Annotated in this window: 168 protein-coding genes and 3 riboswitches (1 of these 171 running past the window's edge); of the genes, 68 read left to right on the top strand and 100 right to left on the bottom strand. The window is 64.3% G+C overall.

Going from position 1 to position 175,467, the window contains the following annotated elements:
- Window positions 1-196, bottom strand: partial view of a response regulator transcription factor gene (locus U4Y90_RS07380; RefSeq protein ID WP_321793771.1) — the beginning only. The gene continues 536 nt to the left of window position 1, outside the view; only the first 196 of its 732 coding nucleotides appear in the window; it begins with the start codon at window positions 194-196; its stop codon lies beyond the left edge, outside the window.
- A gap of 182 nt (window positions 197-378) precedes the next feature.
- Between U4Y90_RS07380 and msrB the strand changes: the two genes are divergently transcribed.
- The 3 genes from msrB to msrA are packed head-to-tail and all read left to right on the top strand — an operon-like array spanning window position 379 to window position 3,483.
- Window positions 379-894 carry a peptide-methionine (R)-S-oxide reductase MsrB gene (msrB, locus tag U4Y90_RS07385; RefSeq protein WP_321793773.1) on the top strand — a complete coding sequence of 172 codons (516 nt, stop codon included), beginning with the start codon at window positions 379-381 and terminating at the stop codon, window positions 892-894.
- A gap of 40 nt (window positions 895-934) precedes the next feature.
- Window positions 935-2,746 carry a cytochrome c biogenesis protein DipZ gene (locus U4Y90_RS07390; protein WP_321793775.1) on the top strand — a complete coding sequence of 604 codons (1,812 nt, stop codon included), beginning with the start codon at window positions 935-937 and terminating at the stop codon, window positions 2,744-2,746.
- A 23-nt stretch (window positions 2,747-2,769) separates the two neighbouring features.
- Window positions 2,770-3,483 carry a peptide-methionine (S)-S-oxide reductase MsrA gene (gene msrA, locus U4Y90_RS07395; protein ID WP_321793777.1) on the top strand — a complete coding sequence of 238 codons (714 nt, stop codon included), beginning with the start codon at window positions 2,770-2,772 and terminating at the stop codon, window positions 3,481-3,483.
- Here msrA and U4Y90_RS07400 read toward each other — a convergent pair.
- Window positions 3,447-4,574 carry an aminotransferase class I/II-fold pyridoxal phosphate-dependent enzyme gene (locus U4Y90_RS07400; RefSeq protein WP_321793779.1) on the bottom strand — a complete coding sequence of 376 codons (1,128 nt, stop codon included), beginning with the start codon at window positions 4,572-4,574 and terminating at the stop codon, window positions 3,447-3,449. The genes msrA and U4Y90_RS07400 overlap by 37 nt on opposite strands.
- A gap of 94 nt (window positions 4,575-4,668) precedes the next feature.
- Between U4Y90_RS07400 and U4Y90_RS07405 the strand changes: the two genes are divergently transcribed.
- Window positions 4,669-5,562 carry a LysR family transcriptional regulator ArgP gene (locus U4Y90_RS07405; RefSeq protein WP_321793781.1) on the top strand — a complete coding sequence of 298 codons (894 nt, stop codon included), beginning with the start codon at window positions 4,669-4,671 and terminating at the stop codon, window positions 5,560-5,562.
- Window positions 5,563-5,565: 3 nt separating this feature from the next.
- On the opposite strand, the gene U4Y90_RS07410 is transcribed toward U4Y90_RS07405, so the two are convergent.
- The 3 genes from U4Y90_RS07410 to U4Y90_RS07420 all read right to left on the bottom strand — a co-directional run bounded on the left by U4Y90_RS07410 (window position 5,566) and on the right by U4Y90_RS07420 (window position 7,364).
- Entirely contained in the window at window positions 5,566-5,943 is a 378-nt protein-coding gene (locus U4Y90_RS07410) for a DUF427 domain-containing protein (RefSeq protein ID WP_321793783.1), read from the bottom strand.
- An 85-nt stretch (window positions 5,944-6,028) separates the two neighbouring features.
- On the bottom strand, window positions 6,029-6,361 hold the full coding sequence (locus U4Y90_RS07415) for a DUF4148 domain-containing protein (protein WP_321793785.1): 333 nt from the start codon (window positions 6,359-6,361) through the stop codon (window positions 6,029-6,031).
- 109 nt (window positions 6,362-6,470) lie between these two features.
- A complete protein-coding gene (locus tag U4Y90_RS07420; protein WP_321793787.1) occupies window positions 6,471-7,364 on the bottom strand; it encodes a ketopantoate reductase family protein in 894 nt (297 codons plus the stop codon).
- Between the two features lie 464 nt (window positions 7,365-7,828).
- On the opposite strand from U4Y90_RS07420, the gene U4Y90_RS07425 reads away from it, so the two are divergent.
- Entirely contained in the window at window positions 7,829-8,539 is a 711-nt protein-coding gene (locus U4Y90_RS07425) for a FadR/GntR family transcriptional regulator (RefSeq protein ID WP_321793789.1), read from the top strand.
- 213 nt (window positions 8,540-8,752) lie between these two features.
- On the top strand, window positions 8,753-9,226 hold the full coding sequence (locus tag U4Y90_RS07430) for a ferritin-like domain-containing protein (RefSeq protein ID WP_321793791.1): 474 nt from the start codon (window positions 8,753-8,755) through the stop codon (window positions 9,224-9,226).
- Window positions 9,227-9,294: 68 nt separating this feature from the next.
- Here the strand turns inward: U4Y90_RS07430 and U4Y90_RS07435 are convergent, their stop codons facing one another.
- Window positions 9,295-9,951, bottom strand: coding sequence for a peroxiredoxin (locus U4Y90_RS07435; protein ID WP_321793793.1), 657 nt, complete (start codon window positions 9,949-9,951; stop codon window positions 9,295-9,297).
- A 148-nt stretch (window positions 9,952-10,099) separates the two neighbouring features.
- On the opposite strand from U4Y90_RS07435, the gene U4Y90_RS07440 reads away from it, so the two are divergent.
- Window positions 10,100-10,225, top strand: coding sequence for a hypothetical protein (locus U4Y90_RS07440; protein WP_321793795.1), 126 nt, complete (start codon window positions 10,100-10,102; stop codon window positions 10,223-10,225).
- Window positions 10,226-10,297: 72 nt separating this feature from the next.
- A complete protein-coding gene (locus U4Y90_RS07445; RefSeq protein ID WP_321794073.1) occupies window positions 10,298-11,806 on the top strand; it encodes an amino acid permease in 1,509 nt (502 codons plus the stop codon).
- A 33-nt stretch (window positions 11,807-11,839) separates the two neighbouring features.
- Here the strand turns inward: U4Y90_RS07445 and U4Y90_RS07450 are convergent, their stop codons facing one another.
- The 9 genes from U4Y90_RS07450 to U4Y90_RS07490 form a co-directional block, all read right to left on the bottom strand.
- The gene (locus tag U4Y90_RS07450; RefSeq protein WP_321793797.1) at window positions 11,840-13,840 is read right to left on the bottom strand and encodes an acyl CoA:acetate/3-ketoacid CoA transferase; all 2,001 of its coding nucleotides are present in this window, start codon (window positions 13,838-13,840) and stop codon (window positions 11,840-11,842) included.
- Between the two features lie 96 nt (window positions 13,841-13,936).
- Window positions 13,937-15,862 carry a potassium transporter Kup gene (locus U4Y90_RS07455; protein WP_321793799.1) on the bottom strand — a complete coding sequence of 642 codons (1,926 nt, stop codon included), beginning with the start codon at window positions 15,860-15,862 and terminating at the stop codon, window positions 13,937-13,939.
- Between the two features lie 122 nt (window positions 15,863-15,984).
- Window positions 15,985-16,821, bottom strand: a complete 837-nt coding sequence (locus tag U4Y90_RS07460) for a shikimate dehydrogenase family protein (RefSeq protein ID WP_321793801.1) — start codon at window positions 16,819-16,821, stop codon at window positions 15,985-15,987.
- 82 nt (window positions 16,822-16,903) lie between these two features.
- Complete coding sequence (locus tag U4Y90_RS07465; protein ID WP_321793803.1) at window positions 16,904-17,638, bottom strand: ABC transporter ATP-binding protein; 735 nt, start codon at window positions 17,636-17,638, stop codon at window positions 16,904-16,906.
- Between the two features lie 892 nt (window positions 17,639-18,530).
- Window positions 18,531-20,474, bottom strand: coding sequence for a branched-chain amino acid ABC transporter ATP-binding protein/permease (locus U4Y90_RS07470; RefSeq protein ID WP_321793805.1), 1,944 nt, complete (start codon window positions 20,472-20,474; stop codon window positions 18,531-18,533).
- A 10-nt stretch (window positions 20,475-20,484) separates the two neighbouring features.
- The gene (locus tag U4Y90_RS07475; protein ID WP_321793806.1) at window positions 20,485-21,357 is read right to left on the bottom strand and encodes a branched-chain amino acid ABC transporter permease; all 873 of its coding nucleotides are present in this window, start codon (window positions 21,355-21,357) and stop codon (window positions 20,485-20,487) included.
- A gap of 835 nt (window positions 21,358-22,192) precedes the next feature.
- Complete coding sequence (locus tag U4Y90_RS07480) at window positions 22,193-23,404, bottom strand: ABC transporter substrate-binding protein (RefSeq protein WP_415749314.1); 1,212 nt, start codon at window positions 23,402-23,404, stop codon at window positions 22,193-22,195.
- Window positions 23,405-23,813: 409 nt separating this feature from the next.
- A complete protein-coding gene (locus tag U4Y90_RS07485) occupies window positions 23,814-24,554 on the bottom strand; it encodes an anti-sigma factor (RefSeq protein WP_321793809.1) in 741 nt (246 codons plus the stop codon).
- Complete coding sequence (locus U4Y90_RS07490) at window positions 24,544-25,215, bottom strand: RNA polymerase sigma factor (protein ID WP_321793811.1); 672 nt, start codon at window positions 25,213-25,215, stop codon at window positions 24,544-24,546. The genes U4Y90_RS07485 and U4Y90_RS07490 overlap by 11 nt, the downstream gene beginning before the upstream one ends.
- A 306-nt stretch (window positions 25,216-25,521) precedes the next feature.
- Here U4Y90_RS07490 and U4Y90_RS07495 point away from each other — a divergent pair, with 306 nt between their 5' ends.
- Both U4Y90_RS07495 and U4Y90_RS07500 read left to right on the top strand, forming a co-directional pair.
- The gene (locus U4Y90_RS07495; protein ID WP_321793813.1) at window positions 25,522-26,511 is read left to right on the top strand and encodes a metallophosphoesterase family protein; all 990 of its coding nucleotides are present in this window, start codon (window positions 25,522-25,524) and stop codon (window positions 26,509-26,511) included.
- Complete coding sequence (locus U4Y90_RS07500) at window positions 26,508-26,921, top strand: cupredoxin family copper-binding protein (RefSeq protein ID WP_321793815.1); 414 nt, start codon at window positions 26,508-26,510, stop codon at window positions 26,919-26,921. Before U4Y90_RS07495 ends, U4Y90_RS07500 begins: the two co-directional genes overlap by 4 nt.
- Window positions 26,922-26,954: 33 nt before the next feature.
- Here U4Y90_RS07500 and U4Y90_RS07505 read toward each other — a convergent pair whose 3' ends face one another.
- The 3 genes from U4Y90_RS07505 to U4Y90_RS07515 all read right to left on the bottom strand — a co-directional run bounded on the left by U4Y90_RS07505 (window position 26,955) and on the right by U4Y90_RS07515 (window position 29,029).
- On the bottom strand, window positions 26,955-28,049 hold the full coding sequence (locus tag U4Y90_RS07505) for a 4-hydroxyphenylpyruvate dioxygenase family protein (RefSeq protein WP_321793817.1): 1,095 nt from the start codon (window positions 28,047-28,049) through the stop codon (window positions 26,955-26,957).
- A 190-nt stretch (window positions 28,050-28,239) separates the two neighbouring features.
- On the bottom strand, window positions 28,240-28,488 hold the full coding sequence (locus U4Y90_RS07510; RefSeq protein WP_321793819.1) for a hypothetical protein: 249 nt from the start codon (window positions 28,486-28,488) through the stop codon (window positions 28,240-28,242).
- A gap of 37 nt (window positions 28,489-28,525) precedes the next feature.
- Window positions 28,526-29,029 carry a lecithin retinol acyltransferase family protein gene (locus tag U4Y90_RS07515; protein WP_321793821.1) on the bottom strand — a complete coding sequence of 168 codons (504 nt, stop codon included), beginning with the start codon at window positions 29,027-29,029 and terminating at the stop codon, window positions 28,526-28,528.
- A gap of 458 nt (window positions 29,030-29,487) precedes the next feature.
- Here U4Y90_RS07515 and U4Y90_RS07520 point away from each other — a divergent pair, with 458 nt between their 5' ends.
- Both U4Y90_RS07520 and U4Y90_RS07525 read left to right on the top strand, forming a co-directional pair.
- Window positions 29,488-29,826 (top strand): hypothetical protein, encoded by a 339-nt coding sequence (locus U4Y90_RS07520; protein ID WP_321793823.1) that lies wholly within the window; start codon window positions 29,488-29,490, stop codon window positions 29,824-29,826.
- Between the two features lie 105 nt (window positions 29,827-29,931).
- The gene (locus U4Y90_RS07525; RefSeq protein ID WP_321793825.1) at window positions 29,932-30,702 is read left to right on the top strand and encodes a PP2C family protein-serine/threonine phosphatase; all 771 of its coding nucleotides are present in this window, start codon (window positions 29,932-29,934) and stop codon (window positions 30,700-30,702) included.
- A gap of 97 nt (window positions 30,703-30,799) precedes the next feature.
- On the opposite strand, the gene U4Y90_RS07530 is transcribed toward U4Y90_RS07525, so the two are convergent.
- The 10 genes from U4Y90_RS07530 to U4Y90_RS07575 form a co-directional block, all read right to left on the bottom strand.
- Window positions 30,800-32,110 carry a sigma-54 dependent transcriptional regulator gene (locus U4Y90_RS07530; protein WP_321793827.1) on the bottom strand — a complete coding sequence of 437 codons (1,311 nt, stop codon included), beginning with the start codon at window positions 32,108-32,110 and terminating at the stop codon, window positions 30,800-30,802.
- On the bottom strand, window positions 32,107-35,166 hold the full coding sequence (locus U4Y90_RS07535) for a peptidase domain-containing ABC transporter (RefSeq protein WP_321793829.1): 3,060 nt from the start codon (window positions 35,164-35,166) through the stop codon (window positions 32,107-32,109). Before U4Y90_RS07535 ends, U4Y90_RS07530 begins: the two co-directional genes overlap by 4 nt.
- Before the next feature lie 22 nt (window positions 35,167-35,188).
- On the bottom strand, window positions 35,189-35,941 hold the full coding sequence (locus U4Y90_RS07540; RefSeq protein WP_321793831.1) for a peptidylprolyl isomerase: 753 nt from the start codon (window positions 35,939-35,941) through the stop codon (window positions 35,189-35,191).
- Window positions 35,942-36,013: 72 nt separating this feature from the next.
- Entirely contained in the window at window positions 36,014-37,387 is a 1,374-nt protein-coding gene (locus U4Y90_RS07545; protein ID WP_321793833.1) for an HlyD family efflux transporter periplasmic adaptor subunit, read from the bottom strand.
- Window positions 37,365-39,890: an FHA domain-containing protein gene (locus U4Y90_RS07550; RefSeq protein ID WP_321794074.1), complete on the bottom strand. Its 2,526-nt coding sequence runs from the start codon at window positions 39,888-39,890 to the stop codon at window positions 37,365-37,367. The genes U4Y90_RS07545 and U4Y90_RS07550 overlap by 23 nt, the downstream gene beginning before the upstream one ends.
- 251 nt (window positions 39,891-40,141) lie before the next feature.
- Window positions 40,142-41,590: an efflux transporter outer membrane subunit gene (locus U4Y90_RS07555; protein ID WP_321793835.1), complete on the bottom strand. Its 1,449-nt coding sequence runs from the start codon at window positions 41,588-41,590 to the stop codon at window positions 40,142-40,144.
- 312 nt (window positions 41,591-41,902) lie between these two features.
- On the bottom strand, window positions 41,903-42,202 hold the full coding sequence (locus U4Y90_RS07560; RefSeq protein ID WP_321793837.1) for a hypothetical protein: 300 nt from the start codon (window positions 42,200-42,202) through the stop codon (window positions 41,903-41,905).
- Window positions 42,203-42,295: 93 nt separating this feature from the next.
- Window positions 42,296-42,451, bottom strand: coding sequence for a hypothetical protein (locus U4Y90_RS07565; protein WP_321793839.1), 156 nt, complete (start codon window positions 42,449-42,451; stop codon window positions 42,296-42,298).
- Window positions 42,452-42,540: 89 nt separating this feature from the next.
- A complete protein-coding gene (locus tag U4Y90_RS07570; RefSeq protein WP_415749307.1) occupies window positions 42,541-42,999 on the bottom strand; it encodes a DUF4399 domain-containing protein in 459 nt (152 codons plus the stop codon).
- Between the two features lie 27 nt (window positions 43,000-43,026).
- Entirely contained in the window at window positions 43,027-43,464 is a 438-nt protein-coding gene (locus U4Y90_RS07575; RefSeq protein ID WP_321793841.1) for a DUF4399 domain-containing protein, read from the bottom strand.
- Between the two features lie 344 nt (window positions 43,465-43,808).
- On the opposite strand from U4Y90_RS07575, the gene U4Y90_RS07580 reads away from it, so the two are divergent.
- Window positions 43,809-45,764, top strand: a complete 1,956-nt coding sequence (locus U4Y90_RS07580; RefSeq protein ID WP_321793843.1) for an SUMF1/EgtB/PvdO family nonheme iron enzyme — start codon at window positions 43,809-43,811, stop codon at window positions 45,762-45,764.
- Between the two features lie 3 nt (window positions 45,765-45,767).
- On the opposite strand, the gene U4Y90_RS07585 is transcribed toward U4Y90_RS07580, so the two are convergent.
- Window positions 45,768-47,639 carry a DUF3857 and transglutaminase domain-containing protein gene (locus tag U4Y90_RS07585; protein ID WP_321793845.1) on the bottom strand — a complete coding sequence of 624 codons (1,872 nt, stop codon included), beginning with the start codon at window positions 47,637-47,639 and terminating at the stop codon, window positions 45,768-45,770.
- A 211-nt stretch (window positions 47,640-47,850) separates the two neighbouring features.
- Between U4Y90_RS07585 and U4Y90_RS07590 the strand changes: the two genes are divergently transcribed.
- The 8 genes from U4Y90_RS07590 to U4Y90_RS07625 all read left to right on the top strand — a co-directional run bounded on the left by U4Y90_RS07590 (window position 47,851) and on the right by U4Y90_RS07625 (window position 55,885).
- Window positions 47,851-49,005, top strand: coding sequence for an HPP family protein (locus U4Y90_RS07590; protein WP_321793847.1), 1,155 nt, complete (start codon window positions 47,851-47,853; stop codon window positions 49,003-49,005).
- Window positions 49,006-49,036: 31 nt separating this feature from the next.
- Window positions 49,037-49,447, top strand: a complete 411-nt coding sequence (locus U4Y90_RS07595) for a MarR family winged helix-turn-helix transcriptional regulator (protein WP_321793849.1) — start codon at window positions 49,037-49,039, stop codon at window positions 49,445-49,447.
- Window positions 49,448-49,467: 20 nt separating this feature from the next.
- Entirely contained in the window at window positions 49,468-51,246 is a 1,779-nt protein-coding gene (locus tag U4Y90_RS07600; protein ID WP_321793851.1) for a chloride channel protein, read from the top strand.
- A 1,344-nt stretch (window positions 51,247-52,590) separates the two neighbouring features.
- On the top strand, window positions 52,591-53,499 hold the full coding sequence (locus tag U4Y90_RS07605) for an aldo/keto reductase (protein WP_321793852.1): 909 nt from the start codon (window positions 52,591-52,593) through the stop codon (window positions 53,497-53,499).
- A gap of 12 nt (window positions 53,500-53,511) precedes the next feature.
- Complete coding sequence (locus U4Y90_RS07610; protein ID WP_321793854.1) at window positions 53,512-53,934, top strand: DUF1810 domain-containing protein; 423 nt, start codon at window positions 53,512-53,514, stop codon at window positions 53,932-53,934.
- Window positions 53,935-53,987: 53 nt separating this feature from the next.
- Window positions 53,988-54,203, top strand: coding sequence for a DUF2945 domain-containing protein (locus tag U4Y90_RS07615; RefSeq protein ID WP_321793856.1), 216 nt, complete (start codon window positions 53,988-53,990; stop codon window positions 54,201-54,203).
- A gap of 171 nt (window positions 54,204-54,374) precedes the next feature.
- Complete coding sequence (locus tag U4Y90_RS07620) at window positions 54,375-54,812, top strand: PRC-barrel domain-containing protein (RefSeq protein ID WP_321793858.1); 438 nt, start codon at window positions 54,375-54,377, stop codon at window positions 54,810-54,812.
- 80 nt (window positions 54,813-54,892) lie between these two features.
- Complete coding sequence (locus U4Y90_RS07625) at window positions 54,893-55,885, top strand: MDR family oxidoreductase (protein WP_321793860.1); 993 nt, start codon at window positions 54,893-54,895, stop codon at window positions 55,883-55,885.
- Window positions 55,886-55,892: 7 nt separating this feature from the next.
- On the opposite strand, the gene U4Y90_RS07630 is transcribed toward U4Y90_RS07625, so the two are convergent.
- Entirely contained in the window at window positions 55,893-57,575 is a 1,683-nt protein-coding gene (locus tag U4Y90_RS07630; protein WP_321793862.1) for a methyl-accepting chemotaxis protein, read from the bottom strand.
- Between the two features lie 260 nt (window positions 57,576-57,835).
- Between U4Y90_RS07630 and U4Y90_RS07635 the strand changes: the two genes are divergently transcribed.
- Window positions 57,836-59,092 (top strand): aminotransferase class V-fold PLP-dependent enzyme, encoded by a 1,257-nt coding sequence (locus U4Y90_RS07635; protein ID WP_321793864.1) that lies wholly within the window; start codon window positions 57,836-57,838, stop codon window positions 59,090-59,092.
- A 2-nt stretch (window positions 59,093-59,094) separates the two neighbouring features.
- Here the strand turns inward: U4Y90_RS07635 and U4Y90_RS07640 are convergent, their stop codons facing one another.
- Complete coding sequence (locus U4Y90_RS07640; protein ID WP_415749315.1) at window positions 59,095-59,973, bottom strand: NAD-dependent protein deacetylase; 879 nt, start codon at window positions 59,971-59,973, stop codon at window positions 59,095-59,097.
- Window positions 59,974-60,108: 135 nt separating this feature from the next.
- Between U4Y90_RS07640 and U4Y90_RS07645 the strand changes: the two genes are divergently transcribed.
- The gene (locus tag U4Y90_RS07645; protein WP_321793868.1) at window positions 60,109-61,119 is read left to right on the top strand and encodes a zinc-binding alcohol dehydrogenase family protein; all 1,011 of its coding nucleotides are present in this window, start codon (window positions 60,109-60,111) and stop codon (window positions 61,117-61,119) included.
- Window positions 61,120-61,135: 16 nt separating this feature from the next.
- Here the strand turns inward: U4Y90_RS07645 and U4Y90_RS07650 are convergent, their stop codons facing one another.
- From U4Y90_RS07650 to U4Y90_RS07660, 3 genes are all read right to left on the bottom strand, one after another.
- Entirely contained in the window at window positions 61,136-61,534 is a 399-nt protein-coding gene (locus U4Y90_RS07650; RefSeq protein WP_321793870.1) for a GFA family protein, read from the bottom strand.
- 22 nt (window positions 61,535-61,556) lie between these two features.
- Window positions 61,557-62,120 carry a hypothetical protein gene (locus U4Y90_RS07655; RefSeq protein ID WP_321793872.1) on the bottom strand — a complete coding sequence of 188 codons (564 nt, stop codon included), beginning with the start codon at window positions 62,118-62,120 and terminating at the stop codon, window positions 61,557-61,559.
- 204 nt (window positions 62,121-62,324) lie between these two features.
- A complete protein-coding gene (locus U4Y90_RS07660; RefSeq protein ID WP_321794076.1) occupies window positions 62,325-62,942 on the bottom strand; it encodes an OmpW/AlkL family protein in 618 nt (205 codons plus the stop codon).
- A gap of 249 nt (window positions 62,943-63,191) precedes the next feature.
- Here U4Y90_RS07660 and U4Y90_RS07665 point away from each other — a divergent pair, with 249 nt between their 5' ends.
- Window positions 63,192-63,485 (top strand): hypothetical protein, encoded by a 294-nt coding sequence (locus U4Y90_RS07665; RefSeq protein WP_321793874.1) that lies wholly within the window; start codon window positions 63,192-63,194, stop codon window positions 63,483-63,485.
- Window positions 63,486-63,506: 21 nt separating this feature from the next.
- On the opposite strand, the gene U4Y90_RS07670 is transcribed toward U4Y90_RS07665, so the two are convergent.
- Together U4Y90_RS07670 and U4Y90_RS07675 are read right to left on the bottom strand one after the other, a co-directional pair.
- Window positions 63,507-64,028: a hypothetical protein gene (locus U4Y90_RS07670; RefSeq protein ID WP_321793876.1), complete on the bottom strand. Its 522-nt coding sequence runs from the start codon at window positions 64,026-64,028 to the stop codon at window positions 63,507-63,509.
- Between the two features lie 115 nt (window positions 64,029-64,143).
- Window positions 64,144-65,112: a GlxA family transcriptional regulator gene (locus tag U4Y90_RS07675; protein ID WP_321793878.1), complete on the bottom strand. Its 969-nt coding sequence runs from the start codon at window positions 65,110-65,112 to the stop codon at window positions 64,144-64,146.
- Window positions 65,113-65,299: 187 nt separating this feature from the next.
- Between U4Y90_RS07675 and U4Y90_RS07680 the strand changes: the two genes are divergently transcribed.
- A complete protein-coding gene (locus U4Y90_RS07680; protein ID WP_321793880.1) occupies window positions 65,300-65,989 on the top strand; it encodes an HD domain-containing protein in 690 nt (229 codons plus the stop codon).
- Window position 65,990: 1 nt separating this feature from the next.
- On the opposite strand, the gene U4Y90_RS07685 is transcribed toward U4Y90_RS07680, so the two are convergent.
- The 9 genes from U4Y90_RS07685 to norR all read right to left on the bottom strand — a co-directional run bounded on the left by U4Y90_RS07685 (window position 65,991) and on the right by norR (window position 75,783).
- Complete coding sequence (locus U4Y90_RS07685; protein ID WP_321793882.1) at window positions 65,991-66,701, bottom strand: extensin family protein; 711 nt, start codon at window positions 66,699-66,701, stop codon at window positions 65,991-65,993.
- Window positions 66,698-67,753 (bottom strand): NAD(P)/FAD-dependent oxidoreductase, encoded by a 1,056-nt coding sequence (locus tag U4Y90_RS07690; RefSeq protein WP_321793884.1) that lies wholly within the window; start codon window positions 67,751-67,753, stop codon window positions 66,698-66,700. Before U4Y90_RS07690 ends, U4Y90_RS07685 begins: the two co-directional genes overlap by 4 nt.
- 855 nt (window positions 67,754-68,608) lie before the next feature.
- On the bottom strand, window positions 68,609-69,418 hold the full coding sequence (locus U4Y90_RS07695) for a c-type cytochrome (RefSeq protein WP_321793886.1): 810 nt from the start codon (window positions 69,416-69,418) through the stop codon (window positions 68,609-68,611).
- Window positions 69,415-71,040, bottom strand: a complete 1,626-nt coding sequence (locus U4Y90_RS07700; protein WP_321793888.1) for a b(o/a)3-type cytochrome-c oxidase subunit 1 — start codon at window positions 71,038-71,040, stop codon at window positions 69,415-69,417. Before U4Y90_RS07700 ends, U4Y90_RS07695 begins: the two co-directional genes overlap by 4 nt.
- A complete protein-coding gene (locus tag U4Y90_RS07705; protein ID WP_321793889.1) occupies window positions 71,030-71,596 on the bottom strand; it encodes a cupredoxin domain-containing protein in 567 nt (188 codons plus the stop codon). Before U4Y90_RS07705 ends, U4Y90_RS07700 begins: the two co-directional genes overlap by 11 nt.
- 27 nt (window positions 71,597-71,623) lie before the next feature.
- A complete protein-coding gene (locus U4Y90_RS07710) occupies window positions 71,624-71,794 on the bottom strand; it encodes a hypothetical protein (RefSeq protein WP_321793891.1) in 171 nt (56 codons plus the stop codon).
- Window positions 71,795-71,808: 14 nt separating this feature from the next.
- Window positions 71,809-73,026: a cytochrome c gene (locus U4Y90_RS07715; protein ID WP_321794077.1), complete on the bottom strand. Its 1,218-nt coding sequence runs from the start codon at window positions 73,024-73,026 to the stop codon at window positions 71,809-71,811.
- Between the two features lie 58 nt (window positions 73,027-73,084).
- Window positions 73,085-73,696, bottom strand: coding sequence for a c-type cytochrome (locus tag U4Y90_RS07720; protein WP_321794078.1), 612 nt, complete (start codon window positions 73,694-73,696; stop codon window positions 73,085-73,087).
- Between the two features lie 479 nt (window positions 73,697-74,175).
- The gene (gene norR / locus U4Y90_RS07725) at window positions 74,176-75,783 is read right to left on the bottom strand and encodes a nitric oxide reductase transcriptional regulator NorR (RefSeq protein ID WP_321793893.1); all 1,608 of its coding nucleotides are present in this window, start codon (window positions 75,781-75,783) and stop codon (window positions 74,176-74,178) included.
- Window positions 75,784-75,907: 124 nt separating this feature from the next.
- On the opposite strand from norR, the gene hmpA reads away from it, so the two are divergent.
- The 6 genes from hmpA to U4Y90_RS07755 all read left to right on the top strand — a co-directional run bounded on the left by hmpA (window position 75,908) and on the right by U4Y90_RS07755 (window position 79,955).
- Window positions 75,908-77,089 (top strand): NO-inducible flavohemoprotein, encoded by a 1,182-nt coding sequence (gene hmpA / locus U4Y90_RS07730; protein ID WP_321793895.1) that lies wholly within the window; start codon window positions 75,908-75,910, stop codon window positions 77,087-77,089.
- Between the two features lie 215 nt (window positions 77,090-77,304).
- A complete protein-coding gene (locus U4Y90_RS07735) occupies window positions 77,305-77,742 on the top strand; it encodes a carboxymuconolactone decarboxylase family protein (protein WP_321793897.1) in 438 nt (145 codons plus the stop codon).
- A gap of 10 nt (window positions 77,743-77,752) precedes the next feature.
- A complete protein-coding gene (locus U4Y90_RS07740; RefSeq protein WP_321793899.1) occupies window positions 77,753-78,163 on the top strand; it encodes a cupin domain-containing protein in 411 nt (136 codons plus the stop codon).
- A gap of 7 nt (window positions 78,164-78,170) precedes the next feature.
- Complete coding sequence (locus U4Y90_RS07745; RefSeq protein ID WP_321793901.1) at window positions 78,171-79,400, top strand: NnrS family protein; 1,230 nt, start codon at window positions 78,171-78,173, stop codon at window positions 79,398-79,400.
- 78 nt (window positions 79,401-79,478) lie between these two features.
- Window positions 79,479-79,622, top strand: a complete 144-nt coding sequence (locus U4Y90_RS07750; protein ID WP_321793903.1) for a hypothetical protein — start codon at window positions 79,479-79,481, stop codon at window positions 79,620-79,622.
- Window positions 79,623-79,778: 156 nt separating this feature from the next.
- The gene (locus U4Y90_RS07755) at window positions 79,779-79,955 is read left to right on the top strand and encodes a hypothetical protein (RefSeq protein WP_321793905.1); all 177 of its coding nucleotides are present in this window, start codon (window positions 79,779-79,781) and stop codon (window positions 79,953-79,955) included.
- Between the two features lie 216 nt (window positions 79,956-80,171).
- Here the strand turns inward: U4Y90_RS07755 and oxlT are convergent, their stop codons facing one another.
- The 7 genes from oxlT to U4Y90_RS07790 form a co-directional block, all read right to left on the bottom strand.
- Window positions 80,172-81,485 carry an oxalate/formate MFS antiporter gene (oxlT, locus tag U4Y90_RS07760; protein WP_415749308.1) on the bottom strand — a complete coding sequence of 438 codons (1,314 nt, stop codon included), beginning with the start codon at window positions 81,483-81,485 and terminating at the stop codon, window positions 80,172-80,174.
- Between the two features lie 347 nt (window positions 81,486-81,832).
- Entirely contained in the window at window positions 81,833-83,239 is a 1,407-nt protein-coding gene (locus U4Y90_RS07765) for an OprD family outer membrane porin (RefSeq protein ID WP_321793907.1), read from the bottom strand.
- A 227-nt stretch (window positions 83,240-83,466) separates the two neighbouring features.
- Window positions 83,467-84,450 carry a murein tripeptide/oligopeptide ABC transporter ATP binding protein OppF gene (gene oppF, locus U4Y90_RS07770; protein WP_321793909.1) on the bottom strand — a complete coding sequence of 328 codons (984 nt, stop codon included), beginning with the start codon at window positions 84,448-84,450 and terminating at the stop codon, window positions 83,467-83,469.
- Window positions 84,443-85,441, bottom strand: coding sequence for an oligopeptide/dipeptide ABC transporter ATP-binding protein (locus tag U4Y90_RS07775; protein ID WP_321793911.1), 999 nt, complete (start codon window positions 85,439-85,441; stop codon window positions 84,443-84,445). The genes oppF and U4Y90_RS07775 overlap by 8 nt, the downstream gene beginning before the upstream one ends.
- Window positions 85,442-85,444: 3 nt before the next feature.
- Window positions 85,445-86,335 (bottom strand): ABC transporter permease subunit, encoded by an 891-nt coding sequence (locus U4Y90_RS07780; protein WP_415749309.1) that lies wholly within the window; start codon window positions 86,333-86,335, stop codon window positions 85,445-85,447.
- 11 nt (window positions 86,336-86,346) lie between these two features.
- On the bottom strand, window positions 86,347-87,267 hold the full coding sequence (gene oppB / locus U4Y90_RS07785; protein WP_321793913.1) for an oligopeptide ABC transporter permease OppB: 921 nt from the start codon (window positions 87,265-87,267) through the stop codon (window positions 86,347-86,349).
- A 40-nt stretch (window positions 87,268-87,307) separates the two neighbouring features.
- Window positions 87,308-88,945 carry a peptide ABC transporter substrate-binding protein gene (locus tag U4Y90_RS07790; RefSeq protein WP_321793915.1) on the bottom strand — a complete coding sequence of 546 codons (1,638 nt, stop codon included), beginning with the start codon at window positions 88,943-88,945 and terminating at the stop codon, window positions 87,308-87,310.
- 437 nt (window positions 88,946-89,382) lie between these two features.
- Between U4Y90_RS07790 and U4Y90_RS07795 the strand changes: the two genes are divergently transcribed.
- From U4Y90_RS07795 to U4Y90_RS07810, 4 genes are all read left to right on the top strand, one after another.
- Window positions 89,383-90,288, top strand: a complete 906-nt coding sequence (locus U4Y90_RS07795) for a LysR substrate-binding domain-containing protein (RefSeq protein WP_321793917.1) — start codon at window positions 89,383-89,385, stop codon at window positions 90,286-90,288.
- A gap of 134 nt (window positions 90,289-90,422) precedes the next feature.
- Window positions 90,423-91,184 carry a glucose 1-dehydrogenase gene (locus tag U4Y90_RS07800; protein ID WP_321793919.1) on the top strand — a complete coding sequence of 254 codons (762 nt, stop codon included), beginning with the start codon at window positions 90,423-90,425 and terminating at the stop codon, window positions 91,182-91,184.
- A gap of 92 nt (window positions 91,185-91,276) precedes the next feature.
- Entirely contained in the window at window positions 91,277-92,986 is a 1,710-nt protein-coding gene (gene ggt, locus U4Y90_RS07805; protein WP_415749316.1) for a gamma-glutamyltransferase, read from the top strand.
- 335 nt (window positions 92,987-93,321) lie between these two features.
- Window positions 93,322-94,728: an NCS2 family permease gene (locus tag U4Y90_RS07810; protein ID WP_321793923.1), complete on the top strand. Its 1,407-nt coding sequence runs from the start codon at window positions 93,322-93,324 to the stop codon at window positions 94,726-94,728.
- 17 nt (window positions 94,729-94,745) lie between these two features.
- Here U4Y90_RS07810 and U4Y90_RS07815 read toward each other — a convergent pair whose 3' ends face one another.
- The 9 genes from U4Y90_RS07815 to U4Y90_RS07855 form a co-directional block, all read right to left on the bottom strand.
- Window positions 94,746-94,976, bottom strand: a complete 231-nt coding sequence (locus U4Y90_RS07815; RefSeq protein ID WP_321793925.1) for a hypothetical protein — start codon at window positions 94,974-94,976, stop codon at window positions 94,746-94,748.
- A 206-nt stretch (window positions 94,977-95,182) separates the two neighbouring features.
- Window positions 95,183-96,310, bottom strand: a complete 1,128-nt coding sequence (locus U4Y90_RS07820) for an acyltransferase (protein WP_321793926.1) — start codon at window positions 96,308-96,310, stop codon at window positions 95,183-95,185.
- 159 nt (window positions 96,311-96,469) lie between these two features.
- Window positions 96,470-96,907, bottom strand: a complete 438-nt coding sequence (locus tag U4Y90_RS07825) for an SRPBCC family protein (RefSeq protein WP_321793928.1) — start codon at window positions 96,905-96,907, stop codon at window positions 96,470-96,472.
- Complete coding sequence (locus tag U4Y90_RS07830; protein ID WP_321793930.1) at window positions 96,900-97,223, bottom strand: metalloregulator ArsR/SmtB family transcription factor; 324 nt, start codon at window positions 97,221-97,223, stop codon at window positions 96,900-96,902. Before U4Y90_RS07830 ends, U4Y90_RS07825 begins: the two co-directional genes overlap by 8 nt.
- Before the next feature lie 143 nt (window positions 97,224-97,366).
- Window positions 97,367-97,516 carry a hypothetical protein gene (locus U4Y90_RS07835; protein ID WP_321793932.1) on the bottom strand — a complete coding sequence of 50 codons (150 nt, stop codon included), beginning with the start codon at window positions 97,514-97,516 and terminating at the stop codon, window positions 97,367-97,369.
- Between the two features lie 109 nt (window positions 97,517-97,625).
- The gene (locus U4Y90_RS07840; protein ID WP_321793934.1) at window positions 97,626-98,093 is read right to left on the bottom strand and encodes an RbsD/FucU family protein; all 468 of its coding nucleotides are present in this window, start codon (window positions 98,091-98,093) and stop codon (window positions 97,626-97,628) included.
- Between the two features lie 58 nt (window positions 98,094-98,151).
- Window positions 98,152-99,276 carry a succinylglutamate desuccinylase/aspartoacylase family protein gene (locus U4Y90_RS07845; protein ID WP_321793936.1) on the bottom strand — a complete coding sequence of 375 codons (1,125 nt, stop codon included), beginning with the start codon at window positions 99,274-99,276 and terminating at the stop codon, window positions 98,152-98,154.
- A gap of 81 nt (window positions 99,277-99,357) precedes the next feature.
- Window positions 99,358-100,146 (bottom strand): ABC transporter substrate-binding protein, encoded by a 789-nt coding sequence (locus U4Y90_RS07850; RefSeq protein ID WP_321793938.1) that lies wholly within the window; start codon window positions 100,144-100,146, stop codon window positions 99,358-99,360.
- A 103-nt stretch (window positions 100,147-100,249) separates the two neighbouring features.
- On the bottom strand, window positions 100,250-101,344 hold the full coding sequence (locus U4Y90_RS07855; protein ID WP_321793940.1) for an ionic transporter y4hA: 1,095 nt from the start codon (window positions 101,342-101,344) through the stop codon (window positions 100,250-100,252).
- A 264-nt stretch (window positions 101,345-101,608) separates the two neighbouring features.
- On the opposite strand from U4Y90_RS07855, the gene U4Y90_RS07860 reads away from it, so the two are divergent.
- Entirely contained in the window at window positions 101,609-102,583 is a 975-nt protein-coding gene (locus tag U4Y90_RS07860; RefSeq protein WP_321793942.1) for a sensor domain-containing diguanylate cyclase, read from the top strand.
- 6 nt (window positions 102,584-102,589) lie between these two features.
- On the opposite strand, the gene U4Y90_RS07865 is transcribed toward U4Y90_RS07860, so the two are convergent.
- The 3 genes from U4Y90_RS07865 to U4Y90_RS07875 are packed head-to-tail and all read right to left on the bottom strand — an operon-like array spanning window position 102,590 to window position 105,527.
- On the bottom strand, window positions 102,590-103,909 hold the full coding sequence (locus tag U4Y90_RS07865; protein WP_321793944.1) for an MFS transporter: 1,320 nt from the start codon (window positions 103,907-103,909) through the stop codon (window positions 102,590-102,592).
- A 32-nt stretch (window positions 103,910-103,941) separates the two neighbouring features.
- On the bottom strand, window positions 103,942-104,685 hold the full coding sequence (locus U4Y90_RS07870) for an SDR family NAD(P)-dependent oxidoreductase (RefSeq protein WP_321793946.1): 744 nt from the start codon (window positions 104,683-104,685) through the stop codon (window positions 103,942-103,944).
- Window positions 104,682-105,527 (bottom strand): fumarylacetoacetate hydrolase family protein, encoded by an 846-nt coding sequence (locus U4Y90_RS07875; RefSeq protein WP_321793948.1) that lies wholly within the window; start codon window positions 105,525-105,527, stop codon window positions 104,682-104,684. The genes U4Y90_RS07870 and U4Y90_RS07875 overlap by 4 nt, the downstream gene beginning before the upstream one ends.
- Before the next feature lie 133 nt (window positions 105,528-105,660).
- Between U4Y90_RS07875 and U4Y90_RS07880 the strand changes: the two genes are divergently transcribed.
- The gene (locus tag U4Y90_RS07880; RefSeq protein ID WP_321793950.1) at window positions 105,661-106,599 is read left to right on the top strand and encodes a LysR family transcriptional regulator; all 939 of its coding nucleotides are present in this window, start codon (window positions 105,661-105,663) and stop codon (window positions 106,597-106,599) included.
- A gap of 38 nt (window positions 106,600-106,637) precedes the next feature.
- On the opposite strand, the gene U4Y90_RS07885 is transcribed toward U4Y90_RS07880, so the two are convergent.
- Window positions 106,638-107,069: an OsmC family protein gene (locus U4Y90_RS07885; RefSeq protein ID WP_061168392.1), complete on the bottom strand. Its 432-nt coding sequence runs from the start codon at window positions 107,067-107,069 to the stop codon at window positions 106,638-106,640.
- A gap of 188 nt (window positions 107,070-107,257) precedes the next feature.
- On the opposite strand from U4Y90_RS07885, the gene U4Y90_RS07890 reads away from it, so the two are divergent.
- Both U4Y90_RS07890 and U4Y90_RS07895 read left to right on the top strand, forming a co-directional pair.
- Window positions 107,258-108,598 carry an FAD-binding oxidoreductase gene (locus tag U4Y90_RS07890; RefSeq protein ID WP_321793953.1) on the top strand — a complete coding sequence of 447 codons (1,341 nt, stop codon included), beginning with the start codon at window positions 107,258-107,260 and terminating at the stop codon, window positions 108,596-108,598.
- A gap of 127 nt (window positions 108,599-108,725) precedes the next feature.
- The gene (locus tag U4Y90_RS07895) at window positions 108,726-109,379 is read left to right on the top strand and encodes a DsbA family oxidoreductase (protein WP_321793955.1); all 654 of its coding nucleotides are present in this window, start codon (window positions 108,726-108,728) and stop codon (window positions 109,377-109,379) included.
- Between the two features lie 44 nt (window positions 109,380-109,423).
- Here U4Y90_RS07895 and U4Y90_RS07900 read toward each other — a convergent pair whose 3' ends face one another.
- From U4Y90_RS07900 to U4Y90_RS07910, 3 genes are all read right to left on the bottom strand, one after another.
- The gene (locus U4Y90_RS07900; RefSeq protein ID WP_321793957.1) at window positions 109,424-110,323 is read right to left on the bottom strand and encodes a flagellar brake protein; all 900 of its coding nucleotides are present in this window, start codon (window positions 110,321-110,323) and stop codon (window positions 109,424-109,426) included.
- Window positions 110,324-110,502: 179 nt separating this feature from the next.
- Window positions 110,503-111,516, bottom strand: a complete 1,014-nt coding sequence (waaC, locus tag U4Y90_RS07905; RefSeq protein ID WP_321793959.1) for a lipopolysaccharide heptosyltransferase I — start codon at window positions 111,514-111,516, stop codon at window positions 110,503-110,505.
- Between the two features lie 180 nt (window positions 111,517-111,696).
- Window positions 111,697-112,569 carry a neutral zinc metallopeptidase gene (locus U4Y90_RS07910; RefSeq protein WP_321793961.1) on the bottom strand — a complete coding sequence of 291 codons (873 nt, stop codon included), beginning with the start codon at window positions 112,567-112,569 and terminating at the stop codon, window positions 111,697-111,699.
- 392 nt (window positions 112,570-112,961) lie between these two features.
- On the opposite strand from U4Y90_RS07910, the gene U4Y90_RS07915 reads away from it, so the two are divergent.
- Genes U4Y90_RS07915 through U4Y90_RS07925 form a run of 3 tightly spaced genes read left to right on the top strand, consistent with a single transcriptional unit; the run spans window position 112,962 to window position 115,480 of the window.
- The gene (locus tag U4Y90_RS07915; RefSeq protein ID WP_321793963.1) at window positions 112,962-114,359 is read left to right on the top strand and encodes a cytochrome ubiquinol oxidase subunit I; all 1,398 of its coding nucleotides are present in this window, start codon (window positions 112,962-112,964) and stop codon (window positions 114,357-114,359) included.
- Window positions 114,360-114,363: 4 nt separating this feature from the next.
- Window positions 114,364-115,365: a cytochrome d ubiquinol oxidase subunit II gene (gene cydB / locus U4Y90_RS07920; protein ID WP_321793965.1), complete on the top strand. Its 1,002-nt coding sequence runs from the start codon at window positions 114,364-114,366 to the stop codon at window positions 115,363-115,365.
- Entirely contained in the window at window positions 115,343-115,480 is a 138-nt protein-coding gene (locus U4Y90_RS07925; protein ID WP_321793967.1) for a hypothetical protein, read from the top strand. Before cydB ends, U4Y90_RS07925 begins: the two co-directional genes overlap by 23 nt.
- Window positions 115,481-115,495: 15 nt before the next feature.
- Here U4Y90_RS07925 and U4Y90_RS07930 read toward each other — a convergent pair whose 3' ends face one another.
- Entirely contained in the window at window positions 115,496-116,545 is a 1,050-nt protein-coding gene (locus U4Y90_RS07930) for a permease (RefSeq protein WP_321793969.1), read from the bottom strand.
- A 28-nt stretch (window positions 116,546-116,573) separates the two neighbouring features.
- Window positions 116,574-117,638 carry a tRNA 2-selenouridine(34) synthase MnmH gene (gene mnmH / locus U4Y90_RS07935; RefSeq protein ID WP_321793971.1) on the bottom strand — a complete coding sequence of 355 codons (1,065 nt, stop codon included), beginning with the start codon at window positions 117,636-117,638 and terminating at the stop codon, window positions 116,574-116,576.
- 145 nt (window positions 117,639-117,783) lie between these two features.
- Between mnmH and U4Y90_RS07940 the strand changes: the two genes are divergently transcribed.
- Both U4Y90_RS07940 and eutC read left to right on the top strand, forming a co-directional pair.
- Window positions 117,784-119,160, top strand: coding sequence for an ethanolamine ammonia-lyase subunit EutB (locus tag U4Y90_RS07940; RefSeq protein ID WP_321793973.1), 1,377 nt, complete (start codon window positions 117,784-117,786; stop codon window positions 119,158-119,160).
- Window positions 119,157-119,921 carry an ethanolamine ammonia-lyase subunit EutC gene (eutC, locus tag U4Y90_RS07945; protein ID WP_321793975.1) on the top strand — a complete coding sequence of 255 codons (765 nt, stop codon included), beginning with the start codon at window positions 119,157-119,159 and terminating at the stop codon, window positions 119,919-119,921. The genes U4Y90_RS07940 and eutC overlap by 4 nt, the downstream gene beginning before the upstream one ends.
- Here eutC and U4Y90_RS07950 read toward each other — a convergent pair.
- The 3 genes from U4Y90_RS07950 to U4Y90_RS07960 all read right to left on the bottom strand — a co-directional run bounded on the left by U4Y90_RS07950 (window position 119,918) and on the right by U4Y90_RS07960 (window position 123,400).
- On the bottom strand, window positions 119,918-121,786 hold the full coding sequence (locus U4Y90_RS07950) for a sigma-54-dependent Fis family transcriptional regulator (RefSeq protein WP_321793977.1): 1,869 nt from the start codon (window positions 121,784-121,786) through the stop codon (window positions 119,918-119,920). The two genes, eutC and U4Y90_RS07950, sit on opposite strands and share 4 nt — an antisense overlap.
- A gap of 117 nt (window positions 121,787-121,903) precedes the next feature.
- Window positions 121,904-122,077, bottom strand: a complete 174-nt coding sequence (locus tag U4Y90_RS07955; protein WP_075644512.1) for a DUF1328 domain-containing protein — start codon at window positions 122,075-122,077, stop codon at window positions 121,904-121,906.
- A gap of 162 nt (window positions 122,078-122,239) precedes the next feature.
- Window positions 122,240-123,400 (bottom strand): OpgC domain-containing protein, encoded by a 1,161-nt coding sequence (locus U4Y90_RS07960; RefSeq protein ID WP_321793980.1) that lies wholly within the window; start codon window positions 123,398-123,400, stop codon window positions 122,240-122,242.
- A gap of 282 nt (window positions 123,401-123,682) precedes the next feature.
- Here U4Y90_RS07960 and U4Y90_RS07965 point away from each other — a divergent pair, with 282 nt between their 5' ends.
- Window positions 123,683-124,423, top strand: a complete 741-nt coding sequence (locus U4Y90_RS07965) for a TerC family protein (RefSeq protein ID WP_321793982.1) — start codon at window positions 123,683-123,685, stop codon at window positions 124,421-124,423.
- A 95-nt stretch (window positions 124,424-124,518) separates the two neighbouring features.
- On the opposite strand, the gene U4Y90_RS07970 is transcribed toward U4Y90_RS07965, so the two are convergent.
- Genes U4Y90_RS07970 through cbiE form a run of 5 tightly spaced genes read right to left on the bottom strand, consistent with a single transcriptional unit; the run spans window position 124,519 to window position 128,720 of the window.
- Entirely contained in the window at window positions 124,519-124,923 is a 405-nt protein-coding gene (locus U4Y90_RS07970) for a DUF4186 domain-containing protein (RefSeq protein ID WP_321793984.1), read from the bottom strand.
- A gap of 7 nt (window positions 124,924-124,930) precedes the next feature.
- Entirely contained in the window at window positions 124,931-125,656 is a 726-nt protein-coding gene (gene cobM / locus U4Y90_RS07975; protein ID WP_321793986.1) for a precorrin-4 C(11)-methyltransferase, read from the bottom strand.
- Window positions 125,653-126,399, bottom strand: a complete 747-nt coding sequence (locus U4Y90_RS07980; protein ID WP_321793987.1) for a cobalt-precorrin-6A reductase — start codon at window positions 126,397-126,399, stop codon at window positions 125,653-125,655. Before U4Y90_RS07980 ends, cobM begins: the two co-directional genes overlap by 4 nt.
- Window positions 126,396-127,502 (bottom strand): cobalt-precorrin-5B (C(1))-methyltransferase, encoded by a 1,107-nt coding sequence (locus tag U4Y90_RS07985; RefSeq protein ID WP_321793989.1) that lies wholly within the window; start codon window positions 127,500-127,502, stop codon window positions 126,396-126,398. The genes U4Y90_RS07980 and U4Y90_RS07985 overlap by 4 nt, the downstream gene beginning before the upstream one ends.
- 6 nt (window positions 127,503-127,508) lie before the next feature.
- Window positions 127,509-128,720: a precorrin-6y C5,15-methyltransferase (decarboxylating) subunit CbiE gene (cbiE, locus tag U4Y90_RS07990; RefSeq protein ID WP_321793991.1), complete on the bottom strand. Its 1,212-nt coding sequence runs from the start codon at window positions 128,718-128,720 to the stop codon at window positions 127,509-127,511.
- A 76-nt stretch (window positions 128,721-128,796) separates the two neighbouring features.
- Window positions 128,797-128,986, top strand: a riboswitch (cobalamin riboswitch).
- A 36-nt stretch (window positions 128,987-129,022) separates the two neighbouring features.
- Between cbiE and cobG the strand changes: the two genes are divergently transcribed.
- From cobG to cobJ, 4 genes are read left to right on the top strand one after another with little or no spacing between them, the layout of a single operon-like run.
- Entirely contained in the window at window positions 129,023-130,327 is a 1,305-nt protein-coding gene (gene cobG, locus U4Y90_RS07995; RefSeq protein WP_321793992.1) for a precorrin-3B synthase, read from the top strand.
- The gene (locus U4Y90_RS08000) at window positions 130,314-130,946 is read left to right on the top strand and encodes a precorrin-8X methylmutase (RefSeq protein WP_321793994.1); all 633 of its coding nucleotides are present in this window, start codon (window positions 130,314-130,316) and stop codon (window positions 130,944-130,946) included. The genes cobG and U4Y90_RS08000 overlap by 14 nt, the downstream gene beginning before the upstream one ends.
- Window positions 130,943-131,671, top strand: a complete 729-nt coding sequence (locus U4Y90_RS08005; protein WP_321793996.1) for a precorrin-2 C(20)-methyltransferase — start codon at window positions 130,943-130,945, stop codon at window positions 131,669-131,671. The genes U4Y90_RS08000 and U4Y90_RS08005 overlap by 4 nt, the downstream gene beginning before the upstream one ends.
- Complete coding sequence (cobJ, locus tag U4Y90_RS08010; RefSeq protein ID WP_321793998.1) at window positions 131,659-133,311, top strand: precorrin-3B C(17)-methyltransferase; 1,653 nt, start codon at window positions 131,659-131,661, stop codon at window positions 133,309-133,311. Before U4Y90_RS08005 ends, cobJ begins: the two co-directional genes overlap by 13 nt.
- Here cobJ and U4Y90_RS08015 read toward each other — a convergent pair.
- The 4 genes from U4Y90_RS08015 to cobW form a co-directional block, all read right to left on the bottom strand.
- Window positions 133,287-133,856, bottom strand: coding sequence for a vWA domain-containing protein (locus U4Y90_RS08015; RefSeq protein WP_321794081.1), 570 nt, complete (start codon window positions 133,854-133,856; stop codon window positions 133,287-133,289). The two genes, cobJ and U4Y90_RS08015, sit on opposite strands and share 25 nt — an antisense overlap.
- A gap of 119 nt (window positions 133,857-133,975) precedes the next feature.
- Window positions 133,976-134,983, bottom strand: coding sequence for an ATP-binding protein (locus U4Y90_RS08020; protein WP_321794000.1), 1,008 nt, complete (start codon window positions 134,981-134,983; stop codon window positions 133,976-133,978).
- A complete protein-coding gene (gene cobN, locus U4Y90_RS08025) occupies window positions 134,980-138,756 on the bottom strand; it encodes a cobaltochelatase subunit CobN (RefSeq protein ID WP_321794002.1) in 3,777 nt (1,258 codons plus the stop codon). Before cobN ends, U4Y90_RS08020 begins: the two co-directional genes overlap by 4 nt.
- A gap of 5 nt (window positions 138,757-138,761) precedes the next feature.
- Complete coding sequence (cobW, locus tag U4Y90_RS08030) at window positions 138,762-139,847, bottom strand: cobalamin biosynthesis protein CobW (protein WP_321794004.1); 1,086 nt, start codon at window positions 139,845-139,847, stop codon at window positions 138,762-138,764.
- A 121-nt stretch (window positions 139,848-139,968) separates the two neighbouring features.
- Window positions 139,969-140,226: riboswitch (cobalamin riboswitch) on the bottom strand.
- Window positions 140,227-140,328: 102 nt separating this feature from the next.
- Here cobW and U4Y90_RS08035 point away from each other — a divergent pair.
- The 4 genes from U4Y90_RS08035 (at window position 140,329) to U4Y90_RS08050 (ending at window position 143,183) form a co-directional block, all read left to right on the top strand.
- Complete coding sequence (locus tag U4Y90_RS08035; protein ID WP_321794006.1) at window positions 140,329-140,754, top strand: cobalamin biosynthesis protein; 426 nt, start codon at window positions 140,329-140,331, stop codon at window positions 140,752-140,754.
- A 280-nt stretch (window positions 140,755-141,034) separates the two neighbouring features.
- Window positions 141,035-141,637 carry a cob(I)yrinic acid a,c-diamide adenosyltransferase gene (cobO, locus tag U4Y90_RS08040; protein ID WP_321794008.1) on the top strand — a complete coding sequence of 201 codons (603 nt, stop codon included), beginning with the start codon at window positions 141,035-141,037 and terminating at the stop codon, window positions 141,635-141,637.
- Window positions 141,638-141,642: 5 nt separating this feature from the next.
- Window positions 141,643-142,941 carry a cobyrinate a,c-diamide synthase gene (locus U4Y90_RS08045; RefSeq protein WP_321794009.1) on the top strand — a complete coding sequence of 433 codons (1,299 nt, stop codon included), beginning with the start codon at window positions 141,643-141,645 and terminating at the stop codon, window positions 142,939-142,941.
- Window positions 142,938-143,183 carry a DUF1289 domain-containing protein gene (locus tag U4Y90_RS08050; RefSeq protein WP_321794011.1) on the top strand — a complete coding sequence of 82 codons (246 nt, stop codon included), beginning with the start codon at window positions 142,938-142,940 and terminating at the stop codon, window positions 143,181-143,183. Before U4Y90_RS08045 ends, U4Y90_RS08050 begins: the two co-directional genes overlap by 4 nt.
- 36 nt (window positions 143,184-143,219) lie before the next feature.
- Here U4Y90_RS08050 and U4Y90_RS08055 read toward each other — a convergent pair whose 3' ends face one another.
- Together U4Y90_RS08055 and U4Y90_RS08060 are read right to left on the bottom strand one after the other, a co-directional pair.
- Window positions 143,220-144,002: a CbtA family protein gene (locus tag U4Y90_RS08055; RefSeq protein WP_321794013.1), complete on the bottom strand. Its 783-nt coding sequence runs from the start codon at window positions 144,000-144,002 to the stop codon at window positions 143,220-143,222.
- 9 nt (window positions 144,003-144,011) lie between these two features.
- A complete protein-coding gene (locus U4Y90_RS08060; RefSeq protein ID WP_321794015.1) occupies window positions 144,012-144,245 on the bottom strand; it encodes a CbtB domain-containing protein in 234 nt (77 codons plus the stop codon).
- A gap of 31 nt (window positions 144,246-144,276) precedes the next feature.
- Window positions 144,277-144,427, bottom strand: a riboswitch (cobalamin riboswitch).
- A 22-nt stretch (window positions 144,428-144,449) separates the two neighbouring features.
- On the opposite strand from U4Y90_RS08060, the gene U4Y90_RS08065 reads away from it, so the two are divergent.
- The 3 genes from U4Y90_RS08065 to U4Y90_RS08075 all read left to right on the top strand — a co-directional run bounded on the left by U4Y90_RS08065 (window position 144,450) and on the right by U4Y90_RS08075 (window position 145,828).
- On the top strand, window positions 144,450-145,016 hold the full coding sequence (locus U4Y90_RS08065) for a histidine phosphatase family protein (protein ID WP_321794016.1): 567 nt from the start codon (window positions 144,450-144,452) through the stop codon (window positions 145,014-145,016).
- A gap of 81 nt (window positions 145,017-145,097) precedes the next feature.
- Window positions 145,098-145,469 carry a DUF1428 domain-containing protein gene (locus U4Y90_RS08070; RefSeq protein ID WP_321794018.1) on the top strand — a complete coding sequence of 124 codons (372 nt, stop codon included), beginning with the start codon at window positions 145,098-145,100 and terminating at the stop codon, window positions 145,467-145,469.
- A 44-nt stretch (window positions 145,470-145,513) separates the two neighbouring features.
- Complete coding sequence (locus U4Y90_RS08075; RefSeq protein WP_008353090.1) at window positions 145,514-145,828, top strand: antibiotic biosynthesis monooxygenase family protein; 315 nt, start codon at window positions 145,514-145,516, stop codon at window positions 145,826-145,828.
- A gap of 108 nt (window positions 145,829-145,936) precedes the next feature.
- Here the strand turns inward: U4Y90_RS08075 and U4Y90_RS08080 are convergent, their stop codons facing one another.
- The gene (locus U4Y90_RS08080) at window positions 145,937-146,260 is read right to left on the bottom strand and encodes a hypothetical protein (protein WP_321794024.1); all 324 of its coding nucleotides are present in this window, start codon (window positions 146,258-146,260) and stop codon (window positions 145,937-145,939) included.
- Window positions 146,261-146,387: 127 nt separating this feature from the next.
- Window positions 146,388-147,329: a bifunctional Delta(1)-pyrroline-2-carboxylate/Delta(1)-piperideine-2-carboxylate reductase gene (gene lhpI, locus U4Y90_RS08085; RefSeq protein WP_321794026.1), complete on the bottom strand. Its 942-nt coding sequence runs from the start codon at window positions 147,327-147,329 to the stop codon at window positions 146,388-146,390.
- Window positions 147,330-147,571: 242 nt separating this feature from the next.
- On the opposite strand from lhpI, the gene ppk2 reads away from it, so the two are divergent.
- On the top strand, window positions 147,572-148,468 hold the full coding sequence (gene ppk2, locus U4Y90_RS08090; protein WP_321794028.1) for a polyphosphate kinase 2: 897 nt from the start codon (window positions 147,572-147,574) through the stop codon (window positions 148,466-148,468).
- A gap of 28 nt (window positions 148,469-148,496) precedes the next feature.
- Here the strand turns inward: ppk2 and U4Y90_RS08095 are convergent, their stop codons facing one another.
- From U4Y90_RS08095 to U4Y90_RS08115, 5 genes are all read right to left on the bottom strand, one after another.
- The gene (locus tag U4Y90_RS08095; protein ID WP_321794030.1) at window positions 148,497-148,877 is read right to left on the bottom strand and encodes a hypothetical protein; all 381 of its coding nucleotides are present in this window, start codon (window positions 148,875-148,877) and stop codon (window positions 148,497-148,499) included.
- A gap of 1 nt (window position 148,878) precedes the next feature.
- The gene (locus U4Y90_RS08100; protein ID WP_321794032.1) at window positions 148,879-150,378 is read right to left on the bottom strand and encodes an efflux transporter outer membrane subunit; all 1,500 of its coding nucleotides are present in this window, start codon (window positions 150,376-150,378) and stop codon (window positions 148,879-148,881) included.
- A 5-nt stretch (window positions 150,379-150,383) separates the two neighbouring features.
- Window positions 150,384-153,584: an efflux RND transporter permease subunit gene (locus U4Y90_RS08105; protein ID WP_321794034.1), complete on the bottom strand. Its 3,201-nt coding sequence runs from the start codon at window positions 153,582-153,584 to the stop codon at window positions 150,384-150,386.
- A gap of 31 nt (window positions 153,585-153,615) precedes the next feature.
- The gene (locus U4Y90_RS08110) at window positions 153,616-154,812 is read right to left on the bottom strand and encodes an efflux RND transporter periplasmic adaptor subunit (protein WP_321794036.1); all 1,197 of its coding nucleotides are present in this window, start codon (window positions 154,810-154,812) and stop codon (window positions 153,616-153,618) included.
- Between the two features lie 92 nt (window positions 154,813-154,904).
- Window positions 154,905-155,723 carry an alpha/beta hydrolase gene (locus U4Y90_RS08115; protein ID WP_321794038.1) on the bottom strand — a complete coding sequence of 273 codons (819 nt, stop codon included), beginning with the start codon at window positions 155,721-155,723 and terminating at the stop codon, window positions 154,905-154,907.
- Window positions 155,724-155,941: 218 nt separating this feature from the next.
- Here U4Y90_RS08115 and U4Y90_RS08120 point away from each other — a divergent pair, with 218 nt between their 5' ends.
- From U4Y90_RS08120 to U4Y90_RS08135, 4 genes are all read left to right on the top strand, one after another.
- Window positions 155,942-156,952 carry a LysR family transcriptional regulator gene (locus tag U4Y90_RS08120; RefSeq protein ID WP_415749310.1) on the top strand — a complete coding sequence of 337 codons (1,011 nt, stop codon included), beginning with the start codon at window positions 155,942-155,944 and terminating at the stop codon, window positions 156,950-156,952.
- A 38-nt stretch (window positions 156,953-156,990) separates the two neighbouring features.
- Complete coding sequence (locus U4Y90_RS08125) at window positions 156,991-157,521, top strand: GNAT family N-acetyltransferase (protein WP_321794040.1); 531 nt, start codon at window positions 156,991-156,993, stop codon at window positions 157,519-157,521.
- A gap of 189 nt (window positions 157,522-157,710) precedes the next feature.
- The gene (locus tag U4Y90_RS08130; RefSeq protein ID WP_321794042.1) at window positions 157,711-158,073 is read left to right on the top strand and encodes a DUF4148 domain-containing protein; all 363 of its coding nucleotides are present in this window, start codon (window positions 157,711-157,713) and stop codon (window positions 158,071-158,073) included.
- A 33-nt stretch (window positions 158,074-158,106) separates the two neighbouring features.
- A complete protein-coding gene (locus tag U4Y90_RS08135; RefSeq protein ID WP_321794044.1) occupies window positions 158,107-158,253 on the top strand; it encodes a hypothetical protein in 147 nt (48 codons plus the stop codon).
- Window positions 158,254-158,301: 48 nt separating this feature from the next.
- Here the strand turns inward: U4Y90_RS08135 and U4Y90_RS08140 are convergent, their stop codons facing one another.
- Window positions 158,302-160,824, bottom strand: a complete 2,523-nt coding sequence (locus tag U4Y90_RS08140) for an adenosylcobalamin-dependent ribonucleoside-diphosphate reductase (protein ID WP_321794046.1) — start codon at window positions 160,822-160,824, stop codon at window positions 158,302-158,304.
- A gap of 183 nt (window positions 160,825-161,007) precedes the next feature.
- On the opposite strand from U4Y90_RS08140, the gene mobB reads away from it, so the two are divergent.
- Window positions 161,008-161,550: a molybdopterin-guanine dinucleotide biosynthesis protein B gene (mobB, locus tag U4Y90_RS08145; RefSeq protein ID WP_321794048.1), complete on the top strand. Its 543-nt coding sequence runs from the start codon at window positions 161,008-161,010 to the stop codon at window positions 161,548-161,550.
- Here the strand turns inward: mobB and U4Y90_RS08150 are convergent.
- The gene (locus tag U4Y90_RS08150; protein ID WP_321794082.1) at window positions 161,529-161,738 is read right to left on the bottom strand and encodes a DUF2783 domain-containing protein; all 210 of its coding nucleotides are present in this window, start codon (window positions 161,736-161,738) and stop codon (window positions 161,529-161,531) included. The two genes, mobB and U4Y90_RS08150, sit on opposite strands and share 22 nt — an antisense overlap.
- Window positions 161,738-163,417, bottom strand: coding sequence for an FAD-dependent oxidoreductase (locus tag U4Y90_RS08155; RefSeq protein WP_321794050.1), 1,680 nt, complete (start codon window positions 163,415-163,417; stop codon window positions 161,738-161,740). Before U4Y90_RS08155 ends, U4Y90_RS08150 begins: the two co-directional genes overlap by 1 nt.
- Before the next feature lie 273 nt (window positions 163,418-163,690).
- Here U4Y90_RS08155 and U4Y90_RS08160 point away from each other — a divergent pair, with 273 nt between their 5' ends.
- The gene (locus U4Y90_RS08160) at window positions 163,691-163,906 is read left to right on the top strand and encodes a hypothetical protein (protein WP_321794051.1); all 216 of its coding nucleotides are present in this window, start codon (window positions 163,691-163,693) and stop codon (window positions 163,904-163,906) included.
- A gap of 14 nt (window positions 163,907-163,920) precedes the next feature.
- Here the strand turns inward: U4Y90_RS08160 and U4Y90_RS08165 are convergent, their stop codons facing one another.
- Complete coding sequence (locus U4Y90_RS08165; protein ID WP_321794053.1) at window positions 163,921-164,703, bottom strand: IclR family transcriptional regulator; 783 nt, start codon at window positions 164,701-164,703, stop codon at window positions 163,921-163,923.
- A gap of 61 nt (window positions 164,704-164,764) precedes the next feature.
- Window positions 164,765-165,280 carry a cupin domain-containing protein gene (locus tag U4Y90_RS08170; RefSeq protein ID WP_321794055.1) on the bottom strand — a complete coding sequence of 172 codons (516 nt, stop codon included), beginning with the start codon at window positions 165,278-165,280 and terminating at the stop codon, window positions 164,765-164,767.
- An 89-nt stretch (window positions 165,281-165,369) separates the two neighbouring features.
- On the opposite strand from U4Y90_RS08170, the gene U4Y90_RS08175 reads away from it, so the two are divergent.
- Together U4Y90_RS08175 and U4Y90_RS08180 are read left to right on the top strand one after the other, a co-directional pair.
- Entirely contained in the window at window positions 165,370-166,107 is a 738-nt protein-coding gene (locus U4Y90_RS08175; protein WP_321794057.1) for an ABC transporter substrate-binding protein, read from the top strand.
- A gap of 11 nt (window positions 166,108-166,118) precedes the next feature.
- A complete protein-coding gene (locus U4Y90_RS08180; RefSeq protein ID WP_321794059.1) occupies window positions 166,119-166,541 on the top strand; it encodes a GNAT family N-acetyltransferase in 423 nt (140 codons plus the stop codon).
- A 57-nt stretch (window positions 166,542-166,598) separates the two neighbouring features.
- Here the strand turns inward: U4Y90_RS08180 and U4Y90_RS08185 are convergent, their stop codons facing one another.
- Window positions 166,599-167,288 carry a DJ-1/PfpI family protein gene (locus tag U4Y90_RS08185; RefSeq protein WP_321794061.1) on the bottom strand — a complete coding sequence of 230 codons (690 nt, stop codon included), beginning with the start codon at window positions 167,286-167,288 and terminating at the stop codon, window positions 166,599-166,601.
- A gap of 118 nt (window positions 167,289-167,406) precedes the next feature.
- Between U4Y90_RS08185 and U4Y90_RS08190 the strand changes: the two genes are divergently transcribed.
- The 3 genes from U4Y90_RS08190 to pqqA all read left to right on the top strand — a co-directional run bounded on the left by U4Y90_RS08190 (window position 167,407) and on the right by pqqA (window position 171,864).
- The gene (locus tag U4Y90_RS08190) at window positions 167,407-168,408 is read left to right on the top strand and encodes a GlxA family transcriptional regulator (RefSeq protein ID WP_415749311.1); all 1,002 of its coding nucleotides are present in this window, start codon (window positions 167,407-167,409) and stop codon (window positions 168,406-168,408) included.
- A 176-nt stretch (window positions 168,409-168,584) separates the two neighbouring features.
- Window positions 168,585-171,506: an EAL domain-containing protein gene (locus U4Y90_RS08195; protein WP_321794063.1), complete on the top strand. Its 2,922-nt coding sequence runs from the start codon at window positions 168,585-168,587 to the stop codon at window positions 171,504-171,506.
- 283 nt (window positions 171,507-171,789) lie between these two features.
- The gene (gene pqqA / locus U4Y90_RS08200; protein WP_008353049.1) at window positions 171,790-171,864 is read left to right on the top strand and encodes a pyrroloquinoline quinone precursor peptide PqqA; all 75 of its coding nucleotides are present in this window, start codon (window positions 171,790-171,792) and stop codon (window positions 171,862-171,864) included.
- A gap of 63 nt (window positions 171,865-171,927) precedes the next feature.
- Here the strand turns inward: pqqA and U4Y90_RS08205 are convergent, their stop codons facing one another.
- The 3 genes from U4Y90_RS08205 to U4Y90_RS08215 form a co-directional block, all read right to left on the bottom strand.
- A complete protein-coding gene (locus U4Y90_RS08205; RefSeq protein ID WP_321794065.1) occupies window positions 171,928-172,161 on the bottom strand; it encodes a hypothetical protein in 234 nt (77 codons plus the stop codon).
- Window positions 172,162-172,266: 105 nt separating this feature from the next.
- On the bottom strand, window positions 172,267-173,685 hold the full coding sequence (locus tag U4Y90_RS08210) for an aspartate aminotransferase family protein (RefSeq protein ID WP_321794067.1): 1,419 nt from the start codon (window positions 173,683-173,685) through the stop codon (window positions 172,267-172,269).
- Window positions 173,686-173,731: 46 nt separating this feature from the next.
- Entirely contained in the window at window positions 173,732-175,210 is a 1,479-nt protein-coding gene (locus U4Y90_RS08215) for an NAD-dependent succinate-semialdehyde dehydrogenase (RefSeq protein WP_321794068.1), read from the bottom strand.
- Between the last annotated feature and the right edge of the window lie 257 nt (window positions 175,211-175,467).

The raw sequence follows: 175,467 nt of genomic DNA on the forward strand, positions 1-175,467 counted from the left end.
TTTCGAGGCCGTCGACGCCGGGCAGCATCAGATCGAGAATCAGCGCATCCCAGCCGCCCTGTTCGAGCAGGCGCAACCCTTCGGCGCCGTCGGCGCTGTGCACGACCTCGTAGCGCTCGTCGCGCAGGTTGAGACTCAGCACATCGGCGATATGCATGTCGTCTTCGACGATCAGAATGCGTTTCGGTTGATCCATGAGCAAATGCCAGGCACAGGGGTAATACATGCGCGCCCGATCCGCAGAAAAAAGACGAGCGTCCTGCCATTGTGCAGAAAAGCGCGCGGCCAAGTATCACATTTAATTTAACTTTCGGTGAGGACTCTGCGATGCGCGCGCGACTACGATGCGGCTCATCCACTCGAAACCGAGGATGCATCATGCAGACACGCCGCCGCTTTCTCCTGACGGGCACCGCGGCCGCCGCCGCCGCATTCGCCATAGGCGGACGCTGGCGCGCGCTCGCGGCGGGTACGGAGCCGCAAGCGCCATCGCAGGAACGCTTCGAAATCGTTCATACCGAAGACGAATGGCGCCGCCTGCTGACGCCGGTGCAATTCGACGTGCTGCGGCGCGAAGGCACCGAGCGCCCCTTTACGAGCCCGCTGAACGACGAGCATCGCGCGGGCACCTTCGGTTGCGCGGGCTGCAAGCTGGCGCTGTTCTCGTCGCGCACCAAGTTCGACAGTCATACAGGCTGGCCGAGTTTCTGGGCGCCGCTCGATCATGCGGTCGCGACGCGCGTCGACGGCTCGTTCGGCATCGTGCGCACCGAAGTACATTGCCGGCGCTGCGGCGGTCATCTGGGCCACGTCTTCGACGACGGACCGAAGCCCACGGGCCTGCGCTACTGCATGAACGGCGTCGCGATGAATTTCACGCCCGGCGCCGCCTGACGCGCGTTCACATTTCGATCAACCTCGACCCGACATCATCATGTTGCTCATCGTTCTTGCCTATCTCGGCGGCGCGCTGACGATTCTCAGTCCGTGCATCCTGCCGGTGCTTCCCTTCGTGTTCTCGCGCGCGGATCAGCCCTTCGTGAAAAGCGGCCTGCCGCTTCTGGCGGGCATGGGCCTGACGTTCGCCATGGTCGCGACGCTCGCGGCCGTCGGCGGCGGCTGGGTCACGCAGGCCAATCAGTACGGCCGCTGGGCGGCCATCGCGCTGCTCGCGGCGTTCGGCCTCACGCTGCTTTTGCCCGGGCTCGCCGAGCGTGTGATGCAGCCGTTCGTGAACGCGGGCAATCGTCTCACGGCATTCGCGCAACGCGGCGACGGCAAGCCGGGATTCGGCGGATCGTTCGTGCTGGGCATCGCAACGGGCCTGCTATGGGCGCCGTGCGCGGGCCCGATCCTCGGCCTCGTATTGACAGGCGCGGCGCTCAACGGCGCGAGCGTCGGCACCACGCTGCTGCTGCTCGCCTATGCGGCGGGCGCGGCGACTTCGCTCGCCGTCGCGCTGCTGATCGGCGGACGCGTATTCGCCGCGATGAAGCGTTCGCTCGGCGCGGGTGAATGGGTGCGACGCGGCATCGGCGCGGCGATGCTGCTCGGCGTCGTCGCGATCGGATTCGGGCTCGACACCGGCGTGCTCGCCCGAGTGTCGACCGTCGCGACGTCGGGCATCGAGCAGCGACTCGTCGACAAGCTCCGGGACAAGCACGACGGCGCGATGATGATGTCCGCGAACGCCGGCAACAATGGGTCCGCGATGATGCGCGCGAGCACCGAGCCGCCGGCCGCGTCGAACCCCGAGCCGTTGCCCGTGGAAGGCACGCTGCCGCCGCTCGACGGCGCGGTGCAATGGATCAACTCGCCGCCCCTCACGAAGGAAGCCTTGCGCGGCAAGGTCGTGCTCGTCGACGTATGGACGTACTCCTGCATCAACTGCCTGCGCACGCTGCCGTATCTGAAGACGTGGGCGCAGAAGTATCGCGATCAGGGGCTCGTCGTGATCGGCGTGCACGCGCCGGAGTTCGCCTTCGAGCGCAACGTCGACAACGTGAAGAAGGCCATCCACGATCTCGGCATCGACTATCCCGTCGCGATCGACAACGACTATGCGATCTGGCGCGCCCTGAACAATCAGTACTGGCCGGCGCATTATTTCGTCGACGCGAAGGGCGACATCCGCTATCACCACTTCGGCGAAGGCGACTACGCGCACTCTGAGCACGTGATCCAGCAACTACTCGCCGAAGCGGGTCACGGCGCGGCGCCTGCCATGGCGATGACCGCGAAGCGCAGCGACGACGCCATCGGTCAGGGCGCGATGATGCAGGCCGACAACGCGGACATGCGCTCGCCGGAAACGTATATCGGCTATGAACGCGCGGAACAGTTCATGTCGCCGGGCGGCGAAACGCGCGACCGGATTCGCGACTATGCCGCGCCCCACGCGCTCGACGTCAACGATTGGGGACTCGCGGGCGCGTGGAAGGTCGGCGCGGAGCACGCGACGCTCGAAGGCGCGTCGGGCCGCATCGTGTATCGCTTTCATGCGCGCGATCTGCATCTCGTGCTCGGGCCGTCGAAGGACGGCAAGCCGGTGCGCTTTCGGGTGAGCATCGACGGCGCGGTGCCGGGCGCATCGCACGGCAGCGACATTCAGGGCGACGGAAGTGGTACCGTGACCGAACAGCGCCTCTATCAACTCGTGCGGCAAACGGGCCCCGTCGCCGATCGCACGTTCACGATCGAATTTCTCGACCCGGGCGTCGAAGCCTACGCCTTCACGTTCGGTTGAACGCGACTTCTTGAGGAGCAGAGATGTTCAAGACCACCAGCAAGACCTTCAAGGCCGCGAGCGTGGCCATGCTGTTCGCGGGCGCGTTCGCACTGCAGCGCATCGCGCACTCGAGCGAGGCCGCCGTGAAGATCCCGCCGCCCGCGCATGACGAAACCGCGGGCGCCACGCACACCGAAACGGCTGTATTCGCGGGCGGCTGCTTCTGGGGCGTGCAAGGCGTGTTTCAGCATGTGCGCGGCGTGAAGGAAGTGATGTCGGGCTATGCGGGCGGCGCGGCCAACACCGCGCAATACGAGCGCGTGAGCGAAGGCGACACCGGCCACGCGGAATCGGTGCGCATCACCTACGACCCGGCGCAGGTCTCGTACGGCAAGCTTCTGCAGATCTTCTTCTCGGTCGCGCATAACCCGACCCAGTTGAACTATCAAGGCCCCGACCACGGCACGCAATACCGCTCGGCTGTATTTCCGACGAACGCGGCGCAGCGCGATATCGTCGATGCGTATATCGCGCAGCTCGACAAGGCGCACGTGTACGGCGGCAAGATCGTCACGAAGGTCGAGGACTACAAGGGCTTCTATCCGGCCGAGGGCTATCACCAGAACTATCTGACGGAGCATCCGGAAAGCCCCTACATTGCGATCAACGACCTGCCGAAGGTAGCGAACCTGAAGCAGATGTATCCGGGGATGTATCGTCAGGACGCGGTGCTCGTGACGGTCGCATCCAAATAAGCTTCGAGGATCGCGAGCACATCGGGCATGTTGCGCCTGCCGAAGCCGAGGCGAACGTGCGCATCGCCGTGATCGACGAGGGTCGATGGCAGGAGCAGCACGCCCGTGCGTTCGAGCAGTTCCGCGCAGAACTGCTCGGCGCTCGCGTGCTTCAGGCGCACGAAGCCGATCGTGCCCGCGCGCGGCCGATGCCATTCGAAGCGCGCCGCATGACGCGCGAAGAATCCGTCCAGTAACCGCAGATTGCGGCGCACGATCGATACGTTGCGTTCGATCAGCGCATCGGTATGGCGCACCGCGATCGTCGACAGATACTCGCTCGGCGCGCTGTTGCTGATGGTCAGATAGTCCTTGAACGTGCTCATGCGTTCCAGCACCTGGGCGCTCTTCGTCGCGATCCAGCCGAGGCGCAGACCTGCGAGACCGTGCGTCTTCGAGAGCGCGCCGAGTGAAATCGCGCGTTCGTACACGTCGCACGCGGCGGGCAGACGATCGGCGCGGTCGTGCTCCAGGCCGCGATACACTTCGTCGCAGAAGAGCCATAGTCCGTGCTCGCGCGCGAACGCAACGATCGCATCGAACACGTCGCGCGACGGCAGATAACCGGTCGGATTATGCGGCGCGCAGATGACGAGCGCGCGTGTCGCCGGCGTGAGCAGCGTGGCGAGCTCGTCGGGATCGGGCGCCCAGCCCGCTTCCTCGCGCGCTTTCCACGGCGACACCTTCACGCCTCGCGCCTCGGCCACCGAATAGTGCGACTGATAGCCGGGCATATGCACGATCATGTGATCGCCCGGCGCGAGCATCGTGCTCATGAACGAATAGATCGCCTCTTGCGCGCCCGTGTGCACGATGATTTCATCGGCATCGATGTTCTGATACAGCGTAGCGAGTTCGCGTCGCAGCGCCGGCGCGCCGGGATATTCGGTGTAACCGAGCCAGGTCTCGCGCAATCCGTCGATCGCATCCGGCTCGTATGCGAGCAACTCGCCGATCGACATCGACTCGGGATCCGAACTGCACAACAAATGGCGCGCGGTGAATTCGTGCCGCGCGAAATAGCGTTCGAGCTTGAAAGGATTCGGTTGCATGGCGTCGCTTGATCGGAATCGAAGAAAGCCCCAGTCTGCGCTCGCGAGCTGCATTCAAACAGCTAAACTTTCTAATTTCGATTAAGGAACGCTAATGCTCGACTACGCTCTGCTCGATGCGCTGCTCGCAGTCGTGCGCACCGGTTCCTTCGAGCGTGCCGCGCGCGATCTGAACGTCACGCCTTCGGCCGTCTCGCAGCGCGTGAAGCTGCTGGAAGAACGCGTGGGCGGTCTGCTCGTCAGGCGCGGCCAGCCCTGCGAAGCGACGGCTTCCGGTGCGCTGCTGTGCCGCCATACCGAACGCGTCCAGTTGCTCGAAGCGGAACTCGGCGGCCGCATGCCGACCCTGCCGGGCACGCCGGGCGAGCGCCGCGCGAAACTGCGCATCGCGGTGAACGACGACAGCATGAGCACCTGGTTCATCGACGCCGCGGCGGACTTTTGCATCGAACGCGAACTGCTGCTCGATATCGTCGTGGACGATCAGGATCACACTGCGCAACGCATTCGCGAAGGCGATGTGCAAGGTGCGATCACCACGCAGGCCGAGCCCGTTCCCGGCTGGCGCTCGATGAAGCTCGGACGCATGCGTTATCGCGCGGTATGCTCGCCCGCGTACTTTGCGCGTCATTTTGCCGACGGCCTCACACGCGACGCGCTGCGTCACGCGCCTTGCGTGAATTTCAACGAGAAGGATGAATTGCAGAAGCGCTTCATCAAGCGCGTGACGCGCGCCGAGATCGTACCGCCGGCGCATGTCGTGCCGCATGGCGAGGGTTTCGTGCGCGCGTGCACATCGGGACTGGCGTGGGGCATGTGCCCGCAACGCCTGGTCACGCGACAACTCGAAAGCGGCGAACTGGTGGAGGTGTTGCCGGGCTCGCGCGTCGACGTCGATCTCCACTGGCAGAGCTGGCGTCTCTCGCTCGGCTGGCTCGACGATTTCAGCGCGATGCTGAAGCACCGCGCCAGAGCGCTTCTGGATTGAAGATCATGCGTCGCGCGTTTCGAACGAATCGACTCGATCGCGATAGAAAGCGAGGTGATCCTTTATCGACGCGACAGCTTCGTAAGGCGCCTCATAGGACCACACGGCGTTGGCCGCCTTTTGTCCACCCGAGGGGATGCTGTAATAGATGCAGTCACCCTTGTAAGGGCAATAAGTCGTGTGTGAGGTGCGTTCGAGTTGCGACATGTCGACGTCTTCGCGCGGCATGTAAAGCACCTCGGGATACGATGCCTCACGCAACGAAAGCGCCGCGGTCGTGTCGGCGATCACGCGCCCGCCTGCTTTTACGATCACGCGCGACGGACTGCGCTCGATGGTGATCGGATGATCGGGGCCGGGAATCTTGACGGCTTTATCCATGAGTCTCTTCCTGAGAACGTGCGGAAGAAGCGATGGTAACGCCGCTGCGCTCAATGCGCTCGATACACCCCGGCCCCGTTGAGCATCAACGGCCGAAATAAACCGGCTTCGTGCCGTCGTCGTCCATGCGCGGCATCCTGCGCATGCCGGACGCCGACCCGCCGTTGCTCGCGCCACCGAACGAATTCATATCGGCGTTATGGGGATTGTCCTGGCGCGATACCTTGCGTTCAGCGGCCTGGATATCCGACGGATACGAAGTCTGATCCGAGCGCGACGGATCATAGCCCGCTGCTTCGACCTGCCGCAGATCCTGCTTCACCTGGCCACGCGTGAGCGATGAATCGGCTTGCGCGAAAGAAAGCGCCGGCGCCACCACTACGGCGGCAACGGCCACGGCTTTGACGAACGATTTCATGGCAAACCCTCCGGTATGTTGGGCTACGCACGGTGTTTTCTGTGCGTGCTCCAAGAAATCAGCATCGCCCGTGCCCGCCCTCGCGCCTCGTTCGCCTTCGAATCGCGCCCTATGACGCCTTGCTTTCGATCGCCTTGACGAGCGCGTGGAGCAGGCGGTTCGCGGGCGTCGGCACGCCGAGCGCCTCGCCGCGCCGCACGATCAGCCCGTTCAGGTGGTCGATCTCGCTCCGCTTGCCGCGCGCGAGATCCTGCGCCGTGGACGAGTACTGATTCTGCATCGTCTCCGCGATGCGGCGCACGGCGGCATCGACATCGCCGGGAATCGTGACCTGGTCCGCTTTCGCGACCGCGAGGCATTCGTCGACGACATCGCGCATCGACCGTGCGATGCCCTCGCCCTGCACGAGCTTTCCATAGGGCAGTTGCGTGATCGCGGACAACGCGTTGTAAGCGCAATTCAGCACGAGCTTCGCCCATAGCGCGCCGCGCACGTTGTCGGAAATCTCGGTAGGAACGCCCGCCGCCACGAGCGCGCGCGCGACCTCCTCGCTCTTGGTCGACGGCTCGATCACGAGTTCGCCCCGTCCGTTGTGCTTCACGTGTCCGGGCCCGGCCATTTCGGCCGCGACGTACACGACCGCGGCCGCCGCTTCCTGCGGCAACAGCTCGCGCAGGCGCTCGGCATTCTCCACGCCGTTTTGCAGCGAGAGCAGGAGCGCATCGGGTTCGAGACAGGGCGCGAGCGCCTTCGCCGCACTGTCGGTGTCGGTCGACTTCACGCAGAAGAGCACGAGTTGCGCGCCCTTCGCCGCGCTCGCGTAGGTGCTCGCGGCCACGCGCACGCGCTCGTCGAAATGCTGCGTATCGAGCCGCAAGCCTTCGCGTTCGATCGCCTCGACGTGCTGCGGCCGCGCGATCAGCACGACCTCATGACCCGCGCGCGCAAGCATGCCGCCGTAGTAACAACCGACGGCGCCCGCGCCCATGACGGCGACTTTCATGTTTCGCTTCTCCTCGTTGCGATGTTGGGTTTCATGGCTCGCAACGGTAACACATGCATGTCGACGATCCTTCGCATAACGGATGTTGCGCAAACGCTTGCGCTCTTCGCACGGATTCAAGCGTTGCTCCGGGCCCGCGAGATTTTGTGGGCGGACGCACGATAGTCAGTCGAATTAGCGATGCACCATATTGTTAAAACAGGCCACGCAGAGATACGCTTTGTTCAGCGGATCGACGATGCAGTCCAAACAATGCCGACCGCTGCGGGGTGTGCGGCCAGGGCCGCATCGGGTAGCTGAATCCGGGGACCAGAATACACGGCGTGCCGGGGGGATGCGCTGCGCGCGGACATGGCGACGCGCGGTGCACCGAGGCGCCGTGAACTTAGACAAGCGCTGGCTGTGCCGCTCGGCGACGAGTAGCAAGAGGCTACAGGCGTGGGCGTTATCACGAGAACAAAAACATGAATCATGGATATGAAGCATCGCTCGTCAAGCGCGTGGTGAATCAACTCGTCGCGGGCATCGTGAGCGGCGAATACCAGGACAACGTGCTTCCGCCACAAGTCATTCTTTCGAAGCAGCACGGTGTGAGCAGGACCATCATGCGCGAGGCGCTGAGCATTCTCATCTCGCGCCGAATGCTCGACGTCCGACCCAAGACAGGCACGCGCATCAAGCCCGCGCGCGAATGGCTCATCATGGACCCGGAAGTCGCCGAATGGCGCATGCGCGCGTTGCACGATCCCGACTGCATCCGCCGGCTGATCGAGTTCCGCTCGCTCGTCGATCCGCCCGCCGCCGCGCTCGCCGCGACGCGCGCGAACCGGCATCAGCGCATCGCCATCAACGCGGCTTATCAGCGGCTTGTGCATGCGAGCCCTTCCGAGCCCTTGCAGTCCGCCGCCGAAGAGGCGCTGCAGGCCGCTATCGTCGATGGCAGCGGCGACGAAGTATTGCGTCAGATGGGCAGCGTCGTGCGCGTCGGCATCCGTACCCTGAAGACCGCGCTACGCGCGCAGCCGCATCCGCTGCCGCGCGTTCCCGATTCGCAGCTCGGCGACTACGGCAGGCTCGTGCGCGCGATCGAAACCGGCGACGGCGACGGTGCGCGCACGGCCATGTCGCAAGTCCTCGCGCGCACGGCGTCGCTCTGGATCGAAGAAATCGCCTGAACGCAAAATCTCCGCCATTCCTCTGCCGCGGCCGCGAGGCCGCCCGCATCGGCTCCGCCGCGCATCCGGGCGCGTATCTTGCGCGCCCGGATGCCGCAGTTTCACCTCGCATGCGCCGCTCGCGTGACTACAATGAGTGATGCCCGTGCATGCGTGGAGTCATGGCCTCTTTCGTCTCACGGAGCGCCTGGCGTTGGAAAAACGGAGGCAAGAATGGCAGAGCTCGAAAAGGAAAAGGTCGTCGGCGTCCTGAACAAGATTCTCGAATCCGAACTGGCGGGCGTGGTCCGATACACGCATTATTCGTTTCTCGTGTTCGGCTTCGGACGCATTCCGATCGTGTCATGGCTGCGCGCACAGGCCGATGAATCGCTCGTGCACGCGCATCAGGCCGGCGAATGGATCACGACGCTCGGCGCGTATCCGTCGCTCGAAATCGGCCCGCTGCTCGACAATCACACGTTCGATATCGCGTCGATCCTGCGCGAGTCGCTGCAAGCGGAAAACGTCGCGCTCGGTCTGTATCGCGACTTGCTGCAGCTCGTGGAAGACCGCTCGGTTGCGCTTGAGGAATACGCGCGGCAGATGATCGAGGTCGAGGAGATGCACGCCGGCGAAGTGGACAAGATGCTGCGCCGGCCGGGCGAAGTAGAAACATCGCCCGAGCGCCGCACCGGCCATAACTGATTTGCAACAAAAAAACGCCGGCCCGCATTGCGCAGGCCGGCGCTTCATTGCCTGCTCGCGCGCGTGCGTTACTTCGGCTGCGCCACCGTGCGCAGATAGGGCTTCAGCGTCTTGAAGCCGTCCGGATACTTCTTCTTCGCGTCCTCGTCCGACACCGACGTCGGGATGATCACGTCATCGCCCGGCCTCCAGTTCACCGGCGTTGCAACCGTGTGCTTCGCGTTCAGTTGCAGCGCGTCGAGCAGGCGCAGCACTTCGTCGAAGTTGCGGCCCGCGCTCATCGGATACGTGAACGTAGCCTTCACCTTCTTGTCCGGACCGACGATGAACACCGCGCGGATCGTCGCGTTGTCGTTCGCCGTGCGCGGGTTCGCGCCGCTCGCGTTCGGGTGGATCATGTCGTAGAGCTTCGCAACGTTCAGGTCCGCGTCGCCGATCATCGGATAGTTGACCGCCGTGCCCTGCGTCTCCTCGATATCCTTCGCCCACTGCGAGTGATTCGTCACCGGGTCGATCGAGAGGCCGATCACCTTCGTATTGCGCTTGTCGAACTCGGGTTTGAGCCTGGCCATGTAGCCGAGCTCGGTCGTGCAGACCGGCGTGAAGTCCTTCGGATGCGAGAAGAGGATCGCCCATTTGTCGCCGATCCACTCGTGAAAGCGAATCGTGCCTTCGGTCGTCTCTGCCGTGAAATCGGGGGCTTCATCACCAATGCGTATAGCCATATCAAATCTCCACGTTAGGAAAGTCCGGCGAGCGTCCCGCGTGCGAAGGGAACGGATTCCGGGTTGAAAATCGCAACTGTGCACCTGATTATAGTGCGCCCGCGCGTCGCTCGCGGCACGTTTCCTGCTGCCGACCCACGAGCCGTGAATGAGCATCCGTTCCGCACGCACCACGCTCGAATTCCTCGGCAAAATCTGCTATCACGAAACGACAATCCGTCAGAACGAACGTGCAGGTGTGAAGCGGCAGGCGTGTGGATCATCCCGCACTTGAACGGGCGACAGACTTCGCCGGGCCATGGGGCGCGGCTACGCTGCCGCCGCACAGGAGGCGATCGTGGCCGTCATGCAAAGAAAGTCCGTCGCTGCGCTGCAAAGCGAAGCGGAAGAAACCGAGGAAGTGCTTCAGGAACACGGCGGCCATTCGCTGAAACGTTCGCTCACCGCGCTCGATGTCGTGATGCTCGGCATTGGCTGCATCATCGGCGCGGGCATCTTCGTGCTGACGGGCCACGCGGCCGCGGCCAACGCCGGCCCCGCGATCATCATTTCCTTCGTGCTGGGCGCAATCGTATGCGCGCTCGCCGGCCTTTGCTATGCGGAGATGGCTTCCACCGTGCCGGTCTCGGGCAGCGCGTACACCTACGCCTACGCGACGATGGGCGAATTGATCGCGTGGCTCATCGGCTGGGATCTGATCCTCGAGTACGCCGTCGGCGCGACGACGGTCGCGATCGGCTGGTCGGGTTATGTCGTGAGCTTCCTGCATTCGCTCGGCATCGACATTCCCGAGCAGCTTTCGAAAGCGCCATTCGCCTACGATCCGGGTCATGGCTGGAGCCACGTCGGCGCGATTCTCAACGTGCCCGCGATGGTGATCGTCGGGCTCATCACGATGCTGCTGGTCATCGGCATACGCGAGTCGGCGCGCGTGAACAGCTTCATCGTCATCATCAAGGTGCTGATCGTGCTCGCGTTCATCGGCGCGGGCATCGCGTTCGTGGACAAGGCCCATTGGGTCACCGCGCAGAACCCCACGGGCGCGTTCATTCCACCGAATACCGGCGAATCGGGCGTGTTCGGCATGAGCGGCGTGCTGCGCGGCGCGGCGGTCGTGTTCTTTGCCTATATCGGCTTCGATTCGGTTTCCTGCGTCGCGCAAGAGACGCGCAATCCGAGACGCGACATGCCGATCGGCCTTCTGGGCTCGCTCACGATCTGCACGATTCTCTATGTGCTCGTCTCGTACGTGCTGACAGGGATCGTGTCCTACGACAAGCTCAACGTGTCGGACCCGATCGCGGTCGGCGTCGATGCGATCGGCATGCGCTGGCTCTCGCCCATCGTGAAACTGGGCGCGATATTCGGCCTTACATCGGTGATACTCGTGTTGTTGTTGTCGCAGCCGCGCATCTTCTATTCGATGGCGAAGGACGGTCTGCTGCCGCCGTTCGCATCGAAGATTCATCCACGCTTTCACACGCCCTACATCACGACGATCATCACCGGCCTCATCGTGATGGTTCTCGCCGGGCTCTTGCCGATCGGGCTCGTCGGCGAGCTCGTGAGCATCGGCACACTGTTCGCGTTCATGGTGGTGTGCATCGGCGTGCTCGTGCTGCGCATCACGCAGCCGGAGCTCGAGCGCGCATTCAAGACGCCCGCGGTGTATGTCGTCGCGCCGCTCGGGGCGCTGTCGTCGCTCTTCCTGATGTCGGGGTTGCCCGCCGATACGTGGATACGGCTCATCGTGTGGATGGCGATCGGCGTCGTCATCTACTTCGGCTACGGCATACGCCATAGCCGGCTGCGAAATCAGCGCGAGACCGCGCCGGGCCGAACCGCGCGCGGATGACCTGCCAGGGGCCGCCTGGCGTGCGGCCCCGCTTCATTCCGCCGCGCGTTTCGATTCGTGTTCGCGCGCTTCCTCGGGGCTTTCGTAGATATACGGCGCGACGCCGCGGCGTTTCAACGCATCGCCGAGTTTCAGGCGCAGGAAACTGCTCGTCGTATAGCGCGTCACCCGGTCGTAATGGCCGTCGACCAGCTTCGTGACCATTTCCGAATAAGCGTCGAGCATGTCGGGGTGAATCGAAAAGTTATCGTAGTTCACGATCGCATGCGGCTTCGTGCTCACGCCCGCCAGTTGCTTTTCGACTTCGCGACGGATCGCTTCGACATCGCTCAGGCTCTTCACTTCGTGCCCTTCGAAGTTGATGAAGAAGAGATTCTTCTCCGGGTCGTAACTGAAGCGTTCGGAGAGATCGAGCCGCAGCAGGATATCGCGCAGGCCCATCGGCGCATCGCGGAAAATGCGTTCGTCCATGAGACGCGGCGGCGTGTCCATGAGCGGCGCGAAACCCATTTGCGCGATGACGTCCCGCTCGATATCGATGCCCGGCGCCACTTCCGTCAGCGCGAGCCCCTTGTCCGTGAGCTCGAAGACGCAGCGCTCGGTGACATAGACCACGGTCTGTCCGCGCTCGGCCGCATAGCGTCCGCTGAACGTGCGATGCTCGACCGCATCGACGAACTTGCGGCAATCGCCTTCCCGGCGAATCCGCAGCTTGCCTTCTTCGATCGCGACATCGAGCTTGCCCGCGTTGAAAGTGCCGACGAATACGACTTTCTTCGCCGCCTGGCTGATGTTGATGAAGCCGCCCGCGCCTGCGAGCTTCGGCCCGAACTTGCTCACGTTCAGATTGCCTTCGCCGTCGGCCTGGGCGAGGCCGAGGAACGCGATATCGAGGCCTCCGCCGTCGTAGAAATCGAACTGATACGGCTGGTCGATGATCGCCTGCGTGTTGGTCGCCGCGCCGAAGTTGAGGCCGCCCGCCGGAATGCCGCCGATCACGCCGGGCTCGGTCGTCATCGTGAAGAGGTCGATCACCTGCTCCTCGTTCGCGACGCTCGCGATGCCCTCCGGCATGCCGATGCCGAGATTCACGACGCTGTTGGCCATCAGTTCGAAGGCCGCGCGCCGGGCGATGATCTTGCGCTCGGTGAGCGACATCGGCGGCACCGAGCTCGCGGCCACGCGCAGCTCGCTCGAAAACGCCGCGCTGTAGGGCTCGCCGAAGGTCTGCCAGTGATTGTCGGGCTTCGCGAGCACGACGCAATCGACCATCACGCCGGGAATCTTCACCTGGCGCGAGTTGAGCGTGTTCGATTCCGCGAGCCGCTCGACTTGCGCGATCACGATGCCGCCCGAATTGCGCGCGGCCATCGCGATGGACAAGGCTTCGAGCGTCAGCGCTTCCTTTTCCATCGTGACGTTGCCGTTCAGATCGGCCGTGGTGCCGCGCACGATCGCGACATCGATCGGGAAGGTCTTGTAGTAAAGATAGTCCGTGCCGTCGATGGGCATGAGCCGCACGACGTCTTCCGTCGTGCGTGCGTTGAGCTTGCCGCCGCCGTTACGCGGATCGACGAAGGTGCCGAGCCCGACCGTCGAGAGCTGCCCGGGCCGATGCGCGGCGATATCGCGAAAGAGTTGCGAGATCACGCCTTGCGGCAGGTTGTATGCCTCGATGCGGTTCTCGATCGCCATCTTCTGCAGGCCCGGGACGAGTCCCCAGTGCCCGCCGATCACGCGCTTGACGAGGCCTTCGTGCGCCAGATGATTGAGGCCCTTGCCGCGGCCGTCGCCCTGACCCGCCGCATAGACCAGCGTGAGATCCCCGATCGGATCGCTGCCCTCGACGAAACGTTCTTCGAGCGCGATCGCCACTTCCTCCGCGAAGCCGATGCCGACGAAACCGCTCGTCGCGATCGTATCGCCCGAGCGGATCAGGCGCACGGCCTCACGCGCGGATACGATCTTGCCGCGCTCGACGAGGCGCGCGGTCGACGGGAACGGATGGCGGGTCGGCGTGCTGCTGGCGGTCATGACGTCTCCTGTGTGCCGCGTTTGTTATCGTGAGTCTCGCGCGAATATTTTCCGCCCGCTTGCGTCCAACGCACGCAGTTCAGCCGATTTGCGCCGTCATATCTCGACCCGCGCACCGAGCTCGATCACGCGATCGGCCGGTAATCGCAGGTAGGCCGCGACGTTGCCCACATTGTGCAGCATGATCGCGAAGAGCCGTTCGCGCCATAACGCCATGCCGGTGCCGGGCGTCGGCACGACGGTCGCGCGCGACATGAAATACGAAATCGTCGCGCGATCGAACTTGAGTCCCGAGCCGCGGCATTTCTCCAGCGCGGCGGGGAGATCGACTTCGTCCTTGAAGCCGTAGCTCACCGTCACCTGAAAGCAGCCATTGCCGAGCGTCTCCAGCGACACGCGGCGCACCTCGTCCACCCACGGCACCGGCTCGGTCGCGACGGTCAGAAATACCGTGTGTTCGTGCAGCACGCGGTTGTGCATGAGGTTGTTCAGCAGCGAATGCGGCACGCCGCTGGGATCGTTGGACATGAAGATCGCCGTGCCCTCCACGCGCGCCGGCGAGCGCGCGAGCAGATTGGCGAGGAACGGTTTCAGGGGCATCGTGCCGGCACGCGCGCGCGCTTCCTGGATCATCATCTGCGCGCCCCGTCCCCATGTCGCCATGATCGTGAACATCACGAGGCCGATGGCGACCGGAAACCAGCCGCCGTCGGCAATTTTCAGGCAGTTCGCGGAGAAGAACATCGCGTCGATCACGAAGAAGAACGCAGTCGAAAAAATGCACAGCGCCCAGTTGTAATGCCACGCGTAGCGGATCACGAAGAAGGTCAGCATCGTCGTGATGAGCATGGTCCCGGTGACCGCGATGCCGTACGCGGAGCCGAGCGCGGTCGACGAGCCGAAGCCGAGCACGGCGGCGACCACGGCGAGCAGAAGCGTCCAGTTGATGCCAGGCACATAGATCTGCCCTATCTCCTTCGCCGACGTGTACACGACGCTCATGCGCGGCAGGAAGCCGAGTTGCATCGCCTGCTTGGTCATCGAATACGTGCCGGAGATCACGGCCTGCGACGCGATGACCGTCGCGATGGTGGAAAGCACGACCATCGGATAGAGCATCCACGAGGGAAAGAGCCGGTAGAACGGATTTTGCAGCGCGGAAGGATCGGCGATCAGGAGCGCGCCCTGGCCGAGATAGTTCAGTGCGAGCGACGGAAAGACGATCGCGAACCACGTGAGGCGGATCGGCCGCGAGCCGAAGTGGCCCATGTCGGCATAAAGCGCTTCGGCGCCCGTCAACGAAAGCACCACCGCACCCAGCGCGACGAATGCGAGCCAGCGATGATGCAGGCAGAACTCGAGCCCCGCGAACGGATTGAGCGCCGCGAGAATATGCGGCGAATCCTTGATGTTCATGAGGCCCGACACGGCCAGCACGATGAACCACAGCACCATCACCGGCCCGAACACCGCGCCGATGCCCGATGTGCCGTGCTTCTGCATCACGAAGAGTGCGATCAGCGCGACGAGCGTCACGGGCACGACATACGGCTGAAGACCGGGCGCGGCCACTTCGAGCCCTTCCACCGCGCTCAGCACGGAAATGGCGGGCGTGATGACGCCGTCGCCGTAAAAGAGCGCCGCACCCATCACGCCGACGAGCAGAAGCACGTGCTTCAGCCGCTTCTTCGATTCGACCGAGGACGCCGCGAGCGCGAGCAGCGCCATGATGCCGCCTTCGCCGTGATTGTTGGCGCGCAGGATCAGCGTCACGTACTTGAGCGAGACGATGATCGTGAGCGACCAGAAGATCAGCGACACGATGCCGATCACGTTCGCGCTCTGCAAAGGCAGGCCGCTCGCCGGATCGAACACGGTTTTGAGTGTATAGAGCGGACTCGTGCCGATATCGCCGTAGACGACGCCGAGCGCCGCGAGCGAGAGCCCCAGCAAGGCCGGATGCCCGTGCGGCTCCGGTGCGTGCTTGTCGTCGGCCGGAACGCCGGGTGCAGTCGATCCCATGATTCCTCCCTGCGTTTTGCGGGCCGCGCATGGGGCGGCCCATTTGTCAGAGGAAGAGCATCTGCGTTGCTGTGTCGATAAAAGTATAGAAACGAAGCGCGGTTATGTCCGCGCAAGCGTGCTTACGCGTACTTGATCTGCGCGACCGCGCGCAATTCGTCGGCCGTGGCGGTGCCGTAGCCGAAGAACTCGAGATACGCCGGAATCATTTCGAAAAGCATGTCCGTGCCGACCTGCACGGCGCAGCCCTTGTCTTTCGCCGCACGCAACAGCGGCGTGTACTCCGACTTCATCACCACTTCGCCGACGAACGTGCCGGGCGCGATGCGGTCGATATCGAATGGCAACGGGTCGGTGTCTTTCATGCCGAGGGGCGTCGCGTTCACGATCACGTCGAAGCCATCGGGATCTTTCGTGTCGGTTCTTACTAGAAGCTTGGGGTAGTGCTCGCGCAAACGCGAGGCGAGTCCCTCGACCGAGGCCGTATTCGTATCGAAGACCGCGAGTTCGGCGACCCCCGCGGCGGCGAGCGATGCCGCGATCGGCGAGCCGACGCCGCCGCTGCCGAGCACGAGCACGCGCGCGCCCGCTAGCTTGCGGCCTTTGCGCTCGACGCCGCGCACGAAGCCCGCGCCGTCGAACTGATCGCCGACGAGCGTGCCGTCGTCGCGCTTAAGTATTGCATTGCAGGCGCCGGCGATGCGCGCGGTCGGGCTCACTTCGTCCATCAGACCGACGGTCGTGATCTTGTGCGGCATCGTGACGAGCGCGCCTCGGATGTTCGTGAGCTTGAACAGGTGCGGCAGGAACGCGGCGTAGTCCTCGGGTTTGACGCCCATCGGCACGACGACGGTGTCGATGCCCTGTTTGTCGAACCACGGGTTATAGATCATCGGCGCCTTGAACGCTTCGGTCGGGTAGCCGAGGTGAGCAATCAGAGTGGTCTTGCCGCTGATCATGGCAGCTCCTTTCAGGATGTCGGACGCGCGCGGTTGCGCCCTGATCATGATAGAGCGGATTGCTTCTGCCGCAGTGCGGCAATCAATGACTCGCGCCGAGATAAGCTGCCTTCACCGACGGATCGTCGCGCAATTGCGCGGCCGGGCCGTGTGTCGCGACGCGGCCGTTTTCCAGCACATAGCCGTAATCCGCGACATTGAGCGCGGCGGCCGCGAATTGCTCGACGAGCAGCATCGTGACGCCATCGGCCTTCAGGCGCTCGATGATGCGGAACACTTCGTCGACGAGAATGGGCGCGAGGCCCATCGATGGTTCGTCGAGAAGGACGAGATCCGGGTTCAGCATGATGGCGCGCGCCATCGCGAGCATTTGCTGTTCGCCGCCCGACAGCGTGCCGGCGAGCTGATTGCGGCGTTCCTTCAGACGTGGGAACAACTCGATCGCGCGTTCGAGATCGGCGCTGACGTCGCCTTTCGGGCGCGACCATGTCAGGCGTGGAAATGCGCCGAGCAGCAGGTTATCGGTGACGGACATCGTCGCGAATACGCGGCGGCCTTCGGGTGAATGCGCGAGGCCGAGGCGCGCGATCTTGTGCGAATCCAGTGAGTCGATGCGCCTGGTGTTGCTGCCGACGCCCATCGTGATTTCGCCTTCTGTCGGCTTGATCATGCCGGAGATCGCGCGCATGGTCGTGGTCTTGCCGGCGCCGTTCGAGCCGATCAAGGTTACGACTTTCGCCTTCGGCACGGTTAGCGAGATGCCGTGGAGGACTTTGACTTTGCCGTAGCCGGCGTGGAGGTTATTGATCGTCAGCATGGGTTGGTTTTCTTGCGGCTGGGCTTTTGTCGGTCTATTGGTGTTGCCCCTTTTGCGGGGCGGCAGTCACTTTCTTTGCTTACTTTGCCTTACTTTGCTGCTGTGCTCACCAGGGGTTTCGTGGAATCCTGATCTCGCGTCGGTCTATTAGCGTTGCCCCTTTTGCGGGGCGGCAGTCACTTTCTTTGCTTACTTTGCCTTACTTTGCTGCTGTGCTCATCAGGGGTTTCGTGGAATCCTGATCTCGCGTCGGTCTATTAGCGTTGCCCCTATGCGGGGCGGCAGTCACTTTCTTTGCTGCTGCAAAGAAAGTAACCAAAGAAAGCAGCTATCCCCATCCAAAGTACTTCACACCGGCCCCGGCACAGGCGATTGGCTGAATGGTCCGCCAGTAGCGAGTGCCCCCACAAGCAGAACACAGCTTGGATCGCGCACGATCCGCCCCATCGCACCACACAACCAACTGGTACAGCACAAGACCGCTCCGGCCCGCTTCGCGGCCGATGGGTTCATCGGGTGTGCGCGTGCTTCTTTGCTGATATCTCCATCTCACCGCAATTGCAAACCGATGGTTTCCCTTGTAGACCCGGCGGCAGCGCGTAGCGCTGTGCCGAAGCTATTTCGTGCTGAACCAGTGACCTCAAAGTACTGGTTCGTCAGATCGTGCGCGGTCCAAGCTCTGTTCTACTTGCGGGGGCACTCGCTATTACCGTTCCATTCAGCCAATCGCCTGTGCCGCGGCCGGTGTGAAGTACTTTGGATGGGAGAAGCTGCTTTCTTTGGTTACTTTCTTTGCAGCAGCAAAGAAAGTGACTGCCGCCCCGCACAGGGGCAGTGCTAATAGACCACCGCGAAATCAGGATTCCACGAGGGCTCCACGAAAAAGCAAACCTCAAGCAACCTGCACCGCCTGCCCCCCCAAATAAGCCTCGATAACCTTCTGATTGGCCTGAATCTCCGAAGGCCTCCCCTCCGCGATTTTCTGCCCGAAATCCAGCACCGAAACGGTATCGCAAACACTCATCACCACATCCATATGATGCTCGATCAACACAAGCGTGATGCCATGATTGCGCACCTTGCGAATGATCGCGACGAGCTCGCGAATATCCGGCGCGGTCAACCCCGCCGCCGGTTCGTCGAGCAGAAGCAATTGCGGATCGAGCGCCAGAGCGCGCGCGATTTCGAGCAAACGCTGCTTTCCGTAAGGCAGATTGCGCGCTTCCTCTCCCGCGACACTCTCCAGCCCAACAAAGCGCAGCATGTTGAACGCCCGCTCGCGCGCCGCGCGCTCTTCCCGCCGATATCGCGGGCTCATCGCGCCGACATCCGCCAGATTCGACCGGAACGTGTGATGCAAGCCCACGAGCACGTTCTCCAGCGCCGTCATCTCGCCGAAGAGCTGCACGTTCTGAAACGTCCGCGCGATGCCCGACAGCGCGATCTTCGACGACGTGCGCCCCGCGAGCGATTGCCCCTCGTATTCGATCGCGCCCGCCGTCGGCACGTAGATGCCCGTCAGCACGTTCATCATCGTGCTCTTGCCCGAACCGTTCGGGCCGATCAGGCCGTGAATCGTGCCGCGTTTCACCGTCAGGTTCACATCGTTCAATGCCTTCAGGCCGCTGAACTGCATCAGCACGCCGCGCACCTCGAGGATCGCATCCGCGCCTTCGGTCGCAACCGCGGCAACCGCGTCGTCCTGGCGCGCATGGCTCGCGAGCTCATCGGTATCGACCTTCGTCACGCGCACGCGGCCCAGGTTCAGCGTCTTGCGCACGAAGCCGACGATTCCGTCCTGCAGGTAATACACGACGAGCAGAATCATCAAGCCGAAGATGGTCAGACGCCAGTCGGTCAGCGCTTCGATCCAGAACGAAAACGCGGCGAGACCCGCCGTGCCGATGATCGGCACCGCGACACGTTGCGGCGTCGTGGTCTTCTTCGCGAGCGCCAGCGCGGCACCCGCGACGACGATCACCGCGAGCGCGGTCGCCACGACGCGGAAGTTGGAGATATCGTCGAGCAGCTTGGGCAACATCACGATGACCGTCGAGCCGATGATCGCGCCCGTGCGCGTCTTGCGCCCGCCCATGATGATCGCGAGCAGGAACAGGATCGTCAGCTCGAAGTTATACGTGTTCGGCGAGATGTACTGCTCGGAGTACGAGTAAAGGCAGCCCGCGAGACCGGCGAATCCCGCGCTGATCACGAACGCGACCACCTTGTAGCGATACACCGACACCCCCATGCAGTCCGATGCGATCGGGCTGTCGCGCAACGCCTCGAATGCGCGCCCGAGATGCGACTTCAACACGCGATGAACGACGATCAGCGACACCACCAGCAGCGCCGCGACGAGCCAGTAATACTGCACCTCGTCGAGCCTGTGCCCCGCGAACATCGGCTTCGGAATCTTGAGGCCCATCGGTCCGTTCGTCAGGAAATCCATCTCGTTGATGAGGATCTGGATGATCGTGCCGAACGCGAGCGTCACCATCGCCAGATAAGGGCCCGACACGCGCAGCGCGGGCAACGCGAGAATCGCGCCGAAACCGGCCGTCACCAGAATCGAAAGCGGCGCGGTCACATAGAACGGCATGCCGAGCTTCATGAACAGCACGCCCGCCGTGTACGCGCCCACGCCGAACAAGCCCGCATGACCGAGCGATACCTGCCCCGTATAACCCACGACGATATCGAGCCCGAAGAGCAGGATCGCGTAGATCATGATGGTTTCGACGAGGTGGATGTAGTACGGATTGCCCGACACCACCGGAAAAATCGCGAGTGCGGCGAGTCCGGCGAGTGCCGCGATCCAGTTCTTTGCTTTCATCGTCGCCGCCTCAGACTTTCTTGATCGCCGTCTTGCCGAAGAGACCCGCGGGCTTGACCGCGAGCACGATCAAGAGCAGCACGAGCCCCGGCACGTCTTTGTAGCCGGTGGAAATATAGAAGCCGGTCGTCGTCTCCGCGATGCCGAGAATCATGCCGCCGACGATGATGCCCATGCCGCTCGACAAGCCCCCGATGATCGCCACGGCGAATGCCTTGAGGCCGAGCACCGCGCCCATCGTCGCGCCGGTCAATGTCAGCGGCGCGATCAAAACCCCTGCAAATGCAGCGGTCAACGACGAAAGCGCATACGAGAACGTGATGACGAGCCCGGTGTTGATGCCCATCAGCGACGCCGCGTCGCGATCGTTCGCCGTCGCCACCACGGCCTTGCCGAAGATCGTCTTGCGATTGAAGAACTCGACCGCGAGCATCATCACGAGCGCGCCGCCGACGACGAGCAGTTCCATCGGCAAGACGTTCGCGCCGAATACCTTGAGCGGCGCTTCGGGCAGGGGCGAAGGAAAGCGCAGATCATCGCGGCCCCATACGTTTTCCGCGACGTTCTTGAAGATGATGCCGAGCGCGATCGTCGACATGATCCAGCCGAACTCCGACTTGATCTTGATCGCGGGCCGCACGCCGATGCGCTCGACGAACGCGCCCTGCATCAGGCCGAAGAGACATACGAGCGGAATCATCAGCCAGTAGTTGACGCCCGCCGATACGAGCGTGAGGCCGACGAGCGCGCCGAGCATCAATGCATCGCCCTGGCCGAAGTTCAGCGTGCCGGATGTGGCGAACGTGAGTTGATAGCCGAACGCGATCACGGCGTAGATCATGCCGAGGGCGATACCGCTATAGACGAGTTGCAGGAGGATCATAGGAGGCTTGCGTTGGGGTTTTGTGCGGTCTGCGCTTTTGTGGAATCCTGATTTCGCATCGGTCTGGGGTGTTGCCCCTGTGCGGGGCGGCAGTCACTTTCTTTGCTTACTTCGCTGCTGTCTTCACCAAGGCTTTCGTGGAATCCCGTTTTCTTAGTGGTCTATTAGCGCTGCCCCTGTGCGGGGCGGCAGTCACTTTCTTTGCTGCTGCAAAGAAAGTAACCAAAGAAAGCAGCTATCCCCATCCAAAGTACTTCACACCGGCCCCGGCACAGGCGATTGGCTGAATGGTCCGCCAATAGCGAGCGCCCTCACAAGCAGAACACAGCTTGGATCGCGCACGGTCCGTCTCATCGCACCGCAATCCTTGCTGGCTCAGCACGAAATAGGTCCGGCCCGCTTCGCGGCCGACCGGTCAATCAGGTTCGCGCGTGCTTCTTTGCTAACGCTTCCATCTCACTGCATGCGCAGCCCGCTGGTTTCCCTTGTGGACCCGGCGGCAGCGCGTAGCGCTGTGCCGAAGCTGTTTCGTGCTGAACCAGTGCCCTCAAAGTACTGGTTCGTCAGATCGTGCGCGGTCCAAGCTCTGTTCTGCTTGCGGGGGCACTCGCTATTGCCGTTCCATTCAGCCAATCGCCTGTGCCGCGGCCGGTGTGAAGTACTTTGGATGGGAGAAGCTGCTTTCTTTGGTTACTTTCTTTGCAGCAGCAAAGAAAGTGACTGCCGCCCCGCACAGGGGCAACGCCAATAGACCGACGCGAATACGGGATCCGGCAACAGCCGAAGCAACAAGCAACACGAAGAAAGAGCCCGATCAAAGACCGGGCCCCCGATATCAGTTCGAAGCCGTCGTCGCCTGCTTGGTCCGCAACGTCCCGCCCCCCTTCTTGTCCGCGTCATACGCAAAAATCACCCGCCCGCCCTTCACCTCCCCGATCACCGGCACGTTCGGCGTAATCGCTTCGTGATCGGCCTTCGTGAAAGGCTTGTCATAGACCATCACGACGCCTTCCACTTTCGTGTTCAGGCTCTCAAGCGCTTCCTTGACCTTCGGCCCGTCCGTCGTGCCGGCTTGCTTGATCGCAGCCGCGAGCAGATACACCGAGTCATAACCCTGCGCCGCCGAAACCGGCGAATCGATGCGCTCGTTCTTCGGCTTGAACTCCTTCAGATACGCATCGATGAAAGCCTTGCGCTTCGGCGTGTTCGCTTCCTGAATGAAAGTCTGCGGCATGCGCGCGCCTTCGCCGTTCGCGCCGGCATTGTCGATGTAGTTCGCCATCGAAAGCGTCCAGCTTCCGATCAACGGCACCTTCCAGCCAAGCTTGGCCATGCCGTTCGCGATCTGCGCGAGTTCAGGCCCGATGCCGTAGGTCAGCACGGCCTGCGCGCCCGCTTCCTTCGCCTTCAGCAACTGGGCCGTCATGTCGACGTCCTTGATATTGAACTTTTCGACGGCGACCGGTTTCACGCCTTTCGCAGCCAGCGCCTTTTCCAGATCCTCGCGGCCGAGCTGGCCATAGTTGGTCGAATCGGCGAGGATCGCGACCTTCGTGAAGCCGCGCTTCGTCACCGCTTCCTCGACGATCATCGGCGCCTGGATGCGGTCGGCGGCGGCGTTGCGGAAGACGTAGTTATCGGGTTGATCGTCGAACTGCTTCGTGACCACGCTGCCGGTCGCGACATTGTTGAACACGGGAATCTTCGCTTCCTGGAAGAAGCGCTGCGACGCGAGAGCGACACCCGTATTGATGTAGCCGACGACCGCGACGACCTTCTCCTTGTTGATCAGCTCCTGCGCGATCTGCACGCCGCGCTCGTTCTTCGCTTCGTCATCGCGCTCGACCAGCACGAGCTGTCGGCCCAGCACGCCGCCCGACTTGTTGATCTCCGCCGTCGCTAGACGCACGCCATCGCGCATGCTGACACCCATGGAAGACGAACCGCCCGTGAACGGACCATCGACGCCGATCTTGATCGGGTCGGCCGCGTGCGCCAACGAGAAAACGCCGAACGCGAGCGTGCTCGCGATGAGCTTCATCTTCATACCCATGTGTGTCTCCGTCGCCTGATTCGTTATTTGAAAGTCCCATGCAACGCGGGAAATGCCAGCGAATTTCTTTAAGTGCACGCCGCGTTATCGATTACATAGGCTGTGAGCGAGTTTAGAAAAATGTAAGGATATGACCATATTCGGACATACCCGAAGAGCACGAGCGTTAGCGCACGCCCGATGCATCGCAAGTGTGCAAGCGATGAAAACCCCGTGAAAACAAGCCGCGTCAGGCAGCATCCCCAATGCATGTGCATAGCTTCTGGAAAGCAGGCGATAGCGGGTATACGCGTAACGTCGAAACAAAAAAAACGCGCGGCGTCCCCGGAGGACCACCGCGCGCAACCTTGCGCACCCTTCGAATTTTTTTGAATGGCGGATAACTTTTGCGCCGTTCCCTTTCTTAGCGCGGCGCGCCGGTTTCGATCGCCTGCACGAACTGGCGCAGCACCGCACCCGATGCATCGGTGACGGCCCAGAACGTCATGCCATCGTGATTCCAGCGCGCGAGCGCGTACCCATCGTCGGACTGCGTCACGACCGGAGAGAACGACTTGCCGCTCGTATCGGCTTTTACTTCGCCCTTGCGTTCGGGAAACACGTACACGTCGATCGGATGCTTCAGATAGCGATAGACGACGACCGCCACCGGCCGATGATCGATGTAGTCCAGCCGTCCGCCGACGAGCGCGAAGCCCGGCCCCGCCGGATCGATCACCGGCGGCGCATAGTCGATGCGGCCGTTGAACCACGGCTTCACGGTGTGCTTGTCGCTGGACAGCACGTCGATCGGACGGTCCGACATCAGCGCGCGCACATGGCTCGATACGATCTCCTGCGCGATGGGCGAGCCCGTCGAGACGGACGAGACGAGCGGCACCGCCTGGAACCACAGCATCGTGCCGAGCACGAGCGCGGAAAGCGTCGCGCCCGCGAACGCGCCGCCGAAGAACGGCCACGGCGCCGCGAACAGACTGCGCGAGCCGCGCCTCGCGGGCCGGGCGGGCTCGCGCCTGCGCGCGTCTTCCTCGGCTTGAGCCCGCACGCGCGCCAGCACCTGTGCGCGCAGATGAACCGGCGCGCGCTGATACAGCGAACCATCGGTGAGCCTCGAATCGAGCGAGGCGGTGTCGTTATTTTCCATTGCCCGACTCCTCAGAATGACCCGGTCCCGCGCGGCGCACGAGACGCACGCTCGGCTTGTCCTGCCCGCCCTGGGCCGCGCGCACCGCCCCCGCCAGCATCTTGCGGCCGCGCGCGAGCCGCGACATCACCGTGCCGATCGGCACGCCGGTCACGGATGCGACTTCCTTGTAACTCATGTCTTCCAGCTCTCGTAACACCAGCACCTCGCGAAAGGCGATCGGCAACGCCTCCAGCGCGCGATGCACCAGATGCACTTCGTCGCGGCGCACGGCCAGCGTCTCCGGATCGGCCGCGCCTTCCTCCGACCAGCCCGGCAACGCTTCGTCGCCGCCCAGTTCCTCGTCGTAGGGCGTCGCGTCCGCGAGCTGCACGCGCCTGCGCCATTCCGTGAACCACGTATTGCGCACGATCGCGAGCAACCACGCCCGCGCATTCGCTTCCTCGCCGCCCTCGAATCCGCCGAAGAAACGGAACGCGCGCAGATAGGCTTCCTGCACGACATCATCGGCATCGTTCGCGCTGCCCGACAGCCAGCGCGCGAGGTTGTACGCGGCGTCCAGGTGCGGCATCACGGTCGCCTCGAAACGCGCGTGCACCGCCTCGGCGTCCGCCTGGCCGCGGCGCCCGGACTTGTCTTCTTTCGACCTGCCTGGCCACATCGCGCGGGTCTCCTTTCGACAACCACATTCGGAAAACTTCGCTCGGGCGCGGCGGCATCTCATCTTCCGCGCCTTCCCCTCCGATACTCCGCGCGCGGGGGGTTTATTCCCGATCGCAGCAGCGCCTCGAAAAAATATAGCGGGAATATCCCGCCCGGTTCGCCGGTTCGATGAACGGATGCCGCAACGCCTGCGCTCGACCGAGCCGACGCTGCCGGCCTCGCGCCCATGCATCGAGCCGCCGTGGACGCGACTTCACCGATTCGAACGACAAGAACGGCGGCCGCCATCATCAAAGGAACCATCATGAAACCCGATCCGACCGCACTGCCGCCCGCGCAGGAACGCGACGAACTCGACGAGCACGGCAAGCGCCGCCGCACCGCACTTTCGTGCATGGCGTGGGCCGGCGCCGGCGTCATCTGGACGGTGAGCGGCGGCGTGCCCGTGTCGCGCCTGATTTCGTCGGCGGAAGCGGCCGAGAAGACCAGCTCGTTCAGCTTCGTGCAGATCAGCGACAGCCACATCGGCTTCAACAAGGACCCGAACACCGAGCCGACGAGCACGCTCGAAGAAGCCATCAACCGCGTGGGCGCGATGAACAAGCGCCCCGCGTTCATGATCCACACGGGCGACATCACGCATATGTCGAAGCCCGCCCAGTTCGACACGGCCGTGCAGATCATCGACAAAGCGGGCATGGACGTGCATTACGTGCCGGGCGAACACGACGTGCTGGTCGAGGACGGCAATCCGTTCTTCGACCGTTTCTCCGGGCAATACGGCAAGGGCAGCAACCGCCACTGGTACAGCTTCGATCAGGGCGGCGTGCATTTCATCGGTTTGACCAACGTGATCGATCTGAAGGGCGGCGGCCTCGGCTTTCTCGGCGATGCCCAGCTCGCGTGGCTCAAGGCCGACCTGCAGGGCCAGTCGAGCAGCACGCCGATCGTCGTGTTCGCGCACATTCCGCTGTGGGCGCTGTATCCGCAATGGGGCTGGGGCACCGACGACAGCGCGCAGGCGCTCGCGCTCCTGAAGCGCTTCGGCTCGGTGACGGTGTTGAACGGCCACGTGCATCAGGTGGCGCAGAAAGTGGAGGGAGAGATGCGTTTCTATTCGGCGATGTCGACTGCGTTTCCGCAACCCGCGCCGGGCGCGCCGTCCGGTCCCGGCCCGATGAAAGTGCCCGCGGATCAACTGCGCTCGATGCTCGGCCTGCGCGAAGTCACGCATATCGCGGGACGCGGGCAGCTTGCGGTAACCGACACGTCGCTCGCCGGGGTGCAGTCATGATTGCATCGACGATCGCGAACTACGTTTCGCCCGCCAATCTCCGCCCGCTCGCCGGCAAGTTTCTGCGCAAGGCCGCATTTGCGCTCGTCGTGAAGGGGGTGATCAGCGCCGCGATTCCGACGGCCTGCGCGCAGCAGCCCGCGCAGCAGATCGCGGCGATGAGCGCGCCGACCGTCTCCATCGACAACTTCGCCTTCAATCAGGCGACGATCACCGTGCCGGCCGGCACGAAGGTGACCTGGGTGAACCACGACGACATGCTGCACACCGTCACCGATGAAGGAAAGAGCTTCAAGTCCGATCCGCTCGACAGCGGCGACAGCTTCTCGCATGTGTTCGACAAGCCGGGCACGTACAAGTACTTCTGCTCGCTGCATCCGCACATGACGGGGACGGTCGTCGTGCAATGAGCGCCGTCCGGCGCGGCGCGCGCGCCTGTTCGGTCAGCCGCGGGCCTTCGCGATCGCCGCGAGATTGCCTTCGCCGAAGCCGTGATGCCCGCGCCGTTCGACGATTTCGAAGAACATGTCGCCCGGCTTGCGCTCGACGAAAGTCTGCAGGAAAAGCTGCGGCGTGCCGTCGGGCAGAATCTCGCCGTCGACGAGAATGCCGCGCGCGCGCAGCGCGGCCGTGTCGAGACCGTGGCCGGGCAAACGCTCGTCGATCTCGTCGTAATAGCGCGGCGGCGGCTGCAGGAAACGCACGCCGCGCGCCATCAATGCATCGACGGAGGCGAAGATGTCCGCCGATGCCAGCGCGATATGCTGCACGCCCTCGCCTTCGTGATCGGGCAGATACTGCTGCATCAGGTCCGTGCGGTACGTGCCTTCCTCGTACACCGGAATGCGGATCGAGCCGCACGGCGAGAGCGTGACGGCCGAATCCTGCGACACGTGCCAGTCCGGATGCACCTGATGAATCTCCGAGAAGTGCAGCACTTCGCTGTAGAAATCGAGCCATTCCTGAATGCGGCCCGGGCCGACCGTCTGCGTGAAGTGGTCCACTTCGAGCAGACCCGTGCCGGTGGCGTCCGTGCTTGCTCCGGGAATCGGGCGGAAATCGATGTCGTAGATCGACGTCTCGCCGCAGTTCTTGCCCGGCCAGTGATCGACGAAATACATATGCGAATCGCCGATGCCCTGGATCGCCGGAATCGCGAGCTCGTTCGGGCCTATCTTCTCGCCCTCGAAATCCCATGCGCCGTATTCGAGCGCGCGCTCGTGGGCGACCTGCGCATCGAGCACGCGAATGCCGATCGCAGCGATGCCGACGCCGTGCGACTCCGCAAAACGCGACGCGAACGAATCCGGCTCCGCGTTCAGCAGGAAATTCATGCTGCCCTGGCGAAAGAGCGTCACCGCCTTGCTGATGTGCTGCGCCACGGGCACGAAGCCGAGCGTCTCGAATAGCCTGGCCAGGCCCTCCGGATCCGGGCTGGAAAACTCGACGAACTCCAGCCCCGCAATGCCGAGCGGATTGTCGCCGAGGTTCGGATCGGGCATCGCGCGGGCGGAGGAAGAGGAGTCGGGCTGGGTCATCGGCAATACCTCGAAAATGTACGATCTGGTTCACGGACGCAAAACTACCACGACCTGCACCCTCCGTGCGACCCGGCGAATACATCGAATGGCCGCGAACGGTGCACCTAGAGTAGCGGCAGCGGGATTGCCGTGTCAAAGCCGGGGCAGCCCGACGCGCCCCGGCTCTTCATCCATTTTCGGCGCGCGCTCAGGCGGCGAGGCGCTGCGCGCTCATCGACGGGCGCTTCGCTTGCGGCGGAAACACGTTCCAGGAACCGTCGTCATGGCGGAAGAAGATGATCGCGAGCGGGCCGCCCGGATGCTGCGCTTCGATGCAAACATAGCGCGCGCCGGTGACATGCGAGCGGCACAGGCGCACGACGCGTGCCGGATGCGCGGGAGTCGGGGCAAGCCACTTGTCGACGGCCCAGTGCAGCGAGTTTTCGGTGGTTTGCATGATGGTCTCCTCGGAATCGGTCGGCAGGACGTGAGGTTCAGGCTGCGAGCGCCGCGTTCATGCGGCGGCGGCGCTCGGCGGCGACATAGGCGCGGAAAAGTCCCGCCACGGCTCTGACGGCCGCACGCGGATGCACGAAGCAGGCTTGCACCTGACGGCTGCGGGCGCGGCCGTCGAGGCACCACGTGACGAAGTGCTCGCAGTTGTTGGTCAGCAGGTGATACTGGTCTTCGCCGAGGCGGCTGCGCGCGCGGCGCACCGCTTCCATGCCGACGAACTTCGCGGCCGGGTTCTGGCGGATCGTGACTTCATGGCCGGCGGCGAACTGTTCGACGGAGACTTCCTCGACCGGGCCGCGATGCAGCGACTTCGCGAAGCCGGCATAGTGGATGACCATGCCGTTGCCCGCATAGATGCCGTGGTGTTCGTAGCCCGAGCGGCGCGTGACGAGTTCGGTGCCGAGCGCCGGTTCGTCGTCGAGCGAGAAGCCGCTCGCGGCGGCTTGCTGGTCGATCAGTCCGGATTGTTGGTTGGTTGACATGGCTGGCTCCGATTCTTCTCTGCTTGGCGCCAGGTGTTTGTTTGGCGCCGGGTTGCCTAGCCTTTTGCATCTTCCTTGCCAGCCTCCGTAACCAATTGATTTTTATAAATAAGTCACAATTTGAGAGCGATTCTCGACGGCGTTGTGTTTTTTGCACGCCAACAGTTTTCGGGCGTGTTTGTTGGGTTGATTGCGCCAGACTTCGAGTCGTCCGCCTCGATAAACACACCCACGGGAAGCGGCGGTCGTGTGTTGGTTCTGCGCCGTGACACCGACAGCGCGTGTTGGTCGCGATCCAACGGATGCGATGCCGGACGCTTGTCAACGCGCATCCGGCGAAACAGCGAGAGCGCCGCCCCTTCGCCCGCAGCGCGAAACATGCCGGCAGCGCGCATGCGTCGGCACGGGCCTTGCATAAGATCGTGCGTCCTGCTCACAGGCCATCACGGAGAACCGACATGTGCGTCCTCACCGTCAACGATCTTGCATACGACCGGGAGCTGGATCATGCGGCGATGTCAGCCATCGGCGGCGGAGGCGGCGCGCCATGGGTGTTCGGCTGGATCACGCCGTTCGTGGACCGCCCTTCGGGCGGCGCCGGCGGAGCCTCTGCGGTAAACCTCATCGATGTCACCAACAACATCTACGAGGTCACCAACAACGTGACGAACAACGTCACGAACATCACGGTCGGCCAGATGATCAATCAGTTTCAGAACGTCGCCGTCAGCAATACCGGCAACGGCGCGACGCTCACCGTCAATCCGAACTCCGTGGCGGGGAATCGCGCGGGTTGAGCGGTGCACATCAAGATTCGCTTCGGGCGCGCGTTGGTACACAATGAGCGGGATCGTCCGCAAGGGCCGTCCGATGCCGCGTCACCCAGGACTCCGGAGGTTGCCATGACCTTCAGCACCGAGTTTCGATGGACTTCCGCCGCCCGCACCGACACCGGCTGCGTGCGCCAGATCAATGAAGACGCGCTCCTCGATGCGCCCGAGCGCGGCCTGTGGGCCGTCGCGGACGGCATGGGCGGGCACGCGGTCGGCGATCTGGCGAGCCAGATGGTGATCGAGAGCCTCGCGAAGGTGTCGGCGGCGACCGATCTCGCGGGCGTCATCGCCGACGTGCGCACGCGTCTTCTCGACGTAAACGACAAACTGCGCGCGGAAGCGGCGCGGCGGCAGGTATCGCGCATCGGCAGCACCGTGGTCGTGCTCGCGGCGCGCGATGGCGCGTGCGGCTACGTATGGGCGGGCGACAGCCGCATTTATCTGTTGCGTCAGGGACGGCTCATGCAGCTCACGCGCGATCACAGCCATGTCGAGGAACTGAAGGCGCGCGGGCAACTGACGGCCGAGGAAGCGCTGCATCATCCGGCGCAGCATCTGATCACGCGTGCGGTCGGCGCGCTCGATGTGCTCGAACTCGACGAAAACACACTCGCCCTGAACGACGGCGATACGTTCCTGCTTTGCAGCGACGGCTTGTCGAATGAGGTCAGCGACGCGGAGATCGTGAACGAACTCGCGCCGGGAAATTGCGATGCGGCAGCGCAACGGCTGCTGGAAATCGCGCTGGCGCGGGGCGGGCGCGACAATATCTCCGTGGTCGTCGCGCATGCGGTCGATCTGATGGCGTCAGACAAGACGCAGGTGAACCCCGGGGTTTGAGCGCGCTTCTGCGCGTGCACGCGCCGGCGTCCATTCGTATGCTTATTTCGCTCAGGCGCTTGTAGAACTCAAGTCCCTGCCGGCTGGCCTCGCCTCGTCATCCGGCCTCCTTGTTCTTCTGCGCCGCCGCCCGAAACTCCTTCGAATGCAGCCCGTGCTTTTTCAAGAGCATCTGCAAATGCGAGCGGTTCATCTCATACCGTCTCGCAAGCTCTGCGACGGTGCCGCCGGTTTCCTGCAAGCCTCGTTCGAGAAAGGCGCGCTCGGCTTCGTCGCTCGCGACGCGCTTTGCTTCCGCGAGCGAACTCGCGGTGGCGATGCCGCTTCCGCTCGCAGCCGGTCCGCCCATTGCCAGGGAAAGCGACGACTTCGGCCGGATATCGACCGGCAGATGATCGATGTCGGCCATATCGCCGGCAAGACAGGCGAGCCGATACACCACGTTGCGCAACTCGCGGATATTCCCCGGATAGTCATAGTTGCGCAGAAAGTCGCGCAGTCTCGGCGATAGCTTCACCGGCCGGCGCTTCAACGTCGCCGCGGCCTCGTCGCCGAAATAGGCGAGCAGCAGCGCAATTTCATCGCGCCGTTCGCGCAATGCGGGCAGTGTCAGATGAATCACGCTCAATCGATAAAACAGGTCTTCGCGAAAGCGCCCTTCATCGCAGAACTTGCGCAAGTTGCGATTCGTCGCCGCGACGATGCGCGTATCCACCGCGATCGGCTCGTCCGAGCCCACGCGCTGAATCTCGTGCGCTTCGAGCACGCGCAACAGTTTCACTTGCCCCGACAACGGCAATTCGCCGATCTCGTCGAGAAAGATCGTTCCGGTATGCGCGCTTTCGAACTTTCCCTTGCGATCGTTGGTCGCGCCCGTGAACGCACCCTTGCGATGCCCGAATAATTCGGACTCCAGCAGATTATCGGGAATCGCACCGCAGTTCACGGAGATATACGGCTTGTCCGCGCGCGATCCGTTCGCGTGAATGACCTTCGCCATCAGTTCCTTGCCGGTTCCGCTTTCGCCGTCGATCAACACGGGCAAGTCAGTCGGCGCGGCCTTTTCCGCGATTTCCAGCGCTTCGAGCAGCTTCGGGTTATCGCCGAACGTGCCTTCGAACACGAAGCTGCGTTCGATCAGCGCCTGCCGCCGCGCGCCCGGCGGCAGATCCCGCTTCGGCTCCGCGGCGGCTGCCTGCACGAAGCGCTCCTTGTGCGAGAGTTGCATGACTTCATCGCGCAAGGTGCTCGCCTGCCTCAACAGCTTTTCGATTTCGGGCCGTTCGAGGCGCGAGGTCCATCGCAGCGTCGAGCGCAGGATCTCGATCTTCTCGATGAGGCCCGCATAGGAAATCGCCGATGACGCTGGCGTGCTGCTGTCGCTTTCCGGTTGGTCGAGTATCTTCATGCTGCGCTCAGTTGCTTTTGCACGAGTTGGTAATACATGCCCTTTCTCGCGACGAGTTCGTCGTGCTTGCCCTGCTCGACGATACCGCCTTCGTACAGCACGAGAATCTTGTCGGCGCGCATGATCGTCGAAAGCCGGTGCGCGATGATGACCGCCGTGCGTCCTTTCAATATCTCCTGCATGTTGCCGAGAATATTGCTTTCCGATTGCGTATCGAGCGCGGAGGTGGCTTCATCGAACACGAGCAGACGCGGATCGTGATACAGCGCCCGCGCGATGCACAGCCGCTGGATCTGCCCGCCCGAAAGCCCCACGCCCCGCTCGCCCACCACTTGCTCATAGCCGAGCGGCATCTTCGCGATGAACGCATGCGCGTCGGCCATCTTCGCCACTTCCTCGATGCGCCTTCTGTCGGGCGCTTCGTCGCCGCTCGCGATGTTCTCCGCGATCGTCCCCGAGAACAGCAGGTTGCTCTGCATCACATAGCCGATCTGCGCGCGGAAGAAGCCCTTGTCGACAACGTTGATATCGTAGCCATCGACGGTCATCTTGCCTTCGCTCGGCGCATAGAAACCGACGAGCAGTTTCGCGAGCGTCGTCTTGCCCGAGCCGCTGCGTCCGACGATCGCGATCAGTTCGCCGGGCTTGATATCGAAGCTGATGTTCTCCAGCACGTAAGGCGCGTCGCCTTCGCCGTAGCGGAAATACACGCCGTTGAAGCTGATGTCGCCCTGCAGGTCGGGCAGCATCACGCGTTGCTGCATGTCTTCGGGCTTCTGCTCGGGCTCGATATCGAGCACGTCGCCCAGTCGCTCCATCGCGACGCCCGCGTCGTTCAGGAGACTCCACAAGTTGATGAGCCCCATCAACGGCGCGAGCACGCTGCCCATGTAGGCATTGAACGCGATCAACTGGCCGATGGTCAGTTCGCGCGCGAGCACGAGATTCGCGCCCACCCACAGCACGCCGATGGTCGTCGCTGCATTCAGCAACTGGCTGCACAGGCCTACCGCGATATTGAAGCGCTGCGACTTGTATTGCACTTCCAGCGATTTCGCGTACTTCTTCTCCCACTTCAGGCGCACCGGGCGCTCGATGCCCATGCCCTTCACCGTCTCGACGCCGCCGAGCGCCTCCATCAGATACGAACGCGCATCCGTTCCCGCGGAAAAGGTCTCGCGCGCATTCTGCTTGATGCGCGGCGTCGCGACGACCGTGAGCACCATCATCGGAATCACGAATGCAATGAGCAACAACGTGAGCTTCACGTTGTAGAGGAACATGATCGTGAAGTAGATGAAGATCATCAGCAGGTTCAGCACGGTCGACACCGTCGATTCCGTGAGGAACGCGCGGATCGTGTGATTCTCCTGAAAGCGCGCGAACACATCGCCGGTCTTGCGCTTCGCGAAGAAGCCGAACGGCAGCGAGAACGTGTGCCTGAAAAACTGCGACATCATCGCGAAGTCCATGTTGCGGACCATGAAGTTCGCGAGGTACGCCCGTATCGTCGTCATGAGCTGCGTGAACAGGCTCGCGATGATGAGCCCCGCGATCAGCACGTGCAGCAGGCTCACGTTCTGATGCACGATCACGCCATCGAGAATGTTCTGGATGATGAGCGGCGGTATCACGCCCAGCACCTGAATGACGAACGTCGCGAGAAAGAGATGCAGCAGGATCTTCTTGTACGGCTTCAGATAGCCGACGAAGCGCAGCCACGGCGAGCGCGACACGGCCTTCTGCGTCAGATCCTGCCCTGGCGCGAAGAGCAGGCACGTGCCGCTCCAGCCGCGCTCGAACTCGCCGACGGTCATCTTCCGAAAGCCGATGGCCGGGTCCGCCACCCACACGTTCTCGCTCGATACACCATAGATGATGATGTAGTGATAACCCTCCCAATGCGCGATGAACGGCATCTCGAAGCCGCGCAGCGATTCGAACGTGCACTGCACGCCGCGCGTCGTGAAGCCGAGCGACTCGCCCGCGCGCGCGAGCGAATCGAGCGTCGCGCCCGAGGTCGTCACGTTGGCGAGCTCCCGCAGCTTGCCGAGCGTCATGTTGATGCCGTAGTGGCGACAGATCATCGCGAGACAGGCCGCGCCGCAATCCATCTCCTCCGCCTGCTCGACCCACGCGAAACGCTTGATTACGCGTTCGCCCAGTTCGGGCCTCGTGTGCAGATCGAGCATCGCGGGCAGCTTGCGGCGCTCGGTGAGCTTTTTCTGCCGCTGCAATTCACGCTCGGTGAAGCGGATGCGCTCTTCGAGCACTTCGCGCAGCTTCACGTTGCGCTCGATGATGAAATGCACGGTCTTCTCGGGGATCACGAGCAGGCGCGTATCGGTGCTCGCGATGGCCGAAGCCATCTGCTCCTGACGCATCACGCAGGCCTTCTCGCCGAAGATCTCGCCGGGACCGAGGGTCGCGAGCACATGCCGCTCGCCGCCCTCCTCGCGCACGATACGCACTTCGCCCTGCCGCACGACATAAAGCCGACGGTCGTCGCGCGACTCCTGCTTGAGAATCTCCTTGCCCTCGCCGACGCGCTTCACGCCGACGCTGCGCACGCATTCCTCGAGTTCCGCCTTGTCCAGCTTGCCGCGCAGATCGAACAGCTTCGCGACGAAGCCGCCCGCCGAGTTGATCGCGACATAGCTCGTCACGAATGCGAGCGCAGCCGGATTTCTTGCGATGACGGGCTCGATCGCCGTGCGCGGGATATACAGCAACTCGGTCTTGCCGGAGGAGCGCACCGACGACTCATGGCGGTAGTCGCGCAGCATCGCGATATCCGCGAAGGTCTCGCGCTCCTTCTTCACCCCCATGCTGATTTCCTTGCCGTGCTCCTCGGTGAAGATCCGCACGGAGCCCGCTTTCACGACATAGAGCCCGTCGGCCGCATCGCCCGCATTGCACACGGTCTCGCCGAAGCCGAAGCGCCGCGACTCCGTTTGCGCCGCCAGTTGCTCGATGTCCTCGCGCGTGAACGGCGAAAGGATCTCGACCGACGAGAGAAAGTCGGCGGGCGAATCAAGGCTCGATGGAGCGTCCATGTTCTCTTGCATTCCCCGTCAGTCAGCGTGCTTCTATGACATGCTCCTGCGCGCGCGCCATCATCCAGTCCTCGCGCAGCAGGCGGCGGATTTCCGCCGACACGTCTTCATCGAGCTTCGCGGGATACTTCGCCGTCACCGCGAAGATTTCATACGATGCGCCATCCGCCGATACGAACGGCCCGAGCAGATCGCCGACTTCCGCGTTGAACACCTTCGCCTCGACGTCGGGCTTCATCTGTCCGCGCATCACGCGGCCGATCACGCCGCCCGCGTCGCGCGTGTCGGCGATCGAGTGCTCGCGCGCCATGTCGGCGAAGCTGTCGGGATCGTCGTTGAGATACGAGATCATTTCCTTGGCGCTGCCTTCGGTGTCGAGCAGGATATGGCTCACTTCGATGCTGTCGAACTTCGGCGAATTGAGCTGGAAATATTCTTCGACCTCGCGCCCGGTGCCCACCTTGTCGAGCATCTTTTCCTGATAGAGCGTGTCGGTGATGAAGACCTCGAACTCGTCGAGACTCACGTGCAGCGCATCGAGATAGTTGTTCATGTCGGCCGCGCGATGCAGCCCGCGAATGCGGCGAAACTGATCGGCCCGGTTCTGAATTTCTTCGTCGCTCACGGCAACGCCCGATTTCTTCGCCGCGCGCACGGTCAGCTTGTCGCGCACGAGCTGCTCGATGAGACTGTCGAACTGACCATTCAGCTTCAATAACCTGATGAATTCGCCGACGTCGACCACTTCGTCGTCGATACGCACAATCGCCGTCATATCGTTCTCCGTTGGTTCCATGTTGAATTGCGCATCATGTTCGCGTTTCGGCGCTTCGATAACCCCCCATCTTTATCCCGCTACATTGCGGAACGGATCCAGCCCGAGATCGATCAGGCGCCGCTCGCGCACCACGATTTCAGCGGTCGCCGTCATGCCGTAACGCAGCGGATACTTCGTGTCCGCGATCTGATAGAAATCGCGATCCAACGTCACGCGTCCTTCATAGACGGGTTGCTTGCTCGTCGGGCTCGGCTTGGTCGCGGGCGATATGAAGGCGAGCGTGCCCTCGATCACGCCATAGCGCTGATAGGGAAACGCATTGAACTTGAGCTTCACGCGCTGCCCTTCGCGCAGAAACGCGCGGTCATGCTCGGCGATCTCGATCTTCAGCACCGGCTTCGCATTAGCCGGCGCGATGCCGCCGAGCGGCGTGTTCGCCTGAATCTTGTCGCCGGGCTGCGTCGATGTCACGTCGGTGACCACGCCGGACACGGGCGCGAGTATCAGCAGAAAATTGTCCTTGTCGATGTTCTCGAACTTGATGCGCGCGGCCGCATCGGCGACGAGGCGCGCCGTCTGCAGTTGCAGACGCAGCTTGTCTTCGGTGCTCGCGACTTCGCGCATCGCGGCTTCGTATTGCAGCCGCAGACTCGTCGCTTCCTGGCCGCTCGTTTCCAGTTGACGCTTCGCCTGCGTGAAATCGTGGCTCAGCCGGAAGTCGAGTTCCGCGAGCCGCGACTGCTCGACGCGATACGCGCCGTCCGCTTCCAGATACGCATTGCGCTTCGCATCGACCTGCGCCTCCGCGACGCCGCCGCCGCCCGGCAACGCGAGCAGACGCTGAAAGCGGTCGAGTTCGACCTTCGCGGCATCGCGGGCGCGGCGCGCGTTCTCCAGCGTGCTGCGCGCTTCCTGCAACTGCGCCTTCTGGCCTTCCGCGAGCTTGCTCGTGCCTTCGGACACGCGCTGCTGATGCTGATGCTCCTCCACATCCATCTGATCCTTGAGCGCGGCGATCTTGCGCTCCATCAGCAGCTTTTTCTCGGGAAACTGCTTCCATTCGCGCTCGGCGTCGTCGAGCTTCAGTTGCGCTTCGAGCGCATTGGTGGCGGCCTCGATCGCGCCGCGCGCATTCAGGCGCGCGACCACGTCGTCCTTGCGCACGGGCTGTCCTTCCGCGATATAGAGGTCGGCCAGCTCGCCGTCGATCGGCGCATAGAAGCGCCGCACTTCCGATTCCGGCGCGAGCGTGCCTTGCGCGGTCACCATCACGTCCGCGTGGCCGACGAACGACCACACGAGCGCCGACGCGACGAGCGCCACCATCGCGAGGACGAGCCCCTGGGTGATCCTCGCCGGTTCCGCCGTGAGAATCGCGATGCCCTCGGCGCCGTGTTCGCCGAGCGCCTCCGACAGCGGCTTAAGGTGTGCGTCTCTCTTCACTGCTCGTGCCTCCGCCGATCAGACTCAGCTTCGTGTTGAGAAGCCCGGGTTCGAGCACCATGCGCAGATCCTGCAACGAACGCCGTTGCAGATCCGCCTCGGTGTCGATCTCACTGGCGAGCGCGGTCCACTTCGCCGTCGCGCTGTCCGCCTTCACCTGCCTGAAGATGCGCATGCCGCGCGTGGCAGCGTCCTGCGCGTCGGACAGGAGCCGCGCCTGCGTCCGGAACACATCCGATACGCCCGATTCGAGCCGCTGCGATCCGCCGATGCCGCCGTTCGTCCGATACTGCTGCCAGGACGTTTGCGCCTGCGCCATCAAGGTCTGCGCGCGGGCCGTCGCCTTGTCCTTCAGCGCCGCGACGTCGGGCGCGACCGCCTTCGCATAGAACGTGTCGCCGTCGAGATCGAGCGTTTCGTAGAACGACAGCAGCGCGTCTTCATAACCTTTCGAGCCGCGCGCCTTCTGCAGATCGGCGAATTGCGCGGCCACGGCCTTCTTGTGCGCGAGCTCCTTTTGCACGGTCGGCGACCACGCGCCTTGCGTCAGCTTTTGCAGCGCATCGATGGCCTGAGCGCTCTGGCCGTGGTTCCAGGCATCGGCGACCGTCGCGTATTGCGCAAGCACGTCGGGCGGCGGCAACTGGCTCGCGCGCATCTGCCTGAATTTTTCCTGGAACGGCGGCGTCGAGAAGTTCGCCTTGCTCACCGAGACCGCGAGCGGCGCGAGGCTCGGCCCGTTGAGGCTGCGGCGCAGGGCCGCGTAGGCATCGAGATCCGCGCGCACGCGATCGAGGCCCGCGAGGCGCGGATACTTGTCGGCGTATTCCTTCAGCGTCGCGTTGATCGCATCGGGATCGTCCTGACCGAGGCTCTTGACGATGCTCGCATCGAGCCTGTCGATGGCCGCGAGATACACGGAGTCGTCGCTTTGCAGCTTGCGCAGATGACTCAGCGCGAGCGCATACGGATCGCGGAACTCGGGCACATAGCCAGCGATACGGTCCAGATCGCGCTGATGCCCCGCCGCGTCCGCTTCCCAGTGCTTCAGGATCGCGCTGATGCGCGGCTCGTCGCCGTACATGCGGATCGGCGCATCGGCGCCGCCGCGGCTCATCGCGAAGCCTTCCAGCTTGCCGATCCATTCGAGTTCGTCGACGAGCGAATGCACGTCGGCGTTGTGCTCGCCGAGCGCCCTCATCTGCGCGATGATCGCGTCCGCGCTCGCGAAATCGCCCTTCTTCAACGCGACGAGCCAGCGCGGCACGTTCGACTTGAGCACGGCTTCCGTATTCATCGCCGCGAACTGCGCGTCTTTCGGATGCGTCGTCAGATAATCGTTCGTGACGGTCGCTGCCTCGCCGAACTCGCCGCTCGCCATCAGCGATTTCGCGTGACGCTCGGGCGAGCCGATGTAAAAGAGCGCGGCGCCGCCCGCAACGAGCACGGCCAGCGCGCACGCGGCAATGATGCGTGTGCGCCGCCCGGCACGTGGATCGTCGTTCGCGAGCACGCGACGCAGCTCGGACACGAAGAGCGCGAACTTGCTGCGCTTCGCGGCGCGCGCATCCTGGCGCTTTTCTTCGGCGGGCAGCGGCTGTGCTTCCTCATTGACTTCGTCCTCGCGCGCGGCGGCCTGATCGACGCAGAAGATGTCGAGAAACGAATGCGCCGAGCCGACGAAGGTGGTTTTGTCGCTGTCGAACTCGTCGTCGTGCGACGGCTTGGCCACCTGCGCGACCATTTCCGTGAGCGTCGACTCGCTTTCGTCGCCGTGCAGATGCACCTTGTACACGAAGTGCGTGCCGCCGAATGCGATCGTATCGCCGTTCTTCAACTCGACCGCCGACGCGCCGAGCCGCTCGCCGTTCACGAAGGTGCCGTTGGTGCTGCCGAGGTCTTCGACGAACGGCGCGCCGCCCTTGATGAATACGTGAGCGTGCCGCCGCGATACGTAATTGACCTGATGCGGAAAATGCTCGCGATAGCGCGAGAACGTATCGTCCGTCTTGCTGACGAGAAACGGAAACTGCGCGAGCTCGATCGGATGAAGGCCGAGGTCGTCGCGCTGCGGCGTGAGCGTGACGCCGATCGGCTTCGGCGCGGACAGGCGCTGCGTACGCGGCGCGAACTGCACGCGATAAGAAAGCTTGCTGCCGAACGAGATCACGTCGCCGCTTCGGATGCGTGCGGGCGTTTCGCGCACGGGCGTGCCATTCACCGCCGTGCCGTTCTTGCTCGCGAGATCGGCGATATAGACGAAGCCGTGCTCGATGAAGATGCGGGCATGACGGCGCGAGAGCTGCGCGACGGCTTCGGGCGGACTCGTGTCGAACGGCGCTTCGGCGCGGCCGATCGCGAAGAGGTTTTCGTCGATGCGGATTTCCGTGAGCCGGTCCGCCAGATCGCGGCCGAGCTCGGCATGCGGCGCGGGCTTCAGGATGACGTCGAACGCCTCGCCCACGCTCTGCGGTTGTTCCGCGACGGAAAAGCCTTGAGCCATGTCCATGTCACGAGGTACGTCCAGCCGCTGCCGCCGACGCGCCAGAGGAATGCCCGGCAACGTCGGGCACATGGACAGGTTGGACCGCGCCGTAATCGAAGTCATTCACACCCGGCGGCTGTTGAGAGTTTAAGTCACGCATCGTCGTAGTCAATCGTGCGGCACTGGCGCATCACGCCATAGATCAGCGATTTGGAACGATCGTTAGTAATTCATATTATTAATTTGCACGCCATAATTCATGGAACGCTTCACTTCAAGCCATCCTTGCTCGCGCTCTGCACGTCGACTGTCGGCCAGCCGCCGCCGAGCGCCTTGTAGAGCGTCACGGTGTCCGAGAGAATCTGCTGATGGTTCGCGAGCAGCGCGAGTTGCGCCGCGAGCAGCGTGCGCTCGGTCTCGAACACTTCGAGTTGCGAGATCACACCTTCTTTCAGTTGCGCGTCGATCTGCGCCGCGACCACCGTCAACTGATCGACTTCCTGCTGCAACTCGACGCGCTGCTTCGTGTGCGAATCGAGATTGACGAGCGCGTTTTCCACTTCCTCGAACGCGTTCATCACCGTGCTGCGATATTGCTGTTCGGCGACCGCCGTCTGCGCTTCGGTCGTTTTCACATGCGCGCGCACGGCCGGATCGAGGATCGGGATGTTGATGCTCGGCACGAAGCTCAGCGTGAACATCTTCAGCAGATCGGTGAGTTGAAAGCTCGCCGAGCCGGCGCGCCCGGTCAGGTTGATGGTGGGCAGTTGCGCGAGCTTCGCCTGGCCGACGAGGTCATAGGCTTCGAGCACGCGATACTCGGCCGCGATCAGATCGGGGCGGCGTGCGAGCAACTGCGACGGCAGCCCTTCCGGCACCGGCGGAACCTGCACGCGCTTTTGCAGCTTGCCGTCGGGCATCCGGAATTCGCCCGCGGGCACGCCGATCGCCGTCGAGAGCGCGTTGTTCGCGAGATCGCGCGAACGGCGCAGCTCCAGCAGCTCGCGCGTCAGGCGATTGAGCTCCGCGCGCTGCGTGAGCACCTGCGTCTTGGGCACGAGGCCGTTCTTCTGCATGCCCTCGAAGATCGTCAGGATCTGCTGATTCGTCGCGATGGTCTGCTTCTGCTGCGCGATCTGATCGTCGAACTGAAGAATCTGGAAGTACGTCGTCGAGACGATCGCGACGAGTTCGAGATAGCCCGCGCGCCAGTCGGCTTCGGTCGCGCGGAATTCGGCTTTCTGCGCCTGCACGCCCTTTTCGACCGAACCCCAGATATCGATGTCCCAGCTGACCTGCGTCGCCAGGTTGTACTGCTTCGTGAATTGCTGGCCGGTCGTCTTCTCGAAGCTCGCGCCCGCGCCGAGATCCATCGACGGCAGCGCGCCCGCGCGCGCCTCGCCGATCTGCGCGCCCGCGACCTGGATGCGCGCGGCGAGCACCTTGATGTCGAAGTTGCCGCTGATGGCCTTCTCGACCAGCGAATCGAGATACGGGTCGTGGAACTGCTTCCACCAGTCGGGCTGGATCGTGTCGGACGCGGCGACCTTCGCTGCGTCGATCTTCGTGAAAGCGGTCTTTCCGGGCGTGTCGGGGCGCTGATACGTCGGCGGTGTGACGTCGATGCAACCCGACAGCAAAGCAGCGGCGATCAGCCCTGGCACGACGGCCCACTCGCGCCCGATGGTCAAGCGCAACGATGGCAACAAGGCTCGCACGATCTCGCTCCCGGTGAACGCGCACCGACGGTCAGTTTCTAGGGTGAGAAGCGCGGCGCCGGCCGTTCGGTTCATCAAGTAAATCACACGGCGCGCCGCGACTCCATACGGGTTAAGTCACATGGCGCGCGCGTGCTCTTTGGCACGTCGCGCGTTTCGTGACGCGGCCGGCGGCGGATGCGACCCGCACCTGACCACGACGCCCGATGCTGAGGGCGGTGTTACGGCGAAGCTCCCCGTGCCCCGCCTTTGCTGCTGACTGCTTGGATGCTTACCGCATCGACATGCGGTTCATTCCCCGCGACGCGCGCTTCAGGCGAGATCGCCCGCGATGCCGAAGTTGACGTTGGCGATGTTCTTCGCGTTCTGCGTCGGCGAAACCGTGGATTGCGACTTCAGCGCTTCGGCGAACGCGATGTTGCTGCCGTTCTGGTTGAACGTCGTCTGCGTCTGATTGATGATCTGCTGCGGATTGAACGGCATGGAGAGCGTGGTCCCGTTCGTCGAGATGAATCCGGGGAACAGGACCGCATTGCCGCCGCGCACCGCGGACATCGCACGGGCGTCGAGGTCTTCGGTGACGGGAAGGTCCTTGATGGTCAGCGTCTTCATTTCCGCTCTCCTTGGGTGCGCATCGCGCAATCGGTGGTGGTTCCAACAACTTGTCTGCTCGCGACCATTCATGCATGGGGTGTGCCAGGCGTGTCACGGGTCGGGCGAATTGCGCTGTATCCGTTGCTGCGTCAGGCTCGCGCCGATCTGCACGACATGCTTGCTTCGTTCTTCGTGATGCTGCCCGCCCGACACTTCCCGTTGCCGCTGTCGGTCCCGGAACGACACTGCGGCGGATCGCGCGGACATACGTTTCCCTCCGCGAAACGCGCGCGGAATCGAACTCGATAAAAGCAATCGGGAAAGGCGCTGCTCAGAGCGTCATGCAGCGCCCGGGCTCACTTGACGTAAATCGTGATCTTCCTGGAATAAACGGGCGGGTTATGCGGTATGTGCTTGTCATCGCCCATCAGAAGCTGAAGCGTGTGCTTGCCCGGCGGCAGCTCGATCATCGCTTCGGTTTCGCCGGCGCCGTAGTGCAGATGATTGCGATCCGATGGAATCTCCTGATCCATCGGCGGCAAATCGACGTCGATCAGCAAATGATGATGCCCCGTGTTCGGAAACTTCACGCCGCGCGGCGCGACGCCCATGAAGCGCAGCCCGAACCAGACCTTGAACGGCTTGCCTGCGGGCACGGTCTGGCCGTCGTTCGGATAGCCGATGTACGCATAGGCGTTGGCGGGCGCGGGCGTCGTCCCGGCGAGTGCGAGAGGCGCGGCGAACGCCGTCGCCAGCGTGGCGGCGACGAGGAGCGAACGCGGCAGCGCGAGCGCATCAGCGGATCGTTTTTTCATGTCATGTGCCCTCGGCAAGTGCACAGCTCATTTCACCGTGATCGTGATCTTCTTCGAATACACCGGCGGATCGTGCGGAATGTGGTTGTAGTCGCCCATCAGCAACTGCAAGGTGTGCTTGCCCGGCGGCAGTTCGAGACGCGCATCGGTTTCGCCGGCGCCGTAGTGCAGGTGATTGCGGTCGGACGGTATCTCCTGGTCGAGCGGCGGCAGGTCCGTATCCACCAGCAGATGGTGATGCCCCACGTTCGGCAGATCGACGCCTTTCGGACAGACGCCCATGTTGCGCAAGCCCATGCGCACCCAGAGCTTGCCGCCGGAGATCACGGCGCCGTCCGGCGGCCAGATGATGTACGCCTCGGCGTTCGCCGGCGCGGGCGTGCGGGCACGCGCGGCGGAGAACGACGAATCGGCGGCCAGTGCGGCCAGGGAAGCCAGCGCGCCAAGCACGGTTCTTCTCAGCATGTTATGCACGCCTCTCTCGTTGAAAGGCCTCGCGGATGGGCCAGGGAAAACGATCCTCGCACGCGCGAACGCTCGTGCTCGGAGCGTGATGCAGGTTGCGTGATGCACCGTCGTTGGTTTTTAGATTAGGACGTTACGTTTAAAAAAGATACGTACACACGACGGTCCTTCGCCCCTCATGACGGATACCTCCTTTCAGAGGATTAAGCGGCGCGTTGAGCGCGTGCTATCGTTGTTGGTGCTGGACAGACATCAGGGGCGCGGACCTCGCCCCGAAGCCCCGGCATCCACCGCGAATGCAACGCGATGCCCTCCACTCAAAGCCGAACGGACAGGGTGTGAATATGTGGCGAACTCTTCTTATCGCGGGCGTATTGCTGACGATCGGCCTGGCGAGCGCGCGCGCAAGCGCGGCGCCGGTCGCATCGCCGCCTGGCTCTTCCGTCGCGACCACCGCGCACGCCCCCCGGCATCTCGCGCTCGTGATCGGCAATGCAGACTATGTCGATCATCCGCTCGCGAGCGCATCGCGCGATGCCGACGACATGAGCCGCGCGCTCGGCGCGCTCGGTTTCGATGTCACGCGCCGCACCGATCTCGATGAAGCAGCGATGCGCCAGGCGCTCGATGCCTTCGCCGCGCGCCTGGGCCCCGCCGACACCGCGCTCGTCTATTTCGCCGGCCACGGATTGCAGGTGGGCGGCGATGCGCTGCTCGTGCCGCTCGATGCGCGCGAGCGCCGGCCCGCGACGCTCGTGCGCGATACGGTCTCCGCCAAGGACATCGTCGAGCGCATGACGCGCGCACGCCCGGACGCGACAAACATCGTCGTGCTCGATATGTGCCTGACCGAACCCTTCGCGAAAACGAACGCGCGGACGTGGACGCTGCCTCCGCGCACGCTCGTCGCGTATGCGGCCGCGCCGGGCGATGCCGCCGCCGAGGGCGAGCGCAACGGACGCTATACCGCCGCGTTGCTGGGTGCGCTGAGTGCGCGCGCGTCGGTGACGGAATCGACGTTCGCCGCCGCCGCATCCGATGTCGCGCGTGCTTCGCGCGGCGCGCAGCGGCCCTGGATCGCATCGACGCTCGATGCGCGCGCTCCGATCGCCGATGCGCCCGCGCATGTCCGCATCGCGGATGCCGACGCGAACGCCATCGATCCTGCCGATTCCGCCAATGCCGTCCGCACGCGCGGCATTCTCCCGAAAGACAGTAACGAGCAGTACGAACTGACCTTCTGGGAATCGATCAAGGACAGCACTTATCCGAGCGACTACGAGGCGTATCTGAAGGCTTATCCGAACGGCCGTTTCGCCGCGCTCGCGAAGGCGCGCATCGAACGTCTGCGCGCGGCCGGCAATGCGAAACCGGCGGCATCGGCGCCGCCCGCGGCGACAGCCACGCCCGCCGCGCCCGCGCCGAAGCCGCCGCCGTCCGCGCCGGCTACCGCGGCGGCCCCGGAAAAACCGCGTCCGGCCGCACCGCCCCCGCCCGCGCCCGTGGCTGCAGCGCCCGCGGCGGCGCCCGCCGCCGCCATCACGACCAAGCCCGCGGCCAAGGCGGCGAGCGGCGGCGAGATCAAGGATTGCCCGGCCTGCCCGCTGCTGATTCCGCTCGCGGCCGGCAGCTTCACGATGGGCAGCAGCAACGACGATCCGGCCGAGAAGCCGCCGCATCGCGTATCGGTGGGGCGCGCGTTCGCCATCGGCAAATACGAAGTCACCGTCGAGCAATGGAACGCCTGCGCCGATGCGGGCGCGTGCACGCGCATCGCGCCGGAAGGCGACTCGGGGACGCCCGCGCCCGGCAACGCGCCGATGCGCAACGTGAGCTGGGACGACGCACAGGTCTACGTCAAATGGCTGAGCAAGGTGGGCGGCAAGCCGTATCGCCTGCCGACCGAAGCGGAATGGGAATACGCCGCGCGCGGCGGCACGCAGTCGACCTACTGGTGGGGCGATCAGATGAAGAAAGGCACCGCCGACTGCAAGGACTGCGGCGATCCGTTCAAGCCCGAAGCCCCGACGCCCGTCGGCTCGTTCGCGGCGAATCCCTACGGTCTCTACGACATGAACGGCAGCGTCTGGGAATGGGTCGCCGACTGCTGGCACAGTTCGTACAAGAACGCGCCCGTCGATGGCCGCGCGTGGGACGAACCTTCGTGCAGCGTGCGCGTGATTCGCGGCGGCTCGTGGCGCGAAGGCGCGGCCTACATGCAGTCGGCGACGCGCTTCAAGTACAGCTCCAGCGTGCGCCAGTCGCAGAACGGCTTTCGGGTCGCGCGCGACCTGGAGTGAGGTTCATCGGCCCGCGGCCCTCACGATGATCTGCGCCTGCGTATCCCGCTCGATTTTCTTCAGCGCGGGGAGCGCCGCCCGAAAGTCGTCGGGCGTGCAGACCTGCTTGCCGAAGCGCGCGTCCAGCGTGCGCGAAATCTGCATCACGTTGGTCGACGGATCGAAGAGATAGCGCGAGCGGTAGCGGAAAAAGCCGCTCGTCAGGTCGAGATCGCCGGGCACTTCGGCGACGTGCATCGTCTTCGGCAGCATGATCTGCGAGACTTCGTCGAACGTGCCGCCGATGCACAGATACGGCTGCGTGCGCGTGCGCTCGGCGAGCCAGTTGCGCGTCGTCGTCGCGATGCCGCCCGACAGGCTCGAAAGCGCGGGCAGCGCCGTCGTGCCGGTCGGCCAGACGACGTCGTCGAGCGTGCCGCGCAGCGTCGTCGCGAACGGGCCGCCGGTTGCATCGACATCGCTCGTCGTCAGTGCGCCCGCGCCGCGCAGGTTCGTGACACGCAGCCGTTCCGCCGCGATCTGATCGCGCCGCTGCGCATTCGCGAGGCGCAGATTCATCCGCTCGATCTCCGCGCTCCATCCCGCGTCCTCGACCCAGTAGGCGAAGCTCGCCTCGCCCTGGTCCGCGACCTCGATCTGCAAACGCGCCGTGCGCGCGAGCGGTTGCGTCGCGGGCGTGCGGGCGAGCGCGCCGGTATTCACGAGCAGCGTGGGCCGGTCCATGTCGGCGAGCGGCAGAAAGCCGAACTCGACGCTCGACGCCGTGCTGTCCGCGTACAGGTTCAGATCCGGCAGCCACGTGACGATGTGATTGATCGCGCCCGATCCGTAGCCCGGCACCGAAGGCAGCGTATAGACCGAGCCGAGACCGATCAGCGCGGGTTCGCTGCGGATGCCTACGGCATCGAGCAGCGCGCCGTAGAGCGCGACGTGGTCCTTGCAGTCGCCGTAGCGGTTCACGAGCACATCCGTTACGCGATGCGGCACGGCGGGGCTCTGGCCGATGAACATCGCGACATAGCGGATGTTGCGCCGCACCCAGTCGTAGAGCGTTTTCGCCTTCGCGCGATCGTCGGCGTCGTTTTGCGTGAGCGATCGCGCGAGCGCGATAACGGCGGGATCGGTCGCGCCCGGATCGGCGGCCGCGTCGCGATAACGCTTCGCGAAGCTCGCGTAATCGGGAAAGGTCGTGACGAGCAGGCGTTCGCCGTATTGCGCGTAGCCTACCGAACCGCTTTCGATGCGCGCGAACCGATCGTGCCGGAAGCTGAACACGTAGCGCGTGCGCCCGTTTTCCGTGACGGGCGGTTCGGCCACATAGCCGCGCGCGTCGGCATGGAGCGGCTTGTCGGCGGGCAGATCGAAAACGAGTGTCTGCTGCAGCACGGGCCGCTGCCCCGGATCGACGTAGTAGTTGAACTCCCCCGGGATCACGGCCGCCGCCTGGCTCTTGCGAAAGCGCAGATGCACCGTCGAGCCGATGCCCACCGCCGGAAAGATCACCGCGCGCAGTTTCGCGTCCTGAAACATGGGTGCGCCCGCCGAGCGCGGCTCCTGAATGTCGCGGATCTGATCGGGCGAGACGTCGTGGCGCGCGCCGTTCGCATCGACGGAATAGGCCTCGGCGATTTCCACCTTCGACACGCTCTTGTCGTACCACACGTAGCGCTGCGCGATCTCGTCGACGCCCGCCGACGTATTCGCGCGCAGCACGGTGATGTCGTCTTCGGTCAGCGAGCCATCGGCGGCGACGACGAATTCGTGGACGTCGCTGACGATGATCGACGGGTCGTCGTCCATTGCGGCGGCGACGCACGACCACGCGCACGCGCCGGCGAAGACGCACGCCATCCGGGGAATGAAGCGACGAGTCATGTCGAGGTGTCCGCGCCGCGAGCAGGAAAAGTCATCGTACAGGACGTCGACGCCGCCGCACACGCACGCTCAGCCGCGACAAATCGAAACACGCGACAATTTGTATCACATTGCGATATAATTTTGCGACTGTCGCACGCTCACACGCTTGCGCGCCATCGATCCGGCCAGCCAGTGTGACCTTCCTGACCTTTCCCGGACCGCTGAAAACGTGTCGCGTATCGCATTGCTTCGCTGGCTGCATGACTTTCTACCCGCTCCCGTGGCCCTGCGCTGGACCGAACGTCTGCGCGCCGGTCTCGGTGCGTTGATCGGCATCGCGCTGACGGGCGGCCTCGCGCATCTGCTGATCGGCGATGCATCCGCGATTCCCTATCTCATCGCGCCGATGGGCGCATCCGCCGTGCTGCTCTTCGCCGTTCCCGCGAGCCCGCTGGCGCAGCCGTGGTCGATCATCGGCGGCAATCTCGTGTCGGCGACGGTCGGCGTCACCTGCGCGATGCTCGTGCACGATCCCGTCGATGCCGCCGCCCTCGCCGTCAGTCTCGCCATCTGCGCGATGTTCGCGCTGCGCTGCGTGCATCCGCCGTCGGGCGCGGTGGCGCTGACCGCCGTGCTCGGCGGACCGTCGATTCACGCGCTCGGCTACGGCTTCGTGTTCGCGCCGGTGGCGATCCAGTCGGCGGCGCTGCTCGCGTCGGCGATCGCGTTTCATGCGCTGACCGGGCACCGTTATCCGCATGGCCACGCCGCGCCGAAGCCCGCGACGGCGCCGCCCGACGCCGCCTCGTTCACCCGCGCCGATCTCGAAGCCGTGCTGTCGCGCCGCAGCGAAATGCTCGACGTCGATCCGGACGATCTCGAAGCGCTCCTGCGCGAGACGCAGTTGCAGGCCTACGCGCGCCGTTTCACGGAGTTCACGTGCGCGGACATCATGTCGCGCGCCGTCGTCACGGTGACGCCCGATACGAGCGCGCAGACGGCGCTCGCGCTCATCGACAGACATCATGTGAAAGCGCTGCCGGTGATCGACGCGACGCGCCGCGTGTGCGGCATCGTCACACGCGTGGACCTGGCGCCGGTGCGCCGTGGCGGCATCGCCGAACGCGTGACGCACGCGATCGAGCGGCTGATGCGCGGCCCATCGGCGACGCCGCCGCTCGTCGCCTCGCTGATGACGACCGACGTCTGCACCGTGAAGACGAATACCGCCATCGTCGAGCTGGTGCCGATGTTCGCGCACTTCGGCCATCACCACATTCCGGTGGTCGGCGCGCACGATCAGCTTGCGGGCATGATCACCGAGGCCGATCTGATCTCGGGCCTCTATCGACAGTCGTTCGCGGACAAGCGCAAGACCGCCTGATCCGTCCGACCGTCGCGCCGACTGAAATCCGATGAACAACCCGCGCAAACTCGACAAGCCGGACTTCGAGCAGTTGTCCGAATTCCGCTATCAGATGCGGCGTTTCGAGCGCTTCTCCGAGCGCGCCGCACAAAGCGAAGGCATCACGCCGCTGCAGTATCTGCTGCTGCTGCACATCAAAGGCTATCCGGGCCGCGAATGGGCCACGGTCGGCGAGCTCGCCGAGCGGCTGCAATCGCATCATCACGGCGTCGTGGCGCTGGTCACGCGTTGCGAGGCGGCCGGACTCGTGCGCCGCGCGCCGAGCGACGAGGATCGCCGTCAGGTGCGCGTGCTGCTGGAAGCGCGCGGAGAAGAAGTGCTCGCGCGCCTCGCCGCGCTGCATCGCGCCGAAATCAAGTCGCTGGAGGGCGCGTTCCGCGTGCCGCAAATCGATCTTTGAATCAGCTGGAGCCTCGTTTCATGGACCAACACAAACGCGACTTTTCGGTCAACGACCGGTTGCTGAAGATATGCGGGCTCGCCGCCGTCATCGGCGCTATCGCCACGCTCGCGGCCGTCGTGCTCCTCGGCCTCATCCATCTGTTCACGAACCTGTTTTTCTTCGGCACGTTCTCCATCGAGGACCGCTCGCCCGCGCTCAACACGCTCGGCCCATGGGTCATCGTGATCCCGGTGATCGGCGGATTGATCGTCGGGATGATGGCGCGCTTCGGCTCGGAGAAGATCCGCGGCCACGGCATTCCCGAAGCGATCGAGGCGATCCTCTTCGGCAAGAGCCGCATGTCGCCCAAGGTCGCGATTTTGAAGCCGCTGTCGTCGGGCATCGTGATCGGCAGCGGCGGGCCGTTCGGCGCGGAAGGCCCGATCATCATGACGGGCGGCGCGCTCGGCTCGCTGATCGCGCAATGCATCGACGTGACGGCGGCCGAGCGCAAGACGCTGCTCGTCGCGGGCGCGGCGGCGGGCATGACGGCCGTGTTCGGCACGCCGGTCGCGGCGGTGCTGCTCGCGGTCGAGTTGCTGCTGTTCGAGTGGCGGCCGCGCAGCTTTCTGCCGGTCGCGCTCGCCTGCGCGGTCGCCGGCTTCGCGCGCGCGGCGGTGTTCGGCACCGGCGCGCTCTTTCCGCTCGAAACGCAGCCGCCGCAGATGGTATCCCTGCTGTCGTGCCTCGTGGCCGGGCTGTTGTCGGGCGCGCTGGCGTCGGGGCTTTCGGCGGCGCTCTACAAACTCGAAGACCTGTTTCACAAGCTGCCGGTCCACTGGATGTGGTGGCCCGCGATCGGCGCGGTGTTCGTCGGTGTCGGCGGGTATGTCGAGCCGCGCGCGCTCGGCGTCGGCTACGACGTGATCGGCGATCTGCTGCATCAGCACATCGCGATTCAGGCGGCGCTCGCGATCCTCGCCGTGAAGGCGATCATCTGGGTCGTCGCGCTCGCGTCGGGCACCTCGGGCGGCGTGCTCGCGCCGCTCCTGATGCTCGGCGCGGGTCTCGGCAGCGCGCTCGGCGCGATCCTGCCGGGCCACGACGCCGCGCTCTGGCCGCTCGTGTGCATGGCCGCGACGCTCGGCGCGACGCTGGGCGCGCCGCTCACGGCGATCGTCTTCGCGTTCGGCCTCACGCACGATGCGAACGCGCTGCTGCCGCTGCTCGCCGCGACGCTAGTCGCGCACGGCTTCGCGACCGTCGTGATGAAGCGCTCGATCATGACCGAGAAGATCGCGCGGCGCGGCTATCACATCTATCGCGAATACGGGGTGGACCCACTCGAACGTCACCACGTCGAAGAAGTGATGACGCGCGAGGTCTCGACCATCGACGCCGCCATGCCCCTGAGCGATGTGCTCGCGCGGAACTTCGGGCCGCAGCAGGCTCATCGCGCTTATCCGGTGGTGCGCGAAGGCGTGCTTGTCGGCATGCTGGACCGGGCGTCGCTCGGAACGCTGATCGAGGCGTCGTCAATGGATGCGGGCGTGAGCATCGGCGATGCATTGCAGGCTTCGCGGCACGGCGCGCCGGCGTTCGCGCTGCCGGGCGAACCGTGCCGGCTCGCCGCGACGCGTCTCGCCGTGCATGAACTGGAGCGGCTGCCGGTGGTGGCGGACAAGCAGTCGCTGCGGCTCGTCGGCATCGTGTCGCGCAGCGATCTCGTTAAGCCCGCCCGCGCGCACTTCGACGAAGAGCATCGGCGCGAGCGCTTCAGGGGGGGTCAACGCGCCCCTGCGTTGAGGAAGCATTGAGCGCCGCGAGGGGCCGACCTGAAGCGAGTAGAACTGGCAAGCCTGATTGCTCAGCAAGGATTCGAGCCGCGCGAGCGATATGGATCGATACGGCTCGTGCCGCGCGCTGCTCGCGCTGGCCCAGATCAGGCCGACGCGCGGGCGCTTCGTGCCGGCGGTCAGCAACGTGCTCGCGTTTCGTTCGTGTGCCTCGTGGAACTTTCGAGGGGCGGTACGTGGCGAAGGTCGGTCGGTGGGGTCATGGCCGAATGGGAACTGGCGAGGCGGGTATGCTAGTGCCTCGAAGAATCGAAGGCGCAAAAAAACGTAATTTCAGGGTAGGCGCGCCGGGTTGAAGGCGAAAGTTTCTCTGCGTCATCGTGTGTTCCGGGTGGAGAAAGAATCCAGAGCTGCGCTGATCTTTCAAACTGGGACGTTTAGTGTTAACGTTGCGGACCACACACTGCTGCTGGTTTAGTGCTCACCAGCAGTGAAATACTCCGATATTCGGAGATAGACCGGCAAGACATTCGATATAGTCGTCTGCGGCTTAGGATCCTCCGTTTTCTCGGAGACTTCAGGGAGTTTCGGCAATGCTGAAACTCCCTTTTCAGATTCCCAGCTTTCACGTCGCTTTCCGACAATTCCCACTTATTCTCGGCTTATGACTATCGAACGATCTATATTAATGACAAGTACCAATTAATTCCGTTAATTCATAGCCATTTGTCTCTAAACTAGTAAGCCTCGAATGGGTTATCCATGTTCAGACTGCGACTATTCATCGAGCAAGTCTAACGAATTCCGTGGGATCGATGTCCACAATATAGGGAGTCAGAGTGAATGGTATTGGTCATTACAACGCAAGACATTAAATTTAATTGTCCTACATAACGCAAGTCATTAAATATAAATATTTCTATTTTCGCTTGATCGTTCAGATTCGATTGGGTACAGTCGCTGCGCCAACACTACGCGAGGCGGACGAAAGAAGTGAAAAAGCATCAAGAAACACCCGACTCAATGAGGGCCGAGAAAATCACTGCCGTAGTCCAATTAATATCTAAGGCACGTCAATCTTCTCCACACCCACACGTACCGCGAACATTTGTTCGAACAAATCCTTCGCAGATTCGACTTGTCTTTAAAGTATTAATCTTCCTGCTGCTCCTGATTAGCTGCCTTTACTCAATTTCGGCATTCTGATTCGTCGCCCCATAAGCTCCGGCACAAGAAAGCGACCGATCGATCGAGCAATCGCCCCAGTCACCATGTCGCAAGAACATCGCCGATAACGACATACCCAGGAACGAATCCGCGATGTTTCCTATCATGCAGAATCCCGCGTCTAGCGTCTTTCCGCTCATGACCACCCGCCGCCACTTCCTGCGTCTGTCAGCCGCCGCCGCGCTCGCCACTCGAACCGCCCACGCCGCCGAGCCGTCAACGCCCGCCATGCAAAAACGCGCCATCCCCTCGACCGGCGAACGACTGCCCGTCGTCGGCTGCGGCACCTGGCGCACCTTCGACGCCGGCGACGATCCCGCCCGTCGCCGCGAGCTTGCCGAAGTCCTGCGCGTGCTCTTCGCGGCCGGCGGCTCGGTGATCGATTCATCCCCGATGTACGGCTCGTCGGAAGCGGTCGCGGGCGCGCTGCTCGCACAATCGCACACGCGCGACAAGGCCTTCATCGCCACGAAAATTTGGACCGCCGGACGCGAGGCCGGTATCGCGCAGATGGAGCAGTCGATGCGCCTGTGGCAGACCGATCGCATCGACCTGATGCAGATTCACAACCTGCTCGACTGGCGCACGCATCTCGCCACGCTGCGCGACTGGAAGGCCGCCGGAAAGGTGCGCTACATCGGCGTCACGCATTACACCGCGAGCGCGTTTCCCCAGGTCGAAGCGGTACTGCGCGCCGAGCGCATCGACTTCGTGCAGATCAACTACGCAGCCAACGACCGCGATGCCGAAGCGCGCCTCCTGCCGCTCGCCGCCGAGCGTGGCGTCGCGGTCATCGTGAATCAGCCGTTCGGCGGCGGCTCGCTGCTCGCGAGCCTGCGCAATCGGCCGTTGCCGGCTTTCGCGCAGGACATCGGCTGCACGTCGTGGGCACAGCTTCTGCTGAAATTCGTGCTGGGCAACCCGGCCGTGACCTGCGTGATTCCCGGCACGGGACGGCGCGAATACATGATCGACAACGCGCACGCGGGCATCGGCGAATATCCCGACGCGGCCATGAGCAAGCGCATCGCCGACGCGGTCGCGTGAGGAGGAGCAAAGATGAGCGATCCATTCGACCTGCAACGTTTCGTCGATGCACAGGTAAGCGTCATCGACGACGTGCGCGCCGAGCTCTCGGCCGGCCGCAAGCGCACGCACTGGATGTGGTTCATCTTTCCGCAGATCGCCGGTCTCGGCCACAGCGCGATGGCGCAGCACTATGCGATCTCTTCGCGCGACGAGGCCCGCGCCTATCTCGCGCATCCCGTGCTGGGTGCGCGGCTCGTCGAACTGACGCGCATTGTCAACGGCGTGCAGGGACGTGGCATCGATCAGATCTTCGGCTATCCCGACGACATGAAATTTCATTCGTCGATGACGCTTTTCGCGCACACCGCCGACGATCCGGCGATCTTCCGCGAAGCGTTGCAGCGTTACTTCGGGGGCCGGTCCGACGACGCGACGCTCGCCCGCCTGCAATGACGGGCATGACCGTTGCGCTTCGGGAAACGCCCACGTTTTCCCGGAGCCACGCCATGAGCACATCCTTCAAGCTGCACGATCATGTCCGCTGGAACACGCCGCAAGGCGAAACAACGGGACGCATCGTGCGCATCGTCACCGAACGCGTGACGCTCGACGGTCACACGGTCAACGCATCGCGCGACGATCCGCATTTCGAAGTCGAAAGCGACAAGAGCGGCAAGCGCGCCGTGCATAAAGCCGACGCGCTGACGCGGCTGCCGCACTGACTGTCGTCCCGGTGACGACAACGCACGTTCGCACTATTGCAGTGCGCTCGGCGCAACCCGACACCGTTCCTGCAGAAACCACGATTAACGTTCAAACTTCTACCGCGCCGGAAGCTTGAATCGCGCATTTCCATTGAACCGGTTGTCCCCATCCTTTGAGGAATCGAACCAATGAAATCGAAACTCGTGGCACTGCTCGTTGCATCGTCGGCACTTGGCCTGACTTCCACGGCATCGTTCGCCCAGGTCGCGGGCGCGCAACCGCTCGGTGTAACGGTCGAAGTGTCGACCGCCATCATCGACGGCTGGAGCGTCAAGAAATCCATCCTCAACAAACCCGTCGTGAACGATCAGGGAGAGCGCGTCGGCGTGATCAACGACATCATCGTCGCGCCCGACAAATCCGTTTCGTTCGCGATCATCGCGGCGAACAAGTTTCTGGGCGTCGCGCGTCACGATGTCGCGATTCCGGTCGATCAACTCGACGTGAAGGACGGCAAGTTCGTGCTCGCGGGCGCGACCAAGGACGCGATCAAGGCGTTGCCCGAATTCCAGTACAACAAGGTGAAGGCGACGCCGATCCCGCGCTCGCAATTCGAGCATCATTGATTCGTCGAGGTAGATGCGAGGCGGCCACGCGCCGCCTCGCTCTTGTCGACGCGACACTCACCCTCGACCGGACTCCGCCGATGTTCAAAGCCCTCATGCTCGACCAGCAGGACGACCGCACGGTCGCGTCCGTTCAATCGATCGACGATGCCCGCCTTGCTTCGTCCGGCGACGGCGACGTGCTCGTGCGCGTCGACTTCTCCACGCTCAACTACAAGGACGGACTCGCGATCACCGGAAAAATCCCGGTCGTGCGCACATGGCCGATGGTGCCCGGCATCGACTTCGCGGGTGTCGTCGAAACGAGTTCGCATCCGGATTTCAAACCCGGCGACGCGGTCGTGCTCAACGGCTGGGGCGCCGGCGAAACGCATTGGGGCGGGCTCGCGCAGCGGGCGCGCGTGCCGGGCGATCATCTGATCGCATTGCCCGCCGGCATCACGACGCGTCAGGCGATGGCGGTCGGCACCGCGGGCTACACCGCGATGCTGTGCGTGCAGGCGCTGGAAAAATACGGCATCGCCGCGAACGACGGCGACGTGCTCGTGACGGGCGCGAACGGCGGCGTCGGCAGCTTTGCGGTCGCGATTCTCGCGAAGCGCGGCTATCGCGTGATCGCGTCGACCGGCCGTCCCGAGGAAGCCGCGCGTTTGCGCGAGCTGGGCGCGGCGGACATCGTCGAGCGCGCGACATTGTCGGGGCCGGGCAAGCCGCTGCAGAAAGAGCGTTGGGCGGCGGCCGTCGATTGCGTCGGCAGCCATACGCTCGCGAACGTCTGCGCGAGCATTCGCTACGGCGGCGCCGTTGCCGCCTGCGGCCTTGCGCAAGGCATGGATTTTCCGGCGACGGTCGCGCCGTTCATCCTGCGCGGCGTCGCGCTGCTGGGCGTGGACAGCGTCTACGTGCCGCGCGCGCGGCGCATCGCGGCGTGGCAGGCGATCGCCGAGGAAGTGCCGGTCGCGACCATCGAAAGCGTCGCGACGACCATCCCGCTCGCCGATGCGCCCGAAGTCGCCGCGCGTTTGCTGCGCGGCGAAGTGAAGGGCCGCGTGATCGTCGACGTGAACGCCTGAGCCGCCGTCAGAAGGTGCTCCAGCCGTCGCCAGCGGGCTCCGCTGCGGCGACATGAGCGACACGAGGCGCAGGCTTCGCCACCGGGGCGCGCGTCACGCGCGGCGCGGACGGCACGAACGCAGTCCCCGCGCCTTCCACCGTGAAGAACGCCACGGCTTCGTTGAGCCTGCGTCCCTGCTCTTCGAGCGAGGTCGCCGCCGCCGCTGCTTCCTCGACGAGCGCCGCGTTCTGCTGCGTGACTTCGTCCATCTGCGTGATCGCGAGGTTCACCTGCTCGATCCCGCGTCCCTGCTCCACCGACGCCGCCGCGATCTCCTGCATGATGTCCGTCACGCGCGCGACGGCCTGCGTCACTTCCGCCATCGTGGCGCCCGCCTCGCCCGCGAGCATCGAGCCGTCGCGCACCTTGCCCACCGAATCCGCGATCAGTTCCTTGATCTCCTTCGCCGCCGTCGACGAACGCTGCGCGAGGCTGCGCACTTCGCTCGCGACGACCGCGAAGCCACGGCCCTGCTCGCCCGCGCGCGCCGCTTCCACGGCCGCGTTGAGCGCGAGAATGTTGGTCTGGAACGCGATGCCCTCGATGATGCCGGTGATCTCCGCGATCTGGTCCGAGCTGTCGCTGATGCCGTTCATCGTCGCCACCACACGGCCGACGACATCGCTGCCCTTTTTCGCGATATCCGACGCATTCGACGCGAGCGAACTCGCCTGCTGCGCGTTCTCGGCGTTCTGACGCACGGTCGAGGTGAGTTCTTCCATGCTCGCCGCCGTTTCCTGCAGGGACGCGGCCTGCTCCTCAGTGCGCTGGCTCAGGTCGGTGTTGCCGGTCGCGAGCTCCTTCGCCGCGCCGCCGACCGCACCGCTGCTTTCGCGTACGCGGCTCACGATATCGGTGAGGCGCGTGTTCATCGTCGAGAGCGCGCGCAACAGGTCGCCGGTTTCGTCCTTCGACTCGGCGACGATGCGGCTCGTCAGATCGCCGCGCGCCACTGTCTGCGCGATGCCGACCGCCTCGCCGATCGGCAGCGTGATCGAGCGCGTGAGCAGCGCGCCCGCGATCACGGCGAAGAGCGCTGCCGCCGCGCACAGCGCGAGCAGCACGTTGCGCTGCATCTCGTAGCTCGCCTGATCGGCGCGCACGATGTCTTCGCGCCGCGCGGCAGTGTAGGTCGCGTAATCGTCCGTGGCCTTCACCAGTTGCGCGAGTAGCGGGCGGCATTCGTCGTCCATCTTCTGGATCGCCTCGTCGCGCTTGCCTGCGAGCGCAAGCCCGACGATGTTCGTCGCGACCGGCCCGTACAAGGCTTCCACGCGCGCCATCTCACCCGCGAGGTTTTTCGCCTTTTCGCTCGTGTCGGTCGCGGAGGCGAGCATGTCGCCGAGTTGCCTGAGACGCGCCTGCACGTCCTCGTGCGCGCGCATGACTTCGGCTTTTTCGAGTTCGAGGTCGGCCGGCTTCGTGACGAGCACGAGATTGCGCGCAGCGATCGCGCGCCGGTCGACGGCCGTGCGGATCTGGCTGGCCACGTCGGCGCGGGCGTTGATGCCGTTCACGTAGTGCGCGAAGCCATCCGTCGCGGCGGACAAAGCGCGCAAGGACATGCCCGCCACCAGCACGACCAGCACCGCCAGAATGCCGAAGCCAGCGATCAGCTTGCTCTTGATCGTGATGTTCTTGAGATTCATTTTTGTGGGTTCTCTCAGAGTCCGTTGTAGGGACATACGGCGCCATCAGGTCGCTTCGCGCGGCATACTGCAGTGCACGAGCGAACGTTTGACGCACTTAGTGCGCGACGCTCTTCTGATGATTACGGCCCCGCAGCTTTCCGTCTGAAGGGGAAAGATGCAAATAGTCTGCATTTTGTCTAGCCGCGCCGGTCATCTCGTTACTTTCGAAAACCGCGATCTCCAGTAATAGTTTCCTTTTCCAACTCACTGCCTATCCGATGCCCGATCTCCTCGACCACCGCACACCCGAATTCAAAAGCGCGCTCGCCGCGCTGCCCCACACGCCATCGACGATGCTCGCGACGGACGAAAACTACTGGAACGCGGTGCGCGATCTGTGGCGGCACTCGGACGAGTTGATCAATCTGGAGAACGGCTTCTGGGGGGCGATGCCCGAGCCCGTGAAGGCGATGTTCCAGTACTGGACCGAGCGCGTGAACCGCGAGACGACGCTCCTGATCCGCCCGCATCTGATGGCGCTGTACCAGAGCTTGCGCGAGCGCGTCGCGCGGGAGATGGGTTGCACGGTCGAGGAAATCGAGCTGACGCGCAATGCGACCGAGGCATTGCTCGCGCTCATCAGCGGCTACAACCGTCTCGCGCCGGGCGACACGGTGCTCTATAGCGATCTCGACTACCCGTGCGGGAAGGACGCGATGGAATGGCTGCGCGAGCGGCGCGGCGTGACGCCGGTGCGCATCACGATGCCCGAGCCGGCGACGCGCGAAGCGGTTCTGGAAACCTATGCGAAGGCATTGCGCGCGCATCCGCGCACGCGGCTCGTGCTGCTGTCGCACGTGTGCTTCGCGACGGGCCTCGTGCTGCCGGTCGCGGAAATATCGGCGATGGCGAAGGAGACAGGCGCGGACGTGGTCGTCGATGCCGCGCATTCGTGGGGCCAGCTCGATTTCGACGTGCCCGACCTGGACGCGCCGTTCGCCGCGCTGAATCTCCACAAGTGGATCGGCGCGCCGCTCGGCTGCGGCGCGATCTATATCCGCCGCGGGCACGTCCCGTCGATCGATCCGTATCTCGGCGACCGCACCTGGCCCGCCGACGATATCCGCGCGCGCGTGCATACCGGCTCGCCGAATTTCGCTGCGTGGTTCACGCTGCCATCGGCGCTCGACGTCCATCGGCGCATCGGCGCGAAGGCGAAGGAAGCGCGCTTGCGGGCGTTGCGCGATGCATGGGCGGAACCCGCGCGCGAGCTGCGCGGCGTGCAGATCATGACGCCGGATGATCCGGCGATGACCGCCGGCATCACCGCCTTCCGGCTCGAAGGACGCGCGACGAAAGAAGGCTGCGATGCGATCGTCGCCGCGCTGCGCGAGCGCTTCGGCGTGTTCACGGTGACGCGGCCCGGTCCCGATGCGGGCGAAGTCGTGCGCGTGACGCCCGCGCTCTTCTCGCGCATGTCCGATGCAGCGCGCCTGCTCGAAGGCATCGCGGCGCTGTCGCGCGAAGCAAGGTAGCGCTAGCCCGCCGCCGGCCGTGCATCGAGACGCTCGATCAATCGTTCGAGCGCGTCCGAGCACGGCGCTTCGACTTTCAGCGCGAGGAGCGCATCGGCGCGCGTCTTGCCAATGTTGATCGCCGCGATCGGCTTGCCGCTCTTCGCCGCCCACTCGCAGAAGCGATAGCCCGAATACACCATCAGCGACGATCCGACGACGAGCATCGCGTCGGCGGCTTCCAGCGAGCGCGCCGCGTCATCGACGAGCACGCGCGGCACGCTCTCGCCGAAGAACACCACGTCCGGTTTGAGCACGCCGCCGCAACGCGTGCAGCCGGGCACATCGAATGAGGCGAAATCGATATCCTCGACCTGCGCGTCGCCGTCCGGCACCGCGGCCGCCGTATAACCGAGGAACGCCGGATTCGCCGCTTCCAGCATGCGCTGTACCGCCTCGCGCGTATGGCGCTCGCCGCATTCGATGCAGCGCACCCGCCCGATATTGCCGTGCAGTTCGATCACATCGGGATTGCCGGCGCGCGTGTGCAAGCCATCGACATTCTGCGTGACGAGCCGATGCACCCGCGAGCGCGCGGCCAGCGCCCGCAATGCGTGATGCGCGGCGTTCGGCCGCGCGTTCTGCACGACCGGCCAGCCGATCAGGCTGCGCGCCCAATAGCACCGCCGCGCGTAGTCCGAGCCGAGAAAATCCTTCAGCAGAATCGGCGCGCGGCCCGTGCGCTGGCCTTCGCGGTCGCGATAACAGGGAATGCCCGATTCCGTGCTGATGCCCGCGCCCGACAGCACGAAGAGCCGCGGATGCCGTTCGACGAATTCATGAAGCTGCTGCACTTGCCGTCCTTTTGCGCGTATCCGCGCGGTTCGCTCTGGTGGGAATATAAGCCGAAACCGCACGCGCCGCCGGCTGCTCTCTGGCCTTACCACTTTTACGATATTTAAATTGGCTTGACCAAATAGGCGTGTATCGTTAGATTGTCGAACGCCCCATTCCAACGACACATCGAGACATCCAGCATGCTGACCGTCATTTGCGAAACGCCCGGAACCCTGAAAGCCGAACAGCGCGAGAAGCCGCGGCGTGGCGACAACGAAGTGCTGCTGCGCGTGAAGCGCGTCGGCGTGTGCGGCACCGACCTGCACATCTTCACCGGCAATCAGCCGTATCTGTCGTATCCGCGCGTGATGGGTCACGAACTGTCCGGCGTCATCGAGGAAGCGGACGCGGCGAGCGGCCTGAAAGCGGGCGACACTGTTTATGTCATGCCCTATCTGTCGTGCGGCCAGTGCATCGCGTGCCGTCAGGGCAAGACCAACTGCTGCGTGAACATTCAGGTGCTCGGCGTGCATCGCGACGGCGCGTTCACCGAATATCTGAATCTGCCCGCGCAGTTCGTCCACAAGGCCGACGGCGTCACGCTCGATCAGGCCGCGATGATCGAATTTCTCGCGATCGGCGCGCATGCGGTGCGTCGCGCGGACGTGAAGCCGGGACAGCGCGTGCTGGTCGTCGGCACGGGTCCGATCGGCATGGCGGCCATCACGTTTTCGCGGCTGCGCGGCGCGAACGTCACCGCGCTCGATACGCGCGAAGACCGCCTCGCGTTCTGCAAGCGCGAACTGAAAGTCGATGCCACCGTGCAGATCGGCGAGCACGACAAAGAGGAACTGTCGAAGCTCACGAACGGCGAGTTCTTCGATGTGGTGTTCGACGCAACCGGCAATTCACGCGCGATGGAACGCGGTTTCGAGTTCATCGCGCATGGCGGTAAGTACGTGCTGGTGTCGATCGTGCCGGACCGCATCTCGTTCGCCGATCCCGAGTTCCACAAACGCGAAGCGACGCTGCTCGCGAGCCGCAATGCGACGCCCGAGGACTTCGAGACCGTGCTTGCGGCCATGCGCAAAGGCGAAGTGCCGACGGACGCGCTCAATACGCATCGACTGACGTTGAGCGATGTGCCCGAGCAATTCTCGTCGCTGCTCGATCCGAAGGCGGGCGTCGTGAAAGCGATCGTCGAGTGCTGATGTGCTGATGGTCTGATCAGGGCGCGCCGCGTGCATGGCGCGGCCGCCCTTGCGCGTCGTGCCACGGCTCCGCGCTCTTGCACCAGATTTCGTACTGCGGCGCATACAGCCCGGTTTCATCGAAGATGCCGGTCGGCACTTCGATCTCGTCGACGCCATCGAACGCCAGATAGACCGGCGAGCCGCACACCGGGCAATGATGCCGCTTGCCCGTCGCCGAACTCTTCCACGCGACCGTGTCGCCCGACGCCTGAAACGCGTCGCGCGCAAAGATCGCGTACACGCCGAACGGCGCGCCGTGAATGCGGCGGCACGTCATGCAGTGGCACAGATTCACTTCCTTCGGCTCGCCCGCGACACGCACGCGCACCGCGCCGCATGCGCATCCGCCTTCGTGTATCGGCTGAGGATTCATGCCGCCGGGCGCTCGTCGGGGTTTATCGCGTGAAGTAGCCGCGGTTCTGCATGCATTCGCTGTAGGCGCGCCAGTAACGCGTCATCGGCGGTTCGGGCGGCGGCAGTGGCGGCATCTTCATGTCGCCGCCGTAGATCGCGTCGGATGCGCCCGATGCGCCCGCCGCCATCGATGCGGGCACCGCCGGAATCCCGGGCATCGCGCCGGATGCGGGATGCGGCAGCGCGCCCGTGGCCAGCGCCCCCGATGCGCCCGATGCGGCAATCGCCGCCGATGCGCCCGATGCCGGCGCTGCAGCGGAAGCCGCGAGCGCGCCGGATGCACCCGCCGGCAGCGGCGGCTCGACCGGACGCGGCGGCGTGAGCACGCGCGTGTCGCGCTGCGCCTGAGCGTCGCGCGGCTGCGTCTGCGGCTCGCGCGCGATGTTCACTTTGGTCGTCTGATTGGCGTAGCTGTAGCAGGCGGCGTTATCGATCGATTGCTGCCACGTGCTCTGGCTGCGTCCGGGCACGGTGAGCGGCTGTTGCGCGAAGGCGGCGCCACACGCCGCGAGCAAGGCGATTCCCGCGTAAGTGGAAGGTCTCATTGGCTTGCAGTTCCCCGATGCGGTTTTATTAGTCGTTGCAGGTCTTGCGCCGCCCGCACATGCTTCGAGCGGCGCGAGTCTGCGCCGGGCCTGCTGTCAAGGATACCGCGACGGACGAACCGTCCACGCCAGAAGCACTGGCATCTTCCGCCAATTTTCAGACGAAGCGCGCCGCGCCGCACACACGCCGCGCGGAGCCGCGCATCAGAACTTCATGCCGACGCCGAGGCCGATGACCCACGGATCGATCTTGAGCGAGCCGAGATTGGCACCGTCCGCCGACGCGCTCGTGCGCATCCAGATCTTTTTCACGTCCGCGTTGACGAAGAGGTTCTTCGCCACCTGAACGTCCACACCCGCCTGCAGCGCCGGGCCGAAGCTGCTGTGCTTGATCGACACCGGCGTGTCGCCCGCCTTCAGCTTGTCGTTGTAGAAGTACGTGTAGTTCAGGCCCGCGCCGACATACGGACGCACGCGGCCCGCGTGATTGAAGTGGTATTGCAGGAGCACCGTCGGCGGCAGCACGCCCACGCCGCCCAGTCCACCGATGCTCGATGTCAGTTGATGTCGCGAGGTCGCGAGAATCAGCTCCACGCCGATCTGATCGCGGATCATGTAGGTGAAGTCGAGCTCCGGCACGATCGCGTTGTTCACGTTGACGTTGAGCGTGTTGAGTGCGCCGCCCGCCGTCACGTCGGGCTGGATGCTGATCGCGCGCAGGCGAACCAGGATATCGCCGGCGTGAATGCCGCCCATCGAATCGTTCGACGATGCATCGCCTGCCGCGTGCGCCGCGCCCGTCAACAGCGCCGCGCATGCCATCACAACTGCCCCGAGACCTTTTTTCATTTCTGGTTTTCCCACGTTAAAAGCAGGAATTGTCCCCGTCGGGGTTCCGCCACGCCCTTGACGACAGTCAACGCGCGCCGGACGTACACGGCCTATCGGGGTGGTCCTTGCGCATCGACAAGCCCCAGCAGCGGCTCGCCAGACATGCGGCCGAGCGTCGCTTGCGGGCGGGTCCATGCGTTGCTATTCAGGGGAAAAGCGCAGAACAAAGGGAGGCGGCAGATGAGACCCACACTCAGCACACTCGGGCGCATGACGGGGGTTCTGCTCGGCGGCACGCTGGCCGTCGTCGCGAGCGCGCAGCAGGCGCCGCAAAAGCCGAACAAGCTCGAATACGACAGCACGCCCGCGTATCAGGAGAAAAACGTCACCCCGCCCGCGACCGCCGCCACGAATGCGAGCGATGCGCTCAAGACACGTCCGGGCAAGACATCGTCCGGAAAAGGGGCCGCGCCCGAGCGGCCGAACGGACTCGGCTTCGACGCGGGCGCGAGCGGCATGAGCAAGAAGCAGTAGCGTCGGCGCGTACCGCGTGGATCAGGCGTCGGTAGCCTTGTCGGGCCACGGCCACGTCGAATAGCGGGACGACTTCTCGGATGTCGCCTTGCTCTTCTTCTGCGGCGCCGGAGCGGGCTTCGCATCGTGCGCCGGCGCGGCGCTCTTCGCGGCATCCGGCAGGTCCTCGCCGAACCACGGCACTTCCTTGCGCCGCTCTTCGACGTAGGCATCCCAGCCCTTCGCGTTATCCGCGAAGAGATCGTGCCTGACCGTGTTGGCGAGCATCGGTCGATTCAATGCTTCGTCGAGAAGCGCTTTCGGCCATACGAAAAACGCGCCCGACGCCCGGCGGATGAAATCCCTCGGCTTCATGCTCGCGTCGATGAAGCCGAGCAGCGTGAAGCCCGTGAGCGCATCGTTGCCCTTCACCGCTTCACCGATGCTCGCGTATTCGTCGGCGCATTGGCTCAGGCAAAACACCGACTCCAGCACATCGCCGAGATGCAGCAGCAGCGCGCGTCGTTCGTAGGGATCTTGCATGGCGGTCTGTTGTTTCGTCATTCGCTGTTCCGATATGTCGAGGGTGGATTCTGCGGCGCGCGCAATGCAGCACGTGCCGCGTTCATCTCGAATTTTAGCGAACCCGGCGTGACACGTTGGCGCGCGAGCGCTCCGGTCACTTCGCAAAGCGCGTGCGAAAGCTCAGCCGATAGTCGTTCGGCGACACGCCGAGCCGCCGCGTAAACACGAGCCGCATGCGATCCGCCGTGCCGAAGCCGCAATCGTACGCGACGGTTTTGAGCGGCGTGTCGCTGCTCTCCAGCATATTGCGGGCCGCGTCGACGCGTGCGCGTTCGACGAACTCATGCGGCGTCATGTGCGCGAGCTGCACGAACGCGCGCGCGAAGCTGCGCTCGCTCATGCCCGCGACGCTCGCCAGTTGCGCGACCGACAGCCGCTCGCCGATGTGCTCCATCACATGCGCCTGCACTTTCGCGACGGGCGACGTGTCATCGGCTGGTGCGCTCAGATATGGGCTGAACTGCGACTGGCCGCCGCGCCGCTGCGCGAATACGACGAGCCGCTTCGCGACCGCGAGCGCGACCCGCGCGCCGTGATCCTCGGCGACGAGCGCGAGCGCGACATCGATGCCCGCCGTCACACCCGCCGACGTGACGAGACTGCCGTCGCGCACGTAGATGCGATCCAGCTCGACGCGGGCGCGCGGAAAGCGCGCCGCGAGTCGCGGCGCATTCTGCCAGTGCGTGGTCACATCGCGGCCGTCGAGCAGCCCCGCGTGACCGAGCGCGAACGCGCCGGTGCAGATCGAGCCGTAGCGCTCGCAGCGTAATGCCGCATCGGCGAGCCAGGCGGTCAGCCGAGGATCGGGCGCATCGAAAGGGAGAGCCGGGCCGCCGGCGACGAGCGCGGTGCCGTAGCGCCGGTCCGCTTCGTCGAACGACAGATCCGCGACGAGCCGCGTGCCGTTCGATGCGCGCACGATGCGCTCTTCGGGACCGACGAGCGCGATCTCATACGCGCTCGCTGCGGGAATGAAGGCGTTTGCCTCCGCGAAGACATCGACGGGACCGGCTACATCGAGCGCCTGCACGCCCTGGAAGATCGCGATCGCAACTGTATGCATCGGGAAGAAGGTCCGTGATCGGCGCGCATGGCAGAAGACGGCGTGCGCCTGGCAGAGTTCGACGCGTCGTTCCGGTTGAGGCACGAAGGCGTTTTGCCGAGACTGAAAGGCACCCGACGCGCTGCGCGATTTTAGCAACGCGCAGTGATTCGCGTCTTCGATCAACTCACGTCACGGAGCCGTAACCATGAGCGAAATCATTGCAGGCATCAGGATCCCCGAAAGCCAGATGGCGCGCGAAGCCACGCAACTCGTACGCGACACCGAGCCCGACCTGCTCTACAACCATTCGCGCCGCGTGTTCCTGTTCGGCGCGCTCGCGGGCGAACGCAAGCAACTGAAGTACGATCCCGAACTGCTCTATATCGGCGCGATGTTCCACGACATGGGCCTCACCGACGCGTACAGCAGTGCGCATGACCGATTCGAAGTCGATGGCGCGAACGCGGCGCGCGACTTTCTGCGCCAGCATCGCATCGGCGAAAACGAGATCGAGCAAGTGTGGGATGCGATCGCGCTTCACACGACGCCGGGCATTCCGCAGTACAAGAAACCAGTGGTCGCGCTGGTCACGGCGGGCGTCGAGATGGACGTGCTCGGTCTTGCCTACGACGAGTTCAGCGCGGATCAACGGCGGCTCGTGGTCGCGGCGCATCCGCGCGAAACGAACTTCAAGGAAGGCATCATCGATGCGTTCGCGCAAGGCACGATCAGGAAGCCCGAATCGACCTTCGGCAACGTCAAGGCCGATGTCCTCGCGCTCAAGGACCCAACCTACCGGCGCGTGAACTTTTGCAGCATCATCCTCGGATCGGCGTGGAACGATCAGCCTCACGATCCGGCGACGTGCCGCCATCCGGCGCATCGGCACGTCTGATTCAGCGGCACACGCGGTATGGACCCATGTCGACGTGAAAGTGCGTCTTGTGCAACGCGTTGTAATCGGGACCGAGGGTGGTATCGAAGGCATGGCACGCGCCTTCGTGAACGCGGCGAAGGAACTGGCCATCGGGCGATGCCGCGTCGTCCCAGCGCGCGAGCGTGATGCGGCGTCCGTCGTCGAGCACGAAGCCGGTCAGATCGATGGCGTTGGCGCTCGCGTGCTGGCTCAGTCCGGTGTCTTGCCGATGATTCACGTTGCGGCATGCATAACTGCCGACATGCTCGATGCGCGTGACGCGTTCGCCATATGTATCGAGCGCCGCTTGCTGAAGATATTGATGCTCGAAATACGCGATGCCGAGCGCGAGCGGACATGTCGCGAGAAACGGCGAACTGAAGCGCAGACTTTGCGCCTGCGTGACGCGAACGACATCCTCGAGCGGGCAACCGCCCGGCCCCGCCGCATTAGCCATCTCGCGATAGACGAGCCCGGAGCGTGCGAGCGCGGCGTCGCAGAGCCGCGCGTCGCGCATCGTGCGCCATAGCTTGAAGTGCGTGAGCGGGTCTCGATCCGCGAGCACATCGAGCGGCGCGAAGGGATCGTAACGCTCGGGCAACACGATGCGCTTCGAATACACGGCATAGCCGAACATCGTCGCGCCGGCGATCAAGACAACGAAGAGCCAGCCGACGATGCGTGAAATCACGCGCTGTCGGCCGTGTGCGCGGCGTTCACGCGCTCGGCGAGTTTGGCGTCGTAGCTCGAATGCACGTGCACGCGTTTCTTCTCGGGATAGGCATACGAATAAGCTTTGCGCAGCGCGAGCGATGCTTCATGAAAGCCCGACAGGATCAGCTTCTGCTTGTTCGGATAGTTGGCGATATCGCCGACCGCGAAAATGCCCGGCCGCGACGACTCATAGTTCGACGTATCGACTTCGATGCGTCCGCCGCGCACATCGAGATTCCATGTTGCGATCGGGCCGAGTTCGGAGACGAGACCATAGAGCGCGACGATCTTGTCGACGGCGATATCGGCCGAGCCTTCCACTTGCTTGATGCGCACGCCGCGCAGTGCGCCATCGGGCGCATCGAGCGATTCGATCATGCCGACGACGAACGTCATCTCGCCTGCTTCGACTGCGCGCTTCATCGCTGCAACGGAGTTCGCCGCGGCGGAAAAGCCGCTGCGCCGATGCACGAGCGTGAGCTTCTTCGCGATGTCTTTCAACGCCAGCGCCCAGTCGAGCGCCGAATCGCCGCCGCCCGCGACGATGATCGCCTTGTCCGCGAAATCGGCCGCGCGCGAGACGCTGTAATGCACATCCGTGCCTTCGAGCGCGGCCGCTTCGGGCAATTGCAGACGCTGCGGGACGAAGGCGCCGTTGCCGGCGGCGATCAGGATCGCGGCGCAATCGAAGGTCATGCCGCGTTCGGTCGTCACCGTCCAGCGATGATCGTCGTCGCGTTGCGTGACGGACTGCACGCGCTGGTCGAGGTGAATCGGCACATCGAAGGGACGAATCTGCTCCAGCAGGCGATCGACGAGCTCGCGTGCGGTGCATGAGGGAATCGCGGGGATGTCGTAGATCGGCTTGTCGGGATATAGCTCGATGCACTGGCCGCCGATGCGGCCGAGGGTGTCGACGATCTGGCATGTGAGGCCGATCACGCCCGCCTCGAAGGCGGCGAATAGCCCTACCGGGCCCGCGCCTATGATCAATACGTCGGTTCTTATCGCTTCGCTTTGCGGTTCCATTTCGGTTTGCTTTCCTTGGCTTGCTGATTTTTTTTCAGCATTCTTTGGGTCACGATACAGAAAGCGTTCTGACGGAGCAATTAAGCCCCTTTTTGTTTGGCGGGCATTGGGGGTGGGGGTGGGTTCGCTTCGTTGTTTTGCGTCTGCGTCGGATCCCGTTATCACGTGTTTTGCGCCTGCGTCGGATCCCGTTATCACGTCGGTCTATTAGCTCTGCCCCTGTGCGGGGCGGCAGTCACTTTCTTTGCTGCTGCAAAGAAAGTAACCAAAGAAAGCAGCTCTCCCCATCCAAAGTACTTCACACCGGCCGCGGCACAGGCGATTGGCCTAATGGTCCGCCAGTAGCGAGTACCCCCGCAAGCAGAACACAGCGTGGACCGCGCACGATCTGACGAACCAGTACTTTAAGAGCGCTGGTGCAGCACGAAATAGCTTCGGCACAGCGCTACGCGCTGCCGCCGGGTCCACAAGGGAAACCATCGGTTTGCAATCGCAGTGAGATGGAAGCGTTAGTAAAGAAGCACGCGCATCCCCAATTAACCGGTCGGCCGCGTAGCGGGCCGGACCTATTTCGTGCTGAGCCAGCAAGGATTGCGGTGCGAGGAGACAGACCGTGCGCGATCCAAGCTGTGATCTGCTTGTGAGGGCACTCGCTACGGGCGGGCCATTAGGCCAATCGCCTGTGCCGCGGCCGGTGTGAAGTACTTTGGATGGGGATAGCTGCTTTCTTTGGTTACTTTCTTTGCAGCAGCAAAGAAAGTGACTGCCGCCCCGCACAGGGGCAGTGCTAATAGACCGACACGAATACGGGATCCGGCGAAAGCGAAAGCCAAAACCAAAACCAAAATCCCCCTTTCACTTCCCCATCTCATTCAACTCCCGCGCGTAATACATCGCAGCAGCATCGATCTCCTCCGGCGTCATGTTGCGCGCAACATTGCGCATGACCCCATCGATATCATTCGTGCGCGTGCCATTAGCAAACGCGATCAACTGCGATTTGGTATAAGCCGCCGGCAAGCCATCGAGCCACGGACTCCCCGCCTTGCTGTCGATGCCGCCGTGACACACCGCGCAGGGCACGACATTGCGCATCGGCGCACCATGCGCGACGATCGGCGGCGCAAGCCCGGAACTCACCTTGCGCTGCGCAGGCGGTCGCGGCAGGTTCGAATAGTACGCCGCGAGATCGCGCATATCCTGATCGCTCAGATTCATCGCCATCGGCGACATGACCGCGTTGGTCCGCGCACCCTTCTGAAAATCGATCAACTGCTTGTAAATCACCGACGCATACTGCCCCGCGAGATTCGGCGAATTCGCCTCGCTCATGCCGCGCTCGCCATGGCACATCGTGCAGCGCAAGGCCAGCGTCGCGCCGCGCCCGATCGAATTCGCGCTCACCCTGTCGAGCAGCTGAGGCGTCATCTCCACACTCGTCAGCTTCTCCTTCGGCTCGACAGTCGTACCGCCCGCATACCAGTCGCGCGGCACGCCCGCCGCGCTACAGATCGCGTTCCAGATGCCGGTGAACGGCGCATCGCGCTGCACCGAAGGCAGCCACACGAAACCGATCAGCGCCGATACCACCGCGATCGCGATCGTCCCCAATACGCTGACGGTGAACCAGCGGTTGCGGAATGTGAAGAGGCGTTCGTCGCTCATCGCTGCGCTCCGATCGGCACCGCGGGCACCGCCGTGTCCGGGCGCGCAAGCAGTTGCGCGATCGGATAGCCGTAGTTGACGAGCGTGAGCCCGATCATCAGCACGATCCACAGCGCGAAGCTGTTCAACGCCACCGGAATGGTGCGCGGCTCGTGCACCGCGCGGCTGAAGCGGAACTCTTCCGGCTGCACCTGCGGCGCGCGATGCGCCTTGATCAGCACGATGAAGAACAACACCGCCGACACGACGAGAATCAATCCACCCAAGACCGAGATCACCACGGAGAACGCTTGCGCGGCGATCGCCGGATCCTTGTAGTCATAGAACGCCATGCGCCGCGGCATCCCCAGAATGCCGACGAAATGCCACGGGAACGTCAGCACGATCATGCCGATGAACCACAGCCACAACTGCCAGCGCATCAGCTTCACGCTCTGCAGCGCGCGCCCGGTAAGATGCGGCCAGAGATCGTAGGCGATCACGAAATACATGATGACGATAGCGCCGCCGAAAATCAGATGAAAATGCCCCGTCACCCATTGCGTGTTGTGCACAGTCGAGTCGAGCTGATAGCTCATGTTGATAAGCCCGCCCGCGCCGCCGAAGCCGAGCATCACGAACGAAAACGCAACGGCGAGCATCATCGGGTTATCCCACGGCAACGCCTTGATCCAGCCGAACGGACCGCGTCCGCCGCGCAGCCGCGCCGCGATCTCCACCGACGCGCAGATCGTGAACACCGTGAGCAGCGTCGGCACCGCGACGAGCGCGGTGAACACCGAGTGCATGAACTTGAAGCCGGAACCCACTTGCGGGTCGGCGAACAAGTGGTGAATCCCGATGGGCATCGACACGACGAGAAACAGGATGAACGAAATGCGCGCCATCGCATCGCTGTAGAGCCGGCCGCCGATCGCGCGCGGAATGATCGTGTAGTACGCGATATACGCGGGCATCAGCCAGAAGTAGACGATCGCGTGCAGCGTCCAGGAGAAGAACACGCGCGCGAGGCCCGCGTCGATGGTCGTCTTCCAGCCGATCGCGACAGGCAGGATCATGAACAGCACTTCGATCGCCGCGCCCACCGCTGTCCAGCCCCACAGATACGCGCCAGCGACGGTCGCGAACATCGCGAGCGGTACGGGTTTGCCGCGGTTCTCGCGCCGCCATGACGCCAGATTCACCGACATCAGCGCGACCCACACCCACGAGCCGACCACCACGAACACGACGCCGACGTAGTAAAACACGTTGCCGATCATCGGCGGGTAGAAAGTGTAGAGCACGGATGCGAGGCCCATCGCGACCGGCACCGTCGCCGTGACCGAGCCGACGGCGACGAGCCAGAAGCCGAGCCACGCGAAGCGCACGCCGACGAGCGGACGCTTCAGCGCGAGCTCGCTGACCGCGTAGCCGAAGCCCATCGCGATGAGCGTCGGGAACGCATAGCCCATCACCGTGCCGTGCTCCGTCACCGAGCGATAGTAAAGCTCCGGATTCTGCAGCCAGGGATGCAGCGGGCTGCGCACGAACATCTGCCATGCGCCGAGCAAAAGCGCGACGCCGAACGCGATGAAAGCCAGCCAGAAGTGCGCGAGTACGAGGCGCTTGCTATTGAACACAGGACACTCTCCGCGAATTGGCCGGCAGCTTGTCGGCCATCTGCATGAATTCGGCGCGATCCACCACCTTCACGTGCGCCCACATGTTCTGATGCCCGGTGCCGCAATACTCGTGGCAAGGCATCAGATGCTCGCCGGGTTTGTCGAAGGTCGTCTTGAAGGTCGAGACATAGCCCGGCTCCAGCATCGAATTGATATTGGTGTCGGTGATCAGAAAGCCGTGCACGACATCCGAGCTCGTCGCGCGGAACGTGACCGGCACGCCCGCCGGCACGACGAGGCACTGCGGCGTGAACGAGTACTGCTGCGCCACGATGCGCACCGTCACCGAGCCGTCCGTCTCGGGCGCGCTGCCGAGATTGCTTTCGATGAATTCGCCCGACACATGCAGCGTTTCGGGGCGCACCGTCTCGACGCGCGAAGGCGGCATCATCGCCCAGTGCACGCCGGTATAGACGACCATGCCGACCAGCACGACGACGATTGCGAGAACGAGGATCGCCCAGCGCCGTTCGACCCGTTCGGCGACGTCGTGCGAGCTTGGATTGATGGCCATATGCGATGCCTTAATGAACCGTGTGAATCACTGGATCACGCCGCGCGGCAGGAACACGGCGAAGTAGAAGACGAACCAGATGCCGATCACGATCGCCGTCGAGATGCTCGCGAGCGCGATCGCTCCCGACGGGCCGCGCTTGACGATCTCGTCGAGCTTCGCGTCTTCCTTCGCGATGTCATTCGGGTCTTCGTTCATGGTGTGGCCGATGCTCAATAAAGTGGCGCCGATCGCAACTCGTTCACTTCCTTCACGGTGACCGGCGTGCCGCGGTTGCCCCACGCGGTGCGGATATACGTGACCACCGCCGCGACCTCGACATCCGACAGCGACTGCGCGAACGGCGGCATGCCGTAAGGCTTCGGATTCTTGAACGTGCCGGGCGGATAGCCGCCGTTCAGCACCATCCGGATCGGATTCACCGCCGAGTTCATCACGATCGACTGGTTGTTCGCGAGCGGCGGGAATTCGGGCGGCTTGCCCTGACCCTGCGCCGCATGGCATTCGGCGCAGTGCGCGTCGTAGATCTTCTTGCCGAGCGGCGAAAGGCTCGTCTTCTGCTCGACCACCGCCTGGCTCGGCGGCTCGGACTTGTCGCCGGAGCGCGCGGGCAGCGCCTTCAGATAGACGGCCATCGCGCGCACGTCGTCCTCGGTCAGATATTGCAGGCTGTCGTAGACGACTTCGGCCATCGGTCCATAAACCGCGCCGCGATTCGACACGCCCGCATGCAGCAGGCCGACGATGTCTTCCATGCTCCAGTCGCCGAGCCCCGCTTCCTTGTTCGACGTGAGCGACGGCGCGTACCAGTTCTGAATCGGGATCAGGCCGCCTTCGAATGCCTTCGACTTCACGTTGCCGCCGAGCGCATTGATGGCCGTATGGCACATCGAGCAATGCCCGAGACCCTCGACCAGATAGGCGCCGCGATTCCATTCGGCCGATTGCGTCGCATCGGGTTCGTAGACGCCTTCGCGGAAAAAGAGCGAGCGCCATCCGAGCAGCAGTTCGCGATGATTGAACGGGAACCGCAGCTCGTGCGGCCGGTTCGGCTGATGCACGGCCGGCGTCGACATCAGGAATGCATAGATGGCGTCGGAGTCGGCGCGCGTGACTTTTGTGTAGGACGTATAGGGCATCGCCGGATAGAGCAGCGAGCCATCGCGCGACTTGCCCGTGTGCATCATCGTGAAGAACTCGTCGGCGGTCCATTTGCCGATGCCCGTGTCCTTGTCCGACGAGATGTTGGGCGTGAAGAGCGTGCCGAAGGGCGTGTCCATCGGACGGCCCCCGCCGAAGGTCTTGCCCGCGGGCAGCGTGTGACAGGCGATGCAGTCGCCCGCGCGCGCGAGATATTCGCCGCGCTTGACGGTGGCGGCGTCGGCGCTCTGCGCCACCGCATGTTCGATCGGCACGGCAGAGGCCGCCATGAAGACCGCGACGGTCAGCGCTCGGAAATGTCGAAAACGGAGCACGTCGGGTCCTCGGTTAGTTGTGGACGCTGCCGCAGGCGAGCGGCATCCTGAGCGAGCCGGCGGCGACCGGCACCGGATCCGCCGGCGCGGGCAGCGACGCGAGGTAGGCCGCGATCGCGGTGATGTCGCGGTCGGAGAGCAGCTTCGCGACCTGCGCCATGCAATCGGGCGGCACGGTCGAGCGCGTGCCGTAGCGCCACGCGCCGAGTTGCGCGCTGAGATAGTCGGCATGCAGGCCGACGAGACCGGGGATCGCCGGCTCCATGCCGGTCATCGCCGCGCCGTGGCAGCTCACGCAGGCAGGCACCTTGCGCGACGTATCGCCCTTCGTCACGAGCGCCTTGCCGAGATCGAGCGTCTTCGCATCGACGGTCACGGGCGCCGCTGGCGGGAACGGCGGATGTTCACTCGCGAAGTACTCGGCGATCTCCTTAAGATACGCGTCGGGGAGATACGCGAGCAGGTAATTCATCGGCGGATACTTGCGCCGGCCATCGCGGAATGCGAGCAGCTGGTTGTAGAGATAACCGGCGGGCTTGCCGGACAGGCGCGGGAAGTAGTCGTTGTCGGTGCCCTCGCCGCGCGCGCCGTGACAGGCCGCACAGCCCATCACGCGGGCCTGCATCGTATCCGGGGCGCGCTCGAGCGGCGCGCCGCCCGAGGCTTGCTTCGGGGCGCTGTCCGCGGCGAGCGCTCCGATGCTGAAAAACGCGAAGAGCGCGGACAGAATGAAAGCGCCGAGCTTTGCCACGTTTTGCACGTAACCCCCGTTGTCGATTTGCCGTGTTCGATTTGCCGGGCGCGTGAGGCGTCGTCCGACGCGGTTCTTCAAGGCACTGCGATGTTCTTGATGCCGACGGGTTCGCTTGGTTTTACTGATCTTAGAAGAGAACGCCGGTTTTTCCCAACTCGGAGATTGTCTCAATACATGACATCGATGCGTGTGACACATCCGATCGTTTTTTGCGCCTGAACAACGAATCGCATTTTTTTGAGATACGCAACGGCGATATCCCGATCGGCTTTTTAATGTAGATAAACGCTTTGTGCGGCTGTGTCCATCATTTCGAGATATCGATGCAGGAGCGGCGCAGCGCCGTCCGCTTATTTGAGACCGAGCCGTCTCGCGAGGCGATTGAGATTCGCGCGATCCAGGCCGAGTTCGCGCGCGGCCGACGCCCAGTTCTGGTTGTGGCGCTTCAGCGCGTCGACGATGAGCGTGCGCTCGTAAGCCGTCACTGCGTCGCGAAACTCCTTGCCCGGTGCGGGCAGCGGCGAGGACGCGACGGGCGGCGCGCCGTCCGTGGCACTGGCGCTGGCGCTGTCGCCGGTGAGCGCGAGATCGGCCGCGTTGAGCGTGAGAATGCGCGGACGTTCCCGATGCGCCGCGAGCGCCTTCAACGCGCTGCGTCCGATCAGATGCTCCAGTTCGCGCACGTTGCCGGGCCAGCGATACGCGAGCAGCGCGGCTTGCGCATCGGCGGAAAGGCGCAGGCTCAGCAGGCCGAGACGCGAGCGGTTCTCTTCGAGAAAGTAGCCTGCGAGCAACAGCACGTCGCGCCCGCGCTCGCGCAGCGGAGGCACGACGAGCGGATACACCGACAGCCGATGATAAAAGTCCGCGCGAAAGCGCCCTTCGCGCACTTCCTCGGCCAGATCGCGGTTGGTCGCGGCGATGAGCCGCACGTCGACCTTGTGCTCGCTGTCGGAGCCGATACGCTGCAACTGACCGTTCTGCAGCACGCGCAGAAGTTTCGCCTGCACCGGCAGCGGCAGCTCGCCGACTTCGTCGAGAAAGAGCGTGCCGCCGTCGGCGAGTTCGAACTTGCCGCGCCGGTCCGACGACGCGCCCGAGAACGCGCCGCGCACGTGCCCGAAGAGCTCGCTTTCGACGAGCGTATCGGGCAGCGCCGCGCAATTCAGGCTGACGAGCGGCTTGTCGGCGCGCGGCGACAGCGCATGGATCTCGCTCGCGACGAGTTCCTTGCCGACGCCCGTCTCGCCGGTGACGAGCACGGTCAGATCGCTCGATGCGACGATCCCAATATCCTGTAGCAAGCGATTGTGCGGCCCGCTGCTGCCGATCATCTCGCGCCTGCGCGGCCCGCTCGCCTGCCGGTAAACCTCGGCGCGCTGACGTTCGGCCTCGCTCGTTCGCGCGAGCTTGTCGATGCGCTCGGCCACGCTCACGGTCGCCGCCGCGAGACTGAGGAATGCCTGCAGCGAAGCCATGTCGATGCCGTCGAAACGCGCGAGATCGAGCGCGTCGAGGGTCAGCAAGCCCCACGCATGTCCGTTGATCACGAGCGGGCAACCGAGACAATCGTGCACCTCCAGATGGCCGTTCACGCCCTTGACGAGTCCGTCGTAGGGATCGGGCAAATCGGAGCCGGCGGCGAAACGCGTGGGCGCCTCCCGCGCCAGAATGCGCGCGAACCGCGGATGCTCGCTCACGCGAAAGCGCCGCCCGAGTGTATCGCCCGACAGGCCGTCGATGGCGAGCGGCACCAGCGTATCGCCGTCGAGGCGCAACAGCGCGGTGGCGTCGCTCGGAAAAAGCGCGCGCGACGTGTGCAGCAAGCGGCGATAGCGTTCGGTGTCGGGCATCTCGCTCGACAGGTCCTCGATCAGCGGAACGAGCGCGTCGAGCAGCACACGCGAAGTCATTGCGACTACATCAGCAGTCTTTTTGACTAGAGTCGAATCGACCATGATTTACGATAAATAACTGATTTAGCGACGATTCTACTCTGGCACAGTTCGTGTATGACTATTGTCGAAGATTTTCGATGCGAGAGCGCCCCGCTTTCGCCGTCATCACACGAGGAAACGAAGAATGCTGTCAGCAGAACACCGTGCCATCGTCAAGGCAACCGTCCCCCTTCTCGAAAGCGGCGGCGAGGCGCTCACCCGGCACTTCTACAACAAGATGCTCACCGAGTACCCCGAAGTGCGCCCGATGTTCAACCAGGCGCACCAGGCCAGCGGCGCGCAACAGCGTGCGCTCGCCAACGGCGTGCTGATGTACGCGCGGCATATCGACGAACTGGAAAAGCTCGGCGGCCTCGTCGGGCAGATCATCAACAAGCACGTCGCCCTGAACATTCAGCCCGAGCATTATCCGATCGTCGGAAGCTGCCTGCTCGCGTCGATCCGTGAAGTGCTCGGCGAGGACATCGCCACCGACGCCGTCATCGAGGCATGGGCCGCCGCCTACGGGCAGCTCGCCGATCTTCTGATCGGACTGGAGGAAGGCATCTACAGCGACCGCGAAAAGGCGCCGGGCGGCTGGCGTGGCACGCGACGTTTCATCGTCGCGCGCAAGGAACAGGAAAGCGACGAGATCACTTCGTTCTATCTCGTGCCGGAAGACGGCGGCGCGCTGCTCGACTTTCATCCGGGTCAGTACATCGGCCTGCGCGTGTTCGTCGACGGCGAGGAACTGCGCCGCAATTACTCGCTCTCGGCCGCGCCGAACGGCCGCGAATATCGCATCAGCGTGAAGCGCGAGGCGAATGGCAAGGTATCGAATTTCCTGCACGAAAACATCCATGCACACGACGTGCTCGATCTCTATCCGCCCGCAGGCGATTTCAAGCTCGAGGCGAGCGACAAGCCGCTCGTGCTGATCAGCGGCGGTGTCGGCATCACGCCGACGCTCGCGATGCTGCAGGCCGCGCTCGAAACGAAGCGCCCGGTGCACTTCATCCACTCGGCGCGCCATGGTGGCGTGCATGCGTTCCGTGCGGCGATCGACGAACTGGCGGCGCGTCATCCGCAACTGAAGCGCTTCTACTGCTACGAGAAGCAGCGCGACGGCGATCATGAAGCGCACGGCATCGGCTTCGTCGACGAAAAGCTGCTCGACACATGGCTGCCGAAAAACCGCGATGTCGACGCTTACTTCCTCGGACCGAAGGCGTTCATGAAGGCGGTGAAGAAGCATCTGAAGACGCTCGGCGTGCCCGAAACGCAAAGCCGCTACGAGTTCTTCGGACCGGCTGCGGCGCTCGACTGATTTCGCGCGTGATCTGGCGCCTCTCGACCCGCGGCGCGTTTGCCCGCGGGTTTTTTTTGCGCGTCTTTTCAGACGGAAAGCGATTCGAAGCCGGCGTGAGTGGTCACCTTAATTTCCAGAAAAGCGGTCATTTGAAAAAGCCACCCGGACGCCTACTCTTCTTCTGTCGCGCCAATCCGGCGCACCTTTCGAACCCACGCAAAGAGGATACTTCCATGCAACCCCGTCTCGACTTCTACAAGGCCAGTCCCGCAGCAATCAAGGCGCTCGTCGGCGTCGAAGAGCGTATCGCCAAATCCGCGCTCGAAAAGTCGCTGACCGAACTGGTGCGCCTGCGCGCGTCGCAGATCAACGGCTGTGCGTTCTGCGTCGACATGCACACGACCGATGCGCGCAAGGGCGGCGAAACGGACCGGCGTCTCGCGACGGTGGTCGTGTGGCGCGAGACGCCGTTCTTCACCGATCGCGAACGCGCCGCGCTCGAATGGACCGAGGCGTTGACGCTGGTCTCGCAAAACCATGTGCCCGATGCCGTGTGGGAAGCCGTGAAGCCGCATTTCAGCGACGAGGAAATCGTGGACCTGACGCTGCTCATTTCCGCGATCAATAGCTGGAACCGCTTCGCGATCGCGTTTCGCAAGCTGCCGGCGTGAGGACATCGACATGAGCAAGCGCAAGATGTTCGTGCTGGCCGCCGCGCTGATGATCGGTGCGGCGAACGCCGGTGCGCATGACACGCAGGGCGCGGAAGTGGTCACGCCGGTGATGAAGCAGGCCGTGCCCGAGGCGGCCGGCAAGAACGTGCTGATGGCGACGGTCTCGTACAAGCCGGGACAGGCATCGGAAGCGCACATGCATCCGGGGTCGATCTTCGCTTACGTGCTCGAGGGCCACGTGACATCGCAACTCGAAGGCGCGAGCGCGAAGACGTATGGCCCCGGCGAATCGTGGTATGAGCCGCCGGGCGCGCATCACGTCGTGTCGAGGAATGCGAGCGCGACGCAACCAGCGAAGCTGCTCGTGTTCGCGATCGTCGGCGAAAACGATCCGGTCAAGCAGCCCATTCCGCATTGAGGACACCATGAAGATCGCAGAGCCCGACACCGTATTCATCGCGACGCCGCAGCGCCGTTCACCGAAGCAGCAGCAGCGTTTTGCGCTGTTCAATCTCGGCTTCCGGCCGTTTTATCTCTGCGGCGCGGCCTTCGGCGCGCTCGCGCTGACGGTGTGGCTGCTCGTGCTGTCGGGCGTGCCGGTCTCGGGCGGGTATCTGCTGCGAGCGGATCCGATCGGCTGGCACGCGCACGAGATGGTGTTCGGCTTCGCGGCGGCGATCGTCGTGGGCTTTCTGCTGACCGCGGTGCGCGCGTGGACCGGGCGCGACACGGCAAAGGGCGCGACGCTCGCGTCGCTCGCGCTCCTGTGGCTCGCGGGTCGCGTGCTCGTGTGGAGCGGTCCCGCGCTGCCGGCCGCGATCGTCGACAGCGCGTTCCTGCCCGTCGCGGCGCTCCTGTTGTTGCGCGTGCTCGTCGCGGCAGGCAACCGGCGCAACTACTTCGTCGGGGTCGTGCTGCTCGCGTTCGGCGCGCTGAACGTCGCGTTTCACGGCTTTACGATCGACGCGCGTCCCGATTTTTCGATGCGCGCCGTCTACGCGTCGGCGGGCATCGTCGTGTTGCTCGTCAGCGTGATCGGCGGGCGCGTGATTCCCATGTTCACCGCCAACGCAATCCCCGGCTTCGTCGCGCGGCGCTGGCGCTTTGTCGAACTGACCATCGCGCCGCTCACGCTCGCGGCGTTCTGCGCGGACGCCTTCGCGCTCGATCGCGCCATCGTCGCGCCGCTCGCCTTGCTGGCCTGCGGCGTGCACCTCGCGCGGATGGTCGGCTGGCGTTCCCACGCGGTGCGCGGACAGCCGATTCTCGCGATCCTGCATCTCGCCTATGCATGGCTGCCGCTCGGCTTCGCGCTGCTCGCGCTTTCGGCGATCGGCTGGACGCGCGTGCCGCACAGCCTCGCGATCCATGCGTTCGCGGTTGGTGCGATCGGCGGCGCGATCATCGCAATGATCACGCGCACGGCGCGCGGGCACACGGGCCGGCCGCTCATCGCGGACAAGCGCGATGTGGCGTGCTACGCGCTCGTGATGGCCGCGGGCGCGCTGCGCGTGCTCGGACCGCTCGTCGCGCCTTCATGGCATTCGACGTGGATCTTCGCCGCGGGCGCATGCTGGGTGCTTGCGTTCGCGCTGTATGTAGTGGCTTATGCCGCGCCGCTCTTCAGGCCGCGCGAGGACGGCAAGCCGGGCTGAGACTGCCACGATTTTTGACATCGGGATGCGCGGGTTCCGCGAAAATCGCGTCTGGATTTTTCCGTTTCCGATGTCACCATGAAGCACCTTCGTTTTCTTTGCGCCGCGGCGGCACTCGTCGTCGCTTCCCTTGCGCTCGGCGGCTGCGGCCTCTTCGGCTGCGGCGGCTTTGCCACCAACGGCGGCGGTTTCGGCGGCTGCAGCGTCGGCACGCGCTTCTGATTGGCCGCCCCTCCCGACGGGGGGCTCGCTTTGTCTATCTCCTGAATAATCGCGCGTTCCCCGCGCGAGCCGGGTTTGCCCGCGCGCCATGAATGACGACACTACGTTCATTGGGCAACCATCGGCATCGCAAGCCGACATCGACCGGAGGCAGGCATGAACGCTCACATCAGTCTGGTGCTGTTCGCTCTCGTTTCGCCGGCATGCGCGCTGGCATTCCAGGCGTGGGTCGCCAGCATCGACGCGCGTGCGCCGCGCCTCGCGTATTGCGCCGCACGCCGATGCGCGGCCAATCCGCGACGTCATCTGCTTTCGTTCCGCGCGTCGCCGTAGCCCGCTGGCGCCGCGGCAGGATCGCTCGAATCACGAGAATGAATCACGGGATAAGAGAGCGAGGAGACCACCTGCCGGCGGCAAGACCAGACGCGCATCCGCAACAGCGGCCGTAGCACTGAAACATCAGTCGCACGTGGCGGAAAACGCGAGCTCGATAACTAGAAACGGGCGACACGCCGGGTCGCCCGCCCTGCCCGCATCACGTCCCCGACGTCAGTCCTTCACGGGCGAGTACGACATGTCCAGCGATGACGTGCGCGCGTGCTTCTGCGAATGCGCATTGCGCATCGGCTTCAGCACGAACAGCGCGAGCAGCGCTGAAACCGCCGCCATCCCCGCCGCGAGCATGAACACCGCGTGCCAGCTTCCGGTCATCGTCGTGATGACGCTCGAGAACGGCACGAGCAACGCAGCCGTGCCCTTCGCCGTGTAGAGCAGACCCGCGTTGGTCGCCGCGAACTTCGGACCGAAGGTATCGCCGCACGTCGCCGGGAAGAGGCTGTAGATCTCGCCCCACGCGAAGAACACGATGCCGGTCAGCACGACGAAGGCCACCGGGCTATGTCCGTACTTCGACAGCAAGACGATGCCCACCGCTTCGATGGCGAACGCGACGAACATCGTGTTCTCCCGCCCGATGCGATCCGATACCCAGCCGAAGAACGGCCGCGTCAGGCCGTTGAGCACGCGGTCGATCGTGAGCGCGAAGGTCAGCGCGGGCAAGGTCAGGCCGAGTATCGACACGGGCGAATCGTGCAGGCCGAAGTCCTTCGCGATCGGCCCGAGTTGCGCGGTCGCCATCAGGCCGCCGGCGGCCATCATCACGAACATCAGATACATGACCCAGAAGATCGGCGACTGCAGCACCTGCTTCGGACTCGCGTTGTAGACCGCAGCCTTGACCGTGCTCTTCACCGATGCGAGCAGTTGCGCGGGCGGCGCGTAGAGCGCCATGCCGAGCAGGAACACGATGAGGCCCTGACCGAGACCGAACCACAGGAACGTCGCTTCATAGCCGCTCGACTTGATCATGTGCGCGATCGGCACGACGGTCGCGGCGGAGCCCATGCCGAAGCCCGCCGCCGTGATGCCCGCCGCGAGCCCGCGCCGCGCCGGAAACCACTTGAGCGCATTGCCGACGCAGGTGCCGTACACCGCGCCCGCGCCCACGCCGCCAACCGCAGCAGCGAAATACAGCAGCGGCAGCGACGACGCCACCGAGTTGATCGCCCACGCGATCGCGCATAGCAGACCGCCCCCGACCACGACCGGACGCGGCCCGTACTTGTCGACGAGATAGCCTTCGATGGGCACGAGCCATGTTTCGGTCACGACGAAGATCGTGAACGCCACCTGAATCGCCGCGCGCCCCCAGTGATATTTCTCGTCGATCGGGTTGACGAAGAGCGTCCAGCCATACTGCATGTTGGCGATCATCGCCATGCAAATCACGCCGAAAACCAACTGCATCCACGGCGACGCCAAGCGCGACGCCGTGTCTTCGCGCTCCATCCGGTTCATTCCCATACCTGTCTCCTTGGCAGATTTGCCTTGTCTATTCGGGCGCCGAACGGCACCTCCCGCGACGCGCGCTCATGTCACGCCGCATATACACAGTATGTGATATATCAAGTAAGTCAAGCGAAAGAAATGACGGGGTTTTCACTTAGGAAAACCCGTAGCGTAAGCGCATGAAAGCTGCCGGCCGAAGGTTTTGAACAGACAAAAAAAAGCCCGGCAGGGACGGGCCTGCCGGGCGATGAGCGTGGGCGAGACATGGCAATCCGCAGCACGCACTCTCTTTATAAATGAAAGTTAAACGTAATGTAAATGGGTATTTTTGTAGGGTTTACGCTGCGGCACCTTGGGCAATTTTAGAAGACGTTCACAGGGACATTGACCATCAGGCGGTACACGTTGCTCGTGCCGTCCGGATAGTAGGCGCTGTTGCTGTGATGATGCATGTAGTAGAACTTGACCGACGTGTTCTTGAACTTGCCGTCCGGAACCGTGTAGCTCGGAATCACGCCGAATTCGTAGTGCGTACCGCCGATCGGCTGGCCGTTCACCACGTAGGCGGCCGCCTGTGCGCTTCCGCCGTTCGCCATTGCGCTGCCATCGGCGCCCCAGCCGTAAGCAGTCCACATCGTGAACTTCGCCCCGGGCACGCCATAGTCCTTCAGGTTGAGCGAATACGACAAGCTCACCGATTTTTCGTGCGGCTGGTTGTAGTCCACGTCGAGCGAGTTCGAGAGATAGTCGCCAGCCGACTGACCCATGTAGTCGAACGTCTGGTCGCTCACGATCTGCTGGAACGCGAACTGCACCGTATGCGCGCCGTGCGTGCCGGCGAGCGCCAGCGAATACGCGTTGTTGTTGATCGAGCCTTGCAGCTTGTCGCCGATCGCGCCGGTGTAGTAGTAGTTCAACGAGCCCGTCCAGCGGATGCTCTTCGGATCGCCGATGCTCTGCGTCGCCGTCAGGTAGTACTGCTGCCACACGTTGTTCGCGACGCTGCCGTAGAGCGACACAGTGGTATCGTCGCCGTGTGTCCAGTCGCCGCCGAAGTACGTGAAGCGCGAGACGTGCGTGCCGCCGTATTCGGTCGTGAGGCCGGTGACGGTCGTCATGCCGCGCGCGATCACGCCATCCACAGTGCCCGCTTTCAGCGTCAGATTCTTGATCTCGTCGCTGGCGAGCGAGAAGCCGCGATAGGTCGGCGGCAGAGCGCGGTTATCGTGCGGCACGAGGAACGGGTTGTCGAAGAGCTGCTGACCGTACTTGAGCACCGTGTTCGACACGCGCGCCTTGACGTCCCACACACCCGGATACGCCCACGCGAGCTGATTCGCACCGCTCGGATCGCCGCTCGACGAGACGTGCACGCGATTGCCCGCGCCCTGCCCGCCATTCAGCTTGAACGCGCCGAACAACGACACATCGCCGCCCAGTCCGATCAACCCCTTCGTATAGCCCGATTCGAACACGGCCTGCGCGCCGAGCACCCATGCGTCCTTTTTGCCCGCGCCCTTGAATTCGTCATGCTCGGTGAAGGAACGCATCAGCAGGTTCAGATGCGAGTCTTCGATAAAGCCCTTCGATTTCGCCTGGCTGCTCACGGGCGCATCCGCCTCGGTATTGGGCGGCGAATCCGGCGGCGTTTCGGTGTGACGCGAAGGCGGTTGAGTGTCGGTGTCATCGGCATGAGCCGCAACCGCGGCGGCCATGAAGCCGCTGAACAACAAAATCGATAGCGCGAGTGAACGTTTTTGTTTTTTCACGAAAAAAAATCTCCACTTATATTGATTCAACTTCTGACGGCTTGATCGAAAATCAGGATTGCGAATGGCCCCGCCCCGGCGACGCGAAAGAGCGTCGAGGCGTACAGGCGGTTTGGCAACAGGGGAAGAACGGGCGGCATGCGGCCGCCTCGAGTTATCGGGCTGTATTGGTGGCGGGGGCGTCTTCCTCGAATGTCATTGGTTTTCTAATCAGCGTGAATGGTCATTCACGCAAACAGGCACGCGACCGACGAACCGGACCCGAGCGTGCGCAACGAGGGCACTTCGCGCGAGCAGCGCGCTTGCGCCATCGGGCAACGCGTATGGAAAACGCAGCCCGAAGGCGGATCGATCGGGCTCGGAATGTCGCCCGACAGAATCTGCACGGTCTTGACGCGCTCGACAGCGGGATCGGGCACCGGCACCGCCGACAGCAGCGCGCGCGTGTACGGATGGCGCGGCGTGTCGTAGAGCGCGTGCTTCTCCGCGAGCTCCATCACGCGGCCGAGGTACATCACCATCACGCGATCGGAGATGTGTCGCACGACGGCCAGATCATGCGCGATGAAGATGAGCGCGAGCTTCATCTCCTTCTGGAGCGATTTCAGCAGATTGACGATCTGCGCCTGGATCGACACATCGAGCGCCGACACGGGCTCGTCGCAGATGACGAGCTTCGGCTCGACGATCAGCGCCCGCGCGATGCCGACACGCTGGCATTGCCCGCCCGAAAACTCGTGCGGATAGCGATTGATCATCTGCTCGCGCAGGCCGACCTTGGCCATCATCGCGCGCACGCGTTCGTCGATTTCGCGTTTGCCCATGCCGGGCCGATGCTCGACGAGCGGCTCCGCGATGATCTGCCCGATCGTCATGCGCGGATCGAGCGATGCAAGCGGGTCCTGAAAGATCATCTGTACGTCGCCGCGCACGCGATGCCATGCGCGCGTCGATGCGCCCGACAACGGCGATCCCATCCACACGATATCGCCGCTTGTCGCGGGAATGAGGTTCAGGATCGCGCGCGACAAGGTGGACTTGCCGCACCCCGATTCGCCGACGACACCGAGCGTCTCGCCCGCCTTCAAATCGAAGCTCACGCCATCGACCGCCTTCAGCGTGCGGCGCGCCGCCCACGGCAGACGGTTCTTCGATTTCACCTGGAAATGCACGCGCATGTCGCGCACGGAAAGAATCGTCGCGTCAGACATGGCTTGCTTCCTGATAGCGGGTTTTCAGCGCCTCGACGGGGCGATGGCATGCGCGCAGCCAGTGCGTGCCATCGACGGATTGCAGCGCGGGTGCGGTGCGCGCGCAGTCGTCGCCGGCATCGGCGCAACGCTCGTGGAACGGACAGCCCGTTGGCGGATGCGCCATGTTCGGCGGATTGCCGGGAATGCCGGTCAGCTCGCCGCCGTCGTGATCGAGACGCGGCAATGCGCGCAACAGACCGATGGTGTAAGGATGCGAAGGCTTTGCGAACAGCGTGTCGGCGTCGCACTGCTCCATCACGCGGCCGCCGTACATTACCATCACTTTTTCGCACAGGCCGGCGACGACGCCGAGATCGTGCGTGATCAAGACGATCGACGTGCCGAAGTCGTGCTGAAGATTGCGCAGCAGTTGCAGGATCTGCGCCTGCACGGTGACGTCGAGCGCGGTGGTCGGCTCGTCGGCGAAGAGCACTTCGGGCTCGCAGAGCAAGGCCATCGCGATCATCACGCGCTGACGCATGCCGCCCGACAGTTCGTGCGGATACTGCCCGATGCGGTGCGCCGCCTCCGGAATGCGCACGGCTTCGAGCATCGAGATCGCGCGCTTCTTCGCCTCGCGGCGCGTGACGTTCTTGTGCAGTTCCAGCACTTCGGTCATTTGCCGCTCGATCGTGAGATACGGATTGAGCGAGCTCATCGGGTCCTGAAAGATCATCGACAGACGATTGCCGCGAATGCGGTTCATCGCGCGGTTCGGCATGCCGATGAGATTCTCTCCGCGATACAGCGCGCGCCCGCTCGCGCGCCCGTTCGATGCGAGCAGGCCGAGCATCGCGAGCACGCTCTGGCTCTTGCCCGAGCCGGATTCGCCGACGATGCCGAGCGTCTCGCCTTCTTCCAGCGTGAAGTTCACGCCGTTGACGGCGCGCACGCTGGCATCGTGCGTCCTGAATTCGACTTGCAGGTCATTGACTTCGAGTAGCGGCATGGCTCACCTGTCCTTCGGATCGAGCGCGTCGCGCAGCCCGTCGCCGACAAAGTTGATGCAATAGAGCGTGATCGACAACAACGCCGCCGGGAACAGCAGAATCCAGGGCGACGATTCCATCACGCCGACGCCGTCCTGAATCAGCACGCCCCAGCTCGTCATCGGTTCCTGCACGCCGAGCCCGAGAAACGACAGCACCGATTCCGTGAGGATCACGGCGGGCACGGTGACGGTCGTGTAGATCGCCACGATGCCCAGCAGATTCGGCACCACGTGCCGCGCGATGATGCGCAGCGTCGGCACGCCGATCGCGCGCGCGGCCTCGACATATTCCTTCGAGCGGATCGAGAGCGTCTGGCCGCGCACGACGCGCGCCATGTCCATCCACGAAAAAATCGTGATGGTGACGACGACGAGATAGAACTCGCGGCCGAGAAGCGTCACCATCAGAATCGCGATGAGCAGATACGGAATCGCGTACATCATGTCGACGATGCGCATCATCGCGTTATCGACACGCCCGCCGACGAAGCCCGCGATTGCGCCCCACAGGATGCCGAGCGTGACGGACGTCAAGGTGGCGAGCGCGCCGATCATCAGCGACACGCGGCCGCCGATCAGGCAGCGCACCAGCAGATCGCGGCCGGTGTCGTCCGTGCCGAAGAGATGCCAGTTCGCGAGCGTGGGCGCCACGCTCGTCGCGTTCCAGTCGGTCGAATCGAACGCGTTCGGCAGGAGCCACGGCCCGACGATGCACGCGAGCGTGATCAGCGCGAGCAGCGCGAGACTCACGACCGCCGCCTTGTTGCGCAGGAAACGCGCGCGCGCGTCCTGCCACGGGCTGCGGCCCGCGACCGCCCTTTCGAGCATGGGTGCAAGAGAAGCAGATTTCATTGCGCGCCCTCTCAGTAGCGGATCTTCGGATCGAGCCACGCATACGCGAGATCGACCAGCAGGTTGAGCAGCACGGCCACGACCGTGACGAGCACGACGAGTCCGAGCACGAGTGTGTAATCGCGATTGGCCGCGCCGTTCACGATCAGCTTGCCGATGCCCGGCAGCGAGAACACCGATTCCGTCACGACCGCCGCAGTGATCGACGAGATCGCGAGCGGACCGATCACCGACACGACCGGAATCAGCGTCGGCTTCAGCGCGTGGCGCAGCACGATGGTGCGCATCGGCAAGCCTTTCGCGCGGGCGGTGCGGATGTAGTTCGTGTTCAGCACTTCGATCAGGCTCGCGCGCGTCACGCGGCCGACCGTCGCGACGTTGATCATCACGAGCAGCGCGACGGGCAGCGCCATGTAGCGCAACTGGAAGTCGTTCCAGCCGCCCGCGGGCAGCCACTTGAGCAGGATCGCGAAGACGAGGATCAGCACCGGCCCGAGCACGAACGACGGAAACGCATTGCCCGCGTTGCTGGCGAGCATCAGCACATAGTCCGCCATGCTGTTACGGCGCAGCGCCGCCGCGATGCCGAGCCCGACGCCGATCACGATGGCGAGCAGCATCGACACGCCGCCGATCGTGAGCGACACCGGCAGCGCGCGCAGCACGAGATCGTTCACGCTCCAGTCGGCATAGCGGAACGACGCGCCGAGATCGCCGTGCAGAAGGCCGTCCAGATACAGCAGATACTGCTTCCACAGCGGCTCGCCGAGGTGATACTTCGCCTGCAGGTTCGCAAGCACTTCCGCCGGTATCTTGCGCTCGCCGTCGAACGGACCGCCCGGTGTCGCGTGCAACAGCAGATAGCAGACCGTCACGACGATCAGGAGCGTCGGCAGCGTGAGCAACACGCGCCGCAACGTATAAGACCACATGAGCGTTCCCCTTCGCTTATGTCAGTGAGGGCAAGCGATGTCAGTGCTTGACGATGTAGAGATCCTTGCTGCCGTAGTGATCCATCGGATTCTTCAGCGAGTATCCGCCGACATAGCTCTTCACGAGGCGCGGCAGGCCGTATTGCAGCAGCGGCAGCATCGGATAGTCGTCCATCACGATTTTCGCGGCCTGCGTCTGCAACTGCGCGCGCTTCGCCAGATCGGTGGTTTCGCCGGCTTCCTTGACGAGCGCGTCGGCCTTCGGATTGCAGCTGAAATTGTCGTTCTGCTCCGAGTTGCATTGCACCAGGGTCAGGAAGGTCGTCGCGTCGTTGTAGTCCGCGACCCAGCCGTTGCGCGCGATCTGATAGTCGCCGCCGTGCCGCTTTTTCAGCAGCACCTTGAACTCCATCGACTCGATGTCCATCGTAAGGCCGAGTTTCGATTTCCACTCCGATGCGACGAAGATCGCCATCTTCTTGTTGTAGTCGCTCGTGTTCATCGCGAATCGCAGCTTCGTGCCGGGCTTCACGCCCGCCTGATCGAGCAGCTTCTTCGCTTCTTCGACGCGCTTGGCCATCGGCCACGTCGCCCATTCGTAGTTGGACACGTCCGCGCCGCCCACGCCCTTCGGCAGCAGGCCGTAGAGCGGCGTCTGACCATCGGCGGTCACGCGCTGCGCCAGCAGATCGCGGTCGATCACCATCGACAGCGCCTTGCGCACGCGCACGTCTTTCAGCAGCGGATCGCGATTGTTGAAGCTGTAGTAGCGCGTGCCGAGAATCAGCGAGTTGCGGATATCCTTGGGGAACTGCTGGCTGTATTTCGCATAGGTGCCCGTCGGCAGCTGATACGTCATGTCGTTCTCACCGGACTGGAACAGCTTGACGTCGGTGTTCTCATCCTCGACCGGCAGATAGGTGACCTGCGTCAGTTGAACGTGGGACTTGTCCCAATAGTTCGCATTCTTCGTCAGCACGAGCTTGCTGTTGACCTGCCAGTCCTTCAACTGGAACGCGCCGTTGCTGACGATGTTGCCCGGCTTCGTCCAGTCCTTGCCGTACTTCTCGATCGTCGCGCGATGCACCGGCCCGAGATTCGAATTCGACATCAGTTCCGGCAGGAACGGCACGGGTCCGTCGGTCTTCACTTCGATGGTGCTCGCATCGATCGCGCGCACGCCGAGCGCGCTCGCCGGCTTCTTGCCCGCGATGACGTCCGCGCCGTTCAGCAGGAACGGGCCGAACACGCTCGCATACGACGACGCGGTCTTCGGATCGACGAAGCGTTGGCAGCCATAGACGAAATCGTTTGCGGTGACGGGATCGCCGTTGGACCAACGGGCGTTCTTGCGCAGATGAAAGATCCAGGTCGTCGAATCTTTCTGCTCCCACTTTTCCGCGACGCCCGGCACGACCTTTCCTTCCGAGTCCGTCGCGGTCAGGCCCTCGAACAGATCGCGCGAGATGTTGGCTGCCACCACGGATTCGACCAGCGCCGGATCGAGCGTCTCGACCTCGGAGCCGTTGTTGCGCACGAGTTCCTGCTTCGCGGCCAGCGTGACGCCGGGCGGCACGATGGCAGCCGACGCGTTCAGTGCGGAAAACGCGAGCAGCGCCGCCGCGGCGGCGAGCTTCGTGCGTCGGATCGATACTTGGGGAACGGCAAGAAACGTCATGGGGAAATCCTCTTTCTCTGTCTCGGTTATCGGTTATTGCTTTCGTCGGCCTTGCAAACCTTCGTAGTCCTTCGCGGCTCGACGTGTTTATCGCAATCGGGATAAACACGCGGGCACTGAACTTAGCAAATCTAACGAAAAGCTTTCTGTTCGCTGTCGATGCGCTGCGCCGTGCGTACGCTGGCAGTTCGCGCCCGACGCGCGTTGCTTACGCGGACGCTTTCATCCGCGCTTCAGGCTGGCGGCGAGTATTTCGCATCAATAAGACGGATGCCACTCACATGTGCTTATAGACACTAAATTTTTCGAATAGTCGTTCGGTTCGTTGGATACGCGCACTCGCGCGCAAGGGGAGACGAACGGGATCAAGGCATCAAGTGCTTGTTTCCTATAAGATTGCGTCGCCGTATAACTGCCGCTTCAGAGCCGTCCGAAAGATGATCCGTTTTCGCCAGATCGAGGCTTTCCGTAGCCTCATCATGACCGGCACCAGTGTCGGCGCAGCAAAAAAGCTCCATGTGACGCAACCCGCGATCAGCCGTCTGATCGCCGATCTCGAAGCCGACCTCGGCTTCAGCCTGTTCTCCCGCATCGGCGGACGCCTCAATCCGACCACGGCCGGCTTGCGCTTCTACAAGTCCGTCGAGGAGAACTTCCTCGGGCTGGAGCGTCTGAAGCAGGTCGCCGAGATGATTCGCGAAGAGGCCTCCGATGGCCTCACGGTCGCGTGCATGCCCGTGCTCGCGACGACGCTTCTGCCGCCCGTGCTCGCCGATTTCACCGAGCGTCATCCCGGCGTGCCGATCAAGGTCGATTCCGTGAAGGTGCCGGAAGTGCTGGTGAACCTGCAGAATCACAAGGCCGATGTCGCGTTGAGCCTCGCGTTCCCGGCGGTCGCGGGCATCGAGGTGGAAACACTGCTCAAGGCTCGCGCGTCCTGCGCGATGCCGGCCACGCACAAGCTCGCGAAAAAGAAGATCGTGCGCCCGTCCGACTTGCGCGGCGAAAAGCTGATCGGCTGGCTGCCGAACTCGCGGCAGCCTTACGAGGCGGAGCAATCGCTCATTTCATCGACCGAGGATCGCCCGCGCTACACCGTCTTCACCGACACGGCGCACACGCGTTACGCGATGGTCGCGGGCGGGCTCGGCATCTCGATCGTCGAGCCGTTCGCGGCGAAAGTCTGGCGCGCTCATGGCGTGGTCGTGCGGCCGTTCGAGACCGATATCGAATACGAATACGTGCTGTCGTATCCGAGCAGCGGGATCCGCTCGGATCTCGTCGCATCGTTCCGGAATTCGGTGAAGCGCGTCGTCGAGCACTATTCTTTCGACGCCCCTTAGGAAGTCCCAGAAGAAGTCCCGCCCCGCGCGGGTCGCCCGACCCGCAGGTCTCCGCCGCCGAACGCGCATTCGCGCTTCGCTTCATACTCTCGTTTGTGGCAATCGCTTCAAACCCCCATCCACATGGAGCACTCATGCACGATCTGAAAGGTAAATCGATCCTCATCACCGGCGCGAGCACCGGCATCGGTGCGGCGGCGGCGCGAGCGTTCGCGCAATACGGCGCGAACGTCGCGGTGCATTACAACAGCTCGAAGGACAAGGCCGAGGAAGTCGCGAAAGACGTCCGCGCGCTCGGCGTCACGGCGATCACCGTCGGCGCGGACGTGCGCGACTCGAAGGCCATCGACGCCGCCGTCGCGCAGGTCGTCGATACCTTCGGCAAGATCGACGTGCTCATCAACAACGCGGGCAGCCTCGTGAAGCGCGAGCCGATCGCGTCCGCGAGCGACGAGCTCTTCGACGAGATCATGCACATCAACGCGCGCTCGGTGGTCGCGTTCACGCGCGCGGCGCTGCCATCGCTGCGCTCGGGCGGCGGCGGCTCGATCATCAACGTGACATCGGTCGCGGCGCGCAACGGCGGCGGCCCCGGCGCGCTGCTCTACGCCGCTTCGAAGGGCTTCGTCAGCACGATCACCAAAGGCATGGCGAAGGAACTGATGCCGGATCGCATCCGCGTGAATGCGGTCGCGCCCGGCGTGATCCAGACGCCGTTCCAGGAGCGCTTCACGACGGCCGAGCAGCTCGAATCTTTCCGCAAGGCGATTCCGATGGGCTTCATCGGCGAACCCGACGACTGCAGCGGCGCATTCCTCTATCTCGCGTCGGAGGCGATGTCGCGCTATGTGACCGGGCAGATCATCGACGTGAACGGCGGCCAGTTGATGCCCTGATCGCGTCGCCGCTCGTGGTATATAAGCGTCTGGTCTTTCGTCGCACGTAACAAAGGAGGAAGCAGGAGATGCTTTTGAAAAAAGAACTACGCATGCGATCCGCCGCGCTCGGCGCCATCGTCGCATCGGCGCTCATGACGGCGGGATTCGTCGAGACGGCGCCGGCCTACGCGAAAACCGCCGACACGCAGCCCGCGGTGCTGACCGCGTCGGCCGTCGCCGTCGCCGACAAGTACGCCGCCGACACGGCAGAACAGATCTTCAAGCAGGGCGGCAATGCGGTCGATGCGGCCGTCGCGATCGCCTTCACGCTTGCGGTCACGTATCCGGAAGCGGGCAATATCGGCGGCGGCGGCTTCATGACGCTCTACGTCGATCATCGTCCGTACTTCCTCGACTACCGCGAGCGCGCGCCGCTGTCCGCCACGCGCAACATGTATCTCGACGACAAGGGCGAGGTCATCAAGGGCATGAGCCTTTACGGGCATCGCGCGGTGGGCGTGCCGGGCACCGTCGAGGGCATGTGGGAAGCACAGAAGCGCTTCGGCAAGCTGAAGTGGAAGCAGGTGCTCGCGCCGGCCATCAAGTACGCGCAGGATGGCTTCGAGGTCGACGATCAACTCGTCAAACGGCGCGATGACGCCGCGAAGGAATTCGCCGGCAAGACCAACTTCGATCTGTACTTCGGCGGCATGAAGGCGGGCGAGGTATTCAAGCAGCCCGATCTCGCGAAGACGCTGCAGCGCATCTCGGACAAGGGCGCGAAAGGCTTCTACGAAGGCGAAACGGCCGACCTGATCGCGAAGTCGATGGAAGGCCACGGCCTCATCACCACGCGCGACCTGAAGGACTACAAGGCGGTGTGGCGTCAGCCGGTCACCGCGAGCTGGAACGGCTATCGCGTGATCACCGCGCCGCCGCCGAGCTCGGGCGGCGTCGGCCTCGTGCAGTTGCTGAAGATGAAGGCCGATCTCAAGGACAAGTTCCAGGACGTGCCGCTCGACTCCGCGCAGTACATCCATCTCGTGTCCGAGATCGAGAAGCGCGTGTTCGCGGATCGCGCGCAGTATCTCGGCGACCCGGACTTCTACAAGGTGCCGGTCGCGCAGCTCATCAACGACGACTACCTTCTGAAGCGTGCGCAGGAAGTCAATCCCGACACGCCTTCGGACACGAAGAGCGTGCAGCCGGGACTCGGCACGTCGATGCCCGAGAAGGCCGAGACGACGCATTTCTCGGTCGTCGACAAATGGGGCAACGCCGTGTCGAACACGTACACGATCAACGGCTATTTCGGCTCGGGCGTGATCGCGGAAGGCACGGGCGTCGTGCTTAACGACGAGATGGACGACTTCGCGTCGAAGCCGGGCGTGCCGAACATGTTCGGCGTCGTCGGCAGCGATGCGAACTCCATCGCGCCGAAAAAGCGCCCGCTCTCGTCGATGACGCCGACCATCCTCACGAAGGACGACAAGGTCGCGATGGTCATCGGCACGCCGGGCGGCTCGCGCATCTTCACGTCGATCTTCCAGGTCATCACCAACGTGTACGACTTCAAGATGCCGCTGGCCGAAGCTGTCGGCGCGACACGCTTCCATCATCAGTTGCTGCCGCCTAACACGATCTATCAGGAGCCGTTCCATCAGCTCGACGCCGAGGTCGTGAAGCAACTCGAAGACAAGGGTTACAAGTTCACGATGCAGAACTTCAACGGCGACATTCAGGCGATCCGCATCGACGGCGACAAGCCCGAACCGATGTCCGACCCGCGCGGACGCGGCGTGTCGCGCGTCATCCAGTAATGCGCCGCACAACGGCGAGCCAGTAAAATAGCGGCCCGAACCGGACTAGGCGTTTCCCCTAGTCCGGCCTTTTTCCGCCCATGCGAAAGCCCCGCCCCGCGCGGGATTCACGGCATATAAGCCTCCCGGCATGAGCGGCATGTTTTTCATGGGATTGGACCCAACGCTCCGTTCCCCTAGTCTCTGTCCTGACCGAGTGCAGCCATGAGAGCCCGTCACTCGGCATCATCCAGAACTAGATACGAGACGACCCTGACGATGGACCCGCAGTGGCCGACGTGCAGAAAGCGCGGCGCACGGTGTTCCGTTTCAGCGCGCTGATAAAGGAGCAGCTCATGTTGGAATCCTCCGCCCAGCAGCTTGGCGACATCGACATCACCCCCACAGAACGAGAGGAAAGCGTTCCGTCCGGCAAAGGCGGATTTCTCGATAGCTACTTCGGCATTTCCAAAACCGGCAGCACGGAAAAGCGCGAGATCGTCGCGGGCATCACGACGTTCCTCGCGATGGTCTATTCGGTGTTCGTCGTGCCGGGCATGCTCGGTAAAGCAGGCTTCGACACGAGCGCGGTGTTCGTCGCCGTGTGTCTCACCACCGCGTTCGGCTCGCTCCTGATGGGCGTGTGGGCGCGCCTGCCGATCGCGATCGGCTGCGCGATCTCGCTGACCGCGTTCACGGCCTTCGGTCTCGTGCTGGGCAAAGGCCTCACGCCGAACATCGCGCTCGGCGCCGTGTTCCTGATGGGTCTCGTGTTCACCGCGATCTCCGTCACCGGCGTGCGCTCGTGGATCCTGCGCAATCTTCCGACGGGCGTCGCACACGGCACGGGCATCGGCATCGGCTTGTTCCTGCTGCTGATCGCATCGAACGATGTCGGCCTGATCATCAAGAATCCCGCACCCGGCATGCCGGTGTCGCTCGGACATATCACGGCGTTCCCGGTGCTGATGTCAGTGCTCGGTCTCGCGGCGATCTTCGGTCTGGAGCGCCGGCGCGTGCCCGGCGGCATCCTGCTCGTCGTGGTCGGTCTCTCGGCGATCGGCCTGATCTTCGATCCGTCCGTGCGCTTTCATGGCGTGTTCGCGCTGCCTTCGCTGTCGGCTCCGGGCCATGCTTCGCTGATCGGCGCGATGGACATCAAGGGCGCGCTGTCGATGGCCGTGCTGCCGAGCGTGCTCGCCCTCGTGATGACCGCGGTGTTCGACGCGACCGGCACGATCCGCGCCGTCGCCGGACAGGCAGGCCAGATCGACAAGAACGGGCGGATCGTCAACGGCGGCCGCGCGCTGACCGCCGATTCGCTCAGCTCGATCTTTTCGGCCTGCTTCGGCGGCGCGCCGGCCGCGGCGTATATCGAATCGTCGGTGGGCGTGGCGGCGGGTGCGAAGACCGGCCTGGCTGCATCGGTCGTCGGCGTCCTGTTCCTCGTCGTGATGTTCCTCTCGCCGCTCGCCGCGCTCGTGCCTTCCTACGCGACGGCGCCCGCGCTGATGTATGTCGGCCTGCTGATGCTCGGCAATGTCAGCAAGCTGCATTTCGAGGATACCGTCGACACGATGTCCGGCCTCGTCTGCGCGGTGTATATCGTGTTGTCGGCGAACATCGTGACGGGCATCATGCTCGGATTCTGCACGCTCGTGATCGGCCGCATCGTCGCGGGTGAATGGCGCAAGCTGAATGTCGGCACGGTGGCGATCGCAGTCGTGCTCGCCGTGTTCTATCTCGGCGGCTGGGCGATCTGATCATCGGCTGCATTGCGTCAAACAAAACGGCGCGCTGCCCGAAAGGACAGCGCGCCGTTTCTCATGCTCGCGCTACTTCGTCGCCAAGGCGACGGCGCCCGTCTCCAGCCGCCCGACACAGCCTCGATGAACGGTTTGCTTTCGCTCACATCCGTGACGGTGAGCTTGATCGCATCGATGTCGCAAGTGCAGCGCGACCAGCCCGCGTCCTTCAGATCCTCGCGGAATTCATTGCGCGATTTCAGCACGAGGCGCTTTCCCGGCTCGGACTCGAGCACTTCCCCCGCGTCCGCGACGCGGTCATCGGATCCCGCCTTCCAGCCGGATTCCTGGTGCATCCGAACCAATAGACAAATGAATCGGCTCCAAGCCCTATGAACAAAGGCTGCTAGCCGTTTCACGCACGTCGAAAACCCCACCAGAAGCCACTTCGCACCATCGAAGAATCAATGAGCTACAGCGCCGTTCTTGATGGTCTCGCGTCCGATCGACCATGCGACAGACGCGGCCATTTGAGGCACATCGTCGGCTTCTCGATCAGGAACCACGACAGCAGCGTGAGCGCAAGCGACACCGCGAAGGTCGCGCCGATCATGGCGAGCTTCGGGAATGCGAGGCTGCCGAAGAACGCGAGAATTGGGTCGTGCCCGCCGAAGAGCATCACGTGAATAACCGGGTAGTGCCACAGATAAAAGCCGTACGAGACGCGGCCCAGCTTGGCGAGCGGCCACACGTTGAGAACGCGCACCAAAAGAGACGTCTGCGCGGTGAAGACGCGGGCGATCACAACAGCCGCCGCGAGCGACGTAGGCATATATCCGAGCGGTTTTGCAGCGAAGTGCGCCATCTTCGGATCAACCAGCGTCACGCCGAGATAGGCTGCGCCGAGCGGCCACAAATAGCCGATGCGGCGGATGTGCTCACGATTCAGCGAGGCGAGGATCGCACCGTAAATCAGCCCGTCAGTGTGCGTGTCGAATCCGCAGTAGATCCGCGCGAGTCGGACATGATGCAGTGAGAGCCATTCGCGCCAGGCGAAGATGAGCACCGCGAGCATGATCATGCCGACGAGCGATCGGCGATATCCGAGGCGCAGAAAGACGAGCAGCAGGCACGGCCAGAGCAGATAGAACTGCTCCTCGATGGCGAGCGACCACGTGTGCCCGGTGAGCGCGGCGTCGTAACCGCCGAACGCCCTCACCCAATTCGTCACGTAGAAGAGCGCGGGGAAAACTTCGAGCGAGCCGCGCAGAGCCGGCTCGTAGAAGGATGTGTAGATGGCGACAGCGGCAAGCACGCCGAAGAGCGCCGGATACAGACGCCGAGCGCGTCGCCAGTAGAAGTTGCGAAAGCTGATCTGTCCGTCGCGCGCATGCTCCGCGCTGAGCAGGCGGGTGATGAGAAACCCGCTCAGCACAAAGAACAAGTCAACGCCAATGAAGCCGCCTTCGATGCCGGCAAGGCCGGTGTGCGTGAAAAATACCGCCAAAACAGACAGTGCTCGCAGGCCGTCGAGACCGTCGATCCACCCTTTATTCGCTTCTTTCATCGCCTCGGACGCCGGGTCGACGCCGGTTGTCATTTATCCTGCGCGATTGTAACATTTTGAAAGAAATGGGAATAAGCGTCGCATCAATACGACGAGCACGGATGACGCTGGGCGATCTGATCATCGGCTGCATTGCGTCAAACAAAACGGCGCGCTGCCCGAAAGGACAGCGCGCCGTTTCTCATGCTCGCGCTACTTCGTCGCCAAGGCGACGGCGCCCGTCTCCAGCAGCGATTTGAGATTCGACAGAATCTTCGGCCAGCCGCCCGACACGGCCTCGATGAAAGGTTTGCTTTCGCTCACATGCGTGACGGTGAGCTTGACCGCCTCGCCGAGCGCTTCGATGTCGTAAGTGCAGCGCGACCAGCCTGCGTCCTTCAGATCCTCGCGGAATTCGTTGCGCCATTTCAGCACGAGGCGCTTTCCCGGCTCGGACTCGAGCACTTCCCCCGCGTCCGCGACGCGGCCATCGGAAAACAGCATCTTCCACGCGGATCCCGCCTTCCAGTCGGATTCCTGGTGCATCCCGAACCAATACTGCCTCACGAATTCCGGCGTCGTCAGCGCTTCCCACAGCTTCTCGGGCGTCGTGCGGATGTACGTGACATAGACAAACGTGTCGCTACTCATGATCGTCTCCTTCAAGCGTGCGTTTCAGGTCGGACAAAGCGTCCAGCCGCGGACGCTCGAACTTGCTGATCCAGCGTTGCGCGATCTCGTGGATCGGCACCGGATTGAGGAAATGACGCTTCTCGCGGCCATGACGCTGCGTCGATACCAGGTTCGCGTCTTCGAGTATCCCGAGATGCTTCGACACGGCCTGGCGCGTCATGCTCAGGCCGTCGCACAGCTCGCCGAGCGTCTGGCCGTTTGCTTCGTGCAGCCGGTCGAGCAGTTGCCTGCGGCTCGCGTCCGCGAGCGCGCGAAAAACCGAATCGTCATCCATGGACGCATTATGCAACCATTTGGTTGCATGTCAAGCGGCGCGCTGCAGCGTTCGGCGCGCAAAGCGACGACGCCCCCGGAAGCGTTTCGCTTCCGGGGGCGTCGTGATTGATGCTCTAGACCGGGATTGCCGTCGTGCGCTGCTTACTTGCGGCGATACGATTCGACGAGGATCTCGCAGTTTTGCAGATGCAGTTGCAGCGCACGATCCCACTCGCGGCGCAACGCAGCCTTCGAAGCGCGCAGCCAGGAACCGAACGAAACGAGCAGGGATTGTTGAGCGGTGGTTTTCATGTGCATCTCTCAGGGTAAGTAGCTAGGGAATAACCCTAACTATACGCCTTTCTCGCTGCACCGCAACACGTTTTCAAAAAAGCAACAGGGTATTCCCGTAGATCGCCGGTCAATTTTGCATCGGTGCATCGGGCGCCAACTGCACGCCCTTTTTGAAGATGAAACACCCGTAGCCGCGCGTTTCCCCCGTCGCGATCACGCAATAGGCGCTTTTTGCGCGTTCATAGAACGCGAAACGCTCGATCGACCCAAACGGCACGGCGCGCCCCTCGGCGGCATCGATTTCGCGCTGGGCTTCGCGCTGCACGGCGGGCAGAGCCGCGGCATCGCCGACGACTTCCATCCGCTCGGCAGGATGATCGACGAACGTATCGAGCGGCATCACGGACAGCACCGCTTGCACCGCGCGCGGCGCGCCGACGCCATCGAGTCGGAGCACGCGACCGAGCACGGTCCGGCGCGCGATGGAATCGGCGGGAAAGTTGGCGTCGCAGATGACGACTTCGTCGCCGTGGCCCATCGCGCAGAGGGCGTGCAGGATGTCGGCGTTGAGCAGCGAATCGATGTTCTTCAGCATGTCTTCTTGTTCTCCATGACGTAGGCCAGCCGAATCTATGGTACCCGCCGCCGCGCTTCTAGGGCACGAGCAACTCGCCCTGCCGCGCCGCGTCCTTGCCCGCGATGCGCGCGACCAGCATTCCCGCCGTCGCGAAGCGCGTCCAGTGCCGCGCGTACAACAGGCCTTCGGTCTGTGCGACGAGCGGGACGAGCCGGTCGTCGAGCGGATCGAGCACGTCGGCGATGATGTCTCCCGGGCACACGCGCTCGCCGATTTCCCGCCGATGCAGAATCACGCCCGATAGCGGCGCATGCACGTACTCGCATCCGGCGAGCGGCGTCGCGGGATGGCGCAACGGCGGCAATTCCGCCGCGTCGCCCGCGATCATGCCCGCGTGCGTCAGGTAGTCGACGATGGCCTGTGCATCGCGCGCCGCCATGTCGTGCGACACGTCGCGCACGCCGCGCAGCTCCAGCGTGACCGAACGCGCGCCCATCGGAATCGGAAAACGATCCGCGAGCGCGCCGCGCAGATAGCGCCACGCCGCCGTGCACGCTTCGTCGAACGGCTCGCCTCCCGATACATCGGCGAGCAGTTGCGCCTCGCTGCCGAGATAGCGTGCGAGCGGCTCGATCGCGGGCCACGCTTCGGGCGTCGTGTAGAGATGCGCGACGGCCTCCCAGTCGCAATGCAGGTCCATGACGAGATCGGCGTCGCACGCGAGCGTCATCAGTTCGATGCGTTGCGATTCGAGCTCGGTCGCCGCTTCGAGCGCTTCCAGATGTTCGCGCAGCGCCGCGCGAACGAGCCGCGCGTTCTGCGTGGCGTCGCCCGTCAGGCGGCCCTTGAGCGCGAGTGCGAGCTTGGGCCCGAACGCGGGAAAGCGCCGGTTGAAGTCTTGGCCCGAACGCATCTCGAAGCGGCCCATCTGCGTGCCGAACCAGTGCTGATTCAGGCCGGCCGGATTCGCAACCGGCACGAGCACGATGCGCGCGTTCAGCTTCCCCGCCGCTTCCAGTTCGGCGAAGCGCCGCTTCAGGTACCACGCGACGACCATGCCCGGCAGTTCGTCGGCGTGCAGCGACGCCTGAATGTAGACCTTGGGCGATGTCTCGCCGTCTTGCGGCCCGAAACGATAGCTCGTGATCGCGCGCCCGGTGCCGAGCGACGCGCCGACGAGCGGATGATGATGAACCTGCATCTTCGATGTGTCTCTCGTCGAAAGCGAAAAGAAAAGGCACCGCGAGCGATGCCTTTTTCGGTCGAATGCGTCGAACGGCGATTACTGGATCGAGATATCGGTCTCGAAGTACTTCGCCATGATGCGCTTGAACGTGCCGTTCTTCTTGATTTCGACGAACGCGTTGTTCAGGCCGTTCTTCAGATCGGCGTCGCCCTTGCGCAGACCGATCGCCGTGCCCGGACCGATGATCGCGCGGTCTTCGACAATCGGCCCGACCAGCGCGAACGGCTTGCCCTGCGGCTTCTTCAGAAAGCCGATGGCGGCTTGCGCGGCGTCGGTGAAGATCGCGTCGATGCGGCCCGCGACGAGATCCGCCTCGACCTGCTCCTGATCGCCATAAGCCACGACCGTCACGCCCTGCGGCTCCCACTTCACCTTCGCGTAACGCTCCTGCACCGTGCCCTGCTCCACGCCGACGCGCTTGCCTTTCAACGCCTGCGGCGTCGGCAAAATGCCCGAGCCCGCGCGCGCGACGAGTTGCGCGTGTGTGTCGTAGAGCGGATCGGTGAAATCGATCTGCTTCAGGCGCTCCTCGGTGATGCCCATGTCGGACAGCACGGCGTCGAATTTGCGGGCCTTCAGGCCGGGAATCATGCCGTCGAAATTGTTTTCGACCCACACGCACTTGACTTTCATCTGCGCGCACAGCGCATTGCCGAGATCGATGTCGAAGCCGGCGAGCGTGCCGTCGGCCTGCTTCGATTCGAACGGCGGATAGGACGGATCGACGGCGAAACGGACTTGCGTGATTTCCTTGGCTTGCGCCGAGAACGAAACGGCGGCGAGTGCGGCAAGCATCGCGAACGATGCGGACTTCTTGAATGACATGCTGTTCCTTCGGGGCTTTCGATGAGACGGCGACACATCGCGCGCGGACGCGCGAAAAACCGTGAATGGTAACAAAACCATCCGATTCGCCGTGCGACGCACGTCAAGGGACGACCGAAAGAAACAGGAAAGCCGCGAAGATCACGAGCAGCACGACGCCCTGCAGCACGGTCGAGCGGCCCGTGCCGAGCGTGATGACGGACACGAGCAGCGTGAGCGCCAGCATCACGATTTCCTTGGGCGCGAGCCCGAGCGCGATCGGCTGGCCGATGACGATCGACACGACCGCGACCGTCGGAATCGTCAGGCCGATGCTCGCGAGCGCGGAGCCGAGCGCGAGATTCAGGCTCGTCTGCAGGCGGTTCAGGCGCGCCGCGCGCAAGGCGGCCAGCCCTTCCGGGAGCAGCACGAGCGCCGCGATCACGACGCCGACCACGGCCTCGGGCGCGCCCGCTGCCGCGACGCCCGCCTCCACCGCCGGCGACAGCAGCTTCGCGAGCCCGACCACAGACACCAGCGAGAGCATCAGGAACAGCAGCGCGACCCACGCTTCGCGGGTGCTCGGCGGCGGCGCGTGCGGTGCTTCGTCTTCGCCCTGCGTGTTCGCGGCGGCCGGCGGCGTGAACGGCAGGAAGTAATCGCGATGGCGGATCGTCTGCACGAACACGAAGGTCACGTACAGCACGAGCGAGATCACGCCGACGAAAATGAGCTGCGACGTCGAAAGCGCCGGACCGACGACCGTGCTCGTGAAATTCGGCAAGACGAGCGTGAGCACGGAAAGCGCGCAGAGAATCGCGAGCGCGGCGCTCGCGCCTTGCAGCTGGAAGTCCTGCACGTGATGCCGCAAGCCGCCGACCAGCAGACACAAGCCGACGATGCCGCAACTGCAGATCATGATCGCGGCGAACACGGTGTCGCGCGGCAGTCCGGCTTTCTCGGGGCCGCCGGACAGCATCACCGACACGATCAGCGCGACCTCGATCACCGTGACCGCGATCGCCAAGACCAGCGTGCCGAACGGCTCGCCCACGCGATGCGCGACCACTTCCGCGTGATGCACGGCCGCGAACACCGCGAATGCGAGCGCGATGGCTGCGAGCACGATCAGCACGCCGCTCTGGATCAGCGCGGTCGCGGCCAGCACGACGAGCGCGAGTATCGGGGTAATGAGAGTCCAGTCCAGCTTGAATTTCATCGGCGCTCCGGGCGGATCGGGTGAATGGGATCGTCGGCTCTTGCGATGTGGCCACCGGGTCTGCAAATCGCGCCGAATGCGTCGGACCCGCTCGCACGCCGTGCGTGCGAGGAATTTGCCGTGACAAAGGGCCGCAGACCATCGGCATGATAGCGAAAACGCGGTGCCGCGCGTTCGCCCGCGTGCCGGACTCGAGCGGATGAATTAATTGCGTAATTGTCGGAAAATAGCGCTTCAGTGCCCACGCCCTGGAACCGGAGACACATGCTCGCCGCACCGATACCCGAGAACGAAACCGCCCGCCTCGCGACCCTGCGCGCGCTCAGGATCCTCGACACGCCCGCCGAGGACCGCTTCGACCGTCTCACGCGCCTCGCGCGCCGCCTGTTCGACGTGCCGATGGCGCTCGTCTCCCTCATCGACGAAAACCGGCAGTGGTTCAAGTCGTGCGCGGGACTCGACGCGCAGGAAACCTCGCGCGACATTTCCTTTTGCGGACATGCGATCCTGCACGACGACGTCTTCATGATCCCCGACGCCCGCGCCGATGCACGCTTTCACGACAATCCGCTCGTCACGGGCGATCCGGGCATCCGCTTTTACGCGGGCCAGCCGCTTACCGTGCCCAACGGCTCGAAGCTCGGCACGCTGTGCCTGATCGACACGCGCCCGCGCGAACTCGACACCGAGCAGCGCGGGCTGTTGCGCGATCTCGCGCATATCGCGGAGCAGGAGATTGCGGCGATCGAACTGGCGACCGTCGACGAACTGACGCTGATCGCGAACCGGCGCGGCTTCGAGGCACTCGCGCAGCACGCGCTGAACGTCTGCAAGCGCATGGGCCGCGACGCGTCGCTCCTGTTCTTCGACCTCGACGATTTCAAGCGCATCAACGACACCTTCGGTCACGCCGAGGGCGATCGCGCGCTCGTGACCTTCGCCACCGCGTTGCGCGAGTCGTTGCGCGAAAGCGATGTGATCGGCCGTCTGGGCGGCGACGAATTTGTCGCGCTGCTGACCGATGCCGGCGACGGCGAAACGCGCCACGCGCTCGAACGCTTGCGCGATGCGCTGGCGGCGAGCAACGCGGCGGCGGCGCGTGGCTATCAGATTCGCTTCAGCGTCGGGCAGACGCAGTTCGACGCGCAGCGGCACGCATCGGTGATCGACCTGCTCGTGGCAAGCGACAGCAAGATGTACGCGCACAAGGCCGCTCAAAAGAACGGCCCGGGGCGCTAGAACGCGTCACTCGCTGCCGCTTTCCCGGAAGTACAGGCGACGCGGCAGCCCCCACACGATCAGCATCGCGCCGAGCAGGCACGCGAACGCGATCGCATAGAGGCCGGGCGTTGCGCTGCCGGTCATCGTCTTGACCTTGCCGACCATGTACGGGCTGATGATGCCGCCGAACTGCCCGACCGAGTTGATGAGCGCGATGCCGCTCGCCGCCGCGATGCCGGTGAGAAAGCGCGTCGGCAAGATCCAGAACAGCCCGAGCGACGTGATGATGCCGGTCGCGGCGATCGTGAGACCGATCACGAGCATCACCGTATTGCCCGGGAAAAAGCCGCACAGCACATAACCGATCGTGCCCGCGAGCGCGCACGCGCCGAGGTGCCAGCGCCGTTCGCCGGTGCGGTCCGAGTGCCGGCCGATCAGGATCATGCCGATGCCCGCGACCGCGTAAGGCAGCATCGAAATCAGGCCGATCATGAAGGGATCGCTCGTGCCCGCGGTCTTCACGAGCTGCGGCATCCAGAAGACGAGGCCGTAGATGCCCATTGCGAGGAACAGATAGATGAGCGCCATCACGAGCGTGACGGGCTCGCTGAACGCGGCCTTCAGCGAATGCACTTCGCCGACCTTCGGATCGCGCGCGAGTTGCGCCTTCAGCGCGCGTTTTTCATCGGCGTCGAGCCATTTCGCGTGATCGACGTCGTCGTCGACGAACGCGAGCACGACGAAGCCGAGCAGCACCGACGGAATGCCTTCGAGCAGAAAGAGCCATTGCCAGCCGGGCATGCCGTTCAGGCCGTTGCAGAACTTCATGATCGCGCCCGACAGCGGACTGCCGATAATGCCGCACAGCGCGATCGACGCCATGAAGAACGCGTTGATGCGTCCGCGCCGCGACGACGGAAACCACTTCGTGAAGAAGTACAGCGCGCCCGGCACGAAGCCCGCCTCGAGCGCGCCGATCAGAAAGCGCAGCACGTAGAACCATGTCTCGGTGCGCACGAACATCATGCACGCCGACGCGATGCCCCACGTGATCATGATGCGCGCGATCCAGCGCTTCGCGCCGACGCGATGCAGCACGATATTGCTCGGCACTTCGAACAGAAAATAGCCGACGAAGAACACGCTCGCGCCGAAGCCGTACATCGCATCGGAGAAACCGAGCTCGCTTTGCATCTGCAGCTTCGCGAAGCTGATGTTGATGCGGTCGAGATACGAAAACACGAAACACGCGACGAACAGCGGCACGAAGCGCCAGAACACCTTGCGGTAGATCCGGACGTCGTCGTGCGCTTCGGTGCCTGGGGCGGCGGCGATGGAATCCACGTTGTCTCCTTTGTTATGGGTCTGCTGCGGTTTCAGTACGTCGCGCGTCCTCCGGAAAGATCGAACACCGCGCCCGTCGTGAACGAGTTCTCCGACGACACGAGGAACGCGACCATCGCCGCGATCTCCTTCACTTCGACAAAGCGCCCGCGCGGAATCTTCGACAGCATGTAGTCGATGTGCTCCTGCTTCATCTGATCGAAGATCTTCGTGCGCGCGGCGGCCGGCGTCACGGCGTTCACCGCGATATCGAGGCCCGCCGTTTCCTTGCCGAGGCTTTTGGTCAGCGCGATCACGCCCGCCTTTGCCGCGCTGTACGCCGATGCGTTCGGATTGCCTTCCTTGCCCGCGATCGACGCGATATTGACGATGCGTCCGTAGCCGCGCGCGATCATCGTCCGGACGACCGCCTGGTTGACGTGGAACGCGGCGTTCAGATCGACATCGATCACGCGCGACCATTCTTCCGGCGCGTAGTCGGCGACCGTCGCGTTCGCGCCCGCGATGCCCGCGCTGTGCACGAGCACGTCGATGTGCCCGAAGCGTTCCAGCGTGCGCGAGGTCGCTTTGGCGACGGCATCGCGATCGGTCAGATCGACGAGCACGGTTTGCACGTCGCCGAGCCCGACGCGCGCTTCGGCCAACGCACCTTCGTCGCGATCCCACAGTGCGACGCGCGCACCGCCTTCGACGAGCCGCTCCGCCACCGCGTAACCGATGCCCTGCGCGCCGCCGGTCACGACCGCCGCGCGATTCGTGAAGTCGTATCGGTTCATGCGTCCACCGTCCGCTGCCGTTGTTCGCCGAGGCCTTCGATGCCGAGACGCATCGTCTGGCCCGCGCGCAGATAGACGGCTTCGGGCTTCTGCCCCATGCCGACGCCCGGCGGCGTGCCCGTCGAAATGACATCGCCCGGCTGCAGACTCATGAAGCGCGAGAGATACGAGACGATTTCGCCGACCTTGAAGATCATCGTGCTGGTGTTGCCGTTCTGATAGCGCTTGCCGTCCACTTCGAGCCAGAGCGGCAGCTTGTGCGGATCGGGCACTTCGTCGGCGGTGACGAGCCACGGGCCGATCGGGCCGAAGGTATCGCAGCCCTTGCCCTTGTCCCACGTGCCGCCTCGCTCGATCTGATATTCGCGCTCGGACACGTCGTTGATCACGCAGTATCCGGCGACGTGGCTCATCGCGTCGGCTGCGTCGATATACGCGCCGCCCTTGCCGATCACGACGCCCAGTTCGACTTCCCAATCGGTCTTCTTCGAGCCGCGCGGGATGCGCACGTCGTCGTTCGGACCGACCACCGCCGAGAGCCACTTGTTGAACACGACCGGCTCCGACGGCACGGGCAGATTCGATTCCGCCGCGTGATCGGCATAGTTCAGCCCGATGCAGATGAATTTGCCGATGCGCCCGACACACGGTCCGATGCGCTCGCCCGAAGGCACGATCGGCAGCGTCGACGGATCGAGCTTCGCGAGTTGCGCGAGCGATTCGGGCAGCAGCGCATCGCCCGCGATATCGCCGATGACGCCGGACAAGTCGCGGATCGCGCCGCTGGCATCGAGAAAACCGGGTTTTTCCTGGCCGGGCGCGCCGTATCGAAGCAGCTTCATGAGTCGGTGGTTCCTTGAACGTAATGAGCGGAACCCACAATGTAGAGAACGCTGCACAGCTTGAATAATGAAAGCTGCTGCCGGGGCGATAACTTTCCGTTATCTTCTCGTAGTCCCGTAGCCGCTTGCCTCCATGCTGCCCAATGCCGATTCGATCGCCGCGCGACTGCGGCTCAAGCAACTGCGTCTTCTGATCGCGCTCGACGATCACGGCTCGCTTCATCGCGCCGCCGATGAAATGGCGCTCACGCAGCCCGGCGCGACGAAGGCGCTGCGCGAGATCGAAGCGACGCTCGGCGCGACGCTTTTCACGCGCTCGGCGCAAGGCATCGAGCCGAATGAACTGGGGCGCTGCGTGATCCGCTATGCAAGGCTGATCCACATGGACGTCGCGCATTTGTGCGAGGAAATGGCGGGCATTCTGCAAGGCACGGGTGGACGGCTCGCGATCGGCGCGATCACCGGCGCGGTCTCCGGCGTGCTCGTCGATGCCCTCGCGCGCTTGCGCGAGCGGCAGCCGGCGTTGACCGTCGAAGTGGTCGAAGACACGAGCGCGCGGTTGCTCGCGCTGCTCGATCAGGGCCGGCTCGATGTCGCGATCTGCCGGGCGAGTGTCGCGCGCCACCCCGATCACTACCACTACGTCGAGCTGCGCGACGAGCCGCTCGCGATCGTCGCGGGCGTCGCGCATGCGCTCGTCGATGCGCCGCGCGTCGAATTGAGCGAGCTGGCTTCGAGCCGATGGATCGTCTATCCGGCGATCATGCCGATCCGCAGCCTCTACGAGCGCGAATTCAAGGAAGCCGGCCTGCCGCTGCCCTCGCATCCGATCGAGACGGCATCGACCATCACGACCGTGCTGCTGCTGCAACACGATCCGACACTCGTCGCGATGATGCCGCTCGACATGGCGACGTTTCTATCGGCACACGGGCTCGCGAAACGGCTCGCCATCGCGGTGCGCTCGCGCACGGAACCGTACGGCGTCGTGACGCGAAGAGGCGCGGCGCTGCCTGCGCCCGCGCGGCTCATCATCGAGGAACTCACGCGCGACAAAAAAGCGGACGGGTAAAGCGCCCGTCCGCTTCGTTCGATCGACTGACGCGCCGGTTACGACACGAGCTCGGCGTTCAACGTGATTTTCGTGTTGCCCGCGAAGAGCTTCGACACCGGACAGCCTTCTTTCGCGGCCTGAGCGGCCTTGTCGAAGGCGGCTTTGTCGGCGCCGGGAATCTTCGCTTTCAGATCGAGCTGGCAGGCGGTGATCGTGAAGCCATCGCCGTCCTTGTCGAGCGTGACCGTCGATTTCGTTTCGAGGCTCTCGGCCTTCATGCCGGCCATTTCGAGCTGCAGCGAGAGCGCCATCGTGAAACAGCCCGCGTGCGCCGCGCCGATCAACTCTTCCGGATTCGTGCCCGGACCTTCCTCGAAGCGCGACTTGAAGCCATAGGGCGCCTCGTTGAGCACACCGGTTTGCGTCGAGATGAAACCCTTGCCGTCCTTGATGCCGCCGCTCCATTTTGCCGATGCTGTCTTTTGCACGAGAGTTCTCCAGAGATGAAGTGGAACTGACGAATTCGCACGCGCCGTGCCCGGTCCGGCGCACTTCGATAGCCTGAGCGGTTGCATCGTAGCCGATCGCACGACTGGGTGCAGCGGGCCCGTGCATTGGACTATCATCGCCCACTCGCGTTTTGCGGACGACAACCTTCTGAAGAGCACCACACAACATGGGCCCACCCACCGAACGCATCACCGAAGACCGCACGCTCCCCGATTTCGCCGACGTCGTCATCGTGGGCGGCGGGGTGATCGGCATCAGCACGGCGCGAGCGCTCGTCGACAAAGGCCTGTCGGTGGCGGTCTGCGAAAAGGGCTATATCGCCGGCGAGCAGTCGAGCCGCAACTGGGGCTGGTGCCGCGCGACGCATCGCGACTTGCGCGAGCTCGAACTGAGTCTCGAAAGCCTCGCGCTCTGGCGACACATCGATGCGGACCTCGGCATCGACACGGGCTTTCGCGAGTGCGGCATCCTCTACGCCGCCGACGATGCCAAAGCCCTCGCCGATCACGAAGCATGGCTTGCGCGCGCGGTCGCGCTCGTCGGCCGCGACGCGCTCGACTCCCGCATCGTCTCGCCGGACGAAACCGGCGCGTTGATGTCGTGCACCACGCGGCGTTTCGCGGGCGGCATCTACACACCGGGCGACGGCCGCGCCGAGCCGCAACGCGCGGTGCCCGCGATGGCCGCCGCGCTGCGCGAACGCGGCGTGAAAGTGCTGACGCCCTGCGCGGTGCGCGGCGTCGAAACGAGCGGCGGCGCGATCCGCGGCGTGGTCACCGAATACGGGCGCATCCGTTGTTCGAGCGTGGTCGTGGCGGGCGGCGCGTGGACGCGCCATTTCGCGGGCAGCCTCGGCGTCGACGTGCCGCAACTCATGGTGCGTTCGTCGGTCTTGCGCACAGCCCCGCTGGAACAGGGACCGGACGTGAGCGCGTGCAATCGGGAAATGGGCTATCGCAAACGTCTCGACGGCGGCTACACCATTGCCAACGCGTTTCACAGCTTCCACGACATCACCCCCGACAGCCTTCGCCTGTTCGGCAAATTTCTGCCTGCGCTGAAAAGTCAGATCGGCTCGATCAAGCTGGGACTGAATCGGCGCTTCTTCGAGGAACTGCGCCGGCCGCGCACCTGGCCGCTCGATCAGCCGACCCTCTTCGAAGTCGACCGCACGCTCGATCCCGCCCCCGTGGAGGCCTTCAACGAAGCGGCGGTCACAGAATTCCGCAAGCTCTTCCCGGCGCTGGCCGGCCTGCGCGTCGAACAGGCGTGGGCCGGCTATATCGACGTGACGCCCGATGCCGTGCCGGTCATCTCCAGCGTCGACGGGAAACCGGGGCTTTTCATCGCCACGGGCTTTTCGGGTCACGGGTTCGGCATCGGTCCGGCTGCGGGCAAGCTGATGGCGGACCTTGTCGCGAACGACGCACCGCTCGTCGATCCGCGCGCGTTTCGCCTGTCGCGCTTCTTCGACGGCAGCAAGATCGAGATCGACGGCGGCTTCTGATGCATCGCGCGTGCGCGCGGCGACGGCCGGCACGCGCTAACATACCGGTTTTGCGAACATCGCCCGCTCGCGATGTTTGCCGGTTCAGTCAAACGGCGCACTCGCGCCGTTCGCTTTTGAGGCCCCCATGGCATCCACGTCCGTTCTTTATATCGACGTCTGGTCGGACTTCGTGTGTCCGTTCTGCTATCTCGAGACGCCCGTGCTCGACCAGTTCCGCAATGCCTACGGCGATGCGGTCGAGATTCGCTGGCACGCGTTCGAATTGCGCCCTGAGCCGACGCCGCTCGTCGATCCGAACAGTGAGAAGATCGTCGAATCCTGGGAAAACTCGGTCCGCCCGCTCGCGCAGGAGCGCGGCGTGACGATGCGCATGCCGCCGGTCACGCCGCGCAGCCGCAAGGCCTTCGAGACCGCCATGTTCGCGCGCGAATCGGGCCGTTTCGATCTCGTGCATCGCGCGATCTTCAAGGCGTATTTCGAAGAAGGCATCGATATCGGCGACACCGACGCGCTGCTCGACATCGCGGCCACCTGCGGCGTCGATCCGGAATTGCTCGAAGAGGCGCTCGACGACGGCACCTACACCGATCTCGTGATCGAAGATGAAGAGTTCGCGAAGAAGCTGGGCGTGAGCGGCGTGCCGTTCGCGGTGCTGTCGCGCGAGCCCGCGCCCGGCCAGGAACCGCCGCCGCCGATCGCGCTACGTGGCGCCGCGCCGATCCAGCATTTCGAGGCGGCCGTCGAGCGGCTCTTTCCCGACGGCTTTCCGGGCGTCTGAACGGCCCCGCGCGGCCGGCCGGCGAGGTCGGCCGCAGCGCGATCCTAGCTGTGCTCGGCCATGAACGATTTCAGCGCGATGCGCTGCGACGGCTCGAGCGATTCGAACTCGAGCCCGTAGGCCGCGCTGCCGTCGGACGGATCGAGCGAGCCGACATGGCGCACGATCGCGATGGTCTCGATGCTCACGTCGACGCCATCGGTCTTGAACTGAAACGACAGTTGCAGACGGTCGCCCACATGCGCGGACGGGTTCGCGACGGTCAGCGACATGCCGTACGGACTGATATCGCTCACGCGGCCCAGTTGCCGCGCGCCTTGTGCGCCATCGGCGGCGAAATGCGCCGCGAGGCGAGTCGGCATCCGCGCGAACTTGCGCGTGCGCAGCCTGCGGATCGCGCCCGGCGCCGACAGCACCGCGTAGTTGAAAGGCTCGCGGCAAGTCGCATCGACGGTGCAGGCGAAGCGGAACACGCCCCGCCCGGTGAGCGCCACGAGATCGACTTGCTCGCCGAGCGTCAGATCGAGCGGATCGAAACCCGCCATCAACGGTTGCGTCACGAACAGCGAGCGCTCGCCTTTGCGGCGCGGCGTCGAAAATCCGATCACGCGGCTCGCGTACATCGCCGAACCCGTGCCGCCGGTGCCGCGCAAGCCGACCCGCGCACCGATGGTGAGACCGATGTCCTCGATCGTCAGCGGGCCGTCCTTGACCGCGTCGTCTTCCGGCACGCTCGGCGCGAGCTCGCGGATCGCCCGGTGAGGTTCGAAATGCCGGAACATGAATTCGAGCGCCGGCGCATCGGGCACGATGGCGCCCGCATCGAAAAGCAGCGCCCCGTCAGCGGCGACGATCGGCCATTCGAGCGATGTGCCCAGTGGAATCTCGGAAGGTGAGAGGCGAGCCAGCGACGGGCGCGCGTCTTCGACGGTTTGGTCGGTCATCTTATCGGACGATTCTTAAGTGTTTTCCGCAATCGTCATGCTTGCCGAGTTTGCCGTCAAGTCTTGTGTGGCAACTTTTACGTCAGTGTGCTTTTATTTTTATCGCAAAATGGAGTTCCTACCGTCTGTCGCGACGGTAGAAGTTTTATGCGCATAAAAGTTTTATCGAAATAACGCGTTCAGCGGATCGTCGCGCCGGATTCGACGGGACGGGAAGGCGTCTGCGACGGCGAGACCGTCACGCTTTCGATGCCGGCCAGCACTTGCGCCACATCGGGCGGCGCGCCCTCTTCGCCGACGGAGACCGAGCGCCCCGGATCGTTCACGCCGAAATGCTCGCGCGAAGTCGCGGCGAACAACATGACCGTGCGGCGCTGGAGCGCGTGAGCGAGATGCACGAGCCCGGTGTCCGTGCCGACGACGAGTTCCGACGCCTGAATCCAGTGCGCGCATTCCACGACGGACAGTTTCGGCAACACGATCGCGCCCGGCACGAGCGCCGCGATAGCTTGCGCTTCGCCTTGCTCGCGCTCGGTGCCCCACGGCAGCGCGATCGTATATCCGCGTGCCGCGAGCCAGCGGCCGACTTCGCCCCAATGCTCCTTCGGCCATTTCTTTACGTCCGCCGACGTCGCATGGAACAGCATCGCGATGCGCGCGTCGCCCGGAATATTCAGATCGCGCGTGAGGGCCGGGAGCCGGATGTTGTAGTCGGGCGTGTCTTCGAGTTGATAACCGAGCGCATCGGCGACGCTTACGCGCATGCCGCGCCACGCATCGGTCAGCGGACGAGGACCGAAGCGCGCGTTGTACGCGAAGGCCGCGCCGCGCTCGCCGAGATCCTGGTTCAGATAGCCGTAGCGCCGCCGGCCCCGCGCGATGAACGCGATGATCGCGCTCTTGTAGACGCCGTGAATATCGACGATCACATCGTATTTTTCGGCTCGAAGCTCGCCGATCGACGCGCCGATCTCCTTCAGATCGTTCCAGTTGCGCGCCTTCTTGAATTTGCGCAACGGCGCGCTCAGCACACGGTCGACGCCGGGGTTCCAGCGGATGATATCGGCGAAGGCGGCGTCCGCGGCCCAGTCGATTTTGGCGGAGGGAAACGCGCGCCGCAGATCGGAAACGACCGGTAGCGTCTCGACGATATCGCCGAGCGACGTGACTTTGACGATCAGAATTCGCTTCATGAAGAGTACGGGAATGATCCGGCCGATCTGTCGGCCCAGCGGCGCGCTGGACCTGGCCCGGAAACGCGCAATTCTAATGAATTTGAGACAAACGCATTGTCAGTGTTTGTAAGCGCGCTCCGGAAACGGCCGCGGCGACGACTTCAGAATAGTCCAATTCGAAACGGCCGTTTGCCGCTGTCACAGCGAGCGCGTGGAAAATGTGTCGCACTGGGCGACGTCGCCCGACGACATGCCGCGCCGCAGCCAGCGCTGACGTTGCTCGCTCGTGCCGTGTGTGAACGCTTCGGGCACGATGCGCCCTTGCGATTGCTGCTGCAGACGATCATCGCCGATCGCGGCGGCCGCGTTCAATCCCTGCTCGAAATCACCGGGCTCGATCAGCTTCGCGTTGTCGCGTTGCGCGACGGCGGCCCAGACGCCCGCGAAGCAGTCCGCCTGCAACTCGACGCGTACCGACAGCGCATTCGCCTGCTCGCGCGTCATGCGCGAACGCGCCTGATCCACCTTGTTCATGATGCCGAGCACGTTCTGCACGTGATGCCCGACTTCATGCGCGATGACATACGCCTGCGCGAAATCGCCGCCCGCGCCGAAGCGGTCGCGCAGTTCGCGATAGAACGAAAGATCGATATACACCTTGCGGTCGTTGGGGCAATAAAACGGCCCCATCGCCGACTGCCCCGTTCCGCACGCGGTTTGCGTCGCGCCCGAGAACATCACGAGGCGCGGCGCCGGATAGTCCTGGTTGAACTGGGCGCGGAAGATGTGCTGCCACGTCTGTTCGGTGTTGCCGAGCACGCGGCGCACGAACACGGCCCCGGGATCGTTCGCCGGTTGCGTATTGGCGGGCGCGGCTTGTTGCTGCGGCGCGTTTCCGTGCAACACCTGCGCACCGTTGATGATGGTCATCGGATTGATGCCGAAGAAATACGACGCCGCGAGCGCCACGATGATCGTACCGATGCCGATCGACCCGCCGCCGACCCGAAAACCGCCCCCGCCGCGCCGGTCTTCGACGTTCTGACTTTCTGGCTGGTCATCGAGGCGCATGATGCTTTCTCCTTCCTGCTCGCGCGACGCGCGTGTTCAAAAGCCATTATGGTACCTGTCCCCATCGCACGTCTCGTGCCGGTGCATCGTAAAAGTTCTTTTCGGACTGACTATTCATCTACCGCAGCACAGTGCGGTCGATTGTCGCGAAACCGCGTGCGCGCACTTGCCGCACCGCACTAAACCGACCTCTCAAAATCACCGACGAATCAATCCGCTAGCGTGCCTAAACCCTTGAAACTGCGGCATTTGCGCGCAATGCAAGTTCACTGACGCAGCGCAACACTTTCTCGAAATAGCGCTAAGCTCCGGCCCGTCACACGTCTGGTTCAGTCAAGGACATGGCCGCTCCCGAATGCCGGGCGCGCGTGAATTTCAAGGCACAAGTCATCATGCATTCGACTCCCGAAGCACTCGATCTGGCGCGGATCCAGTTCGCGTTCACCGTCTCGTTCCATATCATTTTTCCTGCGCTCTCCATCGGGCTCGCGAGTTTCATCGCGGTGCTCGAGGGCGCCTGGCTCAAAACCGGCAAGCCGGTCTACAAGGAGCTGTGCCTCTTCTGGTCGAAAGTCTTCGCCGTCGCGTTCGGCATGGGCGTCGTGTCGGGCGTCGTGATGGCGTACGAATTCGGCACCAACTGGGGCGGCTTCTCGAGTTTCGCCGGCCCCATCACCGGGCCGCTGCTCACCTATGAAGTCATGACCGCGTTCTTTCTGGAGGCGGGTTTCCTCGGCATCATGCTGTTCGGCTGGAACAAGGTCGGTCCGAAGGCGCACTTCGGCGCGACGCTGATGGTGGCCATCGGCACGCTCATCTCCACCTTCTGGATCCTCGCCTCGAATAGCTGGATGCAGACGCCGCAGGGCTTTCGCATCGAAGGCGATCACGTCGTGCCGGTTGACTGGTGGGCGATCATCTTCAATCCGTCGTTCCCGTACCGGCTCGCGCATATGGCGATTGCGGCGTTCATCGTCGCGGCGCTCGTCGTGGCCGCGACCGGCGCATGGCATCTGCTGAAAGGCCGGCGCGATCCCGCCATCAGGAAGATGTTCTCGATGTCGCTCTGGCTGCTGCTCGCCCTGACACCGCTTCAGGCGCTGGTCGGCGACGCGCACGGCCTGAACACGCGAGAACATCAGCCGGCCAAGATCGCGGCCATCGAAGGCATCTGGGACACCGAGAAAGGCGGCACCGCGCTCAATCTTTTCGGCATTCCGGACATGGAAGCCGAAACGACGAAATACGCCGTGCAGATTCCGCATCTCGGCAGCCTGATCCTCACCCATAGCTGGGACGGCGAGATTCGCGGCCTGAAGGAATTTCCCAAGGAAGATCGCCCGAACTCGACGCTCGTGTTCTGGAGCTTTCGCGTGATGGCGGGACTCGGCGTGCTGATGATCGTGATGTCGTTCGCGGCGTGGTGGCTGCATCGCAAGCGCAAATTGTTCGATGCGCGCTGGTTCCACCGCTTCGCCCTGGCGATGGGCCCGACCGGATTCATCACGCTGCTCGCGGGCTGGGTCACGACCGAAGCCGGGCGTCAGCCGTGGGTCGTGTACGGCGTGATGCGCACCGCCGATGCCGTGTCGCCCGTGACGGCGCAGCAGGTCGGCGTGTCGCTGCTCGCGTTCGTGATCGTCTACACGATCGTGTTCGGCACCGGCATCTACTACCTGCTGAAACTGCTGCGTCATGGCCCCGCGTTGCCGGGCTCGCCCACCCACCTTTCCGACGGCAGCGCGCGGCGTCCGCTGAGCCTTCCGAATCAGTCCATCGAAGGAGCATGAGAACATGGACCTCACACTCGCCTGGGCCGCGATCATCGCGTTCGGCTTGTTCCTCTACGTGGTGCTCGATGGCTTCGACCTCGGCATCGGCATTCTCTTTCCGTTCTTCCCGGACCAGCACGACCGCGACGTGATGATGAACACCGTCGCGCCCGTCTGGGACGGCAACGAGACATGGCTCGTGCTGGGCGGCGCCGGACTCTTCGCCGCATTCCCGATGGTCTACTCGACCGTCTTGTCCGCGCTCTATCTGCCGCTCGTGCTGATGCTCGTGTGCCTGATCTTTCGCGGCGTGTCGTTCGAGATCCGCGCGAAGGCACAGCGCACGAAACATATGTGGGACCTCGCGTTCATCGGCGGATCGGCGGGCGCGACGTTCTTTCAGGGCGTGGCGCTCGGCGCGTTCCTCGGCGGCATTCCCGTCGCCGATGGCCGCTTCGCCGGCGATGCCTTCGGCTGGTTCTCGCCCTTCTCGATCTTCACGGGCGGCGCACTCGTCGTCACATACGCGCTGCTCGGCGCGTGCTGGCTGATCGCCAAGACCGAAGGCGATCTGCAGCGGCGGATGTATCGCGTCGTGTGGCCGCTGACCGTGCTGCAACTCGCGACGATCGCGGTGGTCAGCGTCTGGACGCCGTTGCAGGACGCGAGCATCGCGTCGCGCTGGTTCGATTCGCCGCTGTTCTATCGGCTGCTGCCGGTTCCGGTGCTGGTCGCGGCTTGCGCATGGGCGATGCGTCACTCGATCCGGTCGCGTCACGAGAAGCGGCCGTTCGCGGTGGCGCTCGGTTTCGTGCTGCTCGGCTATGCGGGACTCGTCGCGAGTATCTCGCCGCACGAGATTTTCCCGGGCGTATCGATCTGGGATGCGGCCGCGCCCCGTTCGAGCCAGCTCTTCACGATCGTCGGCGCGGCGGTCATTCTGCCGGTGATCGTCGCTTATACGACGCTAGGCTATTGGGTCTTCAGAGGAAAGGTGCGTCATGGCGAACATCACTACCATTGAGCGCGCGCGGAAGGCGTTCTGGTTCGTCGCGTTGTGGATGGCGGGCGTCGGCGGCGCGATGCTGCTCGCGCTGCCGTTCAAGCTGCTGATCAAGGCGGGAGCGGCGGTTCATTGACGCCGCCCCGCGCCGTCAGAACAGAGCCGCCGCGATCAGCCCGCTCGCGATCCCGAACGCCACGACGGAAAGCCCCACGAACGCCAGCACGCGCGGCGGAAACGACCGCGCGAGCATCGCGAGGGACGGCACGCTGACGGGCGGCAGCGTCATCAGCAGCGCGCCCGCCGGCCCCGCCGCCATGCCGAGCGACAGCATCGCCTGAATGATGGGCACCTCGCCCGCGGTCGGAATCACGAAGAGCGTGCCCGCGACGGCGAATGCGGCAATCCACAACATGCCGTTGCCGATATCCGGGCCGATGTGCGGAAAGAGCCACGCGCGCGCCGCGCCGAGCAGCAGCACGAGCACGATGTACTCCGGCACGAGCCGCAGCGTCATGCGGCCGAGGATCTTGATCCAGCGCAGGAATGCGGTGCCGGGAACATCCTCGTCGATCAGCTTCGCGAGCGCCTCGCGCGACTTCGCCGCCTGCGCCGGCGTCACCATGCGGTTGACCGCATAGCCAAGGCCGAACACCATCAGCACGCCGAGCACGAGCCGCAAGCCGGTCCACTGCCAGCCGAGCACGAAGCCCATGAAAACCAGCGCCGCCGGGTTGAGCACCGTATTGCCGAGCCAGAACGCGACGGCCGCGCCCGGCGCCGCCTCACGCGCGCGCAGGCCCGCGACGACCGGCGCGGCGCAACACGTGCACATCATGCCGGGCAAGGACATGAGTCCGCCGTTCACGACGCTGCCGAAGTTGTGCTCGCCCAGCGCCCGCGCGACCCAGCGCGGCGGAATCAACGCCTGCACCGCCGAGCCGAGCAACAGGCCGAGCACCATCGCCTGCCAGATCGCACGGCCGTAGGCCATCGCGTAATCGAGCGCGGCTTGCCACGACGGCGCGGGCGCGCTCGCCGATGTGCCCATCAGAATGGACTTGCCGATCGAATGCTGGCTCGCCGCGACGAACGCGCGGTTGTAGTACGGAAACCATTTCACGTAGAACAGGCCTACGACGGCGATCAGCAGAAACACCATCCAGCCGAGCGCGACGCGAGGTTGTCGAAGGGCGGTCATATTTTTTCTTTCGAGTGATGAGATTGGGTCAGAGCGCGGGCGTCGTCTCGGCGAGCCGGGCGAGCAACGCTCTCGCCTGTTCGACGCTATCGGCGTCGTTCGGACGGAACAGCACGTGCGCCGCGCGCGGCAACTGGGTATAGAGCGCCTGACTGCTGCGACCGTACGCGGGATCGTAGTGACGGTCGATGAGTTCGGCGAAGAGCTCGGCGCGCGCGTTGTCATCGATCAGTCGATGCCAGCGCGCGACGCGCTCGCGGCTGTGCAGCGCGACGAGCTTCGACAGTTGCGCCTTGAAGAACGCGGGATCGTCGAAGAGATGCGCGTAGTCCTGCAGCAAGAACGCGATGCGGTCCTCGCGCCGCGCTTCGACTTGCACGCACGAGGCCGCGTGCAGATTGTCGAGCACGGCATCGGGAATCGTGATCGCGCCGATGCGCCGCCCTTCCGCTTCGACGAAAACCGGCTTCGCCGGATCGAAGGCCGACAGCGCCTGGAGCAGCGCCGAATCGAACGCCTTTTGCGTCGGCTGCGCGCGTCCCGGCAGCGCACCGAGCAGCGATCCGCGATGCGCGGCGAGCCCTTCCAGATCGAGCGTCTGCGCGCCGGCCGCATCGAGCGCCTTCAGGAGCCGCGTCTTGCCGCTGCCCGTATGGCCGATCAGCGCGACATAGCGAAACCGCCCGGGCAAAGTGCCGAGCCGCTCGATCACGTCGCGCCGGTAGCTCTTGTAGCCGCCGTCGAGTTGCCGCGCCTGCCAGCCGATCATGTTGAGCCATGTCGTCATCGAGCCGGAGCGTTTGCCGCCGCGCCAGCAATAGACGAGCGGACGCCAGTTGCGCGGCTTGTCGGCGAAGATCGTGTCGAGATGCAGTGCGATGTTGCGCGCGACCATCGCCGCGCCGACGCGCGTCGCCTCGAACGGCGAGACCTGCTTGTACATCGTCCCGACGATCACGCGCTCCTCGTTGCTGAGCACGGGCGCGTTGATCGCGCCGGGAATATGATCCTCGGCGAATTCGAGCGGTGTGCGGACGTCGACGATTTCATCGAAATCGCTCAGACGATCGATGGGAACGAGCAGGTTCTTCACGGGCTTGCGGGCAGGTTTCGGCTGAATCAGGCGAAAAATTATCGCATGCGGGCCGATTTCGCCCCGAAAGCGCGTTTTTTTTAGCGACGCGCGTCGCGCGCGAAGCGGCTAAAGTGCTTGCATCGATTCATCCATGAGGGCTGCGATGAGTTATCACGAGACGATCGGCGTGCGCCGCTACCGCTTCGACGATCTGAAGACGCTGCTCGCGCGCGCCAGCCCGCGCCGCTCCGGCGACGAGCTCGCGGGCATCGCGGCCGCGACGGAAGAAGAGCGCATTGCCGCGAAACTCGCGCTCGCGCAGGTGCCGCTCGCCGCGTTTCTCGACGAGCCGCTCATTCCCTACGAGGAAGACGAAGTCACGCGTCTCATCGTCGATACGCATTCGCGCGCGGCCTTCGCGCCGATCGCGCATCTGACGGTCGGCGAATTCCGCGAGTGGCTGCTCGCCGACAGCACCGACACCGCCGCACTCGAGCGCATCACGATGGGCGTCACGCCGGAGATGGCCGCCGCGGTTTCGAAGCTGATGCGCAATCAGGATCTGATCCTTGCGGCGAGGAAGCGTCCGGTCGTCACGCGCTTTCGCACGACGATCGGCATGCCCGGGCATCTCTCGGTGCGCCTGCAGCCCAATCATCCGACCGACGATCCGAAGGGCATCGCCGCATCGATGCTCGACGGCCTGCTTTACGGCTGCGGCGATGCCGTCATCGGCGTGAATCCGGCATCCGATTCGCCCGCCGCCATCGGCAAGCTGCTCGCGATGATGGACGACTTCCGCCAGCGCTACGACGTGCCGATGCAGTCGTGCGTCCTCACCCACGTCACCAACACGCTCGCGGCGATCGGCCAGGGCGAACCCGTCGATCTCGTGTTTCAGTCGGTCGCGGGCACGGAGCGCGCGAACGCGAGCTTCGGCGTGTCGCTGACACTGCTCGAGGAAGCGCGCGAGGCGGCGCTGTCGCTCAAACGCGGCACCGTCGGCGATAACGTGATGTACTTCGAGACGGGGCAAGGCAGCGCGCTGTCGGCGAACGCGCATCATGGCGTCGATCAGCAGACGTGCGAAACGCGGGCGTACGCGGTCGCGCGCCGCTTCGAACCGCTTCTGACGAATACGGTGGTCGGCTTCATCGGCCCGGAGTATCTCTACGACGGGCGGCAGATCATCCGCGCCGGGCTCGAAGATCACTTCTGCGGCAAGCTGCTCGGCGTGCCGATGGGTTGCGACATCTGCTACACGAATCACGCCGAAGCCGATCAGGACGACATGGACACGCTGCTCACCCTGCTCGGCGTGGCAAACGTCAATTTCATCATGGGCGTACCCGGCGCGGACGACGTGATGCTCAACTATCAGAGCACCTCGTTCCATGACGCGCTCTATATCCGGCGCGCGCTGAACCTGAAGCGCGCGCCGGAATTCGAAGCGTGGCTCGCGAAGATGCGCGTCACCGACGGACATGGCAGCCTGCTCGCCGCGCCCACCGGAGCCTTGCTCGAATGGATCGACTCATGACGAACACCGACGCCTGGGACGCGCTGCGGCGCTTCACCAATGCCCGCATCGCCCTCGGACGCGCGGGCAGCAGCCTGCCGACCGCGCCCTTGCTCGCGTTCGAGCTCGCGCACGCGCAGGCGCGCGACGCGGTGCATCAACCGCTCGATACCGTCGCGCTCGCCGAGGCGTTGCGCGCCGCCGGCTTCGAGACGCTCGACGCACGCAGCGCCGCGCCCGACCGCGATCACTATCTGCGCCGTCCGGATCTCGGCCGCCAGCTCGACGATGAAAGCGCACAGCGGCTCGCGGCGCATGGGGCCGAAAGCGCAAGCGACCTCGCCTTCGTCGCCGCCGATGGCTTGTCGGCTTTCGCCGCGCAACGTCACGTCGTGCCGCTGCTCGTGCGTCTGCGCCCGAGACTCGGAGGCTCGACGATCGCGCCCGTCGTGATCGCGACGCAAGCGCGCGTCGCGCTCGGCGATCGTATCGGTGAGCTTTTACGGGCGAAGATCGTCGTCATGATGATCGGCGAGCGGCCGGGGCTCAGTTCGCCCGACAGCCTCGGCCTGTACGTGACCTACGCGCCGCGCGCGGGACGCCACGACGCCGAGCGCAACTGCATCTCGAACGTGCGGCCGGAAGGACTCGACTACGAAACCGCCGCGTTCAAGCTGACGTGGCTGATCGACGAAGCGCGCCGGCTGAAGCTCACCGGCGTCGGCCTGAAGGATCTCAGCGGCGCATTGCCCGCGCCGGACGCAGGAACGCTCGAAGCCTAGACGCGCAGCTTGCGGTACAAGGTCGTGCGCGATATGCCGAGCGCGCGCGCCGTCGCCGAGACATTGCCGCCGTGCGCCTTGAGCGCCGCCGCCACCGCGCTCGCTTCGATATCCACGAGCCGCGCGCCGCCCGTGAGCGGCGCGGCCGGCGCATCGTCGGTCTGCACATGTTCGCCGAGCTCATCGAGAAAATCATGCGGCAGATGTTCGACGCCGATATGCGTATCGTGATCGTCGAGCATCGCGGACGCCGTGCGCAGGACGTTGCTCAACTGACGGAAATTGCCCGGCCACGGATGACGCGCGAAGAGCGCGAGCACGTCGTCGCCGATTCCGACGACGCGGCCCGCGAAGCGTTCGTGGCGCAGCATTCTGTCGACGACCGCGCGCAGGTCCGTGCGCCTCGCGAGCGGCGGCAGCGTCACCGAGAGACCGTTGATGCGGTAGTACAGATCCTCGCGGAATTCGCCTTGCGCGACGCATTCGCGCAGCTTGCGGTTGCTCGCGCAGACGAGCGCGAAATCGACCGGCACCGCGCGCGCCGCGCCGAGCGGCTCGACGACGCGTTCCTGCAGCACGCGCAGCAGGCGGCTTTGCATCGCCAGCGGCATGTCGCCGATCTCGTCGAGAAAGAGCGTGCCGCCATTGGCCTGGACGATCTTGCCGATCGCGCCGCGCTTCGCCGCGCCCGTGAACGCGCCCTGCGCATAGCCGAAGAGTTCCGATTCGATCAACGTCTCCGGCAGCGACGCGCAATTCACCGCGACGAACGGCCCGGCGCGGCGCGGCGAATCGCTGTGAATCGCGCGCGCGAGCATTTCCTTGCCCGCGCCCGTTTCGCCGCCGATCAGAATCGCGATGTTCTTGCCGACGACCTTGCGCACGCGCGCGACGATGTCGTTCATCTGCGCGTCGCCGGTGCAGAGATCGGCGAGGCTCGAACCGGCCGGCTCGCGCGCGGCAATCGGGGGCGTCGTGACGACGACGTTCGATGCCGGGCGCGCATGAAAATCGACACTCGCGAACACCGCGACGCCGCTATGCAGTTCGAGGCGGCAAGGCGTTTCGCCCGCGCACGCGATGAGCGCATCGACGCGTTTGCCGAACAACGCGTCGAGCGTCTGTGACCGCAGACGCCCGAGTTCGAGGCCGAGCTGGAACTGCGCGCTACGGTTCGCGCACAGCAGACGCCCGTCGAGATCGAATACGGCGATGCCTTCCATCAGCGTGCCGATGAATTCGGGCCGGCTGTGGAAGCGGATACGCAGGCCGTCGCCGAACGCGCTCGCGATCAGGCGATTCTCGATCATCTGACCGGACATTTTCACGAGCGCCATCGTGTGCTGGTGATAGCCGCGGCGATCGCCGGTGACATCGAGCACGCCGGAGAGATTGCCGTGCGGATCGAGAATCGGCACGCTCGAGCAGGTCAGAAAGTGATTGGCCCGCAAATAATGCTGATCGCCGTTCACGGTGACGGCGGTGCGCTCGGCGATCGTCGTGCCGATCGCGTTGGTGCCCTGATGGTCCTCGCTCCAGACGGCGCCCGCCCGCAGCGCGACTTTTTCGGCACGGGCGAGAAAATCGTCGTCGCCGAGAGAATGCAGGATCAGGCCGCTCGCGTCGGTGAGCGCGATCATGCTATGCGTGTTCGCGATCTGCGCATACAGCGTTTCCATCACCGGAAGCGCGTGCGCGAACAGCGCACGGCTTTCATCGAGCTTCACGGCGAGTTCCACGCCCGACAGCACGGCGTAATCCGGGCGCATCGTCTCGAACAGGCCGAATGTGGCCGAGCGCTCGTGCGAATGACGGATGACGTCGCGTTGCGCAGGCTGCAAGGCCGCGCCGATGGCATGCTGCATCGCCTTCTCCTTATCGATTCACGGTCGCGTGAATGTCTCCTCGGGCAATGTAACACCGTCGCGGCACGCGGGTCGATTCGAGGAAGCGCGCGGATCGGGCGCTCGACGCTTCCCGCGCTACAGCACGAGCGAACCTGCCGTGATCGCGATGACCAGGAAAACGACGAACAGGATCAGGAAGATGAAGAAGCAGATCTTGGCGATGCCCGCCGCGCCGGATGACACGCGCGTAAAGCCGAAAAAGCCGGCGACGACGGAGATGATCGCGAAAAGGATGGCGAGCTTGAGCATGGCAGGTCCGGGTTCTATCGTGACCCTGTTTGCTTGCAAGACGCGTGCCTCGACGATCGCAACGGTGGTTTGGATCGCCGGCAGGTGTAGAAACAGACCGTTAGTTGCATCGAAAGCGCTAAATAAAAGCGGGCAGCGAATCCACTGCCCGCTTCGGAGACTTCAACGCATCCCGCGCGCCCGATTGTCGGTTGCCGCAACAGTCGCGGGCGCGGGCGCGACGGCCGTCGCCGTCGCTGGCTGACGCGCGCCGAGCCAGCTTGCGACGCGCTGATGCACATGAGGCACCGCGAGCAACGCGCCGATCGCGATCGCATCGGCGGCGAGCCCCGCCGGCACGTTGATGAGGCCGTCGGTGAGCGTGAAAAGGACCGAATCGACGACGAGCGAAATCACCGTGCCCGCGACGAAGGACACCATGCCGTCGCGCCCCAGCGCGCCGACCCACGGCAAGCGCTGCGCGACCGCCTTCACGACGCCGTAGCGCGCGAGATTCGCCGCGATCCACGCGATAGCCAGGAAATTCACGACGCGCGGGCCCGCCAGATCGCGCTTGAACGCGCTGTCCAGCACGGGCGGCAGCACGAGCAGTTTGTAGTACGCCATGCCGGCGATCAGCGCGGCCGCACCCGCGCTCACGATCCACCCGAACCGGTTCGCGCTCACGCGCTGGTAGATCGGCTGGCAACGCGCGAGCACGCCGAGCACGAACATCAACTGCCACGCGGCGGGATTGAAGTCCCAGAGATTGTCGTCGACGGACGGCATGTATTCGCCGATCTGCGCGGCGCACGCCCACAGCGCGAGGCTCAGACCGAGCAACACCCAGGGCTTGCTGCGCGCGAGCGGCAGCATGAGCGGCACGGCGAGCGCGAAGAGGGCGTACATCGGCAGGACGGCGGCAAGATACGGCTGACGTTCGAACGTGAGAATCTCGGCGACCGACGAAACCGGCTGCGACACCAGGCTGTCGAGGTCATGCAGCGGCAGATTCGGCGCATGGCCGAAAAAGGGCCGCAGCAGGAAGGACGCGACGAGCATCAGCGCCGCGGTGACGAGAAACGCGCGATAGAGCTCGAACGCGCGTTTCAGGAAGCGCACGCGCGCCGCGCTTTCCGAACGGCGCTCGGCGAGCGACACATACGCCGTCGCCGTGGCGAAGCCGCCGAGGAACACGAACACTTCGGCGGCGTCGTTCAGTGCGAACGAATGGAGCGTGAAGCGCGACAGCATGCTGCCGCCGATATGATCGACGACGATGATGAGCAGGACCAGTCCCCGGAAGAAATCCAGCTCGACGAGACGTTGTGATTTTCGCTGCATGCGGCTTGGCTCGATGTCCTGCGGCGACAGGAAGTTGGACGGCGGCCGCGAACGTGCGGCTCGAAAGCATAGGAGTTTACCCGTAAATGCGGCGGCGCATCATCAGAACAGGCGTAAATACCCGTTTCTAATCCGGCATTTATTACCGTACGTTAAATTTCGTCATCGGCCGAACCGCTAATGCACGGAGCGTTTCGAGTGCGATGAAGTTTTCAAGTTCCTTTCATTTTTCACGGCGATCACGCTAATATCTCGCCCTCACCTGCCGAACGATCCTGAACCATGGACTATCTCGTTGCCCTTCTCGCCGATCCCGCCGCCTGGGCCGCACTCGCGACGCTCGTCGTCATGGAAGTCGTGCTCGGCATCGACAATCTGATCTTCATTTCGATCCTGACCAACAAGCTGCCCGTGGCGCACCGGGAGCGCACGCAGCGCATCGGCATCGCGCTCGCGCTCGTGATGCGGCTCGGCCTGCTCGGCACAGTCGCGCTGATCGTGCGCCTCACGACGCCGATCTTCGAAGCGTTCGGCCACGGCTTTTCCTGGCGCGACCTGATTCTCATCGCGGGCGGCGTGTTTCTCGTCTGGAAGGCGACGACGGAAATCCACCATCACGTCGCGCACGACACCGAGGCCCATGCCGATCCGAAGGCGAGCAAAGGCCTGACGCCGCTTTCGGCGATCGGCCAGATCCTGCTGCTCGATCTCGTGTTTTCGATCGACAGCATCGTGACGGCGGTCGGCATGACCGAGCACATTCCGATCATGTTCGTCGCGGTGATCGCCGCCGTGACCGTGATGCTGTTCGCCGCGGGGCCGCTGTCGCGTTTCATCGAGCGCAATCCGACGATCGTCATGCTCGCGCTCGGCTTCCTGCTGGTAATAGGGATGACGCTGATCGCCGAAGGATTCGGCACGCATGTGCCCAAAGGCTACATCTATGCGGCGATGGCGTTCTCTGCGCTGGTCGAAGCCTTGAACATGCTGGCGCGGCGGGCGAAGGAGCGCGTGCGCGAGTAGCGCGCCCGGCCGACGCCGGCTCGACCGCCGGCGCCGGTGTCATCGCAGCCGATCCGGCGATCGAAGGCGATCGATCAGGCGCGCCGAAGCAGACGTCAAAACGGCAGTTCGCGCTGCGGATTGTCCGGCGCGTCCGGATTCGGCGCCGGCAGCGGTTGCGCCCGCAGCCAGCGCTCGATCGCATCGACGACATGTTGCCGCTCGGCGTCGTCGAGCGCCTTTCCTGCCGCGATGCCGTGCCATTTGGCGAGGCACGAGCGGCAGCACGTCGCGGTTGCGTGCTGCGCGATGAACACCGGATGCCCGCGAAACGGCGTCTGCCTGCCGTCGTTCAACGGCGCTTGCGGCGCGAGCCGCTTGCCGATCAGCGCATGCGCCTGCGCGACCACCGTGCCGACGCCCTTTTCCCGCAGATATTTCCCTTCACGCACGCCGAGCGCGAAACGTCGCCGGAAGGCCGATTTCGCGAGCGCGTCGAACACGGCGTCGAGGTCGCGCATCGCGTGATCAGTCCTTCGCGTAGAGCGTCGAATCCGCGAAATCCGCGGCGGCCAGCACGCGCCCGACGATGATCATCGCCGTGCGCTCGATGCCCGCCGCGCGCGCTTTCGGCGCGATGTCCGCGAGCGTGCCTTCGACGCGGGTCTCGTCCGGCCAGCTCGCGCGAAACACGATCGCCACGGGGCAATCGGCGCCGTAATGCGGCACGAGCTCGGCGACGATGCGCTCGATATGCCGCACGCCCAGATGAATCGCGAGCGTCGCGCGATGACGTGCGAGATCCGCGAGGCGTTCACCTTCCGGCATCGACGTTTTCGTCGCGTAGCGCGTGAGGATCACCGTCTGCGAGATGCCGGGAAGCGTCAACTCGCGCTTCAGCGCCGCCGCCGATGCCGCCGCCGCCGTCACGCCCGGCACGACTTCGTAGGGAATCGCGAGCGCGTCGAGCCGGCGGATCTGCTCGCCGATCGCGCCATAGAGCGACGGATCGCCCGAATGCACGCGCGCCACGTCGTGCCCGTTCGCGTGCGCGTCCCGCAAGAGCGCGACGATCGTATCCAGATCGAGCTCGGCCGTGTCGATGCACTGCGTCGCGCGATGCCCGTCGAGCACTTCCTTCGGCACGAGCGAGCCGGCGTAGAGAATCACGGGACACGCGCGGATCAGCCGCTGGCCCTTGACTGTGATGAGTTCGGGATCGCCGGGTCCGGCGCCGATGAAATAGACGGTCATGTTCGCGATGGGTGGGTTCGGTCGAGCCAATGCAAGAGCGCATCTCGCGCGCTCGCGGCATCGTCGAAAGTGCGGTCTGCGCCGGGCAGCGCGGGACGCGCGAGCATCACGACGGCCAAGCCGCGTTCACGCGCGACGGCGAGCTTCGCTTCGGTCGCGCCCCCGCCGCTGTTCTTGCTGACGATCACATCGATACGCGCGGCATCGAACAGCGCGCGTTCGCCGGCGAGATCGAACGGCCCGCGCGCATCGACGATGCTCGCGCGCTCGTTGCCCGGATGCGCGTCGAGACAGCGGATCGTCCAGTGCTGCGACGCGGGGATTTCATGCAGATGGACGAGCGCCTCGCGCCCGAGCGTGAAAAGCGGCCGATGAAACGGCGCGATTCGTTCGACAATTCCGCGCCAGTCCGCCGCTTCGCGCCAGTCGTCGCCCGATTGCGGCCGCCACGCCGGACGACGCACCGCCCAGAGCGGCACGCCCGCGCGCGTGCACGCGTCGCGCGCGTGACGGCTCATTTGCGCGGCATACGGATGCGTGGCATCGACGACGAGCGCGATGTGCGCCTCGCGCAGATAACGCCCGAGCCCGTCGATGCCGCCGAAACCGCCGACGCGCACCGCGCACGCCAGATCGCCCGGCACACGCCCGAGGCCCGCGAGACTGTAGACATGCGCGGCGGGCAGCGCGCGCGCGATCGCGAGCGCGTCGCCGGTGCCGCCGAGCAGAAGCACGCGCGTCATGCCGCGCTCCCGACGATCGTGCCCTGCCGGTCGATCGCGAACGTCTCCACTTCGATGCCTGGCGGCAACACGTCGAGCGCGACATCGCGCGCGCGGCGGCACACGATATCGCCGAGCGCGACCCCTTCGGCGCGGGCGAGCTTGAGCGCTTCCTGGCTCGTGTTCGCCGCGCGGATCGACGCCAGCAGCGCCTCGCTCGCGCCCGCATCGGCGGCCCAGACGGCGAGCATCGGCAAGTCGATGCTCGAGCTTCGGCTATGCAGATCCATGTGCCCCGCGGCCAGCTTGGAGAGCTTGCCGAAGCCGCCGCACAGGCTCAGCTTGTCGACGCTCGCGCGGCGCAAGTGCTTGAGCACGGCGCCCACGAAATCGCCCATTTCGATCAGCGCGATGTCGGGCAGGCCGTAGCGCGCGCGCATCGCGTCCTCGCTCTGATTGCCGGTGCACGCGGCGATATGCCGGTATCCGTTCGCCCGCGCGACATCGATGCCCTGATGAATCGACGCGATGTACGCCGAGCACGAAAACGGTCTGACGATGCCCGTCGTGCCGAGTATCGACAAACCGCCGACGATCCCCAGGCGCGGATTCATCGTCTTTTGCGCGAGCGCTTCGCCGTTCTCCACGCCGATGCTCACGTCGAAGCCGCCGCGATAGCCGACGGTCGCGGCGAGCGCGTCGAGATGTTCGGTCATCATGCGGCGCGGCACCGGATTGATCGCCGGTTCGCCGACCGCGAGCGCGAGGCCCGCGCGGGTCACCGTCCCGACGCCCGGCCCCGCGTGAAAACGCACGCCGGGTTCGTCCGACAAACGCACGCGCGCGAACACGAGCGCGCCGTGCGTAACGTCGGGATCGTCGCCCGCATCCTTGATCACGCCGGCTTCGGCCGCGGCGCTTGCGTCGCTTTCCTCGAATATGCGGCGGCAGAAAGAAAGCGTCATCGTCACGTTTCGGCCCTTCGGCAATGCGATCTCCGCGCGCTCGTCCGTCTCGCCGAGCAGCAACAGGCGCGCGGCCGCGAGACTCGTCGCGGTCGCGCAGCTTCCGGTCGTGTAGCCGCTTCTGAGCGGCGCGGCCTGTTCCGGCGTTTCTTCACGCATGGCGCGTCACGGTTTGCTCGCGTGCAGGAGCGTGATCGGCAGCGCCGGGCGCCAGGTATCGAAGCTGCCGAGCGGCTCCGCCTGCGCGACGCCGATGCGCGTCAGCTCGCCGCCGTGCCGCGCGCGCCATTCGACGAGCGCCGCTTCGCTTTGCAGCGTCACCGCATTGGCGACGAGCCGTCCGCCCTGACGCAGGCGTCCCCAGCACGCATCGAGCACGCCGGGCGCGGTCAATCCCCCGCCGATGAACACGGCGTCGGGCGCGGGCAGCCCGTCGAGCGCGGCCGGCGCCTCGCCCCTGACGAGCTGCAATGCGGGCACGCCGAGCGCATCGCGGTTGTATTCGATGAGACGCTGACGGCTTTCGTTCGCTTCGATCGCGATCGCGCGACACGCGCCGTGCGCGCGCATCCATTCGATGCCGATCGAGCCGCAGCCCGCGCCGACGTCCCACAGCAACTCGCCCGGCTGCGGCGCGAGACGCGCGAGCGTCACGGCGCGCACGTCGCGCTTCGTGAGCTGGCCGTCGTGACGATAGGCGTCGTCGGCGAGACCGGGCGTGAGCGGCGGCCCGGCGTGGCCGGCGTGCGTCCGGCATTCGATCGCGACGAGATTGAGCGCGGCGACGACGGGCTCGCGCCAGTCGTCGGCCCGCTCGTCGATGCGGCGCTCGTTGCTTCCGCCGAGGTGCTCGAAGACGGTCATGCGGCTCGCACCGAAGCCATGCGCGGTCAGGAGCGTGGCGACGGCGGCGGGCGACGCGCCATCGGCGCTCAGCACCAGCAGGCGCACGCCACGATGCAGGCTCGCGAGCAACGACGCGGCCGGCCGTCCGACGAGCGACACGCACACCGCGTCCTGCAGCGCCCAGCGCAAGCGCGCCGCCGCGAGCGACAGCGAAGACGGCGCGGGAATGACGCGCATTTCGCCTTGGGCGACTTCGCCCGCGAGGGTCGCGCCGACGCCGAAGCACATCGGATCGCCGCTCGCGAGCACGCAAATGCGGGTCTTGCCGTCGCCGCGCTCGGCGAGCACGGCATCGATAGAAAAGGGCTTCGGCCACGCGACGCGGCGCGCGGCGATGCGCGCCGGCAGCAGCGCGAGATGACGTTCGCCGCCGTGAATCGACTGGGCCTCGAGCAGCGCGCGGCGCGCGACGCGGGAAAGGCCATGCCAGCCGTCTTCGCCGATTCCCACCACGGTCAGCCAGTTCGACATGCGCGGCCTCCTTGTTGCGATTCCGATCGCATGCCCGGATGCTCGCCGGAAGCGCTCGGAGGGTCGATAAAAGCGGGCATAATACAGGTCCGTCGGCGCCCGGGGTTGCGACACCCAGGGCTTAAAAGGGAACACAGCGAAACTGTGGCTGCCCCCGCAATTGTACGCAGCGAGTCCGCGCTCCACTGCCACTGGTTTTTACCGGGAAGGCCGGCGCGAATGTCGACCTGCCAGCCAAGAGACCTGCCGACTCACCGCATTCGCGCGACGCCGACCGGGCGGGGTGTACCGGTTCGCTCATCATGCGCGAAGCCCAACGGGTCACGCTTTTGAATTCTTTCGACCGCTCAACGCTCACCGCCGCGCCGCGCGCCTGCGCATGTCCGGGCCTGATGCGCATCGTGCCCGCGCGCGACGGCGGGCTCGCGCGCCTGCGGCTCGCGGGCGGCGTGCTGAGCGCGCACGCGGCGCGGGCCGTTGCGCGCGCGGCGCGTGTCTGCGGCTCGGGCGTCATCGAAGTGACCAATCGCGCGAATCTGCAACTGCGCGGCATTCGCGACGACGCGCACGCGGCGCTCGTCGACATCGCGCTCGACGCGGGCCTCGGCCCGTCGGCGGCGGGCGGCGACGACATCCGCAACGTGATGCTGAGCCCGCTCGCCAGCGACGGCACGCGCGCGCTCGCCGCCGGTGTCATCGATGCGATGCAGGCCGATGCATCGCTGCACGCGCTGTCGCCCAAATTCGCGCTCCAGCTCGACGCCGGCGAGCGCCTCGCGATGCTCGACCATCCGCACGATCTATGGCTTTCCGCCCTCGACGACGGCGCGCGTTTCGTATTCGGTTTTGCCGGGACGATGCGACAGCATCCGCTCGGCGCGGTTGCCCGAAGCGATCTGGCGATGTTCGTCGTGGACGTGCTGCGCAGGTTTCTCGCGCTCGCCGCGCCCGACGAACCGCGCATGCGCGATCTGCTGGCGCGGATCGGCACTGCGCGTTTCGCCGAAGCCTTGCGTTTCGATGCGAACGCCGATGCATGGCATCGCGAACCCGCCGATGGATGGCTGCGCCTCGGTGCGCATGCAGAGCCGCAGCGCGCGACGTGGTACGCCGGCGCGCAAACGCCCCTCGGACGCCTCGACGCGACGCTTCTCGAAGCCCTCGCCGATCTCGCCGACACCCACGCCGAAGGCCGCCTGACGATGACGCCGTGGCAAAGCGTGCTGATATCCGGCATCGCGGCGCATGAAACACAGGTCGTGCTGCAGCGCCTGCGCGCGCTCGGCCTCGCCACCGACGCACGCGATCCGCTCGCGCGCGTCATCGCATGCGCGGGCTCCGAAGGCTGCGCGAAAAGCCGCGCCGATACCAAAGCCGATGCGCATCGGCTCGCCGCGCTCCTGCCCGCGCGTGAATCGCGCGACGAGGCACAGGTGCATGTGAGCGGCTGCGAGCGCTCGTGCGCGGCGGCGCATCCGGTTCCGGTGACGCTCTATGCAGTCGCGCCGGGCCGATACGACTTCCATCGCGACGCACGAGCCGTCGCGCGCAACCTGACCATCGAAGAGGCGGCCGAACGGATCGCCCGGAACCATGCCGAAACCTGACTACATCCGCGACGGCGCGGAGATCTATCGCCAGTCTTTTGCGACGATCCGCGCCGAAGCCGACCTCGCCGCCGTTCCCGCCGATCTGGAAAAGCTCGCTGTGCGCCTGATCCATGCGTGCGGCATGGTCGATATCGTGAGCGATCTGCGCTTTTCCGGCGGCGCGGGCAGCGCCGGACGAGCCGCGCTCTTGGCGGGCGCGCCGATCCTGTGCGATGCCCGCATGGTCGCCGAAGGCATCACGCGCGCGCGGCTGCCCGCCGATAACCGCGTGATCTGCACGCTGGGCGATCCCTCGATTTCCGAGCGCGCCCGCGCGATGGGCAACACGCGCTCGGCCGCCGCGCTCGAGCTCTGGCGGCCGCATCTCGAAGGCGCGATCGTTGCGATCGGCAATGCGCCGACCGCGCTCTTTCATTTGCTCGACATGCTCGATGCCGGCGCGCCGAAGCCCGCGCTCATCCTCGGCTTTCCCGTCGGATTCATCGGCGCGGCGGAATCGAAGGCGATGCTCGCCGCCGACAGCCGTGGCGTACCCTTCGTCGCCCTGCTCGGCCGGCGCGGCGGCAGCGCGATGGCCGCGGCAGCCGTGAACGCACTTGCTTCGGAGACCGAATGATGCGCGGACGTCTGTATGGACTGGGCGTCGGTCCGGGCGACCCGGAGCTGATCACCGTGAAGGCGCTGCGCCTCCTGAAAGCCGCGCCGGTGGTCGCGTATTTCGTCGCGAAGGGCAAGAAGGGCAATGCGTTCGGCATCGTCGAATCGCATCTCGACGATACGCAGACGCGCTTGCCGCTCGTCTACCCGGTGACGACCGAGGCGCTCGAACCGCCGCTCTGCTACGAGACCATCATCAGCGCGTTCTACGATGAAGCCGCGCTCACGATCTCGGGCCATCTCGAAGCCGGGCGCGATGTCGCGGTGATCTGCGAAGGCGATCCGTTCTTCTACGGCTCATACATGTATTTGCACGATCGTCTCGCCGCACGCTTCGACGCGCATGTGGTCCCGGGCGTGTGCTCGATGCTCGGCGGCGTCGCGGTGCTGGGCGTGCCGCTCGTGTATCGCAACCAGAGTCTGTCGGTGCTGTCGGGCGTGTTGCCGGAAGACGATCTGAAGCGTCGTCTCGAAGCGGCGGATGCGGCCGTCATCATGAAGCTCGGGCGCAACTTCGAAAAAGTGCGGCGCGTGCTCGGCGAACTCGGGCTCGATGAACGCGCGCTGTATGTCGAGCGCGCGACGATGGCCAATCAACGCATCGTTCCGCTCGATGAAGTCGATCCGATGGCATCGCCGTATTTTTCGCTGCTCGTCGTGCCGGGGAAGAAATGGCGCGCATGAGTGCTTCCATGCCGATGGCGATCGTCATAGTCGGCGCGGGCGCGCTCGATACCGCGCGGCGCATTCAGGCGAATTTTCCGGAATCGCGCATCCATGGCTTGGCCAGTCGCGTGAACGCCGACCTCGCCTATGAGGACTTCGGTGCGCATGTGCGCGCGTTGTATGCATCGGATGTGCCGATCGTTGCGCTGTGTTCCGCTGGCATCGTGATTCGCGCGCTCGCATCGTGTCTCGCCGACAAGCGCAGCGAGCCGCCCGTGCTCGCCGTCGCACCGGACGGCAGCGCGGTCGTGCCGCTCGTCGGCGGCATGAGCGGCGTGAACGTGCTGGCGCGCGAGATCGGCGCTGCCTTGCAGGTGGCGCCCGCCATCACGACGAGCGGCGAGTTGCGCTTCGGCCAATGTCTGCTTGCGCCGCCCGAAGGCTATGCGCTCGCCGATATCGAGCAAGGCAAGCGTTTCGTGTCCGACTTGCTCGCGGGAGAGACGACGCGCATCGAAGGCCGCGCGCCCTGGCTCGACGATGCCGCCCTGCCCCGCGCCGACGACGCGCGTCTCGCAGTGCGCATCACGCCGCTCGCCGTGCGCGATGAAGACAGTCTCGTGATTCATCCGCGTTGCGTGCTTGCGTGGATCGAAGACGATTCACGCGACGATGACATCGCTGAGCGCGTGCGTGCCGCGCTACGCGAACGCGGACTCGCGCCGCTCGCGCTTGCTGCGTTGACAGCGCCTGTGCGTTGCATGGCTTCGCGATCGCTCGAAGATGCCGCGCGCGCGCTGGATGTGCCGCTGCGCTTTTGCGACGCAGCACCGTTCGATGCCGGCGCGGCACATGACATCGCACTGCACGTGAGCGATGCGCCCATCGACGTGCCATCGGTCGGCCGTGCGCGCGGCACGCTGACCGTGATCGGGCTCGGTCCCGGCAGCGCGGAACTGATGACGCCCGCTGCACGCAGCGCGCTCGACGCTGCGCAAGACGTGCTCGGTTACGAAACCTATGTCCGCATGGCCGGACCGTTTCGCGACGATCAACGCGTGCACATCACCGACAATCGCGAAGAACTTCAGCGCGCACGTCACGCGTTCGAACGGGCGAGCGAGGGCGCTCGCGTGGTCGTGGTGTCGTCCGGCGATCCGGGCGTCTTCGCGATGGCAGCCGCCGTGCTCGAAGCCCTCGACGAAGGACGCACGACGCATCCCGAATGGGATGCGGTGAAGCTTTCGGTCGTGCCGGGCGTGTCGGCGTCTCTCGCGACGTCTGCACGCGCGGGCGCGCCACTGGGTCACGATTTCTGCGTGCTGTCGCTGTCGGATAACCTGAAGCCGTGGAGCATGATCGAGAAGCGCATCGCGCATGCGGGCGAGGCGGATCTCGTGATGGCGTTCTATAACCCGCTGTCGAAGGCGCGGCCGTGGCAGTTCGATCGTGCGATCGAGATCGTGAAGCGGTATCGCGATTCGGCAACGCCCGTCGTGCTCGGAAGAGACATCGGACGTCCGGCTGAGGCATTGCGCATCGTCAAGCTCGGCGAGTTGAAAAGCGAGCTCGTCGATATGCGAACGATGGTGATCGTCGGATCGTCGACGACGCGTGTCGTGGGCGATTGGGTCTATACGCCGCGATGGTATGAGTAGACGTCAGCAGTGAGATATTGCGCATTCCACTCGCGCGCAAGCATTTCACCCCGCCCGACCCGAATCGAACCCTCTTCGAAATCCACGACGACAACCTCATCCGCCGCTGCGGGCGCCTGGGGTTTCTCATTCGTTCGCCCATCGGTCAGCACCCACAACCAGCGGCGTTGCAGCGGTCTGCGCCTTGCCGCTCTTTCGAGCACCGTAGCCGCGCTCGCCAATCCGAGCGCGAGCGGCGTGCCGCCACCGCCGCCGATCGGCGCGACCCAGCGCTCATTGAACCAGTGCGCCGCCCCCGGCTGACGACGCACCTGCGCCCGCCCGCCGCCGAAGCACACGAGCGCGATCTCCGCCCGTTCGCGATACGCCCGATCGAACAACGCGACGAGCATGCCTTTCGCGCGCGCAAGACGCTCGCCCGCGAGCATCGAACCGGAACAATCGAGGAGAAAGCAATGCAGTGCCGCACCGTCGCCCCGCGTGCGGCGATATCGTAAATGGTGCGCGTCGAGGCGCGCGGAACGTTTGGCGCGCAACGTCGCCATCCAGTCGATCGACGTGCTCGCTTCGCCATCACGTACCGCAAATCGGCCCTTGGAAAACGCTTCATTCCATCGAAGACGATGCCCTGCGCCGAAGGCATCCGCGTCGCGCCTTCGATGGTTCAGGCTTTTTTTGCGGCGAGCGGCCTCACTTGCTTGACTTTCGCGGTTCCGGTCGGCTCGGGCGGCATGGCGCCCCAATCCGCGTCCCCCGAGCCCGCGTCGCGCGATGTCGATTCACGCCCGGCCGCTTCACGCGAAGGCGATTCGGTCTCGCGCCGACGATGCTTCAACACCGCATCGGCGACCCGCTCGACATGCGTCACGGCCACGCTCGATGCGCTTTCCAGCGCGGCCAGCGCCCGCGCCGCGCGCAGCATCACGATGTCCGCGCGCAAGCCGTCCACATGCGCATCGATGCAAAGCTCGCTCACGCGCGCGTGAACCGCATCGTCGAAATCGAATGACGCAAGCGCCGCGCGCGCCGCGTGAATACGCGCGTCGAGCGAAGCCTGTTCCTGTCGATGCCGCGCGCGAAATGCATCGGGATCGGCATCGAATGCGAGACGCGACTTGACGATGCGCTGCCGCACAGCCGCATCGAAGCAATTGCGCATCTCCACAGCCAGGCCGAAACGATCGAGCAGTTGCGGACGCAACTCGCCTTCTTCCGGATTCATCGTGCCGATCAACACGAATCGCGCATCATGGCGATGCGAAATGCCATCGCGCTCGATAATGTTCACGCCGCTCGCCGCGACATCGAGCAACTGATCGACGAGCGGATTCGGCAGCAGATTCACTTCATCGACATACAACACGCCGAGATGCGCCTTCGCGAGCAGGCCCGGCGAAAACGTCACGCCGCCGTCGCGCAATGCGCTTTGAATGTCGAGCGTGCCGATCAATTGCTCCTCGCTCGCGCCGAGCGGCAAGGTCACGAGCGTCCCTTCCGGCAGCAGTTCCGCGAGCGCGCGCGCCGCGGTGGACTTCGCCGTGCCGCGCGGCCCGCTCACGAGCACGCCACCGATCGAAGGATCGACGGCCGCGAGCAAAAGCGCTTGCTGCAAGGGCTCTTGCGCGACGAGCGCCGAAAAAGGAAACACCGGAGATGTGATGGATTCGTTCAAGACTGTCGGCCTTCGATACGCTGTTCGACATCGAGCAGATGCCGTTGGACCTGCTCGCGATAGCCAGCGGGTTGCTGCCAGAGACCGCGCTGCATCGCTTCGAGCAGGCGCTCGCAGATCGATTGCAGCGCGTGCGGGTTATGTTGCGTGATGAACTCGCGCGTGTCGGCGTCGTTCACATAGGCATCGGTGACGAGCGCGTATTGATGATCCGACACGACGCGCGCGGTGGCGTCGTAGCCGAACAGGTAATCGACGGTTGCGGCCAGTTCGGACGCGCCCTTGTAGCCGTGCCGCTTCACGCCATCGATCCATTTCGGATTGACGACGCGTGAGCGCACCACACGCGCAATCTCTTCGTTCAGCGTGCGCACGCGCGGGGCCGCCGGATTGCTATGGTCCGCGTTATACGCGTGCGGCTGCACGCCCGACAGATAACGCACGGCCGCCACCATGCCGCCCTGAAACTGGTGATAGTCGTTCGAATCGAGCAGATCGTGTTCGCGATTGTCCTGATTCTGCAGCACGACATCGAGCGTCGACAGCCGCGTGCCGAAGCTCGCGCGCGCTTCGACGCCATCGCCCGTTTGCGAATACGCATAGCCACCCGTGCTCTGATACGCGGCGGACAGATCCGCGTCGGTCTGCCATTGCCTCGCGTCGATCAGTTCCTGCAATCCCGCGCCGTATGCGCCCGGCTTCGTGCCGAACACGCGCCAGCCCGCGCGGCGCCGCGCTTCCTTGGCTTCGATGCCGCGCGCGATCAGCTCGTCGCGTTCACGCAGAATGCGCGCGCGAATCGGGTTGACGTCGGCGGGCTCGTCGTCGAGTTCCGCGACGGCCTGCACCGCCGCATCGAAAAGATGGATGAGGTTCGCGAAGGCGTCGCGGAAGAAGCCCGACACGCGCAAGGTCACATCGATGCGCGGCCGATTGAAGATGGCGATCGGCAGAATCTCGAAGTCGGTCACGCGATGACTGCCCGCCGCCCACTTCGGCCGCACGCCGATCAGCGCGAATGCCTGCGCGATATCGTCGCCGCCGGTGCGCATGGTCGCCGTGCCCCACACCGACAAGCCGATCGCGCGCGGGAAATCACCGTGATCCTGCACATGACGCTCGACCAGCGCATTCGCCGACTTCACACCGAGGGACCATGCGGCCTGCGTCGGCAACGCGCGCGTATCGACGGAATAGAAGTTGCGGCCCGTGGGCAAGACGTCGGGCCTGCCGCGCGACGGCGAACCGCTCGGCCCCGGCGGCACGAAACGTCCTTCGAGGCCGCGCTTCAGTTGCATGAGCTCTTGCGGACCGCACGCATCGAGCCGCGCGAGCACGTCGCCGCGCAGACGGTCGAGCACGAGCGCCGCATGCGGGCCGGGCGGGGCGGCATCATCGTTCGACAACAGTTGCAGCGCCAACGATTCGAGGCGTTCACGCGTATCGCCCTGATGACGCCACGGCGCGTCGATGACGTCGATGAGCGCGGGCGGACGCGGTCCGTTCCACGGCGCGGCCCAGTCGGCGTCGAGCGGATCGAAGGCATCGGGCAGTTGCAGATCGCGTGCGAGCGCCGTGATGAGGCTCGCGTTCGCGCCCTGCCCGTCGCCGACCGGAAAGCGGCCCAGCGCGAGCAGCGTGTCGCGGCGCTGCGTGCCCCCTGGCGAGACGCCGAATACATGCAGGCCGTCGCGAATCTGCGCTTCCTTCAGTTCGCAGAGATAGGCATCGGCGCGCGTGAGCAGAACATCTTCGCCTGCGGCATCGCGAGGCGCATCGAGTCCGAGCTCCTCATGCAGCCTGTTCTCGACGATATTCGCGAGAATCGACTTGCGCAGGAGCTTGGCGCGGCGCGCATCGACCATCAGCGCTTCGTAGTATTCGTCGACCTGACGCTCTAGATCCTGCAACGGACCATAGTTATCGGCGCGCGTGAGCGGCGGCATCAGATGATCGATGATCACCGCCTGCGCGCGACGTTTCGCCTGGCTCCCCTCGCCCGGATCGTTCACGATGAACGGATACAGATGCGGCATCGGTCCGAGAATCGCATCGGGCCAGCACGACGCGGACAGCGCGACGCTCTTGCCCGGCAGCCATTCGAGATTGCCGTGCTTGCCGACATGCACGAGCGCATCGATCTGAAAGCGCTCGCGCAGCCAGAAGTAGAACGCGAGATAGGCATGCGGCGGAACGAGCTCGGCATCGTGATAGCTCGCATAATCGTTGCGCTCGCGCGAACGAGAAGGCTGAATGCCGATGAAGATTTCGCCGCAACGATAGCCCGCGATCATGAAGCGGCCGCGTCTGACAGTGGGATCGTTTTCCGGCGCGCCCCAGGTCTTTTCCAGTGCGGCGCGCGCATCGGCGGGCAGCATGCGATACGCATCGAGATATTCTTCGAGCGAAAGACTCTGCAGCGCAGGGCGCAAATCGCGCACGACGGGATCGTTGGTCACGCCTTGCGTCAGCGCGGCGATGAGCGCTTCGCCATGCTGCGGAATGTCGCCGACCCGATAACCCTCGCGCGCCAGCATCGACAGAATGCCGATCGCCGATGCGGGCGTATCGAGTCCCACGCCGTTGCCGATGCGCCCTTCGCTCGCCGGATAATTCGCGAGCACGAGCGCGATGCGCTTCTTCGCGTTGGGCGTATGACGCAGCTTGCACCAGCGACGGCTCAGTTCCGCGACGAAACGCACGCGCTCCGTATCGGCCTGATAGCGCACGACATCCACTTGCGTTTGCTTGCAGTGATACGCGAGCCCCTTGAAGCTCACCGCGCGCGTAATGATGCGGCCATCGACTTCGGGCAGCGCGACATGCATCGCGACATCGCGCGAGTTCAGGCCGTGATTGTCCTTTTGCCAGTCGTCGCGGTTGCCGCCGCTCAGGATGACCTGCAGCACGGGCGCATCGCCCGCGACTTCGAATGCTTCGTCATCACCGATCACGCTCGCCGCGAACGCCGTCGTGTTCAACACGAGCGATGCGCGATGCTCCGCGCACAAGCGTTCGACCACTTCGCGGCTCACGCTTTCCTTCAGCGACGAGATTGCGATCGGCAGCGGATTCATGCCTTCCTGTTCGAGCGCCTCGATGAGCGCATCGAATACCGCCGTATTGCCCGATTGCAAATGCGCGCGATAGAACAGAATGGCGGCGACGGGCGCGCCTTCGGTCCAGCGCGCCTGCCAGTCTTCGATGGCCGCGATATCGCGCTCGGGATGATAGATCGCGACTGCGGGCAGCGGGCTCGGCGGCTGCGGCTCGCGGCCGAATCCGAACGCGCGATGCGCGATCGTGCGCAGGAATTCCTCCGCGTTGCGCGCGCCGCCTTCGCGCAGATAGCGCGACAGTTCCCGGCAAAAGTCCGCATCCGCCGTGCTTTTGCCGATGAGATTCGGGTCTTCGGCGAGATCGCCCGAGAACATCGCGAGCATCTGCTTGCGCTCTTTCGCGAGCGCGACGAGCCGCTCGATGCCGTAAGGCCAATACGATTCGCCGCCGAGATGATCGACGATCACGACCTGCGCGTGACGCAGTACGTCGTCGATATAGAAATCGACCGAGGCAGGCTGACGCAGGAACGATTGATTCGCGAGCCGCACGTCCGGAAAGCCCGCTTCGAGACGCGGAAAAACGCTCGCGAGCAAGGCGAGCGTCGTGTCGGCGGAACTGAGCACGACGATCGGCGCGCGCGTCTGCTCGATGCGCATGACGCCCTGCGTGTCGTCGACGAAACCTCCCGGCGTCGTGCGGAGCAGATGCATCGGCGTTATGCCTGCACGGGCGCGCCGGCGAGCGCGGCGTCGAACGCGCGCTGCAGCGTGTCGCGTTCGAGGTCTTCGCCGATCAGCACGAAGCGGCTTTGCGCCTGCGATTCATCGGCCTGCCAGCGGCGATCGAAGTAACTGTCGAAACGTCGTCCGACGCCCTGCACGACAAGCCGCATCGCCGCGCCCGGCAACGCCGCGAAACCCTTCACGCGATAGATCGTGTGATGCTCGACGAGCGCATGCAATGCCGCCAGCGCCTGCTCGCGCGATTCGACCTTGCCATGCACGACGACCGAATCGAATGCGTCATGATGATGATCGGCATGGCCTTCGTCGTCGGCCGAGCCGTGATGATCCTGGCGCAAATGAATCGTCTCCTCCGATGCGGATTCGAGCCCGAGCAGCGTATGCACATCGAGCTTGCCCATGTGCGCGGGCACGATCTTCACTTCGGGCGGAATCTCCGGACGCACGAGCGCTTCGACCTTTTGCAGCGCGGCATCGTCCATGAGATCGGTCTTGTTGACGATGACGAGATCCGCCGACGAAAGCTGATCCTCGAACAACTCATGCAGCGGCGATTCGTGATCGAGATTCGGATCGGCCTTGCGTTGCGCATCGACCGCGACGGGATTCGCCGCGAACTGGCCGCTCGCGGCAGCGGGACCATCGACCACGGTGACGACTGCGTCGACCGTGAAGGCGTTCTTGATCGACGGCCAGTTGAACGCCTGCACGAGCGGCTTCGGCAACGCGAGGCCCGATGTTTCGATCAGCACGTGATCGATACGCTCGCGCCGCTCGACGAGCTGCTCCATCACCGGATAGAACTCTTCCTGCACCGTGCAGCACAGACACCCGTTCGCGAGTTCGTAGAGGTTGCGATCGCTCGAGCCGGCTTCATCGTCGCAACCGATGCCGCAGCCCTTCAGGATTTCGCCGTCGATGCCGAGCTCGCCGAACTCGTTGACGATCACCGCAACGCGCAGGCCTCGCGCATTGGACAGGATATGCCGCATCAATGTGGTCTTGCCGCTGCCGAGAAAGCCGGTCACGACCGTGACGGGAATCTTGCGGGTTTGCATCGTAGCTCCGTGGCGTCAGGTGCGTGCGATTCATGTCGCGCGATGCTTCGCAACGCGGCGGGACGAAAAAGGAAACGCACGCTTCGATGGATCATGGGCCGCATCGCATCCCCGCGACGGCGATCCCCTCTGAAAGTCTGGCCGGTATCCGGGCTGACGACGACGCCGCTTCGCCTTCCCGCGCGCCGTAACGCGCAGTGGCCTCGAAGCCGGCTTCCCGAACATGCGATGAAACACGTCGCGTGCGGGGAATCGCTTACCGTTGCGGGGGCAGCGCAGGTTGACGTCCGTTCGACACATGGAACCGAACGCGCCCTGCTTCCCGTTTAACTGCGCGCGAGAGAATCCGCGCGCGAGCACCAAAACTGCGTGAAAGTCTAGGCCCGGCGGGCGCGAGCGTCAAGAAAGGACGCGCTCGCGCGAGGCTTCTCGTTCATGCGCCGTGGTAAGGTTAGCGCGCCCGAATCGCCCGCAGATCGCCATGGAATCCGTCATCGCTCGCATGAATTCACCCGCTGTCGCGCGCCTCGCTGTGGGCATCGGCTGCCGGCGGGGCACGAGCGCCGATGCGATCGAACACGCGGTGCGCGGCGCACTGGGCACGCACGGCATCGGCGATATCGCGATCGTCGCGAGCATCGACGCGAAACGGGACGAAGCGGGATTGTCCGCGTTCTGCGAGCGTCATCATCTGACGCTGCGTTTCTTCAGCGCCGACGAAATCGCGCGAGCGCCGCGCACCGCGATATCGCATCATGCGATGAAGCATATGAACGTCGACGGCGTATGCGAGCCTTGCGCGCTGCTGGCCGGCAACGCGCACACGCTCATCGTGCCAAGGACGGTCGATTGTGGCGTAACCGTCGCGATCGCAATGGCGCATGGGCCCTGCGCGAACGGAACTTGAGTGCGGGCGTGGCCGTCGTGCGCGGATTGGGCGTATCGGCGGGCGGCTTCGCGACAACCGGTTTGAACTTGTCGCGGCAAAGCCAGACGAGCACGCAGAGCGCGACGAGTTCCAGATAAAGGTACAAGGCGTCCATTTCCTGCTCCTGAATTCGGTGATGGCGTGATTGCATGATGCACACCGTCTGTTAGCGCAGAATTAACCCGCCAAAACGCCCTGTTGCAGCCGCTACGAAACCGCCGCCTGTTGTACGATACGGCCGTCTTTCTGTGGAGATCCCGTGAAAACCGATACCGAATCGCATCTGCGCATGACCCAGCGCCGCAAGGAAGGCCACGAGAAAAAGCAGGCTGCCGCCGATCACGAGAAGGGCCTTCTGATCGTGAACACCGGCAACGGCAAGGGCAAGACCACGGCCGCATTCGGCATGGCCGTGCGCGTGCTCGGACACGGCATGAAGCTCGGCGTCGTGCAGTTCATCAAGGGCGCGCTGCATACGTCGGAACGCGATTTCCTCGGCGCGATCGCCCATTGCGATTTCGTCACGATGGGCGATGGCTATACGTGGAACACGCAGAACCGCGAAGCCGACATGGCCACCGCGCGCAAGGGCTGGAACGAAGCGCGGCGCATGATCGAAAGCGGCGAGTATCAGATGGTCGTGCTCGATGAACTCAACACCGTGCTCAAGTACGAATATCTGGCGCTCGATGAAGTGCTCGACGTGCTGAAGGCGCGGCCCGCGATGCTGCATGTCGTCGTGACGGGACGCCACGCACCGGACGCGTTGATCGAGCTCGCCGACCTCGTCACCGAGATGCGGCTCGTCAAGCATCCCTATCGCGAGCAGGGCGTGAAAGCGCAACGCGGCGTCGAGTTCTGAGCGCGATGCCCGACTGCCCCGCTCTTTTCATCGGCGCAAGCGCGTCGCATCAAGGCAAGACCACGGTGACGGCCGCGCTCGCGCGCCATCACACACGCCGTGGCCTGAACGTGCGCGTCTTCAAGACCGGCCCGGATTTTCTCGATCCGATGATTCTCGAACGCGCATGCGGCGCGCCCGTCTATTCGCTGCATCTGTCGATGGTCGGGCTCGAAGCGTGCCGCGCCTTGCTCGCGCAGGCCGCGCGCGAAGCCGATCTGATCCTCATCGAAGGCGTGATGGGTCTTTTCGACGGCACGCCCAGCAGCGCCGATCTCGCCGCCGCATTCAACGTGCCCGTGCTCGCGGTGATCGGCGCGCACGGCATGGCGCAGACGTTCGGCGCCATTGCATTCGGCCTCGCGCGTTATCGCGCCGATGTGCCCTTTCACGGCGTGCTCGCGAATCGCGTGGCATCGCCGCGTCACGCTCAAATGTTGTCGGAGACCATTCCCGACGGGCTGCGCTATTGCGGCCATCTGTCGAATGCGGACGATATCGCCTTGCCCGAGCGCCATCTCGGCCTCACGCAGCCCGATGAAGTCGCGGGCCTCGACGCACGGCTCGACCGCGCCGCCGATGCGATCGCGCAAACCACGCTCGCCGACCTGCCGCCGCCCGTTCATTTCGACGATACGACGCTGGCCGCGCCGCCGCGCCTGCTCGACGGCATGCATATCGCCATCGCGCGCGACGCCGCGTTCTCGTTCGTCTATCCGGCGAATCTCGATCTGCTCGTCGCGATGGGCGCGCGCATCAGCACGTTCTCGCCGCTCGCCGGCGACCCCGCGCCCCGCGATGCCGACGCGCTCTATCTTCCCGGCGGCTACCCCGAACTCCATGCCGCGGCGCTCGCGGCGAATACGCAGACGCGCGCGTCGATCGAGGCGCACGTCGCGCGAGCGAAGCCGGTGGTCGCGGAATGTGGAGGGATGCTGTATCTGCTGGATACGCTGACCGATATCGAAGGAACCCGGCACGCGATGCTCGGCATTCTTCCCGGCGACGCCGCGATGCAGCGCAAGTTGTCGCGTCTCGCGATGCAGCGCATCGAGACGATGCACGGCGCGATGACGGGCCACACCTTTCATTACTCGACGCTGCAAACGCCGATGCAAGCCGTGTTGCACGCGACACACGCGACGACGGGCACATCGGGCGAAGCGCTCTACCGACACGGCCCGGTGACGGCCACTTACATGCACGCTTACTGGCCGTCGAATCCGGCGGCCGCCGCCGCGCTCTTTCGCGGCGAATCACTATGACGACCACGCAAGACGACCTCGCCTCGACCATCGAACGCGCGAAAGCGCAGGAACCCATCGGCTCACCGTGCACGGATGTCTGCAAGCTCGATGCCGACACCGGCCTGTGCCTCGGCTGTTTCAGAAGCCGCGAGGAGATCAAGACCTTCCGATCGATGGACGATGCCGCGAAGCTCGATTTATTCGACGAATTGCTCGCGCGGCGCGCGGCGAAAGCGCAAACGAAAAGCCCGCGTGCCTGAGAGCACGCGGGCTTCGTCCGTGGCAGCGGAAACCGTTCAGGCCGCGGCCATTCTCTTCACCGTCGGCCGTTCCAGTTCACGCGCGGCGAGTACGCCGAACACGAGACCGAGCGTCGTCCACAGCAACGCCTGAATGCCGATGGCGGCGAGCCGGAAATTCCACAGCAGCGAAGCAGAGAACCCGGCCGGCACTTCGTCGATGCGCGGCAACGCGCCCTGCGCCGCCACGATCACCGCGATATAAGCGGCTGCCGCGACGAGCGTCGCGTTCCAGCCGTCATGGCGCGCCGCCATGTGCCGCTGCAAGCGCACGGCGACCACGGCGGCCACTAGGGAAATCGCCACCATGCCGAAGAACAGCGCGGTGCGCGGCCCGATGGTGTCGGGGTTGCCGACAGCCGGCGGATTCGGCGGGTACTTGAGGAACGGCACGATGGCGACGCTCACGAAGCCGAACAGCGCCAGCAACGCCGACGTGCCCCGCGCGCGCAACGCGCCGAGCCGGCCATAGGCGAATGCGAACACGAGCGAGAAGAGGCCGCCCAGCGCGGTGCCGAATACGGCGACGCCCGTCAGGAGGCCGAGGCCGGACTGCGTATCGCGGGAAACGAGTTCTTCGTCGCCGTGATCGTGCGAATGCGCCGCGCCCGCTGCATCGGCGTGTTCATCGCCGTGCTCATGCGCAGCATGTTCATGCTGTTGCTCGAACGCGATGGCCTGCGCCACCGACGGCTCGCCGAACGCGCGCGCGAAGCCGAAGCCGATCAAGCCCGCGACCAGCCCCGCGATCATGCCGCGTATCAGCAGAGTGCGAATCATGACGCGTCCTCAGTGGCACGGAAAGCCGAGCAGATGCCGGCCGTCGTGAACGAATTCGTGGACGTACGTGCCCGAAAAAATCGACGTCGCACCCTGCTCTGCGCCGACGAAATAAATGGCGATCAGCAGAAGAAGGCCGATGAAAACGGCCCACGGCAGCACTTCGCGCACCGGGATGGGCACGGGTGCGTCGAGCGACGGGGTTGCCGGAGCGGAAAAGACCGGCGCGTTGGAAGCAATCATGGTGGTTCTCCAGGGAAAAGCGAGTCCCGATTGACGAAGAGCATGCAGCGGGGTCTGACTCGCGGCGCCGCGCTTTCGCGTTGACGAACCGCATACAGTGGCGCGACCGTGCCGGGTTTGCACCGGCTTCCTCGCACTGCAAGCTTGCCATTCTATGATGATCCGCTGCAAAGTAAAACGATTCCGATTCGTCCCGCCACGCCCTTGGAACTCATTCTTCTGTGCCACGCCGCCACGCGCGCGATGAAAACCGGCTATTTCCCCACCGGCGACGAGCCCGCCGAGCGCAATGCGCGCCCGCAACTCGCCCCGTTTCGCGCGCGCGAAGATACGCGCGTGATCGCAAGCCCCGCGCGAGTGGCGCGTCAGACGGCCCAATGGATCGCCGATGCATTCGAAATCGTCCCCGCGTTCGACGACATCGACTATGGACGCTGGCGCGGGCACTCGATACGCGAGACGGGCGAGCGCGAGCCCTTGCATATCGCTGCATGGCTCGCGGATCCGCAAGCGCGCGAGCACGGCGGCGAGAGCGTCGCCATGCTCGCGGCGCGCGTCGCGCAGGGGCTTGCCTGCATCGAATCGAATGCGTGCGAGCGCTGCATCGTCGTCACGCATGCGATCGTCGTGAAAGCGGCGCTGGCGCAGGTCCTCGGCATGCCGCTCGAATCGGTCTATTCGATGAACGTCGCGCCGCTCTCGTCCACGGTGCTGAAGCGCGCGTCCCCCGCCGACGCATGGACCGCCGAATCGCCGCACGCGTCCGCCTGAACTTCGATCCTTGCAAGTCGCTCAAACAAGCAGCGCATCGCTTGCGCGGCGCGCGTTCGAACCCCTCATCAGGAGACTCAGATGGCGCATTACGTGGATGGATTCGTCGTACCCGTGCCAATCGACAAGATCGACGCCTACCGCGCCATGGCCGAAGCCGCGGGCAAGATCTGGCTGGAGCATGGCGCGCTGCAATTCGTGGAAACCATCGCCGACGACGTGAAACCCGGCAAGCTCACGTCGTTTCCGCAAAGCGTGCAGATGAAGGAAGGCGAGACGGTGGTGTTCTCGTATATCGTCTACGCATCGCGCGAACAGCGCGACAGCGTCAACGCGAAAGTGATGGAAGACCCGCGCCTCAAGACAATGATGGAATCGGGCGAGCCTCCGTTCGACCCTCAGCGCATGTTTTTCGGCGGCTTCACGACGATCGTCGAACTCGCGCGCAGCTGATAACTTCTACTTTTGACCGCTCACGGTGAAGGAAACGCATCGACATGTATATCGCCATGAACCGCTTCAAGATCGTGCCCGGCGCCGAAGCCGACTTCGAACGCCTCTGGACCAGCCGCGACACGCATCTGAAGGACGTGCCCGGCTTCGTCGAGTTTCACTTGCTCAAAGGCCCGGTGAAGGACGATCACGTTCTGTATTCGAGCCACACGATCTGGGCGAATCAGGCAGCGTTCGAAGACTGGACGCGCTCGGACGCGTTTCGCGCCGCGCATCGCAACGCCGGCGGCGAAACGCGCCAGCTCTATCTCGGTCACCCCGAATTCGAAGGCTTCGAAGTGATTCAGACCGTCAAATAAGGAAGAGCCGTGGCGCGCGCGAACGTTCGCGCGCTTTTCGCCTGACGCGCGCGTTTTACACTCGTGTGAAAAAACGCGCTTATCTACCGCGATCTTTTCAGACGGTTTTCAGGCCTTTGCACCGCGCGCCATACGCTGCAGCGTCGACGAATCGATCGCCGCCGCGCAGATGCGCACCGCTTCTTTCAACGTGCGTGGCCGGCCCGCTCCGAATTGCGATTCGAGCATGGCCACGGCGCGCATGCGTTCGTCATTGCCGAGCTTCTCGCCGGTGGCAAGCTCGAGCACCGAAATGAAATAAGCCGCGGGCGGTGTCGCGCTCGCGTGTGCAGGCGTGCGGCGGCCCCCGTCCGCCGTACCGCCCGCGCCTTCGCGTCCGTCGTCGCGCGCCGGAATCCACGGGTGCCATTTGCTGTCGTGTCGACTTTTCATGGGTCAGTTCGCTGGCTCTGTTGCTGTGGCGCACTTCGCGCCGTTCATCATGTGACGCTTATCGCGTCTCTGTCATTAAATAAGCAGTCAGCAAGTACCGTTCCAAGCGGGCCGTCCCGCGCGCGGCTTAGTGCGCCGCGCTGCTTTCCTCCGACAAAACGGTGCGTGCGACGCGGCACGCCGCGAGGTCCCACGCCGCGCACCCGACCGATTTGAACATCACGGGACGCGCGGCATCGACGGCCTTCGCCGGGTTCGCGAGCGCCGCGGACAGCGCACGCACCTCGTTCCAGTCGACGCCCGCAAGAATGAAATCGCCCGCTTCGTGGCGCGCGCCGGCGGGATCGTCGACATAAAGTGCGCTCGCGTGGACGGTCGCGGCGGCGATCTCGGCGGCGTCGGCGGTGAAAGCGCCCACGCCGATCACGAGACGTCCCGCGCGCGCGGGCATCGAATAGACGGGCGTCTTGCTCGTGGTCGCGGCGATGACGACATCGACCGACTCGGGAATCGTGGCGTCTTCCAGCGCGGCGAGCTTGTCCGAAGCCGATGCATGCGCCGCACAGAACGCGCGCGCGCGATCGGCGCGCGAACCCTGCACGCGAATGCGCGCATCGGGATAGACGGCGGCGAGCGCCTCGACGTGATAGGCCGCCTGCTTGCCCGTGCCGATCACGAGCACCTCGCGCGGCGACGCATCATGAAGCGCGCGGATCGCGAGCATCGACACCGCTGCCGTGCGCCGGCCGGTCACCGTCGGGCCGTCGAGCATGAATTGCGGCACGCCCGTCGCGGCATCGTAGGCGGTGACCTGGCCGTGGATCGTCGGCAAGCCGCGCGCGCCGTTGCCGGCGCACACGTTCACGAGCTTGTGCATCGCCAGGTCGGCGGCGCTCGCGGGCATCGACAGCATGACGCCGCCTTCGATCGGCACGACCATGCGCTCGGGACTCACGATGCGCCCCGCCGCATAGTCGAGCATCGTCGCGGCGAGCGTGTCCACGAGCCGGTCATAAGGCACGAGGCGCGCGGTTCGGGTTTCGTCGAAACTTTGGATCGTCGTGGTCATCGCGTTCGTTCGCCGTGGATAGGGAAGATGGAATCGGGGCCGGGCATGCCATCGGCATGCCATCGAAATGCCGGACATTCTAACGGTGCGCGACGCCGCGTCATAAAGCGCGGCGTCGCTCACTACAATGACCGAATGTGCCGGTGTCATATGACTGCCATCGAATGCCGTCATAATCGGCCGTCCCGCGCCGCGACCGATCATCACGATGGCGGCAGCCCAAGAACGCCACGGAGCCCTTTATGAACACGACGGAAAAGCAGCGCCGTTTCCATGCCGACATCATCGACAGCTACGACGAAGAGTTCGAGATGGAAGTGGACGATCGCTTCCTGGACGGCGAATCGACCTTTTCCGATGAAGACCGTCAGTTGCGCAAGACCTATTTCCGCGAGCTGTTTCGTCTGCAGGGCGAACTCGTGAAGCTGCAGGACTGGGTCGTGCACAAGGGGCATCGGCTCGTGGTGCTGTTCGAAGGACGCGATGCGGCGGGCAAAGGCGGCGCGATCAAGCGCATCACGCAACGGCTGAATCCGCGCGTGTGCCGCGTGGCCGCCCTTCCCGCACCGAACAACCGCGAACGTACACAGTGGTATTTTCAGCGTTACGTGTCGCACTTGCCCGCGGCCGGCGAGATCGTGCTATTCGACCGAAGCTGGTACAACCGCGCGGGCGTCGAGCGCGTGATGAACTTCTGCACCGACGAAGAGTATGAGGAATTCTTCCGCTCGGTCCCCGAGTTCGAGAAGATGCTGGTGCGTAGCGGCATCCAGATCGTGAAGTACTGGTTCTCGATCACCGACGACGAACAGGAAGTACGCTTCCAGGCGCGCATCGACGATCCGCTCAAGCAATGGAAGCTGAGCCCGATGGATCTCGAAAGCCGCCGCCGCTGGGAAGCGTACACGGCGGCCAAGGAAGTCATGCTTCAGCGCACGCACATTCCGGAAGCGCCGTGGTGGGTCGTGCATGCCGTCGACAAGAAACGTGCGCGCCTGAACTGCATCCACCACTTGCTGAGTCAGGTGCCGTATCACGAGGTCGAGCATGAGCCGATCGATCTGCCCGATCGCGTGTTCAATCCCGATTATCTGCGCCAGCCGGTTTCGGACGAGATGTACATTCCCGAAGTGTATTGAGTGTCGAACTCGCGGTTCGCGAGAGCGATCAGCAGCAGTTGTTGCAGCGCAAGTGCTTGACGGCACCGATGCCGCGCACACGCGAGAAAGCATGGCGCTGCGCGAACTGGTAGGCATGCTGCGAACCTCTCAGCACCATCACGAACATCACTTGCGCGAGATTGAAGTCGAGCGTGACCATCAGGCGCGTCAACAGCAGCAGTGGCAGGACCACCGCCGGCTGATACAGTTGTCTTGCGATCAAGTCTTTCATCATCGGCTCCCTATCCCATGTTTGGAATTCTATGGATTCGAGCCGTGCGGATAAACGCCCCGCAGGTGAAGACATATGTTCCATTTGGCGAACAATCGGCATCGCCGCCGGCGCGCCCGAATGAATTGGCCCTGCGCGATGCAGGGCCATCTTCACGTCACTTCTGCGCGAGACTCGGCTCGGGCACCGGCGTGGGCTTCGCATCGCCCCAGCCGCCGCCCAGCGCGCGAATCAGGTTCACCGTGGACACCGCCTGCGTGCCGCGCAACTGCACCGATGCACGCTGTGTCTGCAGCACCGTGCGCTCCGCATCGATCACGTCGAGGTAGTTCACCGCGCCTTCGGTGTACTGCGTGCGCGATAGCTGCGCGGCCCGCACCGACGCCTTGACCGCATCGTCCTGCGTCGCGGTCTGGTCTTCGAGGATGCGCAGATCCGACAGGTTGTCCTCCACCTCGCGGAACGCGACGAGCACCTGCTGACGATAGCTCGCGACATCCTCTTCGTACACCGCGCGCGCATTCGCGAGATTGCCCTTGCGGCGGCCGCCATCGAAGATCGGGATGTTCAGCGCCGTGCCCGCGAACGGTCCGAGCAGGAACGTGCGGCTCGACCACTTGAAGAGATCGCCGAGCGTCGCCGATTCGAAGCCGCCCGAGCCCGTCAGCGTGAGCGACGGGAAGAACGCCGCCTTCGCCACGCCGATGCGCGCATTGGCCGCCGCCATCGCGCGTTCCGCTGCCGCGACATCCGGCCGACGTTCGAGCAACGCAGAAGGCAGTCCCGGCGGCACGCGCACCGTCACCGGCTGCAACGGATTCGCGGCCATCGTGAATTCGGCGGGTGTCTTGCCGAGCAGCACCGCGAGACTATGCTCCGATGCCGCGCGCAGACGTTGCACCGTCATCGCGTCCGAGCGCGCGGTCGCGAGCTCGGACTTCGCGCGCGCCACATCGAGCTCGCTGATATCGCCTTCGGTGTAGCGGCGTTGCACGAGCTTCAGCGCTTCCTCGCGCAACTGCACGGTGCGCGTGAAGACATCGGATTCGGCATCGAGCTCGCGCAGATTGAAGTAGTTCTGCGCGACATCCGCCTGCAATGCCAACTGCACCGAACGGAACAGCGCCTCGCTTTGCTGCGTGTCAGCGTTCGCGGCCTGCACCGAGTTCGATACGCGGCCGAACAGATCGACCTCATACGACACGCTCGCCTGCGCGCGCCACAGGGTTTGCGCGGGCACGTTGCCGTCGGCGGGCAGGAACTGCGACGCCGGCGACAGCTTCTCGCGCGTCGGGCCGAAGCCCGCGTCGAGCGTCGGGAACAGACCCGCGCGCGCCGTCTGGTTGATCGCGCGCGCTTCCTTCACGCGCGCCGCCGCGGCCTTCAGATTCTGGTTCGCGGCCTGCGCCTGTTTTTCCAGATCGTTGAGCGACGCGTCGTCGAAGAGCGTCCACCATTCGCCGCGCATCATCTCTTCGGAGGGCTGCGCGGTTTTCCACGTACCCGTTTCCGATGCGTCGAGTGTCTTCTGCGGCGTTTCCTTGTATGCGGAAGGCGCGTTGACATCGGGCTTCTCGTAGGTCGGCGCGAGCGAACAACCCGCGACGAGCAGCAACGACGCCATCAGACTCGATAAAACATGCAGCTTATTCATCATTCACCTCACTGCGCTTCATACGAAGCACCGATACCGCGCATCTGCGGATGCGAGCCGTGCTTGTCCGTCACGTGCTCCGTGCGGGAGAGCTTGCGCAGGATCACGTAGAACACCGGCGTCAGCATCAGGCCGAAGAGCGTCACGCCCAGCATGCCGAAGAACACCGCGACGCCCATTGCATGACGCATTTCCGAGCCCGCGCCCGTCGACAACACGAGCGGCACTACACCCATGATGAACGCGATCGATGTCATCAGGATCGGGCGCAGACGCAGCCGGCTCGCTTCGATCGCGGCCTGCACGATCGAGCGTCCCTGCATTTCCAGCTCGCGCGCGAACTCGACGATCAGGATCGCGTTCTTCGCGGACAAGCCCACCAGCACCATCAGGCCGATCTGCGTGAAGATGTTGTTGTCGCCGTCGGTGAGCCACACGCCGACCAGCGCGGACAGAATGCTCATCGGCACGATCAGGATCACCGCGAGCGGCAGCGTCAGGCTTTCATACAGCGCCGCGAGCACGAGGAACACGAGCAGCACGCTGATCGGGAACACCCACAGCGCCGCATTGCCCGCGAGGATCTGCTGGTACGTGAGATCGGTCCATTCGAACTTGATCCCGCGCGGCAGCACTTCCGCCGCGATGCGTTCCGCCGCGGCCTGCGCCTGACCCGACGAGTAGCCCGGCGCCGGACCGCCGTTGATGTCGGCGGCGGTGTAGCCGTTGTAGCGCACCACCATTTCCGGACCGTACGTCGGCGTGACCTTCACCAGTGAAGACAGCGGCACCATGTCGCCGTTCGCGTTACGCGTCTTCAGCAAGCCGATGTCCTCCGGACTCGCGCGGAACGGCGCATCGGCCTGCACGCGCACCTGATACACGCGTCCGAAGCGGTTGAAGTCGTTCACGTAGAGCGAGCCGAGATAGACCTGCATCGTGTCGAACACGTCCGTCACCGACACGCCCAGTTGCTTCGCCTTCACGCGGTCCAGATCGACGTTCAACTGCGGCACGTTGATCTGATAGCTCGAGAACGTCGGTCCGAGCTCGGGCGTCTGCGATGCGCGCTTGATGAACGCCTGCGTCGCATCGGCAAGTGCCGCATAGCCGAGCGCGCCGCGGTCTTCGAGCTGCATCTTGAAGCCGCCGAGCGTGCCGAGGCCGAGCACCGGCGGCGGCGGGAACACGGCGATGAACGAGCCCTTGATGCCCGCGTACTTCTGATTCAGCGCGCCCGCGATCGCGTTCGCCGACAGCGCCTTGTCATGCACGCGCTCCTTGAAGGGCTTCAGCGTGACGAACACGATGCCCGCGCTCGACGAATTGGTGAAGCCGTTCACCGACAAGCCCGGAAACTCCACCGCGCTTTCCACGCCCGGCTGCTTCATCGCGATGTCCGTCATCTCGCGGATCACGCCTTCGGTGCGATCGAGCGATGCGCCGTTCGGCAACTGCGCGAAGCTGATGAGGTACTCCTTGTCCTGCGCGGGCACGAAGCCGCCCGGCACGACCTTGCCCATCAGCACCGCGCCGCCGAGCAGCACGGCATACACGACCATCATCAGCGCCTTGCGATTGATGACGCTCTTCACGCCCTTGCCATACGCATCCGAGCCGCGATGAAAAACCTTGTTGAAGCCGCGGAAGAAGCCGCCGAACACACGGTCCATGCCGCGCGTGAGCCAGTCCTTCGGCTCGTCGTGGCCTTTCAGGAGCAGCGCCGCGAGCGCCGGAGACAGCGTCAGCGAGTTGAACGCGGAGATCACCGTCGAGATGGCGATGGTCATCGCGAACTGCTTGTAGAACTGGCCCGTGAGACCCGACATGAACGCGAGCGGCACGAACACCGCGACCAGCGTCAGCGCAATCGCAATGATCGGCCCGCTCACTTCGCGCATCGCCTGATACGTGGCTTCTCTGGCCGACAAGCCGGCTTCGATGTTCCGCTCCACGTTCTCGACGACCACGATCGCATCGTCGACGACGATACCGATCGCGAGCACCATCCCGAACAACGACAACGCGTTGATCGAGAACCCGAATGCAAGCAGCAGCGAGAACGTTCCCACGATCGACACCGGCACCGCGAGCAACGGAATGATCGACGCGCGCCATGTCTGCAGGAACACGATCACGACGAGCACGACCAGCGCGATGGCTTCCGCGAGCGTGTGAATCACCGCCTCGATACTGGAGCGCACGAACTGCGTGGGGTCATAGACGATCTGGTATTCCAGGCCTGCGGGCATGTCCGCCTGCAGTTCCTTCATCGTCTTGCGGACTTCGTCGGAGATCTGCAGCGAGTTCGCGCCCGGCTGCTGGTTGATTGCGATTGCAACCGCCGACTTGTTGTCGAGCAGCGAGCGCAAGCCGTATTCCGACGCGGCAAGCTCCACGCGCGCCACATCGCTGAGATGCGTGACCGCGCCGTCGGGCGAAGTCTTCAGCACGATGTCGCGGAACTCCGACTCGTTCTGCAAGCGGCCGCGCGCATTCACGTTCAGTTGCAGCGGCACGTTCGGCAGCGTCGGCGATCCGCCGATCACGCCGGCCGCGACCTGCACGTTCTGCTCGCGGATCGCGTTGACGACATCCGTCGCCGTCATGCCGCGCTGCGCGACCTTTTGCGGGTCGAGCCACACGCGCATCGAGTAATCGCCCGAGCCCCACAACTGCACTTCGCCCACGCCCGCGATGCGTTCGAGCCGGTCCTTCACGTTGATCAGCGCATAGTTGCGCAGATACGTCATGTCATAGCGGCCGTTGGGCGAGTTCAGGTGGACGACCATCGTCAACGTGGGCGACGACTTGATCGTCGTCACGCCGAGACGCTGCACGTCCTGCGGCAGACGCGGCAACGCCTGGTTCACGCGGTTCTGCACGAGCTGCGTGTTCTTGTCCGGATCGGTGCCGAGCTTGAACGTGACCGTGGTCGTGAGGTTGCCGTCGCTATTGGCCTGCGACTGCATGTAGAGCATGTCCTCGACGCCGTTGATCTGCTCTTCGAGCGGCGAGGCCACGGTCTCCGCGATCACCTTCGGGTTCGCGCCGGGATACTGCGCATGCACGACGACCGAGGGCGGCACGACTTCCGGATACTCGGAGATCGGCAGCTTGAACATCGCGATGATGCCCGCCAGCAGCACGACCACCGACAGCACGCCCGCAAAGATCGGGCGATCGATGAAGAATTTGGATATGTTCATGACGAGTTCTGTCTGTTGCGGATCACGCGCATCACTGTGCGGATGCCGTCTTCACGGCGGGCGCATCGCCGCCGCTGTCCATCGCGACGTTGTTGGCCTTGATCACATCGTTGGGACGCACGCGCTGCAAGCCGTTCACGACGATGCGCTCGCCCGGCTGCAGGCCCTTCGAGATCACGCGCAGGCCTTCATGCGTCTGGCCCAGCGTGACTTCGCGGTACTGCACGCGGTTGTCCTTGTCGACGACCATCACGTACTTCTTGTCCTGATCGGTGCCGATCGCTTCGTCTTCCACGAGCACGGCCGGATGCGGCTTGCCGCCGCCGACCTTCACGCGCGCATAGAGGCCCGGCACCAGCGTGCCGTCCGGGTTGTTGAAGCGCGCGCGCACGCGGATCGTGCCAGAGGTCGTATCGAGCCGGTTATCGACGGAATCGACGACACCCTCGCGCGAATAACCGTCCTCGTTCGCGAGACCGAGCGACACCGGCACGCTGCTGCCCGCATCGCGGCCGAGATAGCGCAGGTACGTTTGCTCGTCGACATCGAACGATGCGTAGATCGGCGACACGGACACGAGCGTCGTGAGCAAGGGCGCGTTCGCGCCCGTCGACACGATGTTGCCGACCGTGAGCTCCGCGCGCGACACGCGGCCCGCCACGGGCGCGACGATATGCGTGTACGTGAGATTGATCTTCGCGGTTTCGAGCGCAGCCTGCGCGGCCTTCAGGTTGGCGACGGCCTCGCGCGCGGCGTTCTGCTTCTCGTCGTAATCGCGCTTGGCGATCGCGTTGTCGGCGAGCAGGCGTTCCGCGCGCGCCGCGTCCGTCGACGTATAACCGTTGCGCGCCTGCGCCGCCGCGAGCTGCGCCTGGGCGCGATCCACTTCGGCTTCGTACGGGCGCGGATCGATCGTAAACAGCGGATCGCCCTTCTTCACGAGCTGGCCGTCCTTGAAATGCACGGCGACGATCGTGCCCGGCACGAGCGGGCGAATGTCGACGTGATCGACCGCTTCGAGCCGGCCCGAATAGCTTTGCCAGTCGGTGATGGTCTTCGACACCACGGCCGCGACGTCCACTTCCGTTGCAGTCGGGCTGTGCGCGGCGGCTTTGGCTTCGTTCATCGCCGAATCGCCGTGACCGCGCCAGGCGGTGTAGCCGCCCGCGCCGGCGACGATCAGCGCGGCGCCTAGCGCGGCGTAGATGCGTTTGCGAGTGAATAACATGTGAAAGGCTCCGGTTACGTTGAGATTGTTGTTGTGCGATGCGTGGCTGGCGTGCCGAATCTTGCGGTGATCTCGTGTGGCTTCTCGTGGGACTATTTCCCGCGTGCGAGGCGCTTCCTGAAGAACGCGACGACATCCGCGAGCGCATCGGGATGCGCGGCGAGCGCCTGATGCGAAGTCTTGCCATGACGCGTAACCTCGGTCGGCACGCCTGCCGCGATCAGCTCGCCCGCGTATTTCTCCGCCTCGATATGCAGCAGATCGTGCTCGGCGCTCGCGATCATCGCGGGCGGCAGGCCGCCGAGACGGCGCGATTCGAGCGGCGCGGCATACGGATGCAGGCGTTGCGACGGATTCGGCAGATACGCGCGATACCACTGCGCGCATTCGCACGCTTCGAAATCGGGGCACAGCACTTTGCGTTCGTCGGCGAGGCGCGTCATGCTCGGATCGAGCAGCGGCGCGAGCAGCGCTTGCGCGGACATGCGAATATCGCCACGGTCGCGCGCGATGGCGGCGACGCACGTCGCGAGATTGCCGCCCGCGTCATGTCCCGCGACGCCGATGCGCTGCGGGTCCGCGCGCTGCGCGCGGGCATGCGCGACAGCCCATTGCGCCGCGCGATAACCGTCCTCGGGCGCGGCGGGAAACGGAAACTTCGGCGCGAGCGAGTAGCCGACCGAGATCACCCACGCGGGCGTATCGCGTGCGATCGTCGCGGCGGCGATCTCCGCGTCGTCCAGTCCGCCGCGAATAAAACCGCCGCCGTGGAAGTAAAGAACGATGGGCAGCACCGTCCCGTCCGACGCGGGGCGATAGCTGCGCAATGTGATCGGTTGCGCGTGTCCCGTGATGTGCACATCTTCGATGCACAAGCGCGGGCTCGACTCCAGATCCAACAGTGTTGCCATGGTTATTTTCGGTGCGAGGCCGATTCTGCAAGGCCTTCACGCATAGGTTGCGATGCTGCGAATTCTGGAGTCCGCGCCTTTTTAGATAAATGCCTATAATCCGGCAACACAATTCGGTCGCACCGAACAATCGTGGTTATCCCTCGCGATTGTTATTTCGGTCATTCTTTAGCGCGCACTTAATAAGTTGCGTCGCCAGGCAAAGAAGGTGAGAGAACATGGATCGGCTACAAGCAATGCAGGTCTTCACCCGCGTCGTCGACACCAATAGCTTTTCCCGCGCAGCGGACACGCTCAATCTGCCGCGCGCCTCGGTCACGACGATCATCCAGAATCTGGAAGCGCATCTGAACGTGCGGCTGCTTCAGCGCACGACACGCAGGCTCAATCTCACGCCGGACGGCGCGGCGTACTACGAACGCTGCGTGCGCATCCTCGCGGACATCGAGGAAGCGGAAGGCTCGTTCTCGAACAACGGCAAAGGTCCGCACGGCAAATTGCGCGTGGATATGCCCGGCGCGATCGGGCGGCTCATCGTGATGCCGCAGCTATGCGATTTCCACACGCGCTATCCGGATATCGAGCTGATGATGGGCTTCGGCGATAAGCCCGTGGATTTGATTCAGGAAGGCGTCGATTGCGTGATTCGCGTGGGCACGCTGCAGGATTCGAGCCTCGTCGCGCGGCGCATCGGCGTGTTTCAGGGCGTGACGGTGGCGGCCCCGCAATATCTCGAACGCAATGGCACGCCGATAACCATCGACGATTTGCAGAATCACACAGCGGTCAATTATTTTTCGAGCCGCACGGGCCGCATCATGGATATGGATTTCGTCGTCGACGATGAAACCATCGAAGTGAAGATGCGCGGCATGATCGCGGTGAACGACGCCGAAGCGTATCTGAGTTGCGGATTGAAGGGCGTCGGCATCATTCAGGTGCCGCGCTTCATGGCCTTGCCGTATCTGCGCGCGGGCGAGCTCGTCGAAGTATTGCCGCAATGGAACCCGCTGCCGATGCCCATTTCCGCGGTGTATCCGCATAACCGGCATCTGTCGCCGAAGGTGCGCGTGTTCGTCGACTGGGCCGCCGAGCTGTTCGAGCGCTGCCCGTTGCTGCAAGGTCAGAAGGATGCGGAAGAGCGCTGCCTGCCGACGAGCGCGTCGTCGCCCGCTATCGTGCGGCATGGCACGCCGGAAGTCGCGGGCACCGAAGATGTCGTTGCGTAGATAAGCACTTGCCGGCAGACGGCCACGGCGGACGAATAATGAACAACGACATCACCGTGCGCCGCGTCGGCGCGAACGAAGCATCGGGATATATCGAAGCGCTGGCGGACGTGCTCATCGACTGCGTCGAAGGCGGCGCGTCCGTCAGTTTCATGTTGCCGATCCCGCGGCAAAAGGCCGTCGAATTCTGGACGCGCGTCGCACACGGCGTCGCGCGCAACGAACGCATTCTGCTCGTTGCACAAAGCGCCGAAGGACATGTGCTGGGCACCGTGCAAGTCGTCATCGATCAGCCGGAAAATCAGACGCATCGCGCGGATATCGCGAAGATGCTCGTCGTGCGGCGGGCGAGACGTCGCGGCATCGCACAGCGCCTGATGACCGCCGCCGATGCTGCCGCGCGTGCGGCAGGCAAGTCCGTTCTCGTGCTCGATACCGTCACCGGCGGCGATGCCGAACGCCTCTACGAACGCGCGGGATGGCAGCGCGTCGGCGTCGTGCCGAACTACGCGCTGATGCCTGACGGCACGCTCTGCGGCACCACCTTCTTCCACAAGCAGCTCGTTTGACGCGCCTCGCAAACCCTTGCGCAGCAAGGCGCGTCGCGATTATTCGCCGAAATCGATAAATCTATTCGCCGATACGGCATTTATCCGCACGTACCGCGCGACTACATTCACTCCCAACGCAGCGCGCTCAACGCCGAATGCAATCCGCATTTGCCCGCACGCTGCATCGGAATGAAAGGAGTCGCAAGCATGAAACAGCTCATCACGGGGTTCTCTCTCGCAGCCATCTCCGCTGTCGTCACCACCACCGCTTTCGCGGAGGGCGGCCAGGGCATCGGCCATGCGGGCACGTATCAGGTTCAGACGCAAACGAATGCAGGCGATACGCCCAAGACGCGCGCGCAAGTGCGCGCGGAACTGGCTGCGGCGTATTCGAACGGCTCGTTGCCGGCCTTGAACCGTAACTCGTATCCCGAGCGCAGCATGTGGGGCGACGCCGTCGCCGCGCAAAGCGAGCAGCGCGCACGCGATGCGGCACAAGCAGAAGCGCATAACCGTGAGATCGTCGACTATGCCAACGGCTCGGCGGTACAAGTCAGCGTGACGCGTTGATCACGCGATCCGCGAAAGATTCAAGAGGTCATCATGTTCGATAACACGTCACTCGATCAGTTCTCGCTTCTCGACGAGCTTCCTTCGGTCACGCCGGTATGGCATCCGTTCACGCAGCATGCCGCGCGTTCATCGGCCGAAGTGCAAGAGACGAAAGAGAGTACTGAACGCTCGCATTGAGCGAGGCATGAAAGGCGCGGATAACATTCCGCGCCTTTTTTCTTCAACTCAACCGCACGCGCCGATTTCGCCGCATGACGTGCAGAAGTCGCAGCCGTCCTTGCGGATCACTGCATTGGCGCCGCACGTCGCGCATTTACGGCCGTGCATTTGGGGAAGGCTATGTGGATCGATTTCGCCTTGCGCGGTACGCTCGGATACGTCGTCGCGTTCATCGTCTATAGCTACCGGATGCGGCGCGCGATCGGCGCGCTTGCGCGCAAGCACGCGCGACGGTACCTGGTTTCCTTCTGCGTCGAGAAAACCGCGACGATGAAGAATCTGCTGGATCGCATACGCTAGCGCCGCCACTTCGGAATCGTGCCAGCGTGGCGTGCGATGTCCGTCGAGCCGCTCGACATCGCCGAGACGCACCTGTCCGCGATCCCACGACACCTTGCGCATGTCCTGAAGCGTGCGCGCCGCGAAGCCGCCGCGCGCAGCCAGCGAGATCGAACGCATGGTCGCCGTGATCCATTGCTGTGATTCGTCGCGCTGTCCTGTCGGAATGAAGAACTCGATGGGCCGCTCGATCGTCACGTCCTCGCCCGCGATGCGCCCCGTCACTTCGATGAACGACACCGCGAGATAGAGCGACTTCTTGCCCGCCTGCGTCAGATACTCGACTTTTTCGATGATCGCGGGCAGTTCTCCCTTCGGCCGATGATCGATCGCGATGCGCAGCGGATCGAGATCGAGTTCCGGGTCGGGCGAATCGCTCGGCGTTTCCGCGGGCGTGACGGAAAGCACCGCGCCCAGCGTCTCGTTCGGCCGATACGTCGCGAGCCCCTTCAAACCGCGCCGCCACGCCTCGAAATAGAGATCCTGGAACTTGTCGAACGGATAATCCGCGGGCACGTTCACGGTCTTCGAAATCGATGTATCGACGAAGGGCTGCACCGCCGCCATCATTTCCATGTGATCGTGCGCGGACATTTCGAGTGCGCTCACGAAGTATTCGGGCAGCGCGTTCACGTCGCCGCCCATCTCGCGATAGAGCCGATACGCGTGATCTTCGACCGCGAAGGTCTGACGCGAGCCGTCCGCCATGCGCTTGGTGCGCTGATACGTCCACGAGAACGCAGGCTCGATGCCGTTCGATGCATTGTCCGCGAACGCAAGGCTCACGGTGCCGGTCGGCGCGATCGAGAGCAGATGGCTGTTGCGGATGCCGTGCTCGCGTATCGCGCTCTTGATGTCATCCGGCAGACGCGAGGCGAACGTGCCCTCTTCCAGATAACGCTTCGCATCGAAGAGCGGAAACTTGCCGCGTTCCTTCGCGAGCTCGACGGATGCGCGATACGCTTCATCGCGCATCGTGCGGGCGACCCGCGCGGCGAAGTCGCGCCCTTCTTGCGCGTCATAGCGCAAGCCGAGCATCACGAGCGTATCGCCCAGGCCCGTGAAGCCGACGCCGATGCGGCGCTTCGCGGCCGCTTCGCGCGCCTGTTCGTCGAGCGGCCACAGCGTGACTTCGAGCACATCGTCGAGGAAGCGCACTTGCGTGCGCGTCATGCGCGCGAGCCCGTCCCAGTCGAAGGACGGCGCGCCGCCGCGCATCTGCGCGAACGGATCGCGCACGCAGCGCGTCAGATTGAGCGGACCGAGATTGCAGCAGCCATATGCGGGCAGCGGCTGTTCGCCGCATGGATTGGTCGCGCGAATCGCCTCGATGGCGCGCAGATTGTTGTCGTCGTTCATGCGCGACATGAACACGACGCCCGGCTCCGCGACATCGTATGTCGAGCGCATGATCGTGTTCCACACTTCGCGCGCCTGCACTTCGCGATAGACCCACATGCCGTCTTCGCGCTGATGCATGTCCGCGGCGGCTCGTTGCGCGGGAGACGGCTCGGCCTTGTGCACGAGTTGCCATGCCGCGTCGTCGGCGACGGCCTGCATGAACGCGTCGGTCACCGCGATCGAAACATTGAAGTTATTCCAGCGCCCTTTCGTATGCTTCGCCGCGATGAACTCGAGCAGATCGGGATGCGTGCAATCGAGAATGCCCATCTGCGCGCCGCGCCGCGCCCCGGCGCTCTCGACGGTGCGGCACGATGCATCGAACACATCCATGTAGCTGCACGGTCCCGAAGCCGCCGATCCTGTCGAATGCACGCGCGCGCCACGCGGACGGATCGCGGAAAAGTTATAGCCGACGCCGCCGCCGCGACGCATCGTCTCGGCCGCCTGCAACAGCGCGACGTAAATGCCCGGCAACCCGTTGCTATCGACGCCCTGTATCGCATCGCCGACGGGCTGCACGAAGCAGTTGATGAGCGTCGCGTCGATGCCCGCGCCCGCCGCGCTCATGATGCGGCCCGCGCCGAGCGCGCCTCGTTTGAAGTTGTCGACGAACTCGGCTTCGATCTTCGCGCGTGTCTCGTTCGGCTCGGCTTGCGCGACGCCGCGCGCCACTCGGCGATAAATATCCTCGACGCGCGTCTCGTCGCCCTTCGCATATTTTTCGAGCATCACGTCGACGGAAAACTGCTGCGGTGCGAGAGCGGTACTGGGATTGTCTTCGGCCATGTCGGAGATCCTTTGATTGCTGAGCTTCGCGCGCGATAAGGCGATGGGGTCGGAATACTGCGCTCGCGCGCCGGCGTAACCTGCCGCAAAGGCAATGCCCGACGATAGCGCGATTTCTCCCCGCTCGCCATCGACCCGTTAAACTCGCTTGATCGAAACCAGAACAATCAGCCGACCATTCGCATGAATTCGCGTCATCCGCCGCTCTTCGGCATCTCGGGCCGCTCGGGCCAGGGCAAGACCACGTTGATCGAAGCGCTTTTGCCGTGGCTGCGCGCACGCGGCATCACGGTCAACGTCATCAAGCATAGTCATCACTCGATCGAGCTGGAGCCGCCGGCCAAGGACAGTGCGCGCTTTCGTCGCGCGGGGGCGGGAGAAGTGCTGATCGCATCGCCGTTCCGTTATGCGATCGTGCGCGAGTTGAACGGAGACGCGGAGCCGCCGCTCGGCGAACTGGCCGCGCGGCTCTCTCACGCGGATCTCGTGATCGTCGAAGGATTCACGCGCGAAGCGATCCCGCGGCTCGAAGTCGTGCGGCCCTCGGCGGGCCGCGATCCGCTCTACAAGACCGATGTGGAGATAATCGCGATCGCAACCGACGATGCCGCCGCGATCGAATCGACGTTGCCGATGCTCGATCTGAACGACATCGCGAGCATCGGCGCGTTCATCTGCGAACGCGTGGGCATTGCGTTGAACGATCAGCTCGCGGCGAGGCCGTGACGCGCCATCGCCAGCGCTTCGGTCAGCACCTCGTTATCGCCGATGTGATTAGCGAGCAGCAATACGAGCTTCGCGTTGAGCATCTGGCTCGCTTCGTCGGAAAGTCCGTTGTGCGTGTCGATGAGGCGCTCGTAGAACGCATCGTGATCCGCGATATTCAGTTCGAGATTGAGCTTCATACGATTCATCATCCGTTGCAGGTTGCACGCTTGACCGCCGCCGCGACCGATGCGGCATCGAAGGCACGCCAGCGCGCACACACGTGTTGATCGGGGCGCAGCAGATAGAACGTGCCGGGTCGCGCGTCGAAGCGATGGGCGACCATGCCCTCCACGTCTTCCACGACCGTCACGCCCGGCACCGCGCACATCATGCCGCGAGGCACGACGATCAGCGCGCGCACGGGGACCGGTCCGCCGGCCAGCGCTGCGAGGCTTTGCGCGCAGACCTCGGGGCCGTGACCCAGACCGCAGAAATAGATGCCCGTGAACGCGCCGCCGTGCGTCTGCGGCAGGAGCCATGCATCGCGGTCATCGACGCGCACGGGCGAATCCACGCAGGGCGCGCCGGGAATCATCGCGCAAGCGAAGGCGTCGCCTTCCTTGTCCGGCGTGTTGAGCGTCGAATCGCGCAGCACCGCGGGCACCGAGAGCCGCCCGCTGTTCGCCATGCGCCTCGCGAATGCGCAATCCTTCGCGAGATTGAGCGTCGCGTCGCGAAAGAGGCGTGACACTGCGCTCTTCGGCGTGATGAAGTCGGTCGCGCGCGTCGAGTTGAGGATGTTTTCGTCGGCGGCGTATTCGCGTTCGGACGCGTAGGTATCCAATAACGTGTGGGGCGCATCGCCGTTCACGACGAGCTTCAGCTTCCACGCGAGATTGTCCGCGTCCTGCACGCCGCTGTTCGCACCGCGCGCGCCGAACGGCGACACGCCATGCGCCGAATCGCCCGCGAAAATGATGCGCCCGTGCCTGAAGTCATCCATGCGCAGACACGAGAACGTATAGACGCTCACCCATTCGAGCTCGAATTCGGCATCTTCGCCGAGCAGCGCCTTCACGCGCGGAATCACGCGCTCCGGCTCCTTTTCCGCGACCGGGTCGGCGTCCCAGCCGAGCTGAAAATCGATGCGCCACACGTTGTCCGGCTGACGATGCAGCAACACCGACTGATTGCGGTGAAACGGCGGATCGAACCAGAACCAGCGCTCGGTCGGAAACGGCGCCTTCATCTTCACGTCGGCGATCAGGAAGCGGTCCTTGAACGTGCGGCCGTGGCTGTCGAGACCGAGGAGCTTGCGCATCGCGCTGCGCGAGCCATCGGCGGCCACCACGTATTGCGCCTTGAGCGGATACACGCCGTCGGGCGTTTCGACCTGCAATTCGACGTGATCCTCATGCTGCGTCACGCCGGTCACATTGCTCTTCCAGCGCAGTTGCAGTTGCTCCAGTTGCATCGCGCGCTCGGCGAGAAAGCCTTCGACGTAGTACTGCTGCAAGTTGATGAAAGCCGGCCGCGAATGGCCCGTTTCCGGCAGAAGATTGAATGTGTAGACGAGATCGTCGTGCAGAAACACCTTGCCGACATTCCAGCTCACGCCCTTCTCGATCATCCTGTCGCCGCAGCCGAGGCGATCGAAGATCTCCAGTGTGCGCTTGGCGAAGCAGATGGCGCGCGAACCCGTCGACACAGTATCGTCGTTGTCGAGCAACATGGTGCGCACGCCTTGCTGCGCGAGATCGATGGCCGTGGCGAGCCCGACCGGGCCCGCGCCGATGACCGCGACGGGATAAGGCGATGACGCAGGCGCATCGTGGTCGGGCGCGCGCTCATATTCGAAACGCAGACTGGCGTAATTCACGGACATTCGATCGTCTCCATCGTCGAGCCCTGCACGTCTTTGCGCGACGTCCGGCTCAGGTGCGAAATCGCTTCGCTTTCGGTTAGCTGTTCATCATTGTACAAGTCGTTTTATATTGTTGAATCTACGTTTACCCGTATGTGGACGCAGCGAAGGGACCGCATCGGGTACTTACATCCGCTTACAAACGCGTGCGACGGTTTCCGCAAGGCGCGCGCGTTCAAGAGACAAGACGCGCGAACGGCGTCAATCCCATTGAACATTAGAGGATGAAAACGTATGAAAGCGAAGGCTTTACTGATGTTCGTCAGCGCGATGACCGCGGGCGCGCTGTTGTCGGGTTGTGTCGTCGAACCCGCGCGGCCGCCGCAGCCCGCGCCCGTGGCGGAAGTCATGCCGCCGCCGCCCGCAACGGGGTATCGCTGGGTGAAGGGGCACTATCGATGGGAAGGCAACCACTGGCAGTGGGTGCCGGGGCACTGGCGTCCGGTCTGACCGTTCTGCTTCGATCAGACGGCGACGAAGCCGAGCATCTTCGATACGCGTTGCGCGCACCCGTGCAGCGCCTTCGCGATGTCGCCGTTCCACGCGCCATCGAACGAGCCGCTCGGGCCGATCGCCGTGATCGCGAGCACGATATTGCGCGTGTGATCGAACACCGGCGCGCTCATCGCGCTGATGCCCGCAACCGGTTCGTCGATCGCACGCGCGAGGCCGTGCTCGCGCACTTCGGCGAGCATCGCATCGATCTGCGAGCGCGTGTAGTCGCGGCGTTCCGCGCCGATCTGCAACGCGCCCGCGCGCTCGATCGCAACGAGCGCGTCGACGGTCATCGGCGGCAGCCAGGCGGCGAATGCGCGGCCGGTCGCGGTCTGCAGCAGCGACATGACCGTGCCCGTGCGCATCGTCACGTGAATGGGCACGCTCGCCTGCCGGATGTGAACGATGGTCGGTCCATAGCTGCCCGCGCTCGCGAGCGCGACCGTATGCTCGATGCGCGGCGTCATGTTGGTCACTTCCTCGATTGCGAGGCGCACAGGATCGACGCGCTGCAAACTGATGAGCCCCATCTGCAACGCGAACGGCCCGAGTTCGTAGCGGCCCGTTGCGGGGTCCTGCTGAATCAGGCCGAGATTGCCGTATGACACGAGATACGGATGCGCCTTCGCCGAAGGCATGCCGGCTTTCCTGGCGAGATCGCCGAGCAGCATCGGACCGCCATGATCCACGAGCGCGCGCAGGAGCGCCCCACCCACTTCGATCGATTGAATCCCGCGGCGCACAGCGCTCATGCCTGACCTTGTGTTGTTGTCGATGATGCGCGCGATGATAACCGCACCGGCGCGCGGATCGTCATACTTTGGGGCCGAGGCGCGCGATCAGTTCACGATGCTGCGGATAGCGCGCTTCCAGGGTGCCCGGCGCGGCCAGTTCGAATTCGCTGAACTCGAAGCCCGGCGCGACCGTGCAGCCCACGAGCGCGGCGCCCTTTGCATCGTGGCATTCGGCCGCGAACCAGTCGCCCGCCTCGACGACGGCCTGAAACACGGTATCCGGATGATCGAGCGCATTGCCCAGACGATGCGTGACGAGCGTTCCGTTCGCATCGAGCACGTGCACGTCGATGGGGTCGCCTGCGTAGAAGTGCCAGACTTCATCGGAACGAATGCGATGCCATGCCGAATGCGCGCCATCGCATAGCAAGAAATAGATCGCGGTGGACGCCGAACGCGTTGCGCCAGCGCTTTCGCTTTCGCGCATGACATGGCCCTTCGCGCGATACGTCTCGCGAAAGAATCCGCCTTCCGGATGCGGCTCGAGCTTCAGACGCTGAATCAATTCGCGGCTGTCGATGCGTTCGCGTGGCATGTCGATCCTTTGGCAGAGCGGTTGCGGTTCGCGTATTCTGCATCGGATTGCTCGTGTCGCCATTCCTCTTTCACTTATCGACGGACGCCATGACTCTTTCCGCTTCCTTGCTGAACGCCTTCGCGCCGACCGGCACACTGCGCGCATCGATCAATCTCGGCAATCCCATCCTCGCGCATCGCACCGGCGGCACGGAGCCGGGCGGCGTATCGGTGGATATCGCGCGCGAGCTGGCGTCGCGGCTCGGCGTGCCGGTTGCGTTCACCTCGTTCGATCGCGCCGCCGAGTCCGTCGAGGCCGTCACGAACGAAGGCGCGGACATCGGCTTCTTCGCGATCGATCCGCTGCGCGGCGCGGGTATCGCGTTCACAGCGCCGTATGTGCTGATCGAAGGCTGTTATCTCGTGCGCGATGCGTCGCCGCTCACGCGCAACGAGGATGTCGATCGCGAAGGCAATCGCATCATGGTCGGCAAGGGCAGCGCGTACGACCTCTTTCTCACGCGCGAGATCAAACATGCGCAAATCGTGCGCACGGAGTCGTCGCAGACCGTCGTCGACGCTTTTCTGCGCGACAACCTCGAAGTCGCGGCAGGCGTGAAGCAACAACTCCAGGCCGATGCGGCGCGCACGCCCGGCGTACGTTTGCTCGACGGACACTTCATGGTGATCCAGCAGGCGATGGGCCTGCCGAAGGGCCGTGGCGACGAAGCCGCGCGTTATCTGCGCGACTTCGTGGAGGACGTGAAGCGCTCGGGCTTCGTCGCGCAGGCGCTCGCGCGGCATGGCATCGAGGGCGCGTCGGTCGCGCCGGCCGCGCAAGACTGAACACGTCCGATATGACCACGGACGTCACGCTCGCCGTCACCGACTGGATCGATGCGAGCTTCGAGCGCGATGTCGCGGGCGGCCTTGCCGCATTCAACCGTGCGCAGCTCGGCCCGAGCCATCAGCGCGATCTGGCGGTGTCGCTCTATCGCGGGGACGATTTTCTCGGCGGCCTCGCGGGCTACACCGCGTGGGACTGGCTCTTCATCAAGTGGCTGTGGCTACGCGAGGACGTGCGCGGCGGCGGCCTTGGCACGCGCGCGCTCGAAGCCGCCGAAACCGAAGCGAGAAAACGCGGTTGTCGCGCCGCGTGGCTCGACACGGTCAATCCCGCAGCGCGCGCGCTCTACGCGCGCTGCGGTTACGAGACCTTCGGCGAACTCGCCGATTTTCACGCAGGCCAGCCGCGCTATTTCATGCAAAAACGCTTCTAGGCATCTGGAATTTTGCATTACGCATGCATTGAACCATCTTGCATGATGCGTTTTGCATTACGCATTCGATTTCAGCCGATCCGCGACGCGCGCCGTGATCGCGCTGCGTGCGGCCAGCGACGGCGCACAGCGTTCGCGCACATCCTCGACGACGGACGCGAGCGCGCGGGCCGGATCGCCGGAATCGAACGGCGGGGCCGGCGCGTATTCCATCTGCAGTTGCATCGCCTGCGCCTCGTGCTCGCCCACCAGTTCCGCTGCGAGCGTCAGCGCGAAATCGATGCCCGCCGTAATGCCGCCGCCCGTGAAGAGATTCTCGTCCCGCACGACGCGCTCGCGCACCGGAATGGCGCCCAGTTCCGCGAGCAGCTCGTGATACGCCCAGTGCGTCGTCGCGCGTTTGCCGCGCAGAAGGCCCGCCGCGCCGAGCACGAGCGAGCCCGTGCAGACCGAGGTCACGTAACGCGCGCCCGCCGCCTGTTCGCGCACAAAGGCGAGCGTCTCGTCGTCCTCCATCAGATCGCCGACTCCCGTGCCGCCGGGCACGCACAGCACGTCGAGCGCGGGGCAATCGGCGTAACTGACGTCGGGCGTCAGGATCATGCCGGCGCTGGATTTCACGGGCTCGCGCGTCTTCCAGACGAGATGCACCTTCGTGTCGGGCATGGACGCGAATACGTCGTAGGGGCCGGTCAGGTCGAGTTGCTGTACGCGCGGAAACAGCAGCAGGCCGATATGTAGCGTCATCGTCATCTCCTTGGGTTGGTGGTTTTTGCAGTGGACGAACCGATGCTACGCCGCTACGCTATGGCGAAATCGACACATAACCCACGTTTTACGCCAATTCCCGTTTCGGGAGACCGCCATGCCGACGGACACCGCCCGCCTCATCGAAGTGCTCGCGTTCCCCGACGTCCAGTTGCTCGATGTCGCCGGTCCCTTGCAAGTGTTCGCGTCCGCGAACGATCTGGCGGTCGCGGCGGGCCTGCCGCGGCCGTATCGCCCGCGCGTCGTGTCGCGAGGCGGCACGGTGAACGCATCGGCAGGACTGGGGCTCGTCGGCGACGCGTTGCCCGATGCGAGCGAACCTTGCGACACGCTGATCGTCGCGGGCGGCTGGGGCGTGCACCAGGCGGCGCATGACCGCGAGCTGGTCGACTGGGTGCGCGCACACGCGGCGCACGCGCGGCGCACGGCGTCGGTCTGCACTGGCGCCTTTCTGCTCGCGGCCGCCGGCCTTCTGAACGAGCGCCGCGCCGTGACGCACTGGACGCGCTGCACGGAACTCGCCACACGCTTTCCGTCGATCCGGGTCGAACCCGATCCGATCTTCATCCGCGACGGCGACGTGTGGACTTCCGCTGGCGTCACCGCGGGCATCGACCTGTCGCTCGCGCTCGTCGAAGACGATCTCGGGCGCGCGCTTGCACTCGATGTCGCGCGCCATCTCGTCGTGTTCCTCAAGCGTCCTGGCGGACAGGCGCAATTCAGCGCGGCGCTGTCGCTGCAGAAATCCGGCGAACGTTTCGGCGAGCTGCATGCGTGGATCGCGGAGAATCTCGCGACGGACTTGTCGGTCGGCGTGCTCGCCGCGCGGGTCGGCATGAGCGAGCGCAGTTTCGTGCGCCATTACCGCGTGCAAACCGGCACGACGCCCGCGCGCTCGATCGAGCGTATGCGCCTCGAAGCCGCGCGCCGGCTGCTCGGCGATACGGCGCTGCCCGTGAAGCGCGTCGCCGCGCGCTGCGGCTTCGGCACCGAGGAAACGATGAGGCGCGGCTTTCTGCGTTCGCTCGGCGTGTCGCCGCAGGCCTATCGCGAGAGATTTACCGGACACGAAGGCGGCGATATCGCACAGCCGGCATGAATGCCCGCATGCGTGCCGCGCGGCGGCTTTTTTTGTCCCGAATACTCAAGCCTGTAAGCTCCCTGCCGTTAGCCCGTTAAGAACGTTTGCTTGAGACGCGCGCCCCGGGCGGCGTGCGAACGCAGTCGCTGAACAAAAAACCGCCCGATGTGGCGGCAATATGGCCTGGAGCGCCGATGAGTGTGTTTCCCGCATACGATGCGCAGGTTGCCCGCGCAAGCGCGGTCGAATCCGCAACCGTAGCGGCGACCGCCGAGACGATTTTCGCCACCGTGGCGTCATCGATCGACGCCTTGCTGCACGACGCCGCCGCGAAGGGCTGCCCGCAGCAGTGGGCGTGGTATCGCGCGGGCGAACAGTTGCATCTGGAGCGGCGCGGCGATGCGTCGCTGTCCGGCGTGCAGGACTGGCCGCACAGCATCGCCGAGGAACGGCTTGGGCAACTGTGCGCGGCGCACGGTTGGCATCGCTGGCCGACCGGACGCGGCGAGAGCGTGCTCGGCTGGCTGCTTGCGCCGGCCACGCATCGCGACGACGCGCATCTCGCTGAACTCGCTCGCACGCTCGGCGAGCGCGTGCAGGCCGATGCCCTCGCGCGCGCGCAGCTCACTCAGCGCGTGCTCTATGAAATCTCCTATCTTGCAAGCTCGGTGCCCGAACGCGCCGACTTTCTGCGCGGCGTGCATGAGCGGCTCGGCACGCTGATCGACGCGGAGAACTTCTATCTCGCGCTCTATGACCGCAAGACGGGCAAGATCACGTACCCGTATTACGTCGATGTGATCGACACCGATGTCGTCGCGGCGGAGAACTACGACATCCTGAATCCAGCGCGCCTCTCGATGACCGGCCAGGTGCTCACCAGCGCGCAACCCCTTTTCATCACCGCCGCCGATATCTGCGCGGCCGAGCGCGCGGGCCGCTTCTATTGCATCGGCGATCGTCCGGAATTCTGGATGGGCGCGCCGCTCAAGAACGCGAGCGACGAAGTATTCGGCATGCTCGCGATGCAGGTCTATGACGTATCGCGCATCTACACCGCGGAGGATCGCGCGCTCTTTCTCGTCGTCGCGCGCCATGTGGCGATGGCGCTCGACCGCATCCTGCACCGCGCCGATCTCGAAGAGCAGGTTGCGCGGCGCACCTCCGAACTGTCGAAGCTCAACGCGGCGCTGCGTCATGGCATTGCGGAGCGCGAGCGCTCCGAGCATTTGCAAGCTGCGCTCTATCAGATCGCAGAATTGTCGAGCCGTCCCGGCGACATGATGGAGTTCTTTCGCAGCCTGCACGGTATCGTCGGTGAACTGCTCTACGCACGCAATTTTTATATCGCGCTCTTCGAAACGGAAACGGGCGAAGTATCGTTCCCGTATTACGTCGATGAGATCGTGCAGGATCAGCCCGCACCGCGACGCGGGCAACGCGGCCTCACCGAATTCGTGATCCGCGAGCGGCGCGCGCGGCTCATCGATCATGCGGAGGCTTTGCGTCTCATCGAGGAAGGCGCGTTCGAGATCGAGCATAGCGAAGTGCGCCTGCGCTCGTGGCTCGGCATTCCGCTCTTCGACGGCGATGTCGTGCGCGGCGTGCTCGCCGTACAGAGCTACTCGCCGCTCGTGCGCTATTCGTTGCGCGATCAGGAGTTGCTGATCTTCGTGTCACGCCATATCGATACCGCGCTCTCGCGCCGTCGCGACGCCGAAGCGCTGCATGCCGCGAACCTCGAACTCGAAGCGCGCGTGCAGGCGCGCACGCGCGAGCTCGACGATGTCAACGCGCGTCTCTTGTACGAAAACTCGCACGATTCATTGACCGGCCTGCCGAATCGAAGCCATCTGATGCACAAGCTGCGCTGCGCATGGCACGACTATCGGACGCGCGGCGATCAGATTTCGGTGATGTTCATCGATCTCGATCGCTTCAAGGTCGTGAACGACAGCCTCGGGCATCACTTCGGCGACATGCTGCTCGTACAGGCTGCGGCGCGTTTGCGCGACTGCCTGCGCTCGACGGATCTGCTCGCGCGCCTGGGCGGAGACGAGTTCGCCGTGCTCTCGCCGAATGCGCACGTGCGCGATGCGGTGTCGATCGCGAAGCGCATTCTCGCCGCGTTCGATCTGCCGTTTCATATCGAAGAACATGTGGTGTTTTCGTCGTGCAGCATCGGCATCGTGAGCGCGGATAGCCGGTTTCACACCGAGCCTGCCGACCTGCTGCGCGATGCCGATACCGCGATGTATCGCGTGAAGAACGCGGGACGCGACAGCTTCGTCGTGTTCAATCAGGAACTGCGACGCCAGGTGTCGGACCAGGTGGAACGCGAAGGCGCATTGCGCAATGCAATCAAGCGCGATGACGAACTGCTGCCCTATTTCCAGCCGATCGTCGACGTCAAGAGCGGTGAGATCGTCGCGCTCGAAGCATTGATCCGCTGGCATCAACCCGATGGCAAGATTGTCGGGCCGGCTGAATTTCTGCCGTCGGTCGAAGGGCTCAGGCTCATCGGCAGGCTCGATCTGTACATGCTCGAACGCGTCGCCGCGATCCTCTCCAATGCGCGGTTCGCGCACTGGCCGCCGGTGCACGTGAACTGTTCCAGCTACAGCATGACGCGGCCCGAATTCGCCGATGACGTGCTCGCGCTGTTGCGGCGCTATCGCGTTTCGCCGTCGCGTGTATGTCTCGAACTGACGGAGGGCGCGCTCGTTGCCGAGCCCGACCTCGCGCGTCGCACGATGCAGCGACTGGCGGATAACGGCATGTCCGTCGTGCTCGACGATTTCGGCGCCGGCTTTTCTTCGCTCAGTTACGTGCATCAGTATCAGTTCACGGGCCTCAAGATCGACAAGTCGTTCATCCTCGAACTGACGGAAAGTCCTCGCAGCCGCGCGATCGTGCGCGCGATCGTACGCATGGCCGAATCGCTCGATCTGACGCTCGTCGCGGAGGGCGTCGAAGACGCGGCGACGCTCGCCGTTCTGCGCGACATGGGCGCAGCGCAGGCGCAGGGTTACTTCTTCGACAAGCCTCTTCCGCTCGACGCGCTCGCGCGCGCGGCGCTCGCGCCGCGTTCGACGACGGCCAGTGTGTTGCTATGAGCGCCGATGCTACTGCGCAAAGCTATGCGCTTTCTGCTCATTGCGCGATGCGACATTCAATTGAATTGCAGTGCGCTTTCACCTGATGAATCCACATAGCATGTCGTCCCGCTATAAATAAATTAAATGAACGTCGGTGCAATTTCCAATCGTGTCGGCGGCGTTTCGCGCTAGCATTGAAAATGCGTCGATTTGGGATGCGCGGCTTTGCACGGCGCCTGCAGCAGATGAACCGCGCAATGGCCCGGCATCCGTCTGGCCAATCAATGCACAAGGAGGCTCTATGAAGTGGGAAACCCCGAGTTTCACCGATATGCGCTTCGGCTTTGAAATCACCATGTACATCGCGACGCGTTAATCGGAAAATGACAGAACGGCCACATTCGTGGCCGTTCTGTTTTCTGCGTGCGTCGTATGAAGACTACTTTCGGCGCAGCGGTTCGGTATGTTTATTCTCGGGATCGTGCAGTTCTGCTTCCCGTGCGTCGAATCCACCCTTACCCGCGACTTCGGGCTGCTTGCCCGAGCCATAAGGCACTTCCGCCGTTTGATGCGGATGCTGATCGAGACGGCGATTCTCCGGTTCGATTTCCGCTGCATTCGGATGCGGTGCGGAATGCGGTTGCTGATGGCGCTTCTCTTCGCTTTCGCTCATCGTAAATCTCCTTTCGATCGGATATCGAAGTTATCCAGCAACGCGCATGCCACCCGCGCGCGCAATCTTCGCAGGCCTCGTCTAAATCCTGTTGCACCAAAAAAATCAGATTGCCTGCGTGGCGAGCGCCGAACCGACCACCTCGTTCGCCACCGCATCCACGGCCTGTTTCACGATGCCGACGATCTCGTCCGCTTCCTCACGCGTCGTGACGAGCGGAGGCGCGAAACCGAGGATATCGCCATGCGGCATTGCACGGGCGATCACGCCGCGTTCGAGCGCCGCGGCCGAGACCTTCGGGCCGACCTTCAATGCCGCATCGAACGGCTTGCGCGCATCCTTGTCGGCCATGAATTCGAGCGCCGCGAGCATGCCCGCGCCGCGCACTTCGCCGACGAGCGGGTGTGCATCGAACGCGGTGTGCAACTGCTGCTGAAGATACGCGCCGACATCGGCGGCATTCTGCGTAAGGTTTTCGCGCTCGAGAATATCGAGGTTCGCGATTGCCGCGGCCGCACAAATCGGATGCCCCGAATATGTCCAGCCGTGCCCCATCGGGCCATATTCCTGCGAACCCTTTTCGATCACATCCCACACCTTTTCACCGACGATCACGCCCGACAGCGGCGCATACGCGCTCGTCAAGCCTTTCGCGACCGTGATGAGGTCCGGCTTGATGCCGAAGTGCTGCGCGCCCATCTTCGAGCCGAGACGGCCGAAGCCGCATACGACTTCATCGGAGATCAACAGGATGTCGTGCTTCCTGAGCACGTCCTGGATAGCTTCCCAATAACCTTGCGGCGGCGCGATGATGCCGCCCGTTCCCATCACCGGCTCGGCGATGAATGCAGCGATCGTATCCGCGCCTTCCTTCGCGATCAGCTTTTCCAGCTCCTCGACGCAATACGCGGTGAATTGCGCTTCGCTCATGCCGGCGGGCGCCTTGCGATACCAGTGCGGGCAAACCGTATGCTTCACGCGTTCGATCGGCAGATCGAAGTTCTGATGGAAACTCGGCAGGCCCGTGAGGCTGCCCGTCACGATGCCCGAGCCGTGATAACCGCGCTCGCGCGAGATGATCTTCTTTTTGTTCGGACGTCCGAGAACATTGTTGTAATACCAGACGATCTTGATCTGCGTTTCGTTCGCATCCGATCCGGACATGCCGTAGTACACCTTCTTCATGCCTTCGGGCGACCAGTCGATGATGCGCGAAGACAATTCGATGATCGCATCCGTCGAGTGACCGACATACGTGTGGTAATACGCGAGCTTCTTCGCCTGCTCATAGATCGCGTCGGCCACTTCGGTGCGGCCATAGCCGATATTCACGCAATACAGACCCGCGAACGCGTCGATATAGCTTTTTCCCTGATGATCCTGAATGCGGATGCCCTTCGCGCCCGTGACGATCTTGCCGGGCAGCGCACCGCTCGCGTGATCGTGTGCATGCGTGGACGGATGCATGAAGTGCGCGCGGTCTTCGGCGAACAGTTGTTCGAGCGATTGATTCTGCTGGGTCATGTGATTCTCCTTGATATCCGGTTCTGCGTGTCTTTGAGGTTAGTTTTCAGGCCGCGCTCGTGAGCGGCAGGCCGAGATTGCCGAGGCAAAAGTATTTCGTTTCGACGAAGGGCTCGAAGCCTTCCGCGCCGCCTTCGCGTCCGAGACCCGATGCCTTCATGCCGCCGAACGGAATCGGCGCGCCGGTGAATTTCACGCCGTTGACCGACACCATTGCGAAATCGAGTCGACGCACGAGCTGGAAGATCGTGTCGACGCGCGTCGCGCAGACATAGGCGGCGAGGCCGTATTCGGTATCGTTGGCGCGCGTGACGGCTTCGTCGAGCGTATCGAACGGAGAGATCGCGGAGATCGGCGCGAAGTTCTCTTCATCGTAGATGCGCATGCCTGGCTTGGCATCGGCGACGACGGTCGGTTCGTAAAACCAGCCACCGAGTGCATGCGCCTTGCCGCCGACCGTGATGCGCGCGCCCTGCGCCCGCGCATCGTCGACACGCGCGACGGTCGCATCGAATGCGGCCTGATGCATGAGCGGGCCGACATCGACATTCGCTTCGAACGCCGTGCCCACTGTCAACGCCTTCACTGCTTCCGTGTAGCGCGCCACGAATTGCTCATACAGCGGACGCGCGACGAGAATGCGGTTTGCAGCGCAGCAGTCCTGTCCTGACGTCTGAAACTTGGCGCCTACTGCGACGCGCACGGATTGTTCCAGGTCCGCATCCTCGGTCACGATGAAAGGCGCGTTGCCGCCGAGTTCCAATGCGAGCTTCTTGATGCCCGCCTGCGCCGCTGTTTTCGCCACGAGATTGCCGACGCGCGTCGAGCCGGTGAAGCTGACGGCACGCACGCGCGTATCGCTGACGAGCGTTTCCATCGCCATTTGCGGCTCGCCGATGACGACGTTGAAGACGCCCGGCGGAAAGCCCGCTTCTTCGGCGAGTTGCGCGAGTGCGATTGCGGAAAACGGCGTTTCGTGCGCGGGTTTCACGACGACCGTGCAACCCGCGGCAATCGCGGCGGCGGCCTTGCGCGTGATCATCGCGACGGGAAAGTTCCACGGCGTGAGCAATGCCGCGACGCCGGCCGGTTCCATGACGGTGCCGAGATGCGCGCCGTCGATGTGCGTGGGGATGGTGCGTCCCGTCAGGCGCTTCGCTTCGTTTGCAAACCATTCGACGAAGCTTGCTGCATACGCGATCTCGCCTTTGGATTCGGCAAGCGGCTTGCCTTGTTCGAGCGACAGAATGCCGGCGAGGTCGGACTGATGACGCATGATGAGTTCATGCCAGCGCAAGAGCAACGCGCTGCGTTTTTGCTGTGGCAGCCAGCGCCACGACTGAAATGCGCGATCGGCTGCGTCGATCGAGCTGACGATTTGCGTCTTGTCGAGCATCGGCACATGGCCGATAACTTTTTGATCGGCGGGGTTGGTGACTGCGATTGACGCGGCACTGTCGCTGTGAACCCAGCGGCCGTCGATATAGCAGAGCGATTTGAAGAGTACAGGGTGACCCAGCAGCATGTTCGTCTCCTTGCTCGAAGCGTGCATTGATTTGTTTGATCGGATGCTTCTACTTTAAGGGCGTGGGTGGGGTGGAGTTTTTTGTTATCCCTTCAGGGGGTTGGTGTTTTTTCTGTTTTTGACGGGGTGGGTTGCGGGTTTTTGGGGCTTCGGGTTTTGTCGCCGGATGCCGAGTTCTTGTGGCTTTTTTTTTTTTTTCGCCGGATCCCGATTTTTTAGTGGTCTATTGGCGTTGCCCCTGTGCGGGGCGGCAGTCA

Source organism: Caballeronia sp. J97, from assembly GCF_905220305.1.
GTDB lineage: Bacteria > Pseudomonadota > Gammaproteobacteria > Burkholderiales > Burkholderiaceae > Caballeronia.

Coding starts and splice junctions, on each gene's coding strand:
- msrB (WP_321793773.1), top strand. CDS start 379: ATGCAGACACGCCGCCGCTTTCTCCTGACGGGCACCGCGGCCGCCGCC.
- U4Y90_RS07390 (WP_321793775.1), top strand. CDS start 935: ATGTTGCTCATCGTTCTTGCCTATCTCGGCGGCGCGCTGACGATTCTC.
- msrA (WP_321793777.1), top strand. CDS start 2,770: ATGTTCAAGACCACCAGCAAGACCTTCAAGGCCGCGAGCGTGGCCATG.
- U4Y90_RS07400 (WP_321793779.1), bottom strand. CDS start 4,574: ATGCAACCGAATCCTTTCAAGCTCGAACGCTATTTCGCGCGGCACGAA.
- U4Y90_RS07405 (WP_321793781.1), top strand. CDS start 4,669: ATGCTCGACTACGCTCTGCTCGATGCGCTGCTCGCAGTCGTGCGCACC.
- U4Y90_RS07410 (WP_321793783.1), bottom strand. CDS start 5,943: ATGGATAAAGCCGTCAAGATTCCCGGCCCCGATCATCCGATCACCATC.
- U4Y90_RS07415 (WP_321793785.1), bottom strand. CDS start 6,361: ATGAAATCGTTCGTCAAAGCCGTGGCCGTTGCCGCCGTAGTGGTGGCG.
- U4Y90_RS07420 (WP_321793787.1), bottom strand. CDS start 7,364: ATGAAAGTCGCCGTCATGGGCGCGGGCGCCGTCGGTTGTTACTACGGC.
- U4Y90_RS07425 (WP_321793789.1), top strand. CDS start 7,829: ATGAATCATGGATATGAAGCATCGCTCGTCAAGCGCGTGGTGAATCAA.
- U4Y90_RS07430 (WP_321793791.1), top strand. CDS start 8,753: ATGGCAGAGCTCGAAAAGGAAAAGGTCGTCGGCGTCCTGAACAAGATT.
- U4Y90_RS07435 (WP_321793793.1), bottom strand. CDS start 9,951: ATGGCTATACGCATTGGTGATGAAGCCCCCGATTTCACGGCAGAGACG.
- U4Y90_RS07440 (WP_321793795.1), top strand. CDS start 10,100: ATGAGCATCCGTTCCGCACGCACCACGCTCGAATTCCTCGGCAAAATC.
- U4Y90_RS07445 (WP_321794073.1), top strand. CDS start 10,298: ATGCAAAGAAAGTCCGTCGCTGCGCTGCAAAGCGAAGCGGAAGAAACC.
- U4Y90_RS07450 (WP_321793797.1), bottom strand. CDS start 13,840: ATGACCGCCAGCAGCACGCCGACCCGCCATCCGTTCCCGTCGACCGCG.
- U4Y90_RS07455 (WP_321793799.1), bottom strand. CDS start 15,862: ATGGGATCGACTGCACCCGGCGTTCCGGCCGACGACAAGCACGCACCG.
- U4Y90_RS07460 (WP_321793801.1), bottom strand. CDS start 16,821: ATGATCAGCGGCAAGACCACTCTGATTGCTCACCTCGGCTACCCGACC.
- U4Y90_RS07465 (WP_321793803.1), bottom strand. CDS start 17,638: ATGCTGACGATCAATAACCTCCACGCCGGCTACGGCAAAGTCAAAGTC.
- U4Y90_RS07470 (WP_321793805.1), bottom strand. CDS start 20,474: ATGAAAGCAAAGAACTGGATCGCGGCACTCGCCGGACTCGCCGCACTC.
- U4Y90_RS07475 (WP_321793806.1), bottom strand. CDS start 21,357: ATGATCCTCCTGCAACTCGTCTATAGCGGTATCGCCCTCGGCATGATC.
- U4Y90_RS07480 (WP_415749314.1), bottom strand. CDS start 23,404: ATGAAGATGAAGCTCATCGCGAGCACGCTCGCGTTCGGCGTTTTCTCG.
- U4Y90_RS07485 (WP_321793809.1), bottom strand. CDS start 24,554: ATGGAAAATAACGACACCGCCTCGCTCGATTCGAGGCTCACCGATGGT.
- U4Y90_RS07490 (WP_321793811.1), bottom strand. CDS start 25,215: ATGTGGCCAGGCAGGTCGAAAGAAGACAAGTCCGGGCGCCGCGGCCAG.
- U4Y90_RS07495 (WP_321793813.1), top strand. CDS start 25,522: ATGAAACCCGATCCGACCGCACTGCCGCCCGCGCAGGAACGCGACGAA.
- U4Y90_RS07500 (WP_321793815.1), top strand. CDS start 26,508: ATGATTGCATCGACGATCGCGAACTACGTTTCGCCCGCCAATCTCCGC.
- U4Y90_RS07505 (WP_321793817.1), bottom strand. CDS start 28,049: ATGACCCAGCCCGACTCCTCTTCCTCCGCCCGCGCGATGCCCGATCCG.
- U4Y90_RS07510 (WP_321793819.1), bottom strand. CDS start 28,488: ATGCAAACCACCGAAAACTCGCTGCACTGGGCCGTCGACAAGTGGCTT.
- U4Y90_RS07515 (WP_321793821.1), bottom strand. CDS start 29,029: ATGTCAACCAACCAACAATCCGGACTGATCGACCAGCAAGCCGCCGCG.
- U4Y90_RS07520 (WP_321793823.1), top strand. CDS start 29,488: ATGTGCGTCCTCACCGTCAACGATCTTGCATACGACCGGGAGCTGGAT.
- U4Y90_RS07525 (WP_321793825.1), top strand. CDS start 29,932: ATGACCTTCAGCACCGAGTTTCGATGGACTTCCGCCGCCCGCACCGAC.
- U4Y90_RS07530 (WP_321793827.1), bottom strand. CDS start 32,110: ATGAAGATACTCGACCAACCGGAAAGCGACAGCAGCACGCCAGCGTCA.
- U4Y90_RS07535 (WP_321793829.1), bottom strand. CDS start 35,166: ATGGACGCTCCATCGAGCCTTGATTCGCCCGCCGACTTTCTCTCGTCG.
- U4Y90_RS07540 (WP_321793831.1), bottom strand. CDS start 35,941: ATGACGGCGATTGTGCGTATCGACGACGAAGTGGTCGACGTCGGCGAA.
- U4Y90_RS07550 (WP_321794074.1), bottom strand. CDS start 39,890: ATGGCTCAAGGCTTTTCCGTCGCGGAACAACCGCAGAGCGTGGGCGAG.
- U4Y90_RS07560 (WP_321793837.1), bottom strand. CDS start 42,202: ATGAAGACGCTGACCATCAAGGACCTTCCCGTCACCGAAGACCTCGAC.
- U4Y90_RS07565 (WP_321793839.1), bottom strand. CDS start 42,451: ATGTCCGCGCGATCCGCCGCAGTGTCGTTCCGGGACCGACAGCGGCAA.
- U4Y90_RS07570 (WP_415749307.1), bottom strand. CDS start 42,999: ATGAAAAAACGATCCGCTGATGCGCTCGCGCTGCCGCGTTCGCTCCTC.
- U4Y90_RS07575 (WP_321793841.1), bottom strand. CDS start 43,464: ATGCTGAGAAGAACCGTGCTTGGCGCGCTGGCTTCCCTGGCCGCACTG.
- U4Y90_RS07580 (WP_321793843.1), top strand. CDS start 43,809: ATGTGGCGAACTCTTCTTATCGCGGGCGTATTGCTGACGATCGGCCTG.
- U4Y90_RS07585 (WP_321793845.1), bottom strand. CDS start 47,639: ATGACTCGTCGCTTCATTCCCCGGATGGCGTGCGTCTTCGCCGGCGCG.
- U4Y90_RS07595 (WP_321793849.1), top strand. CDS start 49,037: ATGAACAACCCGCGCAAACTCGACAAGCCGGACTTCGAGCAGTTGTCC.
- U4Y90_RS07600 (WP_321793851.1), top strand. CDS start 49,468: ATGGACCAACACAAACGCGACTTTTCGGTCAACGACCGGTTGCTGAAG.
- U4Y90_RS07605 (WP_321793852.1), top strand. CDS start 52,591: ATGACCACCCGCCGCCACTTCCTGCGTCTGTCAGCCGCCGCCGCGCTC.
- U4Y90_RS07610 (WP_321793854.1), top strand. CDS start 53,512: ATGAGCGATCCATTCGACCTGCAACGTTTCGTCGATGCACAGGTAAGC.
- U4Y90_RS07615 (WP_321793856.1), top strand. CDS start 53,988: ATGAGCACATCCTTCAAGCTGCACGATCATGTCCGCTGGAACACGCCG.
- U4Y90_RS07620 (WP_321793858.1), top strand. CDS start 54,375: ATGAAATCGAAACTCGTGGCACTGCTCGTTGCATCGTCGGCACTTGGC.
- U4Y90_RS07625 (WP_321793860.1), top strand. CDS start 54,893: ATGTTCAAAGCCCTCATGCTCGACCAGCAGGACGACCGCACGGTCGCG.
- U4Y90_RS07630 (WP_321793862.1), bottom strand. CDS start 57,575: ATGAATCTCAAGAACATCACGATCAAGAGCAAGCTGATCGCTGGCTTC.
- U4Y90_RS07635 (WP_321793864.1), top strand. CDS start 57,836: ATGCCCGATCTCCTCGACCACCGCACACCCGAATTCAAAAGCGCGCTC.
- U4Y90_RS07645 (WP_321793868.1), top strand. CDS start 60,109: ATGCTGACCGTCATTTGCGAAACGCCCGGAACCCTGAAAGCCGAACAG.
- U4Y90_RS07650 (WP_321793870.1), bottom strand. CDS start 61,534: ATGAATCCTCAGCCGATACACGAAGGCGGATGCGCATGCGGCGCGGTG.
- U4Y90_RS07655 (WP_321793872.1), bottom strand. CDS start 62,120: ATGAGACCTTCCACTTACGCGGGAATCGCCTTGCTCGCGGCGTGTGGC.
- U4Y90_RS07660 (WP_321794076.1), bottom strand. CDS start 62,942: ATGGCATGCGCGGCGCTGTTGACGGGCGCGGCGCACGCGGCAGGCGAT.
- U4Y90_RS07665 (WP_321793874.1), top strand. CDS start 63,192: ATGAGACCCACACTCAGCACACTCGGGCGCATGACGGGGGTTCTGCTC.
- U4Y90_RS07670 (WP_321793876.1), bottom strand. CDS start 64,028: ATGACGAAACAACAGACCGCCATGCAAGATCCCTACGAACGACGCGCG.
- U4Y90_RS07675 (WP_321793878.1), bottom strand. CDS start 65,112: ATGCATACAGTTGCGATCGCGATCTTCCAGGGCGTGCAGGCGCTCGAT.
- U4Y90_RS07680 (WP_321793880.1), top strand. CDS start 65,300: ATGAGCGAAATCATTGCAGGCATCAGGATCCCCGAAAGCCAGATGGCG.
- U4Y90_RS07690 (WP_321793884.1), bottom strand. CDS start 67,753: ATGGAACCGCAAAGCGAAGCGATAAGAACCGACGTATTGATCATAGGC.
- U4Y90_RS07695 (WP_321793886.1), bottom strand. CDS start 69,418: ATGAGCGACGAACGCCTCTTCACATTCCGCAACCGCTGGTTCACCGTC.
- U4Y90_RS07705 (WP_321793889.1), bottom strand. CDS start 71,596: ATGGCCATCAATCCAAGCTCGCACGACGTCGCCGAACGGGTCGAACGG.
- U4Y90_RS07710 (WP_321793891.1), bottom strand. CDS start 71,794: ATGAACGAAGACCCGAATGACATCGCGAAGGAAGACGCGAAGCTCGAC.
- U4Y90_RS07715 (WP_321794077.1), bottom strand. CDS start 73,026: ATGGCGGCCTCTGCCGTGCCGATCGAACATGCGGTGGCGCAGAGCGCC.
- U4Y90_RS07720 (WP_321794078.1), bottom strand. CDS start 73,696: ATGCAGGCCCGCGTGATGGGCTGTGCGGCCTGTCACGGCGCGCGCGGC.
- norR (WP_321793893.1), bottom strand. CDS start 75,783: ATGGTCGATTCGACTCTAGTCAAAAAGACTGCTGATGTAGTCGCAATG.
- hmpA (WP_321793895.1), top strand. CDS start 75,908: ATGCTGTCAGCAGAACACCGTGCCATCGTCAAGGCAACCGTCCCCCTT.
- U4Y90_RS07735 (WP_321793897.1), top strand. CDS start 77,305: ATGCAACCCCGTCTCGACTTCTACAAGGCCAGTCCCGCAGCAATCAAG.
- U4Y90_RS07740 (WP_321793899.1), top strand. CDS start 77,753: ATGAGCAAGCGCAAGATGTTCGTGCTGGCCGCCGCGCTGATGATCGGT.
- U4Y90_RS07745 (WP_321793901.1), top strand. CDS start 78,171: ATGAAGATCGCAGAGCCCGACACCGTATTCATCGCGACGCCGCAGCGC.
- U4Y90_RS07750 (WP_321793903.1), top strand. CDS start 79,479: ATGAAGCACCTTCGTTTTCTTTGCGCCGCGGCGGCACTCGTCGTCGCT.
- U4Y90_RS07755 (WP_321793905.1), top strand. CDS start 79,779: ATGAACGCTCACATCAGTCTGGTGCTGTTCGCTCTCGTTTCGCCGGCA.
- oxlT (WP_415749308.1), bottom strand. CDS start 81,485: ATGGGAATGAACCGGATGGAGCGCGAAGACACGGCGTCGCGCTTGGCG.
- oppF (WP_321793909.1), bottom strand. CDS start 84,450: ATGTCTGACGCGACGATTCTTTCCGTGCGCGACATGCGCGTGCATTTC.
- U4Y90_RS07775 (WP_321793911.1), bottom strand. CDS start 85,441: ATGCCGCTACTCGAAGTCAATGACCTGCAAGTCGAATTCAGGACGCAC.
- U4Y90_RS07780 (WP_415749309.1), bottom strand. CDS start 86,335: ATGAAATCTGCTTCTCTTGCACCCATGCTCGAAAGGGCGGTCGCGGGC.
- oppB (WP_321793913.1), bottom strand. CDS start 87,267: ATGTGGTCTTATACGTTGCGGCGCGTGTTGCTCACGCTGCCGACGCTC.
- U4Y90_RS07790 (WP_321793915.1), bottom strand. CDS start 88,945: ATGACGTTTCTTGCCGTTCCCCAAGTATCGATCCGACGCACGAAGCTC.
- U4Y90_RS07795 (WP_321793917.1), top strand. CDS start 89,383: ATGATCCGTTTTCGCCAGATCGAGGCTTTCCGTAGCCTCATCATGACC.
- U4Y90_RS07800 (WP_321793919.1), top strand. CDS start 90,423: ATGCACGATCTGAAAGGTAAATCGATCCTCATCACCGGCGCGAGCACC.
- ggt (WP_415749316.1), top strand. CDS start 91,277: ATGCGATCCGCCGCGCTCGGCGCCATCGTCGCATCGGCGCTCATGACG.
- U4Y90_RS07810 (WP_321793923.1), top strand. CDS start 93,322: ATGTTGGAATCCTCCGCCCAGCAGCTTGGCGACATCGACATCACCCCC.
- U4Y90_RS07820 (WP_321793926.1), bottom strand. CDS start 96,310: ATGACAACCGGCGTCGACCCGGCGTCCGAGGCGATGAAAGAAGCGAAT.
- U4Y90_RS07825 (WP_321793928.1), bottom strand. CDS start 96,907: ATGAGTAGCGACACGTTTGTCTATGTCACGTACATCCGCACGACGCCC.
- U4Y90_RS07830 (WP_321793930.1), bottom strand. CDS start 97,223: ATGGATGACGATTCGGTTTTTCGCGCGCTCGCGGACGCGAGCCGCAGG.
- U4Y90_RS07835 (WP_321793932.1), bottom strand. CDS start 97,516: ATGAAAACCACCGCTCAACAATCCCTGCTCGTTTCGTTCGGTTCCTGG.
- U4Y90_RS07840 (WP_321793934.1), bottom strand. CDS start 98,093: ATGCTGAAGAACATCGATTCGCTGCTCAACGCCGACATCCTGCACGCC.
- U4Y90_RS07845 (WP_321793936.1), bottom strand. CDS start 99,276: ATGCAGGTTCATCATCATCCGCTCGTCGGCGCGTCGCTCGGCACCGGG.
- U4Y90_RS07850 (WP_321793938.1), bottom strand. CDS start 100,146: ATGTCATTCAAGAAGTCCGCATCGTTCGCGATGCTTGCCGCACTCGCC.
- U4Y90_RS07855 (WP_321793940.1), bottom strand. CDS start 101,344: ATGAAATTCAAGCTGGACTGGACTCTCATTACCCCGATACTCGCGCTC.
- U4Y90_RS07860 (WP_321793942.1), top strand. CDS start 101,609: ATGCTCGCCGCACCGATACCCGAGAACGAAACCGCCCGCCTCGCGACC.
- U4Y90_RS07870 (WP_321793946.1), bottom strand. CDS start 104,685: ATGAACCGATACGACTTCACGAATCGCGCGGCGGTCGTGACCGGCGGC.
- U4Y90_RS07875 (WP_321793948.1), bottom strand. CDS start 105,527: ATGAAGCTGCTTCGATACGGCGCGCCCGGCCAGGAAAAACCCGGTTTT.
- U4Y90_RS07880 (WP_321793950.1), top strand. CDS start 105,661: ATGCTGCCCAATGCCGATTCGATCGCCGCGCGACTGCGGCTCAAGCAA.
- U4Y90_RS07890 (WP_321793953.1), top strand. CDS start 107,258: ATGGGCCCACCCACCGAACGCATCACCGAAGACCGCACGCTCCCCGAT.
- U4Y90_RS07895 (WP_321793955.1), top strand. CDS start 108,726: ATGGCATCCACGTCCGTTCTTTATATCGACGTCTGGTCGGACTTCGTG.
- U4Y90_RS07900 (WP_321793957.1), bottom strand. CDS start 110,323: ATGACCGACCAAACCGTCGAAGACGCGCGCCCGTCGCTGGCTCGCCTC.
- waaC (WP_321793959.1), bottom strand. CDS start 111,516: ATGAAGCGAATTCTGATCGTCAAAGTCACGTCGCTCGGCGATATCGTC.
- U4Y90_RS07910 (WP_321793961.1), bottom strand. CDS start 112,569: ATGCGCCTCGATGACCAGCCAGAAAGTCAGAACGTCGAAGACCGGCGC.
- U4Y90_RS07915 (WP_321793963.1), top strand. CDS start 112,962: ATGCATTCGACTCCCGAAGCACTCGATCTGGCGCGGATCCAGTTCGCG.
- cydB (WP_321793965.1), top strand. CDS start 114,364: ATGGACCTCACACTCGCCTGGGCCGCGATCATCGCGTTCGGCTTGTTC.
- U4Y90_RS07925 (WP_321793967.1), top strand. CDS start 115,343: ATGGCGAACATCACTACCATTGAGCGCGCGCGGAAGGCGTTCTGGTTC.
- U4Y90_RS07930 (WP_321793969.1), bottom strand. CDS start 116,545: ATGACCGCCCTTCGACAACCTCGCGTCGCGCTCGGCTGGATGGTGTTT.
- U4Y90_RS07940 (WP_321793973.1), top strand. CDS start 117,784: ATGAGTTATCACGAGACGATCGGCGTGCGCCGCTACCGCTTCGACGAT.
- eutC (WP_321793975.1), top strand. CDS start 119,157: ATGACGAACACCGACGCCTGGGACGCGCTGCGGCGCTTCACCAATGCC.
- U4Y90_RS07950 (WP_321793977.1), bottom strand. CDS start 121,786: ATGCAGCATGCCATCGGCGCGGCCTTGCAGCCTGCGCAACGCGACGTC.
- U4Y90_RS07955 (WP_075644512.1), bottom strand. CDS start 122,077: ATGCTCAAGCTCGCCATCCTTTTCGCGATCATCTCCGTCGTCGCCGGC.
- U4Y90_RS07960 (WP_321793980.1), bottom strand. CDS start 123,400: ATGCAGCGAAAATCACAACGTCTCGTCGAGCTGGATTTCTTCCGGGGA.
- U4Y90_RS07965 (WP_321793982.1), top strand. CDS start 123,683: ATGGACTATCTCGTTGCCCTTCTCGCCGATCCCGCCGCCTGGGCCGCA.
- U4Y90_RS07970 (WP_321793984.1), bottom strand. CDS start 124,923: ATGCGCGACCTCGACGCCGTGTTCGACGCGCTCGCGAAATCGGCCTTC.
- cobM (WP_321793986.1), bottom strand. CDS start 125,656: ATGACCGTCTATTTCATCGGCGCCGGACCCGGCGATCCCGAACTCATC.
- U4Y90_RS07980 (WP_321793987.1), bottom strand. CDS start 126,399: ATGACGCGCGTGCTTCTGCTCGGCGGCACCGGCGACGCGCTCGCGATC.
- U4Y90_RS07985 (WP_321793989.1), bottom strand. CDS start 127,502: ATGCGTGAAGAAACGCCGGAACAGGCCGCGCCGCTCAGAAGCGGCTAC.
- cbiE (WP_321793991.1), bottom strand. CDS start 128,720: ATGTCGAACTGGCTGACCGTGGTGGGAATCGGCGAAGACGGCTGGCAT.
- cobG (WP_321793992.1), top strand. CDS start 129,023: ATGCGCGAAGCCCAACGGGTCACGCTTTTGAATTCTTTCGACCGCTCA.
- U4Y90_RS08000 (WP_321793994.1), top strand. CDS start 130,314: ATGCCGAAACCTGACTACATCCGCGACGGCGCGGAGATCTATCGCCAG.
- U4Y90_RS08005 (WP_321793996.1), top strand. CDS start 130,943: ATGATGCGCGGACGTCTGTATGGACTGGGCGTCGGTCCGGGCGACCCG.
- cobJ (WP_321793998.1), top strand. CDS start 131,659: ATGGCGCGCATGAGTGCTTCCATGCCGATGGCGATCGTCATAGTCGGC.
- U4Y90_RS08015 (WP_321794081.1), bottom strand. CDS start 133,856: ATGGCGACGTTGCGCGCCAAACGTTCCGCGCGCCTCGACGCGCACCAT.
- cobN (WP_321794002.1), bottom strand. CDS start 138,756: ATGCATCTGCTCCGCACGACGCCGGGAGGTTTCGTCGACGACACGCAG.
- cobW (WP_321794004.1), bottom strand. CDS start 139,847: ATGCAAACCCGCAAGATTCCCGTCACGGTCGTGACCGGCTTTCTCGGC.
- U4Y90_RS08035 (WP_321794006.1), top strand. CDS start 140,329: ATGGAATCCGTCATCGCTCGCATGAATTCACCCGCTGTCGCGCGCCTC.
- U4Y90_RS08045 (WP_321794009.1), top strand. CDS start 141,643: ATGCCCGACTGCCCCGCTCTTTTCATCGGCGCAAGCGCGTCGCATCAA.
- U4Y90_RS08050 (WP_321794011.1), top strand. CDS start 142,938: ATGACGACCACGCAAGACGACCTCGCCTCGACCATCGAACGCGCGAAA.
- U4Y90_RS08055 (WP_321794013.1), bottom strand. CDS start 144,002: ATGATTCGCACTCTGCTGATACGCGGCATGATCGCGGGGCTGGTCGCG.
- U4Y90_RS08060 (WP_321794015.1), bottom strand. CDS start 144,245: ATGATTGCTTCCAACGCGCCGGTCTTTTCCGCTCCGGCAACCCCGTCG.
- U4Y90_RS08070 (WP_321794018.1), top strand. CDS start 145,098: ATGGCGCATTACGTGGATGGATTCGTCGTACCCGTGCCAATCGACAAG.
- U4Y90_RS08075 (WP_008353090.1), top strand. CDS start 145,514: ATGTATATCGCCATGAACCGCTTCAAGATCGTGCCCGGCGCCGAAGCC.
- U4Y90_RS08080 (WP_321794024.1), bottom strand. CDS start 146,260: ATGAAAAGTCGACACGACAGCAAATGGCACCCGTGGATTCCGGCGCGC.
- lhpI (WP_321794026.1), bottom strand. CDS start 147,329: ATGACCACGACGATCCAAAGTTTCGACGAAACCCGAACCGCGCGCCTC.
- ppk2 (WP_321794028.1), top strand. CDS start 147,572: ATGAACACGACGGAAAAGCAGCGCCGTTTCCATGCCGACATCATCGAC.
- U4Y90_RS08100 (WP_321794032.1), bottom strand. CDS start 150,378: ATGATGAATAAGCTGCATGTTTTATCGAGTCTGATGGCGTCGTTGCTG.
- U4Y90_RS08105 (WP_321794034.1), bottom strand. CDS start 153,584: ATGAACATATCCAAATTCTTCATCGATCGCCCGATCTTTGCGGGCGTG.
- U4Y90_RS08110 (WP_321794036.1), bottom strand. CDS start 154,812: ATGTTATTCACTCGCAAACGCATCTACGCCGCGCTAGGCGCCGCGCTG.
- U4Y90_RS08115 (WP_321794038.1), bottom strand. CDS start 155,723: ATGGCAACACTGTTGGATCTGGAGTCGAGCCCGCGCTTGTGCATCGAA.
- U4Y90_RS08120 (WP_415749310.1), top strand. CDS start 155,942: ATGGATCGGCTACAAGCAATGCAGGTCTTCACCCGCGTCGTCGACACC.
- U4Y90_RS08125 (WP_321794040.1), top strand. CDS start 156,991: ATGAACAACGACATCACCGTGCGCCGCGTCGGCGCGAACGAAGCATCG.
- U4Y90_RS08130 (WP_321794042.1), top strand. CDS start 157,711: ATGAAACAGCTCATCACGGGGTTCTCTCTCGCAGCCATCTCCGCTGTC.
- U4Y90_RS08135 (WP_321794044.1), top strand. CDS start 158,107: ATGTTCGATAACACGTCACTCGATCAGTTCTCGCTTCTCGACGAGCTT.
- U4Y90_RS08140 (WP_321794046.1), bottom strand. CDS start 160,824: ATGGCCGAAGACAATCCCAGTACCGCTCTCGCACCGCAGCAGTTTTCC.
- mobB (WP_321794048.1), top strand. CDS start 161,008: ATGAATTCGCGTCATCCGCCGCTCTTCGGCATCTCGGGCCGCTCGGGC.
- U4Y90_RS08150 (WP_321794082.1), bottom strand. CDS start 161,738: ATGAATCGTATGAAGCTCAATCTCGAACTGAATATCGCGGATCACGAT.
- U4Y90_RS08155 (WP_321794050.1), bottom strand. CDS start 163,417: ATGTCCGTGAATTACGCCAGTCTGCGTTTCGAATATGAGCGCGCGCCC.
- U4Y90_RS08160 (WP_321794051.1), top strand. CDS start 163,691: ATGAAAGCGAAGGCTTTACTGATGTTCGTCAGCGCGATGACCGCGGGC.
- U4Y90_RS08165 (WP_321794053.1), bottom strand. CDS start 164,703: ATGAGCGCTGTGCGCCGCGGGATTCAATCGATCGAAGTGGGTGGGGCG.
- U4Y90_RS08170 (WP_321794055.1), bottom strand. CDS start 165,280: ATGCCACGCGAACGCATCGACAGCCGCGAATTGATTCAGCGTCTGAAG.
- U4Y90_RS08175 (WP_321794057.1), top strand. CDS start 165,370: ATGACTCTTTCCGCTTCCTTGCTGAACGCCTTCGCGCCGACCGGCACA.
- U4Y90_RS08180 (WP_321794059.1), top strand. CDS start 166,119: ATGACCACGGACGTCACGCTCGCCGTCACCGACTGGATCGATGCGAGC.
- U4Y90_RS08185 (WP_321794061.1), bottom strand. CDS start 167,288: ATGACGCTACATATCGGCCTGCTGCTGTTTCCGCGCGTACAGCAACTC.
- U4Y90_RS08190 (WP_415749311.1), top strand. CDS start 167,407: ATGCCGACGGACACCGCCCGCCTCATCGAAGTGCTCGCGTTCCCCGAC.
- U4Y90_RS08195 (WP_321794063.1), top strand. CDS start 168,585: ATGAGTGTGTTTCCCGCATACGATGCGCAGGTTGCCCGCGCAAGCGCG.
- U4Y90_RS08205 (WP_321794065.1), bottom strand. CDS start 172,161: ATGAGCGAAAGCGAAGAGAAGCGCCATCAGCAACCGCATTCCGCACCG.
- U4Y90_RS08210 (WP_321794067.1), bottom strand. CDS start 173,685: ATGACCCAGCAGAATCAATCGCTCGAACAACTGTTCGCCGAAGACCGC.
- U4Y90_RS08215 (WP_321794068.1), bottom strand. CDS start 175,210: ATGCTGCTGGGTCACCCTGTACTCTTCAAATCGCTCTGCTATATCGAC.